This window comes from Actinoallomurus sp. CA-142502 (genome assembly GCF_050936355.1).
Lineage (GTDB): Bacteria > Actinomycetota > Actinomycetes > Streptosporangiales > Streptosporangiaceae > Actinoallomurus > Actinoallomurus iriomotensis.
The window spans coordinates 3,538,594-3,760,943 of record NZ_JBNJMY010000001.1 but is presented as its reverse complement, the minus strand read 5'-3'; the positions used below and the strand labels follow the sequence as shown (position 1 = coordinate 3,760,943).

The following is a 222,350-nucleotide window of genomic DNA, read 5'->3' as shown; positions in this document are numbered from 1 at the left end:
GCGGTGGGCGCGGGAACGCCCGTCTCCGGCGACGTGCTCGAGCAGCAGTTCGAGCAGGTCGTCAAGAGGGTGCTGCCCTCCGTCGTGCAGATCAACACCGACTCGGGTCTCGGGTCGGGCATCGTCTATGACGACAAGGGCGACATCGTCACCAACGATCACGTCGTGGCGGGCGCGCAGCGCCTGCAGGTGACCTCGCCCAGCTCCAAGACGCCGCTGCCCGCGACGCTCGTCGGGGAGTTCGCCGCGAACGACCTCGCCGTCGTCCGGGTGAGGAACGCTCCGCTCACCCGGGCGACGTTCGGCGACTCCGGGCGGCTGGCCGTGGGCCAGATCGTGCTGGCGATGGGCAACCCGCTGGGCCTGTCCGGGAGCGTCACCAACGGCATCGTCTCCGCCCTGGGGCGTACGGTCAGCTCCCAGCGCGAGGGGTCCTTCCCCGGCGCGACGATCGCCGGCGCCGTGCAGACGAGCGCGCCGATCAACCCGGGCAACAGCGGCGGGGCGCTGGTGACCCTGAGCAACCAGGTGGTCGGCATCCCGACGCTGACCGTCACGGACCCGCAGATCGGCGGCGCGGCGGCGGGCATCGGGTTCGCCATCCCGAGCAACACGGTCAAGCTGATCGCCGACCAGCTCATCGCGTCGGGGCGCGTGAAGGAGTCCGGACGCGCCGCGATCGGCGCCAAGGTGCGCACGGTGGTCGACCTGCGGGGCGACGTCGAGGGCGTCGGCGTCGTCTCCGTGACACCGGGCGGCCCCGCGGCGAATGCCGGAATCGTCGCGGACGACGTCATCCTGTCGGTCAACGGCGTCCGCACCCAGACGACGACGGCCCTGTCCGAGGCGCTCGCCACCCTCAAGCCCGGCCAGAAGGTGAAGGCACAGATCATGCGCCCCGACGGCGCGCGTCAGACGGTGACCATCACACTCGGGCAGCTCCCGGGCTGAGCGCCCCGTCTCAAAAGTCGCCTTCTGAGCCTTGGGTCATGTGCGCAGGTCGCCGGTCATTTCGCTGACCGGTTCGGGGTCGAGGCCGAGGCCGGCCGCCCAGGCGAGGACGTCGGTGAGGGTGGGCGGGGTCGATCCGGTCTAGCGGAGGTGGGCCCACTGCCGGCGGGTGAGCGCCAGGTAACGAAGGCCGGGCAGGCTGGACAGGACGCCAGGTCGGTCAGGTCGCGGGCGTCGGCGCGGGACAGGTCGAGGCCGTGCAGGTTGGGGATGGTGCGCAGCGGCGTCAGGTCTACCTGGCCGATACTGCCCAGGTCCAGTGAGGCGAGGGCGGGGTGGCCGGCGAGCGGGGTGATGTTCGCGCCGTCCACGGTGAGCCGCGGGTCTTCGACGGGCAGTTCGCCGATGGGGGTCAGGTCGGCGGTCGTGCCGCGGTTCATGCGCAGGCGCAGCAGGTGGGTGCCGCGGTCAGTGGGGTCAGGTCGACCAGGTCTGCGGGGTCGTTGACGTGGACCTCCTGGAGTCCGGGCGGGACCGGGTTCGGGATGGCGCCGGTCACCGTGCTCGGGACCTCGTCCTCGTAGACGTCCGCCCACAGATCGAGGCCGCCGGGCCGGCGCGTGTCAGGGGTGTAGGCGCCCTGTTCCAACCGGTCCAGGTAGCCGCCCAGCAGCGACGTCACCGAGTCGGCCACGTAGATCGGATGGTCGGGCGGATCGGGGCCGTACTTGATGACCTGGCCGGGGCGGCCGTCACGGGCCGGGGCCAGGTCGACCGCCAGGGCGTCGCCGTCCTTCGCCATGGCGAAGGTCACCCAGCCGGGGTGGGCTGCGCAGCGCCGGACCGTGTGCGGCGGATCGGCGTGCAGGAAGACCTCGTCCCAGTCCGCGTCCGGGTCCGCACAGCCCGGGACCGTCTGCTCGAGATGTTCCCTGATCAGGCTCCGGGCTCAGCCAGCAGGCGTTCGCGAACAGGCTTCGGTCGGGGCCTCGCGGGTCCTCCCCGTCGGCGACCAGGTACATGGCCTTCAGAGCGGCGGGCAGGGGAAAACCCGGGCGATGTTCGGCCTCCTCGATCGCGGCGGGAGAAGCCGCCGGCGACCGTTGCTCGGGCCGCCCCAGGATCGCCGACCGCCGCGCGAGGTGGTCACGCAGCCGCCGCACCGCCGGCTCCGGATCGCCCGCCGGGAGCGGTGCCCGCCTCCTGCCGGAGACCCGACGGGACGAACCGGTGGCCGGGAACCAGCACCACCTCGAACCCGCCCCTCGGAAGGGGGAACGCTGAACATACGGGCCGCGCGCATCGGGTCGACTGTCTGTGACCTCTACGGGCCGATGCCGATCGAGCACAGGTCGAAAACGCTGCCCGCCATGCCGGGCGCCTCTCACGCCTCTGTGCTGAGGGAAACGCCGCAATGCCGACCTCCCGAGGGTGTCAACCTGGGGAGGTCGGCATTGGCGTTCTTGCCTCGCCGTGCAGTGCCCAGCACCGCTTTCACCGCGGCGACCAGTGGCTCTGCTCGGTCCTACTCGGTCCTACTCGGTCCGCAGCGCGGTGGCGGTCCGCGACCGGGCCGCCCAGCCGGCCGGCAGCAGTGCCCCGAGCAGGGCGATCACGATCCCGCCGGCCAGCAGGGGGATGAGCAGCCCGGCGGTGTAGACGTGGGACACGCTCGGCGGCAGGTGCCGGCCGATCGCGTTCCCCATCGGGGTCAGCGTCGCCTTCTCCACCGCGACCCCGAGCGGGACCCCGATCAGCCCGGCGATCAGGCCGGTGAGTGTCACCGAGGCCAGAACCATCGCAATGGTCTGCTTGGGTGTCATCCCGAGGGCCTTGAAGATCCCCAGATCATGAACCCGCTCCCGGGTGTCCTGCACCACCATGCTCAGCACCCCGAGCGCGGCGACCGCCATCATCATCAGCGTGAGCGTGGCCACCAGGGCGCCCATGGTGATCACTATGATGTTCTTGCCCCCGCCCGAGTTCGCCTGGACCGAGGCGTTCAGCGGGGTCAGCGCGGCGGCGGCCGAGGTGGACCAGTCCGATCCGCTGACGTTCGAGGCCAGCTCGACGTTGAACTGGTCGATGCGCGGGGTCAGACCGGCGGCGGTGAAGGTGGCCGCATCCGTCATGACCGTGTAGTCGCCCTGGTTGGTGTCGAAGTTGATGCCGACGACCTTCAGCGACCGTTGCTTGTTCTGCTGCACCACGGTGACGTCGTCACCGACGTGGATCCCCACCGCCGAGGCCAGCTTGTCGCCGACCACGGCCTCGCCGGGCGCCGAGTACCAGCGGCCGGACAGCAGCTCCAGGTGCGTCCAGGAGAAGTCGCCGGTGACCGTGAACACCCGCGTCGGTTCGCCGCCGGGCGGAGCGCCGACCATGGTCGCGCCGCTTTCGCCCCAGCCGAACGCGGCCTTCGTGCCCGGGATCCCGGCGAGCGCGGCGGCCACCTTGCCGGCGTCCAGGTGCGGGGTGCGCGGGTCGTTGGGGCCGTAGAGACCCCAGGGCACGCCCACGTCGGCGGTGGGTTCCACGAACTCCGACGCGACGTTGAAGCCTGAGGTACTGGTGTCCAGGTACTTGTTGAACCCGGACTCCAGCCCCACCGCGAACGTGGCACTCACCACGCCGAACAGCACCGCCGCACCGACCAGTACGGCCCGGGCCGGCCGGGCGAACGGCTGGGCCAGCCCCAGCGACACGGCCCGGGGCAGCGGCAGCCGCGAGGCCAGACGCTGCGCCGCCTGACCGCCCCCGGCCTTGGGGGCGCGGCCGACCACCAGAGCCCGCACCGTCGGCATCCGGCCGGCCCGCAGCGCCGGGATCACAGCCGTGACGCCGACGATCAGCAGGGTGCCCAGCGGCACCACGGCGCTGACCCACAACGGAATCGCGGCACTGGCCGCGCCGAGCTGCTTGGTGGCCCCGCCCAGGATCGGCACGGCCAGGAGGTTGCCGAAAACCGTGCCGAGCACCAGGCCGAATGTCGCCGGGATCATGGCCTGCGCGGTGTAGGCGCGGGCCACCTGCGAAGGGGTGAAGCCCAACGACTTCAGAATCCCGATGCGCCGGATTCCCGAGGCCACAGCCCCGCTGACCACGATCGAGATGATCAGCACCGACATGAACAGCCCGAGGAACCCGAAGCCGATCAGGAACGGCACGTAGGCCTTGGCGTTGCCGGTCGCCTGCCGCTCCGCGGTCAGGTACGACTGTCCGCCCTCGACCGCGCCGGCCGGCGCGGCGGCGGCCACCGCCTGCTTGTCGGTGGCGATGTCGGCGGCGGTCCCGGCCTTGGCGAACCGGTAGAGCATCTGCTCGTCGGACTTGGCACCGGCAGCGGTGAGCCGCGCGAAACCGTCGGCGGTGGCGAAGGCGGTCGCGCTGTTGGTCACCGAGTCGGCGAAGCCGACGACCTTGAACGACGGCTTGCCCGGCAAGGAGGAGAACACCACCGAACTGCCGAAGCAGTCGGCGGCATAGTGCTGCCGCGGCAGGGCGATCTCGCCCGGGCTCGTCGGCCAGCGCCCCTGGGTCAGCGCCAGCTGGTCCATCCCGGAGGTGCTGCCCAGGCCGGGCCGGGTGGTGACGGTGATCGGACCGTTGTCGTGACCGGCCCAATCCTTCTTGGGGCAGTCCGTGCCGACGGTCGTGTCCAGGGCGGCGGCGATCGGGTACGGCCCGGCCGCCTCGGTGACGCCGGCGGCGTGCGCGGTGGCGACGGCCTGCGCGGCCGTGACCTTCGAGCCGTCGAACTGGACCGCCAGGTGCGCCCCGTTCCGAGCACTGAAGGCGTGGTCGAACGGGGCCTGCACGACGGCCAGCAGGCCGAGGGAGAGTACCGAGGAGGTGACGGCGGCGAACGTCGTCAGGGCCATGACGAGGGACTGGACCCGACGCCGGCCCACGCCGGAGCGTACGACCTTGCCCAAGGCGCTCACCGGCTCACCGCCGGCAGCAGGCGGGCCATGGCCAGGAAACCGACCTCGAAGAGGCGCCGGGGCATCGGCGGCTTGCGCAGTGTCATCCGACCGCTCCCGTCGGACGGGCCAGCGGCGTACGGGCGGCCAGGCCGGCACCGCTGCCGTCGTTGACGACGTCCCGCTCGACCGCGCCGTCCACCAACTCGATCGTGCGGTGCGCGGTGCTCGCGGCCAGCCGCACGTCGTGGGTCACCAACAAGATGGTCTGGCCCTCGCTGTTCAGGTCCAGCAGCAGCCGGCGCACGTCCTCGGCCGAGCTCGAGTCCAGCGCGCCGGTGGGCTCGTCGGCCAGCAGCAGCGCCGGCTTGTTCATCAGGGCCCTGGCCACCGCCACCCGCTGCCGTTGCCCGCCGGACAGCCGCTGCGGGTAGGCCTTGGCATGCCGGTCCATGCCCAGCGAGCCGAGCAGCTCGACGGCCCGCCGCTTCGCTTCGCCCTTGCCCATCCCGGCCAGCTGCGCCGGAACCATGACGTTGTCCAACACGGTCAGGTCGTCGAGCAGATTGAAGAACTGGAAGATCATGCCGATCGAGGCCCGGCGGTACTTCGCCGAACCGGCCTCACCGAGCCGGTCGACGCGGGTGCCGTCGACGGTGACGCTGCCGCTGGAGGGCCTGTCCAGGCCGGCGATCAGATTCAGCAGCGTGGACTTCCCGCTGCCGGAATGGCCGAGGATCGCCACGCACTCACCGGACGCCACGGACAAGGTCACGCCGGCCAGCGCGGGCGGGCCGTCGTCGTATTTCTTCGTCGTATCGCCAAGATCGATCAGCGGTGCATTCGTCATGTCCACGAACCTAGGAACAGAACGCCATCCGTCGCGTCGGCCGGTGGATGTCACCGTTCCCCAGGTCATCGGCTCGGCGGTGTACGGCGCGTACATCCCCGGGGCGACGCGCGGAGCCGACGTCGCTGAATACGATCTCCGTATGGAAGAGCTTCTCCGGCGTCTCTCGACATCGAAGCGCGTGACCTGGCTGATGTCACAGGCCGCGGTGCTGGCCACCACCTCCTTCTACGCGCTGATGCTCGCCTGGACGATGCCGGCCTCTCGGAGCGGGCTCTTCTTCGTGCTCGCCCTTCCGGTCCTGCTCGTGCGCCGTCTGCCGGCGGTGGTCTTCGCGGCGGTCCTGGGCGAAGCAGTCCTCGGCGACATCTTCGGCGCGCGGCCCTCGATCGTGTTCGTCATGCTCGTCGCCTTGGGCGGGTACCTCGCTGTCCGGCGGCCGAAGGCTGCCGCCGTCGGCTTCGTCGCGGCCGTCGCGGCCGCGTTCGTCAACGTCACCCACATCCCCGGGGAGACCGTCAGCGACGCGGCCCAGTTTGCCGGGGGGCTCGCGTTGTGGTTCGCGCTCGCGTGGGTCGTCGGGGGGGTGTATCGCAAACGCCGTGAATACCTCGAAGCCCTGCACGAGCAGAGGGCGGCCCGCGCCGTCCTGACCGAGCGGCTGCGGATCGCCCGCGAACTGCACGACAGCGTCGCGCACAGCATCGGGATCATCACGGTGCTGTCGGGAGCGGCGGCACGGGTCGTGGAGACCAAGCCCGAGCAGACGCGGCAGGCGCTGACCGGCATCGAGACCACCAGCCGGGAGACGCTGCTCGAGCTGCAGCGCATGCTCGGGGCGCTCCGCCGCGCCGAGCCGGACGACGCCATGCCGCAGGCCGCTCCGCTGGCGCCGGTCGGCAGCCTGGCCGACGTCCCGCAGCTCGCCGAACGCACGGCCGACGCCGGGGTGCGGGTCCACGTGACCTGGCGGGGCGAGCAGCGTCCACTGCCGCCGGAGATCGAACTGTCGGCGTTCCGGATCATCCAGGAGTCGGTGACGAACGTGGTGCGGCATTCCAGGGCGCGGACGTGCCGGGTCGCGGTCGGTTACGAGCCGAAAGGAGTGACGATCGAGGTGGTGGACGACGGGGACGACGGTCTCGGCGGGCCGGGCCGTCCGAGGCTCACCGCGGCCGGCGGGAGCGGCTTCGGCCTGCTCGGCATGCGCGAGCGAGTGACGTTGCTGTCCGGCCAGTTCAGCGCCGGCCAGCGTCCGGAGGGCGGATTCCGGGTGACGGCGAGCCTCCCGGCATGAGCGTACGGGTGCTGCTGGCCGACGACCAACCCCTGCTGCTGGTCGGGCTCGCGATCCTGATCGGCGACACCGACGACCTGGAGGTGGTCGGCCAGGCCCACGACGGCCGCGAGGCGGTGCGCCTGGTGCGTGAACTGCGGCCGGACGTCGTGGTGATGGACATCCGCATGCCGGGCATGGACGGGATCGAGGCGACCCGGCAGGCGACCGCCGAGCCGGACCCGCCCAAGGTCTTGGTGCTGACGACCTTCGACCACGACGAGTACGTCTACGGCGCACTGCGCGCCGGGGCCAGCGGATTCCTGCTCAAGAGCATGGCCCTGGACGCGATCCTGGAAGCGATCCGCGTGGTGGCCGCGGGCGACGCGCTGATCGCGCCGAGCGTGACCCGACGGCTGATCGCGGACTTCGCCGGAACGACCGGCCCCGCGGCCCCCGCACCGGACCCCGGGCCCGCCGCGGACTCGAGTCCCATCGCGGGGATCACCGACCGGGAGCGCGAGGTGCTGGCACTGGTCGGACAGGGACTGTCGAACACTGAGATAGCCGAGCGGCTGGTGATCAGCGCGGCGACCGCGAAGACCCATGTCGCGCGTCTGTTCGCCAAGCTCAAGGCTCGGGACCGCGTCCACCTGGCGATCATCGCCTTCGAAACCGGACTCGTGCCGCGTAGACGGTAGGGGCAGGCGAAGCCGAACCGGCTGGCAGACCGGGCCTGGCTGCGGAAACTCGCTGACGGCCGATTCACGATCGCCTTCGAACACCGTCAACTACGTCGCCGACCTGCTGCGCGTCCGCCTGAAGGCAATCGGCTCCCGGTGGCGGTCCCGCTCGGCCGGACAGATCGCGGTGCTGGTGCTCGCGGTGCTGCGCCATATTCATTCGACGGTCGGTGCGGCCGCGCTCGCTCATCCGGAGGACCGCAGGTTGTTCAGCGGCGCTGGATGACGAGCCTGTTGTGCCGGAAGTCGAGGATCACGTTGCCGAACCGGCACAGCTCGTCCGAGCCCAGCAGGCCGGCCACGCCGATGCCGAGGTCGACGACCGACAGCGACGTGCTGTGCATGGGCAGCCCGCCGAGTGTCCAGTGGTGCACCCGGACGACCGGCACCATGCCACTGCCCGTCACCCCCTGCACGGGATGCTGCTGCCCGGTGCGCGGCAGGCCCAGCCGGCGCACCAGGCTGCGGTCCACCGACGAGTTGGAGGAGCCGGTGTCCAGCACGAACTCGTACGGTCCGTGGCCGTTGACCTTCATCGGCACGTAGACGAGCGTGCCTCCGTTCCCGCGGACCACCCGCATCGGCAGCGTGACCTCGTCCGGACGCATCGTCGGCGGGGGCGTCGGCGACGGCGGCGCGACCATCGTCCGGCCGACCGGGCGCGGGGTCTGGACCGCGCCGACGCGAGAGTGGGCGCAGCCGATGGCGATCTGCAACGCGGCCGTCAGCAGCAGACCGGTGATCACAGTGCGGGACACACGACGGACGTTCCCGCACGAGGCTTTCCTTACCCGTAATCAGCGGCGCTGGTCACGTTACCGAAAGGGACGTTTTCGCTGTTCACGAGGGTTTCGTGCGCGCACGGACCCGTTCGATCACGGGTGCGAACGCGTCCATGAACGGGCCGTGGACGGTGTAGTAGGTGAACCCGAAGCGCTCGCGGTTCCGCAGCATCTGCTCGGCCATCTCCTCGACCGTGCCGATGAGCAGGAAGGGGGTGTCGAGGATCTCCTCGGCGGTCATCGTGTGGCCGTACCGCTCCAGCAGGCCCGCGGCGGCGGCCTCGCGGTCGTCGGTCTCCATGACCATCTGGACCAGCGCGTGCCACTCGATCTGCCCGGCGCGGTCGCCCGCCCGCTCACGGGCGTACCGGACGCGCTCGGCGGCCTCTTCGGCGGTGCCGAGCCGGAAGGTGCCCGGTGGCCGTCCCTTGATCTGGTACAGCCCGGCGATCGCGATGACGTCGGCGTGGTCGGCGGCGATCCGCAGGATCCGATCGCCCGTGCCGCCGACGATCAGCGGCGGTCCGTACCCGCCGAAGCCCTGCCGCTGGACGGGTCCGAACCTCGGCAGGCCCAGCGCCTCCCGCGTCGCCGCCTGCTGCGGGTACCCGTCCGAGGCGAACAGCCGCCCCAGTTCCTGGATCGTCGACTCCAGCCGGTCCGCGCGCGGGCCGAAGGACTCCCACGGGATGCCGGCCTCGTCGAACTCCCACTTCATGTGCCCGGAGCCGAGGCCGAGCTCCAGGCGCCCGCCGGTGAGCACGTCGGTCGTGGCCACCTCGCGGGCCAGCAGGGCGGGATTCCAGAACGCGGCGTTCAGCACGAGCGTGCCGACCTTCAGCCGTTCGGTGGCCGCCGCCGCGGCGACCAGGGCCGGGAACGGGGCGGCGAAGCCCAGGTGGTCGGCGGCGAAGACCGTGTCGTACCCGTACGCCTCGCCGCGCCGGCAGATCTCGATGAACCGTTCGCGTGAGCCGATGTCGAGGACGTTGAACGAGAACCGGAAGTCAGCCATGCCCATCACGCTGTCGCACCCCGTGGCCCGGCGCCATGGCCGTACGCCGGGGGCGGAATCGCCCGGAGCGGAACCGCGCTATTCCTGGGGCGGAGAGGAGGAGGCCGACGGGGGCCGCTTGTCGAGCGAGGCGAGGTAGGCGTTGTACTCCGCCAGTTCGTCGTCGGTCTTCCCCGCCGTCCGGTCGGCCTGCCGTTCGAGGCGCCGTGCCAGGCGCTGGTCGTCGGCGTACCACTGCAGCACCATCGCGATCAGCACGATGAACGTCGGGATCTCGCCGAACGCCCAGGCGATCGAGCCGCCGGTGTGCTGGTCGGCCAGCACCGAGGTGCCCCACGGGCGGTGCAGGGAGGTGTACCACCCGGCCGCGAGCGGCTTGCCGAGGTTCATCAGCGCGATGCCGAAGAACGCGTGGAACGGCATCGTCACGAACAGCAGCAGCATCTTGGCCACGTACGGCAGCTTGCGGGGTGTCGGGTCGACGCCGATCAGCACCCAGAAGAACAGGCTGCCGGAGGCGAGGAAGTGCACGAGCATCGCCAGGTGCCCGACGTGGGCGCGCATGAGGTAGCCGAACAGCGGCGTGAAGTACACCGCGTACGTGCTGCCGACGAAGATGACGGTGGCCGTGGCGGGATGGCCGATGAACCGCAGGGCCCGGCTGTGCAGGATGACCGTCAGCCATTCACGCGGCCCGCGGTCGCCGCGGATCGCGGCGGGCTTCAGCGCCCGCAGCGCGAGCGTCACCGGGGCGCCGAGCACGAGCAGGATCGGGCTCAGCATCGACAGGACCATGTGCTGGATCATGTGCGTGCTGAACAGCACCGGGGAGTACGTCGCGATCCCGGTCATCGTGACCGCGACGATCGTGAGCAGGCCGACGCCCCAGGCGATCGTCCGGCCGGGCGGCCAGGCGTCGCCGCGTGCGCGGAGCCGCGCGACGCCCGCGGCGTACAGGCCGCCGAGCACGACGACGAGCACGGCGAAGAACAGGTCCGGCCGCCACATCGTCGCCAGCCGGGCGACCGTGATCGGCGGCGGCATCGGGAACCCGATCATGCTGGTGACCGCGTCCTCGTCGAGGTTCACGGCGGGCGGGGCGGTGCGGGCGAGCGCGACGGCGACGCCGAGGGTCGCGGCCATGAGCAGGACCTCGGCCCCGGCGAGGCGGACGAACGCCCACGGCGGGCGGGTCACGGCCGGGCGGGCGTAGCCCTTGGGGTTGTGCGCCATGAGGGCCGGCAGGGTGCGCTCGCGGTGGAGGTAACCGAAGATCCCGAGAACGATGAACAGGGCCAGCTTGACCAGGACCAGCCGCCCGTAGTCGGTGGTGTAGAGCAGCGACGGGTCGGGCAGCCGGGAGAGGACGTTGGCGACTCCGCTGACGCCCACCGCGACGTAGCACCACAGGGCCATCCGGCTGAACCGCCCCGCGGCGACGCCGAGGTGGTCGCCGTCGTGCGTGGCGTGCCAGACGAGCGCGAGCAGTCCGCCCACCCAGGGCGACAGCGCCACGATGTGCATCGCCAGGCCGCTGATGGCCAGCTCGTGGTTGGGCGAGGACGAGGAGTGCCCGGTGAGCGGGGGCGGCAGCAGCGCGACGAGCGCCACGACCAGCAGGCCCGCCGCGCTGCCCGGTGTGACGGCGGTGCGGGCCAGCAGCGCGATGAGCGCGGCGAGCAGCACCACGAACATCAGTGCCGTGCCCTGCGGGATCTGGCCGACGTAGCTGGACAGCTCGCTGCCGCCGACGATCTTGCCGGCGGGCAGGCCGAGGATGTCGGAGACCGTGAAGATCAGCGTGGCGGCGGCGCCCGCCGCCCAGACGGCCGCGATCCACGAGGCGCCCCGCAGGTAGCGGACGGCCTGCGGGTCGAGCACGCCGCGCGTGGACGGGAGCAGGACCGCGGCGCCGAGCAGCACGCCGACGGTCAGCGTGCCGCCGGCCTCCATGACGAAGCGGGAGAGGGGCAGCCCCCAGCGCGTCAGCGTGCCGGCGTCGCTCAGCCCGGGGATCACCTGCTCGCGCAGCGCGCCGCCGAGGAGCCCCGCGGCGACCATGGCGCCGACGCCCGCGAGAGCGGCCACCAGCGCGGTGATCACGCCCTGCCTACGCACGGGCCCCGGCCTCCGGAGCGCGAAGGGCTGCTGGCGTGCGGCGCGGACGGCGCTCGGGCCGGTCAAGGTTTGTCATGGAGGCGAGGTCGATCTCTCAGAGGTGGACGGGCACCGGGGACCTTCCCACCTTATTCACCACCGGGCAACGGGCCGCGCCGAGTGGCCTTTTCGGCATGCCCACTTTACGCGTCAGGTCACTCTCACCGCTTCCCTTACAGGCCCGCGCAGGTCAGGGCGTTCCGGTACGCCTCGGTGCGGCGTTCTTCGTCGCCGGTCTGCGACAGCAGCTCGGCGAGGTTGAACCAGCCCTCGGCCGCCTCGCGGGAGGGCTCCATCCGCCGCAGGCACGCCATGGCCCGGTCGAGTATCTCGACCGCGGAGTCCGCGCGGCCCAGGCGGATGCGGGCCTCCGCCAGCACGACGAGCGCGCCGGCGGTGGCCGGGCGCGGCTCGTCGCCGAGCAGGTCGAGCGCCTCGGCGGCCCGGTCGGCCGCCTTGCGCGGCTGGCCGAGGGCGAGCTCGGCCCGGGCCAGCTCGGTCAGACACCGGGCGATGTCGATGCCGCCGGCCGCCGTGGCGGCCATCTCCCGCGTCGCCCGCTGCAGCTCGTCGCGGGCGCGTTCGGCGGCGTCCGGCCGGGCCAGGAGCATCAGCGTGCCGTACTCGCCGCGCAGGCGGCTGAGGTTGCGCAGGTCGGCGGCCTCGCCGAGCAGCGCCAGGGCGCGCTCCCCGTACGTCACGGCCTTCTCGAAGTCGGCCTGGTAGCGGGCGACGATGGCCGCCTCCCAGTAGGCGGCCATGCGGGCGGCCGGGCTGCCGATCGCGTCCGCCTGCTCGATCAGGCGCTCGGCGAGCTGGCCGCCGCTGACCAGGTCACCGCGTTCGAGGTAGGCGCCGACCAGTGTCGCGCCGAGCTTGACCGTCTCGTCGCTCCACGGACCGGGCCGGCCGGTGACGCGGGTGAAGGCGCCCTCGGCCACGGCGACGCTGCGCGCGGCGTCGCCCTTCTCCCGGTGGCAGCGCGACATCGCGATGTTGAGCCGGATCCATTCTTCGGTGTCGTAGTCCGGTGACAGCACCGCGGCCAGGGCCGCGAACTCCCCGATCGCCTCGTCGAGCCCGCCCGTCGCCTCCAGCGCGAGCGCGTGCGCCCAGCGGGCCCGCCGGGCGTACTCCGGCAGCGAGGAAAGGTCGGGGTCGGCCAGCAGCTCGCCGAGCCGGTCACGGGCCTCCGCGGCCTCGCCGTTCTGCAGGGCGATCTCGGCGTACTCGAGGGTCACGCGCATCCGGTCCTGGACGTCCTCGTCGATGCCGCTGGACAGGTAGGAGGGCGAACAGCCGAGCTTGCGGGCCAGCAGCCGCACGACGTCGGGCGTCGGTACGCGCTTACCGCTCTCGATCAGGGAAACGTAACTATCGGACAGCTCCGGGAGGGCCAACTGCGCCTGTGACAGACCCTGACGAATCCGCGTCATCCGGATTCTTTGCCCGAGTGTTACTTGACTGTCCACATTTACCTGCTTTTACTCGAACGCTTAATGGAGGCCGTTCGCATGAACCGACTCAAGAGAGCCGTGACCATGCTCGTGGTGGTGACCGGTATTTCGCTCGGCGCCGGGAGCACGCCCGCGACCGCCGCCGTCACCAGCGACGGTCACTCCGGTCCACCAGGAGTGTTCCACTGCTGCTGACGTCCTTCTCTTCAAAAGGATAGTTTTCTCCGGCTTCTACCAGAAGCATCTGGCGAAAGATGGCGGAGGCGCGTCCGCGGGGTCCAGCCGGCATCGGCCCCCGCGGACCGACCCATATGCGGCATATCGGGAGATCTCGCCAAAGACCAGTGGCGGTTTCGTGAGATCGTCCCTGTCTCTTTCTCCTCCGCGCCTGCTCTACTGCGGTGAGGGGTAGGGACAGGAGGTGGGCGTCGTGACGCAGCAGGACGGTCCGTACGCGAGAGAGGGCGCGCCGGTCACCGGGCGGTCGTTCGCGGGCGGCGTCGGCGACAGCGCGGTCCGGCCGGACGGGGTGCTGAAGGTGCGGGGCGCCTTCGCCTACTCCTCCGACCTGTGGATGGACGGCATGCTGTGGGGCGCCACGCTGCGCAGCCCGTACCCCAGCGCCGTGATCCGCGGTATCGACCTCACCGAGGCGGTCCGGCTCCCCGGCGTGCACGCGGTGCTCACGCACGAGGACGTCCCCGGCGCCAAGCACTACGGCCTGGAGCTGCGGGACCAGCCCGTGCTCGCCATCGACCGGGTCCGCTACCAGGGCGAGGCCGTGGCGATCGTGGCCGCCGACCACCCCGAGACCGCCCGCCGGGCCTGCGACCTGATCAGGGTGGACTACGAGGTACGCGAGCCGGTGACCGACGCGCGGGCCGCCGCGCTCGACCCGGCCTGCCCGAAGGTGCACGAGCGCGGCAACATCGTGCGGCACCAGCCGGTGCGGACCGGCGAGGTGTTCACCGCCGACGTGGTCGTCACCGGCGAGTACGAGGTCGGCATGCAGGATCAGGCGTTCCTCGGCCCGGAGTCGGGGCTCGCCGTGCCGGCCGAGGACGGCGGCGTGGACCTGTTCATCGCCACCCAGTGGCTGCACGTCGACCAGGAGCAGATCGCGCCGGTCCTGGGCCTGCCCCCGGAGAAGGTGCGGCTCACCCTGTCCGGCGTGGGCGGCGCGTTCGGCGCGCGCGAGGACCTGTCCATGCAGGTCCACGCCTGCCTGCTCGCCCTGCGCACGGCCCGCCCAGTCAAGATCGTTTACGGCCGCGAAGAGTCCTTCTCCGGCCACGTCCACCGCCACCCGGCGACCCTCCGCTACGAGCACGGCGCCGACCGGGACGGCCGGCTGGTCTACGTCAAGGCCGAGATCGTCCTGGACGGCGGGGCGTACTGCTCCTCCACGCCGGCGGTGGTCGGCAACGCCGCCTCGCTCGGCGCGGGCCCGTACGACGTGCCCAACGTCATGATCGACGCCTACGGCGTGTACACCAACAACCCGCCGTGCGGGGCGATGCGCGGCTTCGGCGCCGTGCAGGCCTGCTTCGCCTACGAGTCCCAGATGGACCGCCTCGCCGAGGCGTGCGGGCTGGACCCGGTCGAGATCCGGGTGCGCAACTCGCTGTCGGAGGGCTCACGCCTGCCGACCGGGCAGGTCGTCGACATGCCCGCGCCGCTCACCGACATGCTGCGTCGCGTCCGCGACCTCCCGCCTCCTCCGCCGTCCGACACCGGTGACCTGCGGAACCTCCCCGGCGGCGTGTCCAACACGACGCACGGCGAGGGCGTCGTCCGCGGCGTCGGGTACGGCATCGGCATCAAGAACATCTGCTACTCCGAAGGGTTCGACGACCTGTCCACCGCCCGGGTGCGGCTGGAGGTGTCCGGCGGCGAACCGGTCGTGCTGGTGCACACCGCCGCCGCCGAGGTCGGGCAGGGCCTGGTCACCCTCCAGGCGCAGATCGCCCGTACCGAGCTGGGCGTCGACCAGGTGACCGTCGCGCCCGCGGACACGACCGTCGGCTCCGCGGGCTCCTCCAGCGCGTCGCGCCAGTCGTACATGACCGGCGGCGCCGTGCGCGCCGCCTGCGAGGCCGTACGGGAGCGGGTGCTCCGTCTCGCCGGCATGCCCGGCGGCACGCTCCGCGGCGGGCACGTCGTCGCCGGCGACGTCGCGGTCCCGCTGACCGAGGTGCTCGGCGGCCGGGCCGTCGAGGAGACGCGGGAGTTCCACCACCGGCCGACGGCGCCGCTGGACCCGCGCACCGGTCAGGGCGACTCCCACACGCAGTTCGCCTTCTGCGTGCACCGGGCCGTGGTCGACGTGGACGTCGAGCTGGGCCTGGTCAAGGTGGTCGAGCTGGCCGCCGTGCAGGACGTCGGCAAGATCCTCAATCCGATCGCGCTGGAGGGCCAGATCCACGGCGGCACGGCCCAGGGGCTCGGCCTCGCGCTGATGGAGGAGGTCCAGGTGCGGGACGGGCGCATCCGCAACCCCTCCTTCACCGACTACCTCATCCCCACGATCCTCGACATGCCGCCGATGCGCCTGCGGATCCTCGAACACCCCGATCCGCACGCGCCGTACGGGCTGCGCGGCGCCGGCGAGCCGCCGACGCTGTCCTCGACGCCGGCGATCGTGGCCGCCGTCCGCGACGCGTGCGGCGCGCCGCTCACGCGGGTGCCGGTGCGCCCGGAACACATCGTGGGGGCGTACGTCCGCGGAATCCCGGTCTGAGACCTTCGTGGCCTTCCATGCGCCGGGTGGCCGATCCTCTAATCTGCTCCGCATCGCCCCCGATCGGAGGTTTCGCAGTGCTCGTACACCCCTGGGACTCGGCCGAGGACGACGAATGGCGCGCCTGGCTCGCCGGGCGTGACTTCGGCCAGCTGATCGCCGGCGGCCGCGACCGCGACCTGCCGGTCGTGGTCCCCACCCACTTCGTCTTCGACGGCGAGCGGACCGTGTGGCTGCACCTCGCGCGGCCCAACCCGGTGTGGGAACCGCTCGGCGAGCGTCCGCGCGCCCTGCTCACCGTGATCGACGACTACACCTACATCCGCTCGGACTGGAACACCGCGCCCGGCGACGCGATCGAGCGCGGAGTGCCGACGTCGTACTACGCGACCGTGCAGCTGGCCTGCGACGTCCGCGTCGTGGACGACCCCGCGGAGAAGGCCGCGATCCTCGACCGGCAGCTCGCCCACTTCGAGCCGGGTTCCGGCCGGCTCCCGGTCGCGGCCGAGGAGGACCCGGACCGGCGGCTGATGCCCGGCATCCGCGGGCTCGAGCTGACCGTGACCGGCGTGCGGGCCAAGTTCAAGTACGGCGGGAACAAGGAGGCCGAGCACGTGCGGGAGATCGCCGACCGGCTCGAGGAACGCGGCACCCGGGCCGACATCGCGGCCCGCGACCACGCGCTGCGGCGCCGTTAAGTACCGCCCGGAAGGCACATATAGATAACGTTAAGAACAGGTGTGCCGGGAAGTCTGGTCGGCGCTGTCCTTGGTGTCCCCAATGGGAAGGCAGTGCCATGACCGACGTCGAGCCCTTCGGCCGGGCCATCCTCCTGGTCGCGCTGATCGGCACCCTGGCGGTGCTCTCGAGCCGGTTCGGCGAGCGGCTACGGGTACCGGCGCCGGCGATGTTCCTGGTGTGCGCGGCGGTCGCCTCCGACATCTGGCCCGGCCTCGGCAGGGTGGGGATGCCCGTCGTCGAAGAGGTCGTCACCGTCGCGCTGACCGTGATCCTCTTCGACGGCGGCATGAACATCGGCCGCCGCCGGTTCCGCTCGGCGGCCGGGGCCACGCTGTGGCTCGGGGTGGCCGGCACGCTCGTCACCGCCGTGGCCGTGGCGGTCCTGGCCCACGAGGCGTTCGGCCTCGACTGGCGCATCGCGATGCTGCTCGGCACCGCGCTCTCCCCCACCGACCCTGCCGTGGTCTTCTCCGTGCTGGGGCGGCGGGAGATCGCCGGGCGCACCGGCACCCTGCTGGAGGGCGAGTCGGGCGCGAACGATCCCGTCGGCATCGCGCTGATGGTGGCGCTGCTGGGCGCCGGCGGCGCCGGCTGGCACTCCGCCGGAGAGGTCGTCGTCGAGTTCTGCCGGCAGATGGTGATCGGGGCGGCCGTCGGCGTCGCGGGCGGCCTGCTCCTGCTGACCTTCATGCGCCGCGTCCCGCTCCCGTCCGGGGGTCTGTACGCGCTGCGGGTCCTCTTCGGCGCTCTGGTGATCTACGGACTGGCGACCGCGGCGCACGGCTCGGGCTTCCTGGCGGTGTTCACGGCCGGCATCGTGCTCGGCGACGAGCGCGCGCCGTACAAGCGGGAGATCGAGCGGTTCCACTCGTCGCTGGCGAGCCTCGGCGAGATCGTCGCGTTCACGATGCTCGGGTTGACGATCAAGATTCGCGACCTGCCGCACGGCGGGGCGATCTGGATCGGCCTGCTGCTCGCGCTCGCGCTCGCCCTCGTCATCCGCCCGGTCTTCGTCGGGCTCGTGCTGCTGCCGGTCCGGCTCCGGCGGCAGGAGCGGATCTTCGTGCTCTGGACGGGGCTGAAGGGCGCGGTGCCGATCCTGCTCGGCACCTTCATCGTGCAGGCCGGCGTGCCGGACGCGTCGCGGGCGTACGCGATCATCTTCGTGGTCGTGGCGTTCTCGGTGATCGTGCAGGGCGGGACGGTCCCCACTCTCACGCACCGGCTGGGCATACCGCTGCGGGTCGTCGAACCCGAGCCCTGGAGCCTGGGCGTACGCTTTCAGGAGGAGCCGGAGGGGCTGCACCGCTACCAGGTCGCGCCGGGCTCCGCCGCCGACGGGGCGACCGTCGACGAGCTTCCGTGCGGCGAGGACGCCTGGGTCAGCTTCGTGATCCGCGAGGGCCGCCTGGTCCCGGTCCGCTCCGGCACCGAGATGCGGGCGGGCGACGAGGTGCTGGTCCTGGCCGACGACGCCCCGCATCTCGAGACCGTCTTCACGAAGGCGGACGACACGCCCGGGACGTGACAATGTGTCAGCATCCTTGGGAATAGCAATACATGCTGCTCATCGCGCTCCTGGTCATCCTCGTCGCACCCTTGGTGAGGAACATGAACTGAGGAGGCATCGTGAGGGTCGGCGTACCGCGCGAGATCAAGAACAATGAGTACCGCGTCGCCGTGACGCCGGCCGGCGCGCACGAGCTGGTGCGCCACGGCCACGAGGTCTTCGTCGAGCGTGACGCGGGCGCGGGCTCGAACATCCCCGATGAGGACTACATCGGCGCCGGGGCCAAGATCCTCGAGACCGCCGACGACGTCTGGGAGACGGGCGAGCTGATCCTGAAGGTCAAGGAGCCGATCGAGCCGGAGTACCACCGGATGCGCCGGGGGCAGACGCTCTTCACCTACCTGCACCTAGCCGCGTCGCGGCCCTGCACCGACGCGCTCCTGGGCTCCGGTGTCACCTCGATCGCCTACGAGACCGTGCAGCTGCCGAACCGGTCGCTGCCGCTGCTCGCGCCCATGTCCGAGGTGGCCGGCCGGCTCGCTCCGCAGGTCGGCGCGTACAACCTGATGAAGTTCAACGGCGGGCGCGGCGTGCTGCCCGGCGGTGTGCCCGGCGTGGCTCCGGCCAAGGTCGTGGTCATCGGCGGCGGCGTGTCCGGCCTGAACGCCGCCCAGATCGCCGTCGGCATGGGCGCCGACGTCACGATCATGGACGTGAACATCGACCGGCTCCGCCACATCGACTCGATCTACCAGGGCCGGCTGAAGACCCTGATGTCCAACACGTACGCCATCGAGCGTGCCGTGGTCGACGCCGACCTGGTCATCGGCGCGGTGCTGATCCCCGGCGCGAAGGCGCCCACGCTGGTCTCGAACCACCTGGTCGCCCGGATGAAGCCAGGGTCGGTCCTGGTCGACATCGCCATCGACCAGGGCGGCTGCTTCGAGGACTCCCGTCCGACGACGCACGACGAGCCGACCTACACGGTGCACGACTCGGTCTTCTACTGCGTCGCGAACATGCCGGGCTCGGTCCCCAACACCTCCACGTACGCGCTGACCAACGTGACCCTGCCGTACGCGCTCGCGCTGGCCGGCAAGGGCTGGCGGCAGGCCGTGACCGACGACCGCGCGCTGGCGCAGGGCCTCAGCACGCACGAGGGCCGTCTGACCAGCTACCCGGTCGCCGAGGCGCACGGCCTCGACCACGTGGAGCTGGACGACCTTCTCGTCTGAGGGCCGGGGCGAGGGAAGCGACACGTCCCGGTCCCGTAGTGTGCCGCGTATGGGGGAACTGATCCTGTTGCGGCACGGTGAGACGGAATGGGCCCGTGAGGGCCGGCACACCGGCCGTACCGACGTGCCGCTGACGCCCGAGGGCGAGAAGCAGGCCCGCGCGCTCGCGCCATTGTTCGCCGACCGCCGGGTCGCGCTCGTCCTGACCAGCCCGGCCGAGCGGGCCCGGCGCACCGCGGAACTCGCCGGGCTCACCGGCGCGGAGACGGACGAACGCCTGTGGGAGTGGGACTACGGCGCGTACGAGGGCCGGAGCACCCCGGCGATCCGCGAGGAGCGGCCCGGCTGGTACCTGTGGCGTGACGGCGTGCTCGACGGTGAGACGGTCGAGCAGGTCGGCGCGCGGGCGGACGCGGTCCTGGAGCGCGTCCGGCCGGCGCTGACCGGGAGCGACGACGTGGTGCTCGCCGCGCACGGGCACGTCCTGCGCGTCCTGACCGCCCGCTGGCTGGGCCTGCCGCCCGCCGACGGCCGGCTGTTCCGCCTCGGCACCGGCACGCTGTCCACGCTGGGCACCGAACACGAGCAGCCGGTGATCGGCTCGTGGAACCTCCCCCCGCGGCTCTGACGATGGACGACCCGCTGATGGTCGGGGGTCAGTCGCCGGAGTGACCCCAGAAACAGATCTCCTGAGGCCGGCCCCGGTCGTCGTGCAGGACCGCGCAACGGCCCATCCACCGTGCGCGGGGAAAGACGTCGAACTCGGGGACGTGGGCGCGGGTGAGCTCTCGCACCCCCAGGTGCCGGAACGCCTCATCGGCCGACACCGGCTGCACCGTGTTGTAGTCCGGCTGCTCGGCCGGTCCGATCACCCGGAAGATGTCCAGGATCGAGTGCGTACCGGACTCATGCACCCACTCGTCCTCCCACAGCTCCTCGATGGTCGCCGGCCACGGCTCACGGTCTTTCTCAGGACGCCAGTCGGCTCCCTTCACCCAGTAGTAGCCACGCTCTTCGAACACCTTGTGCCGCAACCGCCGCAGAGCGTCCTGTAGATCCTCCTGATACGGCACGAAGTACTGCCAACTCGAAGCTCCCACGGCACCCTCTTCCGTTCGGACCGACCAGGGCGAAGCTAGCGTCCCGCACCGACAAACGCCGCCCAGGCGTTCAGGCCGTCCTCGGTGAGGACGTGGTCGAGCGCGGCGGCCGCCGCTCCGTGGAGGGCTCCGGCCTCGCCGAGGGCGGCGGCGACCACCGGAGGCGGGTCGGCGCGGCGGAACCGCATGAGCCCGTCCGTCAGCGCGGCGGTGAACCGCGGCTCGGCCGCGGCGCGGAGCGGCTCCGCGAGGCCCCCGAGCGTGACGATGTCCGGGTCCAGCGCGTTGATCAGGCCGGCCAGCCCGCCGCCGAAGGCCTCGGCGGCCCGGCCCACCGCGGCCCGCACGGCCGGCTCGCCCCGAACCCGGCGGAGGGCCTCCAGAGCGTAGGTACGGGGGTCGCGCGGCGGAGGGTCGCCCACGTGGCGGGCGATGGCACGGCCGTCGACCGTCAGGTCCCAGCAGCCGCGGGCACCGCACGGGCAGCGAAGTGCCGGGTCACCGAACGGCAGGTGGCCGAACTCCCCGCCCGCGCCGGTCGCGCCGTCGACCGGCCGGCCGCCGACGACCAGAGTGCCGCCGATGCCGACCTCGATCGTGATGTGCAGGGCCGCCACCGCGCCGGCGGCGGCGCCCAGGCGGGCTTCGGCCACGCCCGCGAGCGTCGCGTCGTTGCCGATCAGCAGCGGCGTCCGCGGGTCGGCCGTGAGCGCGCGGAGATCGACCGCGTCCCACCCGAGGCTTGCGGCCTGGACGACGCCGCCGCTCCGGACGGTCGCCGCGACCGCCACCGAGACCGCTCTGACGCGATGGCCGTGCCGGTCGTGGACCCGGCGCACCGCACGGCCGATCGCGGCGATCACGGCGGCCGGGTCGCGGTCCGCGTGTGCCTCCGCCTCGACGACGTCCGGTGCGCCGTCGAGTGCCGCGACCGCGCACCGCCAGTCCTCCTGCCGGATGTCGACCGCGATGACCAGCGGGCCCTCCGGGTGCGGGCCGAGCACGGTCGTCGGACGGCCCCTCCCGAGCGTCGCCGCCTGCGTCTCGGCGAGAAGCGCGAGGTCGCGCAGGCGGGCGGTGATCTCGGTGGCCGATCCGGTCGTCAGGCCGAGCCGGCGCGCCACCGCGGCGCGCGTCACCCCCGGTTCGCGCCGCATCTCCTCCAGTACGGCGAGCGCGCCGCGCCAGCGGGCATTACGGGCACGGACCGAGCCCGATCGGTTCGCGGGGCTTGCCATCGACACCACTCCCTCATTTATGCTCGCCACACGAGTTTATTACGGGGAGGCGCTGTGGGACAGGGACCGCTGGACCTCGCGAGAGTCGAGGGCGTGCTCTTGGACATGGACGGCACTCTGGTCGACTCCGACGGCACCGTCGAGCGTGCCTGGTCGGCCTGGGCCCGCGAGTACGGCCTTGACGTCGAGACGGTGCTCACTGCCGCGCACGGCCACCCGGCGGTCCGCGTGGTACGGAGCCTGCTGCCCGGACTCGGCGAGGAGGCGGCCAAGGCCGCGGCACAGCGCCAGTACGAGTTGGAGTACGCCGACGCCTCCGACGTCACGGCGGCCGCCGGCGCGCGCGACCTGCTCGCGGCACTGGATCGGATGGGGCTCGCCTGGGCGGTGGTGACGACCTCCGACGACCGGCTGGCCAAGCAACGGCTCCACGCGGCCGGCATCGACCCGCCGGTGCTGGTCACGCTCGACGACGTAGGGGCGGCCAAGCCCGACCCCGAGGGGTACCTGCGGGCCGCGGCCCTGCTGGACATCGCGCCGTCCGCCTGCCTGGTCGTGGAGGACTCGCCGCCCGGACTCGCCGCCGGGCGGGCCGCCGGGATGCCCACCGCGGCCCTGCGCGGGCTCGACGGCGACCTCCGCCTGCCCGGCCTCGGCCGGCTGGCCCACCTGCTGGAGCGCTCCCGGGTACGGCCGTGGTGGCGCGACGCCGTGGGATACCAGGTGTACCTGCCGTCGTTCGCCGACGCCGACGGCGACGGCTGGGGCGACCTGGCCGGGGTGTGCTCCCACCTGGATCACCTGACCCGGCTGGGCGTCGAGGTGCTGTGGCTGACCCCCTTCTTCCGTTCGCCGATGCGCGACCACGGCTACGACGTCGCCGACTACCACGCCGTGGACCCGTCGTTCGGCGGCGAGGCCGCCCTGGACGAACTGCTCACCCAGGCGCATCGCCGGGGGATGCGGGTGATCGGCGATCTGGTCGTGAACCACACCAGCGACGCCCATCCCTGGTTCACGGCGGCCGCCTCCTCCCGGACCGACCCGCACCGCGAGCACTACATCTGGCGGGACCCGGCGCCGGACGGCGGGCCGCCCAACAACTGGCTCTCCCACTTCGGCGGCCCCGCGTGGACCTTCAGCCCGGCGACCGGCCAGTACTACCTCCACCTGTTCCGTCCGGAGCAGCCCGACCTGAACTGGCGCGACCCCGCGCTCGCCACGGAGATCGACACGGTGCTGGAGTACTGGTTCGAGCGCGGGCTCGACGGGTTCCGGATCGATACTGCCGCGTACCTCGTCAAGGACGCGGACCTGCGGGACAATCCGTCGCTTCCCGCGGGTCAGGTGCTGCCGGCGCGGGGAGTGACGATGGACTGGCGCCGCCAGGACCACCGCCACGACATCCATCAGCCGGACGTGCACGCCGTCCACGAACGCTGGCGGCGGATCGCCGACCGGCACGGCGCCTTTCTCGTCGGCGAGGTGTACGAGCTCGATCCCCACGCGCTGGCCCGCTTCGTCGAGGATGAACGGCTCCACTCGTCGTTCTGGTTCGGCCTGGTGGAGACCGGCTGGGACGCCGAGCGGATCGCTGCCATGCTCGAAGCCGCGACGACGGCGTCGTCCCGTCTCTCGTGGGTGCAGGGCAACCACGACCGGTCCCGTGCGGTGACCCGGTTCGGCGGCGGGGAGCCGGGCCGGCGCCGGTCGCTGGCGCTGCACGTGCTGATGGCGCTTCTGCCGGGGACGTTCTGGCTCTTCCAGGGCGAGGAGCTCGGCCTCGGCGACGGCCACGTGCCGGCCGAGCGCACCGTGGATCCGCTCGGCGCCGCCGAGCCCGGCGAGAGCCGCGACGTCGTGCGCACCCCGATGCCATGGCGTCCGGGCCCGGGCCTGGGCTTCACCACCGGACGGCCGTGGCTGCCCGACGGCGGGCGCGGGGAGCCCGACACCGTCGCGGTCCAGGCGGACGACCCGGCGTCCCACCTGAACACCCTGTCTCGGCTGCTGGCGACACGGCGCCGGCTGGCGCATCTCCTGGCCGCCACCGACGATGTGAGCCGGATCGCCCTCGACGCACCGGTCGTCGCGTACCGCAGAGGCGGGCTCTGGGCGGTCGCGAACCTGCGTGACACGCCGGTGGCCGATGTGGAACTGCCCGCGGCGGCGGTCTTCGACACCGACGATCCGGCCGTCGGACTCGACCGGCCGAGGACCGGCCGCGTCCGGCTGGCCCCGTACCAGGCGCTCGTGCTGGCCGCGCGATGACGCCACCACCTCGACGGAGGAGGACGACATGTCCGATGCGGTGACCCCGACCCGCCTCGACGTCCCGGAGTCGGAGCTGGCCGACCTGCGGGACCGGCTGGGCCGGACGCGATGGCCCGAGCGCGAGACCGTCGCGGACTGGTCCCAGGGCGTCCCCCTGGACTACCTGCGGCGGCTGTGCCGCTACTGGGCCGAGGAGTACGACTGGCGTGCCACCGAGCGGCGGCTGAACGCCCTGCCGCAGTTCCGCACCACGATCGACGGGCTCGGCATCCACTTCCTGCACGTGCGTTCGCCGCACGAGGCCGCGCTGCCGCTCATCCTCACCCACGGCTGGCCGGGCTCGATCGTGGAGTTCCTCAAGGTGATCGGCCCGCTGACCGACCCGCCGGCGTACGGCGGCCGGGCGAGCGACGCGTTCCACGTGGTGTGCCCCTCGCTGCCCGGCTACGGCTTCAGCGACAAGCCGGCCGGACCCGGCTGGGGCGTGGAGCGGATCGCCGCCGCCTGGATCGAGCTGATGGCTCGCCTGGGCTATCACCGGTACGGCGCGCAGGGCGGCGACTGGGGCACCACGATCACCACGATCATCGGCCGGCAGGACCCGGGGCACGTGGCCGGCATTCACCTCACGCCGCCCCTGGCCGCGCCGGATCCGGCCACGTTCGGCGACCTCACCGGCGCCGAGCGCGCCGCCCTCGACGCGCTGGAGCACGCCCAGGCGTGGGAGGACGGCTACTCGCTGGAGCAGTCCACGCGGCCGCAGACCATCGGGTACGGCCTGGTGGACTCGCCCGCGCTGCTGTGCGCCTGGATCGTCGAGAAGTTCCGCTCCTGGACCGACTGTGACGGCCATCCGGAGAACGCGCTCACCCGGGACGAGCTTCTCGACAACCTGATGTTCTACTGGCTGCCCGGGAGCGGCGCGTCCGCCGCCCGGCTGTACTGGGAGAGCTTCCGGCAGGTGCAGCGGCTCTTCGCCGGCGCGACGACCGATCGGATCGGCGTCCCGGCCGGATGCTCGATCTTTCCGCACGAGAACCCCCGTCCCTCCCGGCGGTGGGCGGAGCAACGCTTCACCGACATCCGGCACTGGAACGAACTGGACCGGGGCGGCCACTTCGCCGCCTTCGAGCAGCCCGAACTGTTCGTGGAGGAGGTCCGCGCCTTCTTCCGCCTGGTCCGCTGACGAGCCGCCAGGCCGCCCAGCAGCGTTTCGGCGTCCCGGCCGCCGACCGCACGGACCCCGCCCCGGGCGACGCCCCGCCCGGAGGGTGCTCAAGCCGCTGCACGCCTTCAACGAGATGGAGGCGCCGGCGCGCGAGGGCCGGCGCGGATGGCATGGGGGGACGTCTCCGTCCGCCGGGTCCTAGGCCCTTCATCGTAGGCCGGCAGCGGCTTTCGCCCGATGGCCCGGTGATCGGCTTCGGCCTACCGTGGCGGCCGTAACGCACGACACCGATGGAGGCGGCCATGGCGATGTTCACCGAACGGGAGCTGGACTACCTGCGCGAGCAGCGGCTGGGGCGGCTGGCCACGGTTCGGCCGGACGGCACCGTGCAGAACAATCCGGTCGGCTTCGGCTTCAACGAAGAGCTCGGCACCATCGACATCGGCGGGCACCGCATGGCGGCCAGCCGGAAGTTCCGCAACGTGGCGGCGGGGTCGAAGGTGTCCTTCGTGGTGGACGACATCGCCTCGTTCGACCCGTGGACGGTGCGCTGCCTGGAGATCCGCGGCGACGCGGAGGCGCTCACCGAACCCGCGGACTCGGCGGGGAACCTGGCCGGTCCCATCATCCGCGTCCACCCGCGCCGGATCCTCAGCTTCGGCGTCGACCCGGCGGCCGGCAACCGGACCGTGGCCGGCGGGCAGGCCTGAGAGCGGGTCAGGACGCGACGGCCAGATCCGTGCCGTTCCCGCGGGTGAGCTCGCGCGCGCGGCGGGCGTCCGGGGAGTAGCGCCAGGCCTCCGGGACGACCTGCGTGCCCCGGTACAGGGCCTTCAGCCAGGTCGTCGCCCAGACGTCCTCGAGCGGCGTGGCCGGCAGGCCGTACATGCGGCGGGCCCAGCGGGGCAGAGTCGCCACGACCAGCGTCGCGATGCCCGGGGCGGCCAGCTTCAGCGGCAGCCACTGGCGGGGCACGGTCGGGTTGAACAGCCGCCGCAGCCCCTCCTTCGCCTCCCGGCAGGCGTAGATCCTCGGCCGCATCTCCGCGTAGTAGTCGCGCATCTCGGCGACCGACGCGGGGATGTCCGCCGGGTCCAGGCCGACGACCGCGCCGGAGCGGCGCTGTTCGTCGACGAACGCGTCGGCGTCCGCCCGCGACAGCGGGATGCCGGCTCGCAGCGCCACGTCGAGGTAGGAGTCGACCTCGCCCATGTGCACCCACAGGAGGTTCTCCGGGGCGTCGACCGGGAACACCTCGCCGGTGTCCATGTTGAGGCCGCTCAGCCGCGAGTGCAGGTTGCGGACCCGGCGGCCGACCCGCTCGACCTCGTCGTGCGTGCCGTACGTGCGGACGCGGACGAACTCGATCGTGCGGCCGAGGCGCGCCCAGGCGGCGCGCGGGTCCATGAGCTCGGAGTTCTGTGCGGTGCCCCACATGGACGGCGGGTGCAGCGCCTGCAGGATGAGGGCGCGGAAGCCGCCGATCATCTGCACGGGCTCGGCCATCACGCGCCAGGTCACGGAGCCGGGACCGAACAGGCCGTAGTCCTCGCTCACCGTTCACCGTCCTTGAGGGGGCACCCCGACGAAAACAGGGATAAGTACTGACTTATTACCCTCTCATGGCAGCCGTCACACGCCGGCGGCCCCTGGAGGATCAGGTCACTCGGTCGTCTGCTCCCGCACCCAGGACAGGTATTCGGCACTGCCCGCCACGACCGGAGTCGCGATGATCTCCGGCGTGTCGTACGAGTGCTGTTCGGTGATCTGGGCGGCCAGGTCCTCGAAGCAGTCGGTGGTGGTCTTGAACAGCACCATCCATTCTTCGGCGGACTCGATCTCCCCCTCCCACCAGTACGTGCTGGCGATCGGGCCGATCAGCTGGGCGCAGGCCGCGAGACGCTCGGTGACCGCCGACCTCGCGAGCTCGGCGGCCTCCTTGCGCGAATCAGTGGTCGTCGTCACCTGGACGTACGCCTCGGCCATACAGCGACTCCTTCCCCGCTGATCGTAGCTCCGCGCCCCGGTCCGGTCCGGCAGCGACAGATCACACCATCGTTCCGGTCAGGACCGCCTCACCCTCGGACCGGCCGCGGGGCGGCCCGGGGTCAGCGGGCGGGGACGGCGACCAGCGCGCTGCCGCCGTGGCGGCGGACCTTCTCCGCGACCGCCTCCACCTTGCCGCCGCCGAGGAACTCCAGGCCCGCGGCCGAGCCGATCACGCCCGCCGGCGGACCGGGGAACAGCACGAAGTCCTGCCCCTTGGCCTTCAGCGCCGCACCGTACTTGTCGATGAACGCCTGCTCGGCGGCGGTCTGGGCCGTGTTGCGCTGGGTGGCGCGCGGTGCCTCGACGGCCTGCGGAAGCGTCATGCCGAGGTCGATGCGGTTCAGCAGGATCTGCAGCACCGTCGTGATGATCGTCGAACCGCCCGGCGAGCCGACGGCCAGCAGCGGGCGGCCGTTCTTCAGCACGATCGTCGGCGCCATGCTGCTGCGCGGCCGCTTGCCGGCGGCGGGCAGGTTCGGGTCGGGGTAGCCGGCCGGAGTGGACGACGTGAAGTTGAAGTCGGTCATCTCGTTGTTCAGCAGGAACCCGCGGTGCGGCACGGTGAGCGCGCTGCCGCCGAACTGCTCGATCGTCAGCGTGTAGGAGACGACGTTGCCCCACTTGTCCGTGGCGACCAGGTGCGTGGTCTGCGGACCCTCGTACGGCAGTTGCTGGCCGGTGCCCGACGGAGTGGTGCAGCCCTCGCCCTTCAGGTCACCGGGCGCGACCGGCGCCGTCAGCGCCTGGCCGGGCTTGATCAGGCAGGCGCGCGAGCGGGCGAACCGGTCCGACAGCAGCGTCTTCAGCGGGACGTTCTCGTACGCGGGGTCGCCGACGTACGCGCCGCGGTCGGCGTAGGCGAGCTTGGACGCCTCGAGGTAGACCTGCAGCGCCTCGACCGGGTCGCTGAGCTTGAACTGCTTCATGATGTTCAGCGCCTCGCCCACGGTCGAGCCGCCCGAGGAGGAGGGCGCCATGCCGTAGACGTCGAGCCCGCGGTAGTCGACGTGCGTGGGGTCGCGCGGGACCACCTTGTAGCGCGCCAGGTCGGACGACCGCACCACGCCCGGCCGTACGTCGCGCGTGGCGTTCGGGTCGACGGGCGGGTGCTGCACCGTGGTGGCGATCTCCTTGCCCAGCTCGCCGCCGTAGAACCAGCCGAGCCCCTTCTTGGCGATCTGCTCGTACGTGGCGGCGAGGTCGGGGTTGCGGAACGTCGAGCCGACCGCGGGCGGCTTGCCGCCGGGCAGGAACAGCTCGCGCGTCGGCACGATGTCCTTGAAGCGGTCCTGGTTGACCGTGGTCTGGTCGACGAACTCCTGGTCGACCGTGAACCCGTTCTTCGCCACCTTGATCGCGGGCTGGAGCAGGTCGCCCAGACGGCGGGAGCCGAAGCGGCGCAGCGCGGAGTCCCAGGTGGCGAGCGTGCCGGGCACGCCCACGGACAGTCCGCTCGTGACCGCGTCGTTGAACGCCAGCGGCTTGCCGGTCTTCGGGTCGATGAAGAAGTCCTTGGTCATCTTCGCCGGGCCGGTCTCCCGGCCGTCGAAGGTGGAGACCTTGTGCGTGCGGGCGTCGTAGTAGGTGAAGTAGCCGCCTCCGCCGATGGCCGAGACGTACGGCTCGGTGACGCCGAGCGTGGCCGCGGTGGCCACCGCGGCGTCGACGGCGTTGCCGCCGTGGCGGAGCACCTCGACACCGCTCCTGCTGGCATCCAGGTCGACGCTCGCGACCGCTCCCCCGTACCCGACCGCGACCGCCTGTTTCTCGTCTTGCGGGGCGTGAGCGGCGGGTTGCCGCGCCTGGGCGGGCACCACCAGCGTTGCCAGGGCCGCGGTGGCGAGTGCGATGACGGCGGCGGGTCGGCGCATTGCGTCTCCTGATCGTCCGGCGCTTCACGAGGAACGCGTCCCCCACTGTGCCATCCCGTGCGCCGGAGATCCACAAGATCGCCCGGCTACCCCCAGCACGGTCCAGAACAGGCCAAGAGCCGCGTCCTGCCACCAACTACCGCAAAAACGTACTCGACAAACGATCTCGCCATGACGTACGTTGTTCTCAGTTAGAGATTGACTCAACTTGAGAAGGACTCATGGGTGAAGAGGAGTTCCTCGCGGCGTACGACCCGCTGGCCTACGACCCCGTCGCGGTCGCCATCGACGTGGTGGCGCTGACCATCCGCGACGGCGCGCTGCACGTGCTGCTCGTCCGGCGCGGCGTTCCGCCGCAGGAGGGCCGGTGGGCACTGCCCGGCGGCTTCGTCCGGAGCGGCGCGCGCGCCGAAGGCCTCGACGCGGCCGCCGCGCGCGAGCTCGCCGAGGAGACCGGCGTCCGCGCGGACGCCCTGGACCGGGTCCACCTGGAGCAGCTCGCGGCCTACGGCGCGCCGGAGCGCGACCCGCGCATGCGCGTCGTCTCCATCGCCTACCTGGCCTTCGCCCCCGAGATGCCCGAGCCCGAGGCGGGCAGCGACGCCGCCGACGCGGCGTGGACGCCCGTATCGGCCCTCGGCCTGACGGGCCACGGCTCACAGCGGCCCGGCACGACCCGGCGACTGGCCTTCGACCACGCGACCATCCTCACCGACGGGCTCGAACGGGCCCGCTCGAAGCTGGAGTACACCGCGCTCGCGACCACGTTCTGCGCGCCGGAGTTCACCATCCCGGAGCTGCGGGCCGTCTACGAGACGGTCTGGGGCGAGGAGCTGCACGCCGGCAACTTCCACCGCAAGGTCCTGTCGGTGCCCGGGTTCGTCGAGAGCACCGGCGGGACCTCCGAACGCGGCGGCCGCCGCGGCGGCCCGCGCCCCCGCCTCTACCGCGCCGGCGACGCCCGCCTGCTGCACCCGGCCCTGCTGCGGCCCTCGCGCGAGGAGGAGATCCGATGATCCAGGCCGAGGCCGTGCGCCTCATCGAGACCGCGCGGACGCCCGCCGAGCTGTTCGGCGCCGACGGTCCCCGTGCGTACCGGCGGCTGGTCCGGCTCGTCCACCCGGACGCCGGCGGCCCGCGCGAGGCCTTCGACCGGCTGACCGCGCTGTGGCGGGCGTACGGGCCGGTGACGATCCGCACGCGCCGCGCCGCGTACACGCTGGCCGGCGACCCGGTCCGCGGCGACCTGGCCAACCTGTACGACGCGGGCGACGCGATGGTCAAGATCCCGCGTGACCCGGGCATGAACGACCTGCTCGAACGCGAGGCCATCGCGCTGCGGCAGCTGCCGAAGGACGGCGACGGGCGGTTCCTGCCGTACGTCCCGCGCCTGCTGGAGAGCTTCCGGCACCGCGACGAGGCGACGGGCGCCGAACGCCGCGTCAACGCGATCGCCCGCCTCGACGGCTTCCACCCGCTCACCGACGTGCGCGCCGCCCACCCCGGCGGCGTGGATCCCCGCGACGTCGCGTGGATGTGGCGGCGGCTGCTGGTCGGGCTCGGCTTCGCGCACCGGGCCGGCGTGCTGCACGGCGCGGTGCTGCCCGAGCACGTGCTGATCCACCCCGAGCGGCACGGCCTCGTGCTGGTCGACTGGTGCTACTCGGTGCCCGGATGTCACCCGGACCGCAGCGGACGGGTGCCGGCCATGGTCCCCCGCCGGGCGGACTGGTATCCGCCGGAGGTTCCCGCGCGCGAGACGGCCGGCCGCGGCACCGACATCTTCATGGCCACCCGCTGCATGACGTACCTCATGGCCGACCGCGCGCCCAAGGCGCTGCGGGCGTTCGCGCGCGGCTGCGTGCTCCCCGCGCGGCACCGCCGGCCGCGGGACGCCTGGCGGCTCCTCGCCGAACTCGACGAGCTGCTCGAACGGCTGTACGGCCCGCGCCGGTTCCGGCCGTTCCACCTGCCTGCCATCTCTCACCCGGAAGGAAACTGACCCATGGGAAGCGGAACCTGGTCCACGGACGTCTACAACGCCGGCGCGCACTACCGCGCCGCCCACAACGTCAGCGCGTTCGCCTACAGCGACAGCGGCGCGCGCACGGTGCACGAGGACCTCGACCCGCACGGCGTGACCGTGCGCGAGAGCCGCGACAACGACGAGCACCCCGAGTCGCTCGCGCTGGCCGTGCTGTTCGACGTCACCGGCTCGATGCTGACCGTGCCGCGCACGCTCCAGTCGAAGCTGCCGGACCTGCTCGGCCTGCTGATGCGCAAGGGGTACGTCGAGCACCCGCAGATCCTGTTCGGCGCGGTGGGCGACGCCACCTGCGACCGGGCGCCCCTGCAGGTCGGCCAGTTCGAGTCCGACAACCGGATGGACGACGACCTCGGCAAGATCCTGCTCGAGGGCGGTGGCGGCGGCCAGATGACCGAGTCCTACGAGCTGGCCATGTACTTCATGGCGCGGCACACGGCCATGGACTGCCTGGAGAAGCGCGGGCGGCGCGGTTACCTGTTCCTCATCGGCGACGAGCTGGCCTACCCGAAGGTGAAGGCGCGGGAGATCGCGAAGGTCATCGGCGGTGAGCCGGCCGAGGACATCCCGCTGGCGTCGATCATCGCGGAGCTGAAGCGCAAGTTCGAGGTCTACTTCATCATCCCGGAGGGCGCGAGCCACTCCCGCGACGACCGCCTGCTGGACTTCTGGCGCGGCCACCTCGGCCAGAACGTCATCCGCCTGGACGACCTCGACGCCGTCTGCGAGACGATCGCCCTCACCGTGGGCCTCGCCGAGGACGCGGTCGACCTCGACGAGGGCCTGGACCACCTGCGCGAGTTCGGCTCCGACGCGGGCGAGTCGGTCTCCCGCGCCCTCGCCCCGCTGAGCGCCCACCGCGGCCGGGTCACGGTCACGCCCGCCCCGACCGGCCTCGACCCGGCCGACACCGAGGTCACGCGCCTGTGAACGAGCGGAGCGAGCGAACCAGAAGGCACGCCCCGTGACCGAACATGTGATCGTCGTTGATCTCGGGTACGGGGACGCGGGCAAGGGCACGGTCGTCGACTGGCTCTGCGCCCGCGGCCCGTACGCCGCGGTGGTGCGGTTCAACGGGGGCGCGCAGGCGGCGCACAACGTGGTGACCGCCGACGGGCGGCACCACACGTTCGCCCAGTTCGGCTCGGGGACGTTCACGCCGGGTGTGGTGACGCACCTGTCCCGGTTCATGCTGGTGGATCCGCTCGCGCTGGCCGCGGAATCGGCTCACCTGGCGTCCGTCGGCGCCGGCGACGCGCTGGAGCGGCTGACGGTCGACCGCGACGCGCTGCTCACCACGCCGTACCACCGCGCGGCCAACCGGGCGCGGGCCACCGCGCTGCGGCACGGGTCGTGCGGCATGGGCATCGGCGAGACCGCGTCGTACGCCCTGGTCGGGGACGAGGCCCCACGCGTGGGCGACTGCCACTCCCCCGCGCGGCTGCGCCGGCGGCTGAGGCTCCTGCGCGACCACCTGTTCGACGAGCTCGGCCCGCTCGACGTGCCGGCGATCGAGGACTGCGTCGCCGCGTTCACCGCCTTCGCCGCCCGGGTGCGGATCACCGGGGAGGAGTTCCTGCCGGCGCTGCTGCGCCGCGGCCCCGTGGTGTTCGAGGGCGCGCAGGGCGTGCTGCTGGACGAGCGGTTCGGCTTTCACCCGTACACCACGTGGTCGACGACGACCTTCGCGAACGCCGAGACGCTGCTCGACGAGGCGGGCCCGGCCGCGCGCGGCGGAGGCGTACGGCGCGTGGGCGTGCTGCGGGCGTACCAGACGCGGCACGGGCCGGGCCCGTTCGTGACCGAGGACCCGCGGCTCGACCGGCCTGAACCGCACAACCGGCACGGCCGCTGGCAGGGCGCGTTCCGCACCGGGCATCTCGACGCGGTCGCGCTGCGGTACGCGCTCGCGGTGTCCGGCGGCGCGGACTCGCTGGCCGTCACGCACCTCGACGCGCCCGCCCCGCTCATCTGCCGCTCCTACGACATCGGCGACCGGATCGCGCCGGCCGCGGACCTGACCGGTCAGGCGCTGCTCACCGAACGGCTCCTGACCGCACGCCCTCACTACGAGCCGCTGGGCGCCGACCCGGCCGGAGCGGTGGAGGAGGCGCTCGGCGTTCCGGTCTGGATCCGTTCGTACGGTCCGACGGCGTCGGACAAGGTGGCATCGAGCAGCGGAGACGCCGCCGCACGTCGGGTTCACGCGGTCGCCTGACGCGGCCGAGGTGGCCGGCGCATCCCCGTACGTCCGCGATCATTGACTCATGACGATGACCGCCGTCGCCGCCCCTGTCCGACGTGACCGTCAAGCGCGGCTCGCGGTGGCCGTCACCTTCGGAGTGCACGGTGTGGCGGCGGGGAGCTGGGCCGGCCGCGTGCCCTGGGTCAAGGAGGCGCGGCACCTGTCCTCCGCCGGGCTGGGTGTGGCGCTGATGGGGGCCGCCGTCGGCGGACTGATCGCCGCACCCCTCGCCGCCTGGCTGATCGCGCGGTTCGGCAGCCGGGGCATGACGCGGATCGGCGGCATCACGATGGCGGTGAGCGTCTCGCTCATCGCGTTCGCGCCCGCGCTGCCCACGATCTTCATGGCGCTGGTGCTGTTCGGCGCGACCGGCGGCGTGCTCGACGTCGCGATGAACGCCAACGGCGTCGTCGTGCAGGAGAGGTACGGGCGTTCGATCATGTCCGGGCTGCACGGCATCTGGAGCATCGGCGGCCTGACCGGCTCCGGGCTCGCGGGCGTGGCCGCCAGCGCCGGCATGGGCGCCCCGACGCACCTGCTCATCGTCGGGATCGCGCTGGGGGTGGTGAGCCTCGTGTCGGGGTTCTGGCTCATCCCGGCGCCGCGGGCGGCCGCCGGGAAGGTCTTCGCGATCCCCGACCGCGGCCTGCTCCTGCTCGGCGCGGTCATCTTCTGCGGGCTGTTCGCCGAGGCCGCCGCCGCGGACTGGAGCGCGGTCTACCTCCACACCGCCACGGACGCCCCGCAGGACGTCGCCGCCTGGGGATACGCCGCGTTCTCGCTGGCCATGGCCGGTGCCCGCCTGCTGGGCGACCGGCTCGTCGAACGGTTCGGATCGGCCCGGCTCGTCCGCGCGGCGGCGCTCACCGGTGCGGCCGGCCTGGCGGTCGGCCTCCTGGTGCCCGTGACGGCGGTGGTGATCGTCGCGTTCGCCGTCCTCGGGATCGGCATGGCCACGGTGGTTCCGCTGACGTTCAGCGCCGCGGGCCGCACGCCGGGCCACGACCCGGGCACGGCGGTCGCGGCCGTCGCCACGGTCGGGTACGCCGGCTGGCTGCTGGCCCCGCCGATCATCGGCTTCGTCGCGCAGGGCACGTCCCTGACGGTCGCCCTGACGCTCGTCACCGTGATGACCGCCCTCATCGCCGTACCCGCGGGCGCCCTGCGAGCCGCCCGCGACTGACCCGGCGAGCTCTCGGTGATCTCCGTCGGGGGGTCAGGAGGGCGGCGGGCGGGTATCTGGCCAGGGAGAACATCACTGGTCGCCGGCGGCGGATCACGGACCCGCCGGGCCGGCGGTGCCGACCCCGCTGTGGGGGGCGCCGACCGGGGTGCGCATACGGCCAGGCACCCGACAAACCAAGGAGTGGGCAGATATGACTGTCGTGACCGAGCGGAGCGAGGGAATCAAAGGCACGGCCCCAGTGGTCACTCCCTCTGACGGAGGAAGACCCATGACCGCGCAGCCGACCGTCGTGGAGACTCTGGTCCCGGCCGCCCTGTTCGACCGGCTCGCGGCGCGCGTCGAGCGCGACGCGAACGTCGACCGGGAGCGCGCCGAGCGCATCATGCGGCAGGCCCTGGCCTTCCTCGTCGCCTGCGCCCGCAACCCGGAGACTCCGCTCGCACCGTCGAAGGCGGTCGACCACGGCTGGCACGCCTTCATCCTGCACACGCGGGAGTACGCCGACTTCTGCGACCGCGTCGCGGGGCACTTCATCCACCACGCGCCCGAGGACGCGCGCGGCGAGCGCGTCGACGCGGCCGCGCGGAACGCCACGACCACCGAGGTCATGCGACGGTCCGGCGTACCGGTGGACGATGAGCTGTGGGACGTGGACCGGGCCGCCTGCTCGGCCAACTGCGAACGCTGCTGCTCCGGCGGCCACTAGGACCCGAGAGCTCTAGGAGTCCGCGGAGTCGAGGAAAGGGGTGAGAAGGCCGGGCAGCGCCTCGTCCGCGAGGCGGAGCGCCTCGCCGAGCGGGACGTCCTGCACGTCGATCCGCTGGCGGCCGGCCGCGGTCGTCGCGACGAGTGTCGCCAGGCCTGCCCGGCGCTGGAAGAAGGACCGTCGCAGGTTCCAGCCGATGACGCCCTCGCACGCGAGCGCGCTCCGGCGCCGTACGAGCGTGCCCCGGCGGCTCACCAGAGTCGCCTCGATCAGGGCATGGCCCAGGGACCGCGCGCGGTCCCACGCGAGGAACGCGGCGACCGGCAGGAGCACCAGCGACAGACGCCAGATCCACGCCGGCGACCCGGCCGTCCACGACAGGACGAGCAAGGCCGCGACGACGAGCGCGGCGAGGCCGACGGCGCGTGTGTAGCGGCGGCGTGCCGCCCGGCGCCCGTGCCCGGTGAGCGGCGCGGTCAGCGGCGTGGTGGGGCCGAGGACGAGCGCCCCGACCCGCACCGCCTCGGCGCGTGGCGCCGGAGGCAGGAGGAGCGACCCGCCGCGCTCGGCGCCACGGCCGACCCGCAGGCCGGTGGTGATGGCCAGGCAGCGTGCGCCGCGTACGGCGCGGAGCAGCAGCGGTTCGCTGATCTCGACGCCGTGCAGCCGCCGTTCTTCGATCGTGATCGAGCGGGTGGTGATGAGGCCACGGGTGACGTGGAGCGTGCCCAGGGTGTTGCGCGTGAGCCGGAACCCGTAGAACGCCAGGACGTAGCCGAGCGTGGACGCGATCGCGACGGCGACGACCAGCACGGCCACCAGCGCCGCGATCTCGGCCGGCAGCCCGGCGTGCTCCCACCGCTCCAGCAGCGTGCTCACCGGGCCGAGCCGCCCGGGGTCCAGGTGCGCCTCGTTCACGGCCCGCCCGGCGACACCGGCGATCACCCCGACGGTGACCAGGCCGGTCAGCGTGAACGGGCCGTACCGCACCCACGCCGCGGGCACCGCCGCCAGCAGCACCTCGCTCGGGGCCGCCGTCTCCTCCCGCGCCGTCTCGCGCCGCGCCGGCGTGCGGTGGAGGAGTTCGGCCCGCAGACGCGTGGCTTCGTCGACGTGCAGCGCGTCGAGCTTGACCGCGTCGTCCTTGCGGTCGGTACGGCCGGTGCCGACCTCCACCTTGGCCAGCCCGAGCGAGCGGTGCAGGAGGTTGGCCGTGACGTCGACGGTGCGGATCCGGTCGCGGGGAACGGTCAGGAGCCGGCGCCGGAGGAGGCCCCGGCGCACCTGGACCTGCTCGGCCGAGACGCGATACGTCGTGGTGAACCAGCGCAGCATGCCCGCCGCGATCACGGCGATCGCCCCGCCGAGGCTCCACCACGAGCTCTGGCCGCCCGCGGTACCGGCGAAGACCAGGCCGATCAGCACCGGCCAGGCGCGCAGCAGCTCCTGGATCGGGTGGATCACGAGCATCCGCCCGGACAGCCGCCGCCACTCGGTCCGCTCGGTCATGTGGCGTCGCTCCGGTCGGCGCTGGTGCCCTCGGTGAGCTCGTCGACGAGACGCTGCGCGGTGTCGCGGTCGAGGCCGTGGATCTTCAACGGGCCGGCCGCCGACGCCGTCGTCACCGTGACGTTGGCGAGCCTGAACACCTGCTCGAGCGGCCCGCGCTCGCTGTCCACGGTCTGGATGCGCGAGACGGGCGCGATGCGCCGTTCCTGGTTGAACCAGCCGGACTGGGTGTAGACGGCCTCGGGCGTCGCCTCCCACCGGTGCACGCGGTATCGCCACTGCGGCATGACGGTCACGTGCGCCGCGGCCACGACCGCCGTCAGGACGAGCCCGGCGACGTGCGGGCCGAGACGCGCCGTGTCCGCGGCCAGCCAGATGACCTGGGCGGCGACCGGCACCAGCCAGCCGGCCGAGGCGCGGACCGCCCAGTAGGCGCGGGCGCGGGGGCTCACGCGATGCCGTGGTGGCCGGAGCCCGGCCTCCGATGACTCCATGACGTCGATCCTGACAGAGCATGCCGTCTCGCTGAACAGCGGCACGTCCCTGATTGAACCGTTACAAATGTCATGTTCCGGTCGGCCGGAGCCCCCGGCTGCGCGTGGCCCGTCCGCTACGCCCGTGAGCCCGTCTCGGCCATGTGCGGCGCGAGCCGGGTGGCCTCGTCCACCGGTACGGGGGCGTTGGGCAGGAGAGGCCCGGTCAGACCGGTCGTGACCAGCGCCATCAGCACCATCATGGTGAACATCCGGCCGTCCAGGACGCCGAGCGTCACTCCGGCGTTGAGGATGACGAGTTCGGTCAGGCCGCGGGTGTTCATCAGGAGGCCGAGCGTGCGCGCCTCGCGCCAGGGCATCCCGAACACCCGCCCCGTCGCGGCCGCGCCGAGGAGCTTGCCGGCACAGGCGACGGCGATGATGCCGGCCAGTTCGAGGTAGGCGCGCCCGGAGATCGAGCTGATGTCCACGTTCAGGCCGGTGACGATGAAGAACACCGGCATCAGCACCATGCTGACGTGGTCGAGGGGCCTCTTGATGCCCTCCCGCAGCACGTCGGCCGGCTCGCGCGGCATGACGAACCCGAAGGCGAAGGCGCCGAAGATCGCGTGGATGCCGATCCACGTCGTGGCGTAGGACGACAGGAACAGCCCGGCGATGAGCACGACGACGAAGAGCGGTGAGACGCGGTCGCGCGCCCACCGGCGGACGAAGTAGGCGAGCAGCGGGCGGACGACCAGGACCAGCACGGCCACGTAGAGCACCGCCAGCCCGGCGATCTGCAGCAGGTCACCGGACCCGGAGGCGGTCACGATCGCCGCGACCAGCGCCAGCAGGCACCAGGCGAGCACGTCGTCGATGGCCGCGCTCGCGAGCGCCAGCGCACCCACCGGCGAGTCCATCATCCGGTGCTCGGTCAGCATCCGCGCCAGCACCGGGAACGCGGTGATGGACATCGCCGCCCCGATGAACAGCGCGAACGCCGTGAACGAGATGTGGTGACCCCGCACCGTGGAATGGTCGTGGTACAGCGTCGTGGCGAGCACGACACCGAGGCCGAACGCCAGCGCGATCGAGCTCAGGGAGACCGCTCCCGCGGCTCCGCGCCGGCCCTTGAGGAGGCGTTTGTCGAACTCCCAGCCGATGCCGAACATGAACACGAGCAGTCCGACCTGCGCCACCGCGTTCAGGTACGGCCGCGCCTCGGCCGGGAAGACGCGGGCGGTCAGATGTCCGGGTAACAGGCCGAGCAGACTGGGCCCCAGGGCGATGCCCGCGACGATCTCTCCCATGACCGGTGGCTGGCGGACGAACCTCGCGAGCCGGCCGAGGACGGCGCCCACGACCAGGACGATGGCGATGTCGGCCATGACGGCCGCGACGATCAGGTCAGAGTGCTGAGCAAGGCTTCTCACCGGACCCCATTTCCCCGAATTCGGTCATTCGGCTCTCACATGCGTTGAGTCGCCGGTGGCGAGCGAGGAGCCATGCCGATCCGCGGACACTCCCGCATAACCGGTCGGAGCGAGGTGTGGCCACCTCCCGAGCACGCTTCTGTCGCCCCTGGCTGAACATGGTGGTCACGGTAATGGGCGACGAAAAACCCGTCCAGATCATCCGATTTCCGGCTGATCGGCAAAAACGTCGCGACAGTTACAATTCGCCATCTCGGCGGTAGGAAAGATCCGTAATCGTGCGGGCCGCCGGTCCCGTGCGGCAGGCCGAAACGCCCCGATCCGGGCGGAACGCGCCTGGCATGAGCAAGCCGGGGAGTCGCCCACGCCGTACCCCGTGCACGGCGACGGCCCGCAGGGTCGACGGACCACTTCCGGACAACCGCCGGCACCCTCGCGCCGGCTCTCCATCGCCCTAACGCGCCGAAGATCGCGGCACGCTTCTCTTCCGGCGACGAGACGTGCATGATGGCGATCACCTGCGGAAACATCACCGCGCCGGCCAGGTCCTGGATCCTGCGCCGACGACCGGGAGTGAGCGATGCGTGAGGGGGCGGACGCCGTCGGGCCGGATCCCAGGCAGACGCTGGCGCGCCGGCTCCACTTCGCGGCCAAGGCCGCGCGAGGCCACCTCGAACACCGGCTGGCCGCCGCCGGATCAAGCTTCGCCGTGTGGACGGCGCTGTCCGCGTTGAAGGCCGGGGGCCCGCTGATCCAGCGTGAGCTGGCGGGGATGCTGAACGTCGAGGGTCCCACCCTGACCCGTCACCTCGCCCGGATGGAGGCCGAGGGGCTGATCGAGCGGCACCGTACGAGCGCGGACCGTCGCGCGGCCGTCGTGCGCCTGACCGAGTCCGGGGAGGCGACGCACTCCCGGCTGTCGGGCATCGTGAGCGCGGGCCGCGACGTCGTGTTCGAGGGCTTCTCTCCACGGGAGATCGAGGAGTTCGCGGGCTACCTCGACCGCCTGATCGAGAACGTCGGGCCGGCGAGCCCGTCACCCCGGCGCTGAGCGCCGCGCCTCAGACCTCGGGGTGCAGCATGAGCAGCACGGCGCGGTTGTCACGGTCGTGGCCCCGGTAGACGTGAGGACGCGCGGCGTCGAACCGGATCGAGTCGCCCTCGCCGAGCTCGACCGGCGCGTCGGCGGGCCCGCTCGTGACGCGGCCCCGGGTGAGCACGAGGCACTCCTCCACGCCGGGCAGATGCGCGTCGGAGTGCTGGTCCGCCGCCGCGACGTCGATGGCGTACACCTCGACCGTGCCGCGCAGCCGGACGCGGTGCAGCAGCCGCGCGGCGACGGCGTCGCCTTGCGCCTCCGGCCGCTCGTCGGCGGCGCGGACGACCTCGACCGGCGGCGCCGGCGGGTCCAGCAGCTCGCCGAGCGGCACCGCCAGCGCCGTCGCCAGCGCCCAGAGCGTGCTCAGCGTCGGATTGCCCTGCCCCTGCTCGATGCCGTGCAGCGTGGTCTTGGAGACCCCGCAGGTCGCCGCCAGATCGGCGAGTGAGATCCCGGCCGCCGCGCGCAGCCGCCGTACGTTGCCGCCCACTACTTGCGCCATGTCCACACGTAACAGCATAGTGGTACGGACGTACCGGCAAAGCGAACTCAGGGGAGCGGGCATGACGGTGAGCAGGTTGCGGGACATCCCCGGCATCGGCGTCGACGTGGTCGGCGACGAGGCCGACGCGATGAACGACCCGGAGATCCTCCGCCTGGAGAACCTCGACACCGACATCCGGCCGCCCGAGATCGCCCTGGCGATGACGCGCGCCGCGGTCGACGACGACGCCGCCAACAGCTACCTGCCCTTCCAGGGGCGCGCGTCGCTGCGCGAGGCCGCCGCCGCGCACGTCGGCCGCCTCGCCGGCCGCACGTACGACCCCGGCACCGAGTGCGTCAGCGTCGCCGGCGGCCTGAACGGGGTCCTCAACACCCTGCTCGCGACGGTGGAGCCTGGCCAGGAGGTCGTCCTCACCGATCCGATCTACGCGGGCCTGGTCAACCGGGTGCTGCTGGCCGGCGGCGTCCCGCGCTTCGTCACCGCGCACGCGGGTCCGGCCGGATGGTCGGTCGACGCCGGCAAGCTCGCGGCCGCGGTCGGGCCGAACACCGCGGCCGTCCTGGTCATGGGCCCGGCGATGCCGACCGGCCTGGTGCTCGGCGACGACCACTGGGCGGCACTGGCCGAGGCCTGCGAGCGCCACGACGCGTGGCTCGTCTACGACGCCGCGATGGAGCGCATCCGCTTCGACGGACGGCCGGTGAGCCATCCGGCGTCGCACGAGGCCCTGGCCGCGCGCACGATCACGGTCGGCTCGGCCTCGAAGGAGCTGCGGCTCATCGGCTGGCGCGTCGGCTGGGTGGTCGGCCCGGCCGCCATCCTGAACGACATCCGCCTCGTCGGCCTGACCAACGTCGTCTGCCAGGTCGGCATCGCCCAGGAGGCGGTGGCCGCCGCGCTGTCCGCGCCCGACGCCGACGAGGACGTGGCGAACGCCACCGCCGAGCTGCGCCGCCGCTGCGAGACGACTCTCGCCGAACTGGCCGGCCAGCCGGTCGTGCGCCCCCACGGCGGCTGGTCGCTGCTCCTCGACACCCGTCCTCTGGGCCTGACCCCGGCCGCGCTGTCACGACGGCTGCTGACCCACGCGAAGATCGCCGCGACGCCGATGGACGGCTGGGGCCCGAGTGGCGGCCACTACCTGCGGTTCGTCTTCGCCAACGAGCCGGTAGGCCGCCTCGCCGGGTTGGGCGACCGCTTCCGCGCCGCACTTGCCTGACCCCGAGCACGCCCTGCGCCAATGGCGATTACCTCATCCGAATTTACCGATTTGCGATTAATAGGGCGATAGTTGACAAGCAGAGTCAAGATGAGTTAATAAAATTAATGCAAAGGCCAAGACCGAACTTCTCCATTTTCACGGAGGTCCGGGATGAGCGGCACGATCTCGTACGGCGACACCGTGAACGACGCGCTCGACCGGCTGCGGGGCGTGGGATTCGAGTTCGGCCCCGGTTTCGTCAACCACGCCCCCATGGTCGCCGAGACCCTGGCCACCGTCGGCTGCCGTGACCTCGTCGCCACGTGGGTCGAGCGGAACAAACGGCTCCGCGCCTACCTCGACCCACCGGAGGGCGGCACTCCCCTGTCCGGCGACGACCCCGTCGAATGGCGGGCCGCGCTCGGCGACTTCCGCCGCGTGCTCGACTGGGTCGCCATGTTCGAGGCCCGGCTCTCCCACAGACCGTGGCCCGACGTCCTGCTCGAGTGGTGGCCACGCCTGCTGCCCGGCATGTACGGCATGCTCACCCACGGCTTCATCCGCACCGCGCACGCCGTCCGCAGCCTCGAGGCCACCGAGGAGCCCGGCCCGCTGCAACTGCGCGAGCTGGCGCAGGGGCTGGGCTACTGGGCGGCGCGCCACACACCGGTTCCGGCGGCCTCCGAGCGAAGCCTGCGGCTCCTGCCGCCCGCGTGCGAGGACATCGGCCTGTCGCTGAGCGCGCTGACCGTCACCACCGCCGGACTGTACGCCGAGCGCGCGCCACGCCCCTCCGTCCCGCTCGTGCACTCGGTGACCGCGCCGGCGGCGCTGCGCCTGTTCCTCCCGCTCCTCCCGGCCGACCTTCACCGGCCCGCGTACGACACGCTGCGGCAGGCCGCCGCGGCCATGTGGGACGCCTTCCCGAACGGAGGTGTCGACGCCCCCGCGTCGGCCCCCGGCTATGAGCCGCCCTCGACCGAGCGCATCCTCGTCGACGCCGTCGACTTCGGCGACGAGCACACGATCAAGCTGGCCGAGGCGTGCAAGCGGGAGTACGCCCTGCTTCCCGACCCCCGCTACCGCGCCGCCGCCGACACACTGCTGCGCCGGATGAAGACCGATGGATTCTGATCCTCTCCCCGAGCTGAAAGATGTTCTCGCGCCGAACAACGATCCATCCCGCGACGGTCCAGGCGAACGCTTCGCGGCGAGAGCACCGGCGCTCCCCGCGGCCCGGCGCGGCGCCTCCCACCAGGGGGCGATTCGCCCGTCTCCTCACCTCTTGGTGTAATCGGCGAGGCCAGGGCGAAATGGTTTTCCCGTCGGGACTGTTCACCGGTGGTAATCAATGGCAGACTCTGCCCGCGTTGTGGTGATCGGAGGTGGAGTCTTGGCGGTCGCGGCCCAATCGGCGAACCGTCCCACCGTTCGCCGCCGGATCGTGGGCGCACAGCTGCGCCGGCTGCGTGAGTCCTGCGGACTCGGCCGGCGGCAGGCGGCCGACTCCATCGGCGTGGGCGAGTCGAGGCTGAGCCGGGTCGAGACCGGCCGGGCCGGTCTGGAAGAGGACGACGTCAAGCGGCTGCTGGAGCTGTACGGCATCAGCCGGCGGGACGAGCGCGACGCCCTCCTGACCCTCGTCCAGGAGGCGAACCGGCCCGGGTGGCTCCAGGCCTTCAGCGGCGCGATGCCCGCCTGGTTCCGGCCGTACGTGGACCTCGAGGAGGCCGCGCAGGTCATCCGCACGTACGAGGTGCAGTTCGTGCCCGGCCTGCTGCAGACGGAGGACTACGCGCGCGCCGTCATCGCCCAGGGTCGGACGACGCCGTCGGACGAGGAGATCGACCGCAGGGTCGAGCTGCGCCTGCGGCGTCAGCGCATCCTGACCGCGCCGAACCCCGTGCGTCTGTGGGCCGTCATCGACGAGGCGGCGCTGTGGCGCCCGATCGGCGGCTCGGAGGTGGCGCGCGCCCAGCTGCGGGCGCTCCTGGACGCCGCGCGGCTCCAGCACATCACGGTGCAGGTGATGCCGTTCCGCGTCGGCGGGCACGCGGGTGAGGCCGGGGCGTTCACGATCCTGCGCTTCCCCGAGCCCGAACTGCACGACATCGCGTATGTGGAACAACTGACCGGCGCGATGTATTTGGAACGTGACGACGACATGGACAGCTACGGCGCCGCCATGGAGCGCCTGTGCGTGCAGAGCGCGTCGCCACAGGAGTCGATGGACCTGATCAGCAAGATCATCCGGGAGATCTGAGCGGGCGTCGCCGCCCGGCCCGGAGGGGCTCAGGTCTCCTTGAGGATGCGGTTGAGGGTGTCGCGGATCGCGGTGGCCGGCTCGGCGTCGATGCAGAGCCGCTCCATGACCGCGAGGTAGTGGTCGACGTCCTCGCGCTTGTCGAGGTAGAGAGCGCTGGTGAGCTGTTCGAGGTAGACCACGTCGGGCAGGTCGCGCTCGGCGAACCGCAGGATGCTGAACGGCCCGCCCGCGGCGGCGTGCCCGCCCAGCTCGAACGGGACGACCTGCAACGTGATGTTCGGCGACTCGGTCATCTCCAGCAGATGTCTCAGCTGCTTGCGCATGACCTGCGCGCCGCCGAGCGGACGCCGCAGCACGGCCTCGTCGACGACCGCCCACAGGTGCGGGGGTTCCTCGGCCTCCAGCAGCGACTGCCGCCGCATCCGCAGGCCGACGCGGCGCTCGACCTCGTGGCCGGGCGCGTCCGGGTGACCGAGGAGGGTCACGGCGCGCGCGTAGTCCTCGGTCTGCAGCAGCCCGGGGACGAACTGCACCTCGTAGGCGCGGATCCGGGACGCGGCCTCCTCCAGGCCGATGTACACCTCGAACCACGGCGGGAGGATGTCGGAGTAGCTGTGCCACCAACCGGGCTCGTTGGCCTGGTCGGCCAGCGCGAGCATCGCCTGGCGTTCTTCGGGGCCGGTCACCCCGTACAGCGTCAGCAGGTCGGCGACGTCGCGGCTCCGGAACCGCACACGGCCCAGCTCCATCCGGCTGATCTTCGAGTGCGAGGCACGGATCGCCTCCCCGGCCTCCTCGCAGGTGATCTGCCGCTGTTCGCGCAACCGGCGCAGCTGGGAGCCCAGCACGATCCGCAACACGGTGGGACCACCACGGTGATGACCGAACATGTTGGTGACGGCCGCGTCGCCGTCGGGCTGGGACCCGATCATGTGCTTTCCCCTAAGGACACTGGAATCGGCCTAGTGTCCCACTCGCTGTTACCGATGCAACCCCCAAGGTAGCGTCGCCGCGTCAGCGTGTTGTAGAACTTTCAACGAGGCATGGACCCCGACGATCTCCCGCCGGCCACCCGTCGGATGCGGCATCGGCGGCCGGGGGACGAGCGTCGCACCTCACGCGCACCCCGATCCCATAACCAACCCATATTCCGGCACTTTGCAGCCAGTTGACTGGTCAGTCCGAAATTTCCTACCGAGTGGCCGAATCCGGTCATTGGAACGCACCATAACGCGGATTCCCCAGCGCCACCCAGGTATTGCGACACCCGGTCACCGCCTCGCCACACATAACGCCTGAACTGGCACTTCGTCTTTTCCGGGATCGGCGTGGCTCCCGTCGATCACGCAGAGCTGTTGTTCAATTACAGCAGGTGCTCGCCGGGATCCGGGGGTGTTTTCGGACCCAATCACCCGGCCGAGAACAGATCGCAATCAAGGAGAAGGATCATGCCTCGTAGCCCGCAAGTCTCCCGCCTGATCAGGGCCCTGCCGCCGGTCTGCGCCGCCGCACTGTCCATCGCCGCCGCCGCGCCCGCCGCACAGGCCCGCACCGCGCCGGCCCCGGTGCCGGCCCTCGCCAACGGCGGTTTCGAGGCCCCGGTCATCCCGGCCAACGCCTTCATCCGGTACGGCACGGGCAGCACGATCGGCCCGTGGCGCGTCACTCAGGGCAACGTCGACCTGACGGGCGCCAACTTCTGGCAGGCCGCCGACGGCCGCCAGTCGCTGGACCTGGAGGGCAGCGAGTCCGGAACGATCGAGCAGCAGCTCTCGACCCACATCGGCGGCTGCTACACGGTGACCTTCGCTCTCGCGGGAAACCCGGACGGCGGCCCGACGATCAAACGCGGCTACGCCCGGGTGGTCCAGCACACGCTCGGCCGCCCCACCGTCCAGAAGAACTTCATCTTCAACACGGCGGGCAAGTCGCGGACCAACATGGGGTACATCCCGCAGCGGTTCCGCTTCCGCGCCTTCGCACCGACCTCGACGCTGACCTTCGCCAGCACGACGGGCGGCGGTTACGGCCCGGTGATCGACGCGGTGAACGTCACCCAGTCCAACCCAGCCGTCTGCAGCCTCGTCCGCCCGTAACGGACCGCCCGGCAACACGAGGCCCTTGCCCACCGAACCCGGTGGACAAGGGCCTCCGCCTTTCCAGGACCACTCCCCCAACACCACGGAAACAACGAACGAACCACCCACCGCGCACACGCAAAAGAGAACGAAAACCAAAACAAACCGCCGGCCCCACAGAGCAGCCCCCGGAAACAACCGCCGACACCACGGAGGAGTGGGAGCCCGGCATCACAGAGCGGCGCCTGGAAACCGGCCGCCGACACCGCGGGGGCGTGGGGGGCGGAGCCCCCCACATCGGGGGTTCCAGGGGGTCGCCCCCCTGGGGCAAATGAACGCGACGCCCCAGGCCCGCAAGGGCATGGGGCACCCAAGACGCGTGGGGCGGGTGGGACTCGAACCCACGACCCAAGGATTATGAGTCCTCTGCTCTGACCGGCTGAGCTACCGCCCCGAACGTTGGTGTATCAAGCCCCCCTACCTTGCCCGCCTGGTCATGCCGGACGCAACTCGGACACACCGGCCCCGCCCAGCGGGTGAGAAGCGGCCGGACGTGGACGTTTCTTTCAGGGAACCTGAGTGACGGCGGTCACATTCGCCACGTAGCGCCCTGTCCGTTTTATCCCTCACCACCGCGACCACCAGCCAATTCAGGTCTCAGCACTTCACCGCATCACCAAAACGAGCGAGCAAATGCACGTGCATTTGGGTGTGCATTAGTTCTTGCATAGCTCTGGCGGACGGAGGAAGATAGCCGATCAAGCCACTCGGTCCCGCCCCGAGTCCGTCTGGAGGCCCGCCAGATGCCCGTGTACAGCACAGCGTGCGGTTCCGGCATGGACGGCCGCCCCGTAACGAGGCGTCCGCATGCGGTAACCCGCGAACGACCTCATGTGCTGCCGCCGCTCGCGGTCTTCGAGCCCGGTTCGGACACGCCCGGCGGCGCGGTGTGCGCGCTGCGGCCGACGAGCACCTCCTCCCGCCGGGCGCGGGAGTTCGCCACCACCACGCTGCGGTCGTGGGGGCTGGACGACCTCGTCGACGACGCCACCGTGATCATCTCCGAGCTCGTCACCAACGCCGTACGGCACGGCGTCCCGCCGTACGCCGCCGCGGCCGGAGACTCGCCGATCAAGCTCAGCCTCGTACGCCAGGGCACGTTCGTCGTGCTCATCGTGTCCGACCCGAGCGAGGACGATCCGAAGCAGCGCCCGGCCGACGACGTCTGCGAGAACGGCCGCGGCCTGCACGTGATCGAGGCGCTCAGCCGGGCCTGGGGATGGATGCCGCTGCCCGGTACGGGCAAGGCCGTCTGGGCCATGCTCTCCATCCGCTGACCTGGGCGAACGCCCACCCACCTCCTCAAAAGCCGCCCCGAGCCGGATCCGCGCGCGCCCGAACGGGACCACCCGTACGGAACCGGTCATAAAGAGTCAGGCCTTTGACACAGGAAGTGACGGCCGATCTCGGTAAACTGCCGCTGACCAATCCTCGGACTCGGTATGCCCGCGGTACCCGCCACCCCAAGGATTTCCTATGCATTGGCGTGCCAGCGGACCGACCGGTGCACCGTCAGCAGCGGGCCCAGGGAGTCAAGCGAACCCCCCGCTCGTCGGGCGCCGCGAGGTCCTCGCCGAATTCGGCCGGCTCCTCGACACGATCGACGGCACGTTCGCGCTGGTCGGCCTGGCCGGCGAGCCGGGTGCGGGAAAGACACGACTCCTCGCCGAGCTGGTCTCCGGTGCGCGGAGCCACGGCATGCTCCCCCTGGCGGGCCGGGCGGCCGAGTTCGAGCAGGAGATGCCGTTCGGCATGGTGATCGACGCGCTCGACGATCACCTGGAGGAGAACGGCCTGCCGGACGGCGTCGGCGAGGAGGCCGCCTCGCTGCTGGCCACGATCTTCCCGGCGCTGCCCGGCGGGAAGGACGACGGCACCGACCTGACCGGCCTGGCGCGGTACCGCCTCTACCGGGCGGTGCGGCAACTGCTCGGTGAGCTGGCCGCCGAGTCGGGCCTGGTCCTGATCCTCGACGACGTCCACTGGGCCGACGACAGCTCGGTCGAGCTGCTCGACCACCTTCTGCGGCACCCGCCGCACGGCCCGGTGCTCATCGCCGTGGCCTACCGGCCCGCCCAGGCGTCGGCGCGGCTGCGGGCGCTCAACGAGGCGCACGGCCGCCAGATCACGGTGGGTCCGCTCAACGAGGCCGAGGTCACGGAGTTCCTCGGCCCCGGCACGAGCCCGGAGCTGCGGCGGCGGCTGTACGAGGAGAGCGGCGGCAACCCGTTCTACCTGGAGGCGCTCGCCCGCATGGACCAGGGCGTGCCCGGTGCTCGCCGGTCCGCGGCCGGCGACGGCGTCGACCAGGACGAGCTGCCGGCGCCGGTGCGCGCGGCGCTGCAGATGGAGCTGGACGGCCTGTCGGCGACCGCGCTGCTCGTGGCGCAGGCGGGCGCCGCCGCCGCCGACGAGTTCGAGCCGGCCGTGGCCGCGGTCGCCGCCGAGAAACCCGAGCCCGTCGCGCTGGAGGCGCTGAGCGAGCTGGCCGCCCGTGACATCGTCCGGCCCGCCTCGCCGGGCCGGTTCCGGTTCCGTCATCCGCTGGTCCGCAACGCCGTGTACGGGTCCGCGGCGGCCGGGTGGCGCCACGCCGCGCACGCCCGGATCGCCGCCCATCTGACCCGGCTCGGCGCGCCCGCCACCGTACGGGCCCGGCACGTCGAGCGCTCCGGCGGGTTCGGGGACGAGACCGCGATCGCCACGCTCGTCGAGGCGGCGCGCGCCGCCGCGCCGCAGGCGCCCGCCACCGCGGCGCACTGGTTCCGTGCCGGGCTGCGGCTGATGCCGACCGACCACGAGTCACGGCCTGAGCTGCTGCTGGAGCTGGCCACCGTCCAGGCGGTGAGCGGCCAGATCACCAGCGGCCGCGACATGGCGCGCGACGCGCTGCGCCTGCTGGCGCCGGACGACATCTCCCGGCGGTCGCGGGCGGCCCGCGTCTGTGCGCTGATGGAACGCATGCTCGGCCGCCCGCACCAGGGTCGTACCGTGCTGCTGGACGAGCTGCACCGGATCTCCGACCCGCGTTCGGCGGCCGCCGTACGGCTGCGGCTGCGGCTCGTCGCCGACAGCCTGATCCGCAGCGACTTCCGCGCCGCGAACGCGGTGCTGGACCTGATGCCCGACAGCGCGCCCGACTGGGAGCCCGGCCTGGAGATGGCGAGCGCCTCGCTGCGCCCGCTGCCGCTGCTGGCCGGCGGGCGCATCGCCGACGCGGTGCGGCACATCGACCGGGCCGACCGGCTCGTCGCCGCGGCTCCCGACGAGCACATCGCCGAGTGGATGGACATCATCACCTGGCTGTGCTGGACCGAGACGATGATGGGGCGGCACCAGAGCGCCCGGCGGCGCTTCGACCGCGCCATCGCGATCGCCCGGTCCACCGGCCAGAGCTACATGGTCCCCCACCTGATGGCCGGCCAGGCGCGCACGCTCGTCATGCTCGGCCGGCTCGCCGACGCGGCGATCGCCGCCGAGGAGGCCGCCGGGGTCGCGGGCCTGCTCGGCACGGGCCAGGAGCTCGTCATGGCGATGACCCAGCAGTGCCTCGTGGCGAGCTGGACCGGCGACGACGAGGAGGCCCTGCGCTTCGGAGAGCAGGCCATGGCCAGGTCGGCCGACACGGTCGAGTGGTGGGGCGCGATGGCCCAGTACGTCCACGCGCTCGCGCTCGTCAACGCCGGACGGGTCGACGAGGGCGCCGAGGCCCTGGTGACGGCCTGCAACGGATTCGTCCGGCCCAAGCTCGACCCGGCCGCGCTGATGGCGTGCTGTGAGGTGATGGCGCGGATCGAGGCCGAACGGTCGCGGTGCGACGAAGCGCAAGTGTGGGTCGAGCGGGCCGCCAAGCTCGCGCACCCGAGCGTCCCGGCGAACGTCGGCCTCGCCGGGCTGGCGCGCGCCCACCTTCAGCGGACGGACGACCCGCTCGCCGCGGCCGGGACCGCCCGCGAGGCGGCCGAGGTGCTGGAGGGAGCCGAGCTGCGGGTCGACGCCGGACGCGCGCGGCTGACCGCCGGCCTCGCGTACGCCGAGGTCGGCGAGCGCGAGCGCGCACGGGACGAACTGCGCGCCGCGAGCGCGCTCTTCGAGGCCTGCGGGGCGCGGACGCTCTACGCACAGGCCGTACGCGAGCTCCGGCGGCAGGGCGTGCGGGTGCCCGGCGCCACCGGCCGGGGCGCCCACGGGCTGTCCCGGCGCGAGTACGAGGTCGCCGCCCTGGTCGCCGAGGGCCACACCAACCAGCAGATCGCCGAGAAACTGTTCATCAGCGTCCGGACCGTCGAGACCCACCTGTCCCGGATCTTCACCAAACTCGCCGTCACATCGAGGGTCGGCGTGGTCAACGCGCTGGCCCGGCTCGCCGAAGACTGACCCCCGCGCGCCGCACGACCCCCTCGGCCGGCACGCAGGCGCAGGTGAGCGTAGAAGTCAGTGTTTTCCACGACACACGGGATCGGCCGCCCTCGGCATGATGAGACCCGTCCTTCCACGGGGGAGACAGACCATGGAGAAGCGCATCGCCCGATACACGCTCGAAGGCGTGCCGGACGCGCGGGCCACGATGCATCCGTTCACGACCGCCGACGGCCTCGGGCTGTACCTCACGCGGTTCCACCGCGCCGACTGCGACGACGTCGTGCTGCTTCTCCACGGGCTGACGGCGTCCAGCGACATGTTCATCATGCCCGAGCACCGTAACTTCGCCGGGTTCCTCCTCGACGAGGGCTTCAGCGACGTCTGGACGCTCGACTTCCGTATGAGCAGCCGCTTCCCGTACGACGCCGAGACCCACCGCTACACCTTCGACGACATCGCCCACTGGGACTTCCCGGCCGCGCTCGCCGAGCTGCGGTCGCACGTCGGCGACCGGCGGGTGCACGTCGTCGCGCACTGCACCGGCGGGATCGCGTTCGCCATGAGCCTGTTCGGCGGAGCGGTCGACGGCATCGCCAGCTTCACCACCAACAGCGTCTCGCTCACGCCCCGGCCGCCGACCTGGTCCCGGATCAAGCTCGCGCTCGGTCCGGCGACGGAGGAGTACCTCCTGGGCCTGCCGTTCGTCGACCCGCGCTTCGGGGACGCGCCGCCCCTCACCCGCGCATGGCTGCTCTCCCGGCTCGTGTCGCTGTTCCACCGCGAGTGCGAGGTGCGCGCCTGCCACATGGCGAGCTTCATGTGGGGCAGCGGCCATCCCGCTCTCTACGAGCACGCGAACCTCCTGCCGGTCACCCACGAACGGATGGCCGACCTGCTGAGCGCCACCGGCGCGCACTACTACCGGCACGTCCGCAAGATGGCGCGGGCCGGGCACGCGGTCAAGTACGACCCGTCCGACTCCCGCCACGCCGACCTGCCCGACGACTACCTCGCGAACGCGGCCGAGATCACGACGCCGATCCTGTTCATCGCCGGCGACCACAACCACGTCTTCCCGGACGCCAACGCGTACTGCTACAAGCTGCTGGAGGAGATCACCCCGGGCCTGCACGAGCTGGCGATCCTGCCGGGTTACGGGCACATCGACCCGTTCATCGGCAAGAACTCCCACATCGACGTGTTCCCGAAGATCGTCGACTTCCTCAAGAGAAAGGCCGCCTGACATGCACGCGGCGGAACGCGCCGACGCCGAGCACGTCGACGCGGTCGTCGTCGGGTCGGGTTTCGGGGGCTCGGTCACGGCGTACCGGCTGGCCGAGGCCGGCCGGTCCGTGGTGGTCCTGGAGCGGGGCCGTGACTACCCGCCGGGCAGCTTCGCCCGCACGCCGGCCGAGATGAGCCGTGCCTTCTGGGATCCCGCCGAGCAGCTCTACGGCCTGTTCGACGTGTGGAGCTTCCGCGGCTTCGACTCGGTGGTCTCCAGTGGGCTGGGCGGCGGTTCGCTGATCTACGCGAACGTCATGCTGCGCAAGGACGAGCGCTGGTTCGTCGACGAGGAGGCGCTGCCCGGCGGCGGGTACGAGTGCTGGCCGGTGAGCCGGGCCGAGCTCGACCCGCACTACGACGCGGTCGAGGCCATGCTCGGTGCCACGCCGTACCCGCTCGAGCATCCCGCGTTCGCCGCCACGCCCAAGACGCACGCGATGCAGGACGCCGCCGCCGAGCTCGGGCTCGACTGGCAGCTCGCGCCGCTGGCGGTCAGCTTCGCCCCCGAGCCGGGGGCCGCGCCGGGCCTGGGCCTGCCGCTGGCGGACCGGCCGTACGGCAACCTGCACGGCACGCAGCGCGTCTCCTGCCGGCTGTGCGGCGAGTGCAACATCGGCTGCAACGACGGGTCCAAGAACAGCCTCGACCACACCTACCTGTCCGCGGCCAAACACCACGGCGCCGACCTGCGCACACTGCACGAGGTGAAGGCGATCCGGCCGCGTCCGGAGGGCGGCTACGCGGTCGACTACGTCGTGCACGACCCGGAGGAGAAGGCACGCAGGCTGCCACGGCGCACGATCACCTGTGACCGGCTGGTGCTGGCCGCCGGCACCTACGGCACGTCCTACCTCCTGCTGCGCGACCGGGAGCGGTTCCCCGGGCTGAGCCAGGCGCTGGGCACGCGGTTCTCCGGCAACGGCGACCTGCTCACGTTCCTGCTCCGGGCCAAGGACCGCGCCCGCATCCGCCCGCTCGACGCGAGCCGCGGCCCGGTCATCACCAGCGCGATCCGGCTGCCCGACGAGGTCGACGGCGCCAGCGGGCGCGGCGCCTACATCCAGGACGGCGGCTACCCCTCCTTCGTCGACTGGATGGTCGAAGAGGCCGACGTCACGCACGAGATCGCCCGCATGGCCCGAGTGCTGTTCGAGCGATTCTGCGCCTTCATCTCCCACGCGCCGCAGAGCCGCACCTCCAAGGAGCTGTCGGAGCTGATCGGCGACGGGGCGCTGTCGGTCAGCTCGCTGCCGCTGCTGGGCATGGGCCGCGACGTGCCCGACGGCCTGCTCCGGCTGCGCGGCGGCAACCTCGACGTCCGCTGGAACCCCGACACCAGCGACGCCTACTTCGGCCGGGTCCGGGCCACGATGCGACGCATCGCCCATGTGCTGGGCGCGCGCTACGCCGACAACCCGATCTGGTTCCGCAAGCGGATCGTGACCGTGCATCCGCTGGGCGGCGCGCCGATGGGCCGTCATCCCGGCGAGGGGGTCTGCGACCCGTGGGGTGAGGTGTACGGCTTCCCAGGTCTTTACATCGCCGACGGTGCGGCGCTGCCGGGGTCGGTCGGCGCCAACCCGTCACTGACGATCGCGGCGCTGGCGGATCGCCTGTCCACGCGCCTGCTCGAGACGACCGGCCGTGTTCGCACGGGTCCGGTCGGGGGGTCGGTGAACGACAGTGCGTGCGAGCCGGAGAAATCTGGGGATTCCCCGGATCGCACGTCGCTGTCGTTCACCGAGGAGATGAAGGGGTTCTACACCGACGGGGTCAACGCTCCAGGGGCCGGGGAGGCAGCCGGACGGGAGGCCGGGCGCAGGCTCGGTTTCCGGCTCACCATCACGGTCGACGACGTGGAGCGTTTTCTGAAGGAGCCCGAGCACACCGCTCAGGCCGAGGGATGGATTGACGCCGCCGTCTGCGGGGGCCGGCGTCAAGTCGAGCGGGGCTGGTTCAACCTGTTCTCGCCGGGAGACGCGCCGGATCGCCGCCTGATGCGATACCGCCTGCACTTCACCGACGACAAGAACCGGCCCCGCACCCTTTCGGGGTGGAAGGACATCCGCCACCACCCGGCGAGCCGCGTCTGGCCCGACACGACCACCCTCTACTTCCGCCTGATGGAGGGGCACGTCCCGGACGGCGAAGACGACACCGCCGCCATCGCGGGCGCCGGCATCCTGCATCTGAGCGTGGAGGACTTCGCCCGTCAGCTGACGACGTTCCGCACCACCGGCCCACACGGCCCGAGCGCCCTCGAACGCTTCGCCGGCTTCTTCCTCGGCGAGCTCTGGGACCTCTACCGCCCGACCGTCTAGCCCGCGTAGTGGCGGGCGTCCCCCGGGCCGGCGAAGGGACGGATGACGGCCCCGTCCACACCCGCGCCGTCGAGCACGGTCAGCTGCCGGACCAGGCTTTCGGCCCGGGTGTCTCGTTGTGCACGGTCCGGACGCGGGGGCGTTCCGTCTCGGGCCCGGCGCGGTCGGCGCACACCGGGGACGAGGTGCGGCACCATGCTCACGGTGGTCCGCGCCGCCGGTGCGGGTGCGGCAGCCGAACTCGGTGACGACGACCGGTTTTCCCTTCGCCGACCAGTGCTCGCGGATCTCGCCGTACCGGTCCCAGTAGTGGTGCACGCCGATGATGTCGAACGATCTCCGGTCCACCGGCTCGGACGGCACCGCTCAGGAAGGTTCTGAGGTAGGGGTTCCGCCGGAGGCCATCGGATCGGCCGAGGCGTGGCGGACGCGGCTCCGAAAGGTCCGGGCCGGGCCGGATCCCGCGCATGAACAGGCTGAGTTCGGTACCGACGCTGAACACCGCCGAGCCCGGCCTTCGCCGGTCCAACGTCCGCGCCGCGCGGCGGTGGCCGTGACGCATCCCAGGGTCGTCGCCGGGTCGCGGCCCCACGTGAGAGCCACACCTCCAGGCCGAGGTCCAGCGCGACCTCGCCGGCGTCACCGCCCTCGCCGCATCCCAGGTCCAGCGCCCGTCCCGGCGGCAGGTCGGAGACCCACCAGCCGGTCCAGCGCGCGGCCGCAGATCTTCACGGCCGTGCAGTGGAGGTCCTCGGCGCAGCTCGCGCCGGACGAGATCGGGATGGTCGCCAGTCGCCGTACATCACGCGGCCGACGTCGTAGGGCACCCCTTGCGTCTCACGCGCCGAGGTCCTTCCGGCCGACGGCCATCATCTTCGGGATCGCCTGCCGCGTCACGCCCAGCTCACGGGCGAGGTACGCCCGCTTGAACCCCTCCGCCGGCAACCGCTCCATGATCCGGCGGCGCTCGCGGGCCGGCTCCTGCGTGATCCGGGCGTGTTCGATCGCCTGGTCTCGCATCTCTTTCAGCCGGGCGATCAGCTCGGTCTGTGCCGGCGTCTCGATGACCGACAGCATGGGAGTCGTCAGGAGTTCAGCGGACCGTCGACGGCGAAGACCTTGCCGGGGTTGAAGATGCCCGCCGGGTCGAGAGCCTGCTTGATCGCGCGATGCATGTCGAGGACCACGGGCCCGGCCTCGTCCTCCAGACCGCGGCGCTTCAGCAGGCCGACGCCGTGTTCGCCGGTGACCGTACCGCCCAGGTCGATCGCCTCGTCGATGATCCGCTCGAACGCCGCCTGGGCGCGGAGGCGCGCGGGTTCGTCGTCCGGGGAGGTGATCATCAGGGGGTGCAGGTTGCCGTCACCGGCGTGGGCGATGTTGGCGATGTGGGTGTCGTGCTCGCCGGCGATGCGTTCGATGCGCGCCAGCATCTCCGGGACGAGCATCTTCGGCACGCAGATGTCCTCGGAGAGCACCGGGCCGAGGCGTTCGAGCGCCGGGTACGCGAGGCGGCGCGCGGCGAACAGCGCCTCGGCCTCCTCCGCGTCCGTCGACCGGGCGCTCCACGTCGCGCCCACCGACTCGAAGCAGGCCAGCATCGCGTCGGCCTCCTCCTCGCCGGCCTGGCCGGGAGCGTCACACCGGCCGAGCAGGAGCACGTCCCCGCCGTCCGTGAGCCCCATGTTGCGCCACTCGTCCACCGCGCGCAGGCAGTGCCGGTCGATCAGTTCGAGCGCGCTCGGCACGATCCCGGCGGCGGCCACCGCGGCCACGGCCTCACCGGCGGTGACCAGCGAGTCGAAGTACCCGACGACCGTACGTTCGGCCGCCCGCGTCCCCCGCAGCCGTACGGTGATCTCGGTGATGATCCCGAGCGTCCCCTCGGAGCCGACCATGAGCCCGGCCAGGTCGTACCCGGCCACGCCCTTCGCGGTCCGCCGCCCGAGCCGTACGACGTCACCGCGCCCGACGACCGCCTCCAGCCCCAGCACGTAGTCGCGGGTCACGCCGTACTTGACGCAGCACAGCCCGCCCGCGTTCGTCGCGACGTTCCCACCGATCGTCGACCACGGCGCGCTCGCCGGATCCGGCGGATACCACAGCCCGTACTCGGCGCACGCGCTCCGCAGGTCGTCGTTCACGACACCGGGCTGGACGACGGCGAGCCGCTCGTCTGGATCGATCTTCAGCACGGCGTTCATCGCCTCGAAGGAGATGACCACGCATCCGTCGAGAGCGTTGGCCCCACCGGAGAGCCCGGTACCCGCACCCCGCGCGACGACCGGAACCCCGCGCGCGGCACAACGAGCCACCACCTCACGGACGTCGGCCGTCTCACGCGGCCGCACCAGCGCCGCCGGCCGCCCGTACGGCGCCCATTCCGCCTCATCATGTGCGTACGACGCCAGCACGTCGGCGTCCCGCACCACCCGCCCGGCGGGCAGCGCACGCTCCAGCTCGGCCACCACTTCTTCGGACATCACCGCCATAAGGGGCACCTTATTCGACCGCCCCCTCGAAACCCGGCGAGCGCCCGCTACACCTCGGGACCACAAGCGGCCGATGCGCTCGCGCAGAACCCTCAATATCCCTACTATCTAGGTCGACAAAGACTACATAATGAGGATCGCGGCATGGACCTGAGAGATGAGGCCGCCTACGACCGACTGCGCGCCGCGCAGTGGCGGGCACGAACTGCGATGTCCCGCAGAGCCCTGTTGCGCATATCCGCCACCGCGGGTCTCGGCGCGGCGGTCGGCGGCATGGCACCGCGTCCGGCGGTGGCCACCGCCGCCGGGCCGATCGTCAAACCACTGCCACCCGAGCTGTTCGTCGTCTACGGCAGCAACGCCGAGATGCGCTGGGAGGCGATGCGCGGCCAGGGCTACCACACCCCGATCGACCGGTTCTTCGTCCGCGACCACACCAGCACGCCTCTGATCGACGTACGGAGCTGGCGGCTGCGGCTCTTCGGCAGCGGCCTGCACGGCTCCCCCACGCTCGACCGCGCCGTCGAGTTCTCCTACGAGGACCTGCTCGGCCTGCCGGCCAGGGAGATCAGCGCGTTCATAGAGTGCACCGGCAATGGCCGCAGCTTCTACACCACCCAGCAGAACCAGCAGGTCAGCGGCACCGCATGGAAGCTCGGTGCCATCGGCGTCGCACGCTGGCGCGGCGTGCCGCTGTCGGTCGTGCTCGACCGCGCCGGCCTGACGAAGCACGCCGTCGACGTCATGCCGCGCGGCCTCGACCCCGACTATGTCGACGCCGGGACGAACCACGGACGGGTACGCCGCCCGATCCCGGTCGCCAAGGCCCTGGACGACGCGCTGCTCGCGTACGAGATGAACGGCCGGATCCTGCCGCCCGACCACGGCTTTCCGGTACGCCTGGTGGTGCCGTCGTGGGTTGGCATCTCCTCGATCAAATGGGTCGGTGACATCGAGGTGTCCGACGCCCCGCTGTTCTCGCCCTGGAACACGCAGTACTACCGCCTGTTCGGACCCGGCTATCCCCCCGAGGGCAGCGCCCCGGTCGCGCGCCAGGTGATCAAGAGCGCCCTCGAGCTGCCGTGGAACGCGACCCTGAGCGCGGGCCGTACGACCGTGCTGCACGGCCGGTCGTGGTCCGGCCATGGACCGGTCCGCCGCGTCGAGGTGAGCACCGACGGCGGCACGAGCTGGCAGCGCGCCCGCACCCACGGGCCGGAGAGGCCCGGGGGATGGCTCCGCTGGGAGTTCCCGTGGCGCCCCGACGGCACCGGGCCACGGACGCTGCTCGCACGGGCGACGGACGCGGCGGGTACGACCCAGCCGGATACCGCGCAGTACAACACGCTCGGCTATCTCTTCGACGCGGTCGTGCAGCACCCGGTCACCGTGGCCTGAGCTGGTCTGAGCCGAGGGAACGGCCGACGGTATCGGAGGCGTGCCTCTGGCCGGGGTACGGGTCCGCCGCTGCGACGCGGCGCTGCCGGCGCACGCCGTCGCGGGCGTCCGGCACCGCCGAGCACTATCGGACGTCGGCGCCGATCATCTTGTCCGTGCGCGACCGACACGCCGGGGCTCGCGTGCGCGGTGCCCTCGCCTCGACGGCGTGGCCCACGCGCCGGAGCAGGGCATGATCAACGGCGAGGCGGAACGGCACGTCTGTCTCACCCGCCGGACCGATCCCCTGTCGTCGGTCTGGCCGGCATGGCGAGAACCCCATGGGGCGCTTCTCGCCTCGGTGACGGCGTGCGCGTTCGTGTGGCGGCGCCGTGTCAGGGCGTCGTGAAGGCCGGGTTGGTGCGCAGGCGGCCGACGCGGCGGGGTTTGCGTCGCGAGGTGTTGCTGCGGACCTCCGGAGCCCGGTGTTCCAGCGCGGCGCGGAGCTGCGCGCGGCCACGGTGAATGCGGCTGCGCACGGTGCCCATCTTGACGCCGAGCGTCGCGGCGATCTCCTCGTACGACAGGCCCTCGATGTCGCACAGGACCACCGCGGCGCGGTATTCCGGGGCGAGGGCGTCGAGTGCCGTCTGGATGTCGCCGTCGAGGTGCTGGTCGTCGTACGCCTGCGCCGGGCTGGGCTCGCGGCCGCGCAGCCGCTCGGCCGCGTCGTCGGCGAGACCTTCGAAGCGGATGCGCTGCTTGCGGCGGACCTGGTCGAGGAACAGGTTGGTCGTGATGCGGTGCAGCCAGCCTTCGAACGTGCCGGGAGTGTAGTTCGACAGAGACCGGAACACCCGGACGAAGACCTCCTGCGTGAGGTCCTCGGCGTCGTGCTGGTTTCCGGTCAGCCGGTACGCCAGGCGGTAGACGCGCGCGGAGTGTTCACGCACGATCCCGTCCCAGCTGGGCGGCGTCCATGCCGCCGAGTCAACCTTCACCTGTCACCCCCGAGAGTGGTGTGTACGTCAGAGTCTTGCGGGTGGGAGGTAAGAGCGATGTAAGGCCGCCGATTCCTTCTCACGGTCTCAAGCATGGCAGCGCACACCTCCTCTAACGTCGCCCGTCAGACGGGTCTTGGACGGGCCCTCGTCCACCGCGGGGCGGAGAGGGTACGCGTGCCGCTTCATCCTCTGGAAGTAGAGGCACACGCATCCCTACCACCTCTTGATACGTCCGAAGTCCGCGAAAGGTTCACCGACTCGTGATCAAACTTTGACACAAGAGTTCCCCGAGGTCTCACAACCAAAGCGACGAACCGCCAGTACCCACGCAAGCGACTCCCATACCGAGAACCTCTGGCGAATCCCCGCACAGCTCGGCGGACGAAATCAGGAGTCCCATCGAGTCACCCTTGAGGCCGGCGAGCGCAAGCGAGACGAAAGTACGGTGAGTAACCGGCCCAGGGAACCGGGGGAATCCTCGCCAGAGCCGGCAAGCCAGAGGACGGCGAGCAACCGGCGCGAGGGGCGCGGGGCGAAGCCCCGCATCGGGGGTTCCAGGGGGTCGCCCCCCTGGACAAACACAACGGGCCCGAGCGAAGCCGGGCCCGAAAGGGACGGCGAGCGCAATGACTCGCCTCGCTCCCCCGACTGGACTCGAACCAGTAACCTGCCGGTTAACAGCCGGCTGCTCTGCCAATTGAGCTACGGAGGATCGCGTGACGGCCGCTTCGCGGCGGTCGCCCCGACGGCTTCCAAGGTTAGCGTATTCCAGGGGTGCTCGTTTCCTCCCCGACTGTCAGAGCGGGCGGGGGGTATGTCTTAACTCGACCGGTAGAGGAGATGGCCATGAAGTATCGCTTTGGGTTCCTCACGGGAGCAGCCGTCGGATACGTGCTGGGCACACATGCGGGACGAGAGCGCTACGAGCAGATCAAGCGGCTCTCCCGGCGTGTCGCGGAGAACCCCACCGTCCAGGAGGCCGCCGGCATCCTGCGTGCCCGGGCCAGCGAGCTGGCCGGTACGGCCCGGCAGAAGGTGGGCGACAAGGTGTACGACCGGGTCCCCGGCATCCGCCGGAACCGCCAGGACACCGCCGGCATCAGCTGACCCCGAAGCAGCCCGGCCGGCGGATCCCCACCGATCGTTCCTGACCCGGCAGGCTCGGGAAGGACCCCGATGCGGGGTCCGCCGGCTCACCCACTCTCAAACGCCCCCACCCCGATCCGGCACCTACGGCACGGACCCGTAGCCCGGCCCACCCCACGCCCCGCCGTTGAGGCGGACGGACGCGCCCACCCGCTTGAGCTCAGGCGCTCGGCCGTGGCGTGAAGACGCCGAAGTGGTCGCCGGTGGTGTCGCGCAGCCCGGCCCGGCGAACCCACGCCTCACCCCGACCCGGCAACCGACTTCCCCCCGATCCGTTAGGCATGGCCTCAACCGGATCTCGCAGCCTCAGACGGCTCGGAACACGACCGAACGGCTCACCTTCCAACAGGTGCACCTCGCCCCGCCCCAGCACATCCGGCACGGGCCCCGAACACGGCCCGCCCCTCAGCGGACCTCCGCCTCACCCCGATCCGCCAGGCTCGCGTTGCACGGGTCCGCCCCACCCCGGCCCCGTACGAGCGGCGCAGCTCGAAACACGGCCCGCCCCTCAGCGGAACTCCGCCTCGCCGCGATCGCCGGCCGCTGCCTCAACCGGATCCGCAGGGTGGAACAAGGTCGACCGGCTCGCGTTCCACAGATCCGCCTGCCCCCGATCCGATCGGCGAGTGTGCTCGGCCGCGCGCCTCCGGCGAATCGGCTCCGCGCCCGGACGGCCGTCCTGTCTCCGCTGAGCCTCTGAAGATCACTCGAGGCACACGGACACCCACAGCACGCCCGTCGGCAAGCAGGGAGGCTTACAGGCCCGTCTGGCGGCGGATCTCCTCCATCGCCTGTTCTGCCTGGGCGAGCAGGCCCGGGTCGGAGGGGTCCAGGCCCGAGTCGAAGACCAGAGTCCAGCGGGGGTCGCCGCTGCCCTTCGCCGGGCGGCGGGCGGCGATCCGCACGCCGCCGCCCCCGGGCAGTTTCACGTGGGTGCTCACCACGACCGTCGCGGTGACCCGTTCGCGTACCGTCTCCGGGACCGAGCCGGGCTCGGACAGGTGGACCGAGTGTCGTCCGCCGCCGACCTCGCGTACGGCGAGGACGCCGTCTCTCCACGCGGCCTGTTCGACGCGTTCCCACGGCAGGCGGGTGAAGGCCGCGCCGTCCTGGAAGTGCAGTGCGGCGTCGGTCGCGACCGTGTCACCGCTGACCGCCAGGACCCGTTCGCCTCTGCCGAGGGTCAGGCCGTCGGGCAGGTTCCGCCGCCGTGTCAGTCGCATGCGCTCACGCTACCGTCCCTTTACCGGCGAGCGGCGATCATGTCGGCACAGCGACCTCACCGGCACCGCCGCGAGCCGAGCAGGTCGAGTACGAGCGCGGCGGACCAGCTGAAGTCGTGGCTGCCACGGCCGGTGCCGTCGAACGGGTCGAAGCACTCACGGAACCCCGACTGGCGCACCAGGCGCAGGGTCGAGCCGAGCAGCAGGTCCGCGACCGCGTCCAGGTGGTGGGTGAGCGCGCCGAGCCACACGAGCCAGTTCGTGTTCACCCAGGTCGGGCCCCGCCAGTACGCCCCGCGGTCGAACACCGCCGACTGAACGTCGCACGTCGGCACCGGATAGCCCGTCGCGCCGGCGAACCGCGCGGACAGCAGCAGCTCGGCCAGGCTCCGTACGATCGCGGCGGGCAGTTCCGGGTCCAGCAGCGGCACGAACCCGGCGACCGTCGCCGCGGGAATGAGCTCGTCCGTACGGACGTCGCGGGCGCGGAAGCACCCGCCGTCCCACAGCCGGTCGAGCATCGCCCCGTGGATCCGCTGCGCCGCCTCGCGGTGCGGTCCCGGGTCGGCGCCGGCGAGCTCGGCGACCTCGGCGAGGGCGTGGGTCGAGGCGAGGAGGACCGCGTTGAACAGCGGATCCTCCACGACGAACGGGTGGTCGTCACGTAGGTACTCCGCCCGGTATCCGGCGTCGCGCATCGACCGTACGAGCGACACGTGCCGGTCGGCGACGGCTCCGTCCGGACTCTGCGTACCCGAGAACGGTGACCGGGGCGGGTCGACGGCCTGCAGCGGCCGGTCCCAGGCCGGGCTGTTCTCCAGCCCGGACTCCCACGGATGGCAGAGGCTGACCAGCCCGAACCCGGCGACGTCGCGCTCGCGTTCGAGGTAGGCGTGCTGGGCCGCGAGCCGGGGGTACAGGCGGGTCAGGAACGCCTGGTGCTCGCCGGTGCCCTGCGCGAGGCGCAGCGCGGCGAGCGCCTGCAACGGCGGCTGGGCCAGCCCGGAGGTCTCGACGCCGCGCGGGGCGTCCGGCTGGGCACCGCTGCGCCAGAACTCCGGCCCCGGGAAGAAGGCGTTGCCCGACACGCCGGAGCTGAACACGATGTGCGGCACGAGGCCGGTCGCCCACTGCCCGCGGAACAACGACAGCAGCTCGATGCAGGCCCGCTCGGGCCGGTGCCGGGCCAGCCCCAGGCTGACGAAGGCCGAGTCCCAGCTCCACTGGTGCGGGTACAGCCCCGGCGCGGGAACGGTGGCCGTGCCGGTCCAGTTCGCGTCGAGCACGCGTGCGGCGGCCTCCCAGACGGCCGTCTCGTCACCCATGAGCCGCAGCCCCATTATCACAGCGTACGGAACGCCCGGACCGTCGGCGATGCCCGATCCGCCCAAAGTCCCGGAAAGAGGCGGGAACGACCCGCGTCACCCGCCGGGCGGCCTCAGGCGAAGAGCGTCTCGCCCCAGTAGCCGCCCTTGCGCGGGCCCGGTGGGCAGGCGAAGACGCCGGAGCCGACGTGCTGGACGTACTGGTTCATGTGGTCGTTGCCGGCGAGCCTGTTCTGCAGCGCGACGAACTGCTTGCGTGGGTCGCGCTGGTAGGCGATGAAGAACAGGCCGGCGTCGAGGCGGCCCAGCCCGTCGCTGCCGTCGGTGAACGAGTAGCCGCGGCGCAGGATCCGTACGCCGCCGTTGCTGTCGGGGTGCGCCAGGCGTACGTGCGAGTCGGCCGGCAGCTTGGCGAGGGGCACCGGGTCGTGCTCGTGCTCGGCGCCGTACGGGTTGCCCTCGCCCTTGGTGCGGCCGAAGGTGTCCTGCTGCTCCTTGAGCGACGTGCGGTCCCAGGTCTCGATGTGCATGCGGATGCGGCGGACCACGACGTACGACCCGCCGGCCATCCAGGGCACGCCGTCCTTGGCCGAGGCCCAGACGTGCTGGTCGAGCGCCTTGTCGTCATCGCCGGAGATGTTGCGGGTGCCGTCCTTGAAGCCGAACATGTTGCGCGGCGTCTGCTGGTCCGGCGTGGTGGAGGACGTCTTGCCGAAGCCGAGCTGGGACCAGCGCACCGCGACGACGCCGAACCCGATCCGGGCCAGGTTGCGGATCGCGTGCACCGCCACCTGCGGGTCGTCGGCGCAGGCCTGGACGCAGATGTCGCCGCCGCTGCGGTCGGGGTCCAGGGCGTCTCCGGGGAAGTGCGGCAGGTCGGCGAGCGCGGCCGGACGCCGCGCCTTGAGCCCGAAGCGGTCCTTGCCGTCCTTCTCGAACAGCGTGGGGCCGAAGCCGACGGTGAGGGTGAGGCGCGCCGGAGGCAGGCCCAGGGCCTCGCCGGTGTCGTCGGGCGGCGACTCGGGCAGCCCGCCCGCCGCCGAGCCGTACGGGCGGCCGCCGGTCAGCGCGGCGCCGGCCGCGGTCCACTCCTTGAGCATGCGGATCAGGCGGTCGCGGTCGTCGGTGACGACGTCGAAGGCGGCGAAGTGCAGGCGGTCCTGCACGGGCGTCGCGATGCCGCTCTGGTGCGCGCCGAAGAACGGGACCGCCCCGTCGTCGGCGGGCTGCTCGACGGCCTGCGCGACGCTGACCAGGCCGGCACCGGCCGCGGCGCCCGCGGCCAGCGACACACCCGAGTAGGCGAACAGCCTGCGTCTGGATACCTCGGTCACTTGGCGACCACCCCCGCGAGCTTCGACAGCGGCTCGGCCAGTGCGTTCACCTCGTCCGACAGCTCCTTCCGCTGATCCTTGCCGACGGTGTCGTAGGAGACGTACCCGTCGCCCTTCTCGTACTTGGCCAGCAGCTTCTGCACCTTGGCGAACTCGTCGGTCAGGTCCGAGGCCAGGTCGGCGTCCCGCTCCTGCACGACCGGCTTGAGCAGCTCGAACGCCTTCTGCGCCCCGTCGACGTTGCCCTTGAAGTCGCTCAGGTCGGTGTGGGAGAAGGTGTCCTCCTCTCCGGTGACCTTGCCGGTGGCCACCTCGTCGAGCAGTTCCTTGGCGCCGTTGGCCATCGACGTGGCGGTGATCGACGCGGTGCCGACGCGGGTCTTGAGCGTCTCCAGGTCCTTGACGAGCTGGTCGGCGTACGGGCCCTCCCCCTTGAGCGACTTGGTCTTCCAGAGAGCCTTCTCGATCTGGTGCCAGCCGGTCCACTTGTCGCCCTGCTTGAGGTCCGCCTCGCGGTTGTCGACCTTCGGGTCGATGTCGCCGAAGGACTCGGCCACCGGCTCGATGCGCTCCCAGCCGACGCGTGAGGGCGCGAACTCCGCCTTGGCGCCGGCGATGTCGCCCTTGGACACCGAGGCGGCGAACTTCTTGGCCTTGGCGAGGGTGTCGTCGACCTGCTCGCCGACATAGGTGCGGTACGAGGCGACGGCGGCGTCCAGGCGCGGGTCGGTCGCTTTCCCCTCGCCGGTCACGGTGAAACTCTGCGACGGCCCCTTGCCGGTCATCCCGGCGCTGCACATCACCTTGTACGTGCCGGCGGCGAGCGTGACGGTGATCTCCGCGCCGGTGCCCGGGCCGATGTTCTCTCGCTCGGAGACGATCTTGCCGTCGGGCGCGAGGATCTCCAGCTCGTTGACCTGGGAGCCCTTGTTGGTGACCTTGAAGGTGGTGGCGCCGGCCGTACCGCTCTTGGTGCCGACCTCGCAGGAGGAGTCCGTGGCGGTGACCGAGATCGCGCCGCTGCCTCCGCCGGCCGCGTCGTCCTTCCCGCACGCCGACAACAGGGACAGCGAGGCGACGACCGCCCCCGCAGCGGCGATCAAGTGGGCAGGACGCATGCGGTCTCCAGCGTGAGGGAAATGGTTAGGACTGCCTAAGTTAGCCTCACCTAAGCTCGTTCCGTCAAGCCGCGCAGCTGAGGGCCGGATGCGAGCTTGCTCACTGTTCTCTTGGGGCACCGAAGCCACGAAAGAAGACAAGGGCGCCGCAAGCTCGCAAAACGGCCCCCGGCCGCCCTCGGGGGAAAGGGCGGCCGGGGGCCGTTTCGGCCTACGGTGGACCCGCGCTACTCCAGATACTCGCGGAGCATCTGGGCGCGCGTCGGATGGCGCAGCTTCGCCAGCGTCTTCGACTCGATCTGCCGGATGCGCTCCCGCGTCACCCCGAACTCCCGGCCGACCTCTTCGAGCGTCCGCGGATGACCGTCCGTCAGGCCGAAACGCAGCTGGATGATCCGCTGCTCACGGTCCGACAGCGACCCGAGGATGCCGTCGAGCTGGTCCTGGAGCAGGATGAACGCCGCCGCCTCGATCGGCACCACGGCGTCCGCGTCCTCGATGAAGTCGCCGAGGTCGGAGTCCTCCTCCCCGATCGGCGACTGCAGGGACACGGGTTCCTGGGCGACGCGCTGGATCTCGATGACCCGTTCGGGGGAAAGGCCCATCTCCGCGCCGATCTCCTCGGGGGCCGGTTCGCGACCGAGGTCCTGGTGGAGCTGGCGCTGCACCCGCACCAGCTTGTTGATGGTCTCCACCATGTGGACCGGAATCCGGATGGTCCGGGCCTGGTCGGCGATCGCTCGCGTGATCGCCTGGCGGATCCACCAGGTCGCGTAGGTCGAGAACTTGTACCCCTTGGTGTAGTCGAATTTCTCGACGGCACGGATCAGGCCGAGATTTCCCTCCTGGATCAGGTCGAGGAACAGCATGCCGCGGCCGACGTAGCGCTTGGCGATGGACACCACCAGGCGCAGGTTGGCCTCGATCAGTCGTTGCTTCGCCCGGACTCCGTCGCGGGCGAGCTGTTCGAGGTCGTCGCGTTCGCCGGGAAGGAGGATGGCCGCACCGGCCACCTTCTCCTCGGCGAACAGCCCCGCCTCGATCGATTTCGCGAGTTCGACTTCCTCTTCTGCCGTGAGTAGCGGCACGCGGCCGATCTCTCGCAGGTAGATACGTACCAGGTCGCTCGTCGGCGCGCGACGGGAGACATCATCTCCGTCGACGCGCGCCGAGTCCTCGTGTGCGCTGCTGGACTCGAGGACTTCGACACCCTGCTCTCCCAGAATCCGGACGACCCGGTCCACCGAGTCGGCCGGAAGGTCAGAGCGGTCGAGCGCGGCAGCCACGTCGTCGACTGTGATTCCGCGCTCTCTGCCGCGTGCGACGAGGTCCGCCACCTGCTCAACCGACGGCGTCTCGCTTGGCAGCACTGAAGGGCCCACGGTGACAGTGTGCGTCAAGGTGGCCGCGTAACGGGGGACCTATTTTTCGGCCACTTCCCTCACAACGACCCGATTCCACGCTCCCGCAACTTGTGTCTCTGCTGTTCAAGAGCCATGAGATCGCCGAACAGGCGGCGATGCTCCTCGCCGTGCTCGACCGGATTCAGCCGTCCTAGTTTGGACTGCAGCTTCGCGATCTCGCGGGTCACCTGCACTTCCTGCAATCTGGACAGCTGAGATTGGGCATATCGGTCGTCCGGAAGTCCGAAATAACGGAGCGGTTCGACCGCGAGGCTCGTGACCAGGCCTCTGACCTCGTCGTTCGGCGCGGCGTCCCGCAGCAGGCCGGCCCATTCCGGTCCGGTCGCGGCGGCGGTGCCCCCGAGTTCGGCGATCAGTCTGCAGACGGCCGCGTGGCCGGGAACGAGCATCGCGTCCGGAGACACGGCGTCGAAGCCGGGCCCGAGCAGCGCCGGCCGCTGCACCGCGAGCTTGAGGGTCTCCCGCTCGACCCGGACGATCGGGTCGTTCGGATCGTAGGCGGGGACCGGCGGCGGCGCCGGCGCCTCCGGAGCCTCGGCGGCGGCCCCCCGGCGACCCCGGGTGTCGCCGCGCCGGCGCGTCGCGTGCTCGCGGACCCGGCGCAGCACGAACTGCTCGTCCAGGAAGCCGGTCCACCGGTCCAGGTCGATGGCGTACCGGTCGCGCATGCCGCGGTCGCGGATGCCCGCGATGATCGGCGCGGCGGCGTCGATCGCGGCCAGCCGGCCTTCGGTGGTGTCGAGGTCGTACTTCTCGATGGTCGCGCGGATGGCGAACCGGAACAGCGGCACGCGGGACGCGACCAGGTCACGCACCGCGGCGTCGCCGTGCTTCATGCGCAGGTCGCAGGGGTCGAGCCCGTCGGGCTGCACGGCCACGAACGTCTGCGCGGCGAACTTGTGCTCGGACTCGAACGCCCGCAGGGCGGCCTTCTGCCCGGCCGCGTCGCCGTCGAAGGTGAAGATGACCTCGCCGCTCGCCTCGTCCTGGTCCATCAGGAGCCGGCGCAGGATCTTGATGTGCTCATCGCCGAACGACGTGCCGGAGGTGGCGATCGCGGTGCCGACCCCGGCCAGGTGACAGGCCATGACGTCGGTGTAGCCCTCGACGATGACCGCCTGCCGCCGCCGGGCGATCTCCTTTTTGGCCAGGTCGGCGCCGTACAGCACCGATCCCTTCTTGAACAGGGGCGTCTCGGGGGTGTTGAGGTACTTGGGGCCGTCGTCGCGCTCTTCCAGCCGCCGCGCGCCGAACCCGACGACGTCGCCCGTGAGGTCGCGGATCGGCCAGATCAGCCGCCCGCGGAACCGGTCGATCGGCCCGCGCCGGCCCTGGCTCGCCAGCCCGCCGGTGATCAGCTCCTTGTCGCTGAAGCCGCGGCCGCGCAGGTGGCGTACGAGCGCCTCCCATTCGTTGGGGGCGTATCCGACGCCGAACCGCTCGGCCTCCTCTCGCCCGAACCCGCGCTCGGCCAGGAACCGCCGGCCGATCTCGGCGGCCGGGGTGAGCAGGTGCTCGGCGTAGAACTCGGCCGCGGCCCGGTGCGCCTCGACCAGCCGGGTCCGCTCCCCCTTCTGCCGCCCGGGGACGTATCCGCCCTCGGTGTAGCGAAGCTGGATCCCCGCCTTGGCCGCGAGCCGCTCGATCGCCTCGGTGAACGACAAATGGTCGATCTTCTGAATGAAGGCGATCGCGTCGCCGCCTTCTCCGCAGCCGAAGCAGTTTCCGGTCAAAATGTTGTCTTCTAGGACAAATGCATGCCCCTCATCGACAACAGCGCAGAAAACCTCTTCGACCCGGCCGCTCTCCTCGACGGACTCGACCACCCAACTCGGGTCGCCATCGGAGCCGCGCGCGCCGGCCGCCGCGACTCCGGCGGGCACCGGCTCGGGAGAGGACGTGAGGACGTACGCGAGGCGGTGGCCCGGCGCGAGGGCCCGTGTCGTCAGTTCGCGCTGTTCACTCGCGCCGACGAACCAGCGGTGCTCGGCGGTGGCGTGGATCTCCTTGCGCCGGCCGTCGCGGCTCAGGACGATGCGCATCAGCGGCTGGACGCCGAACGAGTAGAACGGAGCGTCGCGCCACCGGCCGTCACGTCCGAGGATGCGGTGAGTGCCGCCCGCCAGCTCGCGGATCGGGCGGAGCCCCTCCCGGGTGAGCACGCGCGTCTCGCCCGCGAGGCAGTGCCACAGGCCGTTTGAGACGTTGAACGATGGGGACTTCTCATCGTGGAACGGGCAGAGGCCCTTCAGGGCACCGCCTCCGGCGTTGCGGAGCTGGACGTACTCCCCCACGACCGCGTCGATCGGTGACCGTTCGCGTACGAGTGCGATGTCCTCATCGCGGATCCGGCCTGCCACGTCGGCAGTCTAGTCGCGCCGTGCCGTACACGAGGCCGTGCCCCGCTATTCGGGGCGACTGGACAAATCACGGACTTACGAGGTGTACTGGCTCAACTTCGGTGGGCCATAACGGATTCCGCCGGCTCTTGTCATCGGGTGTACGGGGACCCCGGCGGCCGCAATCCCGCACGCGTCGGTTCGGCTATTCCCGACCGCCGCGGTGAGCATGAGGTGTCGTAAGCGATGACCGAGGTCGTTCTGGATGCGGTGAACAAGGTCTATCCGGATGGTTTCCACGCGGTCCGCGACCTGACCCTGCGCATACCCGACGGCGAGCTGTTCGTCCTGCTCGGGCCCTCCGGATGCGGGAAGTCGACGATCCTGCGGATGGTCGCCGGGCTGGAGGAGATCACCTCGGGCAGCCTCTGGCTCAGCGGACAGCTCGCCAACCATCTCCCGCCGCGCGAGCGGAACCTGGCGATGGTGTTCCAGAACGGCGCGCTTTACCCCCACCGAAACGTTCACGGCAACATTTCGTTCCCTTTGGAGGTCGCGGGCGAGAACGACTCCGACTCGCACGAGCGGATCGTCGAACTGTCGCGCGCGCTCGGCATCGAGGAGACCCTTCACCGGCTTCCGTCCACCCTGTCGGGCGGCCAGCGGCAGCGGGTGGCGATGGGCCGGGCGCTCATCCGCCAGCCCGGGATCTTCCTGATGGACGAACCGCTGTCGAACCTCGACGCCGGCCTGCGCACCGAGCTGCGCATGGAGATCGGCGCGCTCGTACGGTCCCTGGGCGTGACCACGCTGTACGTCACGCACGACCAGACCGAGGCGCTCACGCTCGCGGACCGCGTCGCGATCCTGCGGCGCGGCGTCCTGGAGGACGTCGGCACGCCGCAGCAGGTGTACGACGACCCGGCGACGATGTTCACCGCGGCGTTCCTCAGCGCGCCGCCGATCAACCTGGTCCGCGCCACGGTGCGCGCCGACCAGAACGACGGCGTCACCCTCGGCATCGGCGACCAGCAGCTGAACCTGCCCTGGTCGGACTCACGGGCCACCGCGCTGGTGTCGCAGCATGGGGCGTTCGTCACGGTCGGCATCCGCGCCGACGCGATGCGCCCGGACCCGGACGGCCTGATCTCCGGGCGCGTGCGGGCGCTGGAGTTCCACGGGCACGAGTGGCTGGCGCATGTGGAGGCGGGCGTGGTGCTCGTCGACGCGGAGACGTTCCGCGACGACGAGCCGCAGCAGACCCGGCAGGCGGGCCGGCCGGGCGTGCTCCGCCGGCTGCTGCGCACGACGGGGCTCACGGCCGAGGAGGCCCCGGTCAACCCGGTCTCCCACGGCGGCACGCACCGCCGGTCGGACCTGGTCTTCCGCATGGAGAACCGGTCGGGCATCGCGGCGGGCGACACCGTACGCCTGTCGGTCGACACCGAGCGGATGCTCCTGTTCTCCGAGGACGGCCGCCGGGTCGACAAGATCGATCGCTGACGGGTAGCGGCGACCGGCGCGGTCAGGTCGCCGGGTCCAGCCGCAGCACCGCCGTGCGGCCGACGTGCGGCAGGATCTCCTCGACCGGCGCCTCCGGCGCGAACGGCAGCAGCGGGTCGCGGTACTCCACCTGGGGCAGATAGGTCGCCAGGACGCCGGCGACACCTGGCACCGGCCTCATCGCATGCTGTGAGATTCCTCGAGGTAGGCCATGACGCCCGCCGGCTCCTCGGCGAAGAAGACCAGGTTCGCGAGGGGGCACGGCAAGAACCCCTCGTCCTCCATCCGCCGGAACTGCTCCCTCAGGCCGTCGTAGAAGCCCGCGCTGTTCAGCAGCACCAGCGGCTTGTCGGTCTGGCCGTGTTTCTTCAGCTCCAGGATCTCCGTCGCCTCGTCCAGCGTTCCGGTGCCGCCCACCATGATCACTACCGCGTCGGCCTTCTCCAGCAGCAGCCTCTTGCGCTCGGCCAGGTCTCGCGCGACGACCATGTCGTCCACGCCGGGACGCACCTTGTCGACCAGGAAACGCACCGAGACCCCCATGAGCCGTCCGCCGGCCTGGTGCACTCCGTCCGCCACGACCTTCATCAGGCCCGTGTCGGAGCCGCCCCAGACCAGGGTGTGCCCGCCCTTGCCGATGAGTTCCGCCAGCTCACGGGCGGGTCGGGTGTAGGTCTCGGAAAGGTCCGCCGCGGAGAGGAAGACGCAGATGTTCATGCGGACACCGTAGAACTCGGCCCGTTCACGGCGTGGATCCGTTTCGGCGGCGCAGTTCGTCGCCGAGGGCGCCGATGCAGTTCGCCAGCTCCTTCGTGGACATCGCGGCGGGCGGCTTGCCGCAGCCGGACACGGTCGGTGCGGTCTTCCCGCCCGGGTTCGGCGTGCTGGAGACGTTCACCGTGCGCGGGCTGGTGCGTCCGGTGATGGACAGGTCGACGTAGAACTCCGTGAGCCCCCGCCGGACCCCGTACACGCGCCACATGTCGCCGCCCAGCGGGGTGAACTCCTCCAGGCGGCCGCCGGTGTTGAGGAACGTCGGGTCGATGCCGCGCACGGCGTCGGTGGCCTTGTTCGTCAGGGCGTTGAGGTTGGCGACGTTGGGATCGCCGTCGGGCAGGACGTACAGGTCCATGGCGTTGAGGCGGCCGTCGGCCGCGGCGTCGGCCGGGGAGACGGCGTAGGCGATGAAGGCCTGGCTCTTGCTGGCGTTCGGCGTCAGCGGGGTGACGTAGTACAGGTGGTCGCCGGGGCCGCGGAGCAGGTACTCGGAGGTGTTGCCGCCCTGGACGTCGTCGACCGTGGGCTTGAACCCGAAGGACGCCCGTGACCGCCACTTGCGGCCGGCGGCCCACTCGGTGGCCTGGCGCTGCAGCACGGTCAGGCTCTCGGGGTACGCCGGGCCGGGCAGGTCGCCCGCCCGCACCGTACGGCGGTAGGCGGCGTGGACGCCGTGGTCGCCGGTGAGGACCAGCACGCCGGCGGCGGTCATGACGCTGCGGTTCTTGAACCCGATCTGCCGTTTGACCGGGATGACGATGACGGGCTTGCCGCCCTGGCAGTAGCCCCAGACGTCATTGTCGTCCCACAGCAGGTCGGGGTACTTCTCACCGAGCCAGTTGGGCAGGCTGTTGCCGCGCGCCCCGTGGAAGGCGCGGTCGAAGTCTCCCGGCGCGAAGCGGCACGCGACCTTGACGGTGTTGGAGGCCCCGTCCCAGGACGCGATGCCGTACGTCGGGGTGGCCTTGCCGGAGCCGTCGAGGACCGCGGTCCAGATGCCCGGACCGCTGTCGCCGCCGGGTTTCGGGGGCGCCCCGTACAGGTAGGTGAGGGTGTCCTCCCAGAAGTCGACCTTCGGGGCGGGCGAGGCGGCGTGGGCCATCATCTGCTGGGCCGAGGCGTAGGAGGAGGTGCGGCCCTCCCAGTCGGCGATGCCGGTCAGCTTGTCGACCTGGACGCAGCCCCGTACGTCGGCGGCACCGCGGTAGGAGCATCCGCGCTCTCCCTCCTTGGCGCCGCGCATGAGGTACCCGAGGGAGGCGGGAGGGTTCGCGCCGTCGGTGATGTGCCAGGTCGTGGCCCGGTTGTAGTAGCGGCCCTCGTCCTTGTCGTTGTCCCAGACCACCCGCAGGAACGGTACGGCCAGGACGCCGAGCGCGGCGATGACGGCCACGGTGGCGATGGCACCGGAGGAGCGGGCCCCGTTGTCGTCGGCGACCACGATGACGGCGGTGCCGATCAGGCCGACGGCGACCCAGAACCAGAACAGGCCGGTGGCGTGGCTCAGCGTGCCGCCGGGCAGCCACATGCGCTGCACGACGGTGAGCCGCCACCACTGCGACCACGTCCCCATGCCGGAGAGCCCGTACCGCAGGAGGATCCAGAACAGGAACGCGCCCACGGGCATCCAGGCCCACCAGAGCAGGAGCCCGGAGAAGCGCGCCTTGAAAAGGTTCATGTGGCCGCCTTGGGGTCGAGGGGTACGGTCCTGATCTACCACCAATGGCTCGGGAGGGCTCCCGGCGCGGGGGCCTCGTTCTTTGACCGTGCCCCGGCCTCCGGGGTTCCGGCGGACACCGTTTCCGCTGTGAAATTCCTGTTACATCGTCGGCCGGGCCATTCACCTGGTACGACGTCCGGGGTTAGCGTCCCTGTGTGCTCATCACCCCGCACGAGCAGGAACGCCTGCTCATCCACGTGGCGGCCGGTCTCGCCCGCGACCGCCGCGGCCGAGGGCTGCGGCTCAACCATCCCGAGGCGACGGCGATCATCGCCGCGTACGTCCTGGAGGGCGCGCGCGACGGCCGCGGGGTCGCCGACCTCATGGAGGCCGGCCGCACCGTGCTCACGCGCGAGGACGTGATGGACGGCGTCCCGGAGATGCTGGAGTCGGTGCAGGTCGAGGCGACGTTCCCCGACGGCACCAAGCTCGTCACCGTCCACCGGCCCATCCCATGAGCGAGCGGAGCGAGCGAATCGACAAGCACAGCCCGCTGGTGATCGCTCCTCCGACGAAGGAGGACTCATGAGCGTTCCGGGAGAGGTGGTGCCGGGTGAGGGGACGGTCGCGCTGAACCCCGGCCGTCCGCGTACGACGCTGACGGTGGTCAACACCGGCGACCGGCCCGTGCAGGTCGGGTCGCACTACCACTTCGCCCAGGCCAACGACGCGCTCGCGTTCGACCGGGAGGCCGCTCGCGGGCTCCGGCTCGACGTGCCCGCCGGCACCGCGGTGCGGTTCGAGCCGGGCATCGCCCGGGAGGTCTCCCTGGTCCCGCTCGCCGGCCGCCGGCTCGTACCCGGGCTGCGCCATGACTGAGATCTCGCGCGAGCGCTACGCCCAGTTGTACGGGCCGACCACGGGCGACCGCGTGCGGCTGGCCGACACCGACCTGTTCATCGAGGTCACCGAGGACCTGAGCCGGGGCGAGGGCGCGGGCGACGAGGCGGTGTTCGGCGGCGGCAAGGTCATCCGCGAGTCGATGGGCCAGGGTGTCGCCACGCGGGCCCAGGGCGCGCCCGACCTGGTGATCACGGGCGTCGTGGTGCTGGACCACTGGGGCGTCGTCAAGGCCGACGTGGGGGTGCGCGACGGCCGGATCGTCGCGCTCGGCAAGGCCGGCAACCCGGACACGATGGACGGGGTGCACCCGGACCTGGTGATCGGGCCGTCCACCGAGATCCTGGCCGGCAACGGCCGGATCCTCACCGCCGGGGCGGTCGACTCCCACGTTCACCTGATCTGCCCGCAGCTCGTCGCGGAGGCGCTCGGCGCCGGGGTGACGACGCTCGTGGGCGGCGGCACCGGCCCGGCGGAGGGCACGAAGGCGACGACCGTCACGCCCGGTTCGTGGCACCTGGCCCGGATGCTGGAGGCGATGGACCCCTACCCGGTCAACGTCGCGCTGCTCGGCAAGGGCAACACCGTGTCGGAGGAGGCCATGTGGGAGGCGCTGCGCGGCGGCGCGTCCGGCTTCAAGCTGCACGAGGACTGGGGGTCGACCCCGGCCGCGATCGACGCGTGCCTGCGCGTCGCCGACGCCTCCGGCGTGCAGGTGGCGCTGCACTCCGACACCCTCAACGAGGCCGGGTACGTCGAGTCGACGCTGAACGCGATCGGCGGCCGGTCGATCCACGCGTACCACACCGAGGGCGCGGGCGGCGGGCACGCTCCGGACATCATCACGGTCGCCGCGCACCCGAACGTCCTGCCGTCCTCGACCAATCCGACCCGGCCGCACACGGTGAACACGCTCGACGAGCACCTCGACATGCTCATGGTGTGCCACCACCTCAACCCGTCGGTGCCGGAGGACCTGGCGTTCGCCGAGTCGCGGATCCGCCCGACGACCATGGCTGCCGAGGACGTCCTGCACGACCTGGGCGCGATCTCGATGATCGGCTCGGACTCCCAGGCGATGGGCCGCATCGGCGAGACCGTGATCCGCACCTGGCAGACCGCGCACGTCATGAAGGGGCACCGCGGCGGGCTCGACGACAACCTGCGCGCCCGGCGCTACGTCGCCAAGTACACGATCTGCCCGGCGATCGCGCACGGCCTGGACGCGGAGGTCGGCTCGGTGGAGGTGGGCAAGCTCGCCGACCTGGTGCTGTGGGAGCCGGCGTTCTTCGGCGTACGACCGCACGTGGTGCTCAAGGGCGGCATGATCGCCTGGGGTCAGATGGGCGACGCGAACGCCTCGATCCCGACGCCGCAGCCGGTGTTCCCCCGGCCGATGTGGGGCGCCACGGCGGCGCCCGCCACCTCGGTGCACTTCGTCGCGCCCGCGGCCCTGGACGACGGCCTGGCCGACCGGCTGGCCGTACGGCGGCGGCTCGTCGCGGTCGGCGACACCCGGCGGCTGGGCAAGGCGGACATGCCGCTCAACGACGCGCTGCCCGAGATCAAGGTCGACCCGGACACGTTCACCGTGACCGTCGACGGCGACGAGGTCGAGCCGGCGCCCGCGGCCGAGCTGCCGATGGCCCAGCGGTACTTCCTGTTCTGATGGACGCCGCGCTGCTCCTCCTCGCCGACTCGCGGCTCCCCGCGGGCGGGCACGCGCACTCCGGCGGGCTGGAGCCGGCCGTCACCGCCGGGGTCGTACGGGACCTGCCCACGCTGGCGGACTTCCTGCGCGGCCGGCTGGCCACCGCGGGCCTGGTCGCGGCCGGGCTGGCCGCGGCGGCGTGCGCGGGCGGCCGGCCGGGGCTGGACGCCGAGGCGGACGCGCGCACGCCCTCCCCGCGCAGCGGCACGCGTCGCTCGCGCAGGGGCGGGCGCTGCTGCGGGCCGCGCGCGCCGCCTGGCCGCACCCGGCGCTGGAGGAACTCGGGCCGTCGCACCATCCGGTCGTGCTCGGCACCGTCGTCCGTGTCGCGGGCGGCACGCCCGCGCAGGCCGCGGCGATCGCGGCGTACGGCGCGGTGACCGGGCCCGCCTCGGCGGCCGTGCGCCTGCTCGGCCTCGACCCGCTCGGCGTCCAGCGGGTGCTCGCGGACCTGGCCGGGCGGATCGACGCGACCGCCGCCGAGGCCGCCGAGAGCGTACGGGCGGGCGTCCTGCCCGCGGCGTCCGCGCCCGCCCTCGACCTGTTCGCCGAGCTGCACCGGCAGGCCGACCTGCGCCTGTTCGAATCCTGAAATCGGGGGGATCTTGTCATGGGACTCGACCACAGCCACGACACCGTTGCGGCGGAGCCGCACCGAGAGCTCCGTGAGGCGAAGCCGCACCGGGCGCTCCGGCTCGGCATCGGCGGGCCGGTCGGCAGCGGCAAGACCGCGCTGACCGCCGCGCTGTGCCGCCTGCTCCGCGACGAGCTCGACCTGGCCGTGGTCACCAACGACATCTACACGACCGAGGACGCCGACTTCCTGCGGCGCAACGCCGTGCTGGACGACGACCGGATCGAGGCGGTCCGCACCGGCTGCTGCCCGCACACGGCGATCCGCGACGACATCTCGGCCAACCTCGACGCGGTGGAGCTGCTGGAGGAACGCCACGGACCGCTCGACCTGGTCATCGTCGAGAGCGGCGGCGACAACCTGACCGCGACGTTCAGCCGCGGGCTGGCCGACCGGCAGATCTTCGTGCTGGACGTGTCCGGCGGCGACAAGGTGCCGCGCAAGGGCGGCCCCGGCGTGACAACGGCCGACCTGTTGGTGGTGAACAAGATCGATCTCGCCCCGCTGGTCGGCGCCGACCTCGACGTGATGGCCCGCGACGCCGAGCGTGTACGCGGCGGTCTGCCGATCGCGTTCACGTCGCTGCGCGAGTCGCCGGACGTGCCGGAGGTGGCCGACTGGGTGCGGAGCGCCGTACGGGAGCGGACCCCGGCGTGAACTTCGCGTCGCGCGCGGCGGTGGCCGCGGTGCGGGCACCGGACGGCCGGACGCGGGTGACCCGGCTCCGCTCGGACGGTCCGCTCGCGCTGCGCGAGTCGGGCGGCGCGGTGTACCTCGTGGGCGCGGGCGCGGGCCCGCTCGGCGGCGACGACCTGGAGCTGACCGTCGACGTCGGCCCGGACGCGTGCCTCGCGGTGCGCTCGGCCGCCGCGTCGCTGGTGCTGCCGGGCCGCCGGCCGGGCCCCTCCCGGCTGGCCGTACGGGCCCGCGTCGCGGCGGGCGCGCGGCTGGTCTTCGAGCCGGAGCCGGCCATCGCCGCCGCGGGCTGCGACCACCGGGCCCTCGCGGAGGTGACCCTGGAGCGCGGCGCGACGCTGACCTGGCGCGAGGAGATCGTCCTCGGCCGCCACGGCGAACGCCCGGGCCGCTACGTGAGCCGCTTCGACGTGACGTACGACGGCCTGCCGCTGCTGCACCACGAGTTGCGGGTGGACGAGAACGCGACCAGCGCCGCCGTCCTCGGCGCCGCGAAGGCGGCGGGCACGGTCCTGCTCGCGGGAGAGGACCTGGCGCGGGAGCCGTACGCCGCCGGGGGCCTGGGGGTACTGCCGCTGGCGGGCCCGGCGGTGCTGGTCACGGCACTCGCCGAGGACACCGTACGCCTCCGCGACCGGCTGACCCGCGGAACCGCCGAGGCGCGACTCGCCGCCGGGATCGAGGACCTGCCTCAAAGCCCTCCTACGACCCGTGCGGCCGTGTCGCGGGATGCAGGTGCCGTCGCAGGAACCCCGCCTGATGGCGGAGCAGGTCCGCGGTGACCGGCGAGCCGATCGCCTCGTGGCCGGCGCCGGGCAGGAGCAGCACCTCGTGCGGGCGACCCGCGGCCAGCAACGCGCCGGACAGGCGCAACGTGTTCGCCACGTGCACCTTCTCGTCCGCGAGGCCGTGCATGAGCAGCAGCGGGCGGGTCAGGCGGGGCGCCTCGGCCACCAGCGAGCACGCCTCGTACCGCTCGGGGAACGCCTCCGGATGACCGAGGAACCGCTCACGCCACTGGGCGTGGTAGAGCCGCTGGTCGGTGACGCCGGCCCCCGCCACCGCGGCGTGGAAGACGTCTGGACGGCGCAGGACGGCCAGCGCGGCGAGCGAGCCGCCGAAGGACCAGCCGCGGATGCCGACCCGGCCGGGGTCGAGGTCCGGCCGGAGCCGCACGGCCTCCCGTACCGCGGTCACCTGGTCCTCCAGCGCGGGCCCGAACAGGTCGCCGTGGACCTCGCGTTCCCAGGCGGGTCCGCGCCCCGGTGTTCCCCTCCCGTCCACGACCAGCACGGCGAAGCCCTGCTCGGCGAACCACTGCGAGACCAGGCACCGCCAGTCGAGCTCGGCGGTGACCCGCTGCCGGCCCGCGCCCGCGTACGGGTCGAGCAGGACCGGCAGCCGCCCGTCGCCGGGCCGGTGCCAGGAGGGCAGGTACAGCGCGGCCCGCAGCTCACGCGGCCCGAGCACGAGCCGCGTCGCGTGGACGTCCAGCGGCGGCCGTTCCGCCTTCGACGGAATCGGGACGGCCCGCCCCGCCCGCCGCACCTCGACCCGCCCGCCCGGCCGGTCTCCCGCCCGCGTGACGTGCACGAGCGTCCCGTCCCGTAACGTGCCCGCGTGCACGCCCGGCTCCGTGCTCAGCGGCCGGACGCCCGCTCCGGGGCGATGGAGCCACAGGTGGGTCTCGGCCGGTTCGTCGGAGGCGGCGAACAGGACGTCGTCGCCGTCCACGCCGAGCACGGCCCGCAGCTGGAGCCCCGGTGGCGTGACGGCGACTCCCCCGACGGTCAGGTGCCGGGTGCCCCGCAGGTCGGCGTGGGCGACGATCGCGCCGGACCCGGTGCGTACCGGCAGGCCGGGAACGAGCTGCACCCAGCACGCGTCGCGCTGTTCGGCGAGGAGCGTCGTCCGGCCACCGGCCGGGTCGATCCCGAAGAACCGGACGGTGCGCTGGTCGCGCGACTGCACGACGGCGTACGGGCCGTGGTCGTCCCATCCGCAGCCCGGCACGTACTCGAAGGCCCGCCGGTCCCATCGCGCCTCGGTCCGCGAGCCGTCGAGGCCGGCGATCCACAGAGTGACCTCGGGACCGGGCATGCCGGCCGCCGCGTAGCGCACGGCGCGCGGCGCGGCGGCCGGGTCGTCGGCCCGTCCGGCGACGTGCCACACCGCGACGCCCGCCGAGTCGACCCGCGTGACCAGCAACCGTTCGCCGTCCGGGTCCCACCAGAAACCGCGCGAGGCGTCCGGTGACCCGATCCCGAAGGTCACCTCCGGCCCGTCCGGCGCCGCGACCAGCCGGTCGCCGGTCCCGTCCGCCTCGATCACCCGCAGCGCGTCGCCGGAGACGTACGCGATCCGGCGGCCGGTGGGGTCGGGCCACGGGTCGGCGGCGTGGTCGCGGGCGGGCAGGCGCCGTGCGGGCCCGCCGGCGACGTTCACCGTCCACAGCCCGCCCGCCAGCGTGAACGCGACGAGCCCTCCGCTCGCGTCGGTCGCGTAGTCATCGATCCCGCGTGCCAGACCGCCCGGCTCGGCCAGCAGCCGTTCCGTCCCCGAGTCCAGGTCCAGCGCCCACAGGCAGGTCGCCGGGTCGTCGCCCGCGCGGCCGCGCAGGAAGACCACCGTCCCGCCGCCGGCGCAGACCGTGAGCCGTTCCGGGACGCCCAGCGTGAACCGCCGCGTACGGAAGATCAGGTCGGGCAGGGAGGGCTGGGTCATCGGCGCAACCCTGCCACAGCGCCCGGCGATCCGCCAGTTCCAACTGCACAGCTCCAACTGGACAGTCCAAGCTGAAGGATCTACCGTGTGGGTCATGGATGAGATCACCGCGGATGTCACCGAGTCGGCCGTCCGCGCCGCGCACGAGGTCCGGACGGTGTTCAGCCGCCTGCGCCGGAGGCTGAAGGAGTCCTATGACAACGAAGGGCTCACGCCGTCGCAGACGTCGGCGCTCAGCAGGCTGAGCAAGGAGGGTCCCGCGTCGGCGAGCGACCTGGCCGCGGCCGAACGGGTCCGCCCGCAGTCGATGGCCGCGACGCTCGCGGTCCTGGAGGAGCGCGGCCTGATCCAGCGCCGCCCCGACCCCGGCGACGGGCGTCGCCAGCTCGTCTCGCCGACCGACGGCGGACGCGCGTTCCTGGAGGACAAGCGGCGCGCGGGCGAGGAATGGCTGGCCCGCGCCCTGCAGGACGCCTGCACCGAGCGGGAGCGCGCGACCATCCTCGAGGCGATGGCGCTCCTCGACCGGCTCGTGCGCTGATGAGCACGAGAGTCACCCGACGCCCGTACACCCGCTCCCCGGAGACGTTCGACCGGCGGCTCCTCGCCCCGATGATCCTCGGATCGATCCTCAACCCGGTCAACTCCTCGATCATCGCGGTCGCGCTGGTGCCGATCGGCGCCGCACTCGGGGCACCGCCGTCACAGACGGCGTGGCTGGTCTCCGCGCTCTACCTGGCCACGTCGATCGGCCAGCCCGTGGTGGGCCGGTTGATCGACCTGTACGGCCCGCGCCTGCTGTTCCTCGTCGGCACCTCCCTCACGGGGATCGCCGGGCTCGTCGGCCTCCTCGCACCCGATCTGGGCGTGCTGGTCGTCGCGCGGGTTCTGCTCGGGTTCGGCACGTGCGCCGGCTTTCCGGCCGCGATGTCGCTCATCCGCAGCGAGGCGGAGCGGACCGGCCGGGAGAGCCCGGCCGGCGTCCTGACCGCCCTCGCGGTGTCCAGCCAGACCATCGCCGTCATCGGCCCCTCCCTGGGCGGCCTGCTGATCGGCCTGGGCGGATGGCGCACCACCTTCGCCGTCAACATCCCGCTGGCCGCGGCCGGCCTCGCCCTGGGCCTGCTGCGCCTGCCCAGGACGCCACGGCCGGAACGCGGACCGGACGACCGGTCGGGCCTGGACTTCCCGGGCATGGCGCTGTTCGCCGCGATGCTCATCTCGCTGCTGTTCTTCCTGATGAACCCGGGGCTCACCTACTGGTACCTGCCGGTGGTGACCGTCCTGGCGGCGGCCGCCTTCGCGTTCGTCGAGCTGCGGCGGGAGGAGCCGTTCATCGACCTGCGCGTCCTCGGCGGCAACCTGCCCCTGCTGGCCACGTACGCCCGCACCCTGCTGGCCTACGTCGTCTCCTACTCCTTCCTGTACGGCTACACGCAGTGGCTGGAGCAGGGACGCGGCCTGTCGTCGTCCCAGGCCGGGCTCATGCAGCTGCCGCTGTTCCTGACCGGGATCCTCGTCTCGACCACGACCGGCCGGCGCAAGGAGATCCGCGGCAAGCTCCTCGTCGGCGCCGCCTGCCAGCTCGTCGCCTGCGCGCTGCTGACCGCGTTCGGCTCGCACAGCGCGATCTGGATCCTCGTCGCGGTCGCGCTCGTCTTCGGCGTCCCGCAGGGCCTGAACAGCCTCGCCCTGCAGAACTCCGTCTACCACCAGGCGGAGCCGGCGCGCATGGGCTCCTCGGCCGGACTGCTGCGCACGTTCATGTACCTCGGCGCGATCGTGTCCGCCGCCGCCACCGGCGCCTTCTTCCCCCATCGCGCCGACACGGCCGGCCTGCACCACCTGGCCTGGTTCATGCTCGCCGTCTCGGTCTTGTTCCTGGCCATCACCGTGGCCGACCGCTCGCTGCGCCGGATCGGCCGTACGGCGCGGCCCGACTGACCCGCCCCGCTGTCACGCGAGGCGTCGATGAGAACACCCACTGGAAAGGCATCCATGAGCGACACAGCCCTGCTCGTGATGGACGTGCAGCAAGGCATCATGAACCGCGTCACGGACCCGGACTACGCGACCCGCGTGGCCCGCGCGGTCGCCACCGCCCGCGACGCGGGCGTCCCCGTCCTGCACGTGGTCATCGGCTTCCGCCCCGGCTCCCCGAAGGCGAACGAACGCAACAAGGCCTTCGGCGCCCTCCCGCCGGACGTCTTCACCGACGACGACCCGGGCAGCGCCATCCACGAGGCCGTCGCCCCCCGGCCGGACGAACCGGTGATCACCAAGAAACGCGTCAGCGCGTTCGCGGGCAGCGACCTGGAACTGGTCCTGCGCACCCACGGGATCGAGCATCTCGTCCTGACCGGCGTCGCCACCAGCGGCGTGGTCCTGTCCACCCTGCGCCAGGCCGCGGACCTGGACTACCGCCTCACCGTCCTGACCGACGCCTGCCACGACCCGGACCCGGAGGTCCACCGCGTCCTGACGGAGAAGGTCTTCCCCCGCCAGGCCGACGTCGTCACCATCGAAGAGTGGGCCAAGACCCTGACCTGACCGCTCCTTCCGCCGGGGAGACGGATCCGGCTTTCAGGTAGCCGTCTCCCCCGAGAGACCGCCCGGAGCCCTCGCCTTGGAGCCGCTCAGCGGCGGGGCGCCGACCGGATCAGGCAGCGGGCGGCGTCGCGCGCGTCGGCTCCGGGCGTGGTGTCGCCGGAGTCGATCGCCGCGACCGTGACGGCGCCCTCGATGAGCAGGAGGAGCTGCCGGGCCAGCCGTCCGGGTTCGGCCGGCGGCGGGTCGAGCTCGGCGAGGCGTTCGGCGAGCAGTTCCCGGTAGCGGTCGAGGTGCGCGCGGCCGAGGGCGGTCACCTCGGGGTCCCGGGCGCGGGTGTCGGTGACGGTGTTCACGACCACGCAGCCGTGGTAGTCGGCCTGGCCGAACCAGGTGGCGAGGAGGTCGAACACGGCCAGCACGCGCTCCTCGCCCGCGGGGGCGTCGGCGGTCTCCCGGCGCAGCCAGGCGTGCACCCGCTCGGAGCGTTCGACGAGCATCGCCGCGACGAGCCGCTGCTTGGACCCGAAGTTGCGGTAGAGGCTCAGCTTGGACGCTCCGGCCTCGGCCGCGATGTCGTTGACGCCGACGGCGTGCACACCGTGCGCGTAGAACAGCCGGGTCGCGGCGTCGAGAATGCGCGCCCGCGTCGCGGCCGGATCGAGCGGCTCACCCTTGGCGACCGGCATGACCACTTCCCGTCTCTTGTCGGACCGGTAGATGATACCGCCCGGTCCCATAGATGGTCCCAATCGGTATCATCTCTCCCATGGAGATCAACGAAGTACCGACGCGACAGGAGCCCGCCGCCGGCACGACCGGCCCGCCCGTACGGCGGCTGTGGTCGGCGGTGCTGTGCGGTTACCTGGCGTTCGGCGCGACGTTGCAGGCGTTGCCGGGCTACGTCATCGAGCGGTTCACCGGCGGCACCGTCGCCGCGGGCTGGGCGGTCGGCATCGCCTTCGCGGCGACCGCGCTCGGCCGGCCCTGGGCCGGGCGGGCCGGAGACGCCGGCCGTTCCCGTCCGGTGGTGCTGGCCGGTGGGCTCCTGATCGCCCTCGGTGCGCTCGGGCACCTCCTCGCCCCGGACCTGGCCGTACTGCTGCTCGCACGGGTCGTCATGGGGGCCGGCGAGGCGGCCGTGTTCTCGGCGGCGTTGCCGTGGGTCCTCACCGGAACGCCGCCGGAGCGGCGCGGCCGGGTGGCGGGCTGGTTCGGGCTCTCCATGTGGGGCGGGCTCGCCGCGGGGCCGCTGGTCGCGATCGCGGCCGGTTCCGGCGGGCCGCGCGCGGTGTGGTGGACCGTGCTTGGCCTCGGCCTGGCCTGCGCGCTGCTGGTCGTCACCACCGGGCCCCAGCCCGTGCACGAGGACCGGCCCGCGTTCCGGCCCCGCGGCGTCCGCGACCTGGTGCCCGCCGGAGCGGTGCTGCCCGGCCTCGGGCTCGGGCTCAGCGCGTACGGCTACGGCACCGTCACCACGCTGCTCGTGCTGTACCTGACCTCGGGCGGGCACGGCGGGCAGAACGCCGCACTCGCCGTCTTCGCCGGGGCGTTCCTGGTCACCCGCTGGCTCGGCAGCCCCCGGGTGGACCGCCACGGCGGGACGCGAGTCGCGCTCGTCGTCCTGACGATCGAGAGCGCCGGCCTTCTCCTGGTCGCGCGGTCGCCGGATCCGGTGACCGCGCTGCCGGGAGCGGCCCTCGTCGGCGTCGGGCTGAGCCTGATGTTCCCCGCCACCGTCGCGATGACCCTGGCCCGCTCCGGGCCGGTGCGCCCGGGCGTCTCGGTCGGGCTGACGACCAGCTTCTGGGACCTCGGCATTCTCGTGGCCGGACCCACCGCCGGCCTGATCAGCGCCCACGTCGGCGACCGGGCCGCGTTCCTCACCGCCGCGGCGGCCGCCGCCCTCGCGCTCGTCGTCACCTTCGCCCTCCGACGCGAGGCGGCCCCGCGGAAAATCGGGTGCGGCGCGTGCGCGTCCGGCCTACGGTCCGGCACATGAGCGAGACCGGCCGTCCCTGGCGTGCGCGCGTCCCGGAGGTCGTACGGAACAAGGCGCTGGCGTCCGGTGCCACACGGTGGCTCGAGGAGCTTCCCTCGCTGGTCGCGGACCTGTCACGGGAGTGGGACATCGGCGTGGGCGCGCCTTATCCGGACGCGACCGAGGCGCTCGTGTCCGAGGCCACGCTGGCCGACGGCACACCCGCCGTGCTGAAGCTGTGCGTTCCGCGCGTCGTCGAGGCCGCCCGGAACGAGATCACCGTGCTGCGCCTGACCGGCGGAGAGGGCTGCGTACGCCTGCTGCGCGCCGATCCCGACCGGGGCGCGCTGCTGCTCGAACGCCTCGGCCGCCCGCTGTCCCGGCTCTCCCTCCCGCTCCGCCGGCGGCAGGAGATCCTGTGCGCGGCCGCCGTACGGATCTGGCGCCCGGCGCCCGGCTGCGGCCTGCCGACCGGCGCGGACAAGGGCCGGTGGCTGGCCGACTACGTCGAGCGGACGTGGGAGGAACTCGACCGCCCGTGCGCCGCACGCACCGTCGCCCACGCGCTCGCCTGCGCACGCCGCCGTACCGAGGCCCACGACGACGAACGCGCCGTGCTCGTCCACGGCGACGTGCACCAGTGGAACGCCCTGGAGACGGACGGGGGCTTCAAACTGGTCGACCCCGACGGCCTCCTGGCCGAGCCGGAGTACGACCTGGGCATCCTGATGCGCGAGGACCCGGTCGAACTCCTGACCGGCGACCCTCGCGAACGCGCCCGGTGGCTGGCCCACCGTCACGACCTCGACGCGGAGGCCATCTGGGAGTGGGGCGCCATCGAACGCGTGGCGACGGGCCTCCTCTGCACGAAGATCGATTTTCAGCCACTGGGCCGCCAGATGCTGACCACCGCCGACCGCCTCACCGAGTGACGTTCACCGGAGGAACGCTCCCAGCTCGCGGTTGAGCTGCTCGGGCCGCTCGGTCGGCGTGGAGTGGTGTGACACGCCGGACAGGACCGCGCCGACGACGTGGGGCATGAGCTCCCGTGCGTTCGCCGACACCTTGTGGACGTCGTGCGTCCGGCTCTTCTCGGCCAGCAGCAGCAGCGTCGGGACGGTCGAGGCGCGCAGCCGGTCCGGGGCCGGCCGGCGCGGCATGACGATCTTCGCGCCCGGGAACCCAGAGCCGAGGGACGTCAGCCTCAGCCAGGCCGGATCGACGCGCATGCCGGCGGTCTCCCACGTGATGAGGGCGCGCACCCGTTCGGGGCTCGGCCGGACGAAGATCGGCACGGCGTGCAGCCGGTAGCTCATCGTCAGGCCGGCGAAGCAGTCGGTCGGTTCGAGCAGCGCGAGCCTGCGTACCCGCCGCGGCGCGTGCAGGGCGTAATTGAGCGCGAGCCAGCCGCCGTACGAGTGGCCGCAGAGGGACACGCCGTCGAGGTCCAACGCGTCGAACAGTTCGTCGAGCCAGTCCATGAACCCGGCCAGGTCGCCGACCGGGCGGCCGTCGTTCACGCTACGGCCGGCGTCCCCGATGGTGTCCACCGCGTACACGCGATGGGTGCGGCTCAGCTCGCCCACACTGGCGAACCACACGCTGGACGTGGCGCCGCCGCCGTGCAGCAGGACCAGGGGCCGGCCGTCGCGCGGTCCGCAGACACGGACGTGGGTCGTGCCGAACCGCCCCGGCACGTCGACGGGCTCCGAGGTGACCGGCCACTGGGCCAGGACGGCGTCGTACGCGGCGAAGTACTCGGCGCGTCCTCGCCACGATGTTCCTTCACCGGCCATTCGGTCGCCTCCGCTCGTCCGGTCGAACGTACTCCGAGCGCAGGAAGCCGAGAAGGTGGTCGTTGACCTCGCGGGGGCGTTCCTGCTGGGTCCAGTGGCCGCAGCCCGGCATGATGACGACGTCGCGCAGGCCCGGCACGTTGGCGCGCATCTCGTTGAGGGAGCCGAAGACATAGGCGGAGTCGAGTTCGCCGGTGATGTACAGCGTGGGCTGGGCGACCTTCAGCGTGCCGACCTGCGGCAGGTCCGACCAGTCGAAGTCGAAGGCGCGGTAGCGCCGGATCGCCCCGTCGAACCCGGTGCGTCCGAACTCCCGCGCGTACCGGCCGAACTCACGGTCGGTCAGCCAGTCGCACCAGCGCGACGGTACGCCCGGGTCGGGCAGCGGGTCGAGGTAGCCGGCCCCCTCGGGGGTGTCGATCAGCCATCGCCGTACGAGGCCGGGCGGGGCCTGACCCGACAGCGCGAACATCGTCATGCGCAGCGTACGGGCCGCGTCCGCGTCGAGTTCGGTCTCGGCCACGCCGGGCCGCTGGAAGTACAGGACGACGTTGAACTTCCCGGGGTTGTTCTGCCGGATGAACTGAGTGAGGGGCATCGGCAGCCGGGCCGCGTACGGCACACCCAGCGCGACGACCGCGGGAAAGCGTTCGGGGTGGAGCTGGGCGCCGGCCCAGGCGAAGGTGGCGCCCTGGTCGTGGCCGACGACGGCCGCGGCCGCGATGCCGAGCGCGTCGAGCAGGCCGGTCAGGTCCGCGAGGTTCTCGCGGAGGCTGTAGGCGCCGGCCGGGGCATCGGTGTGGCCGTAGCCCCGCAGGTCGGGGGCTACGGCGTGGAAGCCGGCGGCGGCCAGGGCGGGAAGTTGATGGCGCCAGGAGTACCAGAACTCGGGAAAGCCGTGCAGGAGCAGAACGGCCGGTCCGCGGCCCGCCTCGGCGACGTGCATGTCGATGCCGTTCGTCCGGACGATCCGGTGCCGGATCACGTCGCGCCGGGGCGCCGCCGCTGCGACCGGCCCGGTGATACCGGCGGCCATCAGCCCGGTGGTGCCGGAGGTCTTCAGGAAGCTCCGGCGGTCGAGGAACTCGGGCATCGCTCACTCCAGCCGATCGTCGCGTCAACAGGTCCGTTCGCCTGTCGATGTTCGCCCGGTGAAGTCCTCCGGATCGTCTGCCCAGCGCGGTATTCGCCACTACCGCGCTCGGCGCAGGACCGCCGGGACGCCGGGCCCCGAGGCCCGGCGTCCGCGAACGGCCTCCTCAGCGGTGGGTGAACACCGGCACCCACGCGCCGAGCCTGTCGGAGCGGTGGTAGCCCGTGAGCGGCGTGATCTTGCCCTGGAGGGTCACCAGGAGGAGCCGGTTGTTGAACTCCCCCTTCCCGGTGCACTTCTTCACGGCGCAGCCGATCGCGAACAGCCGCCCGTCATCGGCCCAGGCCCTGGCCTGCTCGATCGGCAGGTTCGTGACCTTCTTGCCGGTCGTGACGTTCGTGATGGTGACGGCGGGGCCCGGAGGCGGCCCGAACTTCGCCTGGAGGGTGCCGTTCGGGGAGAGCCCGGCGTCCTCCATCGCGTCGGCCTCGTGCGCCGGCGCGGGCCGGGGCGATCCGTTCAGGTCGTAGAAGACCTTCGCGGGGTCCGTCTCGGTCGGGGCCCAGACCAGGGTGCCGCTCCGGCTCCAGCCGAGGTCCTGGCGGCTGCCGGGGGCACCCGGGTAGGGAGGCAACGCGTGGAAGGCCCCGTGCCCCGTCGTGCTGTCGACGACGGCGAAGCCGGTCCGCGAGCCTTGGGGGGACCCGGGGCCGCCGGTGGGAGGGGCCATCACGTCGGGGTCCTTGGCGTACGCGGTGAGCACGAGCCGTCGCCCGTCCGGTGCCCACGCGACACCGCCGACCTTGTGCCCGACCGAGATCCAGCGGGTGACCTTCCGCGTTGCCATGTCGAGGACGCCGATCCGCGGAGCCGGCAACGGGCCCTCGATCACCGCCGCCTGATGCATGCCGGGCGCGACGTCGAGGTACGCCCACGGGGTCTTCTCATACGTTCCGGAGCCCGGGTCGTACAGGTACCACGTGCGCCGGATGCCGCCGGACTCCCCCCGGTGCGCCGTGTAGTACGCGGCGACGGCGGTGTGCCCGGCCGCGACGAGGTGGCGCGGGAACGTACTGCCGAGATCGGTGCGCAGCGACGTGTCCGAGGACAGGGTCACCGGGGCGATCGTGCGTACCGTCGGCTTCGGGGCCGACCGGTGCGTGACCGTCACGCCGACTCCCGCTCCCACGAGGAGTGCCGCCGCGCCGGCCGCGAGGGAGTACCCCAGCGGCCGCCGGAGCCGCCGCGGCGCCCGCTCGGCGGCGAGGACCCGGTCGGTCAGGCCGGCCGGTACGCGGGCCTGGGCGGACAGGTGCGCACAGGCGTTCTTGATCTGTGTCTCGGTGTTCACCGTACGACCTCCTTGATACCGCGTGCGTCGCCGAGTTCGGGTGCCAGCTCGCGCAGCCGGGCGAGCGAGCGGTGAGTGGTGCTGCGCACCGTGCCGACGCTGCAGCCGAGCAGGCGCGCGACCTCCTTCTCGGGCAGGTCCTCGAAGAACCGCAGGACGAGCACGGCCCGCTGCCTGGGCGTGATCCGGGTCAGGGCGTCGCCGACGACGACCCGCAGATCCAGCGCGGGCGTGTCGTCGTGGCGTGCCTCATCCGGGGGTACGGCGACGTGGGTCTCGCGCCGCCGCCATCGGCTCTGCCAGAAGTCGGCCTGCTGCCGGTACATCACCTGACGCACGTACGCCTCGGGGCTCCTCACGCCCGCCCACCGCGTCACCGTCTTGCTGAGGGCCGTCTGCAGCAGGTCCTCGGCCGCGTGCTGATCACCTCCGGTCAGGAGATACGCCAGGCGCATCAGCGCGACCGACCTCTCCTCCATGAACTCACGGAACTGCCGCTCTGTCGCGGGGTCCATCGCTACCTCCGAATCGCTTTCACCCCTGAGACCCCGGGAGGTGGCCGCCACTATGCCTCGAAGGATCCGCCTTTTCGCCACGGCCGCCCGTACGGCGAACGGCGCCCGGCCTCGTCGATACGGGCCGGGCGCCGTCCTCGCCGGTCAGGGAGCGGGTGTCAGCCGCGCTCCGGGGGTTCGGAGTGCGTCGGGGCGGCGATGCGGTTCCAGGCGTTGATCATCGCCACCTGTCCCACCAGGTGCGCGACCTCCTCCGGCTTGAACGCCGCCGTGACGGCGTTCCAGGTCTCGTCCGACACACCGCTGGGCAGTTCCGTCGCCGCCTCCGCGTACGCCAGGGCCGCGCGTTCGGCCTCGGAGTACAGCTTCGACTCCCGCCACGCGGTCAGCTGGAACACCCGGTCCTGGGTCTCGCCGATCTCCAGCGCCTCGTGGACGTGCATGTCGATGCAGAACAGGCAGCCGTTCATCTGCGAGGCGCGGATCTTGACGAGCTCGCGCACCTTCGGGTCCAGCGGCCCCTTGCGGATGGCCGTCTCGGTGTGGATGAACGCCCGGTAGAGCTCCGGTGCGACGTCGGGAACGCTGATACGTGTCACGGGTCCTCCTGCGTCGGAGGGAGTGACCACTGTGGCGTGCCCCTTGATTCCCTCGCTTCGCTCAGTCATGGGTCCTCCTGCGTCGGAGGGAGTGACCACTGTGGCGTGCCCCTTGATTCCCTCGCTTCGCTCGGTCATGGGTCTTCCCTTCTCGATCGTTCGCCAGGGAGACGAGACAGCCGGGTCCGGTGTGACGATCTACGCCGCGGAAATTCTCACGTGGGCGAGTTTGTCCGGGTTGAGCTGCCGATGCAGCGCCAGGATCCGGCCGTCCTCCGCGATGTCGTACGTGTCGACGCAGAAGAGCACGCCCGCGCGGTACAGGCCCAGTGCCGGCTCGCCGCCGACCTCCAGCGGCACGACGGTCGCCGGCGCGTGCCGCCGCCCCGTGCGCAGCATGACCATCGCCACCCGCTCCCCGCCGACGATCAGGCGGCGCGCCGCCTTCACCCGGCCGCCGCCGTCCGTGACGTACACCGCCTCCGGATGCAGCAGCGCGACCAGCCCGTCCAGGTCACCGGACTCGTACGCCGCGCGGAACGCCGCCAGCACCCGCGCCCGCTCGGCGCCGTCGGCGCGCGGCTGCCCCTTCGCCTCCGCGATCCGCCGCCGGGCACGGGAGGCGAGCTGCCGCCCGGCGGCCGGGGTCGTGCCGAGCACCTCGGCGATCCGGTCGTGCGGCACCTCGAACACGTCGTGCAGCACGAACGCGACGCGCTCGGCGGGAGTCAGGCGTTCCATCACCAGCAGCATCGCCGTGCTCACCGACTCGTCGACGAGCACCGGCTCCGAGGCGTCCGGGCCGGTCACGAGCGGTTCGGGCAGCCACGGTCCGACGTAGGTCTCCCGCCGTACCCGCGCCGACCTGAGGATGTCGTACGCCCGGCGCGCGGCCACGGTGACGAGCCACGCCCGCAGGTCGCGCACGCCGGACAGGTCGGCGGACACGGCCCGCAGCCAGACGTCCTGCTCGACGTCCTCGGCGTCGCCGACCGTACCGAGGAGCCGGTACGCCACCCCGAAGACCGCCGGTCGATGCTCGGCCCAGACCTCCTCCTTCACGCCTTCGACGCTACAGCCCGGTCGTTCCGGGCCTGAATCAGCGTCAGCCGGTCCTTCTAGCAACCGGCACGGGAGGTCGCTTCACTGTCCCTTGTCATTGAGCCACCCGCACACCCAGTAGCGGTCGTCGGAGTCCCGTTCGATGATCCATTGGTTGTCGACGCGCCCGGCGGTCCTCCCGGTGTCGGGGTCCTGCTGGGTGAGGGTGGCCTCGACGCTGAGTTCGTCCGCGCCCGTCGGGATGGTGTACGGCTTCATCTTCCATCGGGCGACGTAATAGCCGTTGAGGGCGAACCCGAGCAGGCCGGAGCGCAGCCGTGGGCAGGTCGCCGCTCGCAGCTGCGTCATGTTGTGGTCGGCGAGGCCGTCCATGTACTTCTTGAACACCCGGTTGATGGCGTCGGCGCTCATCGAGGTGGGCGCCGGAGTGGCCGGGTAGGTGGTGGCAGGGGCCGATGGCGTGTACTGCGGGGCCGGCGAGGCCGGCGTGGTGGCGGTACCAGAGTCGCCCGGCTCGGAGTTCGGCCCCGTCGCGCCGCGCTTGGAGTCCGGCCACAGCGACACCACGACCCCGAGGGCGATGACGACCGCGACGACCGCCACGGCCACCCCGACGTACAGGAGAGGGTTCGTCGGCCGGGTGCCGACGGGACCGGTCGCCCGCAGCGTCGGCGGCAATGGCATCGCGAATGGACCCGGCGGCGGCGCGGGCGAGGACGCCGATGCCGGCGGGGGCGGTGGAGGGGCGACCCGTGTCGGCAATGGTTCGGCGTCGCGGCCGAGTTCGGTGAGAAGCCGGTGGGCGTCGTCGGCGTTCAGCCGCCGCGCCGGGTCCTTGTCGAGGAGCCCCGCGAGGACGGCCGTGAGCGGTCCGGCGTGGACGAACGGGTGCGGGTCCTCGGTGGCGATGGCGACGAAGATCCCGCCGGTGTTGGCCCCGCCGAACGGCACCCGCCCTTCCACGGCCGCGTACAGGGTGGCTCCGAGCGACCACAGGTCGGTTTCGGGGGTGGCGTCCTGCCCCCGAACCTGTTCGGGGGCCATGAACGCCGGTGTCCCGAGGATCGCTCCGGACCGGGTGAGGGTGCTGTCGCCTTCGAGGGCGGCGATGCCGAAGTCGGTGAGGACGACCCGCTCCCCCTCCAGCAGGACGTTGGCGGGTTTGACGTCCCGGTGGACCACACCGGCGGCGTGCGCGGCTCGCAGTGCCGTCAGCATCTTCGTCCCCAGCGCGGCCACGGCGCCGACGTCCAGCCGCTGGTGTTCGCGGAGGAGGTCCTGGAGGGATCCGCCTTCGACGTACTCCATGACGATCCACGGCCGGCCGCCGACGGTGAGCCGGTCGTGGACGGTGACGATCCCGGGGTGTTTGAGCCGTGCGGCGGCCCGGGCCTCCCGTTCCAGGCGCGCGTAGAAGGTGGCCCGTTCGCCCTCGTCGACGCCGTCGGGGAGCCGCAGCTCCTTGATCGCGACGGTTCGGTCGAGGTCGGCGTCCCAGGCCCGCCACACGACGCCCATCCCGCCGCGGCCGATGACGTCGAGCAGCCGGTACCGCCCCGCCAGGAACTCGTCAGGGTCGGTGCGCATGCGGGGATCGTACTGACCGGCCGACGTCAAAAGAACGTTTTCGTCTATAAAGTGGCGGGGACCACCGGCGTCAGCCGGGGCTCCTCACGCAGGTAGCTGAGCGACGAGATCGCCGAAAGATCAAGTCGCCAGGTCCGACAGGGGGACGTCCGGGTCGGCGAGGCGGGCCTTGTCGACGGGCTCGCCGGAGCGGATGAGCGCCTGGATGTCGCCGGTGACGTCCCAGACGTTGACGTTCATCCCGCCGACGACGCGGCCGCCGGACAGCCAGAAGGCGATGAACTCCAGGTCGTCGGAGTCGCCCGAGACGTACGCGGACGGGTCCTTGCCGCGGTACACCACGTCGTCGTAGTCACCGGCCCAGTCGCCCGAGGCCTCCATGCCGAGCTCGAACTGGTCGGTGTAGAAGTAGGGCACCTGGTCGAAGGCGACGTCGTGGCCGAGCATGGAGCGGGCCGCCGCGGGACCGCCGTTCAGGGCGTTCGCCCAGTGCTCGACGCGGATGCGGCGGCCGAGCAGCGGGTGCTGGGCGTTCGCGACGTCGCCGGCGGCGAAGATGTCCGGGTCCGAGGTGCGCAGCGCCGCGTCGACCAGCACGCCGTTGTCCACCTCCAGCCCCGCCTCCTCGGCGAGCGCGGTGTTCGGCACCGCGCCGATGCCGACGATCACGACGTCGGCGGGCAGCTCGACCCCGGAGTTGGTGAGGACCGACGTCTCGGTGATCTCCGCGACGCCGTCGCCGAGGGTGAACTCCACCCCCTGCCGCCGGTGCACGGCGCCGAACACCTGGCCGAGCTCCGGGCCGAGCACGCGGTGCAGCGGCGTGGCCTCCGGCTCGACCACGTGGACGTCGTTGCCGTACCCGCGCGCGGCGGCCGCCGCCTCCAGGCCGATCCAGCCCGCGCCGACCACGACGACCCGCCGGTCACCGGAGATCAGCGCGGCCCGCAGCCGCTCGGAGTCGTCGGCGGAACGGATGTGGTGCACGTGGTCCTGCCGGGCGCCGGGCACGTCGAGCCGGCGCGGTGAGGCACCGGTGGTGAGCAGCAGCCGGGTGTAGCCGATCCGCTCCCCGCCCGCGAGCCGTACCTCGTGGTTCGCCCGGTCGATGGCGGTCACCGCCTCACCGAGGCGCAGCTCGACACGGTTGTCGCCGTACCAGGACTCCTCGTGCACGTACGCCTGGTCGAGGGGGTCGTTGCCGGTGAGGAAGCCCTTGGTGAGCGGAGGCCGCTCGTACGGCCGGCGCTTCTCTTCGCCGATCAGCACGATCCGTCCGGCGAATCCCTCCTCGCGCAACTTCTCCGCCGCCTTCGCCCCGGCCAGACTCGCTCCGGCGATGACAAAGGTCTCCTCGGGCATGCGATGCACCTCCACGTCAGGTCACGGTGACTCCAAGTATCTCCGGCGCGGATCACCGGATCAGTGGTTTCGGCCGAGGATCTCGTGGTGCCAGGCCGACGCGGCGGTGTCGGTGAGGGAGGCGACCTGGTCGACGATGGCGCGGAGCCGGCCGGCGTCGTCCGTGGCGGCCGCGTGGAAGTCGCGGAACACCGGGGCCAGCCGGTGCGGGGCGTCCGCCGACAGCGCCTCGACCAGCTCGGCGATCATCTCGCGCTGACCCTCCTGGGTCTTCGCGTGGCTCTCGCGGCGCATCACGTAGTGCGCCGCGACGCCCTTCAGCAGCGCGCATTCCAGGCGCTGCTCGCGCGGCACGATGAGGTCGGCCGCGTACCGGGTCAGCGGCCCCTCTCCGTACGCGGCGTGCGTGGCGTCCTCCGCCGCGCGGCAGAAGCGGCCGATCAGTTCGCTCGTGAGGTTCTTCAGCGCGGCCAGCGTGCGCAGCGTGCCGTCGAAGCGCGGCGGCCAGTACGGCTCGGCCAGCAACGCGGCGAAGCGTTCCTCCAGCTCGTCCGGTGACGCGTCGCAGTACAGCGAGGCCGTCAGCGCGCACACCGCGCGGCGTTCGGCCGGGTCGGCCAGCGCGTCGAGGCGTACGTGGCCCGCGTGCAGGCCGTCCTCCAGGTCGTGCACGGAGTAGGCCACGTCGTCGGACCAGTCCATGACCTGGGCCTCGAAGCAGAGCCGCTCCCCCGGCGCGTGGTCACGCACCCAGGCGAACACCGGCCGGTCGTCCTCGTACACCCCGTACTTGCGGTCGCCCTCCCGGCGCGTCCACGGGTACTTCATGGCGGCGTCCAGGGCGGCGCGGGTCAGGTTGAGGCCGGCGCTGCCGCCGTCGGCGGCGAACGACTTGGCCTCCAGGCGGGTGAGCAGCCGCAGGCTCTGCGCGTTGCCCTCGAACCCGCCGCACGCCGCGGCGACCTGGTCCAGCACCGCCTCGCCGTTGTGCCCGAACGGCGGGTGCCCCAGGTCGTGGGACAGGCAGGCGACCTCGGTCAGGTCCGGGTCGCAGCCGAACGCCTTGCCCAGCTCGCGCCCGATCTGTGCGCATTCGAGCGAATGGGTGAGACGGGTGCGCGGGCTGTAGTGGTCGGAGCGGTCGCTCGCGGCGAGCTCGACCACCTGCGTCTTGGCCGCGAGCCGGCGCAGCGCGGCGCTGTGCAGCACGCGGGCGCGGTCACGTTCGAACGGGGTGCGCTCGCGCCGCTTCGGCGGCTCGTCCGCCCAGCGCTCCCGGTCGCGTTCCGTATAACGACTCATGAGAACCCCGAGCGTACGTGCACGGGCGGCCCGCTCAGCGGCGAAGCGGCCCGGGGCACGCCGGCCGGCGTTGTGGGCGGAGCACAAAGTCACCGACCGTGGTCTTGTGGCGCCCGAGCGTGGTGCCCGCGGTGACGCCCCGCCTACATTGGCCGCGTGATCATTGATTCGCTGGTGGAGCGGGCGATCCACCGTGAGGCGCCCAGCCGCGCCGAGGCCCTCGCCGTCCTGTCCGATGAGCACGAACTCCTCGATGTGGTGGCGGCGGCCGGGCGGGTGCGGCGTCACTTCTTCGGTCATCGGGTCAAGCTCAACACGATCATCAACATGAAGAGCGGCCTGTGCCCGGAGGACTGCTCGTACTGCTCACAGCGGCTCGGCTCGGCCTCGGACATCCTGAAGTACTCCTGGATCGGCGCGGACGAGGTGGTCGAGGCCGCCGACCGCGCGGTACGGGCGGGGGCGAAGCGGGTGTGCCTCGTGGCGAGCGGGCGGGGGCCCGGCGACCGGGACATCGCCAGGGTGGTGGAGCGCGTCGAGGCGATCAGGGACCGGCGGCCGGAGGTCGAGATCTGCGTGTGCCTCGGGCTGTTGCGCGACGGCCAGGCGGCGCGGCTGCGCGAGGCGGGCGCGCACGCCTACAGCCACAACCTCAACACCAGCGAGGAGAACTACGGGCGGATCTGCACGACGCACACGTTCACGGACCGGGTCGAGACCGTACGGCAGGCCATGGCCGAGGGACTGTCGCCGTGCTCGGGGGCGATCTTCGGAATGGGCGAGTCGGACGAGGACGTCGTCGACCTGGCCGTCCGCCTGCGCGAGCTGGACCCCGACTCGGTGCCGGTCAACTTCCTGATCCCGTTCGAGGGCACGCCGATGGGCGGGCGCTGGGAGCTCACTCCCGAACGGTGCCTGCGGATCCTGGCCCTGTTCCGGTTCTTCTTCCCCGACGTGGAGGTGCGCCTCGCCGGCGGCCGGGAGATCCACCTGCGCGGCATGCAGTCGCTCGCGCTGCACCTGGCGAACGCCATCTTCCTCGGCGACTACCTGACCAGCGAGGGCCAGCCGGGCGAGGACGACCGGCAGCTGATCGTGGACGCCGGGTTCACCATCGAGGGCCTGGACGAGCAGACCCTGCCCGCCGCGCGGCACGACCTGGTCGCGCTGCGCCGACGCGGCGCCGGCACCGACCTGCCCTCCAACGCCTGACCGATGGCCGGGCCGACCGTGCTCGCGCGGCGACGGCCTGGGCGCCCGGCTGCTCGACTGGGCCGGTGAGCTGGTCGCGGGCCACGGACGCCGCTGGCTACGGCTGGACTGCGGCGCGGACAACACCGCCCTGCGGGCGTTCTACGAACGCCTCGGCTTCCGGCACGTGGACGACGTCGAGGTCACCGTGCCGGGCGCGGGTACGGCGTCCGGGCCGTGGCACGCCAGCCTCTATCAGCGCCGCGCCGAGCCACCGGAGCGCCGGACCGTTTAAAGTCCTGCTGTCCCCGTCGGCGACTTCCCCCCGAGGCCAGCACATGATCACGACTTTCCGCGCGGCGGTGGCCGTCGTCCTTCTGGCGGGTTTCTACGTCCTCGTCACCGCGATCACGGCCGGCATCGCGGTCCTCGACTACTACGCCGTCCGGTACGGGCACGCGGGCGGTTTCAAGGTCGCGGCCTTCGCCACGATCGGCGGCCTGGCGATGCTGCGCGGCGTCTTCGTCGTCGGCCGCCGGCAGGACGCCGACCAGCCCGGCGTCGCGGTGAGCCCGCAGGACGAGCCCGAGTTGTGGCGCACCGTCACCGAACTCGCCACGCGGGTCCGGACGCGGGTGCCGGACGAGATCCGTCTCGTCCCGGACGTCAACGCCGCCGTCAGTGAGGACGCCCGCCTGCTCGGGCTGATCCGCGGGCGGCGCCACATGTACGTCGGCGTCCCGTTGATGCTGACGCTCGGCGCCGACGAGCTGCGCGCGGTCCTCTGTCACGAGCTCGGCCACTACAGCGGCTCGCACACGCGCCTCGGCGGCATCACCTACCGGGGCCGTACGTCGCTGATCCGCACGATCCAGCGGCTCGATGGACACGCGATCATCCGGACGTTCTTCACCGTGTACGCGACGATCTACCTGCGGGTCTCCCAGGCGGTCTCCCGCCGGCAGGAGCTGGAGGCGGACGCCTCGGCCGTCACGGTCGCGGGCCGGCGGGCGATGGGCGACGCGTTGCGGAAGGTACGCGCGGCGGCGGCCGCCTGGGAGTTCTACGTCGGCAACCACCTGCGCATGATCGGTCCGGCGCAGGCGCGCCCGGCCGACCTGTTCGCGGGCTTCTACTCGCTGTTCCACGAGCCGAGCATGGGCGGTGAGCTGGCCAAGGTGGTGAACGCCCCGGAGGAGCGCTCGCCGTACGACTCGCATCCGAGCCTGGCCGAGCGTCTCGCCGCGATCGGCCGGCTGCCCGAGCCGTCCGTACGGCCCGACCCGCGGCCGGCGCTGGCGTTGCTCGCCGACCCGCAGCGGGCCGCGATGGCCACGCAGGCGTCGATGTTGACTCCGGAGGCGCTGCGGCTGCCGGTCCTCGAATGGCCGCAGATCGTGGAGCGCGGGCTGTGGAGCGCCTCCAACGCCGAGTCGCTGAAGGACGTGTTCGAGGCGGTCGGTGCGATGACGAACACCCCGCGGCCGACCGTGGACACGGTCCTGCGGGTGCTGGCGGGCGGCGGCGCCGGCGACCTGGGCGCGCGCCTGCGGAGGGCGGGCTGGCGGGGTGACGACACGGCCGAACTGGTGTCGCGCGTGGTGGCCCGGGCCTTCGAGGGCCTGTTGATCCAGGCGGGCCGTGCCCGTTATGTCTTCTCCTGGTCCGACGTGGCGAAGCTCCGCGACTCGAATGGGAACGAAATTGACCTTTCCGGCATCGTGCGGCCGGCGGTCGACGACCCCGGGCAGGTCAATGCCCTCCACGCCAGCCTGACCGGCCTCGGAATCACGGCCGACGCCCACCCTTAGTGCAAAATGCACGTCTTCTGGCGTATCGGCGCCTCTCCCCGCAGGTCTCTTGGTTGGATGTCCGCGAAAAAGCCGGATATGCGTACGGGAGCTTTGGGTGAAACGCGGAGCGATGCTGGTGCCGCTCGTACTGACGGCCGTACTGACGGCCTGCGGTTCGGGCGGCGCCAAGAGCAGTGAGAACAGCGGCGGCGGGCCGCCCAAGGGCGGCTGGCCGCAGCCGGTGAACGGGCAGCTCACTCCGCAGATGTGCGGGCTGCTCACCGACGCGGACTACGCGAAGTACGGCCATGCGCGGCTGCCGGTCATCTCCCAGAAGCGCCTCGACAACGCGCCCAACGCCATCGACTGCCTCTACACGACCTCCGACGAACTGGACATCGGTCTCCAGCCGACCGCGGAGGCCGCCAAGACGCAGTTCGCCGCGGGCCTGAAGGACCACAAGGAGCGGCTCACCGAGGACCACCGTCCCACCGTCCTGGCCACGAACGTCGTCCAGGGCGCCGACGAGAGCTGGTTCGACTACTGGACGCTCGGCACGGCCAACTCACAGTTCAAGGAGTACGAGATCAGTGTGCGCCGAGGCTCACTGGTCGTCGGCATCGTCCTCAGCGGGCTCAAGGGCAAGAACGAGAAGGACCCGCGTACGGTGCTGACCGGCCTCGCCGGGCTGGTGCTCCAGCGGATCCCGAACGTCGGCCGGGCCGACACGGGCAAGACGCACAAGGCCGAGTTCGCGGTGGCCGGCGCGGGCCGGGCCAGGCAGATCGTCTTCAACGACCCCACGTCCGGCGAGGTGACGACCCTGAAGAACGTCAAGCTGCCGTGGCACGTCGAGAAGCCGCTGATCAACTACGGCCAGGCTCAGATCATGCTCAACCTCAACGCGGTGAGCGGCGCACCCATGGCGGCCATCGGCTGCAACATCTCGGTCGACGGCAAGACGGTGGTCCAGGAGGATCCGAAGATCGGCGGGTTCGCCAACTGCTCGCAGCCGTTCACCCCGCCCAAGTGAGCAGAAAATAGTTCGCCTTCGCTGTGCACCGATCGACCGCCTCTCGCGTCCTTTGTAGGCGTTTGCCGAAACAAGAGGGGAACTTGTTGATGAGGCGGGGTCTTCCGGCGGTGCTCACGCTGGTGTTCGTGCTGGCCGGATGCCGGCTGACGGGCGGCGCCGACGAGGCCGGGCCGCCGGCGGGCGGCTGGCCGCAACCGGCCGGCAACCGGGTCACCACGCAGATGTGCGGGCTGCTGACCAAGGCGGACTACGCGAAGCTCGGTCACGTACGGCGGCCGAGCATGTCGAGCACGGTGAACGACCGCACCAACACGCTCGACTGCTCATACCAGTCCGTCGACGCGATGTCGCTCACCCTGAGGCCGACCGCCGAGGCGGCCCGGTCGTACTTCGCGGCCGACCTCGCGGACCACAAGCAACAGCTGGCCTCCGGCCACCGCGCCTCGGTGCTCGCCAAGGACGTCGTGGCGCTGGCGGACGACAGCTGGTTCGACAACTGGACGGCGGGCACCGCCGAGCAGGGCGCCCACGAGATCCGCGTACGCCGCGGCGCGCTCGTGCTGAGCATCACCCTCAACGGGAAACGGGGCAAGAAGGAGGGCGACCCCCGCAGCGTCCTGACGAACCTCGCCGACCTCGTCCTGCGCCGTCTCCCCCACGCCGGCGCGAAGGACACCGGCACGAACCACAAGGTGCAGTACGAGGTGATCGGCCTGGGCCGGGCGACCTCGATCTGGTGGGAGGACTTCACCGGCGTGAACAGCGGCGGCTCGGTGGAGAACACCCGCATGCCGTGGATCCGCACCGTGTCGATGGCGACGTCTCCGGGAACCACGCCGGACGAGGCCGTGGTGCATGTCCAGACGACCTCGACGACGACCAAGATCGGCTGCCTCATCCTCGTCGACGGCGAGCCGGTCGCCGCGGAACGTCCCCAGACGGGCGGCGCCGTGGAGTGCAGGGGCCAGATCCCCGTGGACGACTCCGGCTCGGGCGCCCAGCCCGCCGCGTACCGGCCCGCTGCCTGACCGTCGCCGCGCCGAGCCGTTCCGGGACGGGTCCCGGAACGGCTCGTCTACGGTGCCGACCGCTGGACCAGATGGCGGAGGGCGCGGCGCATGACATTCACAGCGGTCATCGTGCGCCGACTGCACGACACGGGCCGAAGCGGCTACTTCTTCTACCTGAGCGCCCTTCCGTTCGGCGTCATCGTGCTGATCGTCTTCTACTGCCTGCCCGGCGAGGCCGGCGACAACAGGTACGGCCCGCCGCCGGCGCCGCTCACCGGATCGGCCGTCACGCGCGGCATGACCGCGCGGCAGGTCACTCGCCTGCTGGGACACCCTCATGAGAGGACGGCGGCGACAGCACCCCGCTACGCGCGGCGGGCGACGCACGGACGCCTTCCGGAACGCGGTTACTGGCACTATCCAGGCCTGCCGGATGAGGACCGGGAGACGATGCTCACCTTCGAGCGGGGACGCGTCATCGATATCACCGTCGCGTGACCGGGACCGGTCCCCGGAGATCATGCCACTCTGTCGGCTCATGGACAGAAGCTCGACCTGGACGCCACCGGTGCTCGCCTGCCTGCTCACCGCACTCGCGGCCACCGGCTGTGGAGGTGGATCCGGCGGGGATCAGCAGGCGCAGACGCCCAGCCGCCCCACTGCCACCGCGACCGGCCGCCCCCCGGCGCACACCCCCGGATTCCCCCAGGCCCCCGACGGGACGGACGTCCGCGCCTGCCACGACGGGAGCTGCGAGATCCTGGTCACCAAGCGGACGAGGATCCCGCTCGACTCCCGTTTCGGCTTCAGGACGTTCTCCTTCGACCCCGCCGACTCCACCTGGCGGTACACCTATCCCGACGGGGGCAGCGGGCACGTGAAGTGGCTCGAACCCCCGTACAGCGGATCGTGGGCCGGGCCGACCGCGAAGCAGCAACTCGTCATGACCGTGGTCGCCTCGGAGAAGTCCCGTGCGGTCATCTCCCTGCACCCGGGCAAGTGAACCGCGTCGTACGTGCTTCCGGGGGCCCGGTCAGGTGGCGGACCGCGCGAAGTGGTGGGCCAGCGCGTGAAACGCCTCCTTCGGCGCCCAGTGCCAGTCGCGGGTCGGCTGGTCGGGCGCGCCCCACAGGGGCTTCACGATGCCGTAGCTCGCGAGGTCGAGGTCGTAGCGCGGATCGGCCCGGTGCGGAGCGTCGGGCGTGACGAAGTTGTACACCAGCGCCGCGTACAGGCTCATCGACTCGAAGACGTCCAGTAGCTCGGTGAGATACGCGGCCTGGGACCGCTCGCTGCGGACCAGGCCGCCGACGATCTCGGGTTGCGGCTTGTCGTAGTCGACGACGTCCCAGCCCATGCCGCCCTTCTCCGGAGCCCCCTTGTAGGTGCACGCGCCGAACTCGGAGATCACCACCGGTTTCCCGGGCCGCCGGTACTTCCGGAGTTCACGGACGTAGTCGGCCCGGTGCGGGAAGTAGGAGTAGTAGTTGACGCTGACGAGGTCGAACAGCGCCCAGTCGACCTCCTCGTCCTGGGCCGCGCCGTAGGTCATCGGGCCGTGGAAGACGGACCGGCCGACCTTCGCGGCCCGCGCGGTGAACCGCCGCAACCGCCGCCGCATCGTCACCGGGTCGAAGTTCCCGCTGAGCATGTTCCGGACGCGTTCCAAGGCGTCGTCACCCGGCACGATGCCGGGCACGAACAGGACGAACTCACAGCCGACGCTCAGATGCACCCGCGCGCCCTGGCGGCGGAGCGACTCGGCGTGCCTGCCGGTCTCGGCGAGGTGGTCGAGGATCTCGTGCTGCGGGCGGTCGCCCAGCCGCGGCTGGAGCCAGACGTGCAACCCGCGTTCCACCGCCTCCGACGCGGTGACCGCGAGCCGGTCGACGCCGTCCCCGTAGACCGACACCGAGTTCGCCTTCAGCTCGTCCCCGATCACCCGCAGGTCCCGGCGCATCCGGGCGGCGTTCCAACTGGTCTCGGCCGTCTCACCGTCGGTGACCTCGTAGGAGACACCGCGGTAGGTCAACCCTGACCGGCCCTGTGCCGCGGCGCGGCCGCCCGTCATTCCCGCGACTCCCAACGCCGCCGCGCCGGCCAGGAACCGTGCCCGGCTGATGCCCTCGCTGCGCACTGTCGCCCTCCTCACGTGTCCGCGATGAACGGGGTCCAGTGTGCGGAGCGGCGCCCGGCCGGGACATCGGCCGATGGGCTACGGGCGGCGCGTCCCCGGTCTGCCGCGAAGGGCCGGATCGCGAGCCGGATGCCCCTTGTGCCGCCGATGGTGACCGTGGAGGCCGAAGGCACGCCTTCGACCTCCACGGCCGGGTCAGCCGGTGAAGCCCTTGAAGATGTCGGTGAACTCGTACGTGCTCTGGCTGATGCCGCTGCACGTCGGGGACACGGTGCCGTTCGGGCAGCCGCCGTTGTCCCTGCCGACCGACCAGAAGCCGATGTAGCCCACGTGGTTCGACTGGGCGTAGCTCAGCACCTGGCGGGCGATGGCCTGGGTGGTCGTCGGGCCCGTGTCGTTCTTGCCGATCATCGGCGTCAGGCCCAGCATGCGCTTCACGTCGGCGTCGCTCCTGCCCGGCCAGATCTGCTTCATCTGGGCCAGTGTCGCGTTCGCGGCCGAGATGATCGCGTTGCCCCAGTCGCCCGTGTAGCCGAAGTCCATCAGCATCGGGTTGACCGTGACGTTCAGGCCGCGTGACGCGGCGTCCTGCAGGATCTGCACCGAGAACGGGTCCACGCCGTAGTCCTGGGCCTGCACCCGCAGCGTGTAGGTGATGGTGGTGCCGCGTTCGTTCTGCAGCTGCTTGAGCGCCGTGTTCACGGTCGCCACCGGGATGGCGGCCTCCACGTCCACGTCCAGGCGGTTGCTGCCGACGGCGTCCAGTGCCTTCTTGTACGCGGCCTCCAGTGTCGCGCTGGAGGAGCAGGTCGTCTCCAGGTAGGGCCCGGCGGCGCCGCCGGTGGCCACGGTCACGTCGCCGCCGACGCCCTTGAGGTCGTTCACCTCACCGGTGACGCGTGAGTCGTTCAGCGGGACCGTGCCGCCCCAGGACGGGTCACAGCCGGCGCTGTCGGCCAGCGCGAACGCGAGCGTGAAGTGCTTCTGGCCGGTCGCGTTCGCCACGTCGCGGAGCACGGGCGTGGCCATCGTGATGTCCACGTACGGGGAGAACCGCCCGGATCCGGCGGCGTGCGCCGGTGTGGCGGGCGACAGCAGGAGGGCGAGGGGCAGCAGGAGGGCCGCGAGGATGGCTCTCTTCATGGGGCGGGGACCTTTCTCGATGCGGGGAAGACCGGTTCCCGGCCGCGACCTGGCGGGACGCCGCGACCGGGAACCGGGGCTCAGCCCGTGGACCGGGCGACGATCCGGGCGAAGTCGTACGGCTGCTGGTCCACGCTGCTGCACGCGCCGTCGACCCAGCCGACGTTGCCGGTGCACGCGCGGTCCCGGTTGAGGGACCAGAACGACAGGCGGGCGAGGTGGTGTGCGGTCGCGTAGCCGAGCAGGGTGGTGAACGTGCCGGTGGTGAACAGCTCGCTGGGCTGGTCGGTGTGGCCGTTCATGAGCGTCAGGCCGGTGCGCGCGTAGACCTGGTCGGAGGACAGGTCGGGCCGCAGCGCGGCGAGTTGCGCGTGCGCGGCCTCCATCACCTTCTCCACGTCGGCCGCCATGGTCGCCGCGGGGCCGCCGTAGTCGAACGCCATGACGGCGTACGTGTCGATGTCCGCGCCGTCGTCCTTCGCCCGCTGGATCTCGGCGCGGTCCAGGTCGCTCAGCCCGACCGTCGTGACGGGCATGGTCAGGGAGACGTCGAGGGCGCGCCCCGCGGCGGCGGCGTTCTGCTTCAGCAGCCGTACGGCCTGGAACCGGCGCGTCTCGCCGGCGACGTCGCCGAGGTCGTCGCCCTCGATGTCCAGGTCGATGTGCGTGAGCCCGTACGCGTCGATGACCTGCTGGTACGCCCGCGCGAGCGAGGTGGCGTCCGGGCAGGCGGCGCCCAGTTCGACGCCGTTGTAGCCGCCGAAGGACACCGCGACGTCGCCGCCGGCCGCCCGCAGCGCGTCGACGTCGGCCTTCACGGTGGTGTCGGCGGACACGGGCTGGGCGCCGTCCCAGGTCGGCGTGCAGCCGCCGCCGGACGGGGCGAGCACGAAGGCGAGGATGAGCTGCCGGACGTCGCCGGTGATCTCGGAGATCGGCTGCGGATGGTCGTCGAGCGGCATGAAGTACGGCGCGGCGCGCAGCGGAGCCGCCGCCAGGCGGGGGGCGGGCGACGCGGACGCGGGACGGACGGTCAGGGTCAGCAGGCAGGCGGCCAGGGCCGCCCATGCCCGGTGGCGGACACGCACGAGTACTCCTAGCGGGCGCCCGCGCGAGGGCGGGCAGGGTCGCGGTGGCAGTCGCTGTCGCGGCGTCCGGGCGCGCCCCCGTACCCGCACCGTGCCGACGCGGCATTGACACGAGTGGACTCGATCCGGTCAGGGTTAGTCAATATCTAACAGGAAAGTTTCCTATAAATGCGGGTCACGGGACCGGCGTACGAGACGTGTGGTTTGATCGGCTCCGGTGGTGGCCGTGTTCCCCGGACGAGAGGCAGCGGGCGATGCTTCGGTTCCTGATCCGCCGGGTGCTGTCCGGCGTGCTCGTCATGTGGCTCGTCACCACCGTCGTGTTCATCCTCTTCTTCGCCACCTCGCGCGACCCGGCCGCGCGGTTCGCCGGCAAGTCCGCCACCCCGGCGACGCTCGCGCTGCTCCGTCACCGGATGGGCCTGGACGAACCCCTGCCGCTGCAGTACTGGCACTTCGTGACCCGACTGCTGTCGGGCGACCTCGGCTACTCGTACGCCACCCACAGCTCGGTCAACGGACTGGTCACGGACGCGCTGCCGGTCACCCTCTCGCTGGTCGGCGGCGCGTCCGCGCTGTGGCTGCTCACCGGGGTGGCCACCGGGGTCATCAGCGCCACCCGGGCGCACTCGGCCGTGGACCGCGGCATCACGGTGATCGTGATCGTCGGGATGTCCGTGCCCGCATTCGTCACCGCGGCGACCCTGCTCTACCTGCTGGCCTTCAGGTTGCCGGTCTTCCCGCTCGGCGGGTACGTGCCGCTCCACGCCGACCCGGTGGGGTGGTTACAACACCTGATCCTCCCGTGGATCACCGGGGCGCTGCTGCAGTCGGCCTTCTACACCCGGATGACCCGCGGCTCGCTGCTCGACGTGCTCGACGAGGACTACGTCCGTACGGCACGCGCGAAGGGCCTGGGCGAGCGGCGGGTGGTCCTCCGGCACGGCCTGCGATCGGCGCTGACGCCGGTCGTCACGCAGTTCGGCATGGACCTCGGGGCGGCGCTGAGCGGCGCCCTGGTCACCGAGACCGTCTTCGGCCTGCAGGGCGTCGGGCAGCTCACCGTACGGTCGATGACCCTCGGTGACCTGCCGGTCATCATGGCCGTCGTGCTGCTCGCCGCCTTCGGCATCGTGGTGGCCAGCATCGTCGTCGACGTCGTCTACGCCCTCCTCGATCCCCGCGTACGCCTGACCTGACGTGCGGATTGGTACTCTCCTGGCATGTCCGCGCAAGACCTCGCCGGCCTCAGGCGCCTGCGCCGTGCCCGGGACCTGATCGACCGGGAGTACGCCAGCCCCCTCGACGTGACGACGCTGGCCCGCCACGCGCTGATGTCTCCGGCGCACTTCTCGCGGCAGTTCCGGGCGGCCTACGGCGAGACCCCGTACAGCTACCTGATGACCCGCCGGATCGAGCGGGCGATGGCGCTGCTGCGTACGGGGATGAGCGTGACCGACGCGTGCATGGCGGTCGGCTGTACGTCCCTCGGCTCGTTCAGCTCCCGGTTCACCGAGATCGTGGGAGAGACGCCGAGCGCCTACCGCCTCCGGGAGCATCACGCCGTGGCGGCCATGCCCGCCTGCCTCGCCAAGGTGCACAGCCGCCCGACCCGGGACGGAGCGAGCGGCCTCGGCGAAGCGTAGGAGTCAGCGCACCTCCTGGATGCGGACCAGGTTGCCCGCGGGATCGCGGAAGGCGCAGTCGCGGACCCCGTACGGCTGCTCGATCGGCTCCTGGACGACCTCGCCTCCCCCGGCCTGCACCTTCTCGAAGGTGCCGTCGAGGTCGCGGGTGGCCAGGAGGATCCAGCCGTACGTGCCCTTGGCCATCATCTCGGCGATGACGCGGCGCTCGTCCTCGGTGATGCCGGGGTCGGCGGCCGGCGGGGCCAGGAGGATGGACGTGCCGGGCTGGCCGGGCGGGCCGACCGCGATCCAGCGCATCTTGCCGTTGCCCACGTCGCTCCGCACCTCGAAGCCGAGGATGTCGCGGTAGAAGGTCAGGGAGGCGTCGGGGTCGTCATGCGGGAGAGCGGTCGTGTGAATGCTGATGTCCATGTCCATCACGCTAGTTGCGGCTCCGGAGTGCTCGCTTCTCGATTCCTGACCGGCCTGGTCACCTGTTTCGCCAGGCAGGACGGCATCCCGGCGGTGGCGGCCGCCGCCTGGCGCCGGTAGACGCTGGGCGGCACGCCGACCAGCTCGGTGAAGCGGGTGCTGAAGGTGCCCAGCGAGGAGCAGCCGACCGCGAAACAGACCTCGGTGACGCTGAGGTCGCCACGGCGCAGCAGCGCCATCGCGCGCTCGACGCGCCGCGTCATCAGGTAGGCGTACGGCGACTCGCCGTAGGCGAGCCGGAACCGACGGCTGAGGTGCCCGGCCGACATGTGCGCGCCACGGGCCAGCGCCTCGACGTCCAGCGGCTGCGCGTACTCCCGGTCGATCCGGTCCCGGACGCGGCGCAGCCGGGCGAGGTCGTCCAGGCGCTGCGCCGCCGCCAGTGCGCGCCCCCACGAGGGGTGACACATGACAGGACCCCCTTCAGTTCGCCGCGCGCTTCACGAGCGCGGCGATCCGCTCCTCCACCTGGGGCGTCACCTCGGTCAGGGCGAAGGCGGTGGCCCACATCTCGCCCTCGTCCAGGTCCGCCCGGTCGTTGAAGCCGAGCGTCGCGTAGCGCGACTTGAACTTCGCCGCCGGCTGGAAGAAGCAGACGATCTTGCCGTCCAGCGCGTAGGCGGGCATCCCGTACCAGAGCTTCGGCGCGAGGGCCGGGGCGCTGGCCGTGACCACGGCATGGACCCGCTCGGCCATGATCCGGTCCGAGTCCCCCATCTCGGCGATCTTCGCGAGCACGTCCTGCGCCGCCTCGGCGGCCTGCGCCGCCTTGTCCGTACGCGAGCCGCGGCGTTTCGCCGTCTTCAGGTCCTGGGCGTGCTCCTTCATCGCGGCCCGCTCCTCGGCCGTGAATCCCTCGTACGTGTTCGCGCTCATGACAGATTTCTCCTTCTAGGGGTTTTGACGTGCGGAAATTCAGAGGTCAGCGGCCGGCCGGGACGCGGGACTCCCAGGCGAACCCGTCCGGGTCGGTGAACGGCGCGGCGTCGCCACCGATGGCGATCCGGTGCGATCCGGTGCCGTCGGGCGAGACGCCGGCGTCCTTGGCGAGGGCCCGGCGCCCGTAGAGCGCCAGCTTCACCGAACCCGGCTCGGTGGCGAACTCCACGTACTTGCGACCGAAGCTCTTCGCCACGGTGAGGCCGCGGTCGAGGTAGAACTTCTTGCTCGCGGCCACGTCCGCGACTCCCAGCAGGAGCACGACGTCGTCGATCTTCCCGGTGTCCGGGCCGGTGTCCTTCTTCTCCGAGGTGGCGACCTTCCAGATCGCCCCGTCCGGGGCCTGCACGACGCCGCCGTAACCCCAGAACGACTTCGTGGGCGGCTTCAGCGACGTCGCGCCGGCGTCGAGGGCGGCGCCGATGAGGCTGTTGACCGTGGCGGGCTGGGAGACCGTGAGCGACAGCGTGAACCCGCGGAAGCCGGTCGTCGGCGCCTCCGAGGCCCGCACGCGGATCCGGTCGCCGAGGCCGAAGGCGTCGGCGTAGAGGCTGGTGACGGCGGCGGGGTCGGCCGCCTCGAGGGTGATGAATTCGATGGAGAACATGCTGATGAGACTAGGAGCGGCCCGAGGACCCGCGCTTCTTCATTCCTGACCGGTATGCGGCGATTGACGAATCGGAACAAGGTTCCGTATAGTTCCGGAACGACGATCCGTTTAGATGTCCCGGAAGGGTACGCGAATGATTCTGGTCACCGGCGGTCTTGGTTTCATCGGCTCCCACACCGCGCGTGCGCTCGTGGACATGGGCGAGGAATGCGTGCTGGTCAACCGGAGGAAGGTCGAGGTACCGGCCTTCCTCCCCGCCGAACAGGTAGCGGTGGCGCAGGCCGACGTCACCGATCTGGAACAGCTGCTCGACATCGGCGCCCGCCACAAGATCACCGGCATCGTGCACCTCGCGGGCTCCATGCCCTGGCCTCCCAGCGCCGACCAACCCGTCGAGGCGGCGCGAAAGGCACTCGGCGGCCTGTTCAACCTGCTGCAGGCCGCTCAGAACTGGGAGGTCGAGCGCGTGGGCGTCGCCAGCACGATCGGCGTGTACTCCGGCGTCGCCGGCGAGGGTCCGCTCCGGGAGGACATGCCGCTGCCGATGACCTCACCCCACCTGATCCCGGCGTTCAAGAAGATCGGTGAGCTCCTCAACGACCACCTGGCCGACGCCACCGGCATCGACGTCGTCAACTACCGAATCTCCGGAATCTGGGGCCCGCGAGGCCACGACGACCCGTTCTTCCCCGCCCCCGAGCTCGTCCGTGCCGCCGCTCGCGGGACCGCGCCGGACCTCTCCCATCTGCGCGCGCCGGCGTACGCGGAGGACTCGGTCGACCTGTGCTACGCGAAGGACGCGGGCCGGGCGATCGCGCTGCTCCAGCTCGCGGACCGGCTCGGCCACCGCACCTACAACGTCGGGTCCGGCCGTGCGACGACCAACGCCGAGGTCATCGCCGCGATCAGGACGGTGGTCCCCGACGCCCGGATCGAGCTGCCCTCCGGCGGCACCGGCCCGCGGACCTACCTCGACATCACCCGGATCCGGGAGGACACCGGATACCGGCCCGTCTACGACGCCGAGCGCGCCGCCGCGGACTACATCGCCTGGCTGCGGGCGGGCAACGAGCGCTGAGCGGCCTACGGCTCGTCGCGCCAGCGGGCGATCAGCTGGAAGTACAGGTAACCGCCGGCCTCCCGCACGATGTACTGGACCTGAGTGTCGCGCGAGTAGACCATCGGGCCGCTGCGCGTCGGCGAGGTCACCGCGTTGATGCCGTTGGCGCGGGCCATGGTGCGGGAGCGCAGCTCGTGCGGCGGGTCGGTGACGATCACCGCGGTCCGCCAGTGGAGCTTACGGAACTCCTCCCCCGCCGCGATCATGCTCTGCAGGGTGTCCTTGCCCGTCGGCACGGCGACCAGCCGGCTCGCCGGCACGCCGTGCTCGTTGAGCCAGGTCTTGCCGGTGCCCGCCTCGGTGTAGTGGTCGCCGGGCTGGTTGCCGCCGACCGTCAGGATGTGCGACGCGACACCCTCCTTGTAGAGGGTGAGGGCGTGCCGCAGCCGCCATTCGAGCACGTCACCGGGGACGCCGTTGTTCTGGGTGGCGCCCAGCACGATGATCGCGTCCGAGTGCGTGCGGACGTCCTCCCGCGCGACGTACCAGACGTAGAACCCGGCGGCCAGCGGTGCGCCGACCACGATCGCGACGATCAGAAAGAAGATCCGCACCACCCAGCGCCACGGCCCGCGCCGGCGCCGGCCGCGCCCGCCACCGTCCTCGTCGCCGTACGGCACCAGCGGCTCGTCGCGCTCGATCCGGGGCCGTCGCGGCAGGTCCTCGCGCGTCGGGTCGGCCGACCGCTGGGGCAGGTCGACCCGTGTGCGCGGTGACTCGCCGGTCTCCCGGCGAATCTCGATGGTCGGTTCGGTGCCGTCCGGTCGTCCGGTGATCGCTCCTCCATCCCTCACGACCGGTCAGACGAGCGAGACGGGCCGGTGGTTCGGTGACTTACCCCTTCGACTTTATCGCCGCGCGGCCCGCCTCCAGGCGTGCCACGGGGATGCGGAACGGCGAGCAGGAGACGTAGTCCAGGCCGACGTCGTGGAAGAAGTGCACCGAGTCCGGGTCGCCGCCGTGTTCGCCGCAGATGCCGAGTTTGAGGTCCGGCCGGGTCGCGCGGCCCTCCTCCGCGGCGATCCGCACCAGCCGTCCGACCCCGTCGACGTCGAGCGTCTCGAACGGGGACACGCCGAAGATGCCGAGTTCGAGGTAGCGGCCGAAGAACGCCGACTCCACGTCGTCACGGGAGAAGCCCCAGGTGGTCTGGGTGAGGTCGTTGGTGCCGAAGGAGAAGAACTCGGCGGCCTCGGCGATCTGCCCGGCCGTCATCGCGGCGCGCGGCAGCTCGATCATCGTGCCGATCAGCGCCTCGACGCCGACGTCGGCGAGCACCTTCTCGGCCTCCTCACGGATGTACTCCAGCTCCTGCACGGCGCCGACGAGCGGGATCATGATCTCCGCGTGCGGCTCCCCGCCGGCCTCCTTCAGCTCGGCCGCGGCCTCGGCGATCGCGCGCACCTGCATGCCGAACAGGCCGGGGATCACCACGCCGAGCCGTACGCCGCGCAGGCCGAGCATGGGGTTCTGCTCGTGCAGGCGGCGTACCGCCTCCAGCAGCCGCTCGTCGTCGGAGGACGCGTCGCCGGTGGCGACCCGGACGGTCAGGTCGGTCAGGTCGGGCAGGAACTCGTGCAGCGGCGGGTCGATCAGCCGGATCGTCACCGGCAGCCCGTCCATCGCCTCGAAGATCTCCTTGAAGTCCTGCTTCTGCAGCGGTTCGAGGGCGTGGAGGGCGGCGTTCCGGTCGTCCCTGGTCTCGGCGAGGATGAGGTCCTCGACGTACTGGCGGCGTTCGCCGAGGAACATGTGCTCGGTCCGGCACAGGCCGATCCCCTGGGCGCCGAACCGGCGGGCGCGCGCGGCGTCGTCGCCGTTGTCGGCGTTGGCGCGTACGGCCAGGCGGCGCCGGGAGTCGGCGTGGCGCATGAGCCGGTCCACCGACGCGACCAGTTCGTCGCCGTCGGAGGCCGAGAGCGCGCCCTCGAAGTACTGGACCACCGGCGAGTCCACGACCGCGACCTCGCCGAGGTAGACGGCGCCGGTCGTGCCGTCGATGGAGATCACGTCGCCCTCTTCGATCGTCACGCCGGGGGCGGTCGCCTGGCGCGCCCTGACGTCGATCTCCAGTTCCTCGGCACCGCACACGCAGGTCTTGCCCATGCCGCGGGCGACCACCGCGGCGTGCGAGGTCTTGCCGCCGCGGGAGGTCAGGATGCCACGGGCGGCGATCATGCCGTTGAGGTCGTCGGGACTGGTCTCACGGCGCAGGAGGATGACGTCCTCGCCGTCGTCGGCCAGCTCGACGGCCCGTGCGGAGGTGAACACGGCCTTGCCCACGGCGGCGCCGGGCGAGGCGCCCATCCCCTCGGTGATCTTCTTGACGTCGTCGCCGATCTCGCCGAACCGGGGGAACATCAGCTGCGCGAGCTGGTCGCCGGTCACACGCCGTACGGCCTCGTCCTCGTCGATGAGCTCCTGGTCGACGAGCTGGGTGGCGATGCGGAACGCGGCCGCGGCGGTCCGCTTGCCCACGCGCGTCTGGAGCATCCAGAGCTTGCCGCTCTCGATGGTGAACTCGATGTCGCACAGGTCGCGGTAGTGGTTCTCGAGCGTCTCCATGATCTGGAGCAGCTCGTCGTAGGACTTCTTGTCGATCTGTTCGAGGTCGGCCAGCGGCACGGTGCTGCGGATGCCGGCGACGACGTCCTCGCCCTGGGCGTTCTGGAGGTAGTCGCCGTAGATGCCCTGCTGGCCGGAGGCCGGGTCGCGGGTGAAGGCGACGCCGGTGCCCGAGTCCATGCCGAGATTGCCGAAGACCATGGCGACGATGTTGACCGCGGTGCCGAGGTCGGCCGGGATGCGTTCCTGCCGGCGGTAGAGAATGGCGCGCTCGGCGTTCCAGGAGCCGAACACCGCCTTGATCGCCAGGTCCATCTGCTCGCGCGGGTCGGTGGGGAACTCCCGTCCGGCGTTCTCCCGGACGATCTCCTTGTACGTTCCGACCAGGTCCTTGAAGTCGTCCACTTCCAGGTCGAGGTCGGACTCGACGCCCTTGGCCGCCTTCGCCTCGTCGATGGCCGTCTCGAACAGGTCCCCGTCGATGTCCAGCACGGTCTTGCCGAACATCTGGATCAGACGGCGGTAGGAGTCCCATGCGAACCGCTCGTTGCCGGACCGCTCGGCCAGGCCGTGCACCGACTCGTCGTTCAACCCGATGTTGAGGACCGTCTCCATCATGCCGGGCATCGAGAACTTCGCCCCTGAGCGCACACTCACCAGCAGCGGGTCGTCGGGCTGGCCGAGGCGCTTGCCCATCTCCCGCTCCAGCGCCTCCAGGTACCGTCCGACCTCCTCGTCGAGCCCCTCCGGCATGGCCTCGTGGTCCAGGTAGTAACGGCATGCCTCCGACGTGATCGTGAACCCGGGAGGCACGGGCAGGCCCAGGTTGGTCATCTCGGCGAGGTTGGCGCCTTTGCCGCCAAGCAGGTCCTTGAGATCCTTGTTGCCCTCGGTGAAGTCGTACACGTACTTCGGCATTGGGGACGCTTCCTCACTCCCGGCGCGACGAATGCGGTGACTCTACCCACCTCTCGGTGATTCGTCGGTCACTGTCGGCTTTCATGATTATTCCCGCAGGTCAGAGTGGGTATAGTGGTCTATTCCAATACCGACATTCCCGCCTATATAGCCAAAAAACCCCCGAGAACGATCTACTTTCGGGCGCCTGCGAGTATGGACATACCCGCGCTTGTCTCTGGGGATGATGCCGCCATGAGGCCCGTGACGGACGGGGGCGCGGGTGAGCCCTTCGCCCCCATCGCGGAGTACGGCTTTCTGTCCGACGCCGAGACCACCGCGCTGCTCGCGCCGAGCGGGAACGTCGAGTGGATGTGCCTGCCGAAATTCGACTCCCCCAGTGTCTTCGGCTCGCTGCTCGACCGTGACGCCGGCTACTTCCGTGTGGGCCCGGCCGGGGTGGACGTGCCCGCCGCCCGCCGCTACATCCCCGGCACGCTGGTGCTGGAGACCACCTGGTGGACGCCCGGCGGCTGGCTGGTCGTCCTCGACACCCTGCTGATGGGTCCCTGGCACCACGAGACCGAACGTTCGCACACCCACCGGCGGGCGCCCACCGACTACGACGCCGACCACGTGCTCCTGCGCATGATCCGCTGCGTGAACGGCCAGGTCCAGCTGCGCCTCGACTGCCTGCCGGTGTTCGACTACGGCCGGGTGGCGGCCTCCTGGGAGTACGCCGGGCCGGGGTACCACGAAGCGGTCGCCTCCGGCGCCGGCGTCGAACTCCGGCTGACCACCGACATGAACGTCGGCTTCGAAAGCTCCCTCGCCACCGCCCGTACGCTCCTCAAACAGGGCGACACACGCTTCGTGACGCTCTCCTGGAGCGAGCACCTGCCACCGAAGACCTACGACGAGGCTCAGTCCCGGCTGACCTGGACCGTGCACCACTGGCAGCACTGGCTGGACCGCGGGAGGTTCCCCGACCATCCCTGGCGCGGCCATCTCCAGCGCAGCGCCCTCACGCTCAAGGGCCTGACGTACGCGCCCACCGGCGCGGTCGTCGCCGCACCGACCACGTCACTGCCGGAGGAACCGGGCGCGGACCGCAACTGGGACTACCGCTTCACCTGGATCCGCGACGCGACGATGGCCCTGTGGGCGTTCTACACCCTCTGCTTCGACTGGGAGGCGAACGACTTCTTCTACTTCGTCGCCGACGTCGCCGAGGCCGCCGGCGGGCACGTGCAGATCATGTACGGGGTGGACGGCCGCGCGAACCTGGAGGAGACCGTCCTCGACCACCTCACCGGGTACGACGGCGCCCGCCCCGTCCGCATCGGAAACGCCGCCTACCTGCAACAACAGCACGACGTGTGGGGCGGCATCGTCGCGTCGATCTTCCTGTACGTCCGCAAGCGCGACCGCCTCGACGACCGGCTCTGGTCGATCATCGTCAAGCAGGTCGAGGTCGCCCTGGCGAACTGGCGCGGCCCGGACCACGGCATGTGGGAGGTACGCGGCGAGCGCCGGCACTTCACCTCCTCCAAGCTCTTCTGCTGGGTGGCCGCCCACCGCGGCGCGCAGCTGGCGTTGATCCGCGGCGACACCGACCGGGCGATGGAGTGGCAGGAGGCCGCCGACGAGATCCACGCCGACATCCTGGCGAACGCCGTCGACGCGCGGGGAGTGTTCGTCCAGCACTACGACACGACCGCCCTCGACGCGTCGGCGCTGCTCATCCCGCAGGTCGGCTTCCTGCCCCCGGACGACCCGAGGGTCCGCGCGACGGTCTTCGCGATCGCCGATGAGCTGACCGAGGACGACCTGGTCTACCGCTACTGGCCCCAGGAGACCGACGACGGCTTCGGCGGCTGCCGCGAGGGCACGTTCACGATGTGCTCGTTCTGGCTGGTCTCGGCGTTCGTCCTGATCGGCGAGCTGGACCGCGCCATCACCCTGTGCGAGAAGATCCTCTCCTACGCCAGCCCGTTGCTGCTGTACGCCGAGGAGATCGACGTGCACAGCGGCCGTCACCTGGGCAACTTCCCCCAGGCCTTCACTCACCTGGCCCTGATCAACGCCGTGATGATGGTCATCCGCGCCGAACGCCGCGAACCCCGAGCCCCGTTCGTCTGACGAATGAGCGTGTCCACGCGTACGTCAGGGATAGGAGGTGTCCTGGACGCCCACCGGGGCGCCCATTTCCTCCTGCAGTGACTCCAGGAGCTCTTCCAGGTCACGCCCTTCGGGCTCGTTCAGGAACGCGGTCACAGCGGCATGGACGTCCACCGTCGCGTCCGGATCGTCCGCGTCGTACTCGCCCAGGAGAAAGCGCGCGAAGGTGGGTGAATCCGGGTCCTCGTCGAGCACCCACCCGCCGCCGACATCGCTGAACATGTATTCGGCGCAGTACGCGGTCAGAAGAAGGTCGAAGGGCTGGTAGCCGATCATCTCGAATGGAGCCGGGTCGCCGGCGCAGACGGCGCCCATGTGCATGAGGCCGTGGCTCGGGTTTTCGAGGAGCGTCTCGGGCGGGTCCCAACGGGACAGGGCGCCCAGGCGGACGACCAGTGCGCGGCTCGCCTCGGCCCAATCCGGCAGCAGTTCCCGGCGTTCGTCCCGAACCCGGGTCGCCGCGTCCGGGGTCAACGGACTGGGCAGCGGCTGTTCCGGATCGAGCGGGTACGCCATGAAGCTCTCCTGATCTTGAAAAGGGTGAACATGCACCTTAGCGGTCGCCGATCGCTCCGACCGACCACCAGACGGGGTCGCGATGGCCGAACGCGTCGCACATCCTCCGGTTGATCGCCGGCGCGCTCGAAGGCGTCGACCAGACCGGGCTCCTGCGGCGACCTCTCGTCGAGCGTGCTCACCCGGCGGTCGCACGAACTCACCGAAGCCCGGATCGTCGCGCTGAACGCCGCGAACTCCGAGCCCTCGGTGCGGTGGGCGGCCGGCGCCGGGCCGGTACCAACAAGTACCGGCCCGGCGCCGTGGGTGCTCAGGCGGCCGAGGAGGTGGTGGTGGGGGTCGGGGTCGCGGGGGCGTCCCAGTCGATGGTGTGGCGTTGTTCCCAGCCCAGGGACTTCTCGATGTTCATCGCCTTGAACGCGAGCGGCATCAGCAGGGACATCGCGCGCCGGGCCGTCGGGCCCGGGGTCTTGGTGCGGTTGACCTTCCGGCCTCTCGCCGTGATTCGCTCGACTCGGGGGCGGCGCAGGCGTTCGTACGCGATGAACGCCGATGACGGGTCGGGCAGGTCGCGGAGGCAGCGGGCCAGTTCCACCGCGCTCTCGATGGCCAGTGACGCGCCCTGGCCGGTGCTGTTGGACGGGGCGTGCACCGCGTCGCCGACCAGCACCATGCGTCCTCGGTACCAGTGTGGCACCGGCGGCATGATGTGGAGGCCCCCGACGACCTGCAACGTCTCCGGGACCGTGCGTGCGGCCAGCACGCCGCCCGGGTCGTCGCCCTCGTACGTCTCGCGCAGCGTGCGCAGCCACTTCTCGGCCGGGACCGCCCGCGCCTCGGTCAGGGTCATGTACGTGCGCGAGGGCAGGTTGGCGCCCCACGCGGTTCCGCCGCCCGGCTGGGGCCAGTACAGGTAGTAGGCGCGGCTGCCGTAGGCGAAGAACATCGTGCCGGGTTCCACGTCGAGGTCGACGTCGGCGAGGCCGCCGAAGCCGAGCATGCCGGTGTAGTCCGGGCCGGGGGCGTTCGGGTCGATCAGGGTTCTCACGGTGGAGCGGACGCCGTCGGCTCCGATCAGCACGTCGGCGCGGACGCTGGAGCCGTCGGTGAACCTCGCGGTAACGCCGGTCGGGCCGTCGTCGGCGGCCTGCAGGCGCTTGCCGTACGCGAACCGTACGCCGGCCGCGAGCGCGCGTTCGCGCAGGACGCGGTGCAAATCGCCGCGTTCGACCACCTGGAGTGGCGGTACGTCGGGCAGGCCGGGCAGTACGCGGGGTTTTCCCCGGCCGAGCGTCATGGCGGTCCGCCGCATCGGCACGGCGATGCCGCGGACGGCGTCGGCGGCGTCGATGATGTCGAGCGCGGCGAGGCCGTTCGGTGCGAGGGCGAGCGCGCCGCCGATGCCGTCCGACTCGGCCGGGTACGCCTCGTGGACGGTCGCCTCGATACCGGCTTTGGCCAGTGCGGCGGCCGTGACGGGGCCGGCGATCCCGCTGCCGATGACGATCGCGGTTCGTACCTTGGACATGGTTCTCTCCCGTGTGGGTGCGTCGGCGCAGCCCGCCGACGTGGTGGTCGCGAACCGTCCCCGCGAAAGAGAACCCGGATATCCTTTGGTCGCCACCTCGTGGCCGGGTTCGTTTTCGCGGGCATCGGTTCGAGGAAGGGTCCCGGTGGCGGTGTTGCCGCACCGCCACCGGGCCTACATCGTGAAGCCGGCTCCGGCGCACCTCGGTGCCGGTGGGCAGAAGCGGCGCGTCCGAACACCACGAGCCGCCCAACTCGTTCGTCTGGTGCATCCGAATCGTTCGTACGTGGCTCGGTGCGGTGGGCGGCGGCCCGTCGCCGGGTCGGCGCCCCCGTGGGTGCCGGCCCGGCCGTCTTGTGGGCTGTCAGCGGGTGGACGCGGTCGTGGGTGCGGGCACCACCGGGGCGTCCCAGTCGATGGTGTGGCGTTGTTCCCAGCCCATGGTCTTCTCGACGTTCATGGCGAGGTCCAGCGGCATGCGCAGCGAATCCGCCTTGCGCGTCGCCGGCCCCGGGGGTGTCTTCGCGTGGTTGATCTCCGCGCCCCGTGCCGTGATCTTTTCCACCCGGTGGCGGCGCAGGCGCTCGTACGCGGCGAAGGCGGAGGAGGGGGCCGGCAGGTCGCGCAGGCAGCGAGCGAGCTCGATCGCGCTCTCGATGGCCAGTGAGGCGCCCTGGCCGGTGCTGTTGGACGGCGCGTGCACGGCGTCGCCGACCAGCACCATCCGGCCGCGGTGCCAGTGCGGCACCGGCGGCATGATGTGCAGCGCCCCGGTGATCTGCAGGTTCTCCGCGGTCGTGCGCTCGGCGAGGTCGCTTCCCGGATGGTCGTCCGCGTAGGTCTCCCGGAGTGTGCGCAGCCATTTGTCCGCGGGGATCGTGCGCGCCTCGTTGAGCGTCATGTAGGTCTTCCACGGCAGGTTGGCACCCCAGGTCGTCCCGCCGCCGGGCTGACGCCAGTACAGGTAGTAGGCGCGCCGTCCGTACGCGAAGGTCATCGTCCCGGGGTCCACGTCGAGGTCGAGATCGGCGAGGCCTTCGAAGCCGAGCATGCCGGTGTAGTCGGGACCGGGTGCGTCCGGATCGATGAGCCTGCGCACGGTCGAGCGGACGCCGTCGGCGCCGATCAGCACGTCGGCGTGGGCGCTGGTGCCGTCGGCGAACCGCGCGGTGACACCGTCCGGCCCGTCGTCGGCGGCCACCAGGCGCTTGCCGTACGCGAACTCCACGCCGGCCGCGAGCGCCCGCTCCCGCAGGAGCCGGTGCAGGTCACTGCGGTTGACCATCTGCAACGGCGGCATGTCGGGAAGGCCGGGCGTCTCGAATGGCTCCGCGCCCCCCATCGACATGACCATCCGCCGCATCGGGATGGCACTGGCGCGCAGGGACTCTTCGGCGCCGATGATGCCGAGCGCCGCCTGGCCGTTCGGTGCGATGGCGAGCCCGCCGCCGATGCCGCCCGACGACTCGGCCGGGTACGCCTCGTGGACGGTCGCCTCGATACCGGCTTTGGCCAGTGCGGCGGCTGTGACGGGGCCGGCGATCCCGCTGCCGATGACGATCGCGGTTCGTACCTTGGACATGGTTCTCTCCCGTGTGGGTGCGTCGGCGCAGCCCGCCGACGTGGTGGTCGCGAACCGTCCCCGCGAAAGAGAACCCGGATATCCTTTGGTCGCCACCTCGTGGCCGGGTTCGTTTTCGCGGGCATCGGTTCGAGGAAGGGTCCCGGTGGCGGTGTTGCCGCACCGCCACCGGGCCTACATCGTGAAACCCGGCTCAGTCCGGGGGCAGCCCCCTCTCGGCGAGCTCCGTCAACTCGTCCGGCATGTCGCCGGTCCGGTGCCATTCCTGCCATACGGCGAGGTCCGGGAACGTGCCGGACGTCAGCTCGTCGATCAGCGCGCGGCTCCAGGCCGCCTCCGCCTCGAGCATCGCCAGGCCGTACTCCGTCTCGATCATGAACAACCGGGGAACGCCCTCCTCGCGGCTCTGCGCGAGGGCCGCCCGCTGGGCGCCGATCGACTCCTCCAGGTGACCGAGCCGCTCCTGGAGCAGGGCGGTCACCTCCGGCGGGGCCAGTACGGCGAGCACCGACAGGCCCGCCGCGAACCTCGGGTGTTCGGTCCGCGGCGTCGAGATCAGCTCCCGGGTCCACTCGACCAGTTCGCGCCTGCCCGCCTCCGTGATCGCGTAGATCGTGCGTTCCGGGCGGGCGCCCGCGCGGTCGGTGCCGACGACCTGGAGGAACCCGTGCTTCTCCATGTTCTGGACGACGGTGTAGAGCGAGCCCCACTTGATGTCCATGTCCTGGTCCTTGCCACGGGCACGCATCACGGAGGCCATCTCGTACCGGTGCATGGGCCGGGGGTAGACCGTGGCCAGCACCGCGAGGGCCAACAGGTTGTCGACCTTGCGCTTCTTGACCATGACCGGCCTCCTCCTCGTTACTCGTCTACGAATATACGTGTACGAGTAACGACCCGCAAGGCCACGGCAGGACGGATCAGTCGAGAACCGCCAGCAGCTGCTTCGCGAACTCCTTCGGCGACTCGACCGCTCCGAGATGTCCGCCCGGGAACTCGACGAGAGGAGAGCCGAGCAGCTCCGCGAGCCGGGCGACCGGACCGTGGAGCGGCACCTGGGAGCGCGAGTCCCGCCCCGCCGCCGGCACCAGCTTGCGGGCGACGGGGCGCAGCGCGGCGACGTCGGGAACGGTCGAGGAGAACGGGACCAGCATGTGCTCCAGGAACACCGGCAGGTTGGCGTGCATCCGGGGCGCCATCTCCCGGATCTCGGGCGGCAGCTCGGTCGGCCGCGCCGAGGGCCGGTCCCCCAGCCCCACGCTGAACCGGGCCATCGCCGCACCGGCCCCTTCGGTACGGAAGACCTCGCGCACGTCGGCGAACAGCGCCCGGTGCGGAGCGGGGTCGTCCAGGAGTTCGAGCAGCGGCGGCTCGTGCGCGACCACGCGGCGCAGCCGCTCGGGGTGCCGGGCGAGCAGGTCGACCGCCACGATGGCGCCGGAGCTGCTGCCGAGCACCGAGGCCTCCTCGTCCGGGCCGAGCAGGTCGAGCAGCCGGCGGGCGTCGTCGCTCCACACGTTCACCCTCTGGTCGGTGAGCGGACCGTCGAGGGGACTGCGGGACAGGCCGCGCGGGTCGTAGGAGACCACGGTGTACCGGGTGGCCAGGTCCGCCGCCATGCCCGCGTACAGGCCGGCGTCGGCGGCGCCGCCGGGGATCATCAGCAGCACCGGTCCGCTGCCGCGCTTCTCGTAGTGGAGGGTGGCACCGGGCACCTTGAGGGTGCCGGTCAGGGGCGTGTTCATCGGGCGCCTTCTTCGCGTTGGGACGGCCAGTTCGTCAGGAGCACGTGGAGCGCGTCGAGCGAACGCGACCACGACTCCTGAACCTCGCGGGGGTGACGGAACCCCTCGCCGAGCTCCAGGTGGATGTAGCCGTGGAAGGCGGCGCGCAGCAGGCGGCCCGCGTCGGTCGCGTCGGGCTCGGCCAGGCCGTACGCGTGGAGCATGCCGTAGGTCAGCTCGATGCTGCGGCGCAGCGCCACGGATCCGGCGGCCTCCTCCGGCGTGAGCCGCATCTGGGTCGCCGCGTAGCGGCCGGGATGGTCGAGCGCGTACCGCCGGTAGGCGTCGGCGAACGCGACGAGCGCCTCCTTGCCCGCCCGGCCCGCCACCGCCACGGCGATGCGGTCGGTCAGCTGCTCACCGGCGAGCAGCGCGACCCGTACGCGCAGGTCCCGCAGGTTCTTCACGTGGGAGTACAGGCTGGCGTCCTTCACGCCGAAGCGACGCGCGAGCGCGGAGACGGTGACGTGGTCGAACCCGACCTCGTCTGCCATCTCCGCCGCCGCCTCCGTGAGCCTGGCCGCACTGAGACCGGCACGAACCATGCCTCATCCCTCCCTAGGAGCTCTAGGCAGGAGCCTAGGGAGGGAAGGTAGGGCCCGGCAAGCGAGTATCCGGGTCAGTAGTCGTCGGGCGGGTGGCCGCCGCGGGTACGCAGCGTGGTCCGGCCGCGCAGGAGGCGGCGCATCGTTCCGTAGCTCACGTCGAAGCGCTCGGCGACCTGGCGGATGCTCCAGCCCTGCTCGTACAGGCGTACGGCGTCGTCGGTGGTGGGTTCTTCCGGACGGGCCGCGTCGGCGAGGAGTTTTCGCAGGCTGGACCGGGTGTAGCGGCGGTGGCCGCCCGGCGTCCGCAGGGGTGACAGGCGGCCCTCGCGGGCCCAGCGGGCGATCGTCGTCGTACGGACGCCGAACAGCTCGGCGACCTCACGGGGCTTGAGCAGGTCGTCGTCGGGAGAGAGTTCGTCGGGGAGCACGTCGTTCTTTCCGGGGAGAGTGGTCGTCGGGGGGCGCGGGTGCGCGACGGGTCACATGCGGAGGCCGGGCGGCGGGAGTTCGCCGGCGGCGTCGGCCGCGCAGGTCGCCCACACCGTCTTGCCGCCGTGTTCTTCCAGGCGCCAGCCCCAGTCCTTCGAACACGCGTCGACCAGCAGCAGCCCGCGCCCGTCCACCCGGTCCATCGAACGCCGCCGGCGGTCGGGCAGCGCCTCGCTCGTGTCCCACACCTCGATCAGTACGGTGCCGCCCTGGCGCGTCAACGAGAGATGGAACACCTCGCCGACCTTGGTGGCGTTGGTGGCCAGTTCGGCGACGACGATCAGCGCGTTGTCGAGGGCGTCGCCGAGTCGCCAGTCGGCGAGTGCGATCTTTGTGAGGAGCCGGGCCTGTTCGGCCGCGATCGGATGCGGCGGCAGGGGAAATCGGCGAACCCGGCTCTCGCAGATTCGTGGTGGCCGCGCCGTCTCTTCGGCTTCAGGTATCGCCCGCAATTTTCCGCCTCTTCTTTTTCGAAATCCGGTGACCAGGTTCACACGGGCGATTACACTTAGCGACGAACCACCAAAGACCAGTTAGACACCCCCCGTTCAAACCATCGAAACCGCGTATGAGCGGTTTCGTTTTGGAGGTCTCATGGTTGCGAAACGCGAGCCGTACGAGGTCCCGGCAATCCGCGCGTTCGCCGCCGAATTAACGGCATGGCGTGGCACGATGTCCAAGGTAGAGCTGGCCGAACGGCTCGGCTACACCCCCCAGCTCATCGGCCAACTGGAGGCCGGTAAGAACATACCGTCCGAGCAGTTCTCCGAGGACGCCGACACCTTCTTCAAGACCAACGGCCTCTTCCTAAGGCTATGGAAACTGATCATGGAGACCCGCCGTCTAGCGGTCCTGCCGCCCGGCTTCTCCAAATATGTTCAATTCGAGGGCCAGGCCGGTACGATACGGACCTACAGTCTCGTACTCATTCAAGGACTGCTCCAAACAGAGGAGTACGCTCGCGCGATTCTGCTGACCGTCCAACGGCCAGATACGGTCGATCAGTTCGTGGCCGCCCGCATGGAGCGCCAAGCGATTCTCACCCGACAAAAACCTCCGCGCCTTTGGGCAACGATCGACGAGCGGGCCCTGCACTCCATGATCGGCGGCCGAGAGGTGATGCGCGGGCAGCTCCAACACCTGCTGGAGGCCTCGAAGAATCCCAACATCATGGTCGAGGTAGTGCCGCAGGACGCAGAGGCCCACGCCGGCCTGGAAGGCATGCTCGCTCTCCTGGGATTCGACAACGAACCCGACATCGCTTACACCGAATCGGCCGGGCGTGGCCAAGTTGTGGAGGATGCGGCCGGTGTGTCCGACTTCCACGTAAGGTACGACTTGGTCAGGGGGCACGCCCTTCCCGTGGCGGAGTCCCGGAAATTGATCGAGTCGATCCTGGAGGGCCTATGAACTCCCTCGACTGGCGCAAGGGCAGCCGCAGCGGAGGAAGCGGAGGCAACTGCGTCGAGGTCACCGCCCTCTGGCGCAAGAGCAGCCGTAGCGGAGGAAGCGGAGGCGAGTGCGTCGAGGTCGCCGTGGTCGAGTCACCTCGGGACTAACACGTGCTCGCCGCCCGGTACGACGATCTCGTCGTACCGGGCGGCGATGCCGCGTCAGTCACCATGGCAGCCGACCGACGGCACGTTAATGCCACGGACAAGCATTAATCGCACCTGCCAGTAACTCTACGACTCGCGGATCAATTTCCGCTTAAATCTTGATGTCATCCCTGGTCAGAGGGTTAGGGTTTTACTACCATAATCACCATTGGACATACTGGGGCAATGTCCATCTTCCGGCGCAATAAAGCGACCGACTCCAGTTTCTCGGCTGGGCCGTCCGGAGACTGCACCACGCACAGTCCGTGCCGCGAGCTGCTGGCGATGCCCGCCGCCGAGCGCGACGGCCTGCTCCGCCTGATCATGGCGAAGACCTCGGAGCTCGGCCCGGACGCGATCTCCGTGTACCTCAACGACGAGTTGTCCGCGCGCCTGGTCGTGATGGCGGCGGGCGATTCGGGCCGCTACCAGCGGGCCTACCCGGTCCTCGCCCACCTGACGTCCCGCTGGGGCGTCACCCCGCCCGACCTGCTCCTCCGCGCGGTGGAGAACATGAGGCGCGACAACGTGGAGGTCAACGCCCACGACCAGGGCGAGAACTCCCCCCTGTACACCGTCGTCGACCAAGGCGTGTCCGGGGCCGCACACCTCGTACGGCTGGAACAGGCGCTGGGCGTGGACCTCCCGTACGGGGCGATCATCGGGATCCCGCGCGAGCATCAGATCCTCGCGGTGCCGATCCGGAAGGCCGGCGACGTCGCCGCGATCGAGGCCATGCTGCGGCTGGTGCGCGACGTCGGCTCCCAGGCCTCGGACCGGCTGAGCCTCGACGTGTTCTGGCTGCACCAGGGCCGCCTGCACCCCCTGCACGCCGAGTCGAAGAACGGACGCCTGGAGCAGATCTTCCCCCCGCCGGAGTTCCGGCAGCTCCTGGAGCAGTTGCCGCGCGACTAGATCTGCCCGGCGCGCTTGACCCTCACGTCGCGTGAGGCTGGAGGGTGGGGTGCATGAGCGACTACTACAACGCGTTCGAGATGAGTCCCGTACCCGCTCCCGGCCCGGACGCGGTTCCGCCGGAGCCGTTCCACGGCATCTATGGAATGCCCGCGTTCGTGACGATCCCCACGAGCGATCTGGCGGCGTCGGTGGACTTCTGGATTCGCGGGCTCGGGTTCTTCGAGCTGTTCAGCATCCCCGGAAGGGTCGTGCATCTGCGCCGGTGGGCGTTCCAGGACGTACTCCTCGTCCCGGCGGCGAGCGTTCCGGAGCAGGCACCGGCGATGAGCGTCAGCTTCGCGTGCGTGCTCGGCCAGCTCGACTCCCTCGTCGCGGCCTGCCGCGCGTTGCGCCCGGACTCGGTCGACGGTCCACGGGACACCCCCTGGAACACACGCGACGTGGCGGTGATCACTCCCGAGAACGCGCGGATCGTCCTCACCGCCGCGAAGCCCTTCGATCCGGCCGGTCAGGAGGCGCGGAACCTCGAAGCCGTCGGGATCACCCCACCGGGCGGCGACGATGAACAATGAGGAGTATGCCTGATCCCGCTGACGCCGACGGCCTGACCGTCGGCCAGGTCGCGACGCGTCTGGGCGTGACGGTCCGCGCGCTGCACCACTGGGACGAGATCGGTCTGGCGCGACCGTCGCTGCGCACGGCCGCCGGATACCGGCTCTACACCGCTGGTGATCTCGACCGCCTGCACCGCATCGTCGTCTACCGCGAGATCGGTCTCGGCCTGGACAGAATCCGGGCCGTCCTGGACGACTCGGCCGCGGACGTGCCGGGCGCGCTGCGCGCGCAGCGCGCCCTGGTCGCCGAACGGATCGACCGCCTCCAGCGGCTCAGCGCCGGACTGGACCGGATGATCGACGCCCACGAGCGCGGCCTGCTGCTGACCGACGAGCAGCAGGCCGCGATCTTCGGCCCGCAGTGGAACCCGGACTGGCCCGCCGAGGCCCGCCGGCGCTACGGGGACACGGCGCAATGGCTGCGGTACGCCGAACGTTCGGCCTCTCGCGGTCCGGAGGAATGGCAGGCCATCGCCGACGCCAATGCCGACCTCGACCGCGCCCTCGGGGATGCGATGGACGCCGGCGTCACACCCGGCAGCCCGGAGGCGAATCGACTCGTCGAGCGGCACCGTGAGGTCTTCGCCTCCTACTTTCCCCTCACCCGGCAGATGCAGGTCTGTCTCGGCCGCAGGTTCGAGGCCGATCCGGGATTCGCCGCCCACTACGACGGCATCCGCGCCGGCCTCGCCACGTGGTTCCGGCGCGTCATCGACGCGAGCGCACGCGCCCACGGCATCGACCCCGACACCGCGACCTGGCAGTAGAGCGCGAGCCCGGCAGCCGGGCATGTCCGAATCCGAGGGGTGGCCGTCCTTGCCGCCATCGGCGGGCACCGGCCAGGCTGAACCCGTGGCCTCCCCCGTTGCGCTCCTGTCTCAGTCGCGTCGCACGGCGTAGGTCAGGTGAGTGGCGCGGGCGCCGCCGACGATGGTCGGGTCCTCGAAGCGGTAGGGCGAGCGCGTGAGGTCGGCGAAGTAGGGGATCCCCGCACCCAGCAGCACGGGCACCAGGCTGATCCGGACCTCATCCAGCAGACCGAGGTCGAGCGCTTGGGCGGCGATGCTCGCGCTGGCGACGGTGACGTCCTTACCGCCCGCGATCTGCCGGGCCGTGGCGATGCCGGCGGCCACCTCGCCGACGAAGGTGGTCCTCGGCCATGCCGTGGTGTCCTGGGGCGGGCGGTGGGTGACCACGACCACCGGAGCGCCCACCGGATGGTTGTCGTCCCAGCCGTTGGTGAGGTCGAACAAGCGCCGCCCGCAGACCAGGGCCCCGGTGCCGGCGAGGATGTCCCGCAGCATCGCGGCACTTCCTCGGTCAACGGTGAAGGAGCTGTGCCCGTCCCGGGCCGGCACCTCGACCTCGCCCGCGTTGTACCAGTCGAACAACTCGCCGCATCCGTCCTGGGTGTCGGCGATGTAACCGTCCAGCGACATCGTCATGTGCGAGAAGACCGTGGTCATCATCCATTCCCTTCGGGCTTTGATGTGGACATGCGGTAGAACGTCGAACGGCGGCCGGACTCATCGCTCGCGTGGAAAATCGATGAGTCATGGGCCTCATCGAGGAGGCGAGGATGGAACTCGACGACGTGCTCACCGCCGTGCGCTCAGGCAGCGAGCCGGCGTTCGCGCGGCTGGTGGACCGCTATCGGCGGGAGCTGCACCTGCACTGCTACCGCATGGGCGGCTCGTTCGACGAGGCCGAGGAGGTGCTGCAGGAGGCCCTGCTGAAGGTGTGGCGGGCGAGACAGAGCCTCCCGGCGGCGGGCGGGGTGCGTCCATGGCTGTACCGGGTCGTGACCAACACCTGCATCGACGACGCGCGCCGCCGCGCGCGACGGGTGCGGCCCTTGAGTTCGTTCGAGGAGATGCCCTGGCTGCAGCCCTACCCGGACGGGCTCCTGAACCAGGCCCTGCCCGCCGACGCCGAGCCCGAATCGGTGGTCATCGCCCGGGAGACGATCAGCCTGGCCTTCTTGGCCGTGATCCAGACACTGCCCGCGAAACAGCGAGCCGTGCTGATCCTCCGGGACGTCCTCGGCTGGTCCGCAGCGGAGTGCGCGTCCTTGCTGGATGCCTCCGTCCCCGCGGTGAACAGCGCCCTGCAACGGGCACGGACGACAATGCGAGACCACCACGCGCGTCGCACCACAGCGAGCTTGCCCAGCCCGGCGACCGAGGACGAGCAGGCTCTGCTGAAGCGCTACATCGAGGCACACGAGCAAGGTGACGCCGCCGGCCTCGCCGCCATCATGGCTGAGGACGTCCGCGTCACGATGCCGCCCGCGCCATTCCGCTACGAGGGCCGAGCGGCCCTGGCCCCGCTGCTCGCGCGGGCGTTCGGGCCCGACGGCGACAGCGACTGGCTGGCCGTGGCCACCCGCGCGAACCGCCAGCCGGCCGCAGCGTGCTACCTGCGCCGACCCGGCGGCTCACAGTACCGGGCCTTCAAACTCGACGTCCTGCGCATCGAAAACGGCACGATCGCCGAGACCACCACCTTCGGCAACGGACAGTTCCCCGCCTTCGACCTCCCCACCACCCTCGAACCCCGCCGATCCTGACCACATCGCTCACGACTTTGACGCGAGCGCGCGCCCACGGCATCGACCCCGACACCGCGACCTGGCAGTAGAGCGCGGGCCCGGTAGCCGGGCATGTCCGAATCCGAGGGGTGGCCGTCCTTGCCGCCATCGGCGGGCACCGGCCAGGCTGAACCCGTGGCCTCCCCCGATCGTCTCGTGCTCCTCGTCGTCTACCCCGGCATCCAGATGCTCGACGCCGTCGGGCCGGCCGAGGTGTTCTCACTCGCGGGGATCGGACTGCGCGGGCGCGGGTACCGGCTGCTCGTGGCCTCGCCGGACGGCAGGTCCGTGCGCTCGGACTCGGGCCTGCGGCTGGAGGTGGACGCCGCGCTGTCCGACGTCACCGAGCCGGTGGACACCCTCATCGTGGCGGGCGGGTTCGGTTTCGACACCGCGACCACGCCGGAACTCCTCGACACCATCGGCCTGCTGGCGCGCCGGGCCCGCCGGGTGTGCTCGGTCTGCAGCGGCGCGTTCCTGCTCGCGGCGGCGGGGTTGCTGGCCGGAAGGTCCGCCACCACGCACTGGCTGATGTGCGGCGACCTGGCCCGCAGGTATCCCGAGACGACCGTCGAACCCGACCGGATCTTCGTCCGGGACGGTGACGTGTACACCTCCGCGGGGGTGACCGCCGGGATCGATCTCGCGCTCGCGCTGGTCGAGTCCGACCACGGCGCGGAGACGGCCAGGGCCGTGGCCCAGGCACTGGTGGTCTTCCTGCAGCGGCCCGGCGGGCAGTCCCAGTTCTCCGCGCGGCTGGACCACGGGGTCGCGACCGGCTCGCCGCTCCGCCCGGTGCTCGACGCGATCACCGCCGACCCGGCCGCCGACCACAGCGTGCCGCGGCTGGCCGAACGCGCGCACATGTCCGAACGCCACCTCGGACGGTTGTTCGGCGAGCAGACCGGTACGACCCCGGCGAGGTTCGTGGAGCGCGTACGCGTCGAGGCCGCCCGTGACCTGCTCGAACGCTCCACGTTGCCGGTGGAGGGGATCTCGCAGCGCACCGGGTTCGGCAGCGACGAGACCATGCGCCGCGCGTTCCTGCGCGTGCTCGGCGTGGCGCCCGCCGACTACCGCGACCGCTTCCGGTCGGCCCATCCCCCACAGGAGGTTCTCTGATGCAGATCGCCATCGTGCTCTATCCCGGGCTCACCGCCCTGGACGCGATCGGTCCGTACGAGGTGCTCAACCTCATGCCGGACGCGGAGGTACGGTTCGTCGGCGCGGAGCCCGGGCCGGTCGTGGCCGACAGCGGCGTGCTGTTCCTCGGCGTCACGCACTCCTACGCCGAGACGCCCGCGCCGGACATCGTGCTGGTGCCCGGATCGTCCGCCGCGACGGCCACCGCGATGGCCGACAAGGAGCTGACCGGCTGGCTGCGCCGGGTGCACGAGACGGCCACCTGGACCACCTCGGTCTGCTCGGGAGCGCTGGTCCTCGCCGCGGCCGGCATCCTGGACGGCGTCCCGGCGACCACGCACTGGCTCGTGCAGCCGATACTGGGCAAGCTGGGCGCCGAACCACGGCCCGACGAGCGGATCGTCCGATCGGGGAAGGTCGCCACCGCGGCGGGGGTGTCCGCGGGCATCGACCTCGGGCTGTGGCTGGTCGGCGAGATCTGCGGCCCCGAGCGCGCCGAGATCGTCCAGCTCACCATCGAGTACGACCCGCGGCCGCCGTTCGACGCGGGCCATCCGAGCAAGGCCGGCGAGCAGGTGCGCAAGAAGGCGCGAGCGGAACTGCTCCGCGCCGGTGCGAACCCCCGGGAGGCGATCGCCATCCCGCAGGTGCTGTGGCGCCGGGCGATCGGCGCGTACCGTGCGTGAGTCAGGTCCGGGACTCCGGCGCCGGCCGCCGGCCGCGCAGGAGCGAGGCCACGGCGGCGAACGCGGCGAGGGCGGCCGACACGGCGAAGACGACGACGAGGCCGTGGTGGAACGGCTCCGCGATCAGGTGCGGGAAGAACTCCCGGCCGGTGAGGGCCTGCCGGTTCGCCGGGGAGAGCGCCGGCAGGGCGCCGGTGGGCGCGAGCAGGCTCTCGATCGGGTTCACGCCGAGGATCGCGGCGAACAGCGACGACACCGGGGGAAGCGCGCCGATCTGGTGCGCGACCCCGGCGGACACGCCGTACCGCTGAAGGCCGCCGGTCAGCGTGTGCGGCAGGCTGCCCGCCAGCCCCGCGATCATCAGGGAGAAGAACACCCCGATCGACAGTGACGTGCCGGAGTTCTGGAACGTCGAGCGCATGCCCGACGCCGCTCCCCGCTGGCGGGCGGGCACGCTGCTCATGATGGCCGAGGAGTTCGGCGAGCTGAACATGCCCGTGCCGATGCCGTTGGCGGCGATGAGCAGGGCGAACGCCCAGTACGAGAAGTCGGCGGGCAGCAGCATCAGCCCGACGAAGCTCCCGCCGAACACCACCATCCCGGCGGTGGCGAACCCGCGCGCGCCGAACCGGTCCGACAGCAGGCCCGAGATCGGCCCGGCCACGAGGAACCCGCCGGTCAGCGGCAGCAGGAAGATGCCGGCCCACAGGGGCGTGTCGCTGTAGTCGTAGCCGTGCAGGGGCAGCCAGATGCCCTGCAACCAGATGATCAGCACGAACTGCAGGCCGCCCTGCGCGAGACGCGTCGCGAAGCTCGCCGCGTTGCCCGCCGTGAACGCGCGGATGCGCAGCAGCCCGATCTGGAACATCGGGTGCGCCACCCTGGTCTCCACGACGGCGAACACCGCGAGGAGCAGGACGCCGCCGATCAGCTCGGCGCACACCGTGGGGTTCGTCCAGCCCATGGCGTGGTGCCCGTACGGGTGGATGCCCTCGGTGATGCCGACGAGCACCGCGCTCAGCCCGACGGCGAACGTGATGTTGCCCCACCAGTCGATGCGGCCGGGGTTGCGCTCGCCGTTGTCGCGGAGCCGGCGGTACGCCCACAGGGTGCCGAAGACGCCGACCGGGACGTTGACCCAGAAGACCGCGCGCCAGTCCCAGATCGCCAGCACTCCCCCGGCCACCAGGCCGACGAACTGCCCGGCCAGGCCCGCGACCTGGTTGATGCCGAGCGCGAAACCGCGCTGCCGCGCGGGGAACGCGTCGGTGAGGATCGCGGCGGAGTTGGCGGTGAGCATGGAGCCGCCGATCGCCTGGAGCATCCGCCAGCCGATCAGCCACAGCGCCCCGTGCCGCCCCTGGAACGGATCGAACGACAACAGAAGCGATGCGACGGTGAAGACGAGGAACCCGGCGTTGTAGATCTTCACCCGGCCGTACATGTCGCCGAGCCGCCCGACGGGCACGACGAAGACCGCCTGGACGAGCCGGTAGCCCATGATCATCCAGAGCAGGTAGCCGACGTTCGCGGGCGCGAGCGGGTTCAGGTGGATGCCGCGGAAGATGGCCGGCAACGCGATGAGGACGATCGACCCGTCGAGCACGGCCATGAACACGGCGGCGGTCGTGTTGGCGAGCGCGACCCACTTGTACCGATCTGTTGAGTCGCGTTCGCCGAGCTGCTCCCGGTCATCGAGCCGGTCGGCGTCGGTGGCCGCCATCAGATGTTCTGCGCGAGACGCTCGATCAGCGGTGCCGCCGCCATGAGGTGCCGCCGTTCGTCGGGGCTGAACTCACTGGCCAGGACCTGGGCGATCTGCCGGATCCGCGCGGTGCGCTTGTCGCGCAGCAGCGCCCGGCCCGCCTCGGTCACCGACAGGACGATGCGCCGGCCGTCCTCGGGATCGGGCCGCCGGTCGACCAGTCCGCGCGATTCGAGGGCGCCGAGCGTGGCACCCATCGACTGCGGGCTGATCTGCTCCGCACGCGCCATCGCACTCGCCGTGGTCGGCCCGGAACGGTCGAGCCGCGAGAGCGCGGCCGTCTCGGGGAGGGTGAGCTCCTCCTGGACCGGCACCTGCCGCATCCGCCTGCGGAACATGCTCATGCTCACGAGCAGCGCCGCGGCGACGTCCTCCGCACCCGGATCATCGGTCATATTCATAAGGCTAGCCTGATAAGACTGGCCTTATCAACATGAGCAGGCGCCACGCAGGGGTCGTTCGTCGGCGGCGTCACGGGTCGGGCCGGCGACACGGCTCAGCCGCGCGGCGTCGTCTCAGGTAATGCGACCACACCCCGGCGAGCGCATCGGTGCGGGAAATGGCGAGCTCCAGTGCACGTTTTGGCAGGTCGGCCTGGACCGGTGTGTCTAGGCTCGACCAGCACCGTCCATTCGTGCCCTAGCGGCCGGTCTCCAGGCGTGGTGCTCCCCCGATCCTCTCCCATTAGGAGCACAACATGATGATCTCCTGGACTGGAAAGGGCTGGCTCGCGCTTCCCATCATCGTCGTCACGGTCGTGATCGGCGGCTTCCTTGCGGTCCCTCTGAGTTCGATCCACGCACTCGGCTCCAATGCCGTGTTCTGCACAATGCCGTTCGCTTTCGCGCTGGCAGCCTTCCCGAGCTATCTCCTGGGACGTACGCTCAATTCCTCGGTGGGAGCCGACGGCCGGCGCGTCTGGCACAACCGCCACCGTTTCGGGGTGGGCATACCGCTTCCGCTTCAGAGCATGTGGGTCGGCGAGGCGGCTGTCGCCTACCTGCTGCTCGCCGTCTTGATCGGTGGTGTGCTGTTGAACTCGCCACCGGTGGTCTGGACTCTGTGGCTCCTCTTGATCGTGGTCGGTGTTGTAGCGGTGATCACCTTGCGTCGACGGCGGAAGAACGAATTGGAACAGGTTCGCGCCAGGAGCCGCCGAGCGACGCAGGCGATCAAGGCCGGGGAGACCATGCGGTTCGGAGGCCTCAGCGTTTCCAACGCCGGCATCGAGTGCGACGGTCGCATGTTGCCCTTCACGGAAATCGTGCGCATCCACCACGACCGCGACAACCTCTACTGCCAACTCCATGCGGGCACGTACACCTATCCTCTATCCAAAATCCACGACCACACCGTTGCCGCGGGAGTGGCGATCGGTTTCCATCGGGCGACCACCGGCCGCAATTGACACTCCCGACTCCTAAGAATCGTGGAGGAGAGCCAGGCCACGCCGAATGGGGAAATCGTTTATGGTCAGGGCGATACCGCCACCGCGCGATCTCTGGATGCGTCCGCGGCACCGGCTTGAGTCTCCTGTGAGGGGAGACGCCAGGCTGTAGGACATGGACGGCGACACTCTGTACCCGATCGGCGAGCTGGCCCGGCGGACCGGTCTCACGGTCAAGACCATCCGGTTCTACTCCGATCGCGGAATCGTGACGCCGGCGGAACGCAGCCCGGCCGGCTACCGCCTCTACGGCATCGATGCCGTCGCGCGCCTGAACCTCGTACGGACCCTGCGGAGCCTGGGACTGGACCTGCCCACGATCGGCAGGGTCGTCGACCGGGAGCTCTCCCTTCCCGAGGTCGCCGCGACACACGCCGAAGCCCTGGCGGCGCAGATCCGCGTCCTGCGCCTGCGGCACGCGCTGCTGACGGTGGTGGCCGAGCGCGGACTCACCGGAGAGGAGACCGATCTCATGCACCAGCTGGCCCGGTTGTCCGAGGACGAACGCCGACATCTCATCGGGGACTTCCTCGACGCCGTCTTCGGCGGTCTCGGCTCCGCGTTCGCGGGGATCATGCGCTCGATGACCCCCGAGTTGCCCGACGATCCCGAGGCCGAGCAGGTCCGTGCCTGGGTGGAGTGGGCCGAACTCGCACTGGACCCGGACTTCCGCGCCGGCATGCGGCGGATGGCCGAGGACCAGGCGACCGAACGGGCATCGGTCATGGGACCGCGCCGCGACCTCGCCGCGGTCGTCCAGGACCAGGCCGTCCCCGCTCTGGCGGCCGGCGTCGCCCCGGCCTCGCGCCGCGCCGATCCGATCGTCGCGACGCTGACGGACCACTACGCGTACCTCGTCGACCGGCCCGACGACGCCGAGCTTCGCCACCGGCTGCTGGCCCGGCTGGAGAGCGTGACCGACCCTCGCCGGGATCGGCACCTCCGGTCGCTTGCAGTGATCAACGGCTGGCGCGCTCCGGAGAACGTGGCCCCGGCGTTCGCCTGGTCCGCCCAGGCCGTACGCGCCCGGATCGAGCGGTAGCGGAGGCATGCGACGCGCCGGAGGATGCGATGCGCTCGAGGAGCTGTTCGTGCAGGTCTTGGCTCCGTTGTTCGGGCGGTGTGAGCCGCGGTCGCGGGCCCGCTCCTATCTGCTGGGCCTCTGTTGAGCTCGCTGGAGCGCAAGAACGGCTGGTCGCTGGCGAAGTTCGCCGGTGATGCGAGGCCGGACGGGATGCAGCGGCTGCTGAATCACGCCCGGCGGGACGCCGATCTGATGCGGGACGCGCTGCGCCGCCAGGTCGGTGAGCGGATCGACTCGCTGAGCGGGGTGCTGGTCGTCGACGACACCGGCTTTGAGAAGAAGGGCGGGCGTTCGGCCGGGGTGCGGCGGCAGTACACCGGCACGACGGGAAAGATCACCAACTGTCGGATCGGGTTTTTCCGCGGTGATGTCGAATCGCGTCGAGTCCGTTCGTAGCCAGGGTGAGAGGCCGGCAAGGAGCCGGTCGCGACACACCGGAGGCTCACGATGTCCGTCACCACCACCACCGTTCCCGTTTCCGCCAAGTCGCTGATCGCCGGGGGTCTGACCGCGGCGGCCCTCGCCGCCGTGGCGACCTCGGCCATCGCGGCGGCGGGTAAGGCCGCCGGGATCAGCCTGGCCGTCGGCGGCGCGCCGATCCCGGTGTCCGGGTTCGCCACACTGACCGTCATCTTCTCCGTGGTCGGCCTGGCGCTCGCCCTGGTCCTGGCCCGCATGGCCCGCCGTCCGCGCACGGTGTTCGTCCGCACCACGCTCGTGCTCACCGCGTTGTCGCTGGTGCCGGACGTGCTCGCGGACGCGTCCGCGGCCACGAAGGCGCTGCTGATGCTGACGCACCTGGCCGCCGCCGCGATCGTGATCCCGGCCATCGCCCGCCGCCTCGCCGCCTGATCCCTCGAACAAGACCTGAGATGACAAGGAGCGTGCCCACCGTGAACCAGGAGAGCGTGAACGCCACCCTCACCTTCGCCGTGCCCGCCGCGAGAGTGTTCGCGGTGCTGGCGGACCCGACGACCCACGCGGCGATCGACGGCACCGGATGGGTTCAGGCACCCGCCGACCGGACGCTGCTGACCGAGGTCGGACAGATCTTCCGGATGGACATGTTCCACGCCGGCCATCCCGACGGTGACTACCAGGTCGTCAACAAGGTCGCGGTGCTCGACCCGCCGCGCGTCATCGGCTGGCTGACGGGGACGGACCAGGGCGACGGCCGGCTGGAGTTCGGCGGCTGGATCTGGCGCTACGACCTGACGCCGACCGGTCCGTCCGAGACCGAGGTCACCCTCACCTACGACTGGTCGGCGGTGCCGCAGTACATCCGGGATCGCATCGGGTTCCCGCCGTTCGACCCTGAGCACCTCATCAACTCGCTCCATCACCTGGCCGAGCTCGCCGCACCGGCGGCCCAGGCCTGACCGTACGACGACGAACACCCCACACCCACATCAGCGAACGAAACGGGAGAATCCCATGACCACCGACGCCACCACCGTCAGCCCGCAGACGCCCGACGGCTGGACCTGCGGCACCTGGACCATCGACCCCGCCCACACCACAGTGAGCTTCTCGGCGCGCCACCTGATGAGCCGGGTACGCGGAACATTCGCCGAGGTCAGCGGGCAGATCGTCACCCACCCCGACCCCGCGGGCTCGACCGTCACGGCCGTGATCGGGACCGCCTCGGTCAACACCGGCAACCAGATGCGCGACGACCACCTGCGGTCGGCCGACTTCTTCGACGTCCAGACACATCCGCAGATGACGTTCGTCAGCCGGACGCTGCGCCGGGTGGTGGACTCCTGGGTGCTGTCGGGTGAGCTGACGATCCGCGACGTCACGCGGACGGTGGACCTGGAGGTCGAGTTCCTCGGCTCCGACCCGACCGGGCTCCAGGGCGAGCCGCGGATCGGCTTCTCGGCTCAGGCCACCATCAGCCGCCGCGACTTCGGCATCACCTTCGGCCTGATCGCCGACGGCACCAAGATCATCATCGCGGACAAGATCGACATCACCCTGGACGTCCAGGCGTTCCCGGCCGCCTGACACACCGATCAGCAACGTTCCGCAAGTATCGGTGACGCCGCTCGTGTCCCGGCGCCCGCGCATCGCCGCCAACACCGATGAGAGCAAGGCCGTCGAGCTGCCCGACGGCACCATCGAGCAGAACAGCCGGCCGAGCGTCGGCGGCTACCGGTTCATCGCCACGTCCAGTGACGGCGGCCGGACCTTCGGCCCGGTCGCGGCGGCTCCCCAGCTCATCGACCCGCACGTCAACGGCGACGTGATCCGCGTCGACCCGGCGGCGAAGGGCGCGCACCGCGACTGGCTGCTGTTCGTCAACCCGGCGAGCCAGCTGGCCCGCGAGAACCTCACCGTACGGCTGAGCTGCGACGCCGGCCGGACCTGGCCCATCGCGAGGCTGATCCACCCCGGCCTGTCCGGCTACCCCACGATCGGCATGGTCGGGAAGGACCGGTTCGGCGTCTTCTACGAGAACGGTGACAAGTCCTCGTACGCGAAGCTGACCTTCACGACGTACCGGCTGAGCGACCTCGGCGCCCACGGCCGTCACACGGGGTCGTCGACGGCGGCCAGAGGGACGGTGAGGCCGTGCAGGTCCTCGAAGGCCTCGCGGATGAGCTCGTCGAGGCTCCGGTCGGGGTGGTCGAGCCAGGCGATGCTGGCATGACCGAAGGCGGCCATGCCGACGTGGGCCGCCAGTGAGGCGGTGGATTCGGACGCGCCCCGGTCGCGCAAGGCGGTCGCCAGGGCCTCGGTCAGGGCGGCCTTCTTCGCCTGGTCTCGCTCACGGAGGGCCGGGGTGGCGGTGATGACGCGATGCCTCGGCTCGGAGAAGGAGCGGTTGCCCTCCAGCACGGGCACCACCACCGTACGGAGGGTCCACAGGACGGTCGGAAGCGGCGCGAGGCCTTCCGGGGCGCCGGCCACGCCGGCGGCCAGGGCGTCGCGCAGGGTCTTCTCGCCGTCGAAGAGGACCTCGCGCTTGTCGGCGAAATGCCGGTAGAAGGTGCGCTCGGTGACGCCGGCCCGCGCCGCGATCTCGGCCGTGGTGACCTGGTCGAAGCCGCGTTCCGCGTACAGGTCGAGGGCGGCCTGCTGCAGGCGCAGGCGCGCCGGTCCTCCATCGCGCGGCATCCCCGCAGTATAGCCCGGTAGCGACAGAGGCTGTCATCACGTAGCGACAGTGTCTGACGTTACGTGCTAGCGTGCCGAGGTAGCGACAGACACTGTCGCTACCCCATCCGATTCAAGGAGATCGTCGTGCACGTCTTCGTCACCGGTGGTTCCGGACTCACCGGCCCCGCCGTCGTCTCCGAACTCATCGCGGCCGGCCACACGGTCACCGGCCTGGCCCGTTCCGACGCCGCCGCCTCCCGGCTGGAGCGACTCGGCGCCCGGCCGCACCGCGGCTCGCTGGAGGACCTCGACCGCCTGCGGGCCGGCGCGGCGCGGGCCGACGGCGTCCTGCACATGGCCTTCGGCGGCGACTTCGCCGACCCCGAGGACCTGATCAGGCGCGATCGTACGGCGATCGAGGCGCTCGGCCAGGCCCTGGTGGGATCCGGCAAGCCGTTCGTCAGCACGTCGGGCACCCTGGTCATGCCCGCCGGGCGGGTGAGCACCGAGCAGGACCCGCCCGACCCGGAATCGATCGCCGGTTTCCGGATCCCGGGCGAGCATGCCTGTCTCGGCTTCGCCGAGCAGGGCGTGCGGGCCAGCGTGGTCCGGCTCGCGCCCACCGTGCACGGCCCCGGCGACTACGGGTTCGTCCCGATGCTGATCGCGACCGCCCGGAAGACGGGCGTCTCCGCCTTCGTCGGCGACGGCGGCAACCGCTGGCCCGCGATCCACCGCTTCGACGCGGCCGTCCTCTTCCGGCTCGCGCTGGAGGAGGCCCCCGCCGGCAGCGCGCTGCACGGCGCCGGCGAGGACGGCGTCACCCTCAGGAGCATCGCCGAGACGATCGGCGAGATGCTCGACCTCCCCACCCTGTCCCTGACCCCCGACAAGGCCGCCGAACACTTCGAGAACCCGTTCATGGCCGCCGTGTTCGGCACCGACGCCCCCGTCTCCAGCGACCACACGCGGACCCTGCTCGGCTGGTCGCCGGCCCATCCGACCCTGCTCGAAGACCTGCGGGACGGCGACTACTTCACCGGGCCCACGCCCTGAGCACGGTCCCGGCCTAAGTGATGGCGAACACGCGCTCGGCCGTACGGTGGCCGAGCGCGGTCCGCTGATCGTCGGTCAGCGGCACCTCCCGCAGGAAGGCCACGGCGGCGGCCGGGTCCTCGTACGGGAAGTCGATCGCGAACATGATCTTGTCCGCGCCGACCGCGCTCAGGGCCAGCCCGAGCACGTCCGGATCGTCGATGCCGCTCATGGTGATCACGAAGTTGCGCCGGAAGTACTCGCTCGGCGTGAGCGACAGGCGCGGCATCGGCGTGGCCGCCCCGGCCGTCCGCGCCGCGAACGCGTGCCGGTTGTCGATCCGCCGCAGCCAGTACGGGATGCCTTCGCCGAGGTGCCCGAGCACGACGGTCAGCTCCGGGTAACGGTCCAGCGTTCCGCTGAGGATGAGCCGCATGGCGTGCAGCCCGGCCTCGGCCTGGAAACCCCAGATCGCCCCGGGCATCCCGTAGTCGCGGTAGGCGTCGAGCATGCTCGGCGCCCGCGGGTGCAGGTAGATCGGCGCCCGGTGCGCCTCGGCCGCCGCCAGCAGCGGCGCGAACTCCGGCTCGTCCAGGTACCGCCCGCCGGTGTGCGAGTTGATCATGATGCCGTTGAGCCCGAGCGGGCCCATGGCCCGCTCGATCTCGGCGGCCGCGGCGACCGGGTCCTGCGGCGCCACCGTGGCCAGCCCGCCGAACCGGCCCGGGTGCCGCCGTACGATCGCGGCCAGCGCGTCGTTGAACTCCCGGGCCAGCGGCACCGCGTCGGCCGCCGGATACGGCTGGACCCCGGGCGGATTGAGGCTGAGCACCGCCATGTCCTGCCCGAGCGCGTCCATCTCCTTCAGCCGGGCATCGAGATCGACGAGCCGGGCGCGGAAGGCCGGAGCGGTCTCCACCGTACGCATCAGCCCGATCTCGGTCTCGTCGCCCGGCACGACGTCCAGACCGTGCGCGACGCCCAGGAACGCCTCGGTGGCCATGTGCTCCTCGACCGCGATGACCCTCATGCCCGGCGCCCTCCATCGACCGACAACGCGATCCCGGTAACGTACGACGCCGCGTCCGAGCAGAGCCAGACCGCCGCCGCCGCGACCTCCTCCGGCGTGGCCAGCCGGCCGAGCGGCGTGATCGCCTCCTGCCGCGCGATCAGGTCGGTGTCCCCCGCCCACTGCTCGAACCCGGCAGTGCGGGTCGGGCCGGGACAGACGGCGTTGACCCGGATGCCGTCCGGCGCGTAGTCGACCGCGGCGACCTTGGTGAGCCCGACGATGCCGTGCTTGGCGGCCACGTAGGCGGGGGCGTTCGGGATCGCGTACAGGCCGCCGTTCGAGGCGACGTTGACGATCGCGCCGCCGCCGCCGAGCAGGGGCAGCTCGTACTTCATGCACAGGAAGGTCCCGGCCAGGTTGACGCGCACGACGCGCTCGAACTCGCCCAGGGTCATCTCGTCGAGCCGCCGGTGCGAGGCCAGGCCGGCGTTGTTCACGGCGAAGTCGAGGCCGCCGTACGCCGTGACCGTGCGCTCGACGGCCGCCCGTACCGAGGCTTCGTCGGCGATGTCGACGAAGACGGTCAGTGCCTCCCCGCCGTCCTTCCTGATCATCTCGGTGGTCTCGGCCGCCGTGCTCTCGTCGATGTCCAGCACGGCGACCGCGGCGCCAGTCCGGGCGAACTCCAGCGCCGTCGCACGGCCGATCCCGCTGCCCGCGCCGGTGACCAGCCCGGCCCTCCGCCCCTCACTCATGCGGCCTCCTTCGGTGACCAGAGGCACTGTGTTCCTTGATTCGCTCGCTCCGCTCGCTCATACGAGCGGTTCGTGGTTCGCCCAGGCGACCTTGTACGGGTGCCGCGACTGCCAGCAGTCGATGACCTCATGCAGGCCGGGCGCGGTGAACGCCTTCGCCAGGGTGTCGGTGTCGGCGACCGCGACCTGCACGATCGCGGTCGCGATCAGCGCCGGAATGGCCTCCTCGCCGGGGATGGGGATGTGGCGCCGGGCCGCGACCGACTGCACGAGACCGGTGTCGAGCATGACCCGTTCGATGTCCGCGAGATATTGATCGAGCTCGGTGTCGGGCAGCGGCTGATCGAAGGAGACGATCATTGTGTGGTTGACCATGCTCTGATTCTTGGGGGCGCAGCCCGCCGGTGTCCAAGACAAGTCCGCTCTGCATCGATAACCTGGAGGCATGGTTGAACTGGAGACCCGCGAGCTGGAGTACTTCATCGCGGTCGCCGACGAGCTGCACTTCGGGCGGGCCGCCGTCCGGCTCTCGATCGCCCAGCCGGCGCTGTCGAAGGCGATCCGGCGGATCGAGGCCCGGCTCGGCGTCCCGCTGTTCGTCCGCTCCAGCCGGCACGTCGAGCTCACCCCGGCCGGAGCGGCGTTGCGCGAACACGGGCGGCACGCGCTCAACGCGGTCAGCGCCGCCGTACGGAACGCCCGGCGCGCCGGCGATCCCCAGGCGCATCTGCGGCTGGTGCTCAAGCCCGGCGGCGACGCCGGCCTGCTGTCCGGAATCCTGGCCGCGTACTCCCACGAGCCCGACGCCCGCCGGGTGGACATTCTGTTCAGCGGTCCCGCCGACCGCACCGACTTCCTACGCGACGGCCGCGCCGACGTCGGCCTGCTCTACGTGCCGTTCGACGACCTCGACGGCCTGGCCCACGAGACGCTGCACACCGAGGACCGCGTGGTCATCGTCCCGTCCGGGCACCGGCTGGCCGGGCGTGCCGCGGTGCGCATGTCCGACCTGGAGGGTGAGACGCTGCCGCGCTGGAAGGGAGTCCCCGGAGGCGACGGCACCGGTCCCGAGGTCGCCGACGTGGTCCAGATGCTCCACATGATCACGGTGAGCCGGATGATCGGGGTGCTGCCCCGCTCGCTGGTCGAACCGGTGCCGGCCGGCCTGGTCTGCGTCCCGGTGACCGACGCGCCGCCCAGCCGCCTCGTACTCGCCTGGAACGAGCGGGACCGCCGGCCGCTGGTCGCGTCGTTCGTGGCCGCCGCGCTGGGCGATCGTCAGAGGGTGGCCGCACCGACCCAGCGGTGATAGGCGTCCACGTCGACGTTGCTGCCGCACACGATGCTGACCACGTGCCGGCCGGCGAAGCGGTCGCGGTCTTCGAGGATCGCCGCGACGCCGAGCGCGGCCGACGGCTCGACGACGAGGCCCGCGTGGTCGAGGAGCATCCGCATACCGGCGATGATCGACTCCTCCTTGACCAGGACGGCGTCGTCGGCGACCAGGAGGAGGTCGTCCAGGACGGCCGGGATGGGACACCGGCCGGCGACGCCGTCGGCGATGGTGTCGGCCGAGTCGGTCGTGACGACACGCCGCCGACGCCAGGAGTGTGTCATCGCCGGTGCGCCCAGCGGCTGGACGCAGATCACCTCGACGTCGGGCGCCAGGGCCTTCACCACGTGGCCCACCCCGGTGGCCATCGCCCCGCCGCCGAGGGCGATCAGTACGGCGTCGAACGACGGCGCGGCGTCGACGAGTTCGAGGCCGATGGTCGCCGCGCCCTCGCAGGTCTCGATGTCCAGGCTGTCCTCGACCAGCCGGATGCCGTCGTGCCGCGCGATGTCCGCCGCCCGCTCGCGAGCCAGCTCGTGGTCGCCGTCCACCAGCTCCAGCCTGGCGCCCAGCGCACGGATGCGATCAAGCTTGGCCACCGTCGCGTGGCGGGATGCCACGACGGTGACGTCGAGCCCCCGGCCGCGACCGGACCAGGCGAGGGCCTGACCGAGATTGCCCGCGCTGGCGCACACCGCGGCTCGCGAGCCGTTGCCGGCGAGCAGGCTCGCGACGAGCTCGGTGCCGCGCCCCTTGAAGCTGCGGACCGGGTTCGCCGTTTCGAGCTTGATGCTCACCGCGCACCCGAGGCCGGGCTCCAGCGCCTCACAGCGGTACAGCGGAGTGTCGAGGAAAACGGGGTCGATCATCCGGCGAGCCGCCCGGATCCGACCAGTGTCGAGACGCGTCTGCTGCACGAGACAGCAGCGTAGTGCCGGGTGCCATCCCGCCGCCCGGCGTCAACGCGCGTAGCGGTAGTACACGATCTCCTCGAAGTCGGGAGTGGGATCGAGGAGTTCGAAGCCGGCGGAGGTCGCGCACCGGCGACTGGGGTGGTTGCCGGCGTCGATGCCGCAGTAGAACGCCCGGACGTCGCGGAGGCCGGGGTGGGCGAGCACGGTGGTGATCGCGGCTCGGCCGTGGCCCTGGCGCCGGCGGGTCGGATCGACGAGGCAGGTCAGGGCCATCGAGACGCGTGCGTCCTCGCCAGAGAGCAGGGGGCCGTCCGGTCCCTCACCGCGGTAGGTCACCCACCGGTCGTAGACGTCGCCGCCGATGTACGCCGCGGGCCGTCCCGAGGCGTCGTACGCGACCCAGCCGTACGACCGCAGGACGGTCATGCCGCGAAAGCCGGTGCCGGGTCGCTCGCCGAGCAGGCGCCGCTCCCGGTGGATCCACGAGCGGTCGCCCAGCCGGCGCTGGACCTCGGCGTCGTCGAACCAGTGCTCGATGACGCCGGCGGTCGCGGCGGTGAGCGGACGCAGTTTCAGGGCACGGTCCTCACGTGGTCGTCGCGGAGCGGGCGAGCAGGGGCAGGGAGATGCTGTCCGCGATGGCCTGCTGGCCGGCGATGTTCGCGTGGATGCCGTCGCCGTTGTCGTAGGACGGGTTGATCGCGTTGGGGTGCAGCGGGTCCTTGATGACCTGGTCGAAGTCGAGGACCTCGTCGCAGTGGCCGCTGCAGTCGTTCCACCGGTGCACGAAGCCGTCGACCGTGTAGCGATGGAGGTTCATCTGGTCGGTGTAGATCGGCCGGGCCGTGATCGGCGTCACGTACACCTTGATCCCGGCCTGCCGCAGGCGCGCGAACACGGTGTCGTAGCTGCGCAGGATCTGGTCCGCGGTGCAGTCGTCCTGCAGGTCGTTGGTGCCGTAGTAGTAGATCACCGCGGTCACGCCGTGGAGCGCGAGCACGTCGCGGTCCAGGCGCGCGGTGCCCTCCAGGCCCCTGACCCCGGCGGGCTCGTTCGCGCACTCGGGTGAGCTGGTGGTGCCGCCGATGCCGGCGTTGGCGATGGCGATCTGCCGGCGGGCCGGCAGTTCCTTGACGACGCGGCGGGCCAGGTCGTCGGTCCAGCGCCGGTTGTCGCCCGTGACGGTGCATCCCGGGCCGCAGTTGGTGCTGCCCGTACCGTCCACGACCGAGCTGCCGTAGGCCACGATCGTGCCTCGCAGGTGAGTGTTGTGGACGTCGACGGCGCTGACGAGGTAGGTGGAGCCGACCTTCCGGGTGTACGCCGCGCCGGAGGCGTCGCCGACGTGGTCGCCCGCTCCCGCCTCCGTCACGTAGTTGTCCCGCAGGGCGGAGGCGTGCACGCCCGGCGTCGCCTGGCCGGCCACGTACATGCTCACCGCGATGTCGTCCTGCGGTCGCGTCTCGATCCGGATCGGGTCGCTCCACGCCTCGCCGCCCGGCGCGACCGTCACCGAACCGGTGGACCGGTGGTTCGGGCCCGGGAACGTCGCCGGACGGCTGCCGCCCACGATGGCGGCGCCGGTGCCGCTGACGGCCACGGCGACCGCGTCGACGGTGAGCGGAGCGGTGCCGAACTGGTTCTGGACGCGTACCCGCAGCGCGTCGCCGCCCTGGCTGAGATGGGTGATCATGCGGACCGACTGGTCGTTCAGCGTGGTGCCCGCGAGGCCTTGCTGGGACTGCGCCCACGAGGTGAACCAGTCACCTCCGCGGGACCCGCCGTCCGCGCTCGCGGATCCGGTGACACCGAGGGCGGCGGCAAGAAGAACACCGACCGCCACGGCGATCGGTGTTCTCCCTCTGCGCGTTCGTCTCATGACTTACAACCGTACGTTTGTCATGACACGGCGTAAAGCGCGTCAAAACCGCATTAAAGGGCGGTTCAGCAGCCGAGGAGGCGGGTGGCGAGGAAGGCCTCCACCTGGTCGAGGCCGATGCGCTCCTGGGCCATCGAGTCGCGCTCGCGCACCGTCACGGCGTTGTCGTCGAGCGTGTCGAAGTCGACGGTCACGCAGTACGGCGTGCCGATCTCGTCCTGGCGGCGGTAGCGGCGGCCGATCGCGCCCGCGTCGTCGAACTCGACGTTCCAGTTGCGGCGGAGCCGCGCGGCCAGGTCACGCGCCTTCGGCGACAGGTCGGCGTTGCGCGACAGCGGCAGCACCGCGACCTTGACCGGCGCGAGGCGGTGGTCAAGGCGCATGACCACGCGCTTTTCCATCTTGCCCTTGGCGTTCGGCGCCTCGTCCTCGCTGTAGGCGTCCATCATGAACGTCAGCACGCACCGGTCGACGCCCGCCGCCGGCTCGATCACCCACGGGACGTACCGCTCGTTCTTCTCCTGGTCGAAGTAGGACAGGTCCTGCCCGGAGTGCTTGCCGTGGGTGGACAGGTCGTAGTTGGTGCGGTTCGCGACACCCTCCAGCTCGCCCCACTCGCTGCCCGGGAAGTCGAAGCGGTACTCCACGTCCACGGTGCGCTTGGAGTAGTGCGCGAGCTTCTCCTTCGGGTGCTCGTACAGCCGGAGGTTCTCCTTGTTGATGCCCAGGTCGACGTACCACTGGAAACGGGTGTCGATCCAGTACTGGTGCCATTCTTCGTCGGTGCCCGGCTCGACGAAGAACTCCATCTCCATCTGCTCGAACTCGCGCGTACGGAAGATGAAGTTGCCCGGAGTGATCTCGTTGCGGAACGACTTGCCGATCTGGCCGATGCCGAACGGCGGCTTGCGGCGCGCGGCCTGCTGCACCAGCGAGTAGTTGATGAAGATGCCCTGCGCCGTCTCGGGCCGGAGGTACGCCAGGCCGGACTCGTCCTGCACCGGGCCGAGGTAGGTCTTGAGCAGCCCGTTGAACATGCGCGGCTCGGTGAACGCGCCGCGCGTGCCGCAGTCGGGGCAGACGAGGTCGGCCAGACCGTTCTCGGGGGCCTTGCCGTGCTTGGCCTCGTACGCCTCGACGAGGTGGTCGGCGCGGTGCCGCTTGTGACACGACTGGCACTCGGTCAGCGGGTCGGTGAACTCGCGTACGTGGCCGCTGGCCTCCCAGACCTCACGGCCGAGGATCACGCAGGAGTCGAGGCCGACGACGTCGTCGCGGCCCTGCACCATCGACTTCCACCACTGGCGCTTGACGTTGTTCTTCAGCTCGACGCCGAGCGGTCCGTAGTCCCAGGACGCCCGCAGCCCGCCGTAGATCTCGCTGGAGGGGAAGACCAGACCTCGGCGCTTGCTGAGGTTGACGATGGTCTCCATCACATCGGAACGACGGGCCATGAGTGATCTCCATCCGGCTGGCGGTCGGCGGTTTTCCGCGAAATACGACGTATGGCGCCCGACCTCACCGACCTGCGGTGACGGTCTCGGCGCCCAGGATCAGCTTAGGACACCACCGGTGGTGCCACGCCCCGAAAACGCCTCGTGGCGCCACTGGAGTGTCATCGCGCACCACCGGCGTCAGACCGTGGCCACCAGCAGGTCCTCCCCGCTCGCCGGGCGAAGGCCGTCCGCCCGGCCGGCGAAGTAGCGCTCGGCGAGCGAGGAGCCCGCGACGTGCCGTACGTCGGCGAAACCGGCGGCGCGACCGGCGGCCGGCATATCCGCCCCACGCTGACCCTCGGCGGTCCGGGACCCCTCCCGCGAACAGTCGGTGAACGGCCACCCGACGCCCTTCGCCGACCCGGTCGCCTCATCGAAGTCAGCCGTCAGCCCGCCGTCAGCGGGGGCCGGTACGCTCCCCTCGGCGGCCATCGAACCCCATCGCCAGATCCGGTGGCGGACAAGGATCACGGCTGTAGGAGCAGAGTTGAAGTCTTCTTCCACGGTGGTGTTCGATTCGGCGGCGCTACGCCGGGCCGCTTCGGGGATCGATCTTCTGCTCTCGCGGGTCGCGGGTTTCGAACAGGCCGCGGGTCAGGCGGCCGGATCACTGGCGGAGACTCATCCGTGGGGGCTGCTCGGCGAGGTGTACCTGCGCGAGGGCTGCACCTCGATGATGAACGGTTTCGGCGAACATCTGCGGCACATGAACGATGCCCTGACGGGTGCCCGGGACCGCATCGCCCGATCTGCGGACACCTACTCCGCCGCCGGAGAATACTGCCTCGACGTGCTGAATTCGGTGCGCGAGGACCAGGCGGCGGCTTCCGGCGCGCTTCGCCAGCTCAACCCGGCATCCCGTTTCTACAACGAGCATCGGATCCTCAATGGCGCGATGATAGCGCTGCCTTATCCACTCGGTTCCCTCGGATCGAGCACGCTGGACGGCGTTCGCTTCATTGGTGACCTGACCAGCGGCGACCCCTACAACATCAGCACCGACCTGGCCAACCTCGGCGCCGACGCCACCCAAGCCCTGTTCGAGATCCCGCAGGCCCTGATCTGGATATCCCGCAACCCACTCGACTATCTGGTCCAGACAGGGATCACCTTCCTGCTGAACGCCTTCTACTGGACGAAATATCTGGCGGACTGCGTGACCGGGGACCCCATCGCCACCGGCCAGGCCGCCTACAACTACGACAGCCTCGCCCAAGGCTGCCATCAACTCGCCAAGGACCTCACCACCGCGCTCAACGCCAGCCTCGCCAATGGAAACTGGCACGGAGCGGCGGCGGACGCCGCGCGTGACCGGCTCACGATGCTGCGGGACGGAATCGACGACACCGGGCGCAATGCCGACCAGATCGCCTCCTTGCTCCAGCTCACCAGCTCGATCATGGGAGCCGTCGAAGGCATCGTCAAAGGAACCATCGCCGGCGTCATCTTCTGGGCGGTGAAGTACTGGATGGCGGCGCAACTCGTCGCCGCGGGAACGGGAGGCACCTCGGAGATCGTGGTCGTCGCGAAGATACACGAGGAGTCGGCCGAGGCGGCTACGCGGCTCGGCAGGCTGATCAAGCGCGTGGAGGCGTTCCTCGCCAAGGTGGCCGCGCTCCTCAGACGCCTGGGCAGATCGCTTCAGAACACTGAGAAACGCGCCTTCACAGCACTGCGAAAGTCGCCATGGGGCGAGAAGTTCCTGAACCACAAGAGAGGCGGCCAGCAGCCCCTGAACCGGATGCGCCAGGACAACGGCCTCGGCAAACACGCCGTGCTCGAACCACGCGATGTCCGCAGAAGTATCGGGATCGCGGCGAAAGAGCAGCCACGCATCCGGTTGTACGACGAATATGGGCTCGGTAGGTACCGTGTCGATATGAACGGAGAACTCTATCCGGGCGGCCGGTCAAAGACGTCACCGGTGAGATATTCCCTAAAAATCCACGAGCCCGACAAGATGACATCTAATTACGCGGGCGTGGTCTTCTGCACGGCGCGTTCCGTACTTCCGTTCGGGCGCGCGATTCAATACAAACTCCGTGCCGATGACGCTCCTCCGGGCGCCACCATCGACCGCGAACTCGACGCCCTCGACCTCTGAGGCATGCCCTAACCGACGTAACCGTCGACCGCGTCGCTGTCGATCTTCAGTTTCACGCCGCCGTGTTTCTCCACGTGGTCGCCGCGGAACTGTTTGATCCGGCGGTGGTCCGCCCACCAGGCCTCGTCCATGAGGCGGTCGCCCCACACGTTCGGCCTGCGGTCCCAGTGGGCGAACCAGACGGTCTCCGGGCGGCTGATGCCGTCCGCCTCGGCGACGTCGCGGATGCCCGACGCCACGCTGCTGTACAGCCCCGGCACGTAGTCCAGGGCCCGGACGCCCCTGGTCCACGAGTCCACGAACGTCAGCACCGCCTGCCGGCACCAGGGCCTGCGCCCGTACGCCTCCAGGTCCATGTAGATCGGCGTTCCGGCCGGCAGGCCCAGGGCCGCGGCGCGGTTCGTCGCGTCCACGGCGGAGAGCTGGCCGGCCAGGGCCGCGGTCGACGGGGAGAAGCGCGGGTGGGAGGAGGTGCACGGCGCCTGCGGGCCGACGTACGTCGGGATCAGCCGCCAGCCCATCGCCCGTACGGCCTCCACCCAGTGGCGGGACAGCCGCCCGTCCGGGCAGGCGCGCGCCGGGCCGCCGATGTAGATGTTGGCCGCGAGGAAGTCGTCGCGCCAGGCGCGCATCGCGGTCAGTGACGGCGCCGAGCACGTGTCGAAGCCCGCGCCGGTCACCCATCGGCGGCGCCGGTCGTCGGCGCGCCGCTCCCCCGCGGGCGTGCCCGTGCCAGGTGTCGCCGGGGCGATCCCCGCGATATGCCGCCGCAGGTCCGCGGCCTCGGGTTCGGCGCCGTACGAGCCGGTGATCAGCACCCCGGCGGCCGGGACGGCGGCGCGGATCTCCCTCGCCGTCGTGTCGGTCACCGTCACGGCGGGCATTCCGGCCACGGACGACCGGGGTACGGAGCCGAGCATGCCCGTGGCGAACGCGGCCGTCTGCTCGGTGAGCGGCTCGACGTGCAGCGCCTCCGTACGGCCGACCACGTGCGCCGGGCAGAGCTGGTTCGCGCCCGCCGGGCCCAGGTAGAGCGCGTGCCGGTCGTAGCGCACGCACTCGGTGGAGCCGGGGCCGAGACGGTACACGGGCCAGCCGGCGGGCACGGTGATCCGCAGGCCCCGGTAGTCGACGGTCGTGTCCGCGTGGGCGGCGGGGGCGGGGACGAGCGCCGCCAGAAGGCAGGCGAGCAGGCCGGCACGTCGCATCGCGTCTCCCCGTGGTCGTCGTCCCGGCCATGATCGGCACGGGGACCGCCGGGAGACGGGAGCGCGCGGCGTACTTGTGCGGTCTTTCGGGTGGAGTCGCCCGGCTCTTTACCCGGCGCGCTCGGCCTGCTCGACGATCTCGTACGCGCCCGCCTCGTCGATGGCGAGGCGGGACAGCGGGATGAGCGCCAGGCGTACCTCGTAGTCGCCGAGGGCACGGCGGTAGAAGCCCGCGCCCTCCCAGTCGGTCACCATCGCCCACAGTTCGGGGTCGTCGACGGCGTGGGCGAGACGCCCGGACAGGTGACCCGGGCTGCCCTCGATGGCGCGGAGCACCTCCTGGGCCGTACGGACGAACTCGTCGGTCTCGGCCGCGGGCACGCGGTAACGGGTGATGGCCAGCACGCGTCCATGATGCCGGACCCGTGGCGCCGCTCACACCGGTGACCTGGATACGACACCATGGAGGAGTGCCATCGAAATCCTCGGTCCGCCGGCAGAGCGCCGTCTTCCTCGTCTACGTGAACCAGTTGCCGCGGTGGGTGCCGCTGGTGCTGCTGCCGGCGCTGCTGATCGCGGGGCTGGCGCTGCCCGGGGCGTTCGGGGCGGTGGCGCTGGTGCTGCTCGCGATCGTCATCTGGTTCCTGTTCATGGCCTCGCCGACGCGGAACGCGTCCCACCGCGTGATCCGGTTCGCGGTGCCGCTGGTCATCCTCGCCATCGCGGTCGCCAAACTGGTCTCCTGACGACATGGCGTGATTTTGACAATCATTTTCATGTTCACCCATACTTGTTCGGTGCGTTCCCGAATCCTGCCCATCGCGCTCGCCGCGCTGCTCGTGGTCTGCGGATGCGGGGCGAGGGCGGGCACTGGCGGGAAACCCAGGCTGACCGCGGCGTTCTATCCGCTCGCGTGGCTGGCGGCACAGGTCGCCGGTCCGGGCTTCTACGTCCAGAACCTCACCAAGCCGGGCGCCGAGCCGCACGACCTGGAGCTGACGCCCCGGCAGGTGATCGACGTCGGTGAGTCCAAGCTGGCCTTCTACATCAAGGGCGTGCAGCCGGCCGTGGACAAGGCCGTGCGCCAGCACGCCAAGAACCACTCGCTCGACGCCGAGTCCGTGGTCACGACGCTGCCCGCCCCGCAGGACGAGGCGAACGACGGCGCCGCCGACCCGCACCTGTGGCTCGACCCGTCCCGATTCGCGACCGTCGCGACCGCGCTCGGCGAGCGCCTGGCCCGGATCGACGGCGAGAACGCCGCCGGCTACCGCGCCCGCGCCGCCCAGGTCGTCGCCCGCCTGAACGCCCTGGACGCCGAGTTCCGCACCGGGCTGCACGCCTGCGCGCGCAAGGAGATCGTGACCGGTCACGCCGCCTTCGGCTACCTGGCCGCGCGCTACGGCCTCACACAGGTCGGCATCGCGGGCCTGGACCCGGAGGCCGAGCCGTCGCCGCAGCGCATCGCGGAGATGACCCGCCTGATCCGGCGTACGGGTGCGACCACCGTGTTCACCGAGACGCTGGCCAGCCCGAAGACCGCCGACACGCTCGCGCGCGAGGCCGGGGTGCGCACCGAGGTGCTCGACCCCGTCGAGGGCGTCCGGCCGGGCTCCCACGACGACTACTTCTCGATCATGCGCCGCGACCTCGCGACGCTCCGAACCGCTCTGGGGTGCTCATGACGACGACCCCGTTCTCCCTGACCGGCGGCGAGGTGCGGTACGACCGCCGCTCCGTGCTGCGCGGCATCGACCTGACCGTACGTCCCGGCGAGGTCGTCGCGATCATGGGCTCGAACGGCTCCGGCAAGTCGACGCTGATCCGCGCGCTGCTCGGGCTGATCCCGCTGTCCGCCGGGCGGGCCGAGCTGTACGGCGTGCCGCCCGCGCGGTTCCGCGACTGGAAGCGCATCGGGTACGTCCCGCAGCGCCTCTCCATCGGCGGAGGGGTGCCCGCCACCGTACGCGAGATCGTGGCCTCCGGCCGGATCGCGCGGCAGTCGCGGCTGCGCCCGTCCTCGGCCGCCGACCGGCGCGCGGTGGACGAGGCGCTGACGGCCGTCGGCATGGCCGACCGGGCCCGCGACCCCGCCCAGGAGCTGTCCGGCGGCCAGCAGCAGCGCGTGCTCATCGCCCGCGCCCTGGCCGGCGAACCGGAGGCGTTCGTCATGGACGAGCCGACGGCCGGCGTCGACGCCCGCAGCCAGGAGACCCTGGCCGCCACCCTGAGCGAGCTGGTCGGGCAGGGCCGCACGGTCGTGCTCGTCGCGCACGAACTCGGGCCGCTGGAGCCGCTGATCACCCGGTCGGTCGTGCTCGAGGCGGGCCGGATCGTGCACGAAGGCGTCCCGCCGATGCCGCAGGGCGAGTGCGCGCGTCCCGGCCACGACCACGTCCACCCGCACGCCTCCGCGTCCGAACCCCGGCTCCTGTCATGATCGAACTCCTGTCGTACGACTTCCTGCGCCGGGCGCTGATCGCGGCCGTGCTCGTCGGCGTCGCCGCCCCGGCCGTCGGCACGTTCATCGTGCAGCGGCGCCTGGCGCTGCTCGGCGACGGCATCGGCCACATCGCCCTCACCGGCGTCGGCCTCGGCCTGCTGACGCGCAGCTCCCCCACGATCCTGGCGCTGGTCGTCTCCGGCCTGGGCGCGGTCGCGATCGAGTTGCTGCGGGTGCGCACGCGCACCGGCGGCGACGTGGCGCTCGCGCTGCTGTTCTACGGCGGGCTGGCCGGCGGCGTGCTGTTCGCCAACCTGTCCGGCGGCAGCGCGAACCTCAACAGCTACCTGTTCGGGTCGATCAGCAGCGTCAGCCCCGGTGACCTGTGGGTCGTGGCGGGGCTGGCCGTCGCCGTCGTCGTCATCCTGGCCGTTTTCGGCCGGGAGCTGTTCGTGCTGTGCCAGGACGAGGAGGTCGCGCGGGCGAGCGGCCTGCCGGTGCGGTTCCTGTCGCTGCTGATCGCGGTCACGGCGGCGCTGACGGTGGTCGTGGCGATGCGCGCGGTCGGCCTGCTGCTGGTGAGCGCGCTGATGGTGGTGCCGGTCGCCGCCGCGCAGCAGCTCACCCGCGGATTCCGGGCGACGATCGGGCTGGCCGTCGTGGTCGGCGTCGTGGCCGCCGTGGGCGGCCTGTGGGTGTCGGTGGACGTCGACATCGCCCCCGGCCCCACGATCGTCCTCCTGGCGATGGCCGTCTTCCTCGCCGCCGTCGGGACTGGAAGACTGATCCGTATGCGCCGTACGGAGGGCTCATGACGGGCCGACGGGACGACGTGCGCCGCGCGTTGTCCACCACGGATGGCTTCCGCAGCGCGCAGGACATCTACGCCGACCTGCGGGCGGCGGGCTCACGCATCGGCCTGACCACGGTGTACCGCGCCCTCCAGGTGCTCAGCGACTCCGGCGAGGTGGACGTGCTGCGCACCGACGAGGGCGAGGCGGTCTACCGGGCGTGCCGCACGGACGAGCACCATCACCACCTGGTCTGCCGCGTCTGCGGCCGTACGGTGGAGATCGAGGGCCCGGCGGTGGAGAAGTGGGCCGAGGCGATCGGCGCCGAACACGGGTTCCGCGACGTCACCCACACGGTCGAGGTCTTCGGCACCTGCTCGAACCACTGACCGATCCGGGTCGCGGGCCCGGACTGAGTAGATTGACCGGGCGTGAGGTCAGTCGCGATCGTCGTCCTGCTGGCCGCCGGCATCACCGGCTGCTCTTCCCGCTCCCCCGCCCCGTCGGCTCACCGGACGTCGCTGTCTCCGGCGCCGCGCGCCACGTCGGCCTCGGAGGTCGCCGGGGAGGTCCTGCCGGCCGGAGGCATGTGGCCGGGCCATGTCTTCCGCCCGAGGACCTCGACCCTCGTCGTTCTGTCCGCCACGGGCAAGGTCATCCGGCGCGTGACCGTCACCTCCGGCGTCTTCCGCCTCACTCTGCCGAAGGGCGTCTATCGGATCGGCGCCCACACGGACCGGTTGTGGTGCGGGCCACTGCAGGCCGTCTCGATCCCGCGGACGACCGCGGCCCCGCTGCGCTTCAGCTGCTCGATGAAGTAGCGTCCCCGCTCAGCACGTTGAAGGTGGCCTCGGGGCGGTCGCGTTCGGTGTACAGGCGCCAGGCCTCGGCGGCGATGGCGTCCGGGTTCAGGGACCGAACCTCGCCGTAGCGGTCCGGCTGTGACGTCACCATCGTGTGGATGTCGCCGCGTTCGATCAGGCCTCCGATGGTCAGGGTGCCGGCGTACACCCCGCTTCCGGCCAGGGCGGCGTGCAGGGTGAGGGCGTAGTTGCGCAGGGCCGCGGAGGCGAGCGCCAGGGGACCCAGGGCCGGCATCGGCACCACGGCGCTCAGGCCGCCGGCGAAAAGCAGCCCACCGTCGCCGCGCTCGGTCATGCCCGGCAGGACCTTCTCCGCCACGTCGACGGCCGGGTACACCCAGCTCATCGCCTCCCGTACGGCGTCGGAGCCGGTCCGGTCGATCGGCACCGGCCGCGCCGACGGGTCGACCGCGCCCGGGCCGTAGTAGACGACGTCGACGCTCCCGTGGCGGTCCGCGATCGCGTCGAGGACGGACCCGAGGCGGTCGCGGTCACGGACGTCGGCGGTCAGGGCGGACGCCTCGACGCCCGCGTCCGCCAGGGCGGCGAGGTAACCGCCGTGCCTCGTGCCGCTGCGGGACACCAGGGCGACGGCGTAGCCCTCCCGGCCGAACCGGTGCGCGATGGACATCCCCAGACCCGGCCCCACACCCAGGACGACGGCGGTCTTCGTCATGGCGCATCCCTCCGAAGCAGAAACTTGAGGAGACCCTCAAGTTACTCGGAACGCTAGCATAGAAGTTGAGGCAACCTTCGAGTTATGGGGCGAACCAGGAACATGCAGCCGCAAGCCAGGCATCTACGGGCGGACGCCGCGCGCAACCGCGACAAGCTGCTGAACTCCGCCGTTCAGGTCTTCGGCGAACGCGGGCTGGACGCACCCCTGGAGGAGATCGCCCGCCGAGCGAAGGTCAGCATCGGCACGCTCTACAACCACTTCCCGACGCGGCAGGACCTCGTCGACGCGATCCTGCCCGAGCGGCTCTCCGACCTGGAGCGAATCACCGCGGAGGCCCTCGCCGACCCGGATCCCTGGGAGGGTTTCGTCCGGTTCCTGGGCGGCCTGTTCGAACTCCAGGCGCGCGACCATGGGCTCAACGACGCGCTGGCCCGGCGGTTCCCCGACGACTCGGCGGTCGGCGCGGCGTGCCGGCGGGGGTTCGCGCAGGCGGAGGTCATCGTCGGGCGGGCGCGTGAGAGCGGACGACTGCGCGCCGACTTCGAGACACGCGACCTCGTCCCGCTGATGTGGGCCATGTCGCAGGTGATCCGGGAGTCGATGGAGGCCGCTCCAGAGGCGTGGCGCCGCCATCTGGCGTTCGTCGTCGACGGGCTGCGAGCCGACGCGGCCCGTACGATCGCGGTTCCGCCCCTCACCGACGATCAGCTGGAAAAGCTCATGCGAGGCCGGTGACGCACGGTGGCGTCCCGGCCTCGGTCAAGCGATCACGCGGCTGGGCGCAGATCATCCTTCGTCAGCCGCTCGATCTCTTCCGGAGTGGCGACACGCCGGTAGGTCCACGGCTGTACCTGGACGGGCTGACGACGGATACGAGCGAAAACACGGCGCAATTGAGACATGACAATATCCAGCGAGGTCTAGCCGGAAGGATTTACACCTTATTATCGCACGTCACCCTGGCTTCCCCGGTCACCGGGGGGGGGTGTGTCGCACCGGTGTTTTCGGTCCGTTGACGGAGGACGCTGCCGCATCTCTGACAACGTACGTTCCGGCCGGAAGATTCCCTGCTTCCCTCGTCCGCTCGGCGCCTTCACCACCTCCCGGGGACGGAGGCGTGACGGTCGCCTCACGATCTCCCGGGCCCGGTCCGCGGCGAGGTCGGCCTCACGTTCGAGCTCCAGCTCACTGACTCCATGAAGGAGAAAATCTCCTGTGGCCGAGGTAGACATTCGCCGGTGGGATGGGTAGTGTTCCTGGTGTCGCAAGCGAAGAGAACATCGCAGAGACACGGGAGATGACGAACTGCCCGTGAGATGAAGAGCAAGACGTCAGGTGCGCTGGGGCCGAGTAACGGTAAGTGGCTCCGGGCGGTGACGATGAGGCCGTCGGACGCGCTGGGGCGAGCTTCGCAGGTCCCAGAAGGTCCACGGCCAAAGGAAAGGTAAGAGGAAGATCAGAGGAGAAGGGGAGGGTCATACGCCGTCGGATCGCCCGCTACTGGCTGTGTTTCGCCGGGCGGGTACCGCAGTTCCATCGGAACGAGAGGTGGTCTTCGGTCACGCTTACGCGATCCCCGCACTATCTGCCTTTTCGGGCCGCTGGTGCGGATACGACAAGCCGGCGTCATCGCCGGTAGATGGTGTTGATTCTTGAACCCTGGGCCCCGGTGCTACGGCACCGGGGCCCTCATGATGTGGAAGGTGCGATGGATCCAGCCCAGCAGCCCATGCCGGACAAGATGGCCGACAAATTCGATGACGATGACTACCCCGCCTACACCATGGGCCGTGCCGCGGAGATGCTCGGTACGACGCCGGGATTCCTGCGCAGCCTGGACGAGGCGAAGCTGATCACGCCGCAACGCTCGGCCGGTGGTCACCGCCGCTACTCCCGCTACCAGCTCCGCCTGGCCGCCCGCGCCCGCGAACTTGTTGATGAGGGCATCGGCCTGGACGCCGCCTGCCGCATCATCATCCTGGAGGACCAGCTCCAAGAAGCACAACGGCTCAACGCCGAGATGCGCCAAGACCACTGAGCACGCCAAGGTCCGCCACCGAACCGCGACCTCCGGTCTGTTACACCGAACGGCGTGGCGGCCCCGCCCGGGCTGCGGGGTTTCGCAGCCCGGGCCGGCGTCCCGGCCATGAGGCAGCGCCTCGACCGTCGAGGGGCCCACTCGCCCCGGTCTTCCGCCCTGCTCGCTTCACCCCAGCTGTGGCCTCGTGTATAGGGACCGAGCCGACGTGGTCGGCCAGGGTGCGTGAGTGAAGTGGTTGGCCGGCGCGCCGTGCTCGAACCGGTGGTGAAGCCGCCGGTTCGAGCACAACCTCGCCGCACCATCCCCGGTCGTCCGGGCCGCCGCCCGCGACCAGACCGGACGTACGCACCGGCGGAGCTGCCTGGCTCAGCCCGGCGAACTCAGCCCATTCACCGCCATCCGCGACCGGCGGCGAGAGAACGCCCGGTCGAGAAGGACGATCGGCACGATGCCCGCCGCCAGGCCGGCGCCGATCCAGGTGACGGAAGTGATGCCTGCGCCGGCGTTCAGGACGACCCCGGCGAGTGCCGGGACGAGGCTGATGCCGAGCTGGAACGCTGAGACGGTGGTGGCTCCGGCGAGTGTCGGCGCCGTTGATGCGATGGCGAACACCCGCCCGTAGATGGCCGGGTTCAGCACGAACCCAGCGATCCCGAGGAGGAGAACGAGGGGGATGACGGCCAGCGCATACCGGGCCAGGATCGCGAGCAGGACAGAACTGGCCGATATCCCGAGCGCTCCGGCCAGGAGTGCCTGAGAGGGCCGGCGGTCGGCGATCCTGCCTCCGATGGACAGCCCGGCGAAGGCACCGATGCCGAACAGCGCGAGGACGGCGGGGACCCAGACGCCGGGGATACCGGTGATGTCGGTCAGGAACGCCGCGAGGTAGTTGAACGAGATCATGTAGGCGGCGGTGCTCAGGACGGTGGCAGCGTAGACCACCCACAATTGTGGTCGCCTCATGGCGTGAAGCTCACGCCGTACGCTGGGCTCCTGCCCCGCGCTCGTCGCCGGCATCGCGAGCAGGCTCGAGATCGTACCGGCGGCGGTCAGGGCGACCACGCCCCAGAATCCGCCCCGCCATCCGGTGAAGTGACTGAGCAATGCGCCTGCCGGGCCACCGGCGATCATAGCCAGGCTGAGGCCGCTGACGACGACGCCTGAGGCGCGTGCGGTGTGATCGGGTGTGACGAGGCCGATCGCGGTGACCGCTGCGACCGCCCAGTACCCCGCATAGGCGAGGCCGCAGACGAAGCGGGTGGCCAGGAGCACTGTGTAACTGTCGGTCAGAAGACCGATCGTCACCGCGGCGGCGAAGACGGCCTGAGTGGTCGCCAGCGTGGCGCGTCGCGGCCAGCGCAGCGTCATGATGGCGAAGGGAGGTCCGCCGATCACGACACCGACGGCGAATGTCGAGATCAGCGCGCCGGCGGAGGACAGGCTGATCTTCAGGTCGTCGGCGATCTCCGGCAGGACTCCGGCCAGCAGGAACTCCGCGCTGCCCATGGCGAACAGGCTGAACGCGAGCAGGTAGACGCCAAGTGGCAGCCTCCCGTCAGAGACCGGCACCTGCTGCTGTGCGGTGTCGGCGCTCACCGGCCATCACCCGCTACCGTGGCGCGGCGCTGTTCGACGGCGTGGTCGACGTCTTCGTCCAGCAGGTCGGTGTTGATGGCGAAGGCGGCGGCCAATCCGTCGCGGGACAAAAAGCCGTACATATGGGCGGCGGGCGCGTTGCGCGGCTCGCCGGCATCGAGCACCACCACCTTGCGGCGGGCCCGCTCCGAAAGCAGGGCGGCGTTCAGCCCGGCCGCTCCGGCTCCTACCACCACCACGTCGAGAACTCCGTCATCGGCAGTGCGTGGTGCGCTGCCGTTCGGGTCGTTCGTCGCCTTGATCACATTGATCACCTCCGCGCCCGATGGTGTGCGCTCCGGTGGCGAACCGACAACTTCCGTTGCTGTTTCTGGGACGCAGGAGGTGAAATGAGCGGTATGGACGAGCAATCCCCGATCGCCACCACGCTGGCCCAGGTCGGCCCCCGCCTCAAGCGCATCCGCACCGAACGCGGCGTGAGCCTGTCCACGCTGGCCGAGGCCACCGGCATCTCCAAGAGCACGCTTTCCAGGCTGGAGACGGGCCAGCGCCGCCCCAGCCTGGAACTCCTGCTGCCCATCGCACAGGCACATCAGGTGCCGCTGGACGAACTGGTCGGGGCGCCCGAGGTCGGCGATCCCCGGATCCGCTCGAAGCCCCGCATTCGCAACGGCCGCACGGTGATCCCGCTGACCCCCCACCCGGGACCCCTGCAAGCCTGGAAGTCGATCATCCCGGCTGAGCAGAACCGGCCCGAGCCGTGCACCCATGAGGGCTATGAGTGGCTCTACGTGCTGTCCGGACGCCTGCGGCTCATCGTGGCCGATCACGACCTGATCCTGGGACCAGGGGAGGCCGCTGAGTTCGACACCCGCCTGCCCCACTGGTTCGGCCCCACCGGCGAGTCTCCCGTCGAGGTCCTCAACCTGTTCGGCCGCCAAGGAGAACGCATGCACATTCGCGCCAGCCCACGCCCTCGGCAGGCGTCCTGAGCGAAGACACCTTGTCGGGATCGCCAGTCCCGGGCAGGCGATCCGTCGCTGCCGTCGGCACTGTTGGCGGCGCCGGATTTCCGGTGCGATAACACTGCCTACCGGCCCGTGATGGGGCCGATGGAGTTGTTGCAGCGCTCGACAGGGGTCATTCCGAATTCCGGTGAAGTGTTCGTCGGTTCGGGCGCGGCGGTGTTTCAATCACCGCGTGTCGCTGTTCGACGTCGTCCTGAAGAATTTCCTCAAGCGCCCCACGGCGGTGGAACAGGTCGCGAAAGACGTCTCCCACGCCCCCGCGCCGGAGGTCATCGCCCGGACCACCGCCGCCCAGCAGAAGCTGGACGCCATTGTGGAACAGGCTAAGGCGCAACACGGTTTGTCCCGTGCGCTCCTCGACCAGTACGCCCCGGCGATGACCGAGACGAAGCGGGCCGTGGACGGCGCGCGGAAGACGGCCGGCTCGGCGGGGGCCCTTCACCCCTTCTACTACTCGTCCGGACTCGTAGGCGACCCCCGGCTTCCCCGCAGCATGCAGGTCGAACTGAGTGATCATGGCAAGGCGGCCGAAAAGGCAATCGACATCGCAGGCCGGGTCGAACAGCACCTCGACCGGGCTGACGGCCTGCTCTTCAAGGCGGGCTCCACCGAACTCCGGAGCGTCGGTCTCTCCCTTGACACCGGCGGACTCCGCGAGGCCCGCGCCGAACACCGCCGGCTGACCGAGGCCCACGACGAGTTCAACTCACAGGCGAGAAACAACTACGGGCACATCTTCGGGGATAACGCGAGAATCTACGAAACGCCGAAGGACTGACCCAGGGGGCCACCCCCCGGTCCCACCCGCCCAGCGGACTCCGAAACGACGGGCGAATGATGTGTGTCAATCCCTTGTCCTGGTGGCGGCCGATGACTGGCTGGCTGTACAGTCAACGTTCTCCCCAAGCGAATGGAGCACACACATGGCCGCACGTGACTGGGCCGTCAAGAAGGCCGCCTCGAAGATCCTCGGGCCGGACGAGAGACTCGTGGCCAGTTGCATGGCCAACCTCCCCGGCACGCTGAAGCGTGAGGGCTACTACTCGGCGTTGCAGAACGTCGTCGGCGTCCGGTTCGTGGACGTGGCGGCGGAGGGCGGGCTGCCGCCCAAGATGAACCTCGCGGTCACCGACCGGCGGGTGCTGCTGTTCGAGCAGTCCATGCTCGGCCGGGCCAAGGACCTCGTCGCCGAGATCCCGATCGCCCAGGTCGCCGAGGCGCGGATGCTGGAGTCCGGCCGCGCGCAGGTGTCCGTCAAGGTGTACAACTTCGCGATCACCTTCCAGGGCGGCGTCGACCTGGAGCTGGAATCGGCCGACAAGGGCGGCGTCAGCAACGTCGTCGGCGCCATCAACGGCCGGGTACGCGCCTGACCCGTGCGCTTTCGTGGCGGCAGGCGAGGACAATGGGATCCGTCATCGATCTCCGGGGGTTCGCTTGTCGCCACGTTCGGCTCAGGTCAACCGCGAAATGCGTGAGCAGTCACAGCAACGGATCCTGGAAGCGGCTCTGATGGCATTCGCCGAGCGCGGGTACGAGGGCACCACCATCGCCCAGATCGCCGAGCGGGCGGGGGTCGCCCGGGGCCTGGTGTCGTACTACTTCCCGGCCAAGGAGCAACTCCTCCAGGCGCTGCTCGGCCAGGCGCTCGACGCCATCCTCGCGCTGACCGACCCGGCCGAGGGCGAGGACACTCCCGACCTGCGGCTCGCCGGCATCATCGACCGCACGCTGGAGTCGGCCGCGAACACCATCGGCGTGCAGCGGCTCGTGCTCTGCCTCATGCTCCAGCCCGGCACGCGCGAGATCTTCGTCGGCGTCGAGGCCGCCAAGGCCGACGCCGTCGAGGAGTTCGAGCGCCGGCTCCAGGAGATCTTCGCCGCGCGCGGGGCCGAGGACCCCGCGCTGGAGGAGGTGCTGTTCCGCAGCGTGCTCGAAGGCGTCATCTTCAAGGTCGCGGTCTATCCCGAGACCTATCCGCTCGCCGCCGTCCGGCACCGCCTGCTGACGATGTACGGGCTGCCGGCCGGCGATCCGCCCGACGAGCCCGTACGTCCCCTCCGGGCTACTTGACCGCCGCGGTGACCTCGTTGGGGATGGCGCCCCCGAACCTCCGGTCGCGGCGGGCGTACTCCTCGCACGCCCGCCAGAAGTTCCGGCGGTCGTAGTCCGGCCAGAGCACGTCCTGGTAGACGAACTCCGCGTACGCCGACTGCCAGACCATGAAGTTGGAGCTGCGCAGCTCCCCCGACGGCCGCAGGAACAGGTCGACGTCGGGCACCTCGGGCCGGTAGAGGTAGCGCTGGAAGACCTTCTCGTTGACCTTGTCGGCCCGCAGCTTGCCGGCCTGCACGTCGCGGGCGATCGCCGCCGCCGCGTCGGCGATCTCGGCCCGGCCGCCGTAGTTCACGCAGAACTGCAGGGTCAGGACGTCGTTGTGCTCCGTCATCCGCTCGGCGTCCTCGAGCTCCTTGATGACGCTGCGCCAGAGCTTCGGCCGCCGGCCCGCCCACCGCACGCGCACTCCCATCGAGTGGAGCTGGTCGCGGCGACGGCGGATGACGTCGCGGTTGAACCCCATGAGGAAGCGCACCTCGTCCGGCGAACGCCGCCAGTTCTCGGTGGAGAACGCGTACGCCGACAGGTACGGCACGCCCAGCTCGATCGCACCCATGATCACGTCGAAGAGGGCGTACTCCCCCATCTTGTGACCCTCGGTGCGCGGCAGCCCCCGGTCTTTGGCCCAGCGGCCGTTGCCGTCCATGACGATGGCGACGTGATTGGGGATCAGCTCTTTGGGCAGCTCCGGCGGTCGTGCTCCGCTCTCGTGCGGATCCGGCGGCTGTACGGCCCTCATAGTGCGGTTCTTCTCCTATTCGATGACGGCATCCCGCAATGGCTCCTCGCGTACGGGCGACTCCCGCGCGGGCGACTCCCTCTCGACATGGCGAAGGGAACGGATGCCGTGTTCCAGATGCCATTGCAGGTAGGCGGCGACGAGGCCGCTGCACTCTACCCGGTGGCGGGATTCGCTGGCGTCGGCACGCGCCCAGTCGCCGCGGAGCAGGGCGATCATCAGCCCGACCGTCGCCTCCGCCGGGCTGGCCGAGCCCGGCGGCCGGCAGGACCCGCACACCATGCCGCCCGCGGCGATCGCGAACGCCCGGCCCGTACGCTCGCCGCAGCGCGCGCACTCCTCCAGCGCCGGGGCGTACCCCGCGATGGCGAGAGAGCGCAGGAAGAACGCGTCGAGGACCAGACGCGGGTCGTGCCCGCCCTCCACGAGGGTGCGCAGACCACCGACGACGAGGAGGAACTGCCGCAACGCCGGCTCCTTCTCGACCGGGGTGAGCTTCTCGGCCGTCTCCAGCATCGCGGTGCCGGCGGTGTAGCGCGGGTAGTCGAGGGCGAGGCGCTCGCCGTACGGCCGCAGTGTCTCGGCCTGCGTGACCAGGTCGAGCGAGCGGCGTTCGTACAGCTGAAGGTCGACGTGGGTGAAGGGCTCCAGCCGCGCGCCGAAGCGCGACTTGGTCTTGCGCACGCCCTTGGCGGCGGCGCGGACCCGGCCGGTGCGCCGCGTGAGGATCGTGATGATGCGGTCGGCCTCGCCCAGCTTCTGGGTGCGGAGCACGACGCCCTCGTCACGATAAAGACTCACCCGCCCATTGTCCCGCACCCTGCGGCACATCCGGACGTGAAGGGCTGCGATGATCACGGGAACGGCGCACAACGCCCGATCGTCGAATTCTTCGGATCCCATCCGGTATGACTCAAGGGGAAGACGTGACCTGTTTCTTCGACGCCTCACACGGCCCCGGCAACCAGCAGATCACGTGGTCGCCGCAGTGGGGCGCGCCACGTCCGGTGCTCGCCTGCCCCGCGTGCGCCCAACGCTGGATCGAACACCTGCAGGGCCACGGCTACCCGCAGCAGGGTTATGTGCAGCAGGGGTACCCGCAGCAGGGTTACGTTCAGCAGGGCTACCCGCAGGACTATCCTCCGCACCGGCACGGCTACGGCGCCGGTTCGGTGGTCGCCGCGGGCGCGGCCGGTTTCGTCGGCGGCATGATCGTCAATGAGATGTTCGACCACGACGAGGTCGTGGTCGAACACCATGTCGACGTGATCGAGGAGCATGTCGACGTGGTCGAGGTCGTGGATGACTACGGCGACTACAGCGGCGACTCGGACGGCGGCTGGTAACAACCTTCGACTACAGACTCTTTGTAGTTGATAATTAACAACCAGTGACCACATGCGGACGGGTGGACAGTGGTGTGGATCACATGCCTCGTGCAAATGTGCATCCATGAGATGCGCGATCGTCCCACCACACGTCCTCCGCCACGTCGCGGAGCAGCACAGTGACGAGCAGGTCCGCGAGCTCGTCCAGCGGACCCTCTCACTCGACCACACGCAGCGGGGCACGCGTGCCGCCGCGCAGCTGATCGCTGAGGCGCCCAAGGCCACCGCGCCGGCCGCGGCCAACCGCACGATCCACGACGCCGGGCACAAGGAGACCCTGCCCGGCCCGACGGTGCGGTCCGAGGGCGGCGCGGCGACCGGCGATCAGGCGGCCGACCAGATCTACGACTGGCTCGGCGTCACGTACGACTTCTACAACGCCGCGTACGGCCGCAACTCCATCGACGGCGCCGGCCTGCCGCTGGTCGCCTCGGTGCACTACAGCGTCGACTACGACAACGCCTTCTGGGACGGCTCCCAGATGGTGTACGGCGACGGCGACCAGCAGATCTTCGCCACCTTCACCGCGCCGCTCGACGTGACCGGGCACGAGCTGACGCACGGCGTCACCCAGTACTCCGGCGGCCTGGAGTACCAGGGCCAGAGCGGGGCGCTCAACGAGTCGCTGTCCGACGTGTTCGGCTCGCTCGTCAAGCAGTACCACCTCGGGCAGACCGCCGACCAGGCCGACTGGCTCATCGGGCAGGGCATGTTCGCCACCGGGGTGCACGGCACCGCGCTGCGCTCGATGAAGGCGCCCGGCACGGCGTACGACGACCCGAACCTCGGCAAGGACCCGCAGCCCGCCGACATGGCGCACTACGTCGACACCGACAGCGACAACGGCGGGGTGCACATCAACTCCGGCATCCCCAACCGCGCGTTCTACCTGACCGCGACCGCCATCGGCGGACACGCGTGGGAGAAGGCGGGACGGATCTGGTACGACACCATCACCGGCAAAAAGGTGCCCACGACTGCGGACTTCGCGAAGTTCGCCAGCATGACATATGCCACCGCGGGCAAGCTGTTCGGTGTGAAGAGCACCGAGAGCGACGCGGTCCGCGAAGCCTGGTCGACGGTGGGTGTCAAGGTCGCGTGAGAGTGGCCGTCACCCGCAGTGGTGGGTTCGCCGGACTGGTCCGCCGCGCCGAGGTCGACTCGGCGGACCATCCGGCGGTGGCCGGACTCATCGACAGCGTCTCCCTGGACGAGGTCCCGCGACACCGCCCCCAGCCCGACCGGTACGTCTATGACATCCAGATAGGCGACCGTTCCGCCCAGGTCGGCGAGGCCGACCTCCACGGCCCCCTGCGCGAGCTCGTGGACCACGTCATGACCCACGGCAGCTGATCCCCGCCCGCCGCGCCGCCGATCAGGACCAGGCCGCCGTCGCCGCCGACGCCGTGGCGGGGTCGCCCACGAGAAGGATCAGCGGCCCGCCGACGGTGAACACACCGCCGCCTTTGATGCTGATCCCCGCGGCGCCCTCGCCGCCCGTCGAAATGTCGCCGGTCACGGCGCGCGAAAGAGAACCGCCGTGGTCCGCCTCCCCGATGGAGGCGGACCACGGCGGCTCGGTCGCTCAGGGTCAGCGCATGGCGCGGTTGACCGCCGACAGGACGGCCTTCAGCGAGGCGGTGACGGTGTTGGCGTCGATGCCGATCCCCCACAGCACCTGGTCGCCGACCTGGCACTCGACGTACGCCGCGGCCCTCGCGTCGCTGCCCTCCGACAGCGCGTGCTCGGCGTAGTCCAGCACCCGGGCCTGGACGCCGATGGTGGCCAGGGCGTTCACGAACGCCGAGATCGGGCCGTTGCCGATGCCCTCGATCTCGCGGATCTCCCCGTCGACGCGGACGTCGACGTTGAGCATGTCCTTCTCGTCGACCCGCGACACCGCGCGGTGTGCGAGGAGCCCGACCTTCGGCCCGTTCGTCAGGAACTCCGCCTCGAAGATCGACCACATCTGCTCGGGCGTGACCTCGCCGCCCTCCCCGTCGGTGTGCTCCTGCACGACCCGGGAGAACTCGATCTGCAGCTTGCGCGGCAGGTCGAGCGAGTGCTCGGTCTTCATGATGTACGCGACGCCGCCCTTGCCGGACTGGCTGTTCACCCGGATCACGGCCTCGTACGAGCGGCCGACGTCCTTCGGATCGATCGGCAGGTACGGCAGCGCCCAGCGGTATTCGCCGACCGGCACGCCCGCCTGCGCGGCGTCGCGCTCCAGGGCGTCGAAGCCCTTCTTGATCGCGTCCTGGTGCGAGCCCGAGAAGGACGTGTAGACCAGGTCGCCGGCGTACGGGTGACGCTCGTGCACCGGGATCTGGTTGCAGTACTCCACGGTGCGGCGAATGCCGTCGATGTCGGAGAAGTCGATCTCCGGGTCGACGCCCTGGGAGAAGAGGTTCATGCCCAGCGTGACGAGGCAGACGTTGCCGGTGCGCTCGCCGTTGCCGAACAGGCAGCCCTCGACCCGGTCGGCGCCGGCCATCATCGCGAGCTCGGCCGACGCGACGGCGGTGCCGCGGTCGTTGTGCGGGTGCACCGAGAGCGCGACGTGCTCACGCCGGGACAGGTTGCGGCTCATCCACTCGATCTGGTCGGCGTAGACGTTGGGGGTGGAGCGCTCGATCGTCGACGGCAGGTTGAGCACGATCTCGCGGTCGGGCCCCGGCTGCCAGACGTCCATGACCGCCTCGCAGACCTCCAGCGCGAAGTCCAGCTCGGTGTCGATGAAGATCTCCGGGCTGTACTGGTAGCCGAAGTCGCAGTCGCCGAGGTACTGCTCGGCGAACTTCATGACGTGCTGGGTGCCCTCCACCGCCAGGGCCTTGCACTCGGCCCGGTCGATGCCGAACACCACGCGGCGGAACAGCGGCGCGGTCGCGTTGTACAGGTGGACGGTCGCGCGCGGCGCCCCGGCCAGCGACTGGACGGTCCGCTCGATCAGCTCCTCACGGGCCTGGGTGAGGACGGAGATCTGTACGTCGTCGGGTACGCGGCCCTCTTCGATGAGCTGGCGGACGAAGTCGAAGTCGGTCTGGCTGGCCGCCGGGAAACCGACCTCGATCTCCTTGTAGCCCATGCGTACGAGCAGCTCGAACATGGCCAGCTTGCGCGCGGAGCTCATCGGGTCGATCAGCGCCTGGTTGCCGTCGCGCAGGTCGGTGGACAGCCAGCGCGGCGCCTTGGTGATCGTCTTGCTCGGCCAGGTGCGGTCCGGCAGATCGACCGTGGGAAAGGGCGTGTAGCGGCCGAAAGGCATGGGACTGGGCTGTTGACGATGCATTTTGAAGGATGCTCCCGGGAGAAGTGCCTGCGGCCGGCGTTCACGCCGAAGCTCCGCGACGAGGGAGCCGACCTTTTACAGGCCCCCGTCGCGGCCGCTAAGGAGGAGCAGCTCACGCAGCACGCCGACCAAGCTAACAGACGACTCCCGGGTCATCACAATCCGGTCCCATCAGCTGAGACGGATGTGGCCCCGATGGTCGGCTGCGCGTCGTGGTGCGCCAGGGCGCGGCGGAAGGGCAGCGCGAGCAGGAGCACGGCCGCGACCAGGCCGCCGCTGATCCAGACCGGCCCCCGTTCGGCCAGCGAGGTGTTCAGCGTGGCCGCGGCGATCACCGGGCCGACGGTGGCCCCGACGTTGAGCGCGGCGGTGGCGTAGGAGCCCGCCATGGTCGGTGCTCCCGCCGCCTCGTACAGCGCCCGCGCGATCAGCGTGCTGCCGAGCCCGAAGGAGAGCGCGCCCTGGGTGAAGGCCAGGATCAGCACGGCCACCGGGTGCGACGCGGTGAGCCCGAGGACGACCCAGCCGCCGAGCAGCAGCGGCCCGCCGGCCACGACGACGGCGGCGGGCCGCCGGTCGGAGAACCGTCCGGCGACCGTGACGCCCGCGAAGGACCCCAGGCCGAACAGCACCAGCACGACGGGGATCCACAGCGGGGCCAGCGCGGCGGCCTCGGTGACGATCGGGGCGAGGAAGGTGAAGGTGCCGAACGTCGCGGCGTTGAGCAGCGCGCCCAGCAGCAGGGCCAGGGCCAGTCGCGGACGCCGTAGCTCGGCGAGTTCCCGGCGCAGGCCCGGCCCGTCCGGCTCGTGCGATCGCTCCGGGCCGGCGGGGACGCCGCGCACGATGCCGATCGCCGCGGGCACGCACAGCAGCGTGACCGCCCAGAACGCGGCGCGCCAGTCGAGCAGCGTCCCCAGCAGGGCGCCGCCGGGGACCCCGGCGACGGTGGCGAGCGTGGTGCCGGCCAGCAGGACGGCCAGGGCCCGGCCCTTGCGGCCGGGCGGGACCAGTTCGGCGCCCGTGGTGAGCGCCACCGCCAGGAACCCGGCGTTGGCGAGCGCCGCGACGACCCGGGTGGCGAGGAGCACCGGGAAGCTGCCGGTGAGGGCGCCGAGGACGTGCGCGGCCAGGAAGAGGCCGAGCAGGCCCAGCAGGCCGGACCGTCGCGGCCACCGGCGCGCGAGTGCGGCCATGAGCGGGGCGCCGACGACCATCCCGATCGCGAACGCCGAGGTGAGCAGGCCGGCCGTGGCGACCGGGACGCCGAGGTCGGCGCCGATGTCCGGCAGCAGGCCGGCGAGCATGAATTCCGACGTGCCCATGGCGAAGACCGCCACGGCCAGCAGATAAAGAGCCAGAGGCATGGGGGGACTCCGGGGTGAGGAGAGATCGGGGAAGACGTCTCGTCACCGCGGTCAGCGCCCCGGCCGTACCCGTCCGCCGCCGGCGTGCGGCGGGGCGGGACCGGTCAAGGGGGTTCAGGGGTCAGGGGGCTGACGGGTGACCGAAAGCCCCCACCTTGTCCGCCTCTGGGCTCGACATGGCAGGCACGATACTCAGCCCGGCCACTCGACGCACCGCGTTTTCTAGGGGACCAGGACGCTCAGGCAGGTCACGCAGCCCTCGAGCTTCTCGAACTCGCCGATGTCGACCACCGTCACGTCGTAGCCCTCGGCGGTGAGCTGGTCGGCCGTACGCGGCGCGGAGGCGCCCACCAGCACCTGCTTCTCCCCCAGCACCACGACGTGTGCGCCGGCCGGCTCCTGGGCCACACGGAGGTACGGCAGGGCCGAGGTGTCGACCAGCTCCGGGACGCCGATGAGCGATCCGTCCGGCAGTGCCGTCATCGCGGTCTTCAGGTGCAGGCAGTCGTTCAGCGCCACCGGCACCAGGCGGCGCCCGCGGGTGGCCACCTGCCGGGTCAGCTGGCAGATGGCGTCCTCGTTCGTCCGGGCCGAACGCCCGGCGTACACGGTGTTGCCGACCTGCAGCACATCACCGCCGTCGAGGAAGCCCTCGTCGATCCGGGTGATCTCCAGGCCCAGCTCGGCGACCGTGCCCTCCATCGAGGGGATCTCCTCCACGCGTTCGGGCACCCGGGGCCGGCCGAGCACGGCCAGGTCGTCACAGACGACCACCGTGTCCTCGACGAACACCCCGTCGGGCAGGTCGTCGGCCGGCGGCAGCCAGCGCACCCGCCAGCCCGCGGACTCCAGCGCCGCGACGTACGTCTCGTGCTGGCGCGCGGCGAGCGCCGCGTCGACCGGCCTGCGCTCGATGTGCGTCACGATGCCGTCTCCGAGGCGCGGGCTCGGACGGCGTACCAGCGCGGTCCGCTCACCCATGGCCGCCTCCGCGTACGGCCGGCCACGACGTCGTGGCGCTCACTCGCGCGCCGCCCCCTCGGTCGTGGTGATCACGCCGACGGCGTGCGCGGGCGTCATGCCGAGCCGGCCCGCGACCGTGTGCAGCGCCTGGCGCTCACCCGCGCCGATCGCGCCGTCGGCGAGGGCGACGCGGACGACCTGGGCGAGGAACCATTCGCGCGCCTCGGTGGCGAGCTGGGCGCCCGCCTGGACGATCACCTCGTCGGTGCCGTCCGGCCCCTCCTCCAGGGCGGCGGTCAGCGCCTCGTCGTCGAAGTCGGCCATGCCGTACCCGCGGACCGCCTCGACGGCACGGACCCGCGCGGCCGGGTCGGCCGGGTCCCCCGCCACCAGCACCGCGCCCGCCGCGGCACGCATCGCCATCGGCAGGGCCGCCGCCATCTGCTGCGCGGTGGGCAGCCGCAGCACGTCGAGGTTGAAACGGCTGCGGCAGGTGCCGCACTCGACGACCTCCCCGACGTGGTTCAGCGGGATGACCGGGAGGAAGAAGAGCGTGAACCAGCGGCGGGCGACCCGCTGCCGGTAGTGCCGGTCGCCTCCGCAGTTGGGGCAGTGAAAGTCACCCTGGCCGACGGTCCGGAAGAACACCGAGAGGCCGAAGATCAGCAACACGGAGGGTCTCCTTCTCTTTCCGGTCTGCTTTCCGGCAAGGCGCCCACTGGCATCGATCCTGCCGTATCCGTCCGCCGGGCCGGAACCGTTCGCCGATTCCGCCCTCCCGAAGGATAGGTGGCCGGAACAGGTCCCCGGCCCGCCATGATCCCGAACGGCTGTCCAGGCCCAGGCCGAACTCCTACGCTGCGTCTCATGAACCAGCCGTACGAACCCCCCGGCGGCAGTGATCAGCCGCAGTGGGGAGCCCCGCAGCAAGGCTATCCCCCACCATACGGACCGCCGCCGGGCCCTCCGCAACCGGGCTTCGGGCCGCCTTCCTGGCAGCCCACCACGCCCCGCCGCACGGGCTCGCCGCTCGGCATCGGCATCGCCATCGCGGGCGCGCTCATGGCCATCGGCACGCTGCTGCCGTGGATCTCGGTGAAACTCCAGCTCGGATCGCCGGACGATACTCCACTGAGCCACGCCTTCAGCCGCAGCCTGAGCGGCATCAGCTCCACCGAGGGCAAGATCGTCATGCTCTGCGCGCTGGTCGTGATCGTCTTCGGCATCGTGGCGATGGCGAACAACGGCAGGCTCGGGCTGCTCGCCGACGTGCCCGCGGTGATCGCCATCGTGGTGATCCTCAAGGTCTTCGGCGACAAGGCCAACTACGACTCGGAGGCCGGAAAGGGCCTGCCGGCCGTTCTCCGGGCCAACATGGACGTCTCCCTGCTGGCCGGCATCTACATCTCACTGATCATGGCCGTCGCGGTGCTCTGCCTGAGCGGCGTCGCCTTCGCGACGTCCAAGGCGAGATAGCGCCCAGACAGGTCAGTCGAACCCGAGACGGCGCAGCTGCTTGGGATCGCGCTGCCAGTCCTTGGCGACCTTGATCCGCAGGTCGAGGTAGACCTTGGAGCCGAGCAGCGCCTCGATCTGCCGCCGGGCGCGCGTGCCGACGTCCTTCAGCCGCGCGCCCTTCGGGCCGATGACGATCCCCTTCTGGCTGGGCCGCTCGACGTACAGCCAGGCGTGCACGTCGACCAGGTCGTCGCGGCCCTCGCGCGGCGCCATCTCCTCCACGACCACCGCGATCGAGTGCGGCAGCTCGTCGCGTACGCCCTCCAGGGCGGCCTCGCGGATCAGCTCGGCCACCAGCACCTGCTCGGGCTCGTCGGTCAGCTCGCCCTCGGGGTAGAGCGGCATGCCCTCCGGCAGCCGGCTGACCAGCACGTCACCGACGACGTCGAGCTGGAAGCCCGACTCGGCCGAGCACGGCACGACGTCGGCCCACTCCCCCAGCCGCGACACCTTGAGCAGCTGCTCGGCGACCTGCTGGCGGCTCGCCAGATCGGTCTTGGTCACCATCGCCACGACCGGCGTGCGCTTCACCTGGGCCAGCTCGGCGGCGATGAACCGGTCGCCCGGACCGACCTGCTCGTTCGCCGGCACGCAGAAGCCGATCACGTCGACCTCGCTCAATGTGGAGCGCACCAGGCTGTCGAGCCGCTCGCCCAGCAGTGTTCGCGGCTTGTGCAGGCCGGGCGTGTCGACGATGACGAGCTGCGCGTCCGGCCGGTGCACGATGCCCCGGATCGTCCGCCGCGTCGTCTGCGGCTTGCTGCTGGTGATCGCCACCTTGCTGCCGACGAGAGCGTTCATGAGCGTGGACTTGCCCACGTTGGGGCGACCGATGAAGCAGGCGAACCCCGACTTGAATCGGGTGCCGGTCTGGGGCGAGGTCACACTGTCGATTGTGGCGTACTCGCGGTCGCCGCCGGACCGCATGGCGCCGGTCAGCCCCTCAGCACGGTGCGTACGGAGCCGTCCGGCGCGGCCACCAGCACCGGAGCCTTGGGCCCGAGGTCACGAACGGCCGCGATGTCGGGCGCCTCGTCCTCGGTGACGACGGCCGCGGCTTCCAGGTCCTCCGCACCGCTGGAGACCGCCATGGCCACGGCGACCTGCAGCGCGGTCAGCTTGAGGGACGGCAGGTCGACCGGCCCGGCCGCGTACGTCCGCCCGGTCTCGTCCCGTACGGCGGCGCCCTCGGCCGCACCGGCACGGGCACGCGTCGAACGTGCGAGGGTAATGATCTTCAGGTCTTCGGCATCGAGCTCGCTCACGCCCGCCAGCGTACGTGCCCGCGGACGCGGCGGGATCCGCCGAGGGCGACCGCGAGAATGTTCGTACGGCCACCAGGGAGAGATCGAAATGACGTTCCGGCAGCACATGGAGGACGCCGTCACGCGCGCCCTCGAGAAGTTCCCGGTGGAGTCGGCACCGGACATCTACACCGTCACGTTCCGGATCGACAGCGTCGACCAGGACCCCCGGTTCCCGTACGTGGCCATCGGCTACAACACCGAGACCGAGGTCGCCCGGCTAATGGCGCCGCCGAACCCGCCGGACCCGTGGGAGATCCGCTGGAGCTACGCCTACTTCCCGCCGACCGGGCTGGAGGGCGTCCACATCGCGGGCCACGACCCCGACCGCGACGCTCGCGGCTCCGCGCTCCACCGGGCGGAGGCCGCCGAGCAGGGCCTGTGGTACGAGGAGACCGACGAGCTGTCCGAACAGGAGCGGTCCGAACGCGGCGAACGGCTCGACGCGCTGTTCCACGAGTTGTGCGTCGACCTGGCCCGGGGGCTCCACGCCGAGGGCCTGATCGTCCGGACCCTGGGACGACCGCTGCCGGTGATCCTCTACGACATGTTCGAACCCGACGAGATGTTCGCCCTCACCGAGGCCGCCAACCCGGCCGAACTCATCGCGGACTTCATGACGGGGGCCGTGGACGCCTAGTAGGGCCGCGGGAGGTCAGGCCTCGGCGTTCTCGCGGTCCTCGGCCGGCCGCTCCTCCTCGTCTTCGGGCGGTACGCGCTCGACCAGGATGGTGCCGATCTTGTTGCGGCGGCCGGCGAGGTTCTCCACGGTCAGCCGCAGGCCGGCGACCGTCGCCTGGGAGCCGGCGATCGGGACGCGGCCGAGGGCGTGGGCCAGCAGCCCCCCGACGGTCTCGACCTCGTCCACGTCGATCTCCACGTGGTACAGGTCGGCCAGGTCCTCGACCGGCAGCCGGGAGGTGATCCGCGCCCGCCCGTCGGCCAGCTGCTCGACGGGCGCGCTCTCCTGGTCGTACTCGTCGGTGATCTCGCCGACGATCTCCTCGAGGATGTCCTCGATGGTGACCAGCCCCGCCGTTCCGCCGTACTCGTCGATCACCACGGCGCAGTGCGTCTGCCGGGCCTGCATCTCCCGCAGCAGCTCGTCGATCGGCTTGCTGTCCGGCACGTACGTCGCCGGACGCATGATCGACTCGACCCGCTCCACCGACTCGCCGTCGTGGTATTCGTGGCTGCGGCGCACGATGTCCTTCAGGTACGCGATGCCGACCACGTCGTCCTCGTTCTCCCCCACCACCGGGATGCGGGAGAAACCGCTGCGCAGCGCGAGCGACAGCGCCTGCCGCAGCGTCTTGTCACGCTCGATGAAGACCATGTCGGTGCGCGGCACCATCACCTCGCGGACGAGCGTGTCACCCAGCTCGAACACCGAGTGGATCATCTCTCGCTCGTCCGGCTGGATGAGGCGCCGCTGCTCGGCCAGGTCGACCAGGTCCCGCAGCTCCGCCTCGGAGGTGAACGGGCCCTCGCGGAAGCCCTTGCCGGGCGTCAGGGCGTTGCCGAGCAGGATGAGCAGCTTCGGCAGCGGCCCCAGCACCCGCGCCAGCGGATGGATCACCGCGGCGCCCAGGAGCGCCACCCGGTCGACGTGCTGACGGCCGAGCGTGCGCGGGCTGACCCCGACGGCGATGTAGCTGACCACGATCATCACCGCGGCGGCCGTGGCGTACGCCCGCCAGTTGTGGCCGAGCCAGTGCGTGCACACGACGGTGACGATCACGGTCGCGGCCAGCTCGCAGCTGACGCGCAACAGCAGGATGAGGTTCAGGTAACGCGGGGAGTCCGCGACGACCTGCGCCAGCATGCGGGCGTTGTGGCCGTCTTCGCGAACCAGCTCCTCGACCCGGACCCGCGAGATCCGGGCCAGGGCCGTCTCAGCGCTGGCGAACAGGCCCGCCACCGTCACCAGGGCGGCGGCGAGGATCACCAGCCAGATCATCGGCGTCGTCATGAGGGGGCCTGCGCGCGAGCTTCACGCCAGGAGGCGAGAAGCTCCGCTTGCAGGCCGAACATCTCCTTGTGTTCCTCGGGCTCGGCATGGTCGTAGCCGAGCAGGTGGAGGATGCCGTGCGTGCACAGCAGGTGCAGCTCCGCCTCCGTGCCGTGGCCCGCCTTGCGACCCTGCTGAGCCGCGATCACCGGGCAGAGCACGACGTCACCGAGCAGCGCCGGATCGGCCGGCGCGTCCTCGGTGCCGCCGGACACGTGACCCGGGCGCAGCTCGTCCATCGGAAAGGCCAGCACGTCGGTCGGACCGGGCTCGCCCATCCACTTCTCGTGCAGCTCGGTCATCGCTGCCTCGTCCACGAGGACGATGGACAACTCGGCGAGCGGGTGGACGTCCATACGGTCGAGCACATGCGTCGCCAGCGCCGACAACGTCGTCTCGTCGACGTCCTCACCGGACTCGTTGAGTACCTCGATGCTCACTGCTCGCTCACTGCTCGCTCGCTCGGTCGGGTTCACTCGTGCTCATGGTCATCGCCCCCGCTTGCGTGGGCCGCGGCCGTCCTGGGCGCCCTCACGGGGCCGGCTCCGCATGTCGTGGCGGCTGTACGCGTCGACGATCTGGCCCACCAGCTTGTGGCGGACCACGTCCTTACTCGTCAGGGTACGGAAGCTGATGTCGTCGATGCCGTCCAGGATCGCCTGCACGACCCGGAGCCCGCTGTCCTGCCCCGACGGCAGGTCGACCTGGGTGACGTCACCGGTCACCACGACCTTGGACCCGAACCCGAGCCGGGTCAGGAACATCTTCATCTGCTCCGGCGAGGTGTTCTGCGCCTCGTCGAGAATGATGAAGGAGTCATTAAGGGTCCTACCGCGCATATAGGCCAAAGGGGCCACTTCGATGGTGCCGGCGGCCATGAGGCGGGGGATCGAGTCCGGGTCGATCATGTCGTGCAGCGCGTCGTACAGCGGGCGCAGGTACGGGTCGATCTTCTCGTACAGCGTGCCGGGCAGGAAGCCCAGGCGCTCGCCCGCCTCGACGGCCGGGCGGGTCAGGATGATCCGGTTGACCTCCTTGGCCTGGAGGGCCTTCACGGCCTTGGCCATCGCGAGGTAGGTCTTGCCCGTGCCCGCCGGGCCGATCGCGAACACGATCGTGTGCTTGTCGATCGCGTCGACGTAGTGCTTCTGGTTGAGCGTCTTCGGCCGGATCGTGCGCCCGCGCGCGGAGAGGATGTCGAGGGTGAGCACCTCGGCGGGACGTTCGTCGGTCTCGGCGCGGAGCATCGCCACGCTGCGTTCGATCGCGTCGGGAGTGATCGGCGTGCCGGTTTTCAGCAGGTCGAGCAGCTCTTCGAAGAGCTTGGCGACGAGCTCGGTCTCCTCGGCGGGGCCGGTGATCGTGATTTCGTTGCCCCGCACGTGGACGTCGCTGGCGAACGTCTTCTCGACGACGTCGAGAAGCTCGTCGCGCGAGCCCAGCAGGGCGACCATCGAGAGGTCGTCCGGAATCACGATCTTGACTTGCGTGCGCGCGCTGTCCGGTGTGGCTTCAGCGGTGTGAGTTGAATCGGCCATAGGCCCGGCCTTGCGGCCTTTTCGTCCCTGCCTTCCGATTGCGTTCGGTCCCCGGCTGCGTCGTTCTCATGGTACCGGCACGGGGCCAACCATTTTCGGGTCGCTCACCAGCGGGAAGTCACCCGGGCGGCCAGTTGAGGCCGCGTCCGCCGAGCACGTGGGCGTGCACGTGGAAGACGGTCTGGCCCGCTCCAGGGCCGGTGTTGAAGACCACGCGGTAGCCGGACTCGGCGACGCCCTCGGCCACCGCGACCTCGTGCGTCTCGCGTACGACGTCGGCGAGCAGGCCGGCGTCGGAGGAGGCGAGCTCGGCCGCGGTCGGGTGGTGCTCCTTGGGCACCACCAGCACGTGCGTGGGCGCCTGCGGGTTGATGTCGCGGAATGCCAGGGTGCGGTCGGTGTCCCGGACCACGGTCGCCGGCACGTCACCGGACACGATCTTGCAGAACAAGCAGTCCTGTTCTGTCACGTAACCCTCCTCACGCCCCACGGGTCTGCGCATGTTATCGCGGTCCACGGACAGGATCGCGTCGCCGGAGCCGCGCCCGGGCGCCCCTCGCCGGGCGCCCGCCGGCCCGTACCGGACTCGTCTACGAATCGTTACGAGTACGGAGCGTCGCTATGGCCAAGAACCGCCTTCCTCTGGTTAGGGTTGCTGTCGCGAACCCCCGGCGCGCACGGGCCTCCAGCCCCACCAGATCGTCTTGATCCGTGCCCTCGGGCCGCGTTCGCGGGAACTTGCGGATCCGGTGTGTCATCCAACCAAGAAGGCACATGCCGGCACTGATGGGCGGGATAAAGGCGAGACGAGGTATGCCTCTTCGTAAACCTCACAGTGAGGGTGCGCGTCAAACTGATGTGACCGAAACCCTCGTAGCCAGGAGCACGGCGGGAGCCGTGGCGGTCGCCTGGGACGCTGACCAGGCGGTCACCGCTCTCTACAGTGCCCACTACCGCTCGCTGGTGCGCCTCGCGACACTGCTCGTACGCGACGTCGCGACGGCGGAAGAGGTGGTTCAGGACGCGTTCGTGGCCATGCACGGCGCATGGCGGCGGTTGCGCGAGCCCGACAAGGCTCTGTCGTATCTGCGGCAGTCCGTGGTCAACCGGTCACGGTCAGTGTTGCGGCACCGTGCCGTCGTGGAGAAGTACGCTCCCAAGGGGCTTCCCGACGCGCCGAGCGCGGAGAACGGGGCGATCGTGGAGCTCGAGCGCTCCGCGGTCGTGAAAGCACTCGGCGCGCTGCCGAATCGGCAGCGCGAAGCACTGGTGCTCCGTTACTACGGAGATCTGTCCGAGGCGGAGATCGCCCAGACCATGGGCATCAGCCGGGGGGCCGTCAAGAGCCACACCGCGCGCGGTATGGCCGCGCTACGCAGCGTCCTGGAGCAGCAGTAATGACCCAACCCTTCGACGACGAGCACGGCGACCGTCTTCGCCGTGCCCTGCACGCGGAAGCGGAAGCGGTCACGCCCTCTGCGGAGGGGCTGGAGCGCATTCGCGCCAAGATCAACCAGCGGCACGAGCGGCGTTTCGTCGTCTTCTCGTTCGCCTCTCCCTGGTTGCGCCCGCTGGCGGCCGTCGCCGCCGCCGTCGCCGTGTGCGTCGTCGCACTATCCGTCACACCCGGTCTGGCCAACTTCGTCCAGACCGGCCACTTCAGCCCGGATTCCGGCAACGACAAGGGGAACTCCGCGGCCACCAACGGCCACTCCCAGGGGCAGGAGCCTCCCGGAGGCCCCTCGACCCCCTATCCGAGCTCCTCTCCCAGCCCGACGTCGATCCACCCGTCCGACTCCGGCAAGCACGTGGTCAACGGCACGTGCCCGCCCGGCGAGACCACGGTCACGCCCACGGCCACGCCGACGGCCGGCGGCTCCGCCGGCACGGGCCCGTCCACGCGCGTCACGTGCCAGGCGCCCCCCGGCGGCGGCGACACGACGCCGCCGAGCACGGGCGGCACGACCCCGCCGACGGAGTCGTCCCCGCCGAGCGCCCCGTCGAGCGACCAGCCGACGTCGGACTCGGCGCCCACGACGGCCCCGAACCAGTCGCCCTGACGCACCGGCGGTCCCGGGGCGGCATCCGCGATGCCGCCCGGGACCGCGGGCGTCCAGCGGCTACCAGCGGCCCGTACGGCTCAGCAGCACCGAGGCGGCGGCCACGCCCGCCGTGGACGTGCGCAGCACCGTCGGGCCGAGCAGGGTCGGCACGCCGCCGGCCGCCGCGAACGCCGCGACCTCCTCGTCGGTCAGGCCGCCCTCCGGGCCGACGACCACGACGAGGTCCCCGGAGTCCGGCACCGGCAGGCCGCTCAGCGGGCGTTCGGCCTCCTCGTGCAGCACCACCGCAAGCGGCGCGTCCGCGATCCGCGACACCGCGTCGGCGGTGGTGGCCAGGTCGGTGACCTCCGGCAGCCAGGCGCGGCGGGCCTGCTTCGCGGCCTCCCGCGCGGTGCCGCGCCAGCGCGCGAGGGCCTTGGCCCGGCGCTCGGGACGCCACTGGGTCACGCAGCGCGCCGCCGCCCAGGGGACGATCACGTCCACGCCGACCTCGGTCATCGTCTCGACCGCCAGCTCGCCCCGGTCGCCCTTCGGCAGGGCCTGGATCACCACGATCCGGGGGTCCGGGCGGGACACGTGACGGCGTGTGCGGGCCTCCAGGTGAAGGCGGTCGCGTTCGGCCGAGGTGACGACGCACTCGACGAGCCGGCCCTCTCCGTCACCGAGGTCGACCCGCTCCCCCGGCCGCAGCCGGCGTACGGCCGCGGCGTGGCGTCCCTCGGGCCCCTCGAGGACGATCCGGTCGGACTCGAGACGGGAGGGATCGCTGAGGAAGAGGGGTGGGCTCATGGCCCCGATCGTAGGCGTGAGCGGGATCGGGAGCACCCGCGGCCTTGATCGTGTCGAGGACCGCAACGAGGCAACGGCTCTGAGGGCGGGACCTCGGCGGGCAGCAGGGCGGAGCGACTTTGTCAGCCGGGACCGATAGAAACGGATGGCCTGTCCGCCACCAACCGCGAGGTACCCGCTGATGCGTCCCGCCCTGCCCCTGCCCCCGGCCGATGAGGGCACCCGAGTGCCCGGCATGCTGCTGATCCGCACCGACCATGACGACGACGCCTGGCGCGACGTGCTCCACCGCATGGGCGAACTGCCCGGCCTGGTCACCCCGCGCCCGGGCGACGGTGGTCTCGCTCCCACCGAGGAGGAGATCATTCCCCGGCGTCTGGTGGTGGTGGACGATCTCGCCTGGCGGGGCGCCGCTCCCGAGGAGGTGCGCGAGGCCCTGGGCGGGGACGGGACGTGGGTCCCCGACCTGGTCCTGATGGCCACCGAACGGACCGCGGCCACTCCGCACCTGCGCCCTTTGCGGGCGTTCCGCGGTGACGGTGACGGTGACGGAGACGTGGTCCTCTTCCGGATCACGCCCCTCCAGGCCGCCCTGGCCTACCTGGTACTGCACCTTGACTTGGACATCACCTTGGAGTACTTCGAGGAGTGGTCGCCCATCGCCGCAGAGTGGGAGCCCGAGGAGGGCGAGGACCTTGATGAGTGGGAGGCGGGCCTGCCCGACCCCGTGGGCGCCTACCTGGAGAGGCTGGACCCCGTCCCGCGCTACACGCGTCCGGCCCAGGCGCTGCCCCTGCTCACCCAGGGAGATACAGACCTGATCGTTCGCACCGACTTCAGCGACGACGCCGCCTGGGAAACGCTCCTCGAGACGGTGTACCGGCCGGGTGGCGGGGGCCCCATCGACGATTTCGGGGACTACATCGACGTGGTGGACGACCCGGTGTTCGAGGGCGCCGCTCCGGAGCAGGTGATGGCGGTGCTGCGCGAATGGGGTGAGGTCTTGTTGATCGCGGACGGGGACACCATGCGCGACCCCGGCCACCGGGTCCTGGCCGTGCCCCTGGAGGGCCGCATCGGGTGCGCCTTCCGGCTGGATCCCGACCAGGTCGGGAGCATGGTGGCCAACCTGTCGATCGGCAACCAGGACATCGAGGACTACATGGACGACGAGACCCTGAAGGCCGTCGAAGGGCGGACTTGGTGATCAGTCCGCGAGCGGCGATGGGCTGACTCGACGAACGTCCCCAGGCCCCGGCTCCCTCGCGAGGGAGCCGGGGCCTGGGTCGTAGGTCTCAGCGGCCGTTGAAGGCGTCGCGCAGGCGGGAGAAGAAGCCCTGCTGGCCCGGTGAAAACTTGCCGGGGGGCCGCTCCTCGCCGCGCAGCACGGCCAGGCGGCGCAGGAGCTCCTCCTGCTCCTCGTCGAGCTTGGTGGGCGTCTCGATGTTCACGTGGATCATCAGGTCGCCGCGGCCGTTCTCGTTGAGGTGCTTGACGCCCCGCCCGTACATCGGGATCTGCTGGCCGGACTGGGTGCCGGGCCGGATGTCGATCTCCTCCGGTCCGTCGAGGGTCTCCACGGTCAGCGACGTGCCGAGCGCGGCGGCGGTCATCGGCACCTGGACGGTGCAGTGCAGGTCGTCGCCCTGCCGCTCGTAGATCGCGTGCGGCCGCTCGACGATCTCCAGGAACAGGTCGCCGGCCGGGCCGCCGCCCGGGCCGACCTCGCCCTCGCCGGCGAGCTGGATGTGCGTGCCGTTCTCCACGCCGGCCGGGATGCGGACCTTGATCGTGCGGCGGGTGCGGACCCGGCCGTCGCCGGAGCACTCGGGGCACGGGGTGCGGATCACGCTGCCGTAGCCGCCGCACTGCGGGCAGGCGCGGGAGGTCATGACCTGGCCGAGGAAGGACCGGGTGACCTGCTGCACCTCGCCACGGCCGTGGCACATGTCGCAGCTCTCCGGCTGGGTGCCGGGAGCGGTGCCGGCGCCGGTGCAGTTGGTGCAGACGATCGCGGTGTCGACGGTCAGCTCGCGCGTGGTGCCGAACGCGGTCTCGGACAGGTCGAGCTCGACGCGGATCGTGCCGTTGCGGCCGCGGCGCGCCCGGCTGCGCGGGCCGCGCTGGGCCTGCGTGCCGAAGAAGGCGTCCATGATGTCACTGAACGGGAAGCCCGCCCCGAATCCGCCGCCCGCGGCGCCGCCGCCGGGTGCGAAGGGGTCAGCGCCCATGTCGTACATCTCACGCTTTTTGGGGTCGGAGAGCACCTCGTACGCCTGGGTGATCTCCTTGAACCGATCCTGGGTCTCGGGATCGGGATTGACGTCCGGGTGCAGCTCGCGCGCGAGCCTGCGATAGGCCTTCTTGATCTCGTCCGCACCCGCGTCGCGGCGTACTCCGAGGGTCGCGTAGTAGTCGTTCGCCACTTATGACCCCGCCAGAATCTGACCGACGTACCGTGCCACTGCGCGTACCGCTCCCATCGTGCCGGGGTAGTCCATCCGCGTCGGACCGAGCACGCCGAGCCGCGCCACGGCCTGGTCGCCGGCGCCGTATCCGCTGGCGACCACCGAGGTCGTGAACAGGCTCTCGTGGGGGTTCTCGGTGCCGATCCGTACGGTGAGGCCGGCGGGATCCCCCATCTCGCCGAGCAGCCGCATCAGGACGACCTGTTCTTCCAAGGCCTCCAGCACCTCACGGAGGCTCTGGGACAAGTCGGCGCGGGCGAGGTTCGCCGCGCCGGCGATGACGATCTTTTCTTCGTGTTTCTCGACCAGCGTCTCGAGCAGCACCGACAGGACGGTCGCGGCGAGCGGCCGATCGTCGGGCGGCAGCCGGTCGGGCACCTCGGCGACGACGCCGGGCACGTCGTTCAGCCAGCAGCCGTCGAGGTGGGCGTTGAGGAGCGCGCGCAGGTGCGCGATGGACTCCTCCGTGACGCTCTCGGGTATCTCGATGGTGCGCTGCTCGACCCGGCCGGTGTTGGTGATGATGACCAGCAGCAGCCGCTCCGGGCCGATCGGCACCAGCTCGACGTGGCGTACCGCCGAGCGCGTGAGCGAGGGGTACTGGACGACGGCGACCTGCCGGGTCAGCTGCGCCAGCAGCCGCACGGTGCGGGTCACGACGTCGTCGAGGTCGTAGGCGTTCGCGAGGAACGTCTCGATGGCGCGCCGCTCCGCCGCGGACAGCGGCTTGATCGTCGACAGCCGGTCGACGAAGAGCCGGTATCCCTTGTCGGTGGGCACCCGGCCCGCGCTGGTGTGCGGCTGGGCGATGTAGCCCTGCTCCTCGAGCAGGGCCATGTCGTTACGGATCGTGGCCGGGGACACGCCGAGATTGTGGCGATCGGCCAGCGCCTTCGAGCCCACGGGTTCGTTGGTGGAGACGTAGTCCTCAACGATGGCACGGAGCACCGCCAGCTTGCGATCGTCGAGCACGCACTCACCTCCCACGGTCGGCTTGGCACTCAACGTTCTTGAGTGCCAAGTGTACGGCGATCGGCGACCGTCGCGGTGGGTCGGCGGTGATGAACGACGGCGCGCACGGATCGCTGCGGGACCGCCACGCAGTGGCGCAACGTCGTTCGCCGCACCGGTATTCCGCCGTCCGCGATCTACGCCGGCGCGCAAGCGTACCGGTTCGCGGGCGTGTTGGTCCCGGCTCGGCCGGGTTGGTCCCGGTACGTTGCGGCCCGTGCGGAGCAAGGACTACGGCGATGACGTTCTCGCGGGCGACTGGCGGCGTCCGCGCAAGGGCCAGATCCCCGAGATCGCGGCCGAACCCGGCCTGGTGGCCGAAGATCCCTCCAGCGGCTTCTGCGGCGCGGTCGTGGCCTGCGCGAAGGACGCGGTGACGCTGGAGGACCGATTCGGCAAGCGGCGGGTGTTCCCGCTCACCAAGGCCGGGTTCCTGATCGACGGCAGGCCGGTGACACTCGTCCGCCCCACGGCCGCGCCGGGCCGTGCGCTGTCGGCCTCCGGCTCCATCGCGGTACGGGACCTGCGGGCCCGGGTGGCGCGGGAGAGCCGCATCTACGTCGAGGGCAAGCACGACGCCGAGCTGGTGGAGAAGATCTGGGGGCACGACCTGCGCGTCGAGGGCGTGGTCGTGGAGTTCCTCGAGGGCGTCGACCACCTGCCGGAGATCGTCGAGGAGTTCGGCCCCGAGCCGGGCCGCCGCCTGGGCGTGCTGGTGGACCACCTGGTCGCGGGCTCGAAGGAGTCCCGGATCGCCGAGCGGGTCCAGTCGCCGTACGTGCTGGTCACCGGTCATCCGTTCATCGACATCTGGCAGGCGGTCAAGCCGGCCGTGCTCGGCATCCGTGCCTGGCCGGACGTCCCGCGCGGCATCCCCTGGAAGGAGGGGGTGATCGCGGCGCTCGGCTGGAAGGGCGAGCCGGGCGAGGTCTGGCAGACCATCCTCGGCCGGGTGCGCGCCTACCGGGACCTGGAGCCGGCACTCCTCGGCCGGGTCGAGGAACTGATCGACTTCGTCACCGATCCCCCGGCGGACGGCTGACCGCGCAACCGTCCGCGCCGCGCCCGCGTCTCATAAACTGCGACACCGCATCAGGGGACATGTCAGGACCTGTCCCGCCGGAGGGGGCGCACGCGATGACCTACGGCCAGCACCACGGCGGGCCGCCGTACGGAGGACAGCCGTACGGGCAGCCACCGTACGGGGGGCAGCCGCAGTACGGGCCGCAGCAGTACCCGCGGCCGGGGTACGCCCTTCCCGGGCATCCGGCGCCGCCCCACGACCCCTACGCCGCGCCGGAGAAACGTCGCCGCCCGGAGACGCCGACCGGCGGCCCGGTGGACGACGAGGACGAGCGCTGGGCGGTACCCGCCTACGTCGGGATGTTCGTGTCCGGCTTCGTCGCCCCCGCGATCGTCCTCGCCGCGAAGGGACGCACGTCGCACTTCGCGCGTTTCCACGCCATGCAGGCGCTCAACCTGTTCGTGGCGATGTTCGTCTGCACGTCTCTCTCGCTGCTGCTGGCCTACTTCAAGGGCCCCGACTGGCTGCTGCTCGTGCTGCTCGCGCTGGCGGCCGACTGCTTCTTCACGACCAGGGCGGCGATCGGCGCGAACCGCTGCGAGTGGTACCGCCTGCCCGCGCTCGTCGCCTGGCGGATCTTCCGGTGAGGAGTCTCCATGGCCGATTCTGAGAGCGGCCCGCCGCACGGCGGCTGGCACCCCCCGTCCGATCCCCCGCCGCCTCCCGGCCCGGGCGGGTACTACGGCCCGCCGCCGAGCTACGGCGGGTACGGCGGCCCGCCGCCGCCTCCGCCGCCATACGGTCCCCCGCCCCCGTACGGGCCGGGGATCACCGGATCGGACGACACGACGTGGGCGCTCCTGGGGTACCTGGGCCAGTTCGTCATCGGCTTCCTCGCCCCGCTCATCGTGTACCTGGCCCGCAAGGATGAGTCGCCGTTCGTCCGCTTCCACGGCGCGCAGGCCCTCAACCTGGCGCTGAGCTACCTGGCCGTCTTCTTCGGCGCGTTCGCCGTCGCCATCGTCGGCGCGATGGCACGGCTGCCGGCGCTGGCGATCGTCGCGATCGCGGCGATCTTCGCCTTCGCCATCGCGCATCTCGTGTATCTGATCATCGGCGCCGTCAAGGCCGGCCGGCGTGAGATGTACCGGATCCCGGCGGGGCTCTGCTGGCGGATGATCAGGTGAGGTCGCGGACGACGGCGTCGGCCAGGAGCCGCCCGCGCAGGGTGAGGACGGCACGGCCCGCCTCGTACGCCTCGGGCACCAGCAGGCCGTCGCCGACCGCGCGGCGCACCGCGGCCGGGTCGTCGAACAGGTCGAGCGGGCAGCCGTCCGCCAGCCGCAGCTCCAGCATGATCCGCTCGAAGCGGCGGTCGGCGTCCTCCAGCACCTCGCGGGCGTGCGCGGGAGTGGTCTCCTCCGCGAGCCGGGCGGCGTACGCGGCCGGGTGCTTGACGTTCCACCAGCGGGTGCCGCCGACGTGGCTGTGCGCGCCCGGGCCCACGCCCCACCAGTCGCCGCCGGTCCAGTAGAGCAGGTTGTGGCGGCAGCGGGCCTCCTCGCTCGCCGCCCAGTTCGAGATCTCGTACCAGCCGAGGCCGTGCCCGCCGAGAGTGGCCTCGGCGGCGAGGTAGCGGTCGGCCATCGCGTCGTCGTCGGGCGGTGCCAGCTCCCCGCGGCGTACACGCGTGGCCAGGCGGGTGCCCTCCTCGACGATCAGGGCGTACGCGGAGACGTGGTCGGGCCCGGCGGCGACGGCGGCGTCGAGGCTGGCCTGCCAGTCGGCGTCGCCCTCACCCGGCGTGCCGTAGATCAGATCCAGGTTGACGTGCTCGAACCCGGCCTCCCGGGCCCAGGCCACGCACTGCTGCGGCCGGCCCGGAGTGTGCGTGCGGTCGAGCACGGTCAGAACGTGCTCCCGCACGCTCTGCATCCCGAACGACACGCGGGTGAAGCCCGCCTCGCGCAGCTCGGACAGGTACGCGAGATCGGCCGTCTCGGGGTTGGACTCGGTGGTGACCTCCGCGCCGGCGGCCAGCCCGAACTCCTTGCCGATCGCCTCCAGCACCCGGCCGAGGTCGCCCGCCGGCAACAGCGTGGGCGTGCCGCCGCCGACGAACACCGTCTCCACCGGCAGGTCGGCGTCGCCCAGCACACGCCGCGCCATGCGGATCTCGGCGATCGCCGTGTCGGCGTAGGACTCGCGTGAGGCGCCGCGCAGCTCGGTCGCGGTGTAGGTGTTGAAGTCGCAGTAGCCGCAGCGCGTGACGCAGAACGGCACGTGCACGTAGAAGCCGAACGGACGAGTGCCCAGGCCGGCCAGGGCGCTCGCGGGCAGCGCTCCGTCTCTTGGTACCGGGTCCCCGTCGGGCAGCGTCGATGGCACGTCTCAAGTGTGCCGCCCCCGCGGGGGTGCCCGCGCCGTGGCCCCGGTCAGACGCCGGGCACCGGAAGCCGCCAGGACGCGCCGCGGAACTCCGCCCACACCGTCGTACGCCCGGAGCGCTCGATCACGCCCCAGGCCTCCGCGAGCGCGTCGACGATCAGGATGCCCCGGCCGCTCTCCGACTGAGCGTCGCGGCGGAGCCGTGGCCTGCTCGCCGTCGCGCCGTCGTTGGTGACCTCCGCGCGGACGACCTCCCCGTACGCGGACAGGCCGATGGTGATCTGTCCCCCGTCACCGCTCGGCGTGTGCACGATCGCGTTGGTGGCGAGCTCGCTCACCCCCAGGGCGACCTTCTCCAGAGCGGGATGCCACGACCCGAGCGTCTCGCGTACGAACCGGCGGCCGTTCGCCACCGAACGCTCGACGCCCGGCAGGGTGATGGTGCTGCGCGGCGCCGTGTCCCCCGCGGCGCCGCCGTCCGCATCGCGCGGTGAGTCGTCACGGCGAACTCCCCGCCCTGCCATGGCAGCGTCCAATGTTCCTCCCCGTCGAACCGCGAGCACGGCGTGTCTACCCCCGTGTGACGCAAAAACACCGAACCTCGTTCCAGGATGTTGTCCGGCTCGCCGCACCACGACCGGCGAGCCCACCCGACCGAAGAACCGACAGATCGGCTGAATACCGTGCTCAGCGACACCTCAGCAGTCGTCACCGGCGCGTCGAGCGGCATCGGCGCCGCGGTCGCGCAAGCGCTCGCCGCCGAAGGGGCGACCGTCGCGTTGCTCGCCCGGCGCCGCGACCGGCTCGCCGCTCTCGCCGAGACCGTCGACGCGCGTGCGGGCGGCCGGGCCCACGTCTACCAGGCCGACGTCACCGACGCCGACGCCGTCCGCACCGCGATCGACGCCGCGGCCCGCGACTGCGGCGGCATCGACATCCTGGTCAACAACGCCGGCGGCGGCACGTGGGGGCCCGCCCTCACCGCCGACCTGGCCGACTGGCACGGCACCGTCGAGGTCAACCTCAACGGGGTCCTCAACACCACCCACGCGGCCCTGCCGTACCTGACCCGGGCCGCCGCCGGCCACCGCAGGGGCGTCGCCGACATCGTCACCATCAGCTCGGCCGCGGGACGCAGAGTGCCCGGCCCGATGAGCAACGTCTACGCGGCCACCAAACACGCCGTCGGCGCCTTCTCCGAGGCCCTGCGGCAGGAACTCGCCGAGCACCACGTACGCGCCGGGCTCGTCGAACCGGGCGTCGTCGTCACCGAGCTGACCACCGGCGGCCGCGCGCACGCGCCCGACGCGACCAGGCCCACCGGTTACGGCCTGCTCCAACCGGACGACATCGCGGCCGCCGTGGTCTTCATGGTGACCCGGCCTCGCCACGCCGCGGTCAACGAGATACTCGTGCGGCCGACCGAACAGGTCCTCTGATCCGGTCTGACGCGCGGCTCAGCCGTGCTGTCGCAGCTCCAGCCCGTCGGCGAGCTCTCGCCACTGCGCCCGCGGCAGGGATCCGTCCTCGCCGGTCACGACCTGGAGGACGACGTGGTCGGCGCCGGCCTCGCGGTGCGCCTCGATCCGCTCGCGGATCGCCGTCACGTCGCCCCAGGCGAACGTCGCGTCCACCAGCCGGTCGCTGCCACCGTCGCGGAAGTCGTCGTCGGTGAAGCCGAAACGCCGCAGGTTGGTGGTGTAGTTCGGCAGGCCGAGGTAGCCCGCGAGGCGGCCGCGCGCGGTGGCGCGGGCGCGTTCGGGGTCGGTGTCGAGGACGACCTTCATCTCCGGGGCCAGCAGCGGGTCCGGCCCGAGGACCTCGCGGGCCGTGGCGGTGTGCTCGGGCGTGATGAGGTACGGATGGGCGCCCGCGGCGCGGTCACGCGACAGCGCGAGCATCCGGGGTCCGAGCGCGGCGAGCACCCGACCGGACTTCGGCGACCCGGCGGCGTCGAGACGGTCGATGAAGTCCACCATCGTGGAGTACGGCTTGGAGTAGTCCTTGGCCAGGGCGCCGTGGCTGGCGCCGAGGCCGAGCAGGAAGCGGCCGGGGTACTCCGCGTCGACGGAGGCCTGTTCTTGGGCCACCTCCGCGGCCTCGTAGTCCCAGATGCTCAGGATGCCGGTGGCGACGACGATACGAGAGGTCGCCGCCAGGACCGGGCGCGCGTGGCGTACACCGGGACTGGCGCCGAGCCAGATCGCGCCGTACCCGAGCTCCTCCAGCTCCGCGGCGGCCTCGCGGATCTCGCCCGCAGCGCGCGGGTCCTCGTTGCGCAGCCCGACGTCCCAGATGCCGATGCGGCCCAGTTCCATGTTCGGATCCCACCTTCGTGTCGACGTGTGACAGACGACAACCCGGCCGGGCGACGCGCTATTTCTTGCCCTTCTCCGGCGCGGCGGTGGTGGACAGGGCGGCGACGAAGGCCTCCTGCGGGACGTCGACACGGCCGATCGTCTTCATCCGCTTCTTGCCCTCCTTCTGCTTCTCCAGCAGCTTGCGCTTACGGGAGATGTCACCGCCGTAGCACTTGGCGAGGACGTCCTTGCGGATGGCGCGGATGTTCTCGCGGGCGATGATCCGTGCGCCGATCGCGGCCTGGATGGGCACCTCGAACTGCTGGCGCGGGATGAGCTCCTTGAGCTTGGCCGTCATCATCAGGCCGTACTCGCGGGACTTGTCCTTGTGCACGATCTGGCTGAACGCGTCGACGGACTCGCCCTGCAGCAGGATGTCGACCTTGACCAGGTCGGACTCCTGCTCGCCGCTGGGCTCGTAGTCGAGCGAGGCGTAGCCGCGGGTCTTGGACTTCAGCTGGTCGAAGAAGTCGAAGATGATCTCCGCGAGGGGCAGGGTGTAGCGGATCTCCACGCGGTCCTCGGACAGGTAGTCCATGCCGAGGAGCACGCCGCGGCGGCCCTGGCACAGCTCCATGATCGCGCCGATGTGCTCGCTCGGCGACAGGAGCGTGGCCTTGACGACCGGCTCGTACACCGAGGCGATCTTGCCCTCGGGGAACTCGCTGGGGTTGGTGACGCGGTGTTCCTCGCCGTTCTCCATCACGACGCGGTACACGACGTTGGGCGCGGTGGAGATCAGCGACAGGTCGAACTCCCGTTCCAGCCGCTCACGGACGATCTCCATGTGCAGCAGGCCCAGGAACCCGCAGCGGAATCCGAAGCCGAGCGCCAGTGACGTCTCCGGCTCGTACACGAGCGCGGCGTCGTTGAGCCGCAGCTTGTCGAGGGCGTCGCGCAACTCGGGGTAGTCGTCGCCGTCCACCGGGTACAGGCCGGAGAAGACCATCGGCCGGGGGTGGCGGTAGCCGCCGAGGGACTCTTCGGCCCTGCGGCTGGCGCTGGTCACCGTGTCGCCGACGCGCGCCTGACGCACGTCCTTCACGCCGGTGATGAGGTACCCGACCTCACCGACCCCGAGCCCGTCGACCGGCTTGGGCTCGGGCGAGATCACGCCCACCTCGAGCGTGTCGTGCGCAGCGCCGGTGGACATCATCAGGCTCTTCTCGCGCCGGGACAGGCGCCCGTCGACCACCCGCACGTACGTGACGACGCCGCGGTAGGTGTCGTACACCGAGTCGAAGATCAGCGCCCGCGCCGGCCCGTCGGGGTCGCCCGTGGGCGCCGGCACGGTCGCGACGATGTTGTCGAGCAGCTCCGCGACGCCCTCACCGGTCTTGCCGGAGACCCGTAGAACCTCCGACGGGTCGCAGCCGATGATCCCGGCGATCTCCGCGGCGTACTTGTCCGGCTGCGCGGCCGGCAGATCGATCTTGTTGAGGACCGGGATGATGTGCAGGTCCGCCTCGAGCGCGAGGTAGAGGTTGGCGAGCGTCTGCGCCTCGATGCCCTGGGCGGCGTCCACGAGCAGCACCGCGCCCTCGCATGCCTCCAGCGACCGGGAGACCTCGTAGGAGAAGTCGACGTGCCCTGGCGTGTCGATGAGGTTGAGGACGTAGTCCTTCCACGGCAGGCGCACGGCCTGGCTCTTGATGGTGATGCCGCGCTCACGCTCGATGTCCATGCGGTCGAGGTACTGCGCGCGCATCTGGCGCTCCTCGACCACACCGGTGAGCTGCAGCATGCGGTCGGCGAGCGTCGACTTGCCATGGTCGATGTGCGCGATGATGCAGAAGTTGCGAATCACCGCGGGATCGGTGTGGGTTTGGTTCGGTACGGGCGGCACCGGCGTCCTCGTGAAGTGATGGATCTAGCGTTCTCCATGGTCCCATGCCGCACGCGATGCTCGGTTCCGCGCCCACCCGAGACCCGGCCCCGGCACCCGTGGGCAGGGCCTCGCGCGCTCTACCCGCCGAGCGCCGGCGCGCACCGAGCGCGCGGCCACGCGGGAAATCCCGTTGAGGGGGCGGCGGGGATTGGCGAGGATTCGCCCATGGCTTCGCCTCCACCTGCCGCCGGTCCGCGGCCGGCCTGGGCCGATCTTCCGGCGCACGTCCGGTCGGTCGTCGAGGAGCGCGCGGGGGCGGTCGTCGTGCGGGCGGCCGACCAGCGGGGCGGGTTCTCGCCCGGTGTGGCGGCGCGGCTGCTGTTGGAGGACGGGCGCCGGTTGTTCGTCAAGGCGGTGGCGTCGTCGATCAATCCCGTCTCCCCCGACCTGCATCGCGGCGAGGTCCGTACGCTCGCCGCGCTGCCGGCCGCCGTGCCCGCGCCGCGCCTGCTCTGGAGCCATGATGACGGTGACTGGGTGGTTCTCGGCATCGAGGACGTCGACGGGTGTACGCCCGCGCTGCCGTGGCGCCGCGCCGAGCTCGACCGGGTCGTGGCGGCGGTCGCGGCCATGGCGCGAGCACTGACGCCGGCACCGGACGGCTTTCCCCGCGTGGTGGAGAAGATGGACGCCGCGTTCACCGGCTGGCGGACGCTCGCCGCGGACCCGCCGCCGGATCTGGGTCCCTGGGAGTCACGGCGCCTCGACCGGCTCGCCGCGCTGGAGGAGTCGTGGAGCGGCTACGCGGACGGTGACACGCTCCTCCACTTCGACCTGCGTGCGGACAATGTGCTGCTCGATCGCTCCGGCGGCGTGCACGTCGTCGACTGGGCCCACGCGTGCACGGGCGCGCCCTGGGTCGATCTCGCGCTCCTGCTGGTCGAGGTGGACGATCCGGCCGCCGACGAGATCCTCGCGGACGCCGGCGCGCCCCGCGAGGGCGTGGACGCGCTGCTGTGCGCGTTCGCCGGGTTCCTGGCCGATCACTGCCGCCGCCCGGCCCCGCCCGGGCTCCCGACGATCCGCGCCTACCAGCGGGCGTACGCTGAGAGCGCGACCGGCTGGCTGGCCCGGCGCTGGGATTCCGGTTCGGTTTGGGCGTTGGGTTAGGGCTTGGTAGGCTGTCCCACTGCGTGTGGGCGCGTTAGGTCCCGCGCCCCATCCCATCGACTTCATACCTGAGGCTTCTTTCGTGGCGAACATCAAGTCCCAGATCAAGCGGAACAAGCAGAACGAGAAGGCTCGCCTGCGCAACAAGGCGGTCAAGTCGGAGCTGAAGACCGAGATCCGCAAGTTCCGTGAGGCCGCCGAGTCGGGCGACGCCGACGCGGCCAACACCCAGCTGCGCATCGCACTGCGCAAGCTCGACAAGGCCGCCAGCAAGGGCGTCATCCACAAGAACCAGGCCGCCAACCGCAAGTCGGCGATCGCCAAGCGCGCCGCCGCGCTGCAGGCCAAGTAAGGTTCGAAGGCTCTCCGACGCCGCGCCCCAACCGGGCGCGGCGTCGTTGTGCTGTCCAAAGACTTCGCCGCACCCCCACCTCCGGTTCAAGGGCGCCCCCACAAGTTCGCCCGGATCGCCGCGAACCCGCCCGCTGATCACCATCGCCGCCCGGCCCGGCGATCACTTGTTCGGCGACGTCCTGCTCCCACAGGCCCGCGTCCGGCTCGCGCCACCGCGATCCGTGCGCGGAGGGCGTCGGCGTCGAGCCGCTCGTGGCGGGCGGCGGCCGGCAGTGTCGCGCCGGCCTCGCCGGTCGCGCTGACGGTGGGTTTCCTCGTCGCCGTGCCGGGCGCCTCCCGCAGGTCGTCGGTACGACCTCGGCCATGGCAGCGCGCGAAGCTGGACAGCGGTGAGCGGTCCGGAGCCAAGGTCACGACCAAATCGCGCGAACGTCCCAGGCCGCCGCGATGCCGGGCGCACGCCGCTTGAAGATCGCGTGTCGGTCGCCCCAGCCGTGCCGATCCTGTGATCGCCCCGGACACCTCGACACCCCGCCGCACACATCGCCGGCCGGCCGCCTGCAGATCGCCGTCAGCCCATCGGCCGCCCTCAAACCGCCGTCGGCTCACCGACCTGCCAGCCGCAAGATCGTCGTGGGGTCGCTCCAGCCGACCGCGACCGTCGTCCACCCAGCACGGTCACCGTGCGGACGCCGCTCGGTGCGCGCGGTCGGCCCGGCCCCCCTCACCGTGCGGTGGCGTCGGCTCAGCGTCTGGCGGCCCAGGAGGCGGTGATCTGTTCGTCGAGTTCGGCCCAGGTGGCGACCGGGTGTACCCAGTCGGGCGGGGTGGCCGGCTGGGGGCCGAACAGGTACAGGTGCGGTACGAGCCCTCGCAGGGCCGTGTGGACCGAGAGACGGTCGTCGACCATGTGGGTGATGCGGAGTTCGGCGCAGTGGCCGGCCTTGTCGGCGCGCTTTCTACAGAAACGAACGTTCCGCGGCGCGATTCCGGTGCGCCGGTAGAAGTCGTGGCGGTCGAGCCATTCCAGCGTGCGTCGCTGAATGCGTTCGCCGCACTTTGATATCACCCAGACACGGCCGCCGAACCGGTCGACCAGTCCGGGCAGGGTCTCGAACATGCCCGCCGTGGCCGGGGATCGCATCGCCTCCTCGGCGTCTCCGTCGAGGAAGACGGTGTCCGCTTCCCCTGATTCCGCCGCGCCGCCGTGGATGACCCGGCCGAAATCGACTCCGAGGCGCGGTTCCGTCATGACTTTCATCGCACCAGACTGCGACATGACCCGTTCGGCGGTAAACCGATTATCGCGAACGCCGCCTAGCGGCCGAATTCATTGATATAGCGCTCGACCGCTCGCCGGTCGTATCCGCGGAGTACGACATCGAACACGGGCGGACCGTCGGTCCCGGCCCCACCGGCCGACCGCACGTACTCATCCACCTGCCGCCGGTCATAACCGCGAAGCACCACGTCGAACTTCGGCCGCGGCAGGCAGACTCCGGGGTCGGCGGCACCACCGGTCATCCGTACGTACTCATCCACCTGCCGCCGGTCGTACCCGCGGGACACCACGTCGAACACCGGTGGCGGCCCGTCGAGCCCGGGTCCGGCGGTCTCGTCACTCGTCAGGCTCCGTACGTACTCGTCCACCTGCCGCCGGTCGTACCCACGCCAGACGACCGGGAACTCCGGTCCTTCCGCCGCCGGCTCCCACAGCCCGTCCATGCGCGCTCACCCGCCCTGGCCCGGCACCACGCCGCGCGACGGCGCGTCAGCGCGTGCCGCGGGCGACGACGATCTGGTTGATCGCCTTTTCCAGAGCGTACGCCGGGTCGGCGCCCGCGCCCTTCACCTGGGCGTCGGTCTCGGCCACCACCTGGAGGGCCTGCGCGACGCCTTCCGGTGTCCAGCCGCGCAGTTGCTGCCGTACGCGGTCGACCTTCCACGGCGGCATGCCCAGCTCCTTGGCGAGCCCGGCGCCGCGCAACCCACGCGGGGCGCCGCCGACCTTGGCCAGTGAGCGGACGCCCTGGGCCAGCGCGCTCGTGATCAGGACCGGGGCGACACCCGTGGCCAGGGCCCAGCGCAGCTGTTCGAGCGCGTCGGCGAGCTTGCCCTCCATCGCACGGTCGGCGACGTTGAAGCCGCTGACCTCCGCGCGTCCGCGGTGATAGCGCGCGACCGCCGCGTCGCCGACCTTGCCGCCGGTGTCGGCGACGAGCTGGCTGCATGCGCTGGCGAGCTCACGAAGGTCGTTGCCCACGGCGTCGAGCAGGTTGCGGGCGGCGTCCTCGCCGATGCTGCCGCCGGCCCGGCGAACCTCGGCCCGTACGAAGGCGACCCGCTCCCCCGGCCGGGTGATCTTCTGACAGGTGACCTTGCGCGCACCCGCCTTGGTGAGGGCGTCGACCAGCGCCTTGCCCTTGACACCGCCCGCGTGCACGACGACGAAATCGATGTCGTCGGCCGGGTTCGCGGCATACGCACCGATCTCGGCGATCAAGTCCTTGCCGAAGTCCTGCGCGGAGCGGAGCACGACGACCCGTCCCCCGCCGAACAGCGACGGCGACGTCAACTCGGCGAGCGCACCGCGGCTCAGCGTGGCCGGAGTCAACTCGTGCACCTCGACATCGGACTCGCGCGCGCGTGCGGCGGTGACCACGTCGGCGACCGCCCGGTCGACCAGCAGTTCTTCGTCACCGACGATCAGTGTGAGACGTTCGGAGGACACGCTTGCAGCATCCCATGCCACGACGATCCTCCGCGCCGTACCGGCGACTTCGACCGACGCCCGGCGACAGAAGGAACCGAATACGCCGCCGCAGCCCCCCGAATCCGGGTACGCCGCCACAGCCGGTCGCCGACGCATAGCCGCCCCGCCGGGTAGCAGCACGGGAGCTTCCGGGAACAGAGCGTCGTACGGGAGACGACCTCGATGGCGCCCGCCTCCGTCCCACGCCACCTGGCAACGCGGACGCCACCGCCGCGAACCGGAACACCACCGCCCCGCCTGCGGCCGGGATACGGCCGCTTCGGGGAACGGCGATGGCCAGGACGGCCCGGTGCAGGCACCGCCGGGTGGCACCGGCCGTGCTCCGCTGAGCCCTGTGCGGCGGCACTGTGCTGCGCGACGTCAGGATCGCGGCGCAATGCGGCGGCAGAGCGCCCGCGGAGGCGGTGGCGCCGCCAAGCTGCGCGGCGTCCGGATCGTGGCGGAACACCCGCAAGGCGGTCGCGGAACACCAGCGGGGCGATGGCGCCACCGACGTGACCAATCCCGGCGCACCACCGCGGATGGCCGCGCACACCACCCGTCGGCCAGGCGAACCACCAGCCGGGCGGTGATTCCACCGACATGGCCACCCCCGACACACCACCACGAGTGGCCGCGCACACCACCCGTCGGACGTGCGGGAGGGCAGGCTTTCAGTGTTGGTGTGGTCAGCCGGCGTTGGCTGGGACGTGGGGGCGGAAGGCGATGGCGCGTACGGAGCCGAGGTCGTCGTTCTTCGGGTCGGGTGGGAGTGGGAACACGCGTGTCAGCAGTCGCCAGCCGAGTGGATGGGCCTCGCGGACGGCGATGAGGAGGGAGCGGCACTCCTCGGCGGGTAGGAAGCGGTGTTCGGGTTCGGCGAAGCGGAGGTGGCCGATACGCAGTTCGAGCGCGCGGCCGGCGCGGACGTTGCGCACCCAGTCGGCGCGGTTTCCCCATGCGGCGACCACGACGACCTCGCCGGTCTCGTGGTCGAGACGGGCGACCTCCAGCACGGTCTCGCGGCGGAGCCCGGTGAGCCGTCCCTGGTGGGCCAGGTAGAGGAAGCGTTTGCCGAGAAGGAAACCCAGGTCGCGGCGGTACAACCAACGCGGTGCCCGCAGAGTGTGGAGCAATAGCCCCTCGGGTCCGTGGGCGCCGGACGCTTCTCGGCTCATCGTCCAATAATGCCCGATCGAATCCGGGCTGGGCTCCTGGAACGGGCTCGCGCGGATCTCGCACGTTCTCGTCCGGGATGGTGGGAATCGCCATTAGGTGCCGCCGGTTACGTGTTATATGGCCGAATTCAGTGATGTGCGCTGGTCAGTGCTGGACCTCGTGCCGGTGAGCACGGCGACGACCCCCGCCGAGGCGTTGCGGGCGTCCGTCGATCTGGCCCCGGTGGTGGAGCGGCTCGGCTACCACCGCCTGTGGGTCGCCGAGCACCACGGCATGCCCGGTATCGCCAGTTCGTCCCCCGCCGTCCTCATCGCACATCTCGCGGAGGCCACGACGACTCTGCGGCTGGGTTCGGGCGGCGTGATGCTGCCGAACCACGCGCCGCTGGTCGTGGCGGAACAGTTCGGCACGCTGGAGGCGCTGCACCCGGGCCGTATCGACCTGGGCATCGGCCGCGCGCCGGGCACGGACCAGGCGACGGCGTACGCGCTGCGCCGCAGCCCCGACCTGAGCGCGGACGCGTTCCCCGAAGACCTGGCCCAGTTGCGGGCGTTCCTCGACGGCACGTACCCGCGGATCCGCGCCGTGCCCACCGGAGAGAACCCTCCGGAGGTCTGGCTGCTGGGCTCCAGCGGGTACAGCGCGCAGCTCGCGGGCGTGCTGGGCCTGCCGTTCGCGTTCGCGCACCACTTCAGCGCCCGGTTCACCGATCCCGCGCTGGAGCTGTACCGGTCGAGCTTCCAACCGGCCGGTGGCCTGGACCGGCCGTACGCGATGGTGACCGCGGCGGTGTTCGCCGCCGACACCGACGAGGAGGCGCACCGCCTCGCCGCCCCGCAGGGACTGTCGATCCTGCGGCTGCGCTCGGGCAACCCGGGCCTGCTGCCGACGCCGGAGGAGGCACAGGTCTACGAGTACACGCCGCAGGAACGCGAGGCGATCTCGACGTTCACCGAGTCGCACATCGTCGGCGGCCCGGACTCGGTCCGCAAGGGGCTGCTGGCGCTGCTCGAACGCACCCGGCCCCAGGAACTCATGGTCTCCACCAACATCGGCGACCCGGCCGCCCGCCGCCGCTCGTACGAGATCGTCGCGGAGGTCGCCAAGGACCTCTGACGGCGCCGCGCCGCATCGGCCGGTCATGGTCTGTTCTTCCGGGTCACGACGGTGGGGCCGGCGCGCGAACCGATGACGGCGACGTCGCCGTCGCGGTCGGTGCGGTAGACACGCTCGCCCAGGCGGGTGAGCGTGGACATGGTCGACGGCGCCGGATGGCCGTAGTCGTTGTCCGCCCCGACGGAGGCGATCGCCACCCGGGCGCGCACGGCGGCGAGGAAGGCGGGGTCCTGATGTGACGAGCCGTGGTGCGGGATCTTCAGGACCTGGGCGGGCGGGACTCCGGCCGCCAGGAGCTCGCGCTGTGCCTCGATCTCGACGTCGCCGGAGAGCATGACGCTGAGGTCCGGCCAGCGGGCGAGCATGACGACGCTGGCGTTGTTGACCGTGGTGCCGGTGTCGCGCGCGGTCACGCGCAGAGTGCTGAGCGGGCCGAGCATGGACAGGGTGAGCGGGCCGACGGTCCAGACGTCGCCGATACCGGCCGTGCGGGGTGTCCGGCCGGCGAGGAGGTGCCGCTCCTCGCCGTCGCTGTCCGGGCTGATCACGACGGTGCCGACCGCCCGGCCGCGCAGCACTCCGGGCAGGCCGTCGATGTGGTCGGCGTGCGGATGGGTGAGGACCAGCAGCGGAACGGTGTGGACGCCGAGGTCGCGCAGGCACCGGTCCATCGCGAGCGGGTCGGGACCCGTGTCGACGACGGCGGCCTGCCCGGGGCCGGTGAACAGCGCGAGGCCGTCGCCCTGACCGACGTCGCAGACCACGAACAGCCAGCCGCGCGGTGGCCAGGACGGCGCGAGGACGTGCGTTCCGACCGCGACGAGCACGACGCCCGCCAGGACCGCGGCGGCGATCCCGCGGGCCATCGGCCGGCGGAACACCAGCGCGCCCACCACCACGGCGGCGAGCAGGAGCGCGACGCCGGTGAGGCCGGCCGGCCATCCGATCACCGCGTACGGCATCGAGGCGAAGAACCGGGCGACGCCCGTGATCCAGCCGACCGCCAGGCCCGCCGGCCACACGATGAGACGGGCGACGCCGAGCGAGAACGGCGCGACCGTCGCGGCCAGGACACCGAGCAGCGTCGCGGGTGCGACGGCCGGAGCGGCGAGGAGATTGGCCGGTATCGCGGACAGGCTGACTCCGGTGCCGAGCATCGCCAGCAGGGGCGCGCAGGCGAGATGCGCGGCGGTGGACACGGCGAGGGCCTCCGCGAGGCCCCGTGGCATCCGCCTGCTGAGCCGATCGCGCCACGCCGGGGCGAGCACGAGGATGCCCGCCGTCGCCGACGCCGACAGCGCGAAGCCGTACGACCGGGCCAGCTCCGGATCGGCGAGGACGAGGACCAGGACGGCGGCGCACAGCGCGGGCACGCCCTGGCGCTCGCGTCCGCCGACCACCGCGATCAGTGCGATGCCGCCCATCACGGCGGCGCGCAGCACGCTCGGTGAGGGACGGGCCAGGACGACGAACCCGACGATGGCGGCGCCGGCGAGCAGCGGACCCGCCCGCCGCCCCAGGCCCGCGAACCGGCCGAGGCCGAGCACGGCGCCCAGAACCAGCGAGAGGTTCTCACCGCTGACCGCCATGAGGTGGGTGAGCCCGGCCTTCTCGAACGCGTCGGCCAGGTCGGGCCGGAGCAGCGACGTGTCGCCGTCGACCAGGCCGGGCAGCACGCCGCGCTGGTCGCCCGGCAGGTGGCTCGCCGCCGCTCGGAGGCGCAGGCGGATGACCCCGGCCACGCGTTGGGGCGACGACGGCACCCCCAATGTCGTCGGCGGGCCGCGCACCAGGGCGATGGCCGCCAGGAGCTCACTCCGCTCCGGCGTCGTCAGGCGGGCGGTGAAGCGAATGCGACGGCTCGGCAGCAGCCCCTTCCAGGCCGGGGCCGTGGCGAGCACGAGGACGGGCACCCGTACCCGCTGGTTGCCGACCTGCTCGACGCGGACGGGGACGATCACCGTTTCGCGGTGGTGGACCGCGCCGGTCTTGACGACCGCCCTCGGGTCGCCGGTCACGACCCCGTCGAGGCGTGCCGTGGCCCCCCGCTTCGCCAGTCCGCGTACCGGCCCGGATCCGACGGCGGCCAGCCGTGACCCGACGCCGAGCGCGGAGGCGGCCACGCAGATCAGGACGGCCGCCGAGGCCGTGCGCACCCCGCCCGCCGGTCGGCGGCGAGCGTCCGCCGGCGCCGGCCGGACGAGCAACGCGACGGCCGTGGTCAACGAGGCGGCGGCGACGAGGTACGCGACCGCCGGGCTCGCGGCGAGCAGGACCAGCGCCGCCAGCCAGGCCGCGACGGCCGGACCGACGAGCCGCAGGTCCGGCCCGGCGACGCGGCGTACGTCCTCCACGGCCGCCCACGGTCCGCCGCCGGCACCCGTACCGGCGGGAACGGGGGGTGGGTGCTCGCCCACCGATGCCTCGCCCGCAGCGAGAGCCGGGAGCTCATCGTCCGGTGGCGGGGTGCTCATACGCGGACGAGGCCCTTCACGTCGGCGAACTTCGCCTCGCCGATGCCCGACACCTGCCGTAACTCATCGACCGAGCGGAACCCGCCGTGCTGGGTGCGGTAGTCGACGATGCGCTGGGCCAGCACCGGCCCCACGCCCGGCAGCTGGTCGAGCTCCCCGGCCGTCGCGGCGTTCAGGTCGAGAGGCGCGCCGGGCACGGACGACGCCGAAGCACCCGGCGACGACCCGGACGCGGGCGTGGCGGTGACGCCGACGAGGATCTGCTCGCCGTCGACGACCTTGCGGGCCAGGTTGAGGGTGCCGGTCCTGGCACCGGAACGGACGCCGCCCGCCTCCTTGATCGCGTCGATGACCCGGGACCCGGCGGGCAGCGTGACGACGCCGGGACGACGGACCTTCCCCGCCACGTCGACGACGAGCGGGGCGGAGGCCGGCGAGGGCGTGGCGGCGACCCGCGACGCGGCGGCGGGCCGGACGACGGGTGCCGGGGCCGGCCGCGGCCGGGGGCGTGACCACCAGAAACAGGCACCCGCCACCAGGGCGGCCAGCAGCGCGGCCAGTGCCAGCACCCGCACCCCGGGCAGGCCCGGATCCAGGCGCGGACGGCCGGCGTCATCAGGGCTGTCAGGCGAGGCGCGTAACGCCGCCGCGGGAGGGCCTTGCGGCGGCGGCACGGGCCCGCCGCCGAACGACCGCGGCGGCCGGAACGCCTCACGAAGCCGATCGAGCGCGGAGGGATCCATCGGATGCTTCATGGCCCGAGAAGCTAATCCGCCGGAACACAGAGCGACAGGCCGAACGCGATCTGTGGACAACCCCGATCCCCACGCGTACGAGCACGGGTGGTGACAGGTCCACCCCTCACCAGGGTTCAGGCCCACTGACACCGGCCGCCGGGTGCCGGAGAGTCATGCCTACCTGATCCGGCATGAAACCGAGGGGTTCCTCATGAAGCAAAAGCCAGGCAGTTCGACGGCGCGGCGGGCCGCCCGCGCCAAGACGTCCGTTCGCTTGGTGACCACCGCCTGTATCGCCGGAGCGCTCGCCGCCGGGCTGACCGGCGCCGCCCGCGCCGACCAGGGAAACGGCGACCCCGCCGTCGTCCGCGTCAGCGACGGGGCGGTACGCGGCAGCGTCGGCGACGGGTACCGCCAGTTCGACGGCATCCCCTACGCCGCGCCGCCCGTCGGTGACCTGCGATGGACCTCCCCGCAGCCGCCCCGGCGCTGGTCCGGCGTACGGGCGGCCACCGAGCCGCGGAGCTCGTGCCCGCAGACCGCCGGGTTCCTCGGCGACGCGGCCAGCGACGACGAGGACTGCCTCTACCTCAACGTCACCACTCCTGCGAACAGCAACGGCGAGAAGCTTCCCGTCATGTTCTGGATCCACGGCGGCGGCTTCTACTCCGGCTCCGGCAGCCTGTACGGCGCCGAGCGCCTGGCCACTGAGGGCCACGTGGTCGTCGTCACGCTCAACTACCGGCTGGGCGTGTTCGGCTTCCTCGACCACCCTGCGTTGGACGGCGCGCGGGAGAAGTCGGGCGACTACGGCATCGAGGACCAGCAGGCCGCGCTGCGCTGGGTGCGGAAGAACGCCGCGGCGTTCGGCGGAGACGCGGGCAACGTCACGCTCTTCGGCGAGTCCGCCGGCGGCGCGAGCACCTGCGCGCACCTGGCCTCCCCCGCCTCGGCCGGGCTGTTCCGCCGCGCGATCGTGCAGAGCGGCCCGTGCACGATGGCGTCCGAGTGGCCCTACCCCGAGGGAAACTGGGTCGTACGGCCACGAGCCACCGCGCAGAAGCAGGGCGAGGCGGTGGCCGCCAAGCTCGGCTGCGAGCAGGACACCGTCGCCTGCCTGCGCGGCAAGTCGGTGGCCGAACTGCTCGACGCCTCCGACGGCGGCCAGGGGTACGGGCCGGCGGCCGGAGACGGCGGCGTGCTGCCGCTGTCTCCGAAGACGGCGCTGGCCACCGGCCGTTTCAACCGCGTCCCGGTGATCCACGGCACCACCCGCGACGAGCACCGTACGTTCGTCGCCGCCATCGAGACCTTCACCGGGCACACCGTCACCGACGCCGACTACCGGCAGGACTTGCAGGACTTCTTCGGCCCGGAGAAGGCCGCCGAAGTCCTGAAGGAGTACCCGGTCGACGCGTACGAGTCGCCGAGCGTGGCCCTCTCCACCGTCTGGACCGACTCCGCGTGGGCCTGCACCGCGCTGGACACCGACCGGCTGCTCAGCACGCGCGTGCCCACCTACGCGTACGAGTTCGCCGACGCGAAGGCGCCGTGGGCCAGTGACGGATCCTCGCCGAGCTTCCCGACCGGCGCGTTCCACGCCGCCGAGCTGCAGTACCTGTTCGACGACGAGCAGTTCCGCACCCCGCTGAACGCCGACCAGCGGAAGCTGTCCGACCAGATGATCCGCTACTGGACCGACTTCGCGCACACCGGCGACCCGAACGGCGGCGGCACGGTGACCTGGCCGCGCTTCACCGGCACGGAGGTACGGTCGCTGAACACCGGCGGGGACATGCGGGCCGATCTGTCGAGCGAGCACCACTGCGGCTTCTGGAAATCGCTCTGATCGAACGCCGGTTCATTCCCGGTCGACGGAGAACGTCGTGCACCCGGCGGTCTCGGAGACCACCCTTCCCCTGATGCGGGAGGGGTGGTCTTCCGGCACGTCGGCGCTGAGCCCGACCATGAGGTAGTCGCCCGGCCGCTCGATCCAGCGCACGCCTCGGAGTTCGAGGTCCCGGGAGACGAACGTCCCCTGCATGGCGTACGAGCCGGACGGGACGGACGGATTGCCCGGATGGGCGGAGAAGCTGAAGGTCGCCTCCAGCCCGCCGTCCGTCGTCACCGGCCGGATCACCAGTTCGAGGTCGGTCACGCCCTGCAGGCAGGTGTAGGTCCCCCGCCAGTTGCCGGCGACCGCGGCGGCGGTACCGGGCGAGAGCGCCGGAACGCCCGGCGCGGATGGGCTGGCGGTGCCGGTCACGTTCTTCCGCCGGTCTCCAGAGCCGTCCGTGTCCCGTGTCGTGGCGAACGCGACGATGCCCACCACCGCCAGCAGCGCCAGGGCCGCCCCGGCCACCACGATGGCGCGTACCGGCCCGGCGCCGCGGGACGGCGCCCCGCCCGGCCAGGTCGGGTAGGGCGGCGGCGGTTGCTGCCGCCACTGGGCCGACTCGGACGGCCACAGAGGCCGCTGCCCCTCGTCGCCGTGGCCGGGCGGCGTCCACTCGAGCGTGCCCCGGTCGGCGACAGGGCCGTCGGCGGGTGCTCTCGACCCGGACGGCGCGTCCCCGCCGAGAGGGGCGTTCCGCTCCGCGACCATGGTCGTCACCGCAGGGGGAAGCCAGCCGCCGGGCCTGTCGGCCGACGCGGACAGTTCGCGCAGGACGTCGGCGACGAGCGGCCGGGCCGCGGGATCCTTGGCCAGGCAGCCGGCGACGAGTTCCCGCACCGGCGAGGACAGGGTGCCCAGGTCGGGCTCGGTGTGGAGGATCCGGTAGCCGATCGACGCGGTCGATCCTCCGTCGAAGGGCCCTCGGCCGGTGGCGGCGAAGGTCAGCACGGATCCCAGGGCGAATACGTCACTGGCGGGTCCCAGATCGCCGCTGCCATGGATCTGTTCGGGGGACATGAAGCCCGGCGTGCCGAGCAGCGAACCGGTGGCGGTGATCGCCGTGGCGTCCATCGCGCGAGCGATGCCGAAGTCGATGATCCGCGGACCGTCGACGGCCAGGATGACGTTGCCGGGCTTGAGATCCCGGTGCACCAGCCCGCAGGCGTGGATCGCGGCCAGGCCCTCGGCCAGCCCGGCGCCCAGTGCCAGGACGCTTCGTGGCGGCAGCGGTCCATGCGCCTCGACCGCCTCGCGCAGTGAGGGGCCGGGAATGTAGGCGGTGACCAGCCACGGAGGGTCGGCGGTCGGGTCGGCGTCGACCAGCGGCGCGGTGTGGAAGCCGCCGACGCGGCGAGCCGCCTCCACCTCCTGGCCGAAACGGCGGCGAAAGCCGTCGTCGGCCGCCAGCCCCGGCAACAGCACCTTGACCGCGACCGGCCGCCCGCCCGGCGAGTGGCCGAGGAACACCTGTCCCATGCCTCCGCCGCCGAGCCGGCCGACCAGCCGGTAGGAGCCGATCTCTCGTGGGTCCTCCGGCCGCAGAGGTCTCATCGTCATAACCCCCGTACGTCCCGATCATCGAGACCGCCAGCTGTACTTCCCCGTGATCGCGACATTCTAGGGCGGGCCGGTTCAGAACTGCCGTCGCGAGACGACCACGCCGAGCATCCCCGGACCGACGTGTGCGCCCACGACCGGGCCCGCCTCGCCGACGTACAGCTCGAACAGGCGTGGGATGCGCTCGCGCAGCCGCGCCGCGAGGGCGGCGGCCCGCGAGGACGCCGCCACGTGCTGGACGGCCACGTCGACCTCCCGGTCACCGGCGAGTTCGACCGCGAGTTCCTCCAGCCGGGCGAGCGCACGCGACGTCGTCCGCACCTTCTCCAGCGGCGCGATCCGCCCGCCCGTGATGCGCAGCAGCGGCTTGATCATCAACGCGGAGCCCAGCAGGCTCGCCGCCGCGCCGATGCGGCCGCCGCGTCGCAGGTGTTCCAGGGTGTCGACGTAGAACAGCGAACGCGTCGCGCGCACGCGGCGCATCGCGGCGTCGGCGACCTCGTCGAGGCCGGCGCCCGACGCGGCGGCCTCGGCGGCCGCCATCACCCCGAACCCGAGCCCCATCCCGATCGAACGGCTGTCCACCACCCGGACGGGGATCGGCGCGTCATCCGCGGCGAGCCGGGCGCTGTCCACCGTCCCCGACATCTCGCCGGAAAGGTGCACGGAGGCGACCGCCCGCGCGCCGGCGCCGGCCGCCGCCTCGTACGCGCGGCCGAAGCGTTCAGGAGAGGGCCGCGAGGTCGTGAGCGCCCGCCAGTCGCGCGGCCCGCCCGCCGTCGTACGGCCCCGGCCCTCCTCGCGGACGTCACCGCCGACCGCGACCTGGAGCGGAACGACCGTCACGTCGTGCGCGGAGACGACGTCCTCCGGCAGGTAGGCGGTGGAATCGGTGACGATCGCGACCGCTGCTCTCATGCCCGGAGTCTAGTGCCGTGTCTCCCGGCGGCCTCCTCGCCCGCCGTTCACCCTCGTCAACGGTGCGAAGCGAAAACGAACGGAGAATCCGCGAACCGTGTCGCGCAATTCGATTCGCGTGATCGCTCATCGACCGGAAAAATCTTGTTCGTGAGCGTGGAGGTCGCCGGGCTCGACGAGCTTTATGAACGTCTCGGGCACCGGTTCGGAAGGGCGGAGCCGCGGCGCCGGGCGTTCGCGTATCTGCGGGGCCTGCTGGCGGGTCTGGAACGTAAGAACGGATGGACTCTCGCCGAACACGCTGGAGAGGTGAGCCCGGACGGGATGCAGAGGTTGTTGCGCAAGGCCGTCTGGGACGCCGCGGCCGTGCGTGACGACCTGCGCGAGTACGTCGTCGAGCATTTGGGCGACGTGAATGCGGCGCTGGTCGTCGGCGCCACGGGATTCACGAAGAAAGGCACCGGCTCCGCGGGGGTCGAGCGGCAGTACTCGGACGCCACGGGCCGGATGGAGAACTGCCAGGTCGGCACATTCCTGGCGTACGCGTCCGGCAAGGGCCGGGCGTTGATCGACCGGGAGCTGTATCTGCCCGAATCCTGGGCCGATGACCCGGTACGCCGCCGGACTGCCGGAATTCCGGATCGGGTGCGGTTCGCGGCCAAATCGCGTCAGGCGCAGGACATGATCGCGGCGGCGATCGCCGCCGAGGTGCCGTTCCGATGGCTGACCGCCGACGAGACCTATGGAAAGGCCGGCCACCTGCGGTATTGGCTGGAATGCCGGGACGTTTTCCACGTCGTGGCGACCGGCCGCGACGACACGGTCGTCACCGAGGGCCTGCGGGAGTCGCGCGTCGATGAGCTGATCGCCGCATTATCCGCCCGCGCGTGGCGACGCCGCTCCCGCGGCGAAGACGCGCACGGCCCGGGCGCCGACGACTAGGTCCGTACGCCGATCCGGCCGCTGCACGCCCCGGGGCGCGGCCACTGGCTGCTGGCCCGGCGCCGCGTGAGCGACGGCGAGCTCACCTACTACGTCTGCTACGGGCCGGCCCGCACCACTCTGAACGAGCTCATCACCGTCGCCGGCACGCGGCAGGCCATCGAGGAGTGCTTCCGGGCCGCACGGGACGACGCCGGCCTGGACCACTACCAGGCGCGCCACTACGACGCCTGGTACCGCCACATCACCCTGTCGATGTTCGCGCACGCCCTTCAGGTCGTCACGACCGCCCGTCCCTGAGACGACCGAAACCGAGTATTCGGCTGAGCACATCCCCCCGGGTGCCGCTGCACGGTAGCAGCCAAGTGCCGTTGTAGTCACGGCGATCGCACCTCGGACGTGAGCACGGTTACGGACCGTATTCCCTCCACGGCCAGCTGTTGATCACTGTTGAAATGAATGCCGATGGTGTGTTGAGGTGTGATCGCATTTTTCGCCATCAGGCGGCGCTGTGGTCGGCGATATGACGTCGACACTAATACTGACTTAACGTAGCCAATCGCTGACGCCGCTACGGAGCGTGCGCGCCGGTCGACCGTTAGCGATCATTTCGGAGGTAAATCTCGCCTTGGGACACATGGAATATGGCACGCAAATCCCTATCATTGCCTATTTGGTCTCCTGCCTCGGCTGCGGCCTTGGCCTGATCTGCACGACTCAGGCGAGAGGAGCCACCCGCGCCTCCCGTAACGTCTGGCTGGCGTTGTCCGCGGTGTCGATCGGCGGGACCGGAATCTGGGGCATGCACTTCACCGGGATGCTCGGAGTCACCGTTCACGGCTCCCCGGTCAGGTGGGATGTCGCCCTGACGGTGGTGAGTCTCGTCATCGCCATCGTGATCGTCGGATTCGGCATGTTCCTGGTCGGCTACAGCAAGCCGGGAATGCGCACGCTCCTGCCCGCCGGCCTGATCACGGGCTGCGGTGTCGCGGCAATGCATTACATGGGCATGGCGTCAATGCGAGTACAGGGATCGCTCCGTTACAACGTCCCTCTCGTGGTGCTTTCCGTGGCCATCGGAGTCATCGCGGCGACCGCCGCTCTCTGGATAACAAGAAATGTCCGCCGGAAGGCCGCGATGGTGCTCGCGGTACCGATCATGGGACTGGCCGTGTGCGGCATGCATTACACCGGAATGGCCGCGACGAGCATGGTGCTCGACGCCAAGGCGCCGATGCCGACAGGGGCGCAGAATTCGATGCTCGCCTGGCCTCTGATCATTTGGATCATCGCCTGCCCGGTCATGATCTTGTCGGCTCTCGCGCTCGCTCCGTCCGCCGAAGAGATCAAGACCGAGCAGTACTACCAGGAAGTCGCCGCGCGCCTGCGGAATGAGTAGCACTGCAACGGCACTTATCGGGCCACTACACAGCCATCGCCAGGGCGTCGTTCCCGGTCGTCCCCACGTCGACAAGATCAGCCGAATACCCGGTTATGGACGCCACAGCGACGGCAGGGCTCGGGTTCAGTACGACGCAGAACCCGAGCCGGCGGCGCTCACGACATCCCGGCCAGCTTGTACAGCACGAGTGAGCCCGCGACCGCGACGTTCAGGCTCGCCCCCGTACCGATCATCGGGATCTCCACCACCTCGTCCAGCAGGTCGAGCGCCTCGGGCGGGATGCCCGTCCGCTCGTTCCCGAGCACCGCGACCGTACGGCGGCGGGCCATCGGCAGATCGGCGAGGCGTACCGCGTCCTCGGCGAGCTCGACACCGAGGACGTGGGTGTCCCTCTGGTTCCGCAGCCACCGCAGCGGCCCGTGAACCCAGTGCACACAGGCCCGCTCGCGCAGCGTGTCGCCGCGGGCGAGAGCCTCGGGCACCCACGGAAGCCGGGGCACGGCCAGGCAGGCGCCGACGGCGTCACACGTGCGGAGGAGGGTGCCGAGGTTGGCCCCGTGCTGCGGCCACAGCGGGGCGACGATCAGATGGTCCCAGCAGCGATGCGAACGCCGCCGGCGGGAGCGGTGCAGGTCGCGGGGCGTGCGCACCCGGATCGACCGCGCGCTCACCACACCCGGGCGGTGACGCCCCTTGTCGTGAGAGTCATGAGATGCGCCCTTTCAGCGGCGGACGCGAGCCATCGACGAGCCTCATACGGACCCGAATGATAGCCGCTCGACCCTGACACAGGGCGCGGCCGATGTGCTACGACGCCCGCCAGCAGCCAAAGCGAGGCGTTGAATCGCACGTCGGCGCTCTGCACGCGCATCCACGGGACGATGCCTACGCTGTTCTGCGCGGCGGCGAACACGGCGATCGGCGACGCCACCCGGAACCGGCCGTACAGCACGGCCACGACCAGCAGCGCGTACACGGCGGATCGTACGGGCCCGCCCGGCGATCCCAGTGCCGCATCGCCGAACGCCGCGACGGCCAGACTCAGGGCCGCGAGATGAAGGCCGTCGGCCCACCAGCGGATCGGGAGGGCCGACCGCCGCCGCACGCGGGCGGTGAACGCGCCGCGCACCAGCGCCACGCTCTCCCGCGCCGAGGGCGTGCGACGGCCCGCACCGGTCTCGATCAGCGTGCCGAGCAGCTCGTCGCGGTGACCGTCGGGGTAGGCGCTCAGCAGCAACCGGTACCAGCGCTCCGCGCTCACGGGTGCACCGGCCGGAGTCGTACGAGACTCGCCGCAGCCGCCATCCGCGCGGCCTCCTTCGTGACGGCCGCGACGCCGTCGTCGGTGACACGGAAGTAACGGCGAGGCCGCCCGTCGACGACCTCCTCCCGGTCGACCGCGATCAGGCCGCCCGCCGCCATACGGTCGAGCGCGCCATAGAGCGTCCCGACCGCCAGGCGCACCCGGCCATCGGACTGCTCACCGGCGCGCTTGATGATGCCGTAGCCGTGGAGAGGGCCGTCGAGCAGCGCCGCCAGAATGAAGTAGGTCGCCTCGCTCATCGTTCGCGTGATCACGAACATATATATCGAGTGTCGAAGTATGCGACCTCTCGGCACGCTCAACCGCGCCCGCCCATACGGGTGGCCGAGCTCACCGGCACCGCCGCGAGACACGACCCGACGGCGCGATCGTCGTGCACCGTGTCCGCCCCGTCGCCGTGGAGCCCGACGACGCGTACGACTTCACGGTCGCCGACTTGGCGGGCGTCGCCTCGGCGGCGACGGTCGTGCACCACGGGCCGATGGAGGAGGTCGTCGCGACCGAGCAGGCGCTCACCCGCTGGATCGACGCCCACGGCCACCGCGCCGTCGCGTACGCGCGGGAGCTCCACCTCGAGGGCCCGCCCGGCTCTCCCGGCAGGTGGGTCACCGAGCTAGAGGCGCCGATCGAGAGCCGTCAGCCGGCCGGTTCTTCGAGGAGGTAGGCCTCCAGGCGGTCCGCGAGGTCTTTGGGACGGCTGAGTGCCGGGCAGTGGCCGCCGTCCATCTCGTCCGGGACGATGCCGAGCCGGTCGCGTACGACGCGGCGCAGGAACGACGCCGGGAAGAACCGGTCGTCGCGGCCCAGCAGAAAGCGCGTCGGGACGTCCGGCCACGCCTGCAGCGGCCACGGGTCGGTCCACATCGAGGCCGACTCGTTCCGCGGCTCACGCGCCGTCGCCTCCGCCACGATCTCCGGCGGCACATCGTGGAAGAAGGTCTCCACCACGTCGAACTCCGGTGAGCGCCCGTCACGGACGGCCTGTTCGCGGCGGGCCTGGTCGGAACCGGTGTTGCCCCACCAGTCACCCGCCGTCTCGCCGGGCGTGGGGACCATCGCGCAGAGCATCACCAGCAGCCGCACCGGCACGCGGTCGCACACCAGCGGGCCGGTGAAGCCGCCCAGCGACTGCGCCACCACGACCAGGTCCGTACGGTCGCCGATGGCCGACAGGACCGTGTCGGTGTAGCCGGCCAGGCCCGCGTCGTCGTCGCTCGGCAGCTCGGGCGCCACCACGTCATGGCCGCGCCCGCGCAGCTCAGGGACGAGCCGCTGCCAGTACGAGGCGTCGCCCGCACCGTGGATCAGGACATAGGTCGCCATCAGCGCCCTCTCTTCTGGAACTCGCCGGCGGTCGTGCCGCCGGGAAAACGCGTGCGGAAGTCGAGGACCCCGACCCACGACGGCCGGAGCGCGAGGCGGGCCATCCGCAGACCCGGAACATCGATCTCGGCGATACCGGCCGCCGCCTGTTCCTCGCCGGCGTAACGACGCTGCGCCGTCGCGTACTCCGGCACGACGCCCTCGACGTCGGTGACCTCCATCCGGCCGCGGAGCAGCAGCACCTCGGGCGGCGGGCCCGCCGAGTCGATGGTGACCGCGACGTCCGGCCGCGCCCGCAGTGCGGCGATCTTGCGCGCGCCCGCGAAGGTCGACATGACGACCTCCTCCCCCGTCCAGTGGAACAGCATCGGGAACACGCGGGGCGTGCCGTCCGCCGCCACGTACGCGAGCCGGGCGAGCTCGGTGGAGGCGAGCAGCCGACGCGCCACCTCGTCGTCCAGCAGACGCAGGTCTCCCTGAGCGAGTGCATCCATACCTTGCTCCTGAATTAGGAGTAAATGATCCTGGATAAGGTAGCAACCGTGTCGGACAAAAGGCGATACGACGATCCGTGCGGGATCGCTCGCGGCCTCAATGTGATCGGCGAGCGATGGGCGCTGCTCGTGGTACGCGAGCTGCTGTTCGGCCCCAAACGCTTCACCGACCTGCGCCACGGCCTGCCCACGGCGAGCCAGAACGTCCTGTCCCAACGCCTGCGGGAGCTGGAGGCCGGCGGGGTCGTCCGCCGCCGCAGGCTCGGCCCGCCCGCGGCCACCTGGGTGTACGAGCTGACGGAGTGGGGTCGCGGCCTGGAACCGGTGCTGTTCCACCTCGGCCGCTGGGGCAGCCGGTCGCCGCGGACCTCCGGCAACGAGCTCAGCACCGACGCGCTGATGCTCGCGCTGCGGACGAGCTTCGACGCGGACGCGGCCCGGGACGGGACCTGGGAGCTCCGCCTCGGCGACGACCGCTTCCGCGCCGTGGTCGCGGACGGGCGGTTGCGGCTCGAACGCGGCGGGGCGGACGAGCCGGACGCGGTACTGGTCACCGACGTCGCCACGCTGAGATCGGTGGCGTTCGGCGACCGCGCACTCGACGAGGCCGCGGCCGACGGGGCGCTGCGCGTCGAGGGCGACGAAGAGGCCGCCGCCCGCTTCGCCGCGAGCTTCCGCCGCCCGGCTCCCCTGGAGCCAGCCGAGACGCGGTAAGGCCTCAGCTTGTTCTCAACCTCTGAGTGCGTTAACGCTGCAGGGCAGCCGTGAACAGATCTCTGTGAGCCACCAGCCACGCCTGGATGCGGTCCCAGCGAGCCCAACCACCGCGCTCGGCCAGTGCTTGGAGGTAGACGGGGTCACCGTTGGCGACGCGCCGGGCGACGAAGGCCCGGCATGTCTCGGTTGCCTGTTCGATGACACTGGGCAACTCCGCACGTTCCCGCGGCGAGAGGCCGTAGCCGTCGGCGAGGATCCGCAGTCGTGCGGGGGCATCGAGGCCGTCGGGGTGGAAGGTGGTCGCGGATGCGGGATCGAGCATGGGGACCCAGTAGCGGGCGGTCATGGCGACATCCCAGATGGGGCGGCCCGGGGCCGCCAGGTCGAAATCGATCAGCGCGGCGGCGCGGCCACCACGGAAGACGACGTTCTCCGGGCACACGTCGTTATGGCATAGCAGCGGTCCCCCCGCTGGATCGGCGAGCTCTCCGGACCACCCAGTGTGGGGGTCGACCTCGATGGCCGTGCCGGCCTGGTGCAAACGGCGCAGAAGGTCCCCCACCGATTCGAGGGCGGTTTCCGTCAGCACCCAGCGCGGAAACGGCGGCAGTGCCACGTCCCCGGGGATGAAGGTCAGCTGCTCGCGACCCTCCGCCGTAAGGCGGACAGGGGTTGGAGCCGCATCGAAGCCGTGCTCTTTGAGCGCGAGAAGGTGGGCATGGAGGGCGCGGGCGTTGTGTGGCGCGGGGCGTTCGACAAGGTCGCCCCGGCGGAAGACCGCCCCCGCGTTCGCCATGCCGCCGACCAGTGCTTCGCTATCTGCTGCCTCGCCTGCAGCCGTCATGCCGATCACGCTACCGCCCTGTTCGAGCCGTGCGACGCGATGCTCTGCGAGAACGGACCGATGACCTCGCCGGTGGACCAACGAAGACGTAGACCTGCGCTGGCAGGCGTTCCTCCGCCGCGGTCCTCCGGGGGCTTCGAGGCAGGCGCTAGACCTGGACGGGGACGCCGCCGCGCCAGACGCGCTGGGCGCGGAGGCCGAACGCCCATGCGAAGGCGCCCTCGTGGTCGGCGTCCCAGAGCACGATGTCGGCGTACATGCCGGGTGCGAGCGCGCCGCGGTCGGAGACGCGCAGGGCGGCCGCGCCGCCGAGTGTCGCGGCACGCAGCGCCTCGTTGACGCTGAGGCCGAACATCGCGACGGACAGGCCGACGACGAGCGGCATCGAGGTGATGCCGCACTGGCCCGGGTTGTGGTCGGTGCCGAGCGCGAGCGTCACGCCCCGGTCGAGCAGGGCGCGCACGGGCGGGGTGCGGCCGTTGTGAAGGGCGCTGCCCGGGCAGATCGTCGCGGCGACGCCTCCGTGGTGGAGCGCCTTGATGTCGTCCTCGTTGGCCTCGGTGAGCAGGTCGGCGGAGGCGCAACCGACCTCGGCGGCGACCTGCGCGGCGCCGACGCGCTCGTTGGCGCAGGCGTGGATGCGGGCCTTGAGCCCGACCCGCTGGCCGGTCATCAGCAGGACACGGGCCTCGTCGGGCGTGAAGTGGCCCTCGTCGCAGTAGACGTCGATGCTGTCGGCGCCGGCCGCGGCGGCGTCGCCCGCCCAGAGGCGTACGGCCTCGATGTAGTCGCGGCGGCGGCCGAAGTATTCGGGCGGCAGGACGTGCGCGGCGAGGAAGGTGGCGTGGATGCGCGGCATCGACGGCTCTTCCTCGAGCGAACGCAGCATCCGGATGTCGGCCAGCTCACCGTCGCGGGTGAGGTGGTAGCCGGTCTTGGCCTCGATCGTGGTGGTGCCGGCGCAGATCCACTGCCGGAGCCGCTCGCGGACGTTGTTGCAGAGGGTCCAGGGGTCGGTGCCGCGGGTCACGGTGACCGTGGAGGCGACGCCGCCGCCGGCCGCGACGATCTCGTTGTTCGTCGAGCCGCTCGTGCGCATCGCGAGCTCGGCCCAGCGGTTGCCCGCGTAGACCGGGTGAGAGTGCGCGTCGATCAGGCCCGGGGTGACGAGCCCGCCGCCGAGGTTCTCGACGTGGTCGACGTCGACGATGTCGTCGATGACACCGGGGACGCTCTGGGGCAGGTCCGAGGCGGGCCCCGCCCAGACGATGCGGTCGTCGTGCACGAGGATCGCAGCGTTGCTGCACACGTCGGTGCCGGTCCACAGCCGACCGATGTTCGTCAGCAAACGTACGGTCATTGCATCACCGCCCGGCTACGCCACTGCGCCGGTGAAGGGTGTCCGGACGCCATGCAGCGGGTCACCTGCTCTCGCTCGACTAACGACGGCAACGCTGCCGACGGACCCAAGTGCGGTTAAGGAGGTGGCCATGAGACCACCTGGAGCAACGAACCCGGAAAACTCGGTTTCGTCACGGTAGTGCACCAACGCCCCCCTGTACAGCCTTTGGCCGCATACCACTACTCGACCGCCCCAACGGCCGACTGTTACAGGCGCTTTGAAGATACCTCAGGAAGACCACGCGCTTGGGGCGAACGGCGAAAGATGACCGGGACCGAAGTGGTCCCGGTCATCTCGTAGCCGGTCAGACCTGCGCGGAGGCGTACGGCTCGAGCTCGGCCGCCAGGCGGTCGGGCACGCGGACGTGCAGCGCGGTGCCCTCGGCGGTGTGCTCCTGGGAGAGCACCTCGCCGGTGTCGTGCGCACGGGCGACCAGGTCGCCGCGATCGTACGGCACCAGGGCGCGCACCTCGCGTTCGGCACGCGGGAGCACGTCCTCGATCACCTGCAGCAGCTCGTCGATCCCGGCGCCGGTGCGCGCGGAGACGACGACGCTGTGCGGCTCGTGCCGGCGGAGCCGGGCGAGCGCCATCTCGTCGGCGATGTCGGCCTTGTTGATGACGATGAGCTCGGGGACGTCGGCGCCGCCGATGTCGCGCAGCACCTCGCGCACGGCGGCGATCTGCGCCTCCGGGTCGGCGTCGGAGCCGTCGACCACGTGGACGATCAGGTCGGCGTCGGTGACCTCCTCCAGCGTCGAGCGGAACGCCTCGACGAGCTGGTGCGGCAGGTGGCGGACGAACCCGACCGTGTCCGCGAGCGTGATGGCGCGGCCGTTCGGCGTGCTCGCCCGGCGCACCGTCGGGTCGAGGGTGGCGAACAGGGCGTTCTCCACCAGCACGCCCGCGCCGGTCAGGCGGTTGAGCAGGCTGGACTTGCCGGCGTTGGTGTAGCCGGCGATGGCGACCGCGGGCACCGCGCGGGTGCGCCGCTGGGACCGCATCGTGTCGCGGGCCTTGCCCATCTCGTTGATCTGGCGGCGCAGCTTGGCCATGCGGGTGCGGATACGCCGCCGGTCCAGCTCGATCTTGGTCTCACCGGGGCCGCGGCCGCCGATGCCGACACCGCCGGCGGCACGGCCACCGACCTGACGGGACAGGTTGCCACCCCAGCCGCGCAGGCGCGGCAGGAGGTATTCGAGCTGGGCCAGCTCGACCTGGGCCTTGCCCTCGCGGCTGCTGGCGTGCTGGGCGAAGATGTCCAGGATCAGGGCCGTACGGTCGATGACCTTGACCTGGACGATCTCCTCCAGGCGGCGCAGCTGGCTGGGCGCCAGCTCTCCGTCACAGATCACGGTGTCGGCGCCCGTGGAGATCACGACGTCGCGCAGCTCCAGCGCCTTGCCGGAGCCGACGTACGTCGCGGGGTCGGGGCGCGACCGCCGCTGGATCATGCCTTCAAGGATCTGCGAGCCGGCGGTCTCGGCGAGGAGTGCCAGCTCGCGCAGGGAGTTCTCGGCGTGGACCTCGTCTCCGTCGGTCCACACGCCGATCAGGACGACGCGTTCGAGCCGGAGGGCCCGGTATTCGACCTCGGTGATGTCGCGGAGCTCGGTGGAGAGCCCGGCGACCCGGCGTAGCGCCTGCCGGTCTTCGAGGTCCAGCTCACCGGTCAGCGGCTCTGGCTCTTCGTAGGAAAAAGTAGACATCTTCCCCCATGTCAACACCGGAACATCCCCGGATCTTCCCCTGATGCTGCCACGTACCCGCGTTTCGCACACCTGGATATCGGCCCGGGAGGTCGGTCGGGGTGGGTTGGTCGGGACAGGCACCAGTCGGCGTACCCGCTCCGGACGTCCACACGGGTAGGACCCCTTTGACCGGTCCGCGAGGACATTAATAGGCTTTCCACTAAGCAGAAGAGAAATTTCGCCAGACGAAAGGGTGGGCAGATGGCTGGACCCGCAGGCGTGGAGCTGACCGGCTCCGTCGAAGATCGGTTCGGGGAGATCCTCACGCCCGAGGCACTGGGCTTTCTCGCCACCCTCCAGCGCGAGTTCGGCACGCGCCGCCGCGAGCTGCTCGGCCTTCGGGCCGAGCGCCAGGAGGAGCTGGCCCGCGGCGGCACGCTCGACTTCGCCCCGGACAGCGCGGACGTCCGCCAGGACCACACCTGGCGCGTGGCCGACCCGGCGCCCGGCCTGGAGGACCGTCGCGTCGAGATCACCGGCCCGACGGACCGCAAGATGACGATCAACGCGCTCAACTCCGGGGCGAAGGTCTGGCTCGCCGACTTCGAGGACGCCAACACGCCGCTTTGGGAGAACATGGTCGGCGGCCAGCTCAACCTCAAGGACGCCCTCGACCGCACCATCGACTTCGAGACCGGCGGGAAGTCCTACACCCTGAAGCCGGACGAGGAGCTGGCCACCATCGTCGTGCGGCCGCGCGGCTGGCACCTGGACGAGAAGCACGTCCTCGTGGACGGCGAGCGCATGTCCGGCTCCCTGTTCGACTTCGGCCTCTACTTCTTCCACTGCGCGCGGCGCCAGCTCGACAAGGGCAAGGGACCGTACTTCTACCTGCCCAAGATGGAGAGCCGGCACGAGGCGCGCCTCTGGAACGACGTCTTCAACCTCGCCCAGGACCTCCTGGAGATCCCGCGCGGCACGATCCGGGCGACGGTGCTGATCGAGACCATCCCGGCCGCGTTCGAGATGGAGGAGATCCTCTACGAGCTGCGGGACCACTCCGCGGGGCTCAACGCCGGCCGGTGGGACTACCTGTTCTCGGTGATCAAGAAGTTCCGCTCGCGCGGCCGGCAGTTCCTGCTGCCCGAGCGCAACGCGATCACGATGACCGCCCCGTTCATGCGGGCGTACACCGAGCTCCTGGTGCGCACCTGCCACAAGCGCGGCGCGCACGCGATCGGCGGCATGGCGGCCTTCATCCCCTCCCGTCGCGACGAGGAGGTCAACAAGGCCGCGTTCGAGAAGGTGCGGGCCGACAAGACCCGCGAGTCCGAGGACGGCTTCGACGGGTCCTGGGTCGCCCACCCCGGCATGGTCGACATCTGCCGCGAGGTCTTCGACGGCGTCCTCGGCGACCGCCCGAACCAGCGCGACCGGCTCCGCGAGGACGTCTCGGTCTCGGCGTCGGACCTGCTGGCGGTGGAGAAGACCCCTGGTGAGATCACCGAGGCGGGGCTGCGCAACAACATCAGCGTGGGCCTGCAGTACATCGCGACCTGGCTGGGCGGCAACGGCGCGGTGGGCATCTTCAACCTGATGGAGGACGCCGCGACCGCCGAGATCGCGCGCTCGCAGGTGTGGCAGTGGATCCACAACGACGTCGAGCTCGCCGAGGGCCCGAAGGTCACGCCGGAGCTGGTCGAGCGGCTGATCGACGAGGAGCTCGGCAAGATCCGCGAGTCGTACGGGGACGCCTACGACGAGAAGCGCTTCGCCGACGCGGTGAGCCTGTTCAAGGAGGTCGCCCTCGCCGATGACTACGCCGACTTCCTGACCGTCCCGGCGTACGAGCGGATGCCCTGAGGACCGCGCCCCGGAGTCCGGCGGACTCCGGGGCGTTTCCGCAGGTCATCGGCCGTGCACATGACGTACGGCAAGGGCCAGATCACACCTTGGTACCGATTAGTTTGGATCCGTTCCAAAAGGTCAAGGATGGGTGATGTGTCTACAGCAGGGCTGGACGGGCTCGCAGAGCGGCTGAGGGTCGTCGCCGGAGCCGGGAACGTCATCACCGACCCTGCCGAGCTGCGCACGTACGAGTGCGACGGGCTGACCTACCACCGGGCGACGCCGGGCATCGTGGTGCTGCCGGACAGCGCCGAGCAGATCGCCGAGATCGTCAGGGCGTGCACGGCCGAGGGCGTGCCCTACATCGCGCGCGGCTCCGGCACCGGGCTGTCGGGTGGAGCGCTCCCCCGCACCGACGGCGTGCTGATCGTCACCTCCCGCATGCGGCGGATCCTGGAGATCGACATCGACGACGAGCGCGCCGTCGTCGAGCCCGGCGTGATCAACCTCGACGTGACCAAGGCCGTACGGTCGCAGGGGTACTACTACGCGCCCGATCCCTCCAGCCAGCAGATCTGCTCGATCGGCGGCAACGTCGCGGAGAACTCCGGCGGCGCCCACTGCCTGAAGTACGGCTTCACCGTCAACCACGTGCTGGCCTGCGAGGTCGTCACGCCCGACGGAGAGATCGTGGAGATCTCCGAAGCGCCGGGCTATGACCTGCTCGGCGCGTTCGTCGGCTCCGAGGGCACGCTGGGCATCACCACCAAGATCACCGTGCGGCTCACGCGCCTGCCGGAGAAGGTCGAGACGCTGCTGGCCGCCTTCGACACCATCGAGAGCGCGGGCGAGGCGGTCTCGGCGATCATCTCCGCGGGCGTGGTGCCCGCGGCGATCGAGATGATGGACGCGCTGTCCATCGAGGCGGCCGAGGCGGCGGTGGCCTGTGACTATCCGCCGGGCGCCGGCGCGGTGCTCGTCGTCGAGCTGGACGGGCCCACCGCCGAGGTGGACCACCAGTTCGCGCAGGTCAAGGAGTTGTGCGACGCGGCGTTCGAGATCCGGGTGGCCGCCGACGACACCGAGCGGGCCCTCATCTGGCGGGGCCGCAAGTCCGCGTTCGCGGCGGTGGGCCGGATCAGCCCCGACTACATCGTGCAGGACGGCGTCATCCCCCGTACGGCCCTACCCGAGGTGCTGGCCAGGATCGACGAGCTGTCGGGCGACAGCGGCGTACGGGTCGCGAACGTCTTCCACGCCGGCGACGGCAACCTGCATCCGCTGGTGCTGTTCGACGACGCGGTGCCGGGCGCGGCCGAACGCGCCGAGATGGTCTCGGGCCAGATCCTCGACCTGTGCATCGAGCACGGCGGGTCGATCACCGGCGAGCACGGCGTGGGCGTCGACAAGGCCAAGCACATGCCCCGGATGTTCACCGAGGAGGACCTCGACACCATGCAGATGGTGCGGTGCGCCTTCGACCCGGCCGGCCTGTGCAACCCCGGCAAGGTGTACCCGACCCCACGGCTGTGCGGCGAGGTGCCGGGCCGCCGTACCGGGGTCCATCCGCTCGTCGAGAGCGGAAAGGCGGACCTGTTCTGATGACGCAGGTGATCGACGCTCTGGCCAAGGCGTGCGAGGTCCGTCCCGCCGAGCCCGAAGACGCCGTCCAGGGAGTCGGCGCCGCGTACGTGGCCGCGCCCGCCACCGTGACGGAGGCGGGCGAGCTGATGCGCGCCGCCGCCGAGCACCGGCTCACCGTCGTGCCGCGCGGCGCCGGCACCAAGCTGCACTGGGGCGCGCCGCCCGAGCGCTGCGACCTGATCGTCGAAACGCGGCGGCTCGGCCGGCTGATCGAGCACACCGCGGGCGACCTCGTCGTCAAGGCCGAGGCCGGGCTGCCCCTGGAGAAGCTGCAGGAGGCGGTCTCCGGCACGCGCCAGCAGCTCGCCCTCGACGCCCTGGTGCCCGGCGCGACCGTCGGAGGCGCGCTCGCCACCGCCACGGCCGGCCCCCGGCGGCTCCTGTACGGCTCGGCGCGCGACCTGCTCATCGGGATCACGGTCGTGCGCGCCGACGGAGTGGTCGCGCACGCCGGCGGCAAGGTGGTCAAGAACGTCGCCGGCTACGACCTCGGCAAGCTGTTCACCGGCTCGCGCGGCACCCTCGGCCTGATCACCGAGGCGGCGTTCCGGCTGCACCCGCTCCCGCAGGCCAGCGCGTACGTCTCGGCCACCGTCGCGGACGCGGCCGCCGCGCTGGAGCTGACGCGGGCGCTGCGACGCTCGTCGCTCGTGCCCTCGGCCATCGAGGTGGACGGGCCGGACCCGATCACCGTGACCGTGCTGCTGGAGGGGTTCGCCGGCGGCGTGCCGGCGCGCGCCGAGGCGGCCCGCGACCTCATCGGCGGCCGGATCACCGAGGAGCCGCCCGGCTGGTGGGGACGGCTGCCGGACGGAGAGGTGCTCGCCGAGGTGCGCGCCGCGCCCTCGAAGCTCACCGCGGTCTTCCAGGAGGCGCCCGCGCACGTCCGCGGCTCCGCCGGGCGCGGCGTCTGGCACGTCGGGCTGCCCGCCGGCGACGCGGAGCAGGCCCTCGACCGCCTCCGGCGCCACGGCAGCGCCGTCGTGCTGTCCGCGCCGGACGGCACGGCCCTCGACCGGTGGGGGCCGGTACCCGCCCTGGCGCTGATGCGACGCGTCAAGGACCAGTTCGACCCGGAGCACCGCCTGTCGCCGGGACGCTTCGCAGGGGGGATCTAGTGGAGGACTTCCGCGAGTTGCTCGACGACTGCGTGCACTGCGGGTTCTGCCTGCCCACGTGCCCGACGTACCAGCTGTGGGGCGAGGAGATGGACTCCCCGCGCGGGCGGATCCACCTGATGAGCCAGCACGAGCAGGGCGAGCCGCTCAGCGGGCCGATGATCGAGCACTTCGACCGCTGTCTCGGCTGCATGGCCTGTGTGACCGCGTGCCCGTCGGGCGTCAAGTACGACCGGCTCATCGAGGTCACCAGGGCCAAGGTCGAGGACGAACGGCCGCGCGGTCGTACCGATCGGCTGCTCCGCGAGGCGATCTTCGCGTTCTTCCCGTACCCGAAGCGCCTTCGTCTCCTGCGCGGGCCGCTCCGCGCTTACCAGGCATCCAAGATCAACATGGCGCCCCTGCTGAACCGGATCTCGCCGACGCTGGCGGCCATGGAGCGGCTGGCGCCGCCGCGCGCCTCCCATGTGCGCCTGCCCGAGCGCGTCGCCGCCCGCGGCGAGCGCCGCGCCGTCGTCGGCATGCTGACCGGCTGCGTGCAGCGGGAGTTCTTCCCCGGCGTCAACGCCGCGACCGCGCGCGTCCTGGCGATGGAGGGCTGCGACGTCGTCATCTCCAAGGACCAGGGCTGCTGCGGGGCGCTGTCACTGCACTCCGGGCGGGCGGCGGAGGCCAGGGCGTTCGCCAAGAAGACCATCGAGACCTTCGCCGACGTGGACGTGGTGGTCGTCAACGCGGCCGGGTGCGGCTCGGCGATGAAGGACTACGGCGACGTGCTGGCCGACGAGCCCGAGTGGGCGGAACGGGCGCGGGAGTTCTCGGCCAAGACACGCGACCTCACCGAGTACCTCGCCGAGCTGGGGCCGCGCGCCACCCGCCATCCGCTGGAGATCACGGTCGCCTACCACGACGCCTGCCACCTCGCCCACGCCCAGGGCATCCGCGTCCAGCCGCGCGCGCTGCTCGCGGGCATCCCCGGCCTGGAGATCCGCGAGATCGCCGACCCGGAGATCTGCTGTGGTTCGGCGGGCGTCTACAACCTGCTGCAGCCCGAGGCCGCCGGTGAGCTCGGCGACCGCAAGGCCGCGAGCGTGTCGGCGACCGGAGCGGACCTGCTCGTGGCCGCCAACCCGGGCTGCTCGTTGCAGATCGCCACGGCGCTGCGCCGCCGGGGCGAGGAGATCGCGGTGGCACACACCGCGGAAGTGCTCGACGCGTCCATTCGGGGGATCGGCAAGGAGCAGTTGTCCCCTCGGAGGTGACCCCCGTTGTACCGCCAAGTGCTCGATCCCGTCGCTCATTCCCTGGCGTGGAGCTCGCTGGTCTCGGCGCTCCCCCTGCTCACCCTGTTCGTACTGCTGGGTCTCGTGCGGATGCGCGCGTGGTTGGCCTCGGTCATCGCCCTGGCGGTGTCGGTGGTCGTCGCGATCTGGGCGTACGGCATGCCCACCGGCCAGGCGCTGCTCGCCGGCGGTGAAGGGGCGGTGTTCGGCTTCTTCCCGATCCTGTGGATCGTCATCAACGCGATCTGGATCTACACGATGACCGTCGAGACCGGGCACTTCGACGTGCTCCGACGGACGTTCGCCCAGGTCAGCGACGACCAGCGCATCCAGGCGATCATCATCGCGTTCTCCTTCGGCGCGCTGCTGGAGGCCCTGGCCGGGTTCGGCACGCCGGTGGCGATCACCTCGGTGATGCTCATCGCGATGGGCTTCAAGCCGCTCAAGGCCGCGGTGGTCGCGCTGGTCGCCAACACCGCGCCGGTCGCGTTCGGCGCGATGGCCATCCCGATCATCACCCTCGGCGGCGTGACGCACATGTCGAGCGACACCCTCGGCGCCATGGTCGGCCACCAGACGCCGATCCTCGCGGTGTTCGTGCCGCTCGTGCTGGTGTTCATCGTCGACGGCCGCCGCGGCGTCGCGCAGACGTGGGTGGCGGCGCTGACCGCGGGCGTGGCGTTCGGCCTCGCGCAGTGGATCACCTCGAACCACCTGTCGGTGCCGCTCACCGACATCGTCGCGTCGCTGTTCTCGGTGGTCGTCCTCGTCGCGCTGCTGCGCGTCTGGCAGCCGGGTGAGACGCTCGGCGGGCCCGAGCCCCGTACGGTCGTCGCGGGCGGGGCGGCCGACGAGCCGACGCCGGGGTTCGCCGGACGGGTCGCGCGCCCGGACGCGCGTGCGGAGGTCGTACGGGCGTGGGCGCCGTACGCGATCATCATCGCGGTCTTCGTGCTCGCGCAGATCAACCCGATCAAGGGCTGGCTCGACGAGCCGACCAGGACGGTGAACTGGCCGGGCCTGCACATCACCGGCGCCTCCGGCAAGGTCTCGACACTGCCGCAGTTCAAGATCAACTGGCTGAACGCGGCGGGGACCCTGCTGCTGATCTCCGGTGTGTTCAGCGCGATCGCGCTGAAGGTCGGCGTGGCGCGGGCGCTGCGCGCGTACCGGGCCACACTCGTGCAGCTGCGCTGGGCGATCGTCACGGTCATGGCGGTGCTGGGCCTCGCGTACGTGATGAACGCCTCCGGCCAGACGATCACGCTCGGCACCTGGATGGCGGGCGCCGGCGGCTTCTTCGCATTCCTCTCCCCCGTCCTCGGCTGGCTCGGCACCGCGGTCACCGGCTCGGACACCTCCTCCAACTCGCTGTTCGGCGCCCTGCAGGTGGCCGCCGCCGGCAAGGCGAACCTGTCGCCGCTGCTGATGGCGGCCTCCAACAGCTCCGGCGGTGTGCTCGGGAAGATGGTGTCGCCGCAGAACCTCGCGATCGCCGCGGCGGCCGTCGGCATGGACGGCAAGGAGGGCGACATCTTCCGCCGGGTGATCCTGTGGAGCCTGGTCTTCCTCGCCGGAATGTGCGTGCTCGCGCTTCTGCAGTCCGTCGCGGTCCTGTCATGGATGGTGCCCTGACCAGGAGTCATCCGTACAGTCGCGGCGTTTCCGCAGGTCGGTTTGCTATGTTTTGGGGCTTATGCGGCGGTGCTCCGTGGTGTCACGGAGCGCCGCCGACCCGCCGACCCGGGACCTGGAAGCCATGGCACGGAGTCACTCGCGCAGAAGCGCGCACAGAAGGAAGAGACAGAGCCGGCGCACCGCCGGTCTCGGCATCGCGGGCGGCGTGCTCGGCGTCGGCGCGGTGGCGGGCCTCATCGTCGGCGTGCGCGCGCACGGCGACCACGGCATGCCGGCACCGCGTACGGTGGCCGCCCGGACGAGCGCCGGACCGGGCTCCGGCGTCAGCAGCCTGTCGCGGCTGAAGACCGGCTCCCGGCTCGACGTCAGCACGCCGGACGGCTACTCGTACTCTCTCGCCGCGGTCAAGGCCGGGACGGCCGAGCGGCCGCTCGCCAGCACGACGGTACGGCCGGCGGACGGCACCACGCTCGGCTACCTCGACTACGTGATCACGAACACCGGCACCGACGCCGCGCTGCTGGACTTCCCCGCCGACCTGTTCGTCAAGCGGTCCCGAGTGCCGGCGAGCGTACTGGCCGAGAACCGCTGCATGCCGCAGCCGGGCGCGCCGTCGGACATGTGCACGCTGCCCGACCACACCGACGTGGTCAACACGCTCGGCTTCGCGCCGCCGCGCTCGGAGGACGGGGACCAGTACATCCCGGCGGGCGCGAGCTACCTCGTCCGGGTCGCCACCGACATGCCGGTCGACGCCTCCGTCACTCCGCAGGACATGGGGCTGTACGTCTGGAACCCCCGCTTCACGCAGAACCGGCGCGCGGTCGAGGTACCCCTCCCCTGACCAGCTGAGATTTGGATGAGAAACCTCGTCACCTGCCCTGATCGGTCGTGACGGCGGATACCGTCATTGACGTGCGCATTCTGGTCGTAGACGACGAACCCGCGGTCCGTGAGTCTCTCGCGAGCAGCCTCGCGTTCGAGGACTATGAGGTGGTCACCGCCGCCGACGGCGTGGCGGCGCTCGACGAGCTCGACCGGACCCAGCCCGACCTGGCCGTTCTCGACATCCTGATGCCCCGCATGGACGGCCTCACCGCGTGCCGCCGCCTGCGCGCCCGCGGGGAGACGCTGCCGGTCCTCATGCTGACCGCGCGGGACACGGTCGGCGACCGGGTCACCGGGCTGGACGCCGGCGCGGACGACTATCTCGTCAAACCGTTCGAGCTGGACGAACTCCTCGCGCGGGTACGGGCGCTGCTCCGCCGCAGCGTGGTGACGACCCGCGGCGGCGAGCTCCTGGAGTACGCCGGCCTGCGAATGAACACCGTGACCCGCGAGGTGAGCCGCGACGGCCGCGCACTCGAACTCACCCGCACCGAGTACTCCCTGCTGGAGCTCTTCCTCACCCACCCGCGCCAGGTGCTGACCCGCGAGCAGATCCTCAAGGCGGTGTGGGGCTTCGACTTCGAGCCGTCGTCCAACTCCCTGGACGTGTACGTCATGTACCTGCGTCGCAAGATGGGCGAACCGCGTCTGATCAACACCGTCCGCGGCGTCGGCTACGTCCTGCGCTCCTCGTGACGGCCTGCCTCTAGGAGGGATCGCGTGAGACGGCATCTTTCCTTGCGCACCCGGCTGGCCGTACTGACCAGCCTCGCCGTCGCCGTGGCCGTGGCGGCCTGCGCGGTCGGCTGCTGGTTCGTCGTACGCGGACGGCTGATCGACCAGCTCGACCAGTCGCTGTCGGGGGGACCGCGCGCCGGCGGGCCGCCCGGCGCGGACGCGAGGCCCGGATCGGCGCGCTCCATCTGCGACCTGCAGCCGCGGAAGGACGACCCCTTCCGCAGGTACCAGCCGACGCTGCAGGTCATCTCGCCGGACGGCACCTACTGCAGCTCGCCGGGGACCTCCCCGCTGAAGGTCGTGCCCGGCGACGTCGCCATCGCCCGCGGCCAGAAGCAGGCCACCTACCGCGACGGCCAGACCGCGGACGGCACCCCGATGCGGGTGTTCACGCACCGCGACCCCGGCGGCTTCGCGGTGTCGGTGGCCAAACCGCTCGCCCAGGTCAACGAGTCGCTGAACAGCCTCGCCCTGCTCCTCGTCGCGGTCGCGGCCGTCGGCGTCGTCGGGGCGGCGGTCGCGGGCCTGCTCATCGCCCGCGCCGGTCTGGCGCCCGTGGACCGGCTGACCGACGTGGTCGAGCACATCGCGCGCACCGAGAAGCTGGACACCGCCATCCCGGTGGAGGGACGGGACGAGATCGCCCGGCTGAGCCGGTCGTTCAACAGCATGACCCGTGCGCTCGCCGGGTCTCGCGAGCGGCAGCAGCGGCTGATCGTGGACGCCGGCCACGAGCTGCGCACGCCCCTGACCAGCCTGCGCACCAACGTCGACCTGATGCTCCGCAGCGAGGAGACGGGCCGTCCGCTGCCCGACGACGGCAAGAAACGGCTGCTGGTCAACGTGAAGGCGCAGCTCGTGGAGCTGTCCAGCCTGGTCGGCGACCTCCTCGACCTGGCGCGCGACGAGGACGTCGCCGACGTGGGCCCCGTCCCGCTGCACGAGGTGGCCGAGAACGCGGTGCGCCGCGTACGCCCGCGAGGGCCGACGCTGCGGATCGAGGACGAGATCTCGCCGTGGTACGTGCGCGGGGACGCCGCGGCGCTCGAACGCGCCCTGGTGAACCTCCTGGACAACGCGATCAAGTTCAGCCCGCCGGGCGGCACCGTGTCGGTCCGCCTCCGCGACGGGGAGCTGACCGTACGGGACGAGGGGCCGGGCATTCCGGACGAGGACCGGCCGTACGTCTTCGACCGCTTCTGGCGTTCGCCGTCCGCGCGGGGGCTGCCGGGGTCGGGCCTGGGGCTGGCCATCGCGGCCCGTGCCGTACGGGACGCGGGCGGGGAGATCCGGCTGGATCCGGCGCCCGGCGGCGGCACGGCGGCCTGGATGAAACTGCCCGGAACCCGGGTTCCGGGCCCTTGATCCGCTTTCTCATCCGCGGTTAAGAAACGGCTCACTCGGCTCCCACGCTCGCCCACGACCTTGGTCGTCATGAGCGAGATTTCCCTGTCGGCCGGGCCGCAGGCGCGGCCCGGCATGGTCTTTGAGGCGCGCGGTCCTCTCATCGAGATCGCGATCCCGGTCTACAACGAAGAACACATCCTGGCCGCCAGCGTGCGACGCCTCCACACCTACCTGCTCGAGACGTTCCCGTACCGGTTCGTGATCACGATCGTGGACAACGCGAGCACGGACCGGACATGGGACGTCGCGTCGCGGCTGGCGCTGCGGTTCTCCGAGGTCGAGGCCGTACGGCTGCCCCAGAAGGGGCGCGGCCGTGCGCTGCGTCACGTGTGGGGCACCAGCGTGGCCGACGTCGTCGCGTACATGGACGTCGACCTGTCCACGGACCTCGACGCGTTCCTGCCGCTGATCGCGCCCCTCGTGTCCGGCCACAGCGACCTGGCCATCGGCAGCCGCCTGTCGCGCGGCTCGGCGGTCGTCCGCG

General features: G+C 71.3%; 220 protein-coding genes, 2 tRNA genes and 2 pseudogenes (2 of these 224 only partly in view). 110 read left to right on the top strand and 114 right to left on the bottom strand.

The features are described 5' to 3' along the window. Positions 1-951, top strand: partial view of a S1C family serine protease gene (locus ACQEV1_RS18265; RefSeq protein WP_433394820.1) — the 3' portion only. 96 nt of this gene lie to the left of the window's left edge; only the last 951 of its 1,047 coding nucleotides appear in the window; its start codon lies beyond the left edge, outside the window; its stop codon occupies positions 949-951. Positions 952-1,007: 56 nt separating this feature from the next. Here ACQEV1_RS18265 and ACQEV1_RS18260 read toward each other — a convergent pair whose 3' ends face one another. The 4 genes from ACQEV1_RS18260 to ACQEV1_RS18245 all read right to left on the bottom strand — a co-directional run bounded on the left by ACQEV1_RS18260 (position 1,008) and on the right by ACQEV1_RS18245 (position 5,793). Further along, positions 1,008-1,391 (bottom strand): hypothetical protein, encoded by a 384-nt coding sequence (locus tag ACQEV1_RS18260; protein WP_433394819.1) that lies wholly within the window; start codon positions 1,389-1,391, stop codon positions 1,008-1,010. Further along, positions 1,388-1,765 carry a hypothetical protein gene (locus ACQEV1_RS18255; RefSeq protein WP_433394818.1) on the bottom strand — a complete coding sequence of 126 codons (378 nt, stop codon included), beginning with the start codon at positions 1,763-1,765 and terminating at the stop codon, positions 1,388-1,390. Before ACQEV1_RS18255 ends, ACQEV1_RS18260 begins: the two co-directional genes overlap by 4 nt. Before the next feature lie 721 nt (positions 1,766-2,486). After that, the gene (locus tag ACQEV1_RS18250; protein WP_433394817.1) at positions 2,487-4,895 is read right to left on the bottom strand and encodes an ABC transporter permease; all 2,409 of its coding nucleotides are present in this window, start codon (positions 4,893-4,895) and stop codon (positions 2,487-2,489) included. 82 nt (positions 4,896-4,977) lie between these two features. Then, the gene (locus ACQEV1_RS18245) at positions 4,978-5,793 is read right to left on the bottom strand and encodes an ABC transporter ATP-binding protein (protein ID WP_433394816.1); all 816 of its coding nucleotides are present in this window, start codon (positions 5,791-5,793) and stop codon (positions 4,978-4,980) included. Positions 5,794-5,866: 73 nt separating this feature from the next. On the opposite strand from ACQEV1_RS18245, the gene ACQEV1_RS18240 reads away from it, so the two are divergent. Both ACQEV1_RS18240 and ACQEV1_RS18235 read left to right on the top strand, forming a co-directional pair. Then, entirely contained in the window at positions 5,867-7,021 is a 1,155-nt protein-coding gene (locus ACQEV1_RS18240; RefSeq protein WP_433394815.1) for a sensor histidine kinase, read from the top strand. Next, entirely contained in the window at positions 7,018-7,701 is a 684-nt protein-coding gene (locus tag ACQEV1_RS18235; protein ID WP_285617162.1) for a response regulator, read from the top strand. Before ACQEV1_RS18240 ends, ACQEV1_RS18235 begins: the two co-directional genes overlap by 4 nt. Before the next feature lie 251 nt (positions 7,702-7,952). Here ACQEV1_RS18235 and ACQEV1_RS18230 read toward each other — a convergent pair whose 3' ends face one another. The 4 genes from ACQEV1_RS18230 to ACQEV1_RS18215 form a co-directional block, all read right to left on the bottom strand. Beyond that, on the bottom strand, positions 7,953-8,501 hold the full coding sequence (locus ACQEV1_RS18230; protein ID WP_433394814.1) for a retropepsin-like aspartic protease: 549 nt from the start codon (positions 8,499-8,501) through the stop codon (positions 7,953-7,955). A gap of 82 nt (positions 8,502-8,583) precedes the next feature. Continuing rightward, entirely contained in the window at positions 8,584-9,540 is a 957-nt protein-coding gene (locus ACQEV1_RS18225; RefSeq protein ID WP_285617166.1) for a TIGR03621 family F420-dependent LLM class oxidoreductase, read from the bottom strand. Between the two features lie 78 nt (positions 9,541-9,618). Further along, entirely contained in the window at positions 9,619-11,658 is a 2,040-nt protein-coding gene (locus tag ACQEV1_RS18220; protein WP_433394813.1) for a cytochrome c oxidase assembly protein, read from the bottom strand. Positions 11,659-11,870: 212 nt separating this feature from the next. Then, positions 11,871-13,169 carry a helix-turn-helix domain-containing protein gene (locus tag ACQEV1_RS18215; protein WP_285617169.1) on the bottom strand — a complete coding sequence of 433 codons (1,299 nt, stop codon included), beginning with the start codon at positions 13,167-13,169 and terminating at the stop codon, positions 11,871-11,873. Positions 13,170-13,211: 42 nt separating this feature from the next. Here ACQEV1_RS18215 and ACQEV1_RS18210 point away from each other — a divergent pair, with 42 nt between their 5' ends. From ACQEV1_RS18210 to ACQEV1_RS18185, 6 genes are all read left to right on the top strand, one after another. Continuing rightward, the gene (locus ACQEV1_RS18210; protein ID WP_285617171.1) at positions 13,212-13,349 is read left to right on the top strand and encodes a hypothetical protein; all 138 of its coding nucleotides are present in this window, start codon (positions 13,212-13,214) and stop codon (positions 13,347-13,349) included. A 235-nt stretch (positions 13,350-13,584) separates the two neighbouring features. Further along, the gene (gene pucD, locus ACQEV1_RS18205; protein WP_433394812.1) at positions 13,585-15,894 is read left to right on the top strand and encodes a xanthine dehydrogenase subunit D; all 2,310 of its coding nucleotides are present in this window, start codon (positions 13,585-13,587) and stop codon (positions 15,892-15,894) included. A gap of 77 nt (positions 15,895-15,971) precedes the next feature. Then, positions 15,972-16,592, top strand: coding sequence for an FMN-binding negative transcriptional regulator (locus tag ACQEV1_RS18200; RefSeq protein ID WP_285617173.1), 621 nt, complete (start codon positions 15,972-15,974; stop codon positions 16,590-16,592). Positions 16,593-16,690: 98 nt separating this feature from the next. Further along, on the top strand, positions 16,691-18,163 hold the full coding sequence (locus ACQEV1_RS18195; RefSeq protein WP_285617175.1) for a potassium/proton antiporter: 1,473 nt from the start codon (positions 16,691-16,693) through the stop codon (positions 18,161-18,163). A gap of 101 nt (positions 18,164-18,264) precedes the next feature. Beyond that, positions 18,265-19,380, top strand: a complete 1,116-nt coding sequence (ald, locus tag ACQEV1_RS18190) for an alanine dehydrogenase (protein ID WP_285567001.1) — start codon at positions 18,265-18,267, stop codon at positions 19,378-19,380. Between the two features lie 49 nt (positions 19,381-19,429). Continuing rightward, positions 19,430-20,008: a histidine phosphatase family protein gene (locus ACQEV1_RS18185; protein WP_285617177.1), complete on the top strand. Its 579-nt coding sequence runs from the start codon at positions 19,430-19,432 to the stop codon at positions 20,006-20,008. Between the two features lie 28 nt (positions 20,009-20,036). Here the strand turns inward: ACQEV1_RS18185 and ACQEV1_RS18180 are convergent, their stop codons facing one another. Beyond that, positions 20,037-20,480: a hypothetical protein gene (locus tag ACQEV1_RS18180; RefSeq protein ID WP_433394811.1), complete on the bottom strand. Its 444-nt coding sequence runs from the start codon at positions 20,478-20,480 to the stop codon at positions 20,037-20,039. Between the two features lie 35 nt (positions 20,481-20,515). Further along, positions 20,516-21,718 (bottom strand): ROK family transcriptional regulator, encoded by a 1,203-nt coding sequence (locus tag ACQEV1_RS18175; protein WP_433394810.1) that lies wholly within the window; start codon positions 21,716-21,718, stop codon positions 20,516-20,518. 54 nt (positions 21,719-21,772) lie between these two features. On the opposite strand from ACQEV1_RS18175, the gene ACQEV1_RS18170 reads away from it, so the two are divergent. From ACQEV1_RS18170 to ACQEV1_RS18160, 3 genes are all read left to right on the top strand, one after another. Continuing rightward, positions 21,773-23,989 (top strand): HAD-IA family hydrolase, encoded by a 2,217-nt coding sequence (locus ACQEV1_RS18170; protein WP_433394809.1) that lies wholly within the window; start codon positions 21,773-21,775, stop codon positions 23,987-23,989. 28 nt (positions 23,990-24,017) lie between these two features. Continuing rightward, positions 24,018-25,178 carry an epoxide hydrolase family protein gene (locus tag ACQEV1_RS18165; RefSeq protein WP_433394808.1) on the top strand — a complete coding sequence of 387 codons (1,161 nt, stop codon included), beginning with the start codon at positions 24,018-24,020 and terminating at the stop codon, positions 25,176-25,178. Between the two features lie 284 nt (positions 25,179-25,462). Further along, positions 25,463-25,870: a PPOX class F420-dependent oxidoreductase gene (locus ACQEV1_RS18160; RefSeq protein WP_433394807.1), complete on the top strand. Its 408-nt coding sequence runs from the start codon at positions 25,463-25,465 to the stop codon at positions 25,868-25,870. Positions 25,871-25,877: 7 nt separating this feature from the next. Here the strand turns inward: ACQEV1_RS18160 and ACQEV1_RS18155 are convergent, their stop codons facing one another. The 3 genes from ACQEV1_RS18155 to ggt all read right to left on the bottom strand — a co-directional run bounded on the left by ACQEV1_RS18155 (position 25,878) and on the right by ggt (position 29,080). Further along, positions 25,878-26,717: an oxygenase MpaB family protein gene (locus tag ACQEV1_RS18155; RefSeq protein ID WP_285617186.1), complete on the bottom strand. Its 840-nt coding sequence runs from the start codon at positions 26,715-26,717 to the stop codon at positions 25,878-25,880. Between the two features lie 105 nt (positions 26,718-26,822). Then, complete coding sequence (cutA, locus tag ACQEV1_RS18150) at positions 26,823-27,146, bottom strand: divalent-cation tolerance protein CutA (RefSeq protein ID WP_285567018.1); 324 nt, start codon at positions 27,144-27,146, stop codon at positions 26,823-26,825. A gap of 122 nt (positions 27,147-27,268) precedes the next feature. Continuing rightward, positions 27,269-29,080 carry a gamma-glutamyltransferase gene (ggt, locus tag ACQEV1_RS18145; RefSeq protein WP_433394806.1) on the bottom strand — a complete coding sequence of 604 codons (1,812 nt, stop codon included), beginning with the start codon at positions 29,078-29,080 and terminating at the stop codon, positions 27,269-27,271. Positions 29,081-29,301: 221 nt separating this feature from the next. Here ggt and ACQEV1_RS18140 point away from each other — a divergent pair, with 221 nt between their 5' ends. From ACQEV1_RS18140 to ACQEV1_RS18115, 6 genes are all read left to right on the top strand, one after another. Continuing rightward, positions 29,302-30,096, top strand: a complete 795-nt coding sequence (locus ACQEV1_RS18140; RefSeq protein WP_433394805.1) for an NUDIX hydrolase — start codon at positions 29,302-29,304, stop codon at positions 30,094-30,096. Further along, positions 30,093-31,082, top strand: coding sequence for a molecular chaperone DnaJ (locus ACQEV1_RS18135; protein WP_285567024.1), 990 nt, complete (start codon positions 30,093-30,095; stop codon positions 31,080-31,082). The genes ACQEV1_RS18140 and ACQEV1_RS18135 overlap by 4 nt, the downstream gene beginning before the upstream one ends. Positions 31,083-31,085: 3 nt before the next feature. After that, entirely contained in the window at positions 31,086-32,054 is a 969-nt protein-coding gene (locus ACQEV1_RS18130) for a hypothetical protein (RefSeq protein ID WP_285617192.1), read from the top strand. 34 nt (positions 32,055-32,088) lie between these two features. Then, on the top strand, positions 32,089-33,342 hold the full coding sequence (locus ACQEV1_RS18125) for an adenylosuccinate synthetase (RefSeq protein ID WP_433394804.1): 1,254 nt from the start codon (positions 32,089-32,091) through the stop codon (positions 33,340-33,342). 49 nt (positions 33,343-33,391) lie between these two features. Next, a complete protein-coding gene (locus ACQEV1_RS18120; RefSeq protein ID WP_433394803.1) occupies positions 33,392-34,552 on the top strand; it encodes an MFS transporter in 1,161 nt (386 codons plus the stop codon). Positions 34,553-34,823: 271 nt separating this feature from the next. Continuing rightward, positions 34,824-35,261 (top strand): glycine-rich domain-containing protein, encoded by a 438-nt coding sequence (locus ACQEV1_RS18115; protein WP_285567029.1) that lies wholly within the window; start codon positions 34,824-34,826, stop codon positions 35,259-35,261. Between the two features lie 12 nt (positions 35,262-35,273). On the opposite strand, the gene ACQEV1_RS18110 is transcribed toward ACQEV1_RS18115, so the two are convergent. The 3 genes from ACQEV1_RS18110 to ACQEV1_RS18100 form a co-directional block, all read right to left on the bottom strand. Next, positions 35,274-36,770 carry a PH domain-containing protein gene (locus ACQEV1_RS18110; protein WP_433394802.1) on the bottom strand — a complete coding sequence of 499 codons (1,497 nt, stop codon included), beginning with the start codon at positions 36,768-36,770 and terminating at the stop codon, positions 35,274-35,276. Further along, a complete protein-coding gene (locus tag ACQEV1_RS18105) occupies positions 36,767-37,264 on the bottom strand; it encodes a PH domain-containing protein (protein ID WP_433394801.1) in 498 nt (165 codons plus the stop codon). Before ACQEV1_RS18105 ends, ACQEV1_RS18110 begins: the two co-directional genes overlap by 4 nt. A gap of 116 nt (positions 37,265-37,380) precedes the next feature. Continuing rightward, complete coding sequence (locus ACQEV1_RS18100; protein ID WP_433394800.1) at positions 37,381-38,679, bottom strand: cation:proton antiporter; 1,299 nt, start codon at positions 38,677-38,679, stop codon at positions 37,381-37,383. Between the two features lie 580 nt (positions 38,680-39,259). Here ACQEV1_RS18100 and ACQEV1_RS18095 point away from each other — a divergent pair. Continuing rightward, positions 39,260-39,730: a MarR family winged helix-turn-helix transcriptional regulator gene (locus ACQEV1_RS18095; RefSeq protein WP_285567037.1), complete on the top strand. Its 471-nt coding sequence runs from the start codon at positions 39,260-39,262 to the stop codon at positions 39,728-39,730. Between the two features lie 10 nt (positions 39,731-39,740). Here ACQEV1_RS18095 and ACQEV1_RS18090 read toward each other — a convergent pair whose 3' ends face one another. Next, a complete protein-coding gene (locus ACQEV1_RS18090; RefSeq protein ID WP_433394799.1) occupies positions 39,741-40,280 on the bottom strand; it encodes a helix-turn-helix domain-containing protein in 540 nt (179 codons plus the stop codon). Between the two features lie 61 nt (positions 40,281-40,341). Here ACQEV1_RS18090 and ACQEV1_RS18085 point away from each other — a divergent pair, with 61 nt between their 5' ends. From ACQEV1_RS18085 to ACQEV1_RS18075, 3 genes are all read left to right on the top strand, one after another. Beyond that, positions 40,342-41,502 carry a pyridoxal phosphate-dependent aminotransferase gene (locus tag ACQEV1_RS18085; protein WP_433394798.1) on the top strand — a complete coding sequence of 387 codons (1,161 nt, stop codon included), beginning with the start codon at positions 40,342-40,344 and terminating at the stop codon, positions 41,500-41,502. Between the two features lie 153 nt (positions 41,503-41,655). Further along, positions 41,656-42,618 carry a hypothetical protein gene (locus ACQEV1_RS18080; protein WP_433394797.1) on the top strand — a complete coding sequence of 321 codons (963 nt, stop codon included), beginning with the start codon at positions 41,656-41,658 and terminating at the stop codon, positions 42,616-42,618. A 259-nt stretch (positions 42,619-42,877) separates the two neighbouring features. Continuing rightward, the gene (locus ACQEV1_RS18075; RefSeq protein WP_433394796.1) at positions 42,878-43,747 is read left to right on the top strand and encodes a helix-turn-helix domain-containing protein; all 870 of its coding nucleotides are present in this window, start codon (positions 42,878-42,880) and stop codon (positions 43,745-43,747) included. A 29-nt stretch (positions 43,748-43,776) separates the two neighbouring features. On the opposite strand, the gene ACQEV1_RS18070 is transcribed toward ACQEV1_RS18075, so the two are convergent. Then, entirely contained in the window at positions 43,777-44,682 is a 906-nt protein-coding gene (locus ACQEV1_RS18070) for a helix-turn-helix domain-containing protein (RefSeq protein WP_432705517.1), read from the bottom strand. Positions 44,683-45,198: 516 nt separating this feature from the next. Between ACQEV1_RS18070 and ACQEV1_RS18065 the strand changes: the two genes are divergently transcribed. Continuing rightward, a complete protein-coding gene (locus tag ACQEV1_RS18065) occupies positions 45,199-45,846 on the top strand; it encodes a choice-of-anchor C family protein (protein ID WP_433394795.1) in 648 nt (215 codons plus the stop codon). Between the two features lie 362 nt (positions 45,847-46,208). Here the strand turns inward: ACQEV1_RS18065 and ACQEV1_RS18060 are convergent. Continuing rightward, positions 46,209-46,282, bottom strand: a tRNA-Ile gene (locus ACQEV1_RS18060). 439 nt (positions 46,283-46,721) lie between these two features. Between ACQEV1_RS18060 and ACQEV1_RS18055 the strand changes: the two genes are divergently transcribed. The 4 genes from ACQEV1_RS18055 (at position 46,722) to ACQEV1_RS18040 (ending at position 53,858) form a co-directional block, all read left to right on the top strand. Next, positions 46,722-47,165: an ATP-binding protein gene (locus tag ACQEV1_RS18055; protein ID WP_285567047.1), complete on the top strand. Its 444-nt coding sequence runs from the start codon at positions 46,722-46,724 to the stop codon at positions 47,163-47,165. 199 nt (positions 47,166-47,364) lie between these two features. Continuing rightward, a complete protein-coding gene (locus tag ACQEV1_RS18050) occupies positions 47,365-50,265 on the top strand; it encodes a helix-turn-helix transcriptional regulator (RefSeq protein ID WP_433394794.1) in 2,901 nt (966 codons plus the stop codon). A gap of 133 nt (positions 50,266-50,398) precedes the next feature. Further along, complete coding sequence (locus tag ACQEV1_RS18045) at positions 50,399-51,493, top strand: alpha/beta fold hydrolase (RefSeq protein WP_433394793.1); 1,095 nt, start codon at positions 50,399-50,401, stop codon at positions 51,491-51,493. Between the two features lies 1 nt (position 51,494). Further along, positions 51,495-53,858 carry an FAD-dependent oxidoreductase gene (locus tag ACQEV1_RS18040; RefSeq protein WP_433394792.1) on the top strand — a complete coding sequence of 788 codons (2,364 nt, stop codon included), beginning with the start codon at positions 51,495-51,497 and terminating at the stop codon, positions 53,856-53,858. An 837-nt stretch (positions 53,859-54,695) separates the two neighbouring features. Here the strand turns inward: ACQEV1_RS18040 and ACQEV1_RS18035 are convergent. Together ACQEV1_RS18035 and ACQEV1_RS18030 are read right to left on the bottom strand one after the other, a co-directional pair. After that, positions 54,696-54,935 carry a hypothetical protein gene (locus ACQEV1_RS18035; RefSeq protein WP_433394791.1) on the bottom strand — a complete coding sequence of 80 codons (240 nt, stop codon included), beginning with the start codon at positions 54,933-54,935 and terminating at the stop codon, positions 54,696-54,698. 8 nt (positions 54,936-54,943) lie between these two features. After that, positions 54,944-56,350 (bottom strand): FAD-binding oxidoreductase, encoded by a 1,407-nt coding sequence (locus ACQEV1_RS18030; RefSeq protein ID WP_433394790.1) that lies wholly within the window; start codon positions 56,348-56,350, stop codon positions 54,944-54,946. A 144-nt stretch (positions 56,351-56,494) separates the two neighbouring features. Here ACQEV1_RS18030 and ACQEV1_RS18025 point away from each other — a divergent pair, with 144 nt between their 5' ends. Beyond that, positions 56,495-57,748, top strand: a complete 1,254-nt coding sequence (locus ACQEV1_RS18025) for a sulfite oxidase (RefSeq protein ID WP_433394789.1) — start codon at positions 56,495-56,497, stop codon at positions 57,746-57,748. A gap of 374 nt (positions 57,749-58,122) precedes the next feature. On the opposite strand, the gene sigE is transcribed toward ACQEV1_RS18025, so the two are convergent. Both sigE and ACQEV1_RS18015 read right to left on the bottom strand, forming a co-directional pair. Continuing rightward, positions 58,123-58,728 (bottom strand): RNA polymerase sigma factor SigE, encoded by a 606-nt coding sequence (gene sigE, locus ACQEV1_RS18020; RefSeq protein ID WP_433394788.1) that lies wholly within the window; start codon positions 58,726-58,728, stop codon positions 58,123-58,125. Between the two features lie 642 nt (positions 58,729-59,370). Continuing rightward, positions 59,371-59,443, bottom strand: a tRNA-Asn gene (locus tag ACQEV1_RS18015). Positions 59,444-59,577: 134 nt separating this feature from the next. Here ACQEV1_RS18015 and ACQEV1_RS18010 point away from each other — a divergent pair. Beyond that, positions 59,578-59,838 (top strand): YtxH domain-containing protein, encoded by a 261-nt coding sequence (locus tag ACQEV1_RS18010; protein WP_433394787.1) that lies wholly within the window; start codon positions 59,578-59,580, stop codon positions 59,836-59,838. Between the two features lie 794 nt (positions 59,839-60,632). On the opposite strand, the gene ACQEV1_RS18005 is transcribed toward ACQEV1_RS18010, so the two are convergent. The 6 genes from ACQEV1_RS18005 to dnaG all read right to left on the bottom strand — a co-directional run bounded on the left by ACQEV1_RS18005 (position 60,633) and on the right by dnaG (position 68,661). Next, positions 60,633-61,100 (bottom strand): hypothetical protein, encoded by a 468-nt coding sequence (locus ACQEV1_RS18005; protein WP_285567059.1) that lies wholly within the window; start codon positions 61,098-61,100, stop codon positions 60,633-60,635. A gap of 56 nt (positions 61,101-61,156) precedes the next feature. Further along, positions 61,157-62,440 carry an MGH1-like glycoside hydrolase domain-containing protein gene (locus ACQEV1_RS18000; protein WP_433394786.1) on the bottom strand — a complete coding sequence of 428 codons (1,284 nt, stop codon included), beginning with the start codon at positions 62,438-62,440 and terminating at the stop codon, positions 61,157-61,159. A 98-nt stretch (positions 62,441-62,538) separates the two neighbouring features. Beyond that, complete coding sequence (efeB, locus tag ACQEV1_RS17995; protein WP_285617225.1) at positions 62,539-63,759, bottom strand: iron uptake transporter deferrochelatase/peroxidase subunit; 1,221 nt, start codon at positions 63,757-63,759, stop codon at positions 62,539-62,541. Next, positions 63,756-64,877 (bottom strand): iron uptake system protein EfeO, encoded by a 1,122-nt coding sequence (efeO, locus tag ACQEV1_RS17990; protein ID WP_285617227.1) that lies wholly within the window; start codon positions 64,875-64,877, stop codon positions 63,756-63,758. Before efeO ends, efeB begins: the two co-directional genes overlap by 4 nt. A gap of 227 nt (positions 64,878-65,104) precedes the next feature. After that, positions 65,105-66,247, bottom strand: coding sequence for an RNA polymerase sigma factor RpoD (rpoD, locus tag ACQEV1_RS17985; protein WP_285618861.1), 1,143 nt, complete (start codon positions 66,245-66,247; stop codon positions 65,105-65,107). A gap of 71 nt (positions 66,248-66,318) precedes the next feature. Next, on the bottom strand, positions 66,319-68,661 hold the full coding sequence (gene dnaG, locus ACQEV1_RS17980; RefSeq protein WP_433394785.1) for a DNA primase: 2,343 nt from the start codon (positions 68,659-68,661) through the stop codon (positions 66,319-66,321). A gap of 225 nt (positions 68,662-68,886) precedes the next feature. Between dnaG and ACQEV1_RS17975 the strand changes: the two genes are divergently transcribed. Continuing rightward, the gene (locus tag ACQEV1_RS17975; RefSeq protein WP_285617232.1) at positions 68,887-70,143 is read left to right on the top strand and encodes an ABC transporter ATP-binding protein; all 1,257 of its coding nucleotides are present in this window, start codon (positions 68,887-68,889) and stop codon (positions 70,141-70,143) included. Positions 70,144-70,165: 22 nt separating this feature from the next. Here the strand turns inward: ACQEV1_RS17975 and ACQEV1_RS17970 are convergent, their stop codons facing one another. Genes ACQEV1_RS17970 through ACQEV1_RS17960 form a run of 3 tightly spaced genes read right to left on the bottom strand, consistent with a single transcriptional unit; the run spans position 70,166 to position 72,598 of the window. Next, entirely contained in the window at positions 70,166-70,315 is a 150-nt protein-coding gene (locus ACQEV1_RS17970; protein ID WP_285617233.1) for a hypothetical protein, read from the bottom strand. Positions 70,316-70,320: 5 nt separating this feature from the next. After that, positions 70,321-70,860 (bottom strand): TIGR00730 family Rossman fold protein, encoded by a 540-nt coding sequence (locus ACQEV1_RS17965; protein ID WP_285617234.1) that lies wholly within the window; start codon positions 70,858-70,860, stop codon positions 70,321-70,323. A 25-nt stretch (positions 70,861-70,885) separates the two neighbouring features. Next, the gene (locus tag ACQEV1_RS17960; protein WP_285617236.1) at positions 70,886-72,598 is read right to left on the bottom strand and encodes a hypothetical protein; all 1,713 of its coding nucleotides are present in this window, start codon (positions 72,596-72,598) and stop codon (positions 70,886-70,888) included. 197 nt (positions 72,599-72,795) lie between these two features. On the opposite strand from ACQEV1_RS17960, the gene ACQEV1_RS17955 reads away from it, so the two are divergent. The 6 genes from ACQEV1_RS17955 to ACQEV1_RS17930 all read left to right on the top strand — a co-directional run bounded on the left by ACQEV1_RS17955 (position 72,796) and on the right by ACQEV1_RS17930 (position 77,303). Beyond that, positions 72,796-73,098 (top strand): urease subunit gamma, encoded by a 303-nt coding sequence (locus ACQEV1_RS17955; protein WP_285617237.1) that lies wholly within the window; start codon positions 72,796-72,798, stop codon positions 73,096-73,098. A gap of 67 nt (positions 73,099-73,165) precedes the next feature. Continuing rightward, on the top strand, positions 73,166-73,459 hold the full coding sequence (locus ACQEV1_RS17950) for an urease subunit beta (protein ID WP_285617238.1): 294 nt from the start codon (positions 73,166-73,168) through the stop codon (positions 73,457-73,459). Continuing rightward, on the top strand, positions 73,452-75,149 hold the full coding sequence (locus ACQEV1_RS17945) for an urease subunit alpha (protein ID WP_433394784.1): 1,698 nt from the start codon (positions 73,452-73,454) through the stop codon (positions 75,147-75,149). The genes ACQEV1_RS17950 and ACQEV1_RS17945 overlap by 8 nt, the downstream gene beginning before the upstream one ends. 181 nt (positions 75,150-75,330) lie before the next feature. After that, positions 75,331-75,783: an urease accessory UreF family protein gene (locus tag ACQEV1_RS17940; RefSeq protein WP_433394783.1), complete on the top strand. Its 453-nt coding sequence runs from the start codon at positions 75,331-75,333 to the stop codon at positions 75,781-75,783. A gap of 18 nt (positions 75,784-75,801) precedes the next feature. Further along, on the top strand, positions 75,802-76,482 hold the full coding sequence (gene ureG / locus ACQEV1_RS17935; RefSeq protein WP_433394782.1) for an urease accessory protein UreG: 681 nt from the start codon (positions 75,802-75,804) through the stop codon (positions 76,480-76,482). After that, entirely contained in the window at positions 76,479-77,303 is an 825-nt protein-coding gene (locus ACQEV1_RS17930) for an urease accessory protein UreD (RefSeq protein ID WP_433394781.1), read from the top strand. Before ureG ends, ACQEV1_RS17930 begins: the two co-directional genes overlap by 4 nt. Here ACQEV1_RS17930 and ACQEV1_RS17925 read toward each other — a convergent pair. Then, entirely contained in the window at positions 77,224-79,245 is a 2,022-nt protein-coding gene (locus ACQEV1_RS17925) for a prolyl oligopeptidase family serine peptidase (RefSeq protein WP_433394780.1), read from the bottom strand. The genes ACQEV1_RS17930 and ACQEV1_RS17925 overlap by 80 nt on opposite strands. A gap of 94 nt (positions 79,246-79,339) precedes the next feature. Here ACQEV1_RS17925 and ACQEV1_RS17920 point away from each other — a divergent pair, with 94 nt between their 5' ends. Genes ACQEV1_RS17920 through ACQEV1_RS17910 form a run of 3 tightly spaced genes read left to right on the top strand, consistent with a single transcriptional unit; the run spans position 79,340 to position 81,795 of the window. Beyond that, positions 79,340-79,786, top strand: coding sequence for a MarR family winged helix-turn-helix transcriptional regulator (locus ACQEV1_RS17920; protein ID WP_285567089.1), 447 nt, complete (start codon positions 79,340-79,342; stop codon positions 79,784-79,786). Beyond that, positions 79,786-81,189: an MFS transporter gene (locus ACQEV1_RS17915; protein ID WP_433394779.1), complete on the top strand. Its 1,404-nt coding sequence runs from the start codon at positions 79,786-79,788 to the stop codon at positions 81,187-81,189. The genes ACQEV1_RS17920 and ACQEV1_RS17915 overlap by 1 nt, the downstream gene beginning before the upstream one ends. A 54-nt stretch (positions 81,190-81,243) precedes the next feature. After that, positions 81,244-81,795, top strand: coding sequence for a cysteine hydrolase family protein (locus ACQEV1_RS17910; RefSeq protein WP_285617250.1), 552 nt, complete (start codon positions 81,244-81,246; stop codon positions 81,793-81,795). A gap of 86 nt (positions 81,796-81,881) precedes the next feature. On the opposite strand, the gene ACQEV1_RS17905 is transcribed toward ACQEV1_RS17910, so the two are convergent. Next, positions 81,882-82,481 (bottom strand): TetR/AcrR family transcriptional regulator, encoded by a 600-nt coding sequence (locus tag ACQEV1_RS17905; RefSeq protein ID WP_433394778.1) that lies wholly within the window; start codon positions 82,479-82,481, stop codon positions 81,882-81,884. A gap of 80 nt (positions 82,482-82,561) precedes the next feature. Between ACQEV1_RS17905 and ACQEV1_RS17900 the strand changes: the two genes are divergently transcribed. Both ACQEV1_RS17900 and ACQEV1_RS17895 read left to right on the top strand, forming a co-directional pair. Beyond that, positions 82,562-83,794, top strand: coding sequence for an MFS transporter (locus tag ACQEV1_RS17900; protein ID WP_433394777.1), 1,233 nt, complete (start codon positions 82,562-82,564; stop codon positions 83,792-83,794). Continuing rightward, entirely contained in the window at positions 83,791-84,705 is a 915-nt protein-coding gene (locus ACQEV1_RS17895) for an aminoglycoside phosphotransferase family protein (RefSeq protein ID WP_433394776.1), read from the top strand. Before ACQEV1_RS17900 ends, ACQEV1_RS17895 begins: the two co-directional genes overlap by 4 nt. A 3-nt stretch (positions 84,706-84,708) precedes the next feature. On the opposite strand, the gene ACQEV1_RS17890 is transcribed toward ACQEV1_RS17895, so the two are convergent. The 9 genes from ACQEV1_RS17890 to ACQEV1_RS17850 all read right to left on the bottom strand — a co-directional run bounded on the left by ACQEV1_RS17890 (position 84,709) and on the right by ACQEV1_RS17850 (position 94,440). Continuing rightward, positions 84,709-85,569 (bottom strand): alpha/beta fold hydrolase, encoded by an 861-nt coding sequence (locus tag ACQEV1_RS17890; RefSeq protein WP_433394775.1) that lies wholly within the window; start codon positions 85,567-85,569, stop codon positions 84,709-84,711. Beyond that, the gene (locus ACQEV1_RS17885; RefSeq protein ID WP_433394774.1) at positions 85,559-86,662 is read right to left on the bottom strand and encodes an alpha/beta fold hydrolase; all 1,104 of its coding nucleotides are present in this window, start codon (positions 86,660-86,662) and stop codon (positions 85,559-85,561) included. The genes ACQEV1_RS17890 and ACQEV1_RS17885 overlap by 11 nt, the downstream gene beginning before the upstream one ends. 166 nt (positions 86,663-86,828) lie before the next feature. After that, on the bottom strand, positions 86,829-88,013 hold the full coding sequence (locus ACQEV1_RS17880) for a hypothetical protein (RefSeq protein ID WP_433394773.1): 1,185 nt from the start codon (positions 88,011-88,013) through the stop codon (positions 86,829-86,831). Beyond that, positions 88,010-88,528, bottom strand: coding sequence for a SigE family RNA polymerase sigma factor (locus tag ACQEV1_RS17875; RefSeq protein ID WP_285617259.1), 519 nt, complete (start codon positions 88,526-88,528; stop codon positions 88,010-88,012). Before ACQEV1_RS17875 ends, ACQEV1_RS17880 begins: the two co-directional genes overlap by 4 nt. A gap of 158 nt (positions 88,529-88,686) precedes the next feature. Beyond that, positions 88,687-89,127, bottom strand: a complete 441-nt coding sequence (locus tag ACQEV1_RS17870; RefSeq protein ID WP_433394772.1) for a carboxymuconolactone decarboxylase family protein — start codon at positions 89,125-89,127, stop codon at positions 88,687-88,689. A gap of 198 nt (positions 89,128-89,325) precedes the next feature. Continuing rightward, positions 89,326-90,189 (bottom strand): RNA polymerase sigma factor SigJ, encoded by an 864-nt coding sequence (gene sigJ, locus ACQEV1_RS17865; protein WP_433394771.1) that lies wholly within the window; start codon positions 90,187-90,189, stop codon positions 89,326-89,328. An 81-nt stretch (positions 90,190-90,270) separates the two neighbouring features. Continuing rightward, a complete protein-coding gene (locus tag ACQEV1_RS17860) occupies positions 90,271-91,776 on the bottom strand; it encodes a serine/threonine-protein kinase (RefSeq protein WP_433394770.1) in 1,506 nt (501 codons plus the stop codon). Between the two features lie 120 nt (positions 91,777-91,896). Continuing rightward, complete coding sequence (locus ACQEV1_RS17855; RefSeq protein ID WP_433394769.1) at positions 91,897-93,138, bottom strand: NAD(P)/FAD-dependent oxidoreductase; 1,242 nt, start codon at positions 93,136-93,138, stop codon at positions 91,897-91,899. Positions 93,139-93,198: 60 nt separating this feature from the next. Further along, positions 93,199-94,440, bottom strand: a complete 1,242-nt coding sequence (locus tag ACQEV1_RS17850) for a deoxyguanosinetriphosphate triphosphohydrolase (protein WP_433394768.1) — start codon at positions 94,438-94,440, stop codon at positions 93,199-93,201. Positions 94,441-94,596: 156 nt separating this feature from the next. Between ACQEV1_RS17850 and bioB the strand changes: the two genes are divergently transcribed. The 7 genes from bioB (at position 94,597) to ACQEV1_RS17815 (ending at position 100,473) form a co-directional block, all read left to right on the top strand. After that, on the top strand, positions 94,597-95,652 hold the full coding sequence (bioB, locus tag ACQEV1_RS17845; RefSeq protein WP_433394767.1) for a biotin synthase BioB: 1,056 nt from the start codon (positions 94,597-94,599) through the stop codon (positions 95,650-95,652). 37 nt (positions 95,653-95,689) lie between these two features. After that, positions 95,690-95,926, top strand: coding sequence for a hypothetical protein (locus ACQEV1_RS17840; protein WP_433405921.1), 237 nt, complete (start codon positions 95,690-95,692; stop codon positions 95,924-95,926). 43 nt (positions 95,927-95,969) lie between these two features. After that, positions 95,970-97,442 carry a M48 family metallopeptidase gene (locus ACQEV1_RS17835; protein WP_433394766.1) on the top strand — a complete coding sequence of 491 codons (1,473 nt, stop codon included), beginning with the start codon at positions 95,970-95,972 and terminating at the stop codon, positions 97,440-97,442. A gap of 97 nt (positions 97,443-97,539) precedes the next feature. Then, complete coding sequence (locus ACQEV1_RS17830) at positions 97,540-98,457, top strand: hypothetical protein (RefSeq protein ID WP_433394765.1); 918 nt, start codon at positions 97,540-97,542, stop codon at positions 98,455-98,457. 89 nt (positions 98,458-98,546) lie between these two features. Beyond that, positions 98,547-99,488, top strand: a complete 942-nt coding sequence (locus tag ACQEV1_RS17825) for a hypothetical protein (protein ID WP_433394764.1) — start codon at positions 98,547-98,549, stop codon at positions 99,486-99,488. A gap of 90 nt (positions 99,489-99,578) precedes the next feature. Further along, positions 99,579-99,968 carry a DUF805 domain-containing protein gene (locus tag ACQEV1_RS17820; protein WP_433394763.1) on the top strand — a complete coding sequence of 130 codons (390 nt, stop codon included), beginning with the start codon at positions 99,579-99,581 and terminating at the stop codon, positions 99,966-99,968. Between the two features lie 40 nt (positions 99,969-100,008). Beyond that, positions 100,009-100,473: a hypothetical protein gene (locus tag ACQEV1_RS17815; protein WP_433394762.1), complete on the top strand. Its 465-nt coding sequence runs from the start codon at positions 100,009-100,011 to the stop codon at positions 100,471-100,473. A 30-nt stretch (positions 100,474-100,503) separates the two neighbouring features. Here the strand turns inward: ACQEV1_RS17815 and ACQEV1_RS17810 are convergent, their stop codons facing one another. The 3 genes from ACQEV1_RS17810 to ACQEV1_RS17800 form a co-directional block, all read right to left on the bottom strand. Further along, positions 100,504-101,607 carry a hypothetical protein gene (locus tag ACQEV1_RS17810; RefSeq protein WP_285617277.1) on the bottom strand — a complete coding sequence of 368 codons (1,104 nt, stop codon included), beginning with the start codon at positions 101,605-101,607 and terminating at the stop codon, positions 100,504-100,506. A 195-nt stretch (positions 101,608-101,802) separates the two neighbouring features. Next, a complete protein-coding gene (locus ACQEV1_RS17805; protein WP_433394761.1) occupies positions 101,803-102,750 on the bottom strand; it encodes a chitinase in 948 nt (315 codons plus the stop codon). A gap of 80 nt (positions 102,751-102,830) precedes the next feature. Continuing rightward, entirely contained in the window at positions 102,831-103,838 is a 1,008-nt protein-coding gene (locus tag ACQEV1_RS17800) for a chitinase (protein WP_433394760.1), read from the bottom strand. Between the two features lie 254 nt (positions 103,839-104,092). On the opposite strand from ACQEV1_RS17800, the gene ACQEV1_RS17795 reads away from it, so the two are divergent. Both ACQEV1_RS17795 and ACQEV1_RS17790 read left to right on the top strand, forming a co-directional pair. Further along, positions 104,093-105,037 carry an ABC transporter permease gene (locus ACQEV1_RS17795; RefSeq protein WP_433394759.1) on the top strand — a complete coding sequence of 315 codons (945 nt, stop codon included), beginning with the start codon at positions 104,093-104,095 and terminating at the stop codon, positions 105,035-105,037. A 24-nt stretch (positions 105,038-105,061) separates the two neighbouring features. Next, positions 105,062-105,484, top strand: a complete 423-nt coding sequence (locus ACQEV1_RS17790) for a helix-turn-helix transcriptional regulator (protein ID WP_285617283.1) — start codon at positions 105,062-105,064, stop codon at positions 105,482-105,484. A gap of 3 nt (positions 105,485-105,487) precedes the next feature. On the opposite strand, the gene ACQEV1_RS17785 is transcribed toward ACQEV1_RS17790, so the two are convergent. From ACQEV1_RS17785 to ACQEV1_RS17770, 4 genes are read right to left on the bottom strand one after another with little or no spacing between them, the layout of a single operon-like run. Then, the gene (locus ACQEV1_RS17785; RefSeq protein WP_285567129.1) at positions 105,488-105,898 is read right to left on the bottom strand and encodes a VOC family protein; all 411 of its coding nucleotides are present in this window, start codon (positions 105,896-105,898) and stop codon (positions 105,488-105,490) included. A gap of 5 nt (positions 105,899-105,903) precedes the next feature. Further along, complete coding sequence (locus ACQEV1_RS17780) at positions 105,904-106,368, bottom strand: helix-turn-helix transcriptional regulator (protein WP_285617284.1); 465 nt, start codon at positions 106,366-106,368, stop codon at positions 105,904-105,906. 13 nt (positions 106,369-106,381) lie between these two features. Then, positions 106,382-106,834 (bottom strand): iron chaperone, encoded by a 453-nt coding sequence (locus ACQEV1_RS17775; RefSeq protein WP_285617285.1) that lies wholly within the window; start codon positions 106,832-106,834, stop codon positions 106,382-106,384. A 46-nt stretch (positions 106,835-106,880) separates the two neighbouring features. Then, the gene (locus tag ACQEV1_RS17770) at positions 106,881-107,504 is read right to left on the bottom strand and encodes a glyoxalase (protein WP_433394758.1); all 624 of its coding nucleotides are present in this window, start codon (positions 107,502-107,504) and stop codon (positions 106,881-106,883) included. 136 nt (positions 107,505-107,640) lie between these two features. On the opposite strand from ACQEV1_RS17770, the gene ACQEV1_RS17765 reads away from it, so the two are divergent. Further along, positions 107,641-108,585, top strand: coding sequence for an NAD-dependent epimerase/dehydratase family protein (locus ACQEV1_RS17765; protein WP_285617287.1), 945 nt, complete (start codon positions 107,641-107,643; stop codon positions 108,583-108,585). Between the two features lie 5 nt (positions 108,586-108,590). On the opposite strand, the gene ACQEV1_RS17760 is transcribed toward ACQEV1_RS17765, so the two are convergent. Together ACQEV1_RS17760 and ppdK are read right to left on the bottom strand one after the other, a co-directional pair. Then, complete coding sequence (locus ACQEV1_RS17760; RefSeq protein WP_433394757.1) at positions 108,591-109,421, bottom strand: YdcF family protein; 831 nt, start codon at positions 109,419-109,421, stop codon at positions 108,591-108,593. A gap of 40 nt (positions 109,422-109,461) precedes the next feature. Beyond that, positions 109,462-112,110, bottom strand: a complete 2,649-nt coding sequence (ppdK, locus tag ACQEV1_RS17755) for a pyruvate, phosphate dikinase (protein ID WP_285617289.1) — start codon at positions 112,108-112,110, stop codon at positions 109,462-109,464. A gap of 234 nt (positions 112,111-112,344) precedes the next feature. Between ppdK and ACQEV1_RS17750 the strand changes: the two genes are divergently transcribed. Continuing rightward, a complete protein-coding gene (locus ACQEV1_RS17750) occupies positions 112,345-114,231 on the top strand; it encodes a glycoside hydrolase family 15 protein (RefSeq protein ID WP_433394756.1) in 1,887 nt (628 codons plus the stop codon). A gap of 24 nt (positions 114,232-114,255) precedes the next feature. Here the strand turns inward: ACQEV1_RS17750 and ACQEV1_RS17745 are convergent, their stop codons facing one another. From ACQEV1_RS17745 to ACQEV1_RS17710, 8 genes are all read right to left on the bottom strand, one after another. Further along, the gene (locus tag ACQEV1_RS17745) at positions 114,256-114,786 is read right to left on the bottom strand and encodes a hypothetical protein (protein ID WP_285617292.1); all 531 of its coding nucleotides are present in this window, start codon (positions 114,784-114,786) and stop codon (positions 114,256-114,258) included. A gap of 310 nt (positions 114,787-115,096) precedes the next feature. Beyond that, entirely contained in the window at positions 115,097-116,314 is a 1,218-nt protein-coding gene (locus ACQEV1_RS17740) for an FAD-dependent oxidoreductase (protein WP_433394755.1), read from the bottom strand. A gap of 364 nt (positions 116,315-116,678) precedes the next feature. Further along, entirely contained in the window at positions 116,679-117,896 is a 1,218-nt protein-coding gene (locus tag ACQEV1_RS17735; RefSeq protein WP_433394754.1) for an FAD-dependent oxidoreductase, read from the bottom strand. A gap of 193 nt (positions 117,897-118,089) precedes the next feature. Continuing rightward, the gene (locus ACQEV1_RS17730) at positions 118,090-118,740 is read right to left on the bottom strand and encodes a PadR family transcriptional regulator (protein WP_285617295.1); all 651 of its coding nucleotides are present in this window, start codon (positions 118,738-118,740) and stop codon (positions 118,090-118,092) included. Positions 118,741-118,816: 76 nt separating this feature from the next. Next, the gene (locus ACQEV1_RS17725; protein WP_433394753.1) at positions 118,817-119,641 is read right to left on the bottom strand and encodes an alpha/beta fold hydrolase; all 825 of its coding nucleotides are present in this window, start codon (positions 119,639-119,641) and stop codon (positions 118,817-118,819) included. Continuing rightward, positions 119,638-120,225 (bottom strand): TetR/AcrR family transcriptional regulator, encoded by a 588-nt coding sequence (locus ACQEV1_RS17720; protein WP_285617297.1) that lies wholly within the window; start codon positions 120,223-120,225, stop codon positions 119,638-119,640. The genes ACQEV1_RS17725 and ACQEV1_RS17720 overlap by 4 nt, the downstream gene beginning before the upstream one ends. Before the next feature lie 74 nt (positions 120,226-120,299). Further along, complete coding sequence (locus tag ACQEV1_RS17715) at positions 120,300-120,656, bottom strand: helix-turn-helix domain-containing protein (protein WP_349497937.1); 357 nt, start codon at positions 120,654-120,656, stop codon at positions 120,300-120,302. A gap of 51 nt (positions 120,657-120,707) precedes the next feature. Then, positions 120,708-121,169 (bottom strand): ATP-binding protein, encoded by a 462-nt coding sequence (locus ACQEV1_RS17710; protein ID WP_433394752.1) that lies wholly within the window; start codon positions 121,167-121,169, stop codon positions 120,708-120,710. A gap of 142 nt (positions 121,170-121,311) precedes the next feature. On the opposite strand from ACQEV1_RS17710, the gene ACQEV1_RS17705 reads away from it, so the two are divergent. The 5 genes from ACQEV1_RS17705 to ACQEV1_RS17685 all read left to right on the top strand — a co-directional run bounded on the left by ACQEV1_RS17705 (position 121,312) and on the right by ACQEV1_RS17685 (position 124,614). After that, positions 121,312-122,127, top strand: coding sequence for a helix-turn-helix domain-containing protein (locus ACQEV1_RS17705; RefSeq protein ID WP_433394751.1), 816 nt, complete (start codon positions 121,312-121,314; stop codon positions 122,125-122,127). Beyond that, the gene (locus tag ACQEV1_RS17700; protein WP_433394750.1) at positions 122,124-122,276 is read left to right on the top strand and encodes a DUF397 domain-containing protein; all 153 of its coding nucleotides are present in this window, start codon (positions 122,124-122,126) and stop codon (positions 122,274-122,276) included. Before ACQEV1_RS17705 ends, ACQEV1_RS17700 begins: the two co-directional genes overlap by 4 nt. Positions 122,277-122,501: 225 nt before the next feature. After that, positions 122,502-123,230, top strand: a complete 729-nt coding sequence (locus ACQEV1_RS17695) for a hypothetical protein (protein ID WP_433394749.1) — start codon at positions 122,502-122,504, stop codon at positions 123,228-123,230. Between the two features lie 53 nt (positions 123,231-123,283). Next, on the top strand, positions 123,284-123,805 hold the full coding sequence (locus ACQEV1_RS17690) for a VOC family protein (protein ID WP_433394748.1): 522 nt from the start codon (positions 123,284-123,286) through the stop codon (positions 123,803-123,805). A 5-nt stretch (positions 123,806-123,810) separates the two neighbouring features. After that, positions 123,811-124,614: a MerR family transcriptional regulator gene (locus ACQEV1_RS17685; RefSeq protein ID WP_285617306.1), complete on the top strand. Its 804-nt coding sequence runs from the start codon at positions 123,811-123,813 to the stop codon at positions 124,612-124,614. 111 nt (positions 124,615-124,725) lie between these two features. Here the strand turns inward: ACQEV1_RS17685 and ACQEV1_RS17680 are convergent, their stop codons facing one another. Next, the gene (locus ACQEV1_RS17680) at positions 124,726-125,313 is read right to left on the bottom strand and encodes a dihydrofolate reductase family protein (protein WP_285617307.1); all 588 of its coding nucleotides are present in this window, start codon (positions 125,311-125,313) and stop codon (positions 124,726-124,728) included. Positions 125,314-125,426: 113 nt separating this feature from the next. On the opposite strand from ACQEV1_RS17680, the gene ACQEV1_RS17675 reads away from it, so the two are divergent. The 3 genes from ACQEV1_RS17675 (at position 125,427) to ACQEV1_RS17665 (ending at position 128,266) form a co-directional block, all read left to right on the top strand. Beyond that, positions 125,427-126,416 carry an RNA polymerase subunit sigma-70 gene (locus ACQEV1_RS17675; protein ID WP_433394747.1) on the top strand — a complete coding sequence of 330 codons (990 nt, stop codon included), beginning with the start codon at positions 125,427-125,429 and terminating at the stop codon, positions 126,414-126,416. Between the two features lie 156 nt (positions 126,417-126,572). Then, positions 126,573-127,559, top strand: coding sequence for a GlxA family transcriptional regulator (locus ACQEV1_RS17670; RefSeq protein ID WP_433394746.1), 987 nt, complete (start codon positions 126,573-126,575; stop codon positions 127,557-127,559). Further along, positions 127,559-128,266: a DJ-1/PfpI family protein gene (locus ACQEV1_RS17665; RefSeq protein WP_433394745.1), complete on the top strand. Its 708-nt coding sequence runs from the start codon at positions 127,559-127,561 to the stop codon at positions 128,264-128,266. Before ACQEV1_RS17670 ends, ACQEV1_RS17665 begins: the two co-directional genes overlap by 1 nt. Before the next feature lies 1 nt (position 128,267). Here the strand turns inward: ACQEV1_RS17665 and ACQEV1_RS17660 are convergent, their stop codons facing one another. Both ACQEV1_RS17660 and ACQEV1_RS17655 read right to left on the bottom strand, forming a co-directional pair. Next, complete coding sequence (locus ACQEV1_RS17660) at positions 128,268-129,989, bottom strand: MFS transporter (RefSeq protein WP_433394744.1); 1,722 nt, start codon at positions 129,987-129,989, stop codon at positions 128,268-128,270. Next, entirely contained in the window at positions 129,989-130,426 is a 438-nt protein-coding gene (locus tag ACQEV1_RS17655) for a MarR family winged helix-turn-helix transcriptional regulator (protein ID WP_285617319.1), read from the bottom strand. Before ACQEV1_RS17655 ends, ACQEV1_RS17660 begins: the two co-directional genes overlap by 1 nt. Before the next feature lie 302 nt (positions 130,427-130,728). Here ACQEV1_RS17655 and ACQEV1_RS17650 point away from each other — a divergent pair, with 302 nt between their 5' ends. From ACQEV1_RS17650 to ACQEV1_RS17625, 6 genes and pseudogenes are all read left to right on the top strand, one after another. Then, positions 130,729-131,439, top strand: coding sequence for a hypothetical protein (locus ACQEV1_RS17650; RefSeq protein ID WP_433394743.1), 711 nt, complete (start codon positions 130,729-130,731; stop codon positions 131,437-131,439). Positions 131,440-131,593: 154 nt separating this feature from the next. After that, a complete protein-coding gene (locus ACQEV1_RS17645; protein ID WP_433394742.1) occupies positions 131,594-132,520 on the top strand; it encodes a MerR family transcriptional regulator in 927 nt (308 codons plus the stop codon). A 7-nt stretch (positions 132,521-132,527) separates the two neighbouring features. Next, positions 132,528-132,922: pseudogene (locus ACQEV1_RS17640) on the top strand (transposase); the annotation flags it as partial. Between the two features lie 87 nt (positions 132,923-133,009). Beyond that, positions 133,010-133,414, top strand: coding sequence for a DUF6069 family protein (locus tag ACQEV1_RS17635; protein ID WP_433394741.1), 405 nt, complete (start codon positions 133,010-133,012; stop codon positions 133,412-133,414). 41 nt (positions 133,415-133,455) lie between these two features. After that, positions 133,456-133,941: a hypothetical protein gene (locus ACQEV1_RS17630; RefSeq protein WP_433394740.1), complete on the top strand. Its 486-nt coding sequence runs from the start codon at positions 133,456-133,458 to the stop codon at positions 133,939-133,941. A 55-nt stretch (positions 133,942-133,996) separates the two neighbouring features. Then, entirely contained in the window at positions 133,997-134,569 is a 573-nt protein-coding gene (locus tag ACQEV1_RS17625) for a YceI family protein (RefSeq protein WP_433394739.1), read from the top strand. Between the two features lie 525 nt (positions 134,570-135,094). Here the strand turns inward: ACQEV1_RS17625 and ACQEV1_RS17620 are convergent. Next, positions 135,095-135,682 carry a TetR family transcriptional regulator gene (locus ACQEV1_RS17620; RefSeq protein WP_433394738.1) on the bottom strand — a complete coding sequence of 196 codons (588 nt, stop codon included), beginning with the start codon at positions 135,680-135,682 and terminating at the stop codon, positions 135,095-135,097. A 126-nt stretch (positions 135,683-135,808) separates the two neighbouring features. Here ACQEV1_RS17620 and ACQEV1_RS17615 point away from each other — a divergent pair, with 126 nt between their 5' ends. After that, positions 135,809-136,720, top strand: a complete 912-nt coding sequence (locus ACQEV1_RS17615) for an SDR family oxidoreductase (protein WP_433394737.1) — start codon at positions 135,809-135,811, stop codon at positions 136,718-136,720. Between the two features lie 13 nt (positions 136,721-136,733). Here the strand turns inward: ACQEV1_RS17615 and ACQEV1_RS17610 are convergent, their stop codons facing one another. From ACQEV1_RS17610 to ACQEV1_RS17600, 3 genes are read right to left on the bottom strand one after another with little or no spacing between them, the layout of a single operon-like run. Then, the gene (locus ACQEV1_RS17610) at positions 136,734-137,729 is read right to left on the bottom strand and encodes an amidohydrolase family protein (RefSeq protein ID WP_433394736.1); all 996 of its coding nucleotides are present in this window, start codon (positions 137,727-137,729) and stop codon (positions 136,734-136,736) included. After that, positions 137,726-138,466: an SDR family NAD(P)-dependent oxidoreductase gene (locus tag ACQEV1_RS17605; protein ID WP_433394735.1), complete on the bottom strand. Its 741-nt coding sequence runs from the start codon at positions 138,464-138,466 to the stop codon at positions 137,726-137,728. The genes ACQEV1_RS17610 and ACQEV1_RS17605 overlap by 4 nt, the downstream gene beginning before the upstream one ends. A gap of 57 nt (positions 138,467-138,523) precedes the next feature. Continuing rightward, the gene (locus tag ACQEV1_RS17600) at positions 138,524-138,841 is read right to left on the bottom strand and encodes a hypothetical protein (RefSeq protein WP_433394734.1); all 318 of its coding nucleotides are present in this window, start codon (positions 138,839-138,841) and stop codon (positions 138,524-138,526) included. 70 nt (positions 138,842-138,911) lie between these two features. Here ACQEV1_RS17600 and ACQEV1_RS17595 point away from each other — a divergent pair, with 70 nt between their 5' ends. Next, positions 138,912-139,775, top strand: a complete 864-nt coding sequence (locus ACQEV1_RS17595; protein ID WP_285617332.1) for a LysR family transcriptional regulator — start codon at positions 138,912-138,914, stop codon at positions 139,773-139,775. Here ACQEV1_RS17595 and ACQEV1_RS17590 read toward each other — a convergent pair. The 5 genes from ACQEV1_RS17590 to ACQEV1_RS17570 form a co-directional block, all read right to left on the bottom strand. After that, on the bottom strand, positions 139,745-140,668 hold the full coding sequence (locus ACQEV1_RS17590) for a threonine ammonia-lyase (RefSeq protein ID WP_433394733.1): 924 nt from the start codon (positions 140,666-140,668) through the stop codon (positions 139,745-139,747). The two genes, ACQEV1_RS17595 and ACQEV1_RS17590, sit on opposite strands and share 31 nt — an antisense overlap. Before the next feature lie 90 nt (positions 140,669-140,758). Further along, the gene (locus ACQEV1_RS17585; protein ID WP_433394732.1) at positions 140,759-141,139 is read right to left on the bottom strand and encodes a GNAT family N-acetyltransferase; all 381 of its coding nucleotides are present in this window, start codon (positions 141,137-141,139) and stop codon (positions 140,759-140,761) included. Positions 141,140-141,299: 160 nt separating this feature from the next. Next, on the bottom strand, positions 141,300-142,592 hold the full coding sequence (locus tag ACQEV1_RS17580; protein ID WP_433394731.1) for an SGNH/GDSL hydrolase family protein: 1,293 nt from the start codon (positions 142,590-142,592) through the stop codon (positions 141,300-141,302). 65 nt (positions 142,593-142,657) lie between these two features. Next, positions 142,658-144,046 (bottom strand): glycine--tRNA ligase, encoded by a 1,389-nt coding sequence (locus ACQEV1_RS17575; protein ID WP_285617337.1) that lies wholly within the window; start codon positions 144,044-144,046, stop codon positions 142,658-142,660. A 180-nt stretch (positions 144,047-144,226) separates the two neighbouring features. After that, entirely contained in the window at positions 144,227-144,367 is a 141-nt protein-coding gene (locus ACQEV1_RS17570) for a hypothetical protein (RefSeq protein WP_285617339.1), read from the bottom strand. Positions 144,368-144,575: 208 nt separating this feature from the next. On the opposite strand from ACQEV1_RS17570, the gene ACQEV1_RS17565 reads away from it, so the two are divergent. Continuing rightward, positions 144,576-146,192, top strand: coding sequence for a hypothetical protein (locus ACQEV1_RS17565; RefSeq protein ID WP_433394730.1), 1,617 nt, complete (start codon positions 144,576-144,578; stop codon positions 146,190-146,192). Between the two features lie 8 nt (positions 146,193-146,200). On the opposite strand, the gene ACQEV1_RS17560 is transcribed toward ACQEV1_RS17565, so the two are convergent. Together ACQEV1_RS17560 and ACQEV1_RS17555 are read right to left on the bottom strand one after the other, a co-directional pair. Continuing rightward, positions 146,201-147,400 (bottom strand): DUF1906 domain-containing protein, encoded by a 1,200-nt coding sequence (locus ACQEV1_RS17560; protein WP_433394729.1) that lies wholly within the window; start codon positions 147,398-147,400, stop codon positions 146,201-146,203. A gap of 108 nt (positions 147,401-147,508) precedes the next feature. Next, the gene (locus ACQEV1_RS17555) at positions 147,509-147,805 is read right to left on the bottom strand and encodes an antibiotic biosynthesis monooxygenase family protein (RefSeq protein WP_433394728.1); all 297 of its coding nucleotides are present in this window, start codon (positions 147,803-147,805) and stop codon (positions 147,509-147,511) included. Between the two features lie 65 nt (positions 147,806-147,870). On the opposite strand from ACQEV1_RS17555, the gene ACQEV1_RS17550 reads away from it, so the two are divergent. Genes ACQEV1_RS17550 through ACQEV1_RS17525 form a run of 6 tightly spaced genes read left to right on the top strand, consistent with a single transcriptional unit; the run spans position 147,871 to position 151,455 of the window. After that, complete coding sequence (locus tag ACQEV1_RS17550; RefSeq protein ID WP_285580613.1) at positions 147,871-148,146, top strand: DUF6703 family protein; 276 nt, start codon at positions 147,871-147,873, stop codon at positions 148,144-148,146. A gap of 51 nt (positions 148,147-148,197) precedes the next feature. Further along, positions 148,198-149,085: a metal ABC transporter substrate-binding protein gene (locus ACQEV1_RS17545; protein ID WP_433394727.1), complete on the top strand. Its 888-nt coding sequence runs from the start codon at positions 148,198-148,200 to the stop codon at positions 149,083-149,085. Beyond that, positions 149,082-149,840 (top strand): metal ABC transporter ATP-binding protein, encoded by a 759-nt coding sequence (locus tag ACQEV1_RS17540; protein WP_285617348.1) that lies wholly within the window; start codon positions 149,082-149,084, stop codon positions 149,838-149,840. Before ACQEV1_RS17545 ends, ACQEV1_RS17540 begins: the two co-directional genes overlap by 4 nt. After that, positions 149,837-150,658 carry a metal ABC transporter permease gene (locus tag ACQEV1_RS17535; protein WP_285617349.1) on the top strand — a complete coding sequence of 274 codons (822 nt, stop codon included), beginning with the start codon at positions 149,837-149,839 and terminating at the stop codon, positions 150,656-150,658. Before ACQEV1_RS17540 ends, ACQEV1_RS17535 begins: the two co-directional genes overlap by 4 nt. Beyond that, positions 150,655-151,023 carry a Fur family transcriptional regulator gene (locus tag ACQEV1_RS17530; protein ID WP_285617350.1) on the top strand — a complete coding sequence of 123 codons (369 nt, stop codon included), beginning with the start codon at positions 150,655-150,657 and terminating at the stop codon, positions 151,021-151,023. The genes ACQEV1_RS17535 and ACQEV1_RS17530 overlap by 4 nt, the downstream gene beginning before the upstream one ends. 42 nt (positions 151,024-151,065) lie before the next feature. Further along, entirely contained in the window at positions 151,066-151,455 is a 390-nt protein-coding gene (locus ACQEV1_RS17525) for a hypothetical protein (RefSeq protein ID WP_433394726.1), read from the top strand. Here the strand turns inward: ACQEV1_RS17525 and ACQEV1_RS17520 are convergent. Beyond that, positions 151,436-152,173, bottom strand: coding sequence for an SDR family NAD(P)-dependent oxidoreductase (locus ACQEV1_RS17520; protein ID WP_433394725.1), 738 nt, complete (start codon positions 152,171-152,173; stop codon positions 151,436-151,438). The genes ACQEV1_RS17525 and ACQEV1_RS17520 overlap by 20 nt on opposite strands. A gap of 84 nt (positions 152,174-152,257) precedes the next feature. Between ACQEV1_RS17520 and ACQEV1_RS17515 the strand changes: the two genes are divergently transcribed. Next, positions 152,258-152,911 (top strand): TetR/AcrR family transcriptional regulator, encoded by a 654-nt coding sequence (locus tag ACQEV1_RS17515; RefSeq protein WP_285617353.1) that lies wholly within the window; start codon positions 152,258-152,260, stop codon positions 152,909-152,911. 973 nt (positions 152,912-153,884) lie between these two features. Then, the gene (locus ACQEV1_RS17510; protein ID WP_285617354.1) at positions 153,885-154,214 is read left to right on the top strand and encodes a MerR family transcriptional regulator; all 330 of its coding nucleotides are present in this window, start codon (positions 153,885-153,887) and stop codon (positions 154,212-154,214) included. A 369-nt stretch (positions 154,215-154,583) separates the two neighbouring features. On the opposite strand, the gene ACQEV1_RS17505 is transcribed toward ACQEV1_RS17510, so the two are convergent. Together ACQEV1_RS17505 and ACQEV1_RS17500 are read right to left on the bottom strand one after the other, a co-directional pair. Then, a complete protein-coding gene (locus ACQEV1_RS17505; protein ID WP_433394724.1) occupies positions 154,584-155,813 on the bottom strand; it encodes an MFS transporter in 1,230 nt (409 codons plus the stop codon). Next, positions 155,810-156,118, bottom strand: a complete 309-nt coding sequence (locus tag ACQEV1_RS17500; protein ID WP_433394723.1) for an FAD-binding protein — start codon at positions 156,116-156,118, stop codon at positions 155,810-155,812. The genes ACQEV1_RS17505 and ACQEV1_RS17500 overlap by 4 nt, the downstream gene beginning before the upstream one ends. A 93-nt stretch (positions 156,119-156,211) precedes the next feature. Here ACQEV1_RS17500 and ACQEV1_RS17495 point away from each other — a divergent pair, with 93 nt between their 5' ends. From ACQEV1_RS17495 to ACQEV1_RS17480, 4 genes are all read left to right on the top strand, one after another. Then, on the top strand, positions 156,212-156,805 hold the full coding sequence (locus tag ACQEV1_RS17495) for a helix-turn-helix domain-containing protein (protein WP_433405919.1): 594 nt from the start codon (positions 156,212-156,214) through the stop codon (positions 156,803-156,805). Between the two features lie 208 nt (positions 156,806-157,013). Then, positions 157,014-157,619 (top strand): hypothetical protein, encoded by a 606-nt coding sequence (locus ACQEV1_RS17490; RefSeq protein WP_433394722.1) that lies wholly within the window; start codon positions 157,014-157,016, stop codon positions 157,617-157,619. A 145-nt stretch (positions 157,620-157,764) separates the two neighbouring features. Beyond that, complete coding sequence (locus tag ACQEV1_RS17485) at positions 157,765-158,214, top strand: hypothetical protein (RefSeq protein WP_433394721.1); 450 nt, start codon at positions 157,765-157,767, stop codon at positions 158,212-158,214. Between the two features lie 97 nt (positions 158,215-158,311). After that, the gene (locus ACQEV1_RS17480; RefSeq protein ID WP_285580633.1) at positions 158,312-158,914 is read left to right on the top strand and encodes a TetR/AcrR family transcriptional regulator; all 603 of its coding nucleotides are present in this window, start codon (positions 158,312-158,314) and stop codon (positions 158,912-158,914) included. Here the strand turns inward: ACQEV1_RS17480 and ACQEV1_RS17475 are convergent. Both ACQEV1_RS17475 and recO read right to left on the bottom strand, forming a co-directional pair. Further along, positions 158,907-159,698, bottom strand: a complete 792-nt coding sequence (locus ACQEV1_RS17475; protein WP_285617365.1) for an isoprenyl transferase — start codon at positions 159,696-159,698, stop codon at positions 158,907-158,909. The genes ACQEV1_RS17480 and ACQEV1_RS17475 overlap by 8 nt on opposite strands. A 15-nt stretch (positions 159,699-159,713) precedes the next feature. Continuing rightward, positions 159,714-160,499, bottom strand: a complete 786-nt coding sequence (recO, locus tag ACQEV1_RS17470; protein WP_285617367.1) for a DNA repair protein RecO — start codon at positions 160,497-160,499, stop codon at positions 159,714-159,716. 125 nt (positions 160,500-160,624) lie between these two features. On the opposite strand from recO, the gene ACQEV1_RS17465 reads away from it, so the two are divergent. From ACQEV1_RS17465 to ACQEV1_RS17455, 3 genes are all read left to right on the top strand, one after another. Next, positions 160,625-161,044, top strand: coding sequence for a hypothetical protein (locus ACQEV1_RS17465; RefSeq protein ID WP_433394720.1), 420 nt, complete (start codon positions 160,625-160,627; stop codon positions 161,042-161,044). Between the two features lie 106 nt (positions 161,045-161,150). Next, positions 161,151-162,188 carry a M4 family metallopeptidase gene (locus ACQEV1_RS17460; protein ID WP_285617370.1) on the top strand — a complete coding sequence of 346 codons (1,038 nt, stop codon included), beginning with the start codon at positions 161,151-161,153 and terminating at the stop codon, positions 162,186-162,188. Between the two features lie 2 nt (positions 162,189-162,190). After that, positions 162,191-162,439, top strand: a complete 249-nt coding sequence (locus tag ACQEV1_RS17455; RefSeq protein ID WP_285580641.1) for a protealysin inhibitor emfourin — start codon at positions 162,191-162,193, stop codon at positions 162,437-162,439. Between the two features lie 22 nt (positions 162,440-162,461). Here ACQEV1_RS17455 and ACQEV1_RS17450 read toward each other — a convergent pair whose 3' ends face one another. The 5 genes from ACQEV1_RS17450 to ACQEV1_RS17430 form a co-directional block, all read right to left on the bottom strand. After that, entirely contained in the window at positions 162,462-162,605 is a 144-nt protein-coding gene (locus tag ACQEV1_RS17450) for a hypothetical protein (protein ID WP_433394719.1), read from the bottom strand. Between the two features lie 72 nt (positions 162,606-162,677). After that, on the bottom strand, positions 162,678-164,354 hold the full coding sequence (leuA, locus tag ACQEV1_RS17445) for a 2-isopropylmalate synthase (RefSeq protein WP_285617371.1): 1,677 nt from the start codon (positions 164,352-164,354) through the stop codon (positions 162,678-162,680). Positions 164,355-164,533: 179 nt separating this feature from the next. Next, a complete protein-coding gene (locus ACQEV1_RS17440) occupies positions 164,534-165,745 on the bottom strand; it encodes a Cmx/CmrA family chloramphenicol efflux MFS transporter (RefSeq protein ID WP_433394718.1) in 1,212 nt (403 codons plus the stop codon). Positions 165,746-165,967: 222 nt separating this feature from the next. Continuing rightward, complete coding sequence (gene ddaH / locus ACQEV1_RS17435; protein WP_285617374.1) at positions 165,968-166,726, bottom strand: dimethylargininase; 759 nt, start codon at positions 166,724-166,726, stop codon at positions 165,968-165,970. A gap of 39 nt (positions 166,727-166,765) precedes the next feature. Continuing rightward, on the bottom strand, positions 166,766-167,380 hold the full coding sequence (locus ACQEV1_RS17430; RefSeq protein ID WP_433394717.1) for a zinc-ribbon domain-containing protein: 615 nt from the start codon (positions 167,378-167,380) through the stop codon (positions 166,766-166,768). 195 nt (positions 167,381-167,575) lie between these two features. Here ACQEV1_RS17430 and ACQEV1_RS17425 point away from each other — a divergent pair, with 195 nt between their 5' ends. Next, on the top strand, positions 167,576-168,184 hold the full coding sequence (locus tag ACQEV1_RS17425) for a hypothetical protein (protein WP_433394716.1): 609 nt from the start codon (positions 167,576-167,578) through the stop codon (positions 168,182-168,184). Positions 168,185-168,196: 12 nt separating this feature from the next. Here the strand turns inward: ACQEV1_RS17425 and era are convergent, their stop codons facing one another. Further along, positions 168,197-169,111: a GTPase Era gene (gene era / locus ACQEV1_RS17420; RefSeq protein ID WP_285617378.1), complete on the bottom strand. Its 915-nt coding sequence runs from the start codon at positions 169,109-169,111 to the stop codon at positions 168,197-168,199. 50 nt (positions 169,112-169,161) lie between these two features. Next, on the bottom strand, positions 169,162-169,491 hold the full coding sequence (locus ACQEV1_RS17415; RefSeq protein WP_285617379.1) for a cytidine deaminase: 330 nt from the start codon (positions 169,489-169,491) through the stop codon (positions 169,162-169,164). Positions 169,492-169,579: 88 nt separating this feature from the next. Here ACQEV1_RS17415 and ACQEV1_RS17410 point away from each other — a divergent pair, with 88 nt between their 5' ends. Then, positions 169,580-170,170, top strand: coding sequence for a hypothetical protein (locus ACQEV1_RS17410; protein WP_433394715.1), 591 nt, complete (start codon positions 169,580-169,582; stop codon positions 170,168-170,170). 15 nt (positions 170,171-170,185) lie between these two features. Here the strand turns inward: ACQEV1_RS17410 and ACQEV1_RS17405 are convergent, their stop codons facing one another. From ACQEV1_RS17405 to ACQEV1_RS17390, 4 genes are all read right to left on the bottom strand, one after another. Then, positions 170,186-171,502 carry a hemolysin family protein gene (locus tag ACQEV1_RS17405; protein ID WP_285580654.1) on the bottom strand — a complete coding sequence of 439 codons (1,317 nt, stop codon included), beginning with the start codon at positions 171,500-171,502 and terminating at the stop codon, positions 170,186-170,188. Further along, complete coding sequence (gene ybeY, locus ACQEV1_RS17400) at positions 171,499-171,981, bottom strand: rRNA maturation RNase YbeY (protein WP_285580656.1); 483 nt, start codon at positions 171,979-171,981, stop codon at positions 171,499-171,501. The genes ACQEV1_RS17405 and ybeY overlap by 4 nt, the downstream gene beginning before the upstream one ends. Before the next feature lie 48 nt (positions 171,982-172,029). Beyond that, a complete protein-coding gene (locus ACQEV1_RS17395; RefSeq protein ID WP_433394714.1) occupies positions 172,030-173,079 on the bottom strand; it encodes a PhoH family protein in 1,050 nt (349 codons plus the stop codon). A 118-nt stretch (positions 173,080-173,197) separates the two neighbouring features. Next, positions 173,198-173,548, bottom strand: a complete 351-nt coding sequence (locus ACQEV1_RS17390) for a histidine triad nucleotide-binding protein (RefSeq protein WP_285580659.1) — start codon at positions 173,546-173,548, stop codon at positions 173,198-173,200. 344 nt (positions 173,549-173,892) lie between these two features. Between ACQEV1_RS17390 and ACQEV1_RS17385 the strand changes: the two genes are divergently transcribed. Together ACQEV1_RS17385 and ACQEV1_RS17380 are read left to right on the top strand one after the other, a co-directional pair. Beyond that, complete coding sequence (locus ACQEV1_RS17385) at positions 173,893-174,477, top strand: SigE family RNA polymerase sigma factor (RefSeq protein ID WP_432705544.1); 585 nt, start codon at positions 173,893-173,895, stop codon at positions 174,475-174,477. Then, positions 174,477-175,139: a hypothetical protein gene (locus ACQEV1_RS17380; protein WP_433394713.1), complete on the top strand. Its 663-nt coding sequence runs from the start codon at positions 174,477-174,479 to the stop codon at positions 175,137-175,139. Before ACQEV1_RS17385 ends, ACQEV1_RS17380 begins: the two co-directional genes overlap by 1 nt. 60 nt (positions 175,140-175,199) lie before the next feature. On the opposite strand, the gene ACQEV1_RS17375 is transcribed toward ACQEV1_RS17380, so the two are convergent. Then, positions 175,200-175,931, bottom strand: coding sequence for a 16S rRNA (uracil(1498)-N(3))-methyltransferase (locus ACQEV1_RS17375; RefSeq protein ID WP_433394712.1), 732 nt, complete (start codon positions 175,929-175,931; stop codon positions 175,200-175,202). A 181-nt stretch (positions 175,932-176,112) separates the two neighbouring features. Between ACQEV1_RS17375 and ACQEV1_RS17370 the strand changes: the two genes are divergently transcribed. Next, entirely contained in the window at positions 176,113-177,138 is a 1,026-nt protein-coding gene (locus tag ACQEV1_RS17370; protein ID WP_433394711.1) for a DUF6924 domain-containing protein, read from the top strand. Positions 177,139-177,226: 88 nt separating this feature from the next. Here the strand turns inward: ACQEV1_RS17370 and dnaJ are convergent, their stop codons facing one another. Both dnaJ and hrcA read right to left on the bottom strand, forming a co-directional pair. Then, the gene (dnaJ, locus tag ACQEV1_RS17365) at positions 177,227-178,357 is read right to left on the bottom strand and encodes a molecular chaperone DnaJ (protein ID WP_285617393.1); all 1,131 of its coding nucleotides are present in this window, start codon (positions 178,355-178,357) and stop codon (positions 177,227-177,229) included. Continuing rightward, entirely contained in the window at positions 178,358-179,371 is a 1,014-nt protein-coding gene (gene hrcA, locus ACQEV1_RS17360) for a heat-inducible transcriptional repressor HrcA (protein ID WP_285580665.1), read from the bottom strand. It lies immediately after the preceding gene. Between the two features lie 256 nt (positions 179,372-179,627). Between hrcA and ACQEV1_RS17355 the strand changes: the two genes are divergently transcribed. From ACQEV1_RS17355 to ACQEV1_RS17345, 3 genes are read left to right on the top strand one after another with little or no spacing between them, the layout of a single operon-like run. Then, the gene (locus ACQEV1_RS17355) at positions 179,628-180,452 is read left to right on the top strand and encodes a DUF3097 domain-containing protein (RefSeq protein ID WP_285617395.1); all 825 of its coding nucleotides are present in this window, start codon (positions 179,628-179,630) and stop codon (positions 180,450-180,452) included. Between the two features lie 59 nt (positions 180,453-180,511). Further along, complete coding sequence (locus ACQEV1_RS17350) at positions 180,512-181,081, top strand: DUF4870 domain-containing protein (protein WP_285617397.1); 570 nt, start codon at positions 180,512-180,514, stop codon at positions 181,079-181,081. A 9-nt stretch (positions 181,082-181,090) separates the two neighbouring features. Further along, positions 181,091-181,621: a DUF4870 domain-containing protein gene (locus ACQEV1_RS17345; protein WP_433394710.1), complete on the top strand. Its 531-nt coding sequence runs from the start codon at positions 181,091-181,093 to the stop codon at positions 181,619-181,621. Here the strand turns inward: ACQEV1_RS17345 and hemW are convergent. Then, a complete protein-coding gene (hemW, locus tag ACQEV1_RS17340) occupies positions 181,614-182,822 on the bottom strand; it encodes a radical SAM family heme chaperone HemW (RefSeq protein WP_433394709.1) in 1,209 nt (402 codons plus the stop codon). The genes ACQEV1_RS17345 and hemW overlap by 8 nt on opposite strands. A gap of 47 nt (positions 182,823-182,869) precedes the next feature. Beyond that, complete coding sequence (locus ACQEV1_RS17335) at positions 182,870-183,346, bottom strand: ATP-binding protein (protein WP_285617403.1); 477 nt, start codon at positions 183,344-183,346, stop codon at positions 182,870-182,872. Between the two features lie 159 nt (positions 183,347-183,505). Here ACQEV1_RS17335 and ACQEV1_RS17330 point away from each other — a divergent pair, with 159 nt between their 5' ends. Then, complete coding sequence (locus ACQEV1_RS17330) at positions 183,506-184,261, top strand: SDR family oxidoreductase (protein WP_433394708.1); 756 nt, start codon at positions 183,506-183,508, stop codon at positions 184,259-184,261. An 18-nt stretch (positions 184,262-184,279) separates the two neighbouring features. Here the strand turns inward: ACQEV1_RS17330 and ACQEV1_RS17325 are convergent, their stop codons facing one another. Beyond that, positions 184,280-185,140, bottom strand: a complete 861-nt coding sequence (locus ACQEV1_RS17325) for an LLM class F420-dependent oxidoreductase (protein WP_433394707.1) — start codon at positions 185,138-185,140, stop codon at positions 184,280-184,282. A gap of 58 nt (positions 185,141-185,198) precedes the next feature. Continuing rightward, entirely contained in the window at positions 185,199-187,028 is a 1,830-nt protein-coding gene (gene lepA / locus ACQEV1_RS17320; protein ID WP_285617408.1) for a translation elongation factor 4, read from the bottom strand. Positions 187,029-187,235: 207 nt separating this feature from the next. Between lepA and ACQEV1_RS17315 the strand changes: the two genes are divergently transcribed. Together ACQEV1_RS17315 and rpsT are read left to right on the top strand one after the other, a co-directional pair. Next, positions 187,236-188,180 (top strand): phosphotransferase family protein, encoded by a 945-nt coding sequence (locus tag ACQEV1_RS17315; RefSeq protein ID WP_433394706.1) that lies wholly within the window; start codon positions 187,236-187,238, stop codon positions 188,178-188,180. Positions 188,181-188,262: 82 nt separating this feature from the next. Continuing rightward, complete coding sequence (gene rpsT / locus ACQEV1_RS17310) at positions 188,263-188,532, top strand: 30S ribosomal protein S20 (protein ID WP_285580676.1); 270 nt, start codon at positions 188,263-188,265, stop codon at positions 188,530-188,532. A 137-nt stretch (positions 188,533-188,669) separates the two neighbouring features. On the opposite strand, the gene ACQEV1_RS17305 is transcribed toward rpsT, so the two are convergent. From ACQEV1_RS17305 to ACQEV1_RS17285, 5 genes are all read right to left on the bottom strand, one after another. Then, positions 188,670-188,948: a hypothetical protein gene (locus ACQEV1_RS17305; protein WP_433394705.1), complete on the bottom strand. Its 279-nt coding sequence runs from the start codon at positions 188,946-188,948 to the stop codon at positions 188,670-188,672. 331 nt (positions 188,949-189,279) lie between these two features. After that, positions 189,280-189,786 (bottom strand): hypothetical protein, encoded by a 507-nt coding sequence (locus ACQEV1_RS17300; RefSeq protein ID WP_433394704.1) that lies wholly within the window; start codon positions 189,784-189,786, stop codon positions 189,280-189,282. Between the two features lie 65 nt (positions 189,787-189,851). Next, complete coding sequence (locus tag ACQEV1_RS17295) at positions 189,852-190,259, bottom strand: hypothetical protein (RefSeq protein ID WP_433394703.1); 408 nt, start codon at positions 190,257-190,259, stop codon at positions 189,852-189,854. 46 nt (positions 190,260-190,305) lie between these two features. Then, positions 190,306-191,265: a DNA polymerase III subunit delta gene (gene holA, locus ACQEV1_RS17290; protein WP_433394702.1), complete on the bottom strand. Its 960-nt coding sequence runs from the start codon at positions 191,263-191,265 to the stop codon at positions 190,306-190,308. 710 nt (positions 191,266-191,975) lie between these two features. After that, positions 191,976-192,464 carry a nitroreductase/quinone reductase family protein gene (locus ACQEV1_RS17285; RefSeq protein ID WP_285617420.1) on the bottom strand — a complete coding sequence of 163 codons (489 nt, stop codon included), beginning with the start codon at positions 192,462-192,464 and terminating at the stop codon, positions 191,976-191,978. 118 nt (positions 192,465-192,582) lie between these two features. Between ACQEV1_RS17285 and ACQEV1_RS17280 the strand changes: the two genes are divergently transcribed. Further along, positions 192,583-193,581 (top strand): LLM class flavin-dependent oxidoreductase, encoded by a 999-nt coding sequence (locus ACQEV1_RS17280; RefSeq protein WP_285617421.1) that lies wholly within the window; start codon positions 192,583-192,585, stop codon positions 193,579-193,581. A gap of 23 nt (positions 193,582-193,604) precedes the next feature. Here ACQEV1_RS17280 and ACQEV1_RS17275 read toward each other — a convergent pair whose 3' ends face one another. Beyond that, positions 193,605-196,055, bottom strand: coding sequence for a ComEC/Rec2 family competence protein (locus ACQEV1_RS17275; RefSeq protein ID WP_433394701.1), 2,451 nt, complete (start codon positions 196,053-196,055; stop codon positions 193,605-193,607). After that, on the bottom strand, positions 196,052-196,810 hold the full coding sequence (locus ACQEV1_RS17270) for a helix-hairpin-helix domain-containing protein (RefSeq protein WP_433394700.1): 759 nt from the start codon (positions 196,808-196,810) through the stop codon (positions 196,052-196,054). Before ACQEV1_RS17270 ends, ACQEV1_RS17275 begins: the two co-directional genes overlap by 4 nt. 193 nt (positions 196,811-197,003) lie before the next feature. On the opposite strand from ACQEV1_RS17270, the gene ACQEV1_RS17265 reads away from it, so the two are divergent. After that, on the top strand, positions 197,004-198,641 hold the full coding sequence (locus ACQEV1_RS17265) for a carboxylesterase/lipase family protein (RefSeq protein WP_433394699.1): 1,638 nt from the start codon (positions 197,004-197,006) through the stop codon (positions 198,639-198,641). 12 nt (positions 198,642-198,653) lie between these two features. On the opposite strand, the gene ACQEV1_RS17260 is transcribed toward ACQEV1_RS17265, so the two are convergent. Both ACQEV1_RS17260 and ACQEV1_RS17255 read right to left on the bottom strand, forming a co-directional pair. Further along, positions 198,654-200,240 carry a serine/threonine-protein kinase gene (locus ACQEV1_RS17260; RefSeq protein WP_433394698.1) on the bottom strand — a complete coding sequence of 529 codons (1,587 nt, stop codon included), beginning with the start codon at positions 200,238-200,240 and terminating at the stop codon, positions 198,654-198,656. Between the two features lie 81 nt (positions 200,241-200,321). After that, the gene (locus ACQEV1_RS17255; protein ID WP_433394697.1) at positions 200,322-201,164 is read right to left on the bottom strand and encodes a DegV family protein; all 843 of its coding nucleotides are present in this window, start codon (positions 201,162-201,164) and stop codon (positions 200,322-200,324) included. A gap of 150 nt (positions 201,165-201,314) precedes the next feature. Here ACQEV1_RS17255 and ACQEV1_RS17250 point away from each other — a divergent pair. Both ACQEV1_RS17250 and ACQEV1_RS17245 read left to right on the top strand, forming a co-directional pair. Continuing rightward, positions 201,315-202,406 (top strand): annotated as a pseudogene (locus ACQEV1_RS17250) (IS701 family transposase). Between the two features lie 337 nt (positions 202,407-202,743). Further along, on the top strand, positions 202,744-203,505 hold the full coding sequence (locus tag ACQEV1_RS17245) for an MHYT domain-containing protein (protein ID WP_433394696.1): 762 nt from the start codon (positions 202,744-202,746) through the stop codon (positions 203,503-203,505). A 158-nt stretch (positions 203,506-203,663) separates the two neighbouring features. Here ACQEV1_RS17245 and ACQEV1_RS17240 read toward each other — a convergent pair whose 3' ends face one another. The 3 genes from ACQEV1_RS17240 to ACQEV1_RS17230 are packed head-to-tail and all read right to left on the bottom strand — an operon-like array spanning position 203,664 to position 205,071. After that, positions 203,664-204,179, bottom strand: coding sequence for a TrmH family RNA methyltransferase (locus tag ACQEV1_RS17240; protein ID WP_285580698.1), 516 nt, complete (start codon positions 204,177-204,179; stop codon positions 203,664-203,666). Then, entirely contained in the window at positions 204,176-204,769 is a 594-nt protein-coding gene (locus ACQEV1_RS17235) for a hypothetical protein (protein ID WP_433394695.1), read from the bottom strand. Before ACQEV1_RS17235 ends, ACQEV1_RS17240 begins: the two co-directional genes overlap by 4 nt. After that, positions 204,766-205,071 (bottom strand): PadR family transcriptional regulator, encoded by a 306-nt coding sequence (locus ACQEV1_RS17230; protein ID WP_433394694.1) that lies wholly within the window; start codon positions 205,069-205,071, stop codon positions 204,766-204,768. The genes ACQEV1_RS17235 and ACQEV1_RS17230 overlap by 4 nt, the downstream gene beginning before the upstream one ends. Before the next feature lie 134 nt (positions 205,072-205,205). Between ACQEV1_RS17230 and ACQEV1_RS17225 the strand changes: the two genes are divergently transcribed. Next, a complete protein-coding gene (locus ACQEV1_RS17225) occupies positions 205,206-205,496 on the top strand; it encodes a hypothetical protein (RefSeq protein WP_433394693.1) in 291 nt (96 codons plus the stop codon). On the opposite strand, the gene ACQEV1_RS17220 is transcribed toward ACQEV1_RS17225, so the two are convergent. Together ACQEV1_RS17220 and ACQEV1_RS17215 are read right to left on the bottom strand one after the other, a co-directional pair. After that, entirely contained in the window at positions 205,469-206,155 is a 687-nt protein-coding gene (locus tag ACQEV1_RS17220) for an alpha/beta hydrolase (protein ID WP_433394692.1), read from the bottom strand. The genes ACQEV1_RS17225 and ACQEV1_RS17220 overlap by 28 nt on opposite strands. Beyond that, on the bottom strand, positions 206,155-206,649 hold the full coding sequence (locus ACQEV1_RS17215) for a pyridoxamine 5'-phosphate oxidase family protein (protein ID WP_433394691.1): 495 nt from the start codon (positions 206,647-206,649) through the stop codon (positions 206,155-206,157). Before ACQEV1_RS17215 ends, ACQEV1_RS17220 begins: the two co-directional genes overlap by 1 nt. Positions 206,650-206,697: 48 nt before the next feature. On the opposite strand from ACQEV1_RS17215, the gene ACQEV1_RS17210 reads away from it, so the two are divergent. Then, positions 206,698-207,363 carry a winged helix-turn-helix transcriptional regulator gene (locus tag ACQEV1_RS17210; protein ID WP_433394690.1) on the top strand — a complete coding sequence of 222 codons (666 nt, stop codon included), beginning with the start codon at positions 206,698-206,700 and terminating at the stop codon, positions 207,361-207,363. A 31-nt stretch (positions 207,364-207,394) separates the two neighbouring features. Here ACQEV1_RS17210 and ACQEV1_RS17205 read toward each other — a convergent pair whose 3' ends face one another. The 3 genes from ACQEV1_RS17205 to hflX form a co-directional block, all read right to left on the bottom strand. Next, positions 207,395-208,210 carry a phosphotransferase gene (locus tag ACQEV1_RS17205; protein WP_285618863.1) on the bottom strand — a complete coding sequence of 272 codons (816 nt, stop codon included), beginning with the start codon at positions 208,208-208,210 and terminating at the stop codon, positions 207,395-207,397. Positions 208,211-208,358: 148 nt separating this feature from the next. Continuing rightward, positions 208,359-209,570 (bottom strand): imidazolonepropionase, encoded by a 1,212-nt coding sequence (gene hutI / locus ACQEV1_RS17200; protein WP_285580707.1) that lies wholly within the window; start codon positions 209,568-209,570, stop codon positions 208,359-208,361. 346 nt (positions 209,571-209,916) lie between these two features. Continuing rightward, positions 209,917-211,320, bottom strand: a complete 1,404-nt coding sequence (gene hflX, locus ACQEV1_RS17195) for a GTPase HflX (protein ID WP_285617442.1) — start codon at positions 211,318-211,320, stop codon at positions 209,917-209,919. A gap of 243 nt (positions 211,321-211,563) precedes the next feature. Here hflX and aceB point away from each other — a divergent pair, with 243 nt between their 5' ends. The 9 genes from aceB to ACQEV1_RS17150 all read left to right on the top strand — a co-directional run. Next, the gene (gene aceB, locus ACQEV1_RS17190; RefSeq protein ID WP_285617443.1) at positions 211,564-213,165 is read left to right on the top strand and encodes a malate synthase A; all 1,602 of its coding nucleotides are present in this window, start codon (positions 211,564-211,566) and stop codon (positions 213,163-213,165) included. A 129-nt stretch (positions 213,166-213,294) separates the two neighbouring features. Beyond that, complete coding sequence (locus ACQEV1_RS17185; protein WP_432705518.1) at positions 213,295-214,752, top strand: FAD-linked oxidase C-terminal domain-containing protein; 1,458 nt, start codon at positions 213,295-213,297, stop codon at positions 214,750-214,752. Beyond that, on the top strand, positions 214,752-215,912 hold the full coding sequence (locus tag ACQEV1_RS17180; RefSeq protein WP_433394689.1) for an FAD-binding oxidoreductase: 1,161 nt from the start codon (positions 214,752-214,754) through the stop codon (positions 215,910-215,912). The genes ACQEV1_RS17185 and ACQEV1_RS17180 overlap by 1 nt, the downstream gene beginning before the upstream one ends. Continuing rightward, entirely contained in the window at positions 215,912-217,174 is a 1,263-nt protein-coding gene (locus ACQEV1_RS17175) for a (Fe-S)-binding protein (RefSeq protein ID WP_433394688.1), read from the top strand. The genes ACQEV1_RS17180 and ACQEV1_RS17175 overlap by 1 nt, the downstream gene beginning before the upstream one ends. Before the next feature lie 6 nt (positions 217,175-217,180). Continuing rightward, entirely contained in the window at positions 217,181-218,830 is a 1,650-nt protein-coding gene (locus tag ACQEV1_RS17170; protein ID WP_433394687.1) for an L-lactate permease, read from the top strand. 76 nt (positions 218,831-218,906) lie between these two features. Then, the gene (locus ACQEV1_RS17165) at positions 218,907-219,677 is read left to right on the top strand and encodes a hypothetical protein (RefSeq protein WP_433394686.1); all 771 of its coding nucleotides are present in this window, start codon (positions 218,907-218,909) and stop codon (positions 219,675-219,677) included. Between the two features lie 77 nt (positions 219,678-219,754). Beyond that, positions 219,755-220,417 (top strand): response regulator transcription factor, encoded by a 663-nt coding sequence (locus ACQEV1_RS17160; protein WP_285618867.1) that lies wholly within the window; start codon positions 219,755-219,757, stop codon positions 220,415-220,417. A gap of 24 nt (positions 220,418-220,441) precedes the next feature. After that, the gene (locus ACQEV1_RS17155) at positions 220,442-221,824 is read left to right on the top strand and encodes a HAMP domain-containing sensor histidine kinase (RefSeq protein WP_433394685.1); all 1,383 of its coding nucleotides are present in this window, start codon (positions 220,442-220,444) and stop codon (positions 221,822-221,824) included. A 69-nt stretch (positions 221,825-221,893) separates the two neighbouring features. Beyond that, a protein-coding gene (locus ACQEV1_RS17150; RefSeq protein WP_285617453.1) for a glycosyltransferase crosses the window boundary here: on the top strand, positions 221,894-222,350 show its 5' end (the start). Its footprint extends 773 nt past the window's final position; 457 of the gene's 1,230 nt are visible here — the first part of the coding sequence; its start codon is at positions 221,894-221,896; its stop codon lies beyond the right edge, outside the window.

What these genes read in the sequence shown, in the direction of transcription:
- ACQEV1_RS18260 (WP_433394819.1), bottom strand. Translation starts at nt 1,391, where the DNA reads ATGAACCGCGGCACGACCGCCGACCTGACCCCCATCGGCGAACTGCCC.
- ACQEV1_RS18245 (WP_433394816.1), bottom strand. Translation starts at nt 5,793, where the DNA reads ATGACCTGGGGAACGGTGACATCCACCGGCCGACGCGACGGATGGCGT.
- ACQEV1_RS18240 (WP_433394815.1), top strand. Translation starts at nt 5,867, where the DNA reads ATGGAAGAGCTTCTCCGGCGTCTCTCGACATCGAAGCGCGTGACCTGG.
- ACQEV1_RS18235 (WP_285617162.1), top strand. Translation starts at nt 7,018, where the DNA reads ATGAGCGTACGGGTGCTGCTGGCCGACGACCAACCCCTGCTGCTGGTC.
- ACQEV1_RS18225 (WP_285617166.1), bottom strand. Translation starts at nt 9,540, where the DNA reads ATGGCTGACTTCCGGTTCTCGTTCAACGTCCTCGACATCGGCTCACGC.
- ACQEV1_RS18210 (WP_285617171.1), top strand. Translation starts at nt 13,212, where the DNA reads ATGAACCGACTCAAGAGAGCCGTGACCATGCTCGTGGTGGTGACCGGT.
- ACQEV1_RS18195 (WP_285617175.1), top strand. Translation starts at nt 16,691, where the DNA reads ATGACCGACGTCGAGCCCTTCGGCCGGGCCATCCTCCTGGTCGCGCTG.
- ACQEV1_RS18185 (WP_285617177.1), top strand. Translation starts at nt 19,430, where the DNA reads ATGGGGGAACTGATCCTGTTGCGGCACGGTGAGACGGAATGGGCCCGT.
- ACQEV1_RS18175 (WP_433394810.1), bottom strand. Translation starts at nt 21,718, where the DNA reads ATGGCAAGCCCCGCGAACCGATCGGGCTCGGTCCGTGCCCGTAATGCC.
- ACQEV1_RS18165 (WP_433394808.1), top strand. Translation starts at nt 24,018, where the DNA reads ATGTCCGATGCGGTGACCCCGACCCGCCTCGACGTCCCGGAGTCGGAG.
- ACQEV1_RS18160 (WP_433394807.1), top strand. Translation starts at nt 25,463, where the DNA reads ATGGCGATGTTCACCGAACGGGAGCTGGACTACCTGCGCGAGCAGCGG.
- cutA (WP_285567018.1), bottom strand. Translation starts at nt 27,146, where the DNA reads ATGGCCGAGGCGTACGTCCAGGTGACGACGACCACTGATTCGCGCAAG.
- ggt (WP_433394806.1), bottom strand. Translation starts at nt 29,080, where the DNA reads ATGCGCCGACCCGCCGCCGTCATCGCACTCGCCACCGCGGCCCTGGCA.
- ACQEV1_RS18140 (WP_433394805.1), top strand. Translation starts at nt 29,302, where the DNA reads ATGGGTGAAGAGGAGTTCCTCGCGGCGTACGACCCGCTGGCCTACGAC.
- ACQEV1_RS18135 (WP_285567024.1), top strand. Translation starts at nt 30,093, where the DNA reads ATGATCCAGGCCGAGGCCGTGCGCCTCATCGAGACCGCGCGGACGCCC.
- ACQEV1_RS18130 (WP_285617192.1), top strand. Translation starts at nt 31,086, where the DNA reads ATGGGAAGCGGAACCTGGTCCACGGACGTCTACAACGCCGGCGCGCAC.
- ACQEV1_RS18120 (WP_433394803.1), top strand. Translation starts at nt 33,392, where the DNA reads ATGACGATGACCGCCGTCGCCGCCCCTGTCCGACGTGACCGTCAAGCG.
- ACQEV1_RS18115 (WP_285567029.1), top strand. Translation starts at nt 34,824, where the DNA reads ATGACCGCGCAGCCGACCGTCGTGGAGACTCTGGTCCCGGCCGCCCTG.
- ACQEV1_RS18110 (WP_433394802.1), bottom strand. Translation starts at nt 36,770, where the DNA reads ATGACCGAGCGGACCGAGTGGCGGCGGCTGTCCGGGCGGATGCTCGTG.
- ACQEV1_RS18105 (WP_433394801.1), bottom strand. Translation starts at nt 37,264, where the DNA reads ATGGAGTCATCGGAGGCCGGGCTCCGGCCACCACGGCATCGCGTGAGC.
- ACQEV1_RS18095 (WP_285567037.1), top strand. Translation starts at nt 39,260, where the DNA reads ATGCGTGAGGGGGCGGACGCCGTCGGGCCGGATCCCAGGCAGACGCTG.
- ACQEV1_RS18090 (WP_433394799.1), bottom strand. Translation starts at nt 40,280, where the DNA reads ATGGCGCAAGTAGTGGGCGGCAACGTACGGCGGCTGCGCGCGGCGGCC.
- ACQEV1_RS18085 (WP_433394798.1), top strand. Translation starts at nt 40,342, where the DNA reads ATGACGGTGAGCAGGTTGCGGGACATCCCCGGCATCGGCGTCGACGTG.
- ACQEV1_RS18080 (WP_433394797.1), top strand. Translation starts at nt 41,656, where the DNA reads ATGAGCGGCACGATCTCGTACGGCGACACCGTGAACGACGCGCTCGAC.
- ACQEV1_RS18070 (WP_432705517.1), bottom strand. Translation starts at nt 44,682, where the DNA reads ATGATCGGGTCCCAGCCCGACGGCGACGCGGCCGTCACCAACATGTTC.
- ACQEV1_RS18065 (WP_433394795.1), top strand. Translation starts at nt 45,199, where the DNA reads ATGCCTCGTAGCCCGCAAGTCTCCCGCCTGATCAGGGCCCTGCCGCCG.
- ACQEV1_RS18050 (WP_433394794.1), top strand. Translation starts at nt 47,365, where the DNA reads ATGCATTGGCGTGCCAGCGGACCGACCGGTGCACCGTCAGCAGCGGGC.
- ACQEV1_RS18045 (WP_433394793.1), top strand. Translation starts at nt 50,399, where the DNA reads ATGGAGAAGCGCATCGCCCGATACACGCTCGAAGGCGTGCCGGACGCG.
- ACQEV1_RS18040 (WP_433394792.1), top strand. Translation starts at nt 51,495, where the DNA reads ATGCACGCGGCGGAACGCGCCGACGCCGAGCACGTCGACGCGGTCGTC.
- ACQEV1_RS18035 (WP_433394791.1), bottom strand. Translation starts at nt 54,935, where the DNA reads ATGCTGTCGGTCATCGAGACGCCGGCACAGACCGAGCTGATCGCCCGG.
- ACQEV1_RS18030 (WP_433394790.1), bottom strand. Translation starts at nt 56,350, where the DNA reads ATGGCGGTGATGTCCGAAGAAGTGGTGGCCGAGCTGGAGCGTGCGCTG.
- ACQEV1_RS18025 (WP_433394789.1), top strand. Translation starts at nt 56,495, where the DNA reads ATGGACCTGAGAGATGAGGCCGCCTACGACCGACTGCGCGCCGCGCAG.
- ACQEV1_RS18010 (WP_433394787.1), top strand. Translation starts at nt 59,578, where the DNA reads ATGAAGTATCGCTTTGGGTTCCTCACGGGAGCAGCCGTCGGATACGTG.
- ACQEV1_RS18005 (WP_285567059.1), bottom strand. Translation starts at nt 61,100, where the DNA reads ATGCGACTGACACGGCGGCGGAACCTGCCCGACGGCCTGACCCTCGGC.
- ACQEV1_RS18000 (WP_433394786.1), bottom strand. Translation starts at nt 62,440, where the DNA reads ATGGGGCTGCGGCTCATGGGTGACGAGACGGCCGTCTGGGAGGCCGCC.
- efeO (WP_285617227.1), bottom strand. Translation starts at nt 64,877, where the DNA reads ATGCGTCCTGCCCACTTGATCGCCGCTGCGGGGGCGGTCGTCGCCTCG.
- ACQEV1_RS17975 (WP_285617232.1), top strand. Translation starts at nt 68,887, where the DNA reads ATGACCGAGGTCGTTCTGGATGCGGTGAACAAGGTCTATCCGGATGGT.
- ACQEV1_RS17965 (WP_285617234.1), bottom strand. Translation starts at nt 70,860, where the DNA reads ATGAACATCTGCGTCTTCCTCTCCGCGGCGGACCTTTCCGAGACCTAC.
- ACQEV1_RS17960 (WP_285617236.1), bottom strand. Translation starts at nt 72,598, where the DNA reads ATGAACCTTTTCAAGGCGCGCTTCTCCGGGCTCCTGCTCTGGTGGGCC.
- ACQEV1_RS17950 (WP_285617238.1), top strand. Translation starts at nt 73,166, where the DNA reads ATGAGCGTTCCGGGAGAGGTGGTGCCGGGTGAGGGGACGGTCGCGCTG.
- ACQEV1_RS17945 (WP_433394784.1), top strand. Translation starts at nt 73,452, where the DNA reads ATGACTGAGATCTCGCGCGAGCGCTACGCCCAGTTGTACGGGCCGACC.
- ureG (WP_433394782.1), top strand. Translation starts at nt 75,802, where the DNA reads ATGGGACTCGACCACAGCCACGACACCGTTGCGGCGGAGCCGCACCGA.
- ACQEV1_RS17925 (WP_433394780.1), bottom strand. Translation starts at nt 79,245, where the DNA reads ATGACCCAGCCCTCCCTGCCCGACCTGATCTTCCGTACGCGGCGGTTC.
- ACQEV1_RS17920 (WP_285567089.1), top strand. Translation starts at nt 79,340, where the DNA reads ATGGATGAGATCACCGCGGATGTCACCGAGTCGGCCGTCCGCGCCGCG.
- ACQEV1_RS17915 (WP_433394779.1), top strand. Translation starts at nt 79,786, where the DNA reads ATGAGCACGAGAGTCACCCGACGCCCGTACACCCGCTCCCCGGAGACG.
- ACQEV1_RS17910 (WP_285617250.1), top strand. Translation starts at nt 81,244, where the DNA reads ATGAGCGACACAGCCCTGCTCGTGATGGACGTGCAGCAAGGCATCATG.
- ACQEV1_RS17905 (WP_433394778.1), bottom strand. Translation starts at nt 82,481, where the DNA reads ATGCCGGTCGCCAAGGGTGAGCCGCTCGATCCGGCCGCGACGCGGGCG.
- ACQEV1_RS17900 (WP_433394777.1), top strand. Translation starts at nt 82,562, where the DNA reads ATGGAGATCAACGAAGTACCGACGCGACAGGAGCCCGCCGCCGGCACG.
- ACQEV1_RS17895 (WP_433394776.1), top strand. Translation starts at nt 83,791, where the DNA reads ATGAGCGAGACCGGCCGTCCCTGGCGTGCGCGCGTCCCGGAGGTCGTA.
- ACQEV1_RS17890 (WP_433394775.1), bottom strand. Translation starts at nt 85,569, where the DNA reads ATGGCCGGTGAAGGAACATCGTGGCGAGGACGCGCCGAGTACTTCGCC.
- ACQEV1_RS17885 (WP_433394774.1), bottom strand. Translation starts at nt 86,662, where the DNA reads ATGCCCGAGTTCCTCGACCGCCGGAGCTTCCTGAAGACCTCCGGCACC.
- ACQEV1_RS17875 (WP_285617259.1), bottom strand. Translation starts at nt 88,528, where the DNA reads ATGGACCCCGCGACAGAGCGGCAGTTCCGTGAGTTCATGGAGGAGAGG.
- ACQEV1_RS17860 (WP_433394770.1), bottom strand. Translation starts at nt 91,776, where the DNA reads ATGCGCACCGACCCTGACGAGTTCCTGGCGGGGCGGTACCGGCTGCTC.
- ACQEV1_RS17855 (WP_433394769.1), bottom strand. Translation starts at nt 93,138, where the DNA reads ATGCCCGAGGAGACCTTTGTCATCGCCGGAGCGAGTCTGGCCGGGGCG.
- ACQEV1_RS17850 (WP_433394768.1), bottom strand. Translation starts at nt 94,440, where the DNA reads ATGAGTCGTTATACGGAACGCGACCGGGAGCGCTGGGCGGACGAGCCG.
- ACQEV1_RS17835 (WP_433394766.1), top strand. Translation starts at nt 95,970, where the DNA reads ATGATCACGACTTTCCGCGCGGCGGTGGCCGTCGTCCTTCTGGCGGGT.
- ACQEV1_RS17825 (WP_433394764.1), top strand. Translation starts at nt 98,547, where the DNA reads ATGAGGCGGGGTCTTCCGGCGGTGCTCACGCTGGTGTTCGTGCTGGCC.
- ACQEV1_RS17820 (WP_433394763.1), top strand. Translation starts at nt 99,579, where the DNA reads ATGACATTCACAGCGGTCATCGTGCGCCGACTGCACGACACGGGCCGA.
- ACQEV1_RS17815 (WP_433394762.1), top strand. Translation starts at nt 100,009, where the DNA reads ATGGACAGAAGCTCGACCTGGACGCCACCGGTGCTCGCCTGCCTGCTC.
- ACQEV1_RS17805 (WP_433394761.1), bottom strand. Translation starts at nt 102,750, where the DNA reads ATGAAGAGAGCCATCCTCGCGGCCCTCCTGCTGCCCCTCGCCCTCCTG.
- ACQEV1_RS17795 (WP_433394759.1), top strand. Translation starts at nt 104,093, where the DNA reads ATGCTTCGGTTCCTGATCCGCCGGGTGCTGTCCGGCGTGCTCGTCATG.
- ACQEV1_RS17790 (WP_285617283.1), top strand. Translation starts at nt 105,062, where the DNA reads ATGTCCGCGCAAGACCTCGCCGGCCTCAGGCGCCTGCGCCGTGCCCGG.
- ACQEV1_RS17785 (WP_285567129.1), bottom strand. Translation starts at nt 105,898, where the DNA reads ATGGACATCAGCATTCACACGACCGCTCTCCCGCATGACGACCCCGAC.
- ACQEV1_RS17780 (WP_285617284.1), bottom strand. Translation starts at nt 106,368, where the DNA reads ATGTGTCACCCCTCGTGGGGGCGCGCACTGGCGGCGGCGCAGCGCCTG.
- ACQEV1_RS17775 (WP_285617285.1), bottom strand. Translation starts at nt 106,834, where the DNA reads ATGAGCGCGAACACGTACGAGGGATTCACGGCCGAGGAGCGGGCCGCG.
- ACQEV1_RS17770 (WP_433394758.1), bottom strand. Translation starts at nt 107,504, where the DNA reads ATGTTCTCCATCGAATTCATCACCCTCGAGGCGGCCGACCCCGCCGCC.
- ACQEV1_RS17765 (WP_285617287.1), top strand. Translation starts at nt 107,641, where the DNA reads ATGATTCTGGTCACCGGCGGTCTTGGTTTCATCGGCTCCCACACCGCG.
- ppdK (WP_285617289.1), bottom strand. Translation starts at nt 112,110, where the DNA reads ATGCCGAAGTACGTGTACGACTTCACCGAGGGCAACAAGGATCTCAAG.
- ACQEV1_RS17750 (WP_433394756.1), top strand. Translation starts at nt 112,345, where the DNA reads ATGAGGCCCGTGACGGACGGGGGCGCGGGTGAGCCCTTCGCCCCCATC.
- ACQEV1_RS17745 (WP_285617292.1), bottom strand. Translation starts at nt 114,786, where the DNA reads ATGGCGTACCCGCTCGATCCGGAACAGCCGCTGCCCAGTCCGTTGACC.
- ACQEV1_RS17740 (WP_433394755.1), bottom strand. Translation starts at nt 116,314, where the DNA reads ATGTCCAAGGTACGAACCGCGATCGTCATCGGCAGCGGGATCGCCGGC.
- ACQEV1_RS17735 (WP_433394754.1), bottom strand. Translation starts at nt 117,896, where the DNA reads ATGTCCAAGGTACGAACCGCGATCGTCATCGGCAGCGGGATCGCCGGC.
- ACQEV1_RS17730 (WP_285617295.1), bottom strand. Translation starts at nt 118,740, where the DNA reads ATGGTCAAGAAGCGCAAGGTCGACAACCTGTTGGCCCTCGCGGTGCTG.
- ACQEV1_RS17725 (WP_433394753.1), bottom strand. Translation starts at nt 119,641, where the DNA reads ATGAACACGCCCCTGACCGGCACCCTCAAGGTGCCCGGTGCCACCCTC.
- ACQEV1_RS17720 (WP_285617297.1), bottom strand. Translation starts at nt 120,225, where the DNA reads ATGGTTCGTGCCGGTCTCAGTGCGGCCAGGCTCACGGAGGCGGCGGCG.
- ACQEV1_RS17705 (WP_433394751.1), top strand. Translation starts at nt 121,312, where the DNA reads ATGGTTGCGAAACGCGAGCCGTACGAGGTCCCGGCAATCCGCGCGTTC.
- ACQEV1_RS17700 (WP_433394750.1), top strand. Translation starts at nt 122,124, where the DNA reads ATGAACTCCCTCGACTGGCGCAAGGGCAGCCGCAGCGGAGGAAGCGGA.
- ACQEV1_RS17695 (WP_433394749.1), top strand. Translation starts at nt 122,502, where the DNA reads ATGTCCATCTTCCGGCGCAATAAAGCGACCGACTCCAGTTTCTCGGCT.
- ACQEV1_RS17690 (WP_433394748.1), top strand. Translation starts at nt 123,284, where the DNA reads ATGAGCGACTACTACAACGCGTTCGAGATGAGTCCCGTACCCGCTCCC.
- ACQEV1_RS17685 (WP_285617306.1), top strand. Translation starts at nt 123,811, where the DNA reads ATGCCTGATCCCGCTGACGCCGACGGCCTGACCGTCGGCCAGGTCGCG.
- ACQEV1_RS17680 (WP_285617307.1), bottom strand. Translation starts at nt 125,313, where the DNA reads ATGACCACGGTCTTCTCGCACATGACGATGTCGCTGGACGGTTACATC.
- ACQEV1_RS17675 (WP_433394747.1), top strand. Translation starts at nt 125,427, where the DNA reads ATGGAACTCGACGACGTGCTCACCGCCGTGCGCTCAGGCAGCGAGCCG.
- ACQEV1_RS17665 (WP_433394745.1), top strand. Translation starts at nt 127,559, where the DNA reads ATGCAGATCGCCATCGTGCTCTATCCCGGGCTCACCGCCCTGGACGCG.
- ACQEV1_RS17660 (WP_433394744.1), bottom strand. Translation starts at nt 129,989, where the DNA reads ATGGCGGCCACCGACGCCGACCGGCTCGATGACCGGGAGCAGCTCGGC.
- ACQEV1_RS17655 (WP_285617319.1), bottom strand. Translation starts at nt 130,426, where the DNA reads ATGACCGATGATCCGGGTGCGGAGGACGTCGCCGCGGCGCTGCTCGTG.
- ACQEV1_RS17650 (WP_433394743.1), top strand. Translation starts at nt 130,729, where the DNA reads ATGATGATCTCCTGGACTGGAAAGGGCTGGCTCGCGCTTCCCATCATC.
- ACQEV1_RS17645 (WP_433394742.1), top strand. Translation starts at nt 131,594, where the DNA reads ATGGACGGCGACACTCTGTACCCGATCGGCGAGCTGGCCCGGCGGACC.
- ACQEV1_RS17635 (WP_433394741.1), top strand. Translation starts at nt 133,010, where the DNA reads ATGTCCGTCACCACCACCACCGTTCCCGTTTCCGCCAAGTCGCTGATC.
- ACQEV1_RS17625 (WP_433394739.1), top strand. Translation starts at nt 133,997, where the DNA reads ATGACCACCGACGCCACCACCGTCAGCCCGCAGACGCCCGACGGCTGG.
- ACQEV1_RS17620 (WP_433394738.1), bottom strand. Translation starts at nt 135,682, where the DNA reads ATGCCGCGCGATGGAGGACCGGCGCGCCTGCGCCTGCAGCAGGCCGCC.
- ACQEV1_RS17610 (WP_433394736.1), bottom strand. Translation starts at nt 137,729, where the DNA reads ATGAGGGTCATCGCGGTCGAGGAGCACATGGCCACCGAGGCGTTCCTG.
- ACQEV1_RS17605 (WP_433394735.1), bottom strand. Translation starts at nt 138,466, where the DNA reads ATGAGTGAGGGGCGGAGGGCCGGGCTGGTCACCGGCGCGGGCAGCGGG.
- ACQEV1_RS17600 (WP_433394734.1), bottom strand. Translation starts at nt 138,841, where the DNA reads ATGGTCAACCACACAATGATCGTCTCCTTCGATCAGCCGCTGCCCGAC.
- ACQEV1_RS17595 (WP_285617332.1), top strand. Translation starts at nt 138,912, where the DNA reads ATGGTTGAACTGGAGACCCGCGAGCTGGAGTACTTCATCGCGGTCGCC.
- ACQEV1_RS17590 (WP_433394733.1), bottom strand. Translation starts at nt 140,668, where the DNA reads ATGATCGACCCCGTTTTCCTCGACACTCCGCTGTACCGCTGTGAGGCG.
- ACQEV1_RS17585 (WP_433394732.1), bottom strand. Translation starts at nt 141,139, where the DNA reads ATGACCGTCCTGCGGTCGTACGGCTGGGTCGCGTACGACGCCTCGGGA.
- ACQEV1_RS17580 (WP_433394731.1), bottom strand. Translation starts at nt 142,592, where the DNA reads ATGAGACGAACGCGCAGAGGGAGAACACCGATCGCCGTGGCGGTCGGT.
- ACQEV1_RS17575 (WP_285617337.1), bottom strand. Translation starts at nt 144,046, where the DNA reads ATGGCCCGTCGTTCCGATGTGATGGAGACCATCGTCAACCTCAGCAAG.
- ACQEV1_RS17570 (WP_285617339.1), bottom strand. Translation starts at nt 144,367, where the DNA reads ATGCCGGCCGCCGGTCGCGCCGCCGGTTTCGCCGACGTACGGCACGTC.
- ACQEV1_RS17560 (WP_433394729.1), bottom strand. Translation starts at nt 147,400, where the DNA reads ATGCGACGTGCCGGCCTGCTCGCCTGCCTTCTGGCGGCGCTCGTCCCC.
- ACQEV1_RS17540 (WP_285617348.1), top strand. Translation starts at nt 149,082, where the DNA reads ATGACGACGACCCCGTTCTCCCTGACCGGCGGCGAGGTGCGGTACGAC.
- ACQEV1_RS17535 (WP_285617349.1), top strand. Translation starts at nt 149,837, where the DNA reads ATGATCGAACTCCTGTCGTACGACTTCCTGCGCCGGGCGCTGATCGCG.
- ACQEV1_RS17530 (WP_285617350.1), top strand. Translation starts at nt 150,655, where the DNA reads ATGACGGGCCGACGGGACGACGTGCGCCGCGCGTTGTCCACCACGGAT.
- ACQEV1_RS17520 (WP_433394725.1), bottom strand. Translation starts at nt 152,173, where the DNA reads ATGACGAAGACCGCCGTCGTCCTGGGTGTGGGGCCGGGTCTGGGGATG.
- ACQEV1_RS17515 (WP_285617353.1), top strand. Translation starts at nt 152,258, where the DNA reads ATGGGGCGAACCAGGAACATGCAGCCGCAAGCCAGGCATCTACGGGCG.
- ACQEV1_RS17510 (WP_285617354.1), top strand. Translation starts at nt 153,885, where the DNA reads ATGGATCCAGCCCAGCAGCCCATGCCGGACAAGATGGCCGACAAATTC.
- ACQEV1_RS17495 (WP_433405919.1), top strand. Translation starts at nt 156,212, where the DNA reads ATGGACGAGCAATCCCCGATCGCCACCACGCTGGCCCAGGTCGGCCCC.
- ACQEV1_RS17485 (WP_433394721.1), top strand. Translation starts at nt 157,765, where the DNA reads ATGGCCGCACGTGACTGGGCCGTCAAGAAGGCCGCCTCGAAGATCCTC.
- ACQEV1_RS17480 (WP_285580633.1), top strand. Translation starts at nt 158,312, where the DNA reads ATGCGTGAGCAGTCACAGCAACGGATCCTGGAAGCGGCTCTGATGGCA.
- ACQEV1_RS17475 (WP_285617365.1), bottom strand. Translation starts at nt 159,698, where the DNA reads ATGAGGGCCGTACAGCCGCCGGATCCGCACGAGAGCGGAGCACGACCG.
- ACQEV1_RS17460 (WP_285617370.1), top strand. Translation starts at nt 161,151, where the DNA reads ATGAGATGCGCGATCGTCCCACCACACGTCCTCCGCCACGTCGCGGAG.
- leuA (WP_285617371.1), bottom strand. Translation starts at nt 164,354, where the DNA reads ATGCCTTTCGGCCGCTACACGCCCTTTCCCACGGTCGATCTGCCGGAC.
- ACQEV1_RS17440 (WP_433394718.1), bottom strand. Translation starts at nt 165,745, where the DNA reads ATGCCTCTGGCTCTTTATCTGCTGGCCGTGGCGGTCTTCGCCATGGGC.
- ddaH (WP_285617374.1), bottom strand. Translation starts at nt 166,726, where the DNA reads ATGGGTGAGCGGACCGCGCTGGTACGCCGTCCGAGCCCGCGCCTCGGA.
- ACQEV1_RS17425 (WP_433394716.1), top strand. Translation starts at nt 167,576, where the DNA reads ATGAACCAGCCGTACGAACCCCCCGGCGGCAGTGATCAGCCGCAGTGG.
- ACQEV1_RS17410 (WP_433394715.1), top strand. Translation starts at nt 169,580, where the DNA reads ATGACGTTCCGGCAGCACATGGAGGACGCCGTCACGCGCGCCCTCGAG.
- ACQEV1_RS17405 (WP_285580654.1), bottom strand. Translation starts at nt 171,502, where the DNA reads ATGACGACGCCGATGATCTGGCTGGTGATCCTCGCCGCCGCCCTGGTG.
- ACQEV1_RS17395 (WP_433394714.1), bottom strand. Translation starts at nt 173,079, where the DNA reads ATGGCCGATTCAACTCACACCGCTGAAGCCACACCGGACAGCGCGCGC.
- ACQEV1_RS17385 (WP_432705544.1), top strand. Translation starts at nt 173,893, where the DNA reads ATGCCTCTTCGTAAACCTCACAGTGAGGGTGCGCGTCAAACTGATGTG.
- ACQEV1_RS17380 (WP_433394713.1), top strand. Translation starts at nt 174,477, where the DNA reads ATGACCCAACCCTTCGACGACGAGCACGGCGACCGTCTTCGCCGTGCC.
- ACQEV1_RS17375 (WP_433394712.1), bottom strand. Translation starts at nt 175,931, where the DNA reads ATGAGCCCACCCCTCTTCCTCAGCGATCCCTCCCGTCTCGAGTCCGAC.
- ACQEV1_RS17370 (WP_433394711.1), top strand. Translation starts at nt 176,113, where the DNA reads ATGCGTCCCGCCCTGCCCCTGCCCCCGGCCGATGAGGGCACCCGAGTG.
- ACQEV1_RS17350 (WP_285617397.1), top strand. Translation starts at nt 180,512, where the DNA reads ATGTCAGGACCTGTCCCGCCGGAGGGGGCGCACGCGATGACCTACGGC.
- ACQEV1_RS17345 (WP_433394710.1), top strand. Translation starts at nt 181,091, where the DNA reads ATGGCCGATTCTGAGAGCGGCCCGCCGCACGGCGGCTGGCACCCCCCG.
- ACQEV1_RS17335 (WP_285617403.1), bottom strand. Translation starts at nt 183,346, where the DNA reads ATGGCAGGGCGGGGAGTTCGCCGTGACGACTCACCGCGCGATGCGGAC.
- ACQEV1_RS17325 (WP_433394707.1), bottom strand. Translation starts at nt 185,140, where the DNA reads ATGGAACTGGGCCGCATCGGCATCTGGGACGTCGGGCTGCGCAACGAG.
- ACQEV1_RS17315 (WP_433394706.1), top strand. Translation starts at nt 187,236, where the DNA reads ATGGCTTCGCCTCCACCTGCCGCCGGTCCGCGGCCGGCCTGGGCCGAT.
- ACQEV1_RS17300 (WP_433394704.1), bottom strand. Translation starts at nt 189,786, where the DNA reads ATGACGGAACCGCGCCTCGGAGTCGATTTCGGCCGGGTCATCCACGGC.
- ACQEV1_RS17295 (WP_433394703.1), bottom strand. Translation starts at nt 190,259, where the DNA reads ATGGACGGGCTGTGGGAGCCGGCGGCGGAAGGACCGGAGTTCCCGGTC.
- ACQEV1_RS17285 (WP_285617420.1), bottom strand. Translation starts at nt 192,464, where the DNA reads ATGAGCCGAGAAGCGTCCGGCGCCCACGGACCCGAGGGGCTATTGCTC.
- ACQEV1_RS17280 (WP_285617421.1), top strand. Translation starts at nt 192,583, where the DNA reads ATGGCCGAATTCAGTGATGTGCGCTGGTCAGTGCTGGACCTCGTGCCG.
- ACQEV1_RS17275 (WP_433394701.1), bottom strand. Translation starts at nt 196,055, where the DNA reads ATGAGCACCCCGCCACCGGACGATGAGCTCCCGGCTCTCGCTGCGGGC.
- ACQEV1_RS17270 (WP_433394700.1), bottom strand. Translation starts at nt 196,810, where the DNA reads ATGAAGCATCCGATGGATCCCTCCGCGCTCGATCGGCTTCGTGAGGCG.
- ACQEV1_RS17265 (WP_433394699.1), top strand. Translation starts at nt 197,004, where the DNA reads ATGAAGCAAAAGCCAGGCAGTTCGACGGCGCGGCGGGCCGCCCGCGCC.
- ACQEV1_RS17260 (WP_433394698.1), bottom strand. Translation starts at nt 200,240, where the DNA reads ATGAGACCTCTGCGGCCGGAGGACCCACGAGAGATCGGCTCCTACCGG.
- ACQEV1_RS17255 (WP_433394697.1), bottom strand. Translation starts at nt 201,164, where the DNA reads ATGAGAGCAGCGGTCGCGATCGTCACCGATTCCACCGCCTACCTGCCG.
- ACQEV1_RS17245 (WP_433394696.1), top strand. Translation starts at nt 202,744, where the DNA reads ATGGAATATGGCACGCAAATCCCTATCATTGCCTATTTGGTCTCCTGC.
- ACQEV1_RS17230 (WP_433394694.1), bottom strand. Translation starts at nt 205,071, where the DNA reads ATGAGCGAGGCGACCTACTTCATTCTGGCGGCGCTGCTCGACGGCCCT.
- ACQEV1_RS17220 (WP_433394692.1), bottom strand. Translation starts at nt 206,155, where the DNA reads ATGGCGACCTATGTCCTGATCCACGGTGCGGGCGACGCCTCGTACTGG.
- ACQEV1_RS17215 (WP_433394691.1), bottom strand. Translation starts at nt 206,649, where the DNA reads ATGGATGCACTCGCTCAGGGAGACCTGCGTCTGCTGGACGACGAGGTG.
- ACQEV1_RS17205 (WP_285618863.1), bottom strand. Translation starts at nt 208,210, where the DNA reads ATGACGGCTGCAGGCGAGGCAGCAGATAGCGAAGCACTGGTCGGCGGC.
- hutI (WP_285580707.1), bottom strand. Translation starts at nt 209,570, where the DNA reads ATGACCGTACGTTTGCTGACGAACATCGGTCGGCTGTGGACCGGCACC.
- hflX (WP_285617442.1), bottom strand. Translation starts at nt 211,320, where the DNA reads ATGTCTACTTTTTCCTACGAAGAGCCAGAGCCGCTGACCGGTGAGCTG.
- aceB (WP_285617443.1), top strand. Translation starts at nt 211,564, where the DNA reads ATGGCTGGACCCGCAGGCGTGGAGCTGACCGGCTCCGTCGAAGATCGG.
- ACQEV1_RS17185 (WP_432705518.1), top strand. Translation starts at nt 213,295, where the DNA reads ATGGGTGATGTGTCTACAGCAGGGCTGGACGGGCTCGCAGAGCGGCTG.
- ACQEV1_RS17180 (WP_433394689.1), top strand. Translation starts at nt 214,752, where the DNA reads ATGACGCAGGTGATCGACGCTCTGGCCAAGGCGTGCGAGGTCCGTCCC.